200 protein-coding genes and 11 pseudogenes are annotated in these 230,686 nt (G+C 45.1%); 53 read left to right on the top strand and 158 right to left on the bottom strand.

Annotation, left to right across the window (positions count from 1 at the left end):
* Positions 1 to 32 precede the first annotated feature (32 nt).
* Positions 33 to 446: a MerR family transcriptional regulator gene (locus E6W40_RS11285; RefSeq protein WP_168928889.1), complete on the bottom strand. Its 414-nt coding sequence runs from the start codon at positions 444 to 446 to the stop codon at positions 33 to 35.
* A gap of 94 nt (positions 447 to 540) precedes the next feature.
* Between E6W40_RS11285 and E6W40_RS11280 the strand changes: the two genes are divergently transcribed.
* Positions 541 to 1,386, top strand: coding sequence for an SDR family oxidoreductase (locus E6W40_RS11280; RefSeq protein ID WP_136605555.1), 846 nt, complete (start codon positions 541 to 543; stop codon positions 1,384 to 1,386).
* Positions 1,387 to 1,660: 274 nt separating this feature from the next.
* Here E6W40_RS11280 and E6W40_RS11275 read toward each other — a convergent pair whose 3' ends face one another.
* The 9 genes from E6W40_RS11275 to E6W40_RS11235 form a co-directional block, all read right to left on the bottom strand.
* Entirely contained in the window at positions 1,661 to 2,674 is a 1,014-nt protein-coding gene (locus E6W40_RS11275; RefSeq protein ID WP_136605554.1) for an S-layer homology domain-containing protein, read from the bottom strand.
* A 130-nt stretch (positions 2,675 to 2,804) separates the two neighbouring features.
* Complete coding sequence (locus E6W40_RS11270; protein WP_136606948.1) at positions 2,805 to 3,317, bottom strand: DUF3189 family protein; 513 nt, start codon at positions 3,315 to 3,317, stop codon at positions 2,805 to 2,807.
* A 275-nt stretch (positions 3,318 to 3,592) separates the two neighbouring features.
* On the bottom strand, positions 3,593 to 4,675 hold the full coding sequence (locus E6W40_RS11265) for a Gfo/Idh/MocA family protein (RefSeq protein ID WP_136605553.1): 1,083 nt from the start codon (positions 4,673 to 4,675) through the stop codon (positions 3,593 to 3,595).
* Positions 4,676 to 4,693: 18 nt separating this feature from the next.
* Positions 4,694 to 5,677, bottom strand: coding sequence for a Gfo/Idh/MocA family protein (locus E6W40_RS11260; protein ID WP_136605552.1), 984 nt, complete (start codon positions 5,675 to 5,677; stop codon positions 4,694 to 4,696).
* 101 nt (positions 5,678 to 5,778) lie between these two features.
* Positions 5,779 to 7,473: an extracellular solute-binding protein gene (locus E6W40_RS11255; protein ID WP_246072963.1), complete on the bottom strand. Its 1,695-nt coding sequence runs from the start codon at positions 7,471 to 7,473 to the stop codon at positions 5,779 to 5,781.
* Positions 7,474 to 7,531: 58 nt separating this feature from the next.
* Complete coding sequence (locus E6W40_RS11250) at positions 7,532 to 8,452, bottom strand: carbohydrate ABC transporter permease (protein WP_136605551.1); 921 nt, start codon at positions 8,450 to 8,452, stop codon at positions 7,532 to 7,534.
* 32 nt (positions 8,453 to 8,484) lie between these two features.
* Positions 8,485 to 9,435 carry an ABC transporter permease gene (locus tag E6W40_RS11245; protein ID WP_136605550.1) on the bottom strand — a complete coding sequence of 317 codons (951 nt, stop codon included), beginning with the start codon at positions 9,433 to 9,435 and terminating at the stop codon, positions 8,485 to 8,487.
* A gap of 14 nt (positions 9,436 to 9,449) precedes the next feature.
* Positions 9,450 to 12,509: an alpha-mannosidase gene (locus E6W40_RS11240; protein ID WP_136605549.1), complete on the bottom strand. Its 3,060-nt coding sequence runs from the start codon at positions 12,507 to 12,509 to the stop codon at positions 9,450 to 9,452.
* Between the two features lie 371 nt (positions 12,510 to 12,880).
* Complete coding sequence (locus E6W40_RS11235; RefSeq protein WP_136605548.1) at positions 12,881 to 14,041, bottom strand: GntR family transcriptional regulator; 1,161 nt, start codon at positions 14,039 to 14,041, stop codon at positions 12,881 to 12,883.
* Between the two features lie 303 nt (positions 14,042 to 14,344).
* Between E6W40_RS11235 and E6W40_RS11230 the strand changes: the two genes are divergently transcribed.
* Positions 14,345 to 15,595: an MFS transporter gene (locus E6W40_RS11230; protein WP_136605547.1), complete on the top strand. Its 1,251-nt coding sequence runs from the start codon at positions 14,345 to 14,347 to the stop codon at positions 15,593 to 15,595.
* A gap of 99 nt (positions 15,596 to 15,694) precedes the next feature.
* On the opposite strand, the gene E6W40_RS11225 is transcribed toward E6W40_RS11230, so the two are convergent.
* Entirely contained in the window at positions 15,695 to 16,081 is a 387-nt protein-coding gene (locus E6W40_RS11225; RefSeq protein ID WP_136605546.1) for a VOC family protein, read from the bottom strand.
* 1,310 nt (positions 16,082 to 17,391) lie between these two features.
* On the opposite strand from E6W40_RS11225, the gene E6W40_RS11215 reads away from it, so the two are divergent.
* Positions 17,392 to 17,658 (top strand): helix-turn-helix domain-containing protein, encoded by a 267-nt coding sequence (locus E6W40_RS11215; RefSeq protein ID WP_136605544.1) that lies wholly within the window; start codon positions 17,392 to 17,394, stop codon positions 17,656 to 17,658.
* Positions 17,659 to 17,791: 133 nt separating this feature from the next.
* Here the strand turns inward: E6W40_RS11215 and E6W40_RS11210 are convergent, their stop codons facing one another.
* The 5 genes from E6W40_RS11210 to E6W40_RS11195 form a co-directional block, all read right to left on the bottom strand.
* Positions 17,792 to 18,250: a DUF2269 family protein gene (locus E6W40_RS11210; protein ID WP_136605543.1), complete on the bottom strand. Its 459-nt coding sequence runs from the start codon at positions 18,248 to 18,250 to the stop codon at positions 17,792 to 17,794.
* A gap of 13 nt (positions 18,251 to 18,263) precedes the next feature.
* Positions 18,264 to 18,992 carry an NAD(P)-dependent oxidoreductase gene (locus E6W40_RS11205; RefSeq protein WP_136605542.1) on the bottom strand — a complete coding sequence of 243 codons (729 nt, stop codon included), beginning with the start codon at positions 18,990 to 18,992 and terminating at the stop codon, positions 18,264 to 18,266.
* A gap of 228 nt (positions 18,993 to 19,220) precedes the next feature.
* Entirely contained in the window at positions 19,221 to 19,568 is a 348-nt protein-coding gene (locus tag E6W40_RS11200; protein WP_136605541.1) for a winged helix-turn-helix transcriptional regulator, read from the bottom strand.
* Between the two features lie 58 nt (positions 19,569 to 19,626).
* Positions 19,627 to 19,767: a hypothetical protein gene (locus E6W40_RS29445; protein ID WP_168928888.1), complete on the bottom strand. Its 141-nt coding sequence runs from the start codon at positions 19,765 to 19,767 to the stop codon at positions 19,627 to 19,629.
* Positions 19,768 to 19,925: 158 nt separating this feature from the next.
* On the bottom strand, positions 19,926 to 20,420 hold the full coding sequence (locus E6W40_RS11195) for a MerR family transcriptional regulator (RefSeq protein WP_136605540.1): 495 nt from the start codon (positions 20,418 to 20,420) through the stop codon (positions 19,926 to 19,928).
* 364 nt (positions 20,421 to 20,784) lie between these two features.
* Between E6W40_RS11195 and E6W40_RS11190 the strand changes: the two genes are divergently transcribed.
* Together E6W40_RS11190 and E6W40_RS11185 are read left to right on the top strand one after the other, a co-directional pair.
* Positions 20,785 to 21,924, top strand: a complete 1,140-nt coding sequence (locus E6W40_RS11190; RefSeq protein ID WP_136605539.1) for an NADH-dependent flavin oxidoreductase — start codon at positions 20,785 to 20,787, stop codon at positions 21,922 to 21,924.
* Between the two features lie 382 nt (positions 21,925 to 22,306).
* Entirely contained in the window at positions 22,307 to 23,314 is a 1,008-nt protein-coding gene (locus E6W40_RS11185) for a phosphotransferase (RefSeq protein ID WP_136605538.1), read from the top strand.
* Between the two features lie 248 nt (positions 23,315 to 23,562).
* Here E6W40_RS11185 and E6W40_RS11180 read toward each other — a convergent pair whose 3' ends face one another.
* From E6W40_RS11180 to E6W40_RS11170, 3 genes are all read right to left on the bottom strand, one after another.
* Positions 23,563 to 24,360, bottom strand: a complete 798-nt coding sequence (locus E6W40_RS11180; protein ID WP_136605537.1) for a hypothetical protein — start codon at positions 24,358 to 24,360, stop codon at positions 23,563 to 23,565.
* 123 nt (positions 24,361 to 24,483) lie between these two features.
* Entirely contained in the window at positions 24,484 to 25,464 is a 981-nt protein-coding gene (locus E6W40_RS11175; RefSeq protein ID WP_136605536.1) for a hypothetical protein, read from the bottom strand.
* The gene (locus E6W40_RS11170; RefSeq protein WP_281281451.1) at positions 25,425 to 26,147 is read right to left on the bottom strand and encodes an RNA polymerase sigma factor; all 723 of its coding nucleotides are present in this window, start codon (positions 26,145 to 26,147) and stop codon (positions 25,425 to 25,427) included. Before E6W40_RS11170 ends, E6W40_RS11175 begins: the two co-directional genes overlap by 40 nt.
* A 153-nt stretch (positions 26,148 to 26,300) precedes the next feature.
* On the opposite strand from E6W40_RS11170, the gene E6W40_RS11165 reads away from it, so the two are divergent.
* Together E6W40_RS11165 and E6W40_RS11160 are read left to right on the top strand one after the other, a co-directional pair.
* Positions 26,301 to 27,410 (top strand): helix-turn-helix domain-containing protein, encoded by a 1,110-nt coding sequence (locus tag E6W40_RS11165; RefSeq protein ID WP_136605534.1) that lies wholly within the window; start codon positions 26,301 to 26,303, stop codon positions 27,408 to 27,410.
* 42 nt (positions 27,411 to 27,452) lie between these two features.
* A complete protein-coding gene (locus E6W40_RS11160) occupies positions 27,453 to 28,379 on the top strand; it encodes an alpha/beta hydrolase family protein (protein ID WP_136605533.1) in 927 nt (308 codons plus the stop codon).
* Between the two features lie 27 nt (positions 28,380 to 28,406).
* Here E6W40_RS11160 and E6W40_RS29440 read toward each other — a convergent pair whose 3' ends face one another.
* From E6W40_RS29440 to E6W40_RS11145, 4 genes are all read right to left on the bottom strand, one after another.
* Positions 28,407 to 28,574: a hypothetical protein gene (locus tag E6W40_RS29440; RefSeq protein ID WP_168928887.1), complete on the bottom strand. Its 168-nt coding sequence runs from the start codon at positions 28,572 to 28,574 to the stop codon at positions 28,407 to 28,409.
* 50 nt (positions 28,575 to 28,624) lie between these two features.
* Positions 28,625 to 29,005 carry a YkvA family protein gene (locus E6W40_RS11155; protein WP_246072962.1) on the bottom strand — a complete coding sequence of 127 codons (381 nt, stop codon included), beginning with the start codon at positions 29,003 to 29,005 and terminating at the stop codon, positions 28,625 to 28,627.
* 86 nt (positions 29,006 to 29,091) lie between these two features.
* Positions 29,092 to 30,387 carry a bifunctional DedA family/phosphatase PAP2 family protein gene (locus E6W40_RS11150; RefSeq protein WP_136605532.1) on the bottom strand — a complete coding sequence of 432 codons (1,296 nt, stop codon included), beginning with the start codon at positions 30,385 to 30,387 and terminating at the stop codon, positions 29,092 to 29,094.
* Between the two features lie 258 nt (positions 30,388 to 30,645).
* Complete coding sequence (locus E6W40_RS11145) at positions 30,646 to 32,577, bottom strand: fructose-1,6-bisphosphatase (RefSeq protein WP_136605531.1); 1,932 nt, start codon at positions 32,575 to 32,577, stop codon at positions 30,646 to 30,648.
* A gap of 314 nt (positions 32,578 to 32,891) precedes the next feature.
* On the opposite strand from E6W40_RS11145, the gene E6W40_RS11140 reads away from it, so the two are divergent.
* Entirely contained in the window at positions 32,892 to 33,737 is an 846-nt protein-coding gene (locus tag E6W40_RS11140; RefSeq protein WP_168928886.1) for a class I SAM-dependent methyltransferase, read from the top strand.
* A 165-nt stretch (positions 33,738 to 33,902) separates the two neighbouring features.
* On the opposite strand, the gene E6W40_RS11135 is transcribed toward E6W40_RS11140, so the two are convergent.
* The 4 genes from E6W40_RS11135 to E6W40_RS11120 form a co-directional block, all read right to left on the bottom strand.
* A complete protein-coding gene (locus tag E6W40_RS11135; RefSeq protein ID WP_136605529.1) occupies positions 33,903 to 34,667 on the bottom strand; it encodes an SDR family oxidoreductase in 765 nt (254 codons plus the stop codon).
* Positions 34,668 to 34,925: 258 nt separating this feature from the next.
* Positions 34,926 to 35,501, bottom strand: coding sequence for a dihydrofolate reductase family protein (locus tag E6W40_RS11130; RefSeq protein ID WP_136605528.1), 576 nt, complete (start codon positions 35,499 to 35,501; stop codon positions 34,926 to 34,928).
* Between the two features lie 198 nt (positions 35,502 to 35,699).
* Complete coding sequence (locus tag E6W40_RS11125) at positions 35,700 to 35,924, bottom strand: hypothetical protein (protein WP_136605527.1); 225 nt, start codon at positions 35,922 to 35,924, stop codon at positions 35,700 to 35,702.
* 63 nt (positions 35,925 to 35,987) lie between these two features.
* The gene (locus E6W40_RS11120; protein ID WP_136605526.1) at positions 35,988 to 36,914 is read right to left on the bottom strand and encodes a poly(ethylene terephthalate) hydrolase family protein; all 927 of its coding nucleotides are present in this window, start codon (positions 36,912 to 36,914) and stop codon (positions 35,988 to 35,990) included.
* Between the two features lie 163 nt (positions 36,915 to 37,077).
* Here E6W40_RS11120 and E6W40_RS29990 point away from each other — a divergent pair.
* Positions 37,078 to 37,238: pseudogene (locus E6W40_RS29990) on the top strand (TetR/AcrR family transcriptional regulator); the annotation flags it as partial.
* Between the two features lie 178 nt (positions 37,239 to 37,416).
* On the opposite strand, the gene E6W40_RS11110 reads toward E6W40_RS29990, so the two are convergent.
* The gene (locus tag E6W40_RS11110) at positions 37,417 to 37,635 is read right to left on the bottom strand and encodes a glycine zipper domain-containing protein (RefSeq protein ID WP_136606945.1); all 219 of its coding nucleotides are present in this window, start codon (positions 37,633 to 37,635) and stop codon (positions 37,417 to 37,419) included.
* Between the two features lie 343 nt (positions 37,636 to 37,978).
* Between E6W40_RS11110 and E6W40_RS11105 the strand changes: the two genes are divergently transcribed.
* Both E6W40_RS11105 and E6W40_RS11100 read left to right on the top strand, forming a co-directional pair.
* The gene (locus E6W40_RS11105; RefSeq protein WP_136606944.1) at positions 37,979 to 39,046 is read left to right on the top strand and encodes a M42 family metallopeptidase; all 1,068 of its coding nucleotides are present in this window, start codon (positions 37,979 to 37,981) and stop codon (positions 39,044 to 39,046) included.
* 195 nt (positions 39,047 to 39,241) lie between these two features.
* A complete protein-coding gene (locus E6W40_RS11100) occupies positions 39,242 to 39,808 on the top strand; it encodes a DUF4062 domain-containing protein (protein ID WP_136605525.1) in 567 nt (188 codons plus the stop codon).
* Between the two features lie 222 nt (positions 39,809 to 40,030).
* On the opposite strand, the gene E6W40_RS11095 is transcribed toward E6W40_RS11100, so the two are convergent.
* The 4 genes from E6W40_RS11095 to E6W40_RS11080 all read right to left on the bottom strand — a co-directional run bounded on the left by E6W40_RS11095 (position 40,031) and on the right by E6W40_RS11080 (position 43,802).
* Positions 40,031 to 40,780 carry a DUF3600 domain-containing protein gene (locus E6W40_RS11095; protein WP_136605524.1) on the bottom strand — a complete coding sequence of 250 codons (750 nt, stop codon included), beginning with the start codon at positions 40,778 to 40,780 and terminating at the stop codon, positions 40,031 to 40,033.
* Positions 40,767 to 41,354: a sigma-70 family RNA polymerase sigma factor gene (locus E6W40_RS11090; protein ID WP_136605523.1), complete on the bottom strand. Its 588-nt coding sequence runs from the start codon at positions 41,352 to 41,354 to the stop codon at positions 40,767 to 40,769. The genes E6W40_RS11095 and E6W40_RS11090 overlap by 14 nt, the downstream gene beginning before the upstream one ends.
* Before the next feature lie 737 nt (positions 41,355 to 42,091).
* On the bottom strand, positions 42,092 to 42,475 hold the full coding sequence (locus tag E6W40_RS11085; RefSeq protein ID WP_136605522.1) for a hypothetical protein: 384 nt from the start codon (positions 42,473 to 42,475) through the stop codon (positions 42,092 to 42,094).
* 115 nt (positions 42,476 to 42,590) lie between these two features.
* Complete coding sequence (locus E6W40_RS11080; protein ID WP_136605521.1) at positions 42,591 to 43,802, bottom strand: MFS transporter; 1,212 nt, start codon at positions 43,800 to 43,802, stop codon at positions 42,591 to 42,593.
* A 127-nt stretch (positions 43,803 to 43,929) separates the two neighbouring features.
* On the opposite strand from E6W40_RS11080, the gene E6W40_RS11075 reads away from it, so the two are divergent.
* Complete coding sequence (locus tag E6W40_RS11075) at positions 43,930 to 44,817, top strand: LysR family transcriptional regulator (protein ID WP_136605520.1); 888 nt, start codon at positions 43,930 to 43,932, stop codon at positions 44,815 to 44,817.
* 401 nt (positions 44,818 to 45,218) lie between these two features.
* Here the strand turns inward: E6W40_RS11075 and E6W40_RS11065 are convergent, their stop codons facing one another.
* Positions 45,219 to 46,040, bottom strand: a complete 822-nt coding sequence (locus E6W40_RS11065) for a DUF2785 domain-containing protein (RefSeq protein WP_136605519.1) — start codon at positions 46,038 to 46,040, stop codon at positions 45,219 to 45,221.
* A gap of 344 nt (positions 46,041 to 46,384) precedes the next feature.
* Between E6W40_RS11065 and E6W40_RS11060 the strand changes: the two genes are divergently transcribed.
* A complete protein-coding gene (locus tag E6W40_RS11060) occupies positions 46,385 to 46,972 on the top strand; it encodes a TetR/AcrR family transcriptional regulator (protein WP_136605518.1) in 588 nt (195 codons plus the stop codon).
* 125 nt (positions 46,973 to 47,097) lie between these two features.
* Positions 47,098 to 47,976 carry a haloalkane dehalogenase gene (locus tag E6W40_RS11055; RefSeq protein ID WP_136605517.1) on the top strand — a complete coding sequence of 293 codons (879 nt, stop codon included), beginning with the start codon at positions 47,098 to 47,100 and terminating at the stop codon, positions 47,974 to 47,976.
* Between the two features lie 368 nt (positions 47,977 to 48,344).
* Here E6W40_RS11055 and E6W40_RS11050 read toward each other — a convergent pair whose 3' ends face one another.
* Positions 48,345 to 48,773, bottom strand: coding sequence for a MarR family winged helix-turn-helix transcriptional regulator (locus E6W40_RS11050; RefSeq protein WP_136605516.1), 429 nt, complete (start codon positions 48,771 to 48,773; stop codon positions 48,345 to 48,347).
* 159 nt (positions 48,774 to 48,932) lie between these two features.
* On the opposite strand from E6W40_RS11050, the gene E6W40_RS11045 reads away from it, so the two are divergent.
* The gene (locus E6W40_RS11045; protein WP_136605515.1) at positions 48,933 to 50,243 is read left to right on the top strand and encodes an amidohydrolase family protein; all 1,311 of its coding nucleotides are present in this window, start codon (positions 48,933 to 48,935) and stop codon (positions 50,241 to 50,243) included.
* Positions 50,244 to 50,742: 499 nt separating this feature from the next.
* Positions 50,743 to 51,219, top strand: coding sequence for a GNAT family N-acetyltransferase (locus E6W40_RS11040; RefSeq protein ID WP_136605514.1), 477 nt, complete (start codon positions 50,743 to 50,745; stop codon positions 51,217 to 51,219).
* Positions 51,220 to 51,475: 256 nt separating this feature from the next.
* Here the strand turns inward: E6W40_RS11040 and E6W40_RS11035 are convergent, their stop codons facing one another.
* The 5 genes from E6W40_RS11035 to E6W40_RS11015 form a co-directional block, all read right to left on the bottom strand.
* Positions 51,476 to 51,946, bottom strand: a complete 471-nt coding sequence (locus E6W40_RS11035) for a DinB family protein (RefSeq protein WP_136605513.1) — start codon at positions 51,944 to 51,946, stop codon at positions 51,476 to 51,478.
* 269 nt (positions 51,947 to 52,215) lie between these two features.
* Positions 52,216 to 52,620: a hypothetical protein gene (locus E6W40_RS11030; RefSeq protein ID WP_136605512.1), complete on the bottom strand. Its 405-nt coding sequence runs from the start codon at positions 52,618 to 52,620 to the stop codon at positions 52,216 to 52,218.
* A gap of 194 nt (positions 52,621 to 52,814) precedes the next feature.
* Entirely contained in the window at positions 52,815 to 54,041 is a 1,227-nt protein-coding gene (locus E6W40_RS11025; RefSeq protein ID WP_136605511.1) for a copper amine oxidase N-terminal domain-containing protein, read from the bottom strand.
* Positions 54,042 to 54,358: 317 nt separating this feature from the next.
* Complete coding sequence (locus E6W40_RS11020; protein ID WP_136605510.1) at positions 54,359 to 54,688, bottom strand: iron-sulfur cluster biosynthesis family protein; 330 nt, start codon at positions 54,686 to 54,688, stop codon at positions 54,359 to 54,361.
* A gap of 3 nt (positions 54,689 to 54,691) precedes the next feature.
* Positions 54,692 to 55,318 carry a TetR/AcrR family transcriptional regulator gene (locus tag E6W40_RS11015; protein WP_136605509.1) on the bottom strand — a complete coding sequence of 209 codons (627 nt, stop codon included), beginning with the start codon at positions 55,316 to 55,318 and terminating at the stop codon, positions 54,692 to 54,694.
* A 160-nt stretch (positions 55,319 to 55,478) separates the two neighbouring features.
* Here E6W40_RS11015 and E6W40_RS11010 point away from each other — a divergent pair, with 160 nt between their 5' ends.
* The gene (locus tag E6W40_RS11010; RefSeq protein ID WP_136605508.1) at positions 55,479 to 55,841 is read left to right on the top strand and encodes a winged helix-turn-helix transcriptional regulator; all 363 of its coding nucleotides are present in this window, start codon (positions 55,479 to 55,481) and stop codon (positions 55,839 to 55,841) included.
* A 124-nt stretch (positions 55,842 to 55,965) separates the two neighbouring features.
* Here E6W40_RS11010 and E6W40_RS11005 read toward each other — a convergent pair whose 3' ends face one another.
* The 7 genes and pseudogenes from E6W40_RS11005 to E6W40_RS10980 all read right to left on the bottom strand — a co-directional run bounded on the left by E6W40_RS11005 (position 55,966) and on the right by E6W40_RS10980 (position 62,036).
* Positions 55,966 to 57,177 (bottom strand): MFS transporter, encoded by a 1,212-nt coding sequence (locus E6W40_RS11005; RefSeq protein WP_136605507.1) that lies wholly within the window; start codon positions 57,175 to 57,177, stop codon positions 55,966 to 55,968.
* A gap of 65 nt (positions 57,178 to 57,242) precedes the next feature.
* On the bottom strand, positions 57,243 to 58,667 hold the full coding sequence (locus tag E6W40_RS11000) for a hypothetical protein (protein WP_136605506.1): 1,425 nt from the start codon (positions 58,665 to 58,667) through the stop codon (positions 57,243 to 57,245).
* A gap of 335 nt (positions 58,668 to 59,002) precedes the next feature.
* Positions 59,003 to 59,206 (bottom strand): annotated as a pseudogene (locus E6W40_RS10995) (DoxX family protein); the annotation flags it as partial.
* Positions 59,207 to 59,322: 116 nt separating this feature from the next.
* Positions 59,323 to 60,000: a type A chloramphenicol O-acetyltransferase gene (catA, locus tag E6W40_RS10990; protein ID WP_136605505.1), complete on the bottom strand. Its 678-nt coding sequence runs from the start codon at positions 59,998 to 60,000 to the stop codon at positions 59,323 to 59,325.
* Positions 60,001 to 60,165: 165 nt separating this feature from the next.
* The gene (locus E6W40_RS29430) at positions 60,166 to 60,303 is read right to left on the bottom strand and encodes a hypothetical protein (RefSeq protein WP_168928884.1); all 138 of its coding nucleotides are present in this window, start codon (positions 60,301 to 60,303) and stop codon (positions 60,166 to 60,168) included.
* Between the two features lie 361 nt (positions 60,304 to 60,664).
* Positions 60,665 to 61,210, bottom strand: a complete 546-nt coding sequence (locus E6W40_RS10985) for an SRPBCC family protein (protein ID WP_246072961.1) — start codon at positions 61,208 to 61,210, stop codon at positions 60,665 to 60,667.
* Between the two features lie 277 nt (positions 61,211 to 61,487).
* Positions 61,488 to 62,036, bottom strand: coding sequence for an NAD(P)H-dependent oxidoreductase (locus tag E6W40_RS10980; protein ID WP_136605503.1), 549 nt, complete (start codon positions 62,034 to 62,036; stop codon positions 61,488 to 61,490).
* A 231-nt stretch (positions 62,037 to 62,267) separates the two neighbouring features.
* Between E6W40_RS10980 and E6W40_RS10975 the strand changes: the two genes are divergently transcribed.
* Positions 62,268 to 62,654 (top strand): winged helix-turn-helix transcriptional regulator, encoded by a 387-nt coding sequence (locus E6W40_RS10975; protein ID WP_136605502.1) that lies wholly within the window; start codon positions 62,268 to 62,270, stop codon positions 62,652 to 62,654.
* A gap of 179 nt (positions 62,655 to 62,833) precedes the next feature.
* Here E6W40_RS10975 and E6W40_RS10970 read toward each other — a convergent pair whose 3' ends face one another.
* The 7 genes and pseudogenes from E6W40_RS10970 to E6W40_RS10940 form a co-directional block, all read right to left on the bottom strand.
* Complete coding sequence (locus E6W40_RS10970) at positions 62,834 to 63,322, bottom strand: NUDIX hydrolase (RefSeq protein WP_136605501.1); 489 nt, start codon at positions 63,320 to 63,322, stop codon at positions 62,834 to 62,836.
* Positions 63,323 to 63,543: 221 nt separating this feature from the next.
* Positions 63,544 to 64,074, bottom strand: a complete 531-nt coding sequence (locus E6W40_RS10965) for a GNAT family N-acetyltransferase (RefSeq protein WP_136605500.1) — start codon at positions 64,072 to 64,074, stop codon at positions 63,544 to 63,546.
* 184 nt (positions 64,075 to 64,258) lie between these two features.
* Positions 64,259 to 64,498: a glutaredoxin family protein gene (locus tag E6W40_RS10960; protein ID WP_136605499.1), complete on the bottom strand. Its 240-nt coding sequence runs from the start codon at positions 64,496 to 64,498 to the stop codon at positions 64,259 to 64,261.
* 23 nt (positions 64,499 to 64,521) lie between these two features.
* A complete protein-coding gene (locus E6W40_RS10955) occupies positions 64,522 to 64,725 on the bottom strand; it encodes a heavy-metal-associated domain-containing protein (protein ID WP_136605498.1) in 204 nt (67 codons plus the stop codon).
* An 81-nt stretch (positions 64,726 to 64,806) separates the two neighbouring features.
* Positions 64,807 to 64,989: pseudogene (locus E6W40_RS10950) on the bottom strand (P-type ATPase actuator domain-containing protein); the annotation flags it as partial.
* Positions 64,980 to 66,467 carry an MFS transporter gene (locus tag E6W40_RS10945; RefSeq protein ID WP_246072960.1) on the bottom strand — a complete coding sequence of 496 codons (1,488 nt, stop codon included), beginning with the start codon at positions 66,465 to 66,467 and terminating at the stop codon, positions 64,980 to 64,982. The gene E6W40_RS10945 and the pseudogene E6W40_RS10950, both read right to left, overlap by 10 nt.
* Before the next feature lie 298 nt (positions 66,468 to 66,765).
* Entirely contained in the window at positions 66,766 to 67,650 is an 885-nt protein-coding gene (locus E6W40_RS10940) for a LysR family transcriptional regulator (RefSeq protein ID WP_136605497.1), read from the bottom strand.
* Positions 67,651 to 67,794: 144 nt separating this feature from the next.
* Between E6W40_RS10940 and E6W40_RS10935 the strand changes: the two are divergent.
* Positions 67,795 to 68,629, top strand: a pseudogene (locus tag E6W40_RS10935) (alpha/beta fold hydrolase).
* A gap of 136 nt (positions 68,630 to 68,765) precedes the next feature.
* Here the strand turns inward: E6W40_RS10935 and E6W40_RS10930 are convergent.
* The 12 genes from E6W40_RS10930 to E6W40_RS10875 all read right to left on the bottom strand — a co-directional run bounded on the left by E6W40_RS10930 (position 68,766) and on the right by E6W40_RS10875 (position 84,167).
* The gene (locus E6W40_RS10930) at positions 68,766 to 69,602 is read right to left on the bottom strand and encodes a DUF421 domain-containing protein (protein ID WP_246072959.1); all 837 of its coding nucleotides are present in this window, start codon (positions 69,600 to 69,602) and stop codon (positions 68,766 to 68,768) included.
* An 85-nt stretch (positions 69,603 to 69,687) separates the two neighbouring features.
* Positions 69,688 to 71,970: a glycoside hydrolase family 3 N-terminal domain-containing protein gene (locus E6W40_RS10925; RefSeq protein ID WP_246073071.1), complete on the bottom strand. Its 2,283-nt coding sequence runs from the start codon at positions 71,968 to 71,970 to the stop codon at positions 69,688 to 69,690.
* Positions 71,971 to 72,207: 237 nt separating this feature from the next.
* On the bottom strand, positions 72,208 to 72,939 hold the full coding sequence (locus E6W40_RS10920) for an endonuclease/exonuclease/phosphatase family protein (protein ID WP_136605495.1): 732 nt from the start codon (positions 72,937 to 72,939) through the stop codon (positions 72,208 to 72,210).
* A 569-nt stretch (positions 72,940 to 73,508) separates the two neighbouring features.
* Complete coding sequence (locus E6W40_RS10915; protein WP_136605494.1) at positions 73,509 to 74,129, bottom strand: hypothetical protein; 621 nt, start codon at positions 74,127 to 74,129, stop codon at positions 73,509 to 73,511.
* Positions 74,130 to 74,354: 225 nt separating this feature from the next.
* The gene (locus tag E6W40_RS10910; protein WP_136605493.1) at positions 74,355 to 75,323 is read right to left on the bottom strand and encodes a glycoside hydrolase family 43 protein; all 969 of its coding nucleotides are present in this window, start codon (positions 75,321 to 75,323) and stop codon (positions 74,355 to 74,357) included.
* 67 nt (positions 75,324 to 75,390) lie between these two features.
* Positions 75,391 to 77,838: a family 43 glycosylhydrolase gene (locus E6W40_RS10905; RefSeq protein WP_136605492.1), complete on the bottom strand. Its 2,448-nt coding sequence runs from the start codon at positions 77,836 to 77,838 to the stop codon at positions 75,391 to 75,393.
* Positions 77,839 to 77,841: 3 nt separating this feature from the next.
* The gene (locus E6W40_RS10900) at positions 77,842 to 78,681 is read right to left on the bottom strand and encodes a carbohydrate ABC transporter permease (RefSeq protein WP_136605491.1); all 840 of its coding nucleotides are present in this window, start codon (positions 78,679 to 78,681) and stop codon (positions 77,842 to 77,844) included.
* Between the two features lie 30 nt (positions 78,682 to 78,711).
* Complete coding sequence (locus E6W40_RS10895; RefSeq protein WP_136605490.1) at positions 78,712 to 79,605, bottom strand: carbohydrate ABC transporter permease; 894 nt, start codon at positions 79,603 to 79,605, stop codon at positions 78,712 to 78,714.
* 97 nt (positions 79,606 to 79,702) lie between these two features.
* A complete protein-coding gene (locus tag E6W40_RS10890; protein WP_136605489.1) occupies positions 79,703 to 81,100 on the bottom strand; it encodes an ABC transporter substrate-binding protein in 1,398 nt (465 codons plus the stop codon).
* A gap of 229 nt (positions 81,101 to 81,329) precedes the next feature.
* A complete protein-coding gene (locus E6W40_RS10885; protein WP_136605488.1) occupies positions 81,330 to 82,253 on the bottom strand; it encodes an ArsR/SmtB family transcription factor in 924 nt (307 codons plus the stop codon).
* Between the two features lie 329 nt (positions 82,254 to 82,582).
* Positions 82,583 to 83,212 (bottom strand): TVP38/TMEM64 family protein, encoded by a 630-nt coding sequence (locus E6W40_RS10880; RefSeq protein WP_136605487.1) that lies wholly within the window; start codon positions 83,210 to 83,212, stop codon positions 82,583 to 82,585.
* Between the two features lie 85 nt (positions 83,213 to 83,297).
* Complete coding sequence (locus tag E6W40_RS10875) at positions 83,298 to 84,167, bottom strand: LysR family transcriptional regulator (protein WP_136605486.1); 870 nt, start codon at positions 84,165 to 84,167, stop codon at positions 83,298 to 83,300.
* A 120-nt stretch (positions 84,168 to 84,287) separates the two neighbouring features.
* Here E6W40_RS10875 and E6W40_RS10870 point away from each other — a divergent pair, with 120 nt between their 5' ends.
* Complete coding sequence (locus E6W40_RS10870) at positions 84,288 to 85,904, top strand: carboxylesterase/lipase family protein (RefSeq protein WP_136605485.1); 1,617 nt, start codon at positions 84,288 to 84,290, stop codon at positions 85,902 to 85,904.
* Between the two features lie 31 nt (positions 85,905 to 85,935).
* Complete coding sequence (locus tag E6W40_RS10865; RefSeq protein ID WP_136605484.1) at positions 85,936 to 86,727, top strand: sulfite exporter TauE/SafE family protein; 792 nt, start codon at positions 85,936 to 85,938, stop codon at positions 86,725 to 86,727.
* 128 nt (positions 86,728 to 86,855) lie between these two features.
* Here E6W40_RS10865 and E6W40_RS10860 read toward each other — a convergent pair whose 3' ends face one another.
* The 9 genes from E6W40_RS10860 to E6W40_RS10820 all read right to left on the bottom strand — a co-directional run bounded on the left by E6W40_RS10860 (position 86,856) and on the right by E6W40_RS10820 (position 98,789).
* A complete protein-coding gene (locus E6W40_RS10860; RefSeq protein WP_168928883.1) occupies positions 86,856 to 88,403 on the bottom strand; it encodes a serine hydrolase domain-containing protein in 1,548 nt (515 codons plus the stop codon).
* Between the two features lie 82 nt (positions 88,404 to 88,485).
* Positions 88,486 to 89,061, bottom strand: coding sequence for a TetR/AcrR family transcriptional regulator (locus tag E6W40_RS10855; RefSeq protein WP_136605482.1), 576 nt, complete (start codon positions 89,059 to 89,061; stop codon positions 88,486 to 88,488).
* A 206-nt stretch (positions 89,062 to 89,267) separates the two neighbouring features.
* Positions 89,268 to 90,857 (bottom strand): MFS transporter, encoded by a 1,590-nt coding sequence (locus E6W40_RS10850; protein WP_168928882.1) that lies wholly within the window; start codon positions 90,855 to 90,857, stop codon positions 89,268 to 89,270.
* Positions 90,858 to 90,982: 125 nt separating this feature from the next.
* Complete coding sequence (locus E6W40_RS10845) at positions 90,983 to 91,366, bottom strand: nuclear transport factor 2 family protein (RefSeq protein WP_136605480.1); 384 nt, start codon at positions 91,364 to 91,366, stop codon at positions 90,983 to 90,985.
* A 76-nt stretch (positions 91,367 to 91,442) separates the two neighbouring features.
* Positions 91,443 to 93,161: an ABC transporter ATP-binding protein gene (locus E6W40_RS10840; protein WP_136605479.1), complete on the bottom strand. Its 1,719-nt coding sequence runs from the start codon at positions 93,159 to 93,161 to the stop codon at positions 91,443 to 91,445.
* Entirely contained in the window at positions 93,130 to 94,962 is a 1,833-nt protein-coding gene (locus E6W40_RS10835) for an ABC transporter ATP-binding protein (RefSeq protein WP_136605478.1), read from the bottom strand. The genes E6W40_RS10840 and E6W40_RS10835 overlap by 32 nt, the downstream gene beginning before the upstream one ends.
* Before the next feature lie 109 nt (positions 94,963 to 95,071).
* Positions 95,072 to 96,565 carry a carboxylesterase/lipase family protein gene (locus E6W40_RS10830; RefSeq protein WP_136605477.1) on the bottom strand — a complete coding sequence of 498 codons (1,494 nt, stop codon included), beginning with the start codon at positions 96,563 to 96,565 and terminating at the stop codon, positions 95,072 to 95,074.
* Between the two features lie 195 nt (positions 96,566 to 96,760).
* Positions 96,761 to 98,113 (bottom strand): sensor histidine kinase, encoded by a 1,353-nt coding sequence (locus E6W40_RS10825; RefSeq protein WP_136605476.1) that lies wholly within the window; start codon positions 98,111 to 98,113, stop codon positions 96,761 to 96,763.
* Positions 98,106 to 98,789, bottom strand: a complete 684-nt coding sequence (locus tag E6W40_RS10820) for a response regulator transcription factor (RefSeq protein ID WP_136605475.1) — start codon at positions 98,787 to 98,789, stop codon at positions 98,106 to 98,108. The genes E6W40_RS10825 and E6W40_RS10820 overlap by 8 nt, the downstream gene beginning before the upstream one ends.
* Positions 98,790 to 99,123: 334 nt before the next feature.
* On the opposite strand from E6W40_RS10820, the pseudogene E6W40_RS10815 reads away from it, so the two are divergent.
* Positions 99,124 to 99,216: pseudogene (locus tag E6W40_RS10815) on the top strand (LysR family transcriptional regulator); the annotation flags it as partial.
* A 208-nt stretch (positions 99,217 to 99,424) separates the two neighbouring features.
* Here E6W40_RS10815 and E6W40_RS10810 read toward each other — a convergent pair.
* The 4 genes and pseudogenes from E6W40_RS10810 to E6W40_RS10790 all read right to left on the bottom strand — a co-directional run bounded on the left by E6W40_RS10810 (position 99,425) and on the right by E6W40_RS10790 (position 102,628).
* Positions 99,425 to 99,895, bottom strand: a complete 471-nt coding sequence (locus E6W40_RS10810) for a DinB family protein (protein WP_136605474.1) — start codon at positions 99,893 to 99,895, stop codon at positions 99,425 to 99,427.
* Positions 99,896 to 99,938: 43 nt separating this feature from the next.
* Positions 99,939 to 100,342, bottom strand: a pseudogene (locus E6W40_RS10805) (Rrf2 family transcriptional regulator).
* 322 nt (positions 100,343 to 100,664) lie between these two features.
* A complete protein-coding gene (locus E6W40_RS10795) occupies positions 100,665 to 101,717 on the bottom strand; it encodes a Gfo/Idh/MocA family protein (RefSeq protein ID WP_136605473.1) in 1,053 nt (350 codons plus the stop codon).
* Positions 101,718 to 101,740: 23 nt separating this feature from the next.
* Positions 101,741 to 102,628 carry a sugar phosphate isomerase/epimerase family protein gene (locus E6W40_RS10790; protein ID WP_136605472.1) on the bottom strand — a complete coding sequence of 296 codons (888 nt, stop codon included), beginning with the start codon at positions 102,626 to 102,628 and terminating at the stop codon, positions 101,741 to 101,743.
* A 124-nt stretch (positions 102,629 to 102,752) separates the two neighbouring features.
* Between E6W40_RS10790 and E6W40_RS10785 the strand changes: the two genes are divergently transcribed.
* Positions 102,753 to 103,652: an AraC family transcriptional regulator gene (locus E6W40_RS10785; RefSeq protein ID WP_136605471.1), complete on the top strand. Its 900-nt coding sequence runs from the start codon at positions 102,753 to 102,755 to the stop codon at positions 103,650 to 103,652.
* 286 nt (positions 103,653 to 103,938) lie between these two features.
* Here the strand turns inward: E6W40_RS10785 and E6W40_RS10780 are convergent, their stop codons facing one another.
* The 4 genes and pseudogenes from E6W40_RS10780 to E6W40_RS10765 all read right to left on the bottom strand — a co-directional run bounded on the left by E6W40_RS10780 (position 103,939) and on the right by E6W40_RS10765 (position 107,017).
* The gene (locus tag E6W40_RS10780) at positions 103,939 to 104,859 is read right to left on the bottom strand and encodes an RCC1 domain-containing protein (RefSeq protein WP_136605470.1); all 921 of its coding nucleotides are present in this window, start codon (positions 104,857 to 104,859) and stop codon (positions 103,939 to 103,941) included.
* A 220-nt stretch (positions 104,860 to 105,079) separates the two neighbouring features.
* Positions 105,080 to 105,427 (bottom strand): VOC family protein, encoded by a 348-nt coding sequence (locus E6W40_RS10775; protein ID WP_136606941.1) that lies wholly within the window; start codon positions 105,425 to 105,427, stop codon positions 105,080 to 105,082.
* A 223-nt stretch (positions 105,428 to 105,650) separates the two neighbouring features.
* Positions 105,651 to 106,385 carry a WecB/TagA/CpsF family glycosyltransferase gene (locus tag E6W40_RS10770; protein WP_136605469.1) on the bottom strand — a complete coding sequence of 245 codons (735 nt, stop codon included), beginning with the start codon at positions 106,383 to 106,385 and terminating at the stop codon, positions 105,651 to 105,653.
* A gap of 126 nt (positions 106,386 to 106,511) precedes the next feature.
* Positions 106,512 to 107,017: pseudogene (locus E6W40_RS10765) on the bottom strand (MerR family transcriptional regulator).
* Between the two features lie 179 nt (positions 107,018 to 107,196).
* On the opposite strand from E6W40_RS10765, the gene E6W40_RS10760 reads away from it, so the two are divergent.
* The gene (locus E6W40_RS10760; protein ID WP_136605468.1) at positions 107,197 to 108,054 is read left to right on the top strand and encodes an SDR family NAD(P)-dependent oxidoreductase; all 858 of its coding nucleotides are present in this window, start codon (positions 107,197 to 107,199) and stop codon (positions 108,052 to 108,054) included.
* A 429-nt stretch (positions 108,055 to 108,483) separates the two neighbouring features.
* Here E6W40_RS10760 and E6W40_RS10755 read toward each other — a convergent pair whose 3' ends face one another.
* From E6W40_RS10755 to E6W40_RS10740, 5 genes and pseudogenes are all read right to left on the bottom strand, one after another.
* Positions 108,484 to 110,223, bottom strand: coding sequence for a Rieske (2Fe-2S) protein (locus tag E6W40_RS10755; protein ID WP_136605467.1), 1,740 nt, complete (start codon positions 110,221 to 110,223; stop codon positions 108,484 to 108,486).
* A 445-nt stretch (positions 110,224 to 110,668) separates the two neighbouring features.
* Positions 110,669 to 110,974, bottom strand: a complete 306-nt coding sequence (locus E6W40_RS30275; protein WP_281281477.1) for a helix-turn-helix domain-containing protein — start codon at positions 110,972 to 110,974, stop codon at positions 110,669 to 110,671.
* A gap of 75 nt (positions 110,975 to 111,049) precedes the next feature.
* A pseudogene (locus E6W40_RS30270) lies at positions 111,050 to 111,391 on the bottom strand (AraC family transcriptional regulator); the annotation flags it as partial.
* Positions 111,392 to 111,484: 93 nt separating this feature from the next.
* Positions 111,485 to 112,114, bottom strand: coding sequence for a DapH/DapD/GlmU-related protein (locus tag E6W40_RS10745; protein ID WP_136605465.1), 630 nt, complete (start codon positions 112,112 to 112,114; stop codon positions 111,485 to 111,487).
* Positions 112,115 to 112,178: 64 nt separating this feature from the next.
* Positions 112,179 to 113,564 (bottom strand): MATE family efflux transporter, encoded by a 1,386-nt coding sequence (locus E6W40_RS10740; protein ID WP_246072957.1) that lies wholly within the window; start codon positions 113,562 to 113,564, stop codon positions 112,179 to 112,181.
* 116 nt (positions 113,565 to 113,680) lie between these two features.
* Between E6W40_RS10740 and E6W40_RS10735 the strand changes: the two genes are divergently transcribed.
* Entirely contained in the window at positions 113,681 to 114,577 is an 897-nt protein-coding gene (locus E6W40_RS10735; RefSeq protein ID WP_136605464.1) for an AraC family transcriptional regulator, read from the top strand.
* A gap of 259 nt (positions 114,578 to 114,836) precedes the next feature.
* Here E6W40_RS10735 and E6W40_RS10730 read toward each other — a convergent pair whose 3' ends face one another.
* Both E6W40_RS10730 and E6W40_RS10725 read right to left on the bottom strand, forming a co-directional pair.
* Positions 114,837 to 116,849 (bottom strand): S-layer homology domain-containing protein, encoded by a 2,013-nt coding sequence (locus E6W40_RS10730; RefSeq protein WP_136605463.1) that lies wholly within the window; start codon positions 116,847 to 116,849, stop codon positions 114,837 to 114,839.
* Between the two features lie 587 nt (positions 116,850 to 117,436).
* Positions 117,437 to 118,348: a helix-turn-helix transcriptional regulator gene (locus tag E6W40_RS10725; protein ID WP_136605462.1), complete on the bottom strand. Its 912-nt coding sequence runs from the start codon at positions 118,346 to 118,348 to the stop codon at positions 117,437 to 117,439.
* A 122-nt stretch (positions 118,349 to 118,470) separates the two neighbouring features.
* On the opposite strand from E6W40_RS10725, the gene E6W40_RS10720 reads away from it, so the two are divergent.
* From E6W40_RS10720 to E6W40_RS10710, 4 genes and pseudogenes are all read left to right on the top strand, one after another.
* On the top strand, positions 118,471 to 118,932 hold the full coding sequence (locus E6W40_RS10720) for a VOC family protein (protein WP_136605461.1): 462 nt from the start codon (positions 118,471 to 118,473) through the stop codon (positions 118,930 to 118,932).
* Between the two features lie 145 nt (positions 118,933 to 119,077).
* Positions 119,078 to 119,647, top strand: a complete 570-nt coding sequence (locus tag E6W40_RS10715; protein ID WP_136605460.1) for a YdeI/OmpD-associated family protein — start codon at positions 119,078 to 119,080, stop codon at positions 119,645 to 119,647.
* A gap of 206 nt (positions 119,648 to 119,853) precedes the next feature.
* Positions 119,854 to 119,907, top strand: a pseudogene (locus tag E6W40_RS30350) (hypothetical protein); the annotation flags it as partial.
* A 27-nt stretch (positions 119,908 to 119,934) separates the two neighbouring features.
* The gene (locus tag E6W40_RS10710; protein ID WP_342774710.1) at positions 119,935 to 120,135 is read left to right on the top strand and encodes a hypothetical protein; all 201 of its coding nucleotides are present in this window, start codon (positions 119,935 to 119,937) and stop codon (positions 120,133 to 120,135) included.
* 133 nt (positions 120,136 to 120,268) lie between these two features.
* Here the strand turns inward: E6W40_RS10710 and E6W40_RS10705 are convergent, their stop codons facing one another.
* Positions 120,269 to 120,733, bottom strand: coding sequence for a phage tail protein (locus E6W40_RS10705; protein WP_136605458.1), 465 nt, complete (start codon positions 120,731 to 120,733; stop codon positions 120,269 to 120,271).
* Between the two features lie 278 nt (positions 120,734 to 121,011).
* Complete coding sequence (locus E6W40_RS10700) at positions 121,012 to 121,491, bottom strand: GyrI-like domain-containing protein (RefSeq protein WP_136605457.1); 480 nt, start codon at positions 121,489 to 121,491, stop codon at positions 121,012 to 121,014.
* 109 nt (positions 121,492 to 121,600) lie between these two features.
* Between E6W40_RS10700 and E6W40_RS10695 the strand changes: the two genes are divergently transcribed.
* Positions 121,601 to 122,563 carry a helix-turn-helix transcriptional regulator gene (locus E6W40_RS10695; RefSeq protein WP_136605456.1) on the top strand — a complete coding sequence of 321 codons (963 nt, stop codon included), beginning with the start codon at positions 121,601 to 121,603 and terminating at the stop codon, positions 122,561 to 122,563.
* Positions 122,564 to 122,699: 136 nt separating this feature from the next.
* Here the strand turns inward: E6W40_RS10695 and E6W40_RS10690 are convergent, their stop codons facing one another.
* Entirely contained in the window at positions 122,700 to 123,680 is a 981-nt protein-coding gene (locus E6W40_RS10690; protein ID WP_136605455.1) for a phosphotransferase, read from the bottom strand.
* A 447-nt stretch (positions 123,681 to 124,127) separates the two neighbouring features.
* Between E6W40_RS10690 and E6W40_RS10685 the strand changes: the two genes are divergently transcribed.
* Positions 124,128 to 125,279: an FAD-dependent oxidoreductase gene (locus tag E6W40_RS10685; RefSeq protein ID WP_136605454.1), complete on the top strand. Its 1,152-nt coding sequence runs from the start codon at positions 124,128 to 124,130 to the stop codon at positions 125,277 to 125,279.
* Between the two features lie 164 nt (positions 125,280 to 125,443).
* On the opposite strand, the gene E6W40_RS10680 is transcribed toward E6W40_RS10685, so the two are convergent.
* From E6W40_RS10680 to E6W40_RS10640, 9 genes are all read right to left on the bottom strand, one after another.
* Positions 125,444 to 126,922, bottom strand: a complete 1,479-nt coding sequence (locus tag E6W40_RS10680; RefSeq protein WP_136605453.1) for an Lsa family ABC-F type ribosomal protection protein — start codon at positions 126,920 to 126,922, stop codon at positions 125,444 to 125,446.
* A 179-nt stretch (positions 126,923 to 127,101) separates the two neighbouring features.
* A complete protein-coding gene (locus E6W40_RS10675; protein ID WP_136605452.1) occupies positions 127,102 to 128,148 on the bottom strand; it encodes a Cfr family 23S rRNA (adenine(2503)-C(8))-methyltransferase in 1,047 nt (348 codons plus the stop codon).
* 378 nt (positions 128,149 to 128,526) lie between these two features.
* Positions 128,527 to 131,124: a phosphoenolpyruvate synthase gene (gene ppsA, locus E6W40_RS10670; protein ID WP_136605451.1), complete on the bottom strand. Its 2,598-nt coding sequence runs from the start codon at positions 131,122 to 131,124 to the stop codon at positions 128,527 to 128,529.
* Between the two features lie 566 nt (positions 131,125 to 131,690).
* A complete protein-coding gene (locus E6W40_RS10665; protein WP_136605450.1) occupies positions 131,691 to 132,653 on the bottom strand; it encodes a metallophosphoesterase family protein in 963 nt (320 codons plus the stop codon).
* Positions 132,628 to 133,872: an MFS transporter gene (locus E6W40_RS10660; RefSeq protein ID WP_136605449.1), complete on the bottom strand. Its 1,245-nt coding sequence runs from the start codon at positions 133,870 to 133,872 to the stop codon at positions 132,628 to 132,630. The genes E6W40_RS10665 and E6W40_RS10660 overlap by 26 nt, the downstream gene beginning before the upstream one ends.
* A complete protein-coding gene (locus E6W40_RS10655; protein WP_136605448.1) occupies positions 133,869 to 134,690 on the bottom strand; it encodes an MBL fold metallo-hydrolase in 822 nt (273 codons plus the stop codon). Before E6W40_RS10655 ends, E6W40_RS10660 begins: the two co-directional genes overlap by 4 nt.
* Positions 134,691 to 134,887: 197 nt before the next feature.
* Entirely contained in the window at positions 134,888 to 135,664 is a 777-nt protein-coding gene (locus E6W40_RS10650; RefSeq protein ID WP_342774690.1) for a DeoR/GlpR family DNA-binding transcription regulator, read from the bottom strand.
* 134 nt (positions 135,665 to 135,798) lie between these two features.
* Positions 135,799 to 136,338 carry a GNAT family N-acetyltransferase gene (locus E6W40_RS10645; protein ID WP_136605447.1) on the bottom strand — a complete coding sequence of 180 codons (540 nt, stop codon included), beginning with the start codon at positions 136,336 to 136,338 and terminating at the stop codon, positions 135,799 to 135,801.
* A gap of 226 nt (positions 136,339 to 136,564) precedes the next feature.
* Positions 136,565 to 137,467: a LysR family transcriptional regulator gene (locus E6W40_RS10640; protein WP_136605446.1), complete on the bottom strand. Its 903-nt coding sequence runs from the start codon at positions 137,465 to 137,467 to the stop codon at positions 136,565 to 136,567.
* 200 nt (positions 137,468 to 137,667) lie between these two features.
* On the opposite strand from E6W40_RS10640, the gene E6W40_RS10635 reads away from it, so the two are divergent.
* Entirely contained in the window at positions 137,668 to 138,147 is a 480-nt protein-coding gene (locus tag E6W40_RS10635; RefSeq protein ID WP_136605445.1) for a DinB family protein, read from the top strand.
* Positions 138,148 to 138,218: 71 nt separating this feature from the next.
* A complete protein-coding gene (locus E6W40_RS10630; protein ID WP_136605444.1) occupies positions 138,219 to 138,623 on the top strand; it encodes a nuclear transport factor 2 family protein in 405 nt (134 codons plus the stop codon).
* A 102-nt stretch (positions 138,624 to 138,725) separates the two neighbouring features.
* Here the strand turns inward: E6W40_RS10630 and E6W40_RS10625 are convergent, their stop codons facing one another.
* Positions 138,726 to 139,928 carry a multidrug effflux MFS transporter gene (locus tag E6W40_RS10625; RefSeq protein ID WP_136605443.1) on the bottom strand — a complete coding sequence of 401 codons (1,203 nt, stop codon included), beginning with the start codon at positions 139,926 to 139,928 and terminating at the stop codon, positions 138,726 to 138,728.
* Positions 139,929 to 140,063: 135 nt separating this feature from the next.
* On the bottom strand, positions 140,064 to 141,113 hold the full coding sequence (locus E6W40_RS10620) for an NAD(P)-dependent alcohol dehydrogenase (RefSeq protein WP_136605442.1): 1,050 nt from the start codon (positions 141,111 to 141,113) through the stop codon (positions 140,064 to 140,066).
* 350 nt (positions 141,114 to 141,463) lie between these two features.
* On the opposite strand from E6W40_RS10620, the gene E6W40_RS10615 reads away from it, so the two are divergent.
* Entirely contained in the window at positions 141,464 to 142,012 is a 549-nt protein-coding gene (locus E6W40_RS10615) for a TetR/AcrR family transcriptional regulator (protein WP_136605441.1), read from the top strand.
* 159 nt (positions 142,013 to 142,171) lie between these two features.
* Here E6W40_RS10615 and E6W40_RS10610 read toward each other — a convergent pair whose 3' ends face one another.
* Positions 142,172 to 146,692 (bottom strand): discoidin domain-containing protein, encoded by a 4,521-nt coding sequence (locus E6W40_RS10610; RefSeq protein WP_136605440.1) that lies wholly within the window; start codon positions 146,690 to 146,692, stop codon positions 142,172 to 142,174.
* Between the two features lie 450 nt (positions 146,693 to 147,142).
* Here E6W40_RS10610 and E6W40_RS10605 point away from each other — a divergent pair, with 450 nt between their 5' ends.
* Positions 147,143 to 149,764 (top strand): family 16 glycosylhydrolase, encoded by a 2,622-nt coding sequence (locus E6W40_RS10605; RefSeq protein WP_136605439.1) that lies wholly within the window; start codon positions 147,143 to 147,145, stop codon positions 149,762 to 149,764.
* A 172-nt stretch (positions 149,765 to 149,936) separates the two neighbouring features.
* Here E6W40_RS10605 and E6W40_RS10600 read toward each other — a convergent pair whose 3' ends face one another.
* The 7 genes from E6W40_RS10600 to E6W40_RS10570 all read right to left on the bottom strand — a co-directional run bounded on the left by E6W40_RS10600 (position 149,937) and on the right by E6W40_RS10570 (position 161,875).
* A complete protein-coding gene (locus E6W40_RS10600) occupies positions 149,937 to 152,165 on the bottom strand; it encodes a chondroitinase-B domain-containing protein (RefSeq protein WP_168928880.1) in 2,229 nt (742 codons plus the stop codon).
* Positions 152,166 to 152,347: 182 nt separating this feature from the next.
* Positions 152,348 to 153,472: a glycoside hydrolase family 88 protein gene (locus E6W40_RS10595; protein WP_136605437.1), complete on the bottom strand. Its 1,125-nt coding sequence runs from the start codon at positions 153,470 to 153,472 to the stop codon at positions 152,348 to 152,350.
* Positions 153,473 to 153,501: 29 nt separating this feature from the next.
* On the bottom strand, positions 153,502 to 154,392 hold the full coding sequence (locus E6W40_RS10590; RefSeq protein ID WP_425464919.1) for a carbohydrate ABC transporter permease: 891 nt from the start codon (positions 154,390 to 154,392) through the stop codon (positions 153,502 to 153,504).
* A gap of 13 nt (positions 154,393 to 154,405) precedes the next feature.
* Positions 154,406 to 155,377 (bottom strand): ABC transporter permease, encoded by a 972-nt coding sequence (locus E6W40_RS10585; protein WP_136605436.1) that lies wholly within the window; start codon positions 155,375 to 155,377, stop codon positions 154,406 to 154,408.
* A gap of 72 nt (positions 155,378 to 155,449) precedes the next feature.
* Entirely contained in the window at positions 155,450 to 157,105 is a 1,656-nt protein-coding gene (locus E6W40_RS10580) for an extracellular solute-binding protein (RefSeq protein ID WP_246072956.1), read from the bottom strand.
* A 156-nt stretch (positions 157,106 to 157,261) separates the two neighbouring features.
* A complete protein-coding gene (locus tag E6W40_RS10575; protein ID WP_136605435.1) occupies positions 157,262 to 159,595 on the bottom strand; it encodes a helix-turn-helix domain-containing protein in 2,334 nt (777 codons plus the stop codon).
* A 21-nt stretch (positions 159,596 to 159,616) separates the two neighbouring features.
* Positions 159,617 to 161,875 carry a glycosyl hydrolase family 95 catalytic domain-containing protein gene (locus tag E6W40_RS10570; RefSeq protein WP_136605434.1) on the bottom strand — a complete coding sequence of 753 codons (2,259 nt, stop codon included), beginning with the start codon at positions 161,873 to 161,875 and terminating at the stop codon, positions 159,617 to 159,619.
* Positions 161,876 to 162,140: 265 nt separating this feature from the next.
* Between E6W40_RS10570 and E6W40_RS10565 the strand changes: the two genes are divergently transcribed.
* Positions 162,141 to 163,334, top strand: coding sequence for a transposase (locus E6W40_RS10565; RefSeq protein ID WP_136606927.1), 1,194 nt, complete (start codon positions 162,141 to 162,143; stop codon positions 163,332 to 163,334).
* A 106-nt stretch (positions 163,335 to 163,440) separates the two neighbouring features.
* On the opposite strand, the gene E6W40_RS10560 is transcribed toward E6W40_RS10565, so the two are convergent.
* From E6W40_RS10560 to E6W40_RS10550, 3 genes are all read right to left on the bottom strand, one after another.
* Complete coding sequence (locus E6W40_RS10560) at positions 163,441 to 163,611, bottom strand: ATP-binding protein (protein ID WP_246072955.1); 171 nt, start codon at positions 163,609 to 163,611, stop codon at positions 163,441 to 163,443.
* Between the two features lie 100 nt (positions 163,612 to 163,711).
* Positions 163,712 to 164,215 carry a GNAT family N-acetyltransferase gene (locus E6W40_RS10555; protein ID WP_136605433.1) on the bottom strand — a complete coding sequence of 168 codons (504 nt, stop codon included), beginning with the start codon at positions 164,213 to 164,215 and terminating at the stop codon, positions 163,712 to 163,714.
* A gap of 87 nt (positions 164,216 to 164,302) precedes the next feature.
* Entirely contained in the window at positions 164,303 to 164,737 is a 435-nt protein-coding gene (locus E6W40_RS10550) for a GNAT family N-acetyltransferase (RefSeq protein WP_136605432.1), read from the bottom strand.
* A 297-nt stretch (positions 164,738 to 165,034) separates the two neighbouring features.
* Between E6W40_RS10550 and E6W40_RS10545 the strand changes: the two genes are divergently transcribed.
* Both E6W40_RS10545 and E6W40_RS10540 read left to right on the top strand, forming a co-directional pair.
* Positions 165,035 to 165,508 carry a MerR family transcriptional regulator gene (locus E6W40_RS10545; protein WP_136605431.1) on the top strand — a complete coding sequence of 158 codons (474 nt, stop codon included), beginning with the start codon at positions 165,035 to 165,037 and terminating at the stop codon, positions 165,506 to 165,508.
* Positions 165,492 to 165,944, top strand: a complete 453-nt coding sequence (locus tag E6W40_RS10540; protein ID WP_211146993.1) for a hypothetical protein — start codon at positions 165,492 to 165,494, stop codon at positions 165,942 to 165,944. Before E6W40_RS10545 ends, E6W40_RS10540 begins: the two co-directional genes overlap by 17 nt.
* A gap of 247 nt (positions 165,945 to 166,191) precedes the next feature.
* Here E6W40_RS10540 and E6W40_RS29985 read toward each other — a convergent pair whose 3' ends face one another.
* Together E6W40_RS29985 and E6W40_RS10535 are read right to left on the bottom strand one after the other, a co-directional pair.
* Positions 166,192 to 166,467, bottom strand: coding sequence for a GyrI-like domain-containing protein (locus E6W40_RS29985; protein WP_246073070.1), 276 nt, complete (start codon positions 166,465 to 166,467; stop codon positions 166,192 to 166,194).
* Positions 166,377 to 167,114, bottom strand: coding sequence for a helix-turn-helix domain-containing protein (locus E6W40_RS10535; RefSeq protein WP_246072954.1), 738 nt, complete (start codon positions 167,112 to 167,114; stop codon positions 166,377 to 166,379). Before E6W40_RS10535 ends, E6W40_RS29985 begins: the two co-directional genes overlap by 91 nt.
* A gap of 748 nt (positions 167,115 to 167,862) precedes the next feature.
* Between E6W40_RS10535 and E6W40_RS10525 the strand changes: the two genes are divergently transcribed.
* Positions 167,863 to 168,954, top strand: a complete 1,092-nt coding sequence (locus E6W40_RS10525) for a winged helix DNA-binding domain-containing protein (RefSeq protein ID WP_246072953.1) — start codon at positions 167,863 to 167,865, stop codon at positions 168,952 to 168,954.
* 233 nt (positions 168,955 to 169,187) lie between these two features.
* Here E6W40_RS10525 and E6W40_RS10520 read toward each other — a convergent pair whose 3' ends face one another.
* Entirely contained in the window at positions 169,188 to 170,438 is a 1,251-nt protein-coding gene (locus tag E6W40_RS10520) for an MFS transporter (RefSeq protein WP_136605429.1), read from the bottom strand.
* Positions 170,439 to 170,621: 183 nt separating this feature from the next.
* The gene (locus E6W40_RS10515) at positions 170,622 to 171,209 is read right to left on the bottom strand and encodes an NAD(P)H-dependent oxidoreductase (protein ID WP_136605428.1); all 588 of its coding nucleotides are present in this window, start codon (positions 171,207 to 171,209) and stop codon (positions 170,622 to 170,624) included.
* A 119-nt stretch (positions 171,210 to 171,328) separates the two neighbouring features.
* Between E6W40_RS10515 and E6W40_RS10510 the strand changes: the two genes are divergently transcribed.
* Positions 171,329 to 171,766, top strand: coding sequence for a MarR family winged helix-turn-helix transcriptional regulator (locus E6W40_RS10510; protein ID WP_136605427.1), 438 nt, complete (start codon positions 171,329 to 171,331; stop codon positions 171,764 to 171,766).
* 210 nt (positions 171,767 to 171,976) lie between these two features.
* Here E6W40_RS10510 and E6W40_RS10505 read toward each other — a convergent pair whose 3' ends face one another.
* Positions 171,977 to 172,600, bottom strand: coding sequence for a flavin reductase family protein (locus E6W40_RS10505; RefSeq protein ID WP_136605426.1), 624 nt, complete (start codon positions 172,598 to 172,600; stop codon positions 171,977 to 171,979).
* Between the two features lie 468 nt (positions 172,601 to 173,068).
* A complete protein-coding gene (locus E6W40_RS10500; protein WP_211146992.1) occupies positions 173,069 to 173,722 on the bottom strand; it encodes a glycosyltransferase in 654 nt (217 codons plus the stop codon).
* Between the two features lie 251 nt (positions 173,723 to 173,973).
* Here E6W40_RS10500 and E6W40_RS10495 point away from each other — a divergent pair, with 251 nt between their 5' ends.
* Positions 173,974 to 174,318 carry a helix-turn-helix domain-containing protein gene (locus E6W40_RS10495; RefSeq protein WP_246072784.1) on the top strand — a complete coding sequence of 115 codons (345 nt, stop codon included), beginning with the start codon at positions 173,974 to 173,976 and terminating at the stop codon, positions 174,316 to 174,318.
* Complete coding sequence (locus E6W40_RS10490) at positions 174,240 to 175,124, top strand: IS3 family transposase (protein WP_168928788.1); 885 nt, start codon at positions 174,240 to 174,242, stop codon at positions 175,122 to 175,124. The genes E6W40_RS10495 and E6W40_RS10490 overlap by 79 nt, the downstream gene beginning before the upstream one ends.
* Before the next feature lie 101 nt (positions 175,125 to 175,225).
* Here the strand turns inward: E6W40_RS10490 and E6W40_RS10485 are convergent, their stop codons facing one another.
* The 3 genes from E6W40_RS10485 to E6W40_RS10475 form a co-directional block, all read right to left on the bottom strand.
* Positions 175,226 to 176,434: an MFS transporter gene (locus tag E6W40_RS10485; RefSeq protein ID WP_136605424.1), complete on the bottom strand. Its 1,209-nt coding sequence runs from the start codon at positions 176,432 to 176,434 to the stop codon at positions 175,226 to 175,228.
* A gap of 102 nt (positions 176,435 to 176,536) precedes the next feature.
* A complete protein-coding gene (locus E6W40_RS10480) occupies positions 176,537 to 177,130 on the bottom strand; it encodes a TetR/AcrR family transcriptional regulator (protein ID WP_136605423.1) in 594 nt (197 codons plus the stop codon).
* Positions 177,131 to 177,347: 217 nt separating this feature from the next.
* Positions 177,348 to 178,637: a Gfo/Idh/MocA family protein gene (locus E6W40_RS10475; RefSeq protein ID WP_136605422.1), complete on the bottom strand. Its 1,290-nt coding sequence runs from the start codon at positions 178,635 to 178,637 to the stop codon at positions 177,348 to 177,350.
* Between the two features lie 130 nt (positions 178,638 to 178,767).
* On the opposite strand from E6W40_RS10475, the gene E6W40_RS10470 reads away from it, so the two are divergent.
* On the top strand, positions 178,768 to 179,634 hold the full coding sequence (locus E6W40_RS10470) for an AraC family transcriptional regulator (protein WP_168928879.1): 867 nt from the start codon (positions 178,768 to 178,770) through the stop codon (positions 179,632 to 179,634).
* Between the two features lie 165 nt (positions 179,635 to 179,799).
* Here E6W40_RS10470 and E6W40_RS10465 read toward each other — a convergent pair whose 3' ends face one another.
* The 11 genes and pseudogenes from E6W40_RS10465 to E6W40_RS10415 all read right to left on the bottom strand — a co-directional run bounded on the left by E6W40_RS10465 (position 179,800) and on the right by E6W40_RS10415 (position 191,832).
* On the bottom strand, positions 179,800 to 181,161 hold the full coding sequence (locus tag E6W40_RS10465) for an MATE family efflux transporter (protein ID WP_211146991.1): 1,362 nt from the start codon (positions 181,159 to 181,161) through the stop codon (positions 179,800 to 179,802).
* A gap of 142 nt (positions 181,162 to 181,303) precedes the next feature.
* Complete coding sequence (locus E6W40_RS10460; protein ID WP_136606934.1) at positions 181,304 to 182,134, bottom strand: LysR family transcriptional regulator; 831 nt, start codon at positions 182,132 to 182,134, stop codon at positions 181,304 to 181,306.
* Positions 182,135 to 182,369: 235 nt separating this feature from the next.
* Positions 182,370 to 182,768: a hypothetical protein gene (locus E6W40_RS10455; protein WP_136605420.1), complete on the bottom strand. Its 399-nt coding sequence runs from the start codon at positions 182,766 to 182,768 to the stop codon at positions 182,370 to 182,372.
* 166 nt (positions 182,769 to 182,934) lie between these two features.
* Positions 182,935 to 184,092, bottom strand: a pseudogene (locus E6W40_RS10450) (trans-sulfuration enzyme family protein).
* Between the two features lie 23 nt (positions 184,093 to 184,115).
* Positions 184,116 to 184,943, bottom strand: coding sequence for a carbohydrate ABC transporter permease (locus E6W40_RS10445; RefSeq protein ID WP_168928878.1), 828 nt, complete (start codon positions 184,941 to 184,943; stop codon positions 184,116 to 184,118).
* Positions 184,943 to 185,821, bottom strand: coding sequence for a carbohydrate ABC transporter permease (locus E6W40_RS10440; RefSeq protein WP_136605418.1), 879 nt, complete (start codon positions 185,819 to 185,821; stop codon positions 184,943 to 184,945). Before E6W40_RS10440 ends, E6W40_RS10445 begins: the two co-directional genes overlap by 1 nt.
* Before the next feature lie 68 nt (positions 185,822 to 185,889).
* Positions 185,890 to 187,188, bottom strand: coding sequence for an ABC transporter substrate-binding protein (locus E6W40_RS10435; protein WP_136605417.1), 1,299 nt, complete (start codon positions 187,186 to 187,188; stop codon positions 185,890 to 185,892).
* 108 nt (positions 187,189 to 187,296) lie between these two features.
* Positions 187,297 to 187,974: a FadR/GntR family transcriptional regulator gene (locus tag E6W40_RS10430; RefSeq protein WP_246072951.1), complete on the bottom strand. Its 678-nt coding sequence runs from the start codon at positions 187,972 to 187,974 to the stop codon at positions 187,297 to 187,299.
* A gap of 218 nt (positions 187,975 to 188,192) precedes the next feature.
* Positions 188,193 to 190,448, bottom strand: a complete 2,256-nt coding sequence (locus E6W40_RS10425) for an ATP-binding cassette domain-containing protein (RefSeq protein WP_136605416.1) — start codon at positions 190,446 to 190,448, stop codon at positions 188,193 to 188,195.
* 91 nt (positions 190,449 to 190,539) lie between these two features.
* Positions 190,540 to 190,626, bottom strand: a pseudogene (locus E6W40_RS29980) (transcriptional regulator); the annotation flags it as partial.
* 357 nt (positions 190,627 to 190,983) lie between these two features.
* Entirely contained in the window at positions 190,984 to 191,832 is an 849-nt protein-coding gene (locus E6W40_RS10415) for a GNAT family N-acetyltransferase (RefSeq protein WP_136605415.1), read from the bottom strand.
* Positions 191,833 to 192,253: 421 nt separating this feature from the next.
* Between E6W40_RS10415 and E6W40_RS10410 the strand changes: the two genes are divergently transcribed.
* A complete protein-coding gene (locus tag E6W40_RS10410) occupies positions 192,254 to 193,105 on the top strand; it encodes an aldo/keto reductase (RefSeq protein ID WP_136605414.1) in 852 nt (283 codons plus the stop codon).
* Positions 193,106 to 193,297: 192 nt separating this feature from the next.
* On the opposite strand, the gene E6W40_RS10405 is transcribed toward E6W40_RS10410, so the two are convergent.
* The gene (locus tag E6W40_RS10405; protein ID WP_136605413.1) at positions 193,298 to 194,515 is read right to left on the bottom strand and encodes a sugar efflux transporter; all 1,218 of its coding nucleotides are present in this window, start codon (positions 194,513 to 194,515) and stop codon (positions 193,298 to 193,300) included.
* A 204-nt stretch (positions 194,516 to 194,719) separates the two neighbouring features.
* On the opposite strand from E6W40_RS10405, the gene E6W40_RS10400 reads away from it, so the two are divergent.
* A complete protein-coding gene (locus E6W40_RS10400) occupies positions 194,720 to 195,616 on the top strand; it encodes an AraC family transcriptional regulator (protein WP_136606932.1) in 897 nt (298 codons plus the stop codon).
* 117 nt (positions 195,617 to 195,733) lie between these two features.
* On the opposite strand, the gene E6W40_RS10395 is transcribed toward E6W40_RS10400, so the two are convergent.
* Complete coding sequence (locus E6W40_RS10395) at positions 195,734 to 197,272, bottom strand: IS1182 family transposase (protein WP_136605412.1); 1,539 nt, start codon at positions 197,270 to 197,272, stop codon at positions 195,734 to 195,736.
* A gap of 591 nt (positions 197,273 to 197,863) precedes the next feature.
* Here E6W40_RS10395 and E6W40_RS10390 point away from each other — a divergent pair.
* Complete coding sequence (locus E6W40_RS10390; RefSeq protein ID WP_136605411.1) at positions 197,864 to 199,423, top strand: MFS transporter; 1,560 nt, start codon at positions 197,864 to 197,866, stop codon at positions 199,421 to 199,423.
* Positions 199,424 to 199,509: 86 nt separating this feature from the next.
* Here E6W40_RS10390 and E6W40_RS10385 read toward each other — a convergent pair whose 3' ends face one another.
* From E6W40_RS10385 to E6W40_RS10370, 4 genes are all read right to left on the bottom strand, one after another.
* Positions 199,510 to 200,295, bottom strand: coding sequence for a TetR/AcrR family transcriptional regulator (locus E6W40_RS10385; protein ID WP_136605410.1), 786 nt, complete (start codon positions 200,293 to 200,295; stop codon positions 199,510 to 199,512).
* Between the two features lie 178 nt (positions 200,296 to 200,473).
* Positions 200,474 to 201,475: an NADP-dependent oxidoreductase gene (locus E6W40_RS10380; protein WP_136605409.1), complete on the bottom strand. Its 1,002-nt coding sequence runs from the start codon at positions 201,473 to 201,475 to the stop codon at positions 200,474 to 200,476.
* Positions 201,476 to 201,572: 97 nt separating this feature from the next.
* Positions 201,573 to 201,893 carry an ArsR/SmtB family transcription factor gene (locus E6W40_RS10375; protein ID WP_136605408.1) on the bottom strand — a complete coding sequence of 107 codons (321 nt, stop codon included), beginning with the start codon at positions 201,891 to 201,893 and terminating at the stop codon, positions 201,573 to 201,575.
* Positions 201,894 to 202,095: 202 nt separating this feature from the next.
* Complete coding sequence (locus E6W40_RS10370) at positions 202,096 to 203,454, bottom strand: sulfatase family protein (protein ID WP_136605407.1); 1,359 nt, start codon at positions 203,452 to 203,454, stop codon at positions 202,096 to 202,098.
* An 88-nt stretch (positions 203,455 to 203,542) separates the two neighbouring features.
* On the opposite strand from E6W40_RS10370, the gene E6W40_RS10365 reads away from it, so the two are divergent.
* On the top strand, positions 203,543 to 204,403 hold the full coding sequence (locus tag E6W40_RS10365) for a helix-turn-helix domain-containing protein (RefSeq protein ID WP_136605406.1): 861 nt from the start codon (positions 203,543 to 203,545) through the stop codon (positions 204,401 to 204,403).
* A 186-nt stretch (positions 204,404 to 204,589) separates the two neighbouring features.
* Here E6W40_RS10365 and E6W40_RS10360 read toward each other — a convergent pair whose 3' ends face one another.
* Both E6W40_RS10360 and E6W40_RS10355 read right to left on the bottom strand, forming a co-directional pair.
* The gene (locus tag E6W40_RS10360; RefSeq protein ID WP_136605405.1) at positions 204,590 to 205,084 is read right to left on the bottom strand and encodes a DinB family protein; all 495 of its coding nucleotides are present in this window, start codon (positions 205,082 to 205,084) and stop codon (positions 204,590 to 204,592) included.
* 110 nt (positions 205,085 to 205,194) lie between these two features.
* Entirely contained in the window at positions 205,195 to 206,361 is a 1,167-nt protein-coding gene (locus tag E6W40_RS10355; RefSeq protein WP_136605404.1) for an FAD-dependent oxidoreductase, read from the bottom strand.
* A 270-nt stretch (positions 206,362 to 206,631) separates the two neighbouring features.
* On the opposite strand from E6W40_RS10355, the gene E6W40_RS10350 reads away from it, so the two are divergent.
* Complete coding sequence (locus E6W40_RS10350; RefSeq protein WP_136605403.1) at positions 206,632 to 207,243, top strand: nitroreductase family protein; 612 nt, start codon at positions 206,632 to 206,634, stop codon at positions 207,241 to 207,243.
* Between the two features lie 70 nt (positions 207,244 to 207,313).
* Here the strand turns inward: E6W40_RS10350 and E6W40_RS10345 are convergent, their stop codons facing one another.
* The 8 genes from E6W40_RS10345 to lpdA form a co-directional block, all read right to left on the bottom strand.
* Positions 207,314 to 208,657 carry an alpha/beta hydrolase gene (locus tag E6W40_RS10345; protein ID WP_136605402.1) on the bottom strand — a complete coding sequence of 448 codons (1,344 nt, stop codon included), beginning with the start codon at positions 208,655 to 208,657 and terminating at the stop codon, positions 207,314 to 207,316.
* A complete protein-coding gene (locus E6W40_RS10340; RefSeq protein WP_136605401.1) occupies positions 208,641 to 210,005 on the bottom strand; it encodes an alpha/beta hydrolase in 1,365 nt (454 codons plus the stop codon). Before E6W40_RS10340 ends, E6W40_RS10345 begins: the two co-directional genes overlap by 17 nt.
* Positions 210,006 to 210,031: 26 nt before the next feature.
* On the bottom strand, positions 210,032 to 210,949 hold the full coding sequence (locus E6W40_RS10335) for a LacI family DNA-binding transcriptional regulator (RefSeq protein ID WP_136605400.1): 918 nt from the start codon (positions 210,947 to 210,949) through the stop codon (positions 210,032 to 210,034).
* A 310-nt stretch (positions 210,950 to 211,259) separates the two neighbouring features.
* Positions 211,260 to 212,462, bottom strand: a complete 1,203-nt coding sequence (locus tag E6W40_RS10330; RefSeq protein ID WP_136605399.1) for a macrolide family glycosyltransferase — start codon at positions 212,460 to 212,462, stop codon at positions 211,260 to 211,262.
* Positions 212,463 to 212,606: 144 nt separating this feature from the next.
* On the bottom strand, positions 212,607 to 212,963 hold the full coding sequence (locus E6W40_RS10325) for a DUF3889 domain-containing protein (RefSeq protein WP_246072950.1): 357 nt from the start codon (positions 212,961 to 212,963) through the stop codon (positions 212,607 to 212,609).
* Positions 212,964 to 213,230: 267 nt separating this feature from the next.
* Complete coding sequence (locus E6W40_RS29975; RefSeq protein WP_244864436.1) at positions 213,231 to 213,335, bottom strand: DUF6254 family protein; 105 nt, start codon at positions 213,333 to 213,335, stop codon at positions 213,231 to 213,233.
* 752 nt (positions 213,336 to 214,087) lie between these two features.
* Positions 214,088 to 216,484: an Ig-like domain-containing protein gene (locus E6W40_RS10320; protein WP_168928877.1), complete on the bottom strand. Its 2,397-nt coding sequence runs from the start codon at positions 216,482 to 216,484 to the stop codon at positions 214,088 to 214,090.
* Between the two features lie 267 nt (positions 216,485 to 216,751).
* Complete coding sequence (gene lpdA / locus E6W40_RS10315; protein WP_136605398.1) at positions 216,752 to 218,155, bottom strand: dihydrolipoyl dehydrogenase; 1,404 nt, start codon at positions 218,153 to 218,155, stop codon at positions 216,752 to 216,754.
* Between the two features lie 195 nt (positions 218,156 to 218,350).
* On the opposite strand from lpdA, the gene E6W40_RS10310 reads away from it, so the two are divergent.
* Positions 218,351 to 218,917 (top strand): TetR/AcrR family transcriptional regulator, encoded by a 567-nt coding sequence (locus E6W40_RS10310; protein WP_136605397.1) that lies wholly within the window; start codon positions 218,351 to 218,353, stop codon positions 218,915 to 218,917.
* Positions 218,918 to 219,127: 210 nt separating this feature from the next.
* Here E6W40_RS10310 and E6W40_RS10305 read toward each other — a convergent pair whose 3' ends face one another.
* Entirely contained in the window at positions 219,128 to 219,937 is an 810-nt protein-coding gene (locus E6W40_RS10305; RefSeq protein WP_136605396.1) for a phytanoyl-CoA dioxygenase family protein, read from the bottom strand.
* Positions 219,938 to 220,097: 160 nt separating this feature from the next.
* Here E6W40_RS10305 and E6W40_RS10300 point away from each other — a divergent pair, with 160 nt between their 5' ends.
* Positions 220,098 to 220,913, top strand: a complete 816-nt coding sequence (locus E6W40_RS10300; RefSeq protein WP_246072949.1) for a helix-turn-helix domain-containing protein — start codon at positions 220,098 to 220,100, stop codon at positions 220,911 to 220,913.
* A gap of 120 nt (positions 220,914 to 221,033) precedes the next feature.
* On the opposite strand, the gene E6W40_RS10295 is transcribed toward E6W40_RS10300, so the two are convergent.
* Positions 221,034 to 221,747 (bottom strand): alpha/beta hydrolase family protein, encoded by a 714-nt coding sequence (locus E6W40_RS10295; protein ID WP_136605395.1) that lies wholly within the window; start codon positions 221,745 to 221,747, stop codon positions 221,034 to 221,036.
* Between the two features lie 294 nt (positions 221,748 to 222,041).
* Between E6W40_RS10295 and E6W40_RS10290 the strand changes: the two genes are divergently transcribed.
* Positions 222,042 to 222,467, top strand: coding sequence for an exosporium protein C (locus E6W40_RS10290; protein ID WP_136606928.1), 426 nt, complete (start codon positions 222,042 to 222,044; stop codon positions 222,465 to 222,467).
* A 670-nt stretch (positions 222,468 to 223,137) separates the two neighbouring features.
* Here the strand turns inward: E6W40_RS10290 and E6W40_RS10285 are convergent.
* From E6W40_RS10285 to E6W40_RS10260, 6 genes are all read right to left on the bottom strand, one after another.
* Positions 223,138 to 223,824 carry a response regulator transcription factor gene (locus E6W40_RS10285; RefSeq protein WP_136605394.1) on the bottom strand — a complete coding sequence of 229 codons (687 nt, stop codon included), beginning with the start codon at positions 223,822 to 223,824 and terminating at the stop codon, positions 223,138 to 223,140.
* Positions 223,821 to 225,302 carry a sensor histidine kinase gene (locus E6W40_RS10280; RefSeq protein ID WP_136605393.1) on the bottom strand — a complete coding sequence of 494 codons (1,482 nt, stop codon included), beginning with the start codon at positions 225,300 to 225,302 and terminating at the stop codon, positions 223,821 to 223,823. The genes E6W40_RS10285 and E6W40_RS10280 overlap by 4 nt, the downstream gene beginning before the upstream one ends.
* A gap of 15 nt (positions 225,303 to 225,317) precedes the next feature.
* Positions 225,318 to 226,064, bottom strand: a complete 747-nt coding sequence (locus E6W40_RS10275) for an ABC transporter permease subunit (RefSeq protein WP_136605392.1) — start codon at positions 226,062 to 226,064, stop codon at positions 225,318 to 225,320.
* On the bottom strand, positions 226,057 to 226,794 hold the full coding sequence (locus E6W40_RS10270; RefSeq protein ID WP_136605391.1) for an ABC transporter ATP-binding protein: 738 nt from the start codon (positions 226,792 to 226,794) through the stop codon (positions 226,057 to 226,059). Before E6W40_RS10270 ends, E6W40_RS10275 begins: the two co-directional genes overlap by 8 nt.
* A gap of 86 nt (positions 226,795 to 226,880) precedes the next feature.
* Positions 226,881 to 227,804 (bottom strand): hypothetical protein, encoded by a 924-nt coding sequence (locus E6W40_RS10265; protein WP_136605390.1) that lies wholly within the window; start codon positions 227,802 to 227,804, stop codon positions 226,881 to 226,883.
* 203 nt (positions 227,805 to 228,007) lie between these two features.
* Positions 228,008 to 228,373: an MmcQ/YjbR family DNA-binding protein gene (locus E6W40_RS10260; RefSeq protein WP_136605389.1), complete on the bottom strand. Its 366-nt coding sequence runs from the start codon at positions 228,371 to 228,373 to the stop codon at positions 228,008 to 228,010.
* Between the two features lie 330 nt (positions 228,374 to 228,703).
* Between E6W40_RS10260 and E6W40_RS10255 the strand changes: the two genes are divergently transcribed.
* A complete protein-coding gene (locus E6W40_RS10255; RefSeq protein ID WP_136605388.1) occupies positions 228,704 to 229,660 on the top strand; it encodes an ABC transporter permease in 957 nt (318 codons plus the stop codon).
* 13 nt (positions 229,661 to 229,673) lie between these two features.
* Positions 229,674 to 230,603 (top strand): carbohydrate ABC transporter permease, encoded by a 930-nt coding sequence (locus E6W40_RS10250; protein WP_136605387.1) that lies wholly within the window; start codon positions 229,674 to 229,676, stop codon positions 230,601 to 230,603.
* The last annotated feature ends 83 nt before the right edge of the window (positions 230,604 to 230,686 follow it).

Raw genomic sequence — 230,686 nt, 5'->3', positions numbered from 1 at the left:
TCCGCATGGACTAATGGAAGCTACAAACCAGCTCATTCGGATGAGCCGGCATGCCAAGCCTTTAGCATCTCTTGAGCTTTTTGTGGATCCTCCATGAGTAGAGTCTTATACTCCAGCATCTTGTTAAGGGTGTCCAGCATTTGGTCGTATTCTTCCTTCTTGCTTTCGATCTCCTTTTTCTTGCCACGAATCCAATCTATAATCTGCAGGTTTGTGTGCGCATTGGTGTCGTAGTCCTGCAGAACTGCCTTCAGTTCAGCCAGCGAACAGCCGATGGACTGGAACTTTTTGATGAGCTTCAACCGCTCGATAGCCTCTTCCGAATAGTTACGGTAATTATTGCTTTCTCGCCGGACATGCCGATCATCCAGCAAGCCTTCCTTTTCATAAAAGCGGATCGTATGGATCGTTAATCCCATCTTGTCCGCCAGTTCCTGAATTTTCATGATTATTTCACCTTTGGACCGCTTGCCATAGAGTTCACTTCATAGTTTATGCTAAACATGTTCAAGCAGTCAACTCATGAAGGAGGATCTCATTATGCATGTTTTTGTTACAGGAGCAACAGGGTATGTTGGTTCCGCGGTCGTCCGGGAACTGATCGACTCGGGTCATACAGTGTCGGGTCTTTGCCGTTCTGAAGAGAAAGCCGCGGGATTAAAGGCGACGGGAGCCGAAGTGCTGTACGGCACGCTGGACGATCTCGATACGCTGGGCAGTTCCGCCGCTGCTGCGGACGGCGTTATTCATCTGGCGTTCACCAACGATTTTTCCGACTTTGAAGGTGCGTTAGCTCTGGATTTGAGAGCCGTTGAAGCCATGGGAGCGGCGCTTGAAGGCTCCGGGAAGCCGTTCATTACCACGGCTCACGCTAATGGACATACCGTGGATCAAGCAGTGCTCGCAATGGCAGAGCGGGGTATCCGGTCATCGATCGTCTCGCTTGCACCGTCCGTGCACGGCGAAGGCGATAAGGGCTTTGTGCCAATGATGATCAACATTGCACGGGCGAGGGACTTCGCCGCCTACATCGGCGACGGAACGAACCGTTGGCCAGCAGTTCACCGCCTGGATGCGGCGGTTCTGTACCGTCTGGCGCTGGAATCCGCCCCGGCGGGCTCACGGCTGCTTGGTGCCGGCGATGAAGGCATTCCGCTCCGCGAGATTGCCGCTGTTATCGGACGGCAATTGAAAGTGCCAGCAGTCAGCATAACACCTGAAGAAGCAACCTCTCATTTCGGCTTTCTTGGCCCTATTTCGGCATTAGACATCACAAGCTTGTACAATACTACGCAAGCGAGTTTGGCAACACGGGAACTTCTGGGCTGGAAACCGATCCAGCCCGGATTGATCGCCGATCTCGAAAAAGGGCATTATTTTGCTTGAAAAAGGAGGGCTTACCATAAGCCTTAAATGGCTGCTTGGACACCCTCTATAATAATACAAAAGAGATTGTTTACTAGTACTATTTGTTGAATAACCATTAAGACATAAGGAAATAGCATAAATAAAGTGAGGACTATATTAGAAACAACTCTAATATAATCCTCACTTTTCTTTTAAAAGCTCAAATAATACCCATGGAAGAATAGTTTTAGGTAACCTTTAATAACAAATTGATTTATTTTATGACTATCCTTCTACTCGTTACCTGGATCTCTTACTTATCGATCTCTTGCACCCGATCGACCATTGCCGTCGCGTCTGTAAGGGTAACTCCGTTCTTCGGATTGAAGTTGCCTTCTGAGTCCAGTTCCACGATCTTGAGAGCAAGTGCCGTTTGAATCGCGCCTTGATATTGGATATCGATTTTATCGTTGTCCTTGATCTCTCTCGGGATTAGCTTCAACATCGGCAGCTTGCCTCCCGCTTGAAGGGTGTGGATCAGCAGGTACGTAAATGACTCGCGGGACACAACGGCTTGCGGATCGATCTTGATCTGCAGTTTGTCTCCAGACGCCCCTTTGATCAATTGCGCGGCTTGTTCTGCCGTGAGAACGAAGCTCTCATTCCCCTGCGGCGCTTGGTGAGCTTTCAAATAATGAAGTGCATTGCTAATTTCGATGGCCGCTTCCGCACGTGTGATTTCTTTCTTCGGATGAAACTTCCCGTCTTTATCCAGCTCTATGACGCCGTAGTTCAAGGCGCGTTGGATCGATCCGGAATAATCGACATTGACTTGATCCTGGTCTTTGAATTCCTTGACAACCGGATGTATCATAGGCAGCTTACCGGTAATTTCGATCGTATGAACGAGCTGATGCGTAAAGGCTTCGCGCGTCATCTTTTCATTCGGATTCAGATCTCCAGGCAGGTCTAGTCCGTTGACTGCGGCGACAATGAAAGCATTTGCGTACCAAGCGGAATCTTTAGCATGCTTGTAATAATCGGAAGCCTGGGGCTCTTTAACGAAACGGACAAAGTCCAAATTCAGTCCCAGCGCGTTGACGAAAAACTGTATGCTCTCGGCCTGTGTGACGGTCTTATTCGGAGCAAACAGTTCTGCGGTAATTCCCTTGATCAGGCCGCTGTCATGCAGGGCAATGATTTTGTCTTTATCTTGCACGTTATTCAGATCTTTAAAAGCGGCCGCAGAAGCGAAGTCTTGTCCGGCCAAGCTGAGTGCCAGGGCAACGGCTGCGGACAGGGTAATGACTTTGGAAGGTTTTTTCATAAATGTCACCTCTTGAAGTGGTTTGTTGGTTTATCTTGCCATCATAGACGTAACTCCACTCAAAAAGGTTTCTCAATTTACTCAAAATTAAAATATCCATTTCATCTCCATTGGCTATGTACCGGTCTTATTATTTAAATGCTTCATTTTCTAAAATAATAACTTTTTTTTCATTAGAGGACTTCCCGGTTCGTTTCGTATTTTCAACCAACTGAAAAATATTATCACAGCATTGTTTAGCACCCATAATTAATAACGGAACACCTATGAAATCGATTTTTAGTCCTCTTGATAAGAAACCTCCAATTGACATGACAAACGGTACAGTCGGTGACGTATTAGAGAATATTATTTTTTCATGAAAATGATGTTTGCTTTGTAGTAACAAGCTTAAGTCATTTAATGCCGGAACAACAAGTTTGGAGGATTTTCGTCCAATTGTATATACTGAATCTCCATTTTCGTCTATCCCATGAAAAATGATTTTTCCCGAATCCTCTTTAGTTAATTTATTGAAATAGTTAACATTTAATATTTCTTCTTTAGTTAGTTTTCGTCCTGATTGGGTAATTTCTCTTAAATGATAAGCAGCTGCAAGAGCTGTTGTATGTGTCCCACCATAGTCATTATAGATATAAATCATATTATCATCCTTTATATGTTTATCTATAGCTATTATTGTCATTATTTTTAGTTTCAATTCGGCTGATGTTCTCATAGCTCTTATTACACTGTATCGTCAGGAAACAACAGAAGAAGCCAACAAATATATTGTTGGCTTCTAGTAAATACTTTATCAATTAATGTTCCCCGTTAGTCAAGTGTAACTACTTCTTCAATAGCCATCGCCCATAATCAGTGCCAGTGATAAGATGCATGTCATCAATGTGTTTTATAAAGCTCTCCCGTATCACGTCCTTATTCCTTATCAAAATAAACGGTTTTTCCTGTATCTGCGGATATATACACCGCTTCTAGTATTTGTGAAACAATCATAGCTTCCTTCGGTTTAACCAAGGGTTCTGTATCGTTCACGATACTGTGAATCCATTGTTTGGCTTCATACTCGAAATCGGACATTTCTTCTCCTCTGAATCGTTCCCTTGCATTCGGGTTCACATCGATATGATTCAGGAACAAGCTCCCGTTCCTCTCGCCATTGATCCGCAGTTCATTTTTAGTAAAATCTGCTCCTCCCTTCGTTCCGCAAAGCAGGTTGCCGCCGCCTTCCGCTATGTTAAGGGCCCAACTGGTTTCAATGATGACCGTAGCTCCATTTTTAAATTTCACATACCCGAACGCCGAATCTTCGACCTCGAATTCGTTAGGATCCCAGGCTCCCCATTCGTTCGCGGCATTTTCGGTATATTTCAGTTTATGGAAGACGCTGCCGACGACACTCTCCGGTTCATAGTTATCCATCAGCCATAGGATCAGATCAAGGGAATGGGTTCCAATATCGATCATAGGACCGCCCCCCTGTTTCTCTTTATCCAAAAACACGCCCCATGTAGGTACGCCTCTTCTTCGGGTAGCGACAGCTTTTGCAAAATAGATATCTCCAAGTTCCCCATCGGCAATCATCTTCTTTAACAGTTGGCTTCTAGCGTTGGAACGATTCTGGTATCCGACAGTTAGCTTCTTACCTGTTCGCAAGTGGGCTTCGTACATCGCTTTGGCATCCACACCTGTGACCGCCATTGGTTTTTCGCACATGACATGTTTGCCGCTTTCGAGAGCATCAATGGAAATCATCGCATGAGAGCTGTTCGGTGTAAGCACATGTACGACTTCAATATCTTCTATCGCAAGCAGTTCCTTGTAATTTGTAAACACCTTTGCGCCCGGTGTGCCGTATTTTTGTGCCGCTTCCTCGGCTCTTTCCGGCTTCAAATCGCAGAAGGCCACCATCTGTACATTGTCTAACTTGGACAAACACGGCATATGTTTGCCGCCCGCAATCATTCCGCAGCCGATGATCCCTACCTTTACGGTTCTCATTGAATTCCCTCCCCCGCGTTATTTGAACTCTACCGTTCGGTTCTCCTTATGAGCGACGTATGCCGCTTCCAATAGCTCAGTCAATTTCTTCCCGTCTTCCAGTCCGAAGGGCATCGGCTTGTCATGAATCAATGCATCTGCCCATTGTATGATCGGTAGCGGCTGCTCTTGGGGGAGTTGATTAGGCGAAATCCATCCGGAAAAAGGTAAATCGAGCTTCTTGGAAATGACTCTGACGGTATCATCTGAGATGATCAAGGTGCCCTCCGTACCGTAAATCTCAAGAGCAGAAGGAGTTTTGTACGTAACCAGGCTTGTTTCGACCAGCGCGACCGCGTTGTTCACGAACTCAATCGAGCACTGCGCATTATCTTCTACGGCACGATGGGTGAAATAATGAAACATGGATGTGATTCTTTTGGGCTTACCGAGCAGCCAACTCGCGATATACATCGGATGACAGCCCAAATCCATCATGGCACCGCCCCCTGTTTGCTTCACATCATACCAGTAATCCGGGAGCCAATTGTTCAAAGCACCGTCATGGCCGTTACGAATACGCAAAAGTGTAATGTCCCCCAATACATGGTCATCGATCAGCTGCTTTGCGAACAATTGATGCGGCCTTGTACGAGCGGGAAATGAAATACAGAACTTGACGCCTGCTTTGCGTACCGCTGCAGAAACAAGGTCGCATTCCTCAGTGGTAAGTGCCATGGCTTTCTCGGTAAAGATATGTTTGCCGGCCTGAGCGGCTGCTACCATGATGTCTGCGTGCATACTTGTAGGGGCATCAACGACAACCCCATCGATGTCTTCCCGTTGCAGCAGAGTGTCCAAATCCGCTTTGAAATCCGTTCCCAATTCGGCAGCCCATTCGCTTCCGCGTTCAGGCTGTTCGTCCCAGACGGCCGTGAGCTTAACATTTCCATGCAATTGTAACCTTCTTGCGTAATCAGCTGCATGCACATGCCACTTACTTAACATCGCAACGTTCAACATGCGTTTCCCCCCCTGTAATCGTTTAATCAAAGAATATGAGTGCTGTTAGAAATGATAAGGGATGGCAGTGACGCCATCCCAACATGGATAAACTTCCTTCATTAGAAACCTACATCATTTCTTTCTGCGGCTTTTTGAGCCACGAACTCCGCCATTTCTTCCACGCCGGCAGCTCTGAATTTTTCTTGAATACTATGAAGTATTTTTAGCGCTTCTTCATCTGACGCCGCAAAAAATGCTTTCTTAAATTCGTCATCGAAATTCAAACTGCTGGTTTTACTGATAAATTCCTGATATTTAGGCCATTCTCTTGCAAGGTAGCTGGCGCTGACTTTGTCGATGATTTTGATAGGCATTTTTACCGAGAAGCTTTCCTCCAGCTTTTGCCACTGCGTTTTTTTATCTTCGGGCGTAGGCCAAGTGACATCATTGGAGAATGCCCCGATGAACCTTCCTGGCAGATAGTTGAGCCCTGCGTCTCTCTTCAGATCCGGGTTTTCATCGAATTGTTTTTTCACATCCGGAATCCATTGCGGTACCCCGTTTTCCAGGGTATAGTGCGTTCCTTCGATCCCGAAATAGGCAAGCAATCGGCCTTCTTCGCTGTTAACATAATCAATGTACCGCAATGCCGCATCAGGATCCTTGATATTAGCGCTTAAGAAAAGGACAGGGAAACCGGAACGGCCGGGTTTCTCTACCTGCGTTCGAATGTCTCCGTTCTTATTCTTCATGGGTCCGAGTAGTTCATATTGCATTTCCGGATTCGTCTTATACAGCGTTTTTTGTAAATCAGCTAACATCGGTTGGGCTCCAAATATGCCAAGCTTGCCTGTTGTGAGCTTTTCATTCGCTGTCGTGCTCGTATTGTTGAACGCTTCAAGATCAAACAAACCTTCCTTTAGTAACTTTCTCATGTATAACAACCTGGCTTCGTAATCCTTGGACTGCGTCCAGTGGATCAGTTTTCCATCCACTTCACGGAAGTCCGAAATCGAGTAATCTGACCATCCGGCAAGGAATTGTCCGTAATCCCATCCATTCCACATCGTTCCGGCCGGGATGACCGGCTTCCCGCTAATATCCTTGAAACCGCCATCTCTGATCTTGACCAATAGATCATATAGTTTGTCTTGTGTATCTATATCCTCCGGCTTAATATTTAAAGCTTTCAGGATATCACCCCTGGCAAACAGGCCGTAATTCCAATTATGAATGCTCTCGGGGGTTCCGTCCGGGGTCTCCGTAGGAATGAGATACGTCTTGCCTTCAAAGTCGGGACTATTGAGATCGAACTCGTCAAAATCCTTCGCGATTCCGGTGGTCACAAGTCTTTTAATATTCGGGTATTTATCGAGATAAGGAGTTAAATCCAGAAGCTGTCCTTCCGTGGCCGCCTTCTTGATGACTTGCCCTTCTCCTCCTGTAGTAGACCAGAAAGGTGCGTTAACAATATCCGGAACCGTACCGGAAGCAAATATGGTGTTTAGTTTTTCTACTTCGCTTGTTGTGATGGATTCCAGGTTTAACGTTACCCCGGTTTTTTCCCTGATTTTTTGCGCTACGGGATTATTCTTCTGGTCCTGCGGGAAACCGGCTCCGCCACCGTTCCAAGCACTGAGGAAAGTCAAGGTTGCCGGCTTTATTTCTTTCGTACCTGACTCTTTCGTCGGACCCGTGTCAACCTTGCCTGCTTCCTCTTCTTTGCTTGTTCCCGAGCATGCCGTCATGGTCACTAAAAGCAGTAAAGCGATTAGTGTTATACCAAGAACACTCCTACGCCTGTTCTTCCTCATACTGCAATCCCCTTCCATTGGAAGTTTTTTATATAAAAGGCTTAGCCTTTTATACCAACTACTCCTTAAGAGAACCTACCAACACGCCTTTTACGAAATACTTCTGAAGAAATGGATACACGCAGATGATCGGTGTCGTGATAATAATGACGAAAGTCATCCGCAAGGCTTCCGGCGTTACACCTCGCAGCTCCATTTGAGACTCGGTCATGTTTTGAATAGCAGATCCGCTATTTCCCGACGACGAGGTCATCGATTGGAAAGACGCTTCGCTGATCATCTTGTTCAGGAACGTAGCTGCAGGCTGCAGTTTTTCATTCTGTATGAAAAACTGACCGGTAAACCAGTCATTCCATACGCCCACCCCGACAAACAAGGCAATGGTAGCAAGCACCGGCATCGAAAGAGGCAGTATGATTCTTGCAAATACCGATAGCTCGCTTGCTCCGTCTATTCGGGCTGATTCCGACAGACCTTCAGGGATCCCGTCGAAGAAGGTTTTCATAATAATCGCATTGAAAAAACTATATAGGGATGGCAATACCAACACCCAAAACGTATCCAGGATATGTAATTGCCGGTACAGGATAAAAGTCGGAATAAGCCCTCCGCTGAACAAAGTAGTAAAGAAAAAGAAGAATACAATATATTTTCTTCCGGGCAAACCTTTCCGCGAAAGTGCGTAGGCTAATAAGGCCGTCAAAAAAACGGAGCCAATCGTTACCACAAGCGTTCGGGAAACGGAAATATAAAACGAATTTAAGATCAAAGGATTGCTAAAAGCTTTAGCATAGTTTTCTATAGTAAATACTCTAGGAAAAAAATAGATTCCACCCTTCATCGCATCGTATCCGTCATTGAAAGAAAGGGCCAGAAAATAGATAAATGGATAGAGTGCCGTAGCGCAGAATAAAAGCAGCACTGAATAGTTCAGCGTCGAATACAATATATCTGCTGGCGTCAGCCTTCTTACACCCATATACACACCTCCTCATCTTCAGGGCTAGCTTATTACCATAACGATACATCACTCACGCGTTTGGATATTTTATTTACAGCCACAATGAGAAACAGCGAGATCGCAGACTTGAATAAACCAATGGCCGTGGAATATGCTAATTGCCCCTGTTGGAGGCCTGTTTTTAAGACATACGTGTCCAGGATCTCCGACACGCTTAATGTTGCTGGGGACTGCATCAACCAGATTTGGTCGAAACCCGCGTTCAGTATTCCGCTGAGGGAGAATATGAGCAATATGGCTATCGTTGGCGTCAGGCATGGAAGCGTGATCTTAAATAGTTTGCTCCATCGACCTGCCCCGTCGATTTCCGCAGCTTCATACAAGTGTGGATCGATATTCGTTAACGCAGCTAAATAAATGATCGAACCCCAGCCTATACCTTTCCAGATGTCGGAAATGATGACGAGTGGGTAGAATAATTCCGGCTTCCCCATAAAAAAGATAGGATCCAAACCCATTTGGTATCGAATGTCATTGATAAGCCCCACGTTCGGAGACAGGATTTTTTGAAGTAAGGTAACGACAACGACCCACGAGACGAAATGCGGTAGATAGGAAACGGTTTGAAACACTCTTTTGAATTTTTTGTGCATGACTGCATTGAGCATTAAGGCTAGGATCAATGGAGCCGGAAATCCGAAAATAAGTTTAAGGGCACTAATGGATAACGTATTCCGGAGTACATTGTAAAAACTGGAATCGTTTAAAAACTGTTCGAAATATTTAAAGCCTGCCCACGGACTCCCTAATATCCCCAAATTGAATTTGTAATCCTTGAACGCGATTAAAATGCCGTACATCGGATAGTAAGCAAACACCAGAAACCATATAATGGCAGGAAGGATAAATAAATAGATATGCCTGAAACGCCATATTTTCGTTAATTTCCTGTTCTTTTTTAATTGTTCAAATCCAGGGATAGCAACACCTTTGGGTACCATACTCCGAACACCTCCTACTTCTTCGTCGTATCGGATAGAGCGGTCAATCTTAGGGTCTTAATCTCGAAAGGTGCGAAGGTAAGCCTCAGTGTCTGTTCGTTGATATCCAGCGGCTCTATACGCTCTTCCATTAAATCGGCAAGCCATGCTTCAGACATCTGAAAGCCTGTGTACAGGTTCGTCTGGATCCGGGCTCCTGCCGTTTCATATAGTCTAATGATGATATCTTCGCTGTCCTCCGCCAGTTTCACGGTTTCGATCATGATGTTATGGCGGTCAAGCTTCAGGAACGAATCCATTCCGTGTAGCTTAGCTGCAGAGCCAAGGCCGGTGGTTTTCGATGTTTCGACGGTACGAAGCGGAACATTTAATTCATAACCGCGTTTATACACTTCTGCTTGAACATGGTCTTCCTTATGCGGATAAAGCGAGTATATGAACGTATGCTTCGCGCGATCTGCCTCGGGATCCGGATAACTCGGACTTCGCAGCAGGTTCATGTCAAGAACGTTGTTGTCCGCGCGGTGACCGTATTTGCAATCGTTAAGCAGCGTGACTCCGTAGTCCGGCTCGGATAGATCGATCCAATGGTGGGCGCAAATTTCGTCTTTCGCATAATCCCACATCGTATTGCGGTGTGTCGGCCTTTTAATATATCCGAACTGAATCTCACAGTTGGCGTGATCCGAATGGACATTCACCGGGAAGGATGTCCGGAGCATTTTACCCGATTCCTTCCAATCGACTTCCGTTACGAAATCAATTCTTCGGCTTCCTGCGGTAAGAACGACTTTCTGTGACAGGCTGGTTTGCCCGAACCTGTAACGGATCAGCAAACCGGAAGTCGGACCGTCGACGAAAGATTCTAATCCTTCAATCATCAGCGTCATTCCACCGGACTGCCGGTAGGTAGGCGGGAAATCCCAAGCATCGCCTTCATCATGGTATATGCGAAGGTCATTGGCTTTTTCCCCTGGGAGGATGACTTCTCTTGCGTGTTCCTTGTCCCAGATGGACATGATTGCGCCGTCCGTGCTAAACGTCACTTTAAGAAGGTCGTTCTCCGCCGCTCGCTCGTTAAGCGATACCTTCATCTCCGGCCATGTCGCATCTTCGTTTATGATCGAAACCATATGGGAATCTCCCGAGATGAAGCCCATTGGCGGTACGCGCAGCCGCAGCCATTCTTCATCCAGCTTTAGCCACTCTTCCCGCTCCCATGGCAATGAATTGAATATGGCGATGCTATTTTCCTTCCGATCGTCTAAGCCCATTGAACTGGCTACGGATATATAGCTCGCTGCAATCATTCGCTCGACTTGTTCGAGCATCGTTTCGTACCGTTCTAATGATTCGTCATAAACCCGTTTAATCGAAGATCCTGGAAGGATGTCATGAAATTGGTACAACAGCACTTCCTTCCAAATTCTGTCCAGCTCCACAGATGGATATTTGTTTCCATTTGTCATCCAAGCAAGTACGGAGGCAAATTCAAGCTCGCGTAATGCTTTTTCCATTTTCCGGTTGAAACGTTTGTTTCGCGCTTGGCTTGTTAAAGTTCCTTGATGTTTCTCCAAATACAGCTCCCCGCGCCATGATTGATAGAGCCGGCTGTTTTCGGCAAGTTTTTCAAAGAATCGTTCCGAGGGTTCTTGTACTACCGGAGCTAATCCAAGCAGATTTTTTTCTCGGCTAAGCCTCTCTAGATGCTCCTCCCCAGGACCGCCGCCTCCGTCACCGATGCCAAACAGCATCAGACATCGATCAGAGATGTTCTTATCTAAATATTCCTTTTCAGCTTTCATAATGGACCTAGGTGCAGCGGGGCTATTATAGGTATCTTCTGGCGGCATATGGGTGAGTACCCTAGAGCCATCGATCCCTTCCCAAAAGAACGTATGATGGGGGTGGCGGTTGTACGTGTTCCAGGAAAGCTTCTGGGTCATCATGTAATTGACTCCGGATTTCTTTAAGATTTGGGGCAAACTAGCGGAATATCCGAACACGTCAGGCAACCATAACGTCTTTATTTCGTGACCGAACTCTTGCTTGAAATATCGTTTTCCATATAAGATTTGCCTAACAAGCGATTCCCCCCCCGGCACATTAGTATCCGATTCAACCCACATTGCGCCTTGAGGTTCCCACCTTCCTTCCTTGATTCTTTCTTTGATCTCCGAGTACAGATTCGGATAATATTCCTTCATCCAATCGTACAATTGGGGCTGGCTCGCACCGAATACATAATCTGGATAACGTTCCATCATTCGAAGTGCTGTCGAAAAAGATCTCGCTCCTTTGCGGATTGTCTCCCTTATCGGCCAAAGCCATGCAAGGTCGATGTGCGCATGGCCGATAGCACTGATCGTAAGCACTGGATCGCCTCCGCGCATCGTCAGTTCCTTACCCAGAATACGGCGCGCTTTTGCTACCTGTTGATCGGATAGCTCCGTTAATAGCAGTGAAACATCGGACAAAGCACGGTAAATCCTCTCCTTTCGGGCGGAACCCGCTGGCAGATTCTCGGCGGTTTCAATCAGCACTTCCGCGTCATAATACAACTGTCTAACTTGCTCCCGGCAAATAGCGATGACCGCTTCCTTCAATGTTCCGCTCCGGAAATGCCCGAATAGATCGTTGCTGCCGGCATCGCCCCATAGGTCGATCGTTTCCTCACCCGTTGACGACTCGCAAATGTGCACGACACGTTTTCCCGGAAGACCAAGGGAGTAATCAAACTCCGAATTCATATTTGTGAGTCCCTGTTTTGGGGTGCCTTCATGATCCACGACGCATAATTCGCCGTTCACGTCAATGAGCAGCACGACTTTCGTGCCTTTTGCTTCCTTTGGCACTTTGCCTGTGAAATGAAACCACCCGCAGTCCCATAGTTTCCCCCATCGATCTCCAGCTCGGAGTTCTAATCTTTGCCCTGAACACCTCTCAGCATATTGAACCGGTTCTGGCGTCACCCAGACGGTAACGTTTAAATCCGAAAGTGGAACATAAATGGACTTCTCCATGCGGCATAACATTGATTTGAAAGATTCCGGTCTTACTTTTTCGTAAGGCATATATCGACCGTCCCCCTTATTAAATGCAAGCGGTTTCATTTGTATGGTTTAAATATATTCAATATGGTGTAGGAATCATTCCATAATTTCCTCATTCAAATAAAAAGTAACCTTAAGGCTGAAGAAAAAAGGTTCTGGCGGTTTCATTTGATAATGAATTAGGGGTTTTCAGGCGCCTTTTTATTCCTTGGTATGGATTCATTATATTCAATATATACAGGGGGATCATTATGGGGGATTCATGAGAGTAAGTTGTAGTTGATGTAGTTGAAGAGTCCGGGCAGCTCTCGCTTCCTTTGTCAGGTTCGAATCGTAAGTCTGTCGGACTCTTTATTTAGTTACATACATAATAGGGAGAAGCGGGGCTGACATCATGAAACGGTGAAAACGTTTTTCCCCGTCGTCTCGCCAATCACCAATTCCGGCTCCACTAGGGTTTTAATGTGTTTTCCGTGATGCCCGTCATCACTGTTAATCACCTCAAGCAGCGTGCAAGCCGCGCGGTAGCCCATATCACGTTCAAACTGTTTAACATGCGTGAAAGTGCTGTATCCTTCGATGATGGAAGTCGGATCGTCAAAACTGATGATGGATATGTCCTCAGGCACCTTCAATCCAGCTTGCCGTGCAATCTGATAAATTTTCACTCCAAGACTCCCATTTAGCGTAATATAAGCCGTTGCCATTCGATTTTGGATATAGCGGTACAACGGATGTGTTTCAGCTTGCTCGAGACTTCCGATTTCAAAACCGGTTACGATGTGGGCAGGGTTAATTAGAGAGCCCTTTTCCTTAAACGCATTCATATATCCATCGATCCGCTCTTGAACGGTAACGGTTTGTAATGGCGAATCGGAGCATATGGCGATATCACGATGCCCCAGCTCCCACAGGTAATTTACGGCCATGTTAACGCCTAGCCTACCGTCTGATGCTATATAATGAGTTTCCACCCCTGGAAGGTAACGATCGATGAGAACGAACGGAAATCCCGCAAATTTCATGCTTAATATTTCCTCGTTGAATAGTTCCTCATCAACCGGGAAAATCAGTAACCCTTCCACACCGATTTTGCTGCATGTCTGGATAGCCTCTTTTTCCTTATCAATGTTGCCCTCCGATAAATAGATAACGAAGCGGTAATCGTTCTCATTTAATGCTTGCTGAATACCATGCACAAGTCGAATGGTGAAATAGTCATATATGCTGGGCATAATTAGGCCGATCAACCGTGTCCGCATTTCTCCGCTAGTTTTACGGGTTTGTTTTACGGTACTTTTAGGAGCTGTCGTCAGAATTTCATATTCTGGATCACTTACAAAAGTCCCCTTTCCGGGCACCCTATTGATGATTCTTTCGTTAACCAAACCGGACAGGGCATTGACGACAGTAATCTTGCTTACTCCGAAACGCTCCATGAGTTCCTTTTCCGTAGGTATACGGTCTCCAACCTTTAATGCTTGCGACGTTATCAAGTCGCGTATATACTCTTGCACCATCTGATACAAAGGTATTCTTTCCATAGAGTTCATCCGAATCACCACATTTCAATCAATATGTTCAATATATAAATTACGAAAGTCGCTAGCGTTTTATTCCTCCACATCCCCTTGGATAATCTATTAACAAGTGCATCCGCAATACCCCCTTGTCACAAAAAGAAAAGACAAGCTCTCTCAAAAGAAAGCTTGTCTGATTTACAATCATAATGCATTTATTGAAAATATTTTTTCAATGTCCTACTTAGCATTAGGATGAGGCTGTTTTTACTGGAATATTAAAATAAAGATCGAAATATTGTCATAATTATAGGTAATTCACAGGGGGGACTGTAGTTGAACGCAATTGCCAAGCGACATCGTTTTACAAATCGCTACACCGTATTAATCAGCTTCACGATACTGGCAGGGATCAGCCAAATGCTCTGGCTTAATTTTGCTCCCTTGATTACCATGCTGGAAACAACTTATCATGTGACGGAATCGGATATCAACTGGCTGCTGATTGTATTTCCGCTCATTTATGTGCTTCTTTCTATCCATGCCGGAATCGTCATCGACCGCAAGGGCTATCGGTTCGGGATTGGAATCGGCGGCTTAATTATGGCCATATTCGCCTGTGTTCGGATTATGGATTACAGTTTTATGTGGCTGCTGATTGGGCAGATTGGGATTGCCATTGGGCAGCCGTATGTGATAAACGGGATTTCCAAGCTAGTGGTCGATTGGTTCGGTCAAAAGCAGCAGGCAATGGCGACCGGAGTGGGAACCGTTGGCATGTTCGCAGGTATGGCTCTTGCGCTTGCGGGTACACCGATAATTGTTGACAAGGCTGGACTTCAAATGACAATGGTTATTTTTGCGGTGATCACGATTGTGTCGGCAGTGTTCTTTGCGCTTGTAGCTTATCCAAAGCCGCTCAATAAGCTGAATAAACAGATGATGAGTGAATCCGACGGTATCAGCTGGCGAGATTATATTCCACTGCTGCGCAATCGGCAGCTCCTCTTGATTTCGGTCATTGCGCTGCTCGCACTCGGCTTCTTTAACGGTCTGACCTCATGGCTTGAGCCAATTCTAAAACCAAATGGCATTGATGCCGAAGGGGCGGGCTTGATCGGGGGAATGCTGATCATTGGAGGTATCGTTGGTTCGAGTATCATTCCAGGTATATCCGACAAGCTTGGTACGATGAAGCCTTTCCTGTGGATTAGCTGCCTAATCTCCATTGTGCTGGTCTATTTGATATGCACTATGGATCAATTTATGCTTCTGCTTATTTTGGGCGCTGTGCTCGGATTTATCTTCCTGCCCGGTTACGCTTTGCTGTTGTCGTATACGGAGCGTCTGGCCGGTGAGCGGCATGCCGGAGAGGCGACGGGACTGATTATGCTGACCGGCAACCTGGGAGGCGTGCTCGTCATATTGACTATGCAGCTAGTAAAAGGGGACAGTGATTCGTGGATCAACTCGGTGTATTTGATGATGGGATTGCTTGTGTTATGCGTGATTCTGGCACTTAACATCAAGGAGCGCCGCTCCGCTCCTTTGAAAATCAATCATAAGCGCAATACCCATTCGCAATAAGCCTGCATATATGAAAAAGAAGCAGAACGTTCCTTCTTGGTGAGGCGCTGTTCTGCTGGTTGAACTATTTATTGTTTGATTCCCTTTCTTTTCACACAATTAATCGCGGTTTACTTTGTAAATTTCAATGATATTTTTATCCGGATCATAAAAATGCACAACTCGCGAACCCCAATCATTTCGATTATGAGGTTTATTTATAAATTCGATACCCTTATTTTTTAAGAGATTATAATACTCGTCAACATCCTTCACTTCAAACTGAATGATAAATTTTGCTTGCTGAATGATTGATTCTGTGGGTTGATATTCATCGAAGAGGGCTTCTAACATTTTCTTTTGCGAAAATAAAGCGATGTTTATTTCCTCAAAATATGCGTATTCCTGTTCGTCATCATGCCACCCCTGAAAACCAAGGATGTCTCGGTAAAACGCAAGGCTTTCCTGGAAATTAACGACACATAATCGTATTGCATGAAATTCCATAGTTATTCCCTCCAAATAGAATTGTTCAGTGTGGTATCTTCACAAATCGTCATGGGTTATAAATTCTTAACATCAGCTCGTTCAATCTCGTGCATAGCGGAACAGTTCGCCTGTGGCGGCAAATAATCCTTCCTCTTCTTCGTTTCATTTTATTTTAAGGAGCACTCTGCAGCTCCCTTGCCGTAGATCACACTCTGTATGTACCTTGCGCCCGTGATCACGGTTATGATTATATCGGATGAATAATTTCCACTGTATGACCTCTTTTCATGAAAAGAACCTTCATTTCTTTGAAGGTTCTTTGTTGCCGATTTCTATACCTTTTGTCAATATAGGCTGTCTAACAAGATACAAATATAAATTTACTTCGATATATGGTTAGAGTATTTTCAGTAAAGAGTAGGTATTGGAGGACATGAGACAGCGTTGATTAAACTTGAGTTAAATCCATAAAACGACCAATATACCCCATTCCATCGATAACCTGAAACTTCTCCATATTCAACCCGTGTTGGGTAAAACCAGAAGCTTTCCCCATTCCATAGCCAGACATAAGTGTATTCAAACATGCAGTCAATTATATAAGAAACAGCTGGTTTTGGCGGGACGAAAGTTGGGGGCGGAGACTGTGGCGTAAAGGTCATTTTGATTTCACTCCCTATAAATGGTTAATTCGTTAAGTAACCGTCGAGATCAGCAGGATTGGTCATCTTTTTTCTAGATATGATATGTAGGTGAACAACTAAATGAATGTGCAGATGCCTAATTGCTAAAGGAGATACTCTGCAGGCTCGTCCACAAGTAAGCCAATGTACCTCCCTTACGTCTTCTTCTCACCCCCTTCTTCGTAATCATCAACCTTAACCTTACGAGAGAGTCAAGTACTAATGAACTAGGTATCCCTGATCCTATATATCGCAATACCCCGTAAACAACAGCTGCATCATTAGCGGAGCTTTTTCAACAAGTTGGGGCTCGCCCTTTGCTCTTTAACTTTAGATATTGCTTCGTTTATGCTATCTAATTCTTCTTTTAACACACTTATATTGTTGACTCAGAAACAAAATGCATTATGATTTTATTGTTTCCTGATTCAACAATATTGAGGTGAACTATGTACACTGATGAAGAATTAAGCCGTATTTTTAATCGTGTTTCGGAAAGACATAACCTGCTCAAAAGATGGAAGAGAAAAACTACAAGTTCATGCACGATAACACGTTTATGGAAGTTCACTGCATCGATTTCATCGAGGAAATGCAGGATCCAAACGTGTCCAAATTGGTCACGCGAGGCGCCCCATTAGCAAGGTGACAAAACGATTAATCGAGATCGGGGCGATCGAGAGCTACCAAAAACCTGATAATAAAAAGGAGATTTATTTCAAACTTACGGATATCGGAAGAGAAATTTATCGGGAGCATGAAAAAATGCATGAAATGAGAATCGAAAAAGACAGCGGATTTTTCAGCCCTTTAAGCGAAGCCGAGAAGGAAGATATGATCCGTATGTTACACAAATTCTACGGTCAAATCGCTGAAGAGTTAAAAAAAATGGGATTGGATAATTACGTCTGATAAAAGGAGTTTAATATGGATGGTATATGTTCTTGTCTTCGGGTTTGGACAAGAACATTTATCTTTTTAAACAAAAAAGCCGCAGCTACGCGGCTCTTTAGCATGTACGTTCTTGTCATCTACATCAGCATCTTTAAAATGGCTTAACGACCATAAGCACCAATATGGCAATCATCAGCAGTTGTGCCACCATCTCAATAGGTACAATCTTTTTTAACAGCAGTCCGAATTCGGCAGGTATTTCATTAACTTGGTCTTGACGTTCAGATATGATCTTTCTGATCTTTTTCATACGCGGCTCAATCCATCCGTCAATCATGGCGACCATGAGCAGCGCTAAGAGAATGGATACATTCAGCCACATTTGGGATAACCCCATCTTGGTTATGATCATAAGGCCAACCCCGGTTAGAATAAGTCCGGATCCGCCAATTTTAGTAATGATGGCCAGTTTGGTCGTTATACCTAAAACAAAGTGCAGCTGGCCGACAGTTCTAGCGGATCGCCGAATGATGGGCGTCACGAAAGCGGGGCCAATAAAAACGATCGAAGACAATATATGCAAAACGAGCAGTAATCCAAATAAACCCATGATCCTCTTCTCCTCAACGCACCGGAATATTGCTTTGATAGGCTAGACCGACTCTTTTCCTTTTAAACGCTCCTTCGAGCTCAAGATGCTCCAACATACACGTTACGACATCGTCATAAGCAACATTTAGCTCTTGAAATCTGCTGAACAAGTGACCGGCTATTTCTGCCTCAGAAAATTCCTTGATCGTCTCCGGCATCGGAACGGGTAAGATTTCCGTTGTTACATGTAATTGAGCCGAATCTGGATGCTCTCTCGAATCCATCATGGTTCCCGGACACATCATGGTCCAGTCGAGCCCAGTCCGTTGCAGCCTTTCGAAATTCCGGTTGTGATTTTTATACTCAGGTGGAAAGCCAGGTAAATTGTTGCCGATATGATCAGTATAAGGAATATTCAGCAGGCCAGCTCCTCCCATGACCCATACCCGCCCATTGAAACTGGGCTCCAATTCACATTGGCTTATAATGTTATCGACGATACGAACAAACTCTTCCCCCCGCCCCGCATGGCCGGCTGCAATAATAGCGGCGTTTTGATGCGCAAGCGCCTCCCTGACGCTCACCGGGTCCATCATATCGTCCACGATCACCTTCACATGCTTTGCGGAATGCTCACCAAGCTGATCATAAAGCTTCTCAGAATTTCGTATAAATGCGGTCATTTCATTCCCCATCTTTATCCCTTGTGCCAACACTCTTTTCCCTGTATTCCCTGTCGCTCCAAAAACAATGATTTTCATTGTTCCTTCCTCCTCTTCATGGGTCCCAATTTTTGGTTAGCTCAAGCTTAGCATCGCTTCAAAAGGATGTTAAGAACCCACTTTAAAGTAGGGTACTTACTTAAAAGTAAGCATCACGGAAAGGGATACCCTAATTCGTTCATTTCGGAGTGCGAATGTAGGTAAATAAAAGCTGCCCGGAATCCCGCAGCAGCTTTTATTTGGAGTTGATTGAATTCGTGTACAAGTTCATTGAACCCGCTTTAATGACGCTGGCTCTTCATATTTCCGCTTATTATGATTCTCTCCCCAAGCACACATCACTTCCGCTACAGGAATCAATGTTTTGCCGTACTCACTAAGAGAATATTCTACTTTTGGAGGAACAGTAGGATAGACTGTTCGATCGACGATGCCCTCCTGTTCCAAATCTCGGAGATGTTGTGAAAGCATTTTTTGAGAAACATCAGGTATTAGCTTTTCCAGATCGTTGAACCTCTTCTTAGATTCAATCAAATGCCATAAAATCATGGGCTTCCATTTGCCAGCTAAAACATGAATGAGTGTCTCAACTGGACATTCACGCTGATGATTCATTGATCTCATCTCCTTACTGTTCAGTAAGTTCATTACCTAAAATTAACATAACAAAATTTTACGATAACGTTACAATCAAGTCAATCATCTGGTACTTCAGAAATTTACGCATACCCGTCCATGACTTCGACATCTGCTTTATGTTCGCTCCATCATTAATCATTTTGTTGATGTCTTCTCCTTCACATATCGCGACCATAGTTTATGCCTTCTCATACCGCTTTGTTCCAGTTATCGGCAACGCCCAAGGCTTCTGAATGTATTCCTTTATTATGAACCGAGTACCCAGTGTTCAGCTAAACTTCTTGTAAATAAAAAAGGCCACCGAGCTTATTCGCCGGCAGCCTTCTTCTTTTGTTATGGAGTTTTCATACCCATTTTCGTATATGCGGAAAAATAACTCATCTCAACGACGGAAATGGGCTTTGTTTTTTCTTTCTCGTTGTGTTCTTTTAAATCTTCGCTTTGACTTTGATCTGAGCATTCCTGGCGGGGTCTTCCTTCTTTCAACTTTATGTCAACAAAATCAACGATCTGCTGAAGTGAGGAGATCTGATTTACGATATTATCGCGGTGACTTCTTAATTGATCCACCAGTTCGGGATATTCCGCGGAAGCGAAGTCGGCCGAGGCCGCCAAAAATGGCCGCATGGCCTCGAGCGGCATTCCCGTTTTTTTGAGGCAGGAAATCAGCTTGATTCTATGGATATCCTCTATTCGATAGACGCGATGCCCGTTTTCCTTTCGTTCTGCCCGAGGCAGCAGCAATATCTTTTCGTAAAAACGGATTGTGTCCTCTGATATTCCGGTTTGCTCAGCGGCTTGCTTGATCGTAAACGTTTGTTCTGCCAATGTGTCACCCCCCGATACTTCCATTTTGAGTATTATACATCTTGGAGCCGACTCCAAGTCAAACTTATTCCCCTATTTCTCCTATCCTAGGCAACTCCTTTGTTTTCATTCCTTGACTTGGATTCGACACCAACTATTATTATGGGCTCTGATAGAAAAAATTCCGGGCTATATGAAGGAGGAAATGTACATGGGGCTCGAGTCAACGCGATATATAGCAACTATAACTGATCACTGATGTTAGTGCGGGGATCGGATATGAAACACAATAATTAACGGATGTGTAGTGATTGAAGTCAAGGAATTGAACTGAGTGAATTCAGTGCATTATTTCCAATATAGCTATCTAAAGGAGCGGGCATCTATGAACCCTAAATATCGACCTTTAATGGAGTCGTTTCAATTCAAGAATGGTATGAAAGTGAATAACCGCATTGTTCATGCGCCAATGACGATATCTTATTCTCGGCAAGATGGAACGATATCTGATGAGTTAATCACATATTACGAAAGACATTCGAACGGTGTTGGAATGGCTGTTACTGGGAGTACAATAGTCACACCAAATAGCAAGGTATTTGGCGGTGAATTGGCGGCTGATCATGATGATAAGATCCCGAGTTTACAACGCCTGGCAACAACAATTAAGAAAAGTGGGGCAAAAGCCATTCTGCAAATCTTTCATGGCGGTCGCGAAAGTTCGCCGGAACTGGTACCGAATCGTGAGATCGTAAGTGCGAGTGCGGTTGCTAAAGAAGGGTTGGATATAATCCCTCGAGCTCTCGAAGAAAACGAAATTATGGATATCATTCATGCATTTGGTGCGAGCGCTCGGAGGGCCATTGAGGCTGGTTTCGACGGGGTAGAGATTCACGGGGCAAATCGGTTTCTTATTCAACAATTTTTCTCGCCGCATACAAACCAACGCGATGATCGTTGGGGAGGAAACATAGACAAACGTATGGCGTTTCCGCTCGCTGTTGTTGATGAAGTGCAGAAAGTGGTGGCTGAGTGGGCCAAACAGCCGTTTCTTGTGGGATATCGGTTATCGCCAGAAGAAGAATGGACACCCGGTATTACAATGGCCGATACACTTAAATTGGTGGAAGTCCTCGCAAACAAAAATTTGGATTATTTGCATATCTCTTTAATGGACTTTTGGTCAAAGCCTAGACGTGGAATAGAGGACAATCGCTCAAGAATGGAAATAATTCACGAGCTCGTCGGGCATAGAGTTCCGGTTATCGGTGTAGGTTCGATCCACACGCCTGACGAGGCGCTAAGAGCGTTACAATCGGGAGTTCCGTTTATTGCACTTGGACGGGAACTGATTATTGATCCAGATTGGGTTGAAAAAATAACTCTTGGTAAGGAAAATGAAATACGTACTGAGTTAACTTTAAATGATCGAGAAAAATTGGGGATTGCTGAATCATTATGGTTGAAAATTATCCATACTCCAGGATGGTTCCCTATGGCAGAAAAAGTGGAAAATAAGTTGTAACGATACTCAACTTTTGTTTTGGCGCGCCAAGGGCGCGCCTTTCTAATGAAGAAGGCTTAAATCATCAATTTTTGCCGTCAACATTTATGGCTCTTTAGGCGTTAGGCCATTCACACTTCCACCTCAATGAATAACCTAGCTAATAGAGGTTTTTCAAAAAGTCCGCTTTTGAACACGAAGTAAATCAAGAAGAAACTCGGCATCGAATCTTCAATTCAACCGGGGCTTCCGGTTCTCACGTACCCCAAACATACGCTCCGCTCATCAGTCCATTGCTTCTTCCAACCTTCTCGGTGCTGAAAACCAGCCTTTTTGAACACGAACTATAGTTTTGCTCTCGATATGATTCTTTCTCCCAGCTTGAAAAAAGCGAGGTTACCCAATGGCAAATACTTATACCAAAAGCCGAATACGCAAAATAGCCCGCCGCTTCGGCCTGATTCCATTGAGTTCAGACTCGGTCGCTTCCTTTTACCGAAAAAATGCCGTCGTCCGAATACAGACGAAAAGCGGAACCTACGCTGTAAAGCCTTTTTTTCGGAGTTTATCACTTCGCTCGGGTACAATTGATCAAATGAAAACAACTGCAGGCTATATACAACTCTTGATGAATAGTGGCTTTAGCTACATGCCTAAATGGCTTACGAGCAATTCCGGAAAGTTATGGACTTTAGACCAAGGGAGGCCCTTCTACGTAACCACATGGATAAAGGGGAGGGAATTGGAGAATCAAGAGGATTTCAAAAAGCTTGGCCTGGCTCTTGCCTCTTTGCATATCACATCCAGTCTTTTCCGTCCCATTAAAAGCCCTTTTTATAACCATATCGAATTATGGAAAAGCCATGACCGTCTCTTTCGAAGACAAATGACAAAAGCATACCAAACCGATATAAGGACTCGTAGATGGTATAAAAAGTTCGGAGAATCCTGTAACCGATTTTCAGATCGGTCCTGGACTGAATTAAAAAAAACCGAGATTATAGACCTTTTGAATAAGGAAATGATCCATCCCTCATTGATACACAACGATATTACTTCATATAATGTCATTATTTCAGATGACGGCCAGCTGTTCATCATCGATTGGGATCGTATAAAGGCAGGCTCCATCTATGTTGACATATCAAATGCCCTCATGAATACAACTCAGTTTAATCCCGTTTTTATATATTCGTTGTTACAAGGGTACGAAGAACTCCATCCTTTAGACCGGACCGAACGCAAATTGATTGCTTCCTTGTATCGATTACCACGAGAAGCTTGGCATGCCACTCGGTTCTCTAGCGGCCCTAGAAGCCGCAACGAACGTAACATGTTAGATATTATGGAACACACATGGTTTCTAAGGTTAAAGGCAATGGATTTATTAGATGAATGGACAAATCAGTAAGTTATGGAGAAGGATATTTGCCCATAAAAAAGGAACAGCACGAAGCTGCTCCTTTTCACGATACCCTCTTTAACGCTATTCTTGTGGCTGAAGCTGATAGACACGAATTTCGGCATAGAAGTTCTTATTTCTGTTTTTGTCAAAACCCGAGGATATATCGTTATCTCTCTTGCTGCGCTTGGGAAGTTAAATTGCGCTACATTCTAACACGCTTTATTGATTCATCGCTATGATTCTTCCTTACAGGATCACTTTGTCACCATATTTTTAGCAAAGTTGATTACATCCGTTTTCGCATTTTTAGCCCTAATCGAATAGTGCACATTGTTTGCTGAATCCGTCCAATCCAAGTGATCCTTCCCTTTTAAGTCCGTTGTATAAGTACACTCTATGCCATTGATTCCGAGGGTCTCCGTTTTTTCATCGGGATTGGAGCCAGGCACAGGTGTGCCGCCTATCGGCTCCGAGGGATTCACACTTGACGCGACCACTGACACCACTAATTTGTTTTTCACGAACGTAAGAACGGCACTAGATTCTTCGACGACTTCCAAAGACTTTGTGTACAAAGTTTTCTTTCCTTGTGCTGTTTGTTCTTTCAATTCCCGATCCAATTTTTGGTATAATGACGATGTTGGATCCGGGTTTTGGGGATATAAGAATCCAGCTTTGAATGTATAACCTTTTGGCAAAGCCGCAGGCTTCGCGAGTGAAGGTGCGTTTATTTTCTTGGCTTTGGCCATATAATCGTTATATTTTTGGAACATAAAACCTTTCCCTGCAAATGAGATCTGATCGGACGGGTTAAGCTTTGGATCCTTCACATAATAAGCGATGACTTGACCTGGCTTGAGACCTGCGTACAGCTTATCGATCTGATCCTGTACAGTTGCAGGCTTTTGGTCTGCCTTAACCAGAGAAACGGCGACTTTATTTTTCAAGTCTTTTGGCGATACTGACGGAGTCGAGGCGTATGCGCTGACCGTTCCTGCAATGCTCATGACTGCCACGAGAGAAATAACGGTTTTCAATTTCGTTCCTAACATGGATATTCGTGCTCCTTTCGGCCGCAAGGCCTTGCATGATTGAATTTTGATTACATTACATATAACAACCGGTAAACCAGAAAAGGGACTCTTTTTTACAATTACTAAATCAGTTCCACTCATTCATTCACCCATGATTCCTGTTGCAATTTTGGCGAACTCTTCTTTTGAAAGAGGGTCCTTCGCGTCATCCGTGATGTTATATAACACATGTCCTGTCGCGTCAAGCCACGTTAGTAGGCGAGTATAGGATGCGGCTGAACCCGATTCAGGTGATGACAGGAGCATCTCCTTTCCGTTTACCATTAGCTTCTCGGCATTTCCCGAAGGAACTTGAACGGTTGAATTTGTGGGCTTGGAGAAAGCAATAATGTTGATCTGATGATCTCCTTTGCGATATCGAATCATCGATGATGCCCCTTTCGTTGGAGGAATCATTTTGTAGAATAACGCTTGCTCATCCGTAGATTTCTCCGCCATCAACTTCAGTTCTGCGAGAAGCTGTTCATATTCAGGAGTTCCCACGAAAGGTTCAGGTTTGGATTGAATGCTGCCGCTGTCAAATAAATAACCTTTTGGCATATATGCTGGCTCTCGTATTTGTGGCGTATCCGTGTTTTGCATTTCTTTGGCAAATTCATCATAACTGCGGTGCATATACGGGACATACAGGAAATGAACCGGGTTGAGCGTCTCAGCAGCCTGTATTTGTTTGTCCTTGACATAATAGGCAGCCATCTCGCCAGGCTTCAGTTTCTTCTTGAGCTCTGCTTCGTACTTATTCAATACATTTATGTAATCATTCGCGTAAGGGTTAGACTGCTGTGCAATCGAAGTTATGACGATTTTTCCTTCATGGTTTCTAATTTCAATGAATCTGGTGCTCGCATATACGGTAATGGATGAGAGCAGGACCACAGCGCAAAATGAGGCGATAAGAACCATCCTCCGACGTGTACCTAAACGCAGATCAGATTTTCTTCTTCCCTCATAATGATGAACTTTGCGCATTACAGCAGAAGTAACGTCGATATGATCATGATTTTCCATGCGTTCCATGTTTCTCAGAGCTTGACCTTGACCAGACTCTCCTCTGTCTTGCATCCCTTCTCACCTTCCTTCTCTACGATCAGCCGGATTACTTTTTGCTTTAATCGCATATATTTTTTCTTCACCGCATCCGTGCTTTTACCAAGAATATCGGCGATCTCGGCAAATGGTTTTTCTTCGAAAACTCTTAAAATCAGAATACTTCGCTCATCTGCCGATAGCCTAGACAGGGCATATTCAAGCGATGGACTGAACAGTTGACGGTCCAACTTCTGCTCAGCGCTTTCAGTGAATGTAACAGGCTTAAAGAGTCGATATACTCGATCACGGACATGGCGCTTACGGAGCAAATTAAGACAGTGATGATAAGCAATCTTATACAACCATGATGAGAACGTCGCCCTCGATTCATACAAATCAAGCTTCCTGTAGGCCTTGAATAAAATATCCTGAACTGCGTCTCGAGCATCTTGCCTACACCCAAGCATACGCCTGCAGTATACATAGATTTGTTGCTGGTACATTTCTACAATCGGTCGAAAAGCTTCTCGATCACCTGCTTTCACCCGATTAACATAATCCTCTGTTGAGTCCAACTCAGAGTTCACCCCACTTCTCTGTTTATCCTTTATAACACTTCTGGTTGCCAAAAAGGGACATTGAATTTTTGAATTGTTGTAGACCACGCAAGCATCGATAGAATCATTATGTGCTGTCCGTTTAGCTAAGGAAGGCATGGTTGGTCCGCAGGATTTAATACACAGCTCATCTACGGAGCGCTATTTATTTTATATTGTTTCCCTGCGGTTGATTTTTCCCTGAAAAGTAAACCAAGGGTCGCTTGGAAGTTTACTTTGTAAACCGTATAGTAATAAGCGGGGGTGTCATTGATGAAAGAAATTAATCTGGCATCGGTCATTGTGGCCAAACGTAAGAAAAAAGGAATTACGCAGGATGAGCTTGCGGCATATATTGGTGTTTCCAAAGCGTCTGTTTCGAAGTGGGAAACGGGGCAAAGCTATCCCGACATCACATTTCTCCCACAGCTTGCGACCTATTTTAACATCACTATAGACGATCTAATGGGCTACTCCCCGCAAATGGAACGGACGGACATCGCCAAACTTTACATCCGGCTGGCCTCCGACTTCGCTTCTCAGCCTTTTGAAGACGTAATCGCGGAGTGCGCTGCCATCATTAAAAAATATTACGCCTGTTTCCCACTCCTTCTGCAAATAGTCAAATTGTATACAAATCATTTCATGCTGGCGGGAACGCAGGAAAGAAAAGAGGCTCTCCTGAATGAAACCGTGACACTATGTGAGCGGATTCAGGCAGAAAGCGATGATGTTCAACTTTCCAAAGAAGCGGTTGTATATCAGGCGATTTGCTGTCTGACGCTAAAAAAACCGCAGCGGGTTTTGGATTTACTTGGGGAAGGAATCCGACCCATGATACCAGAAGGTCTGTTAATTTCACAGGCATATCAGGTTATGGGCAACTTCGGCAAAGCCAAAGAAATCTTGCAGATAGAACTGTATCAGTATGCGATGGCAACTTTCCAAGGACTGCTGAACGTTATGAAAACGAATATGGGCAACCTCGAAAAAGCGGAAGAAGCCTTTCTGAGGGCGTCAGATATCGCACGAATTTTTAATATGAAGCGGCTAAACCCAAACAATGTCATCCTGCTTTATGCACTGGGCGCTCATATGTATTGCGCGAATAATTCACTTGGAAAAGCGGTTGAACTGCTAGGGAAATATGTGGATACCTGCGTGGAAGAATTCTTCCCATTCGAGCTTCATGGAGATTCCTTCTTTGACCAGATTGAACCATGGCTGAACGATTGCGTCATAGCCATGCCCCGCAGCGAGCAGGTAATTAAGGAAAGCTTGATGCGTGATGGACTGATGAATCCAGCGTTCGAACCGTTACGAGATGACCCAGAATATCAACGAATCGTTCAGAAGATGGAAAAATTTATTGGAGAGAATTGACATGTAATAGCGCCAATATTTATTTGATAGGAGGTTATGGATATGAATGAATCACTAATCATTGGCAGGGGAACGAAATACCCTTTGAATGGGATTTTATCGCTTCCGGATCCTTGTTCTTCAAAAGTACCGGCTGTAGTGCTGGTGCATGGCTCCGGCCCTTTGGATAAGGATGAAAGCATTGGCGCTAATAAGCCGTTCCGGGATGTTGCAGAAGCGCTGTCTGCCAAAGGAATTGCCGTACTGCGTTATGACAAGCGCACAAAGATTTACGGCAAACGGATGCTAAAAGAAAGCCCCGGTGATGTAACGGTGGAAAGCGAAACAATAGAGGACGCCATCCTTGCCGCCAAACTGCTTAAAAACGACGGCAGAATTGACCCCGACAAGGTGTATATTTTTGGCCACAGCCTTGGCGGTATGCTCGCGCCGCGTATTGACATGGAAGGCGGCAATTTCGCGGGTATCATCATAGGCGCAGGCTCGCCGCGCAGTTTGAGCGATATTATAATGAGTCAAAACGATGATGTGCTCGCTCAACTGCCAAAATTTTTGCGGAAAATCGCGAAAAGACAAATCGCGGGTCTCAAAGCCAAATTCGACGCCATCACAGGTATGAGTGAGGAAGAAGCAAAACAGACAAAGGTTTTTGGTAAAATCTACGCATGGTATTTTAAGGAGATGGCCGGACATCCCGCAGCTGATTATTTGATCGCAACAGAGAAACCCGTGTTGATATTGCAGGGAGACAAGGATTTCCAGGTCTCTTCGGAAAAGGATTTCGCGCTCTATCAGCAAATCTGCATTGGTAAGCCTAATGTCCGTTTCAAGCTCTACCCCGGACTGAACCACCTGTTTATGAAATCGGTTTATGGCAGGGTCAAGGACTTCAAAAAAGAGTACAAAATCCCGCAAAAGGTATCTGCAGAAGTTCTGGAGGATATCGCGGAGTGGGTATTGGCCAAATAATAAGTAGATACCCGTTTATTTCATCGTCTATCGGTTCCGATCGATGAACGGAGGGGCCTTCTTCTCACGCGCATCTTTCAGAAGAGGTGAAGGTTCCTTCGTTTCCTTCTGCGAATCAAGACGATCATGTCCGATAGTCAACGCTTGGGTAATGGCGGTGATGACGAGACAATAAACCTCAAGAGATAAAGACAATGTCTCGCCACCCTCTCCACTTATCAGTTGAAACTTATCTTCTATATCATCTATCTATTGGCAAATATACATAAACAAAAAGCGGAAGTTACCCAAATCATAATAATAGCCGTTGCTGCTATCCAGTTTTTTGACTTTGTATTCTTCCTCATTTCTTCAGCTTTTATTCTACATTCATCCAAAACAACGATAGGTATCATTTTTAAGGCGATTGTAATCCCCAAAGGTACAATAACTAAATCATCCAAATAGCCCAATATCGGAATGAAATCAGGGATTAAATCGATTGGACTAAAGGCATAGGCCACAACGCAGACCGCGAACAATTTTGCATACCAAGGAACTCGAGGGTCTTTATAAGCCAAATAAAGAACAAATAAGTTAAGTTTTATCGCTCTAACTTTGTTTTTTAGTTGATCAAATTTCTTCATCCGGCTCATTAATCCCCCTATGTCTCCGTTATACACTCGGCTTCTTTTTAAGGTATCTCTCCAATTCATGCTAGTTTTTCTTCAGATTACGTATGAATGGCTTCTCTGGGTTGGAGTTTCCTCAAGACCTCGAGGAGAATAACGTTCAGACTAATCCAGACCCCGCCGAATACATATCCAGCAACAACATCACTTGGAAATTGGACCTTGAAATAAATCCGGCTAATGCCTACAAGCAGGCATATCAAAATAACAGCTAAAATAACCGGAATCCGAATAAGCCTCTTGTTATAATGACGCAGAAGCAAAAAGCCGGAGAAGCCGCATACGGTGATCGATGTGAGAGTTTCTTCACTAGGGAAAGTGTTAAATAATTGGAAACCTGCGGCGACCGGACCAGGACGATGAAAGAGCACACGCAGCCCTTCATCAAGCAGTTCTCCTCCGACCATAACCCACAAAAGAAATGATAGCTCCAGTAGTTTTTCACGAGCTTTGAAAGCAATCCATAACGCCGTTATAACGATAAGGGGTCCATAAAGATAAAGAGAGCCTAGTCTTGCAAAAAGGTTCATGGTATCATGCCACTCTGGTCCAAATATCGAGAGGACCACGAAGGAGGCCACCTCGTCAAATTGATTAAATTCCTGTGCTAAGAAATCCTGGATAAGTCCCAGCATCAGGGAAACGAACATAACAAATACCGCAAACGAAGCGAGCACCAAAAACCTCACTTTGCCGAGCGAGTTAAAGTGTAGTACCCCCTTGGTTAGCAGAGACATTAGTGATGCTAGTACACGCTGTTTATTCTTCTGAAAGACATATACCCCCAGCGTCAATACAGCAGAGACAATCCCAAAGATGAGCATGTAGTGGTTCACGGTTTTGTGATACATTTCCCACTTGGGCCCAAGCACCCTGCCGAGCGAAATGAACAAACTGACCCAAAAGATCGCACCAGGAAAAGCATAGATGGCATATTTCCGGAATGGCATACGGGTTACTCCGCAGAAGTATCCTGTGATATGCCGGACACCGGGGATGAAATAAACGACGAACAATAGTTTATTCCCATATTTCTCAAACCAGACCGTCATCCGTGCCAGCTGCTCCTCTCCCATGTGAATACGATGACCATACTTCGTTACCAACGGTTGACCAAACCGGTAACCGATCCAGTAAGAAAGCGTGATGCCGGCTGATACGCCGGCACCCGCTGTTATTATACTGAGCAGCCAATTCAATTTCCCTTCAAAAACGAATAAGCCGGTATAACTCATCATCATTTCTCCTGGGAGGGGTAGAGCAAGCATTTCTAGGAATAAGGCTATAAAAATGAGTCCGTAACCGTATTGTTCAAGCCAATTTGTCAATATATTCATGGTATCCCCTCCTTTTCCAATAGTTTGTTCGGAAAGGACTATTTAAATCCACGTTTTCTATCAAACGTTAATTTATACCGTCTTTTTAGTTCATTGTCAGCTCAACATTATGTTTATCATTCCGATTCATCGATTGTAGACAAATAATCAGTAAGGCAATCAATCTGGAAGCGAGTCAAACCCTCCGATTAATTGCCATACTTTACGTTCTCGTTCCACCGCCATTTCGGAAGGCTCTTTTTACATTTAGCAGCTGTTTCATTTCATGTAGCGATATTCCAGGAGATTCTTCAAATTTGTGATTTTCTGCAGCAGCTTCTCCCCGACATTGGTTTCCCTCACCAGCTTCCGCTCCAGTTCTTTGTCCACCAGTCTTTTTATAGACAATACGTCCGTTCCGTTACATAACACATCTTCTCTGGAATTGAATTTCTGATGGGCGACGAGCTGCATGCCAAAGGAATTATACAACAAGGTATATCCGGCGATGCCCGTTGTGGATTGATAGGCTTTGGAAAAACCGCCGTCAATTACGATCATTTTCCCATTGGCTTTAACGGGGTTCTCTCCACGAATTTCTTTTACCGGCGTGTGGCCGTTTATGATATGTCCATGATCCGGATTCATATCAAACTCCAGCAGGAGTTTCCGGCAGATCTCCTCATTCTCACGCAAATGGTAGTAAGGGTTCTTTCTCTCCTTGTGGGTTTCTGTATCTTGAATAAAGTACCGTTCAAAGGTAGTCATTTCTCTCTTTCCAAAGAGAGAGGAACATTCACCTGTCCAGAGGTACCATACCATATCCGTAGCCAGATCATCCGTCTCTTCCGGATGCGCAAAGGCGTAACGTAAATAATATTCAAAAATATCTAGCAGCTGGCGGCCCGAATACGTTTTGTCTTTAATCTGCATTTCTTCCATGTTTCCAACTTCATCCAAAGGAATACAGCCGTGAATTAACAAATTCCCGTTGTATTTTAAATATAGGCTACCGTTTTTCATCAGAAAATTCATATGTCTGGCCAGTTTTTCGGAATGCTGAACGGAGAACAGCAGCTTTTCCATCACCTGCCGTTCCTCCTCCAGCAATTGTTCAGGCTGCTGCGGATTGACGGTTCTGAAACAGGTGTTTTCCAGCGGGTACGTTTTACCTCCGATCCTGATATCATTCTTTTCGTAATCGATCTTCTCAAGTAAAAGCCTTTCAGACATATGAAAGTATGGGCGTCTCTTGATAATCGGGATTTCAAGCTTAAACTGGATCATGGCAATGGCTTGATGAATTTTGGTAATCTGCAGGATTTCCTGCTCCGATACGTTATGGCCAGCTTGCAACTTCGGTCTGAAAACCGGATTATCAACATAGTATTTCTCCGCCAAGTTCAGTAGTGGGCGAAGATTGATTCCATATACGTCTTCAATGATATCAAGATTGTCGTATCTGGCGCAGATTCGGATAATATTCGCAAGGCAGACCAGGGAACCCGTATAGGCGCCGATCCACAGGACATCATGGTTCCCCCACTGGATGTCAACAGAATGGTAGTTGATCAGTGTATCCATAATTTTATCGGGGTCCGGTCCGCGGTCATAGATATCTCCAACTACATGAAGATGGTCAACCACCAAGCGCTGGGTCGTATAAGCAAGGCCGATAATGAGCTTGTCCGCCTGGCCTAGGGAGATAATTTGCCGGTATATTTCCTCATAATAAGGGTCCTTATTGTTGGTCGGATCCGTCTTGTATAGAAGCTCTTCCACAATATATACAAACCGCTCCGGCAGAGCTTTGCGCAATTTCGAGCGCGTATATTTGGAAGAAGCATAAGAAATCAGCTTAAGCATTTGTTCAATCGATTGTCTGTGCCACCGGTTCAAGGCTTGTTTATTGCACAATTCTTCTTTAACCAGCCGTATTTTTTCTTCCGGATAATAAACCAACGCCGCAAAATCATTGATTTCTTTATCCGTCCAAACCTCACGGAACAAATCTTTGATCTTCTCTTTTACGGTACCCGAACCGTTTCTTAGAACATGCTGAAAAGCCTGGAACTCCCCATGTAAATCACTGACAAAATGTTCCGTTCCCTTAGGGAGATTGGTGATCGCTTCAAGGTTGATGATTTCGGTTACGACTTTTTCTTCCGTATCATATTTCTGGGCCAATAAATCGAGAAATTGTGCATCCAAAACAAATGTCCCCTCCTTTTTTGCCGAATAAGTAGGTAACCTTACTTTACGTTTTCCATTTGCTCTAATTTAATGCCTGTTACCTCTGATATTTCACACAAACATGAAATTTCGGGATTATTATACTCTTACAAATTGTTCGAACCTTTATCAATTACCCATTACGCAGGCCAGAGGCATCGTATCCTCTAAAATCTTGTGCTAAGATATGTTGTGAATGAGTGAGCTTAAAGAAATAATTGGATTGCTGAATTATCCCTTGTGTTAGATATGTTTTCATGTAAAACTATCCAATGAACAATGGAGGTATAGCAATGAAACGGCAATCAAATCCGAAACCTGCACATCTTGGCGAAAAATACGCTAAACAATTCCAAGATAAGAGTGTAGTTCAAGCCTATCAGTATCGTGGTTCATTTCCCTCGGAGGTTTTTACCATACTTTTGGGATTTATGGATCCGTCCTCTTCGAAGACTGTTCTAGATATTGGTTGCGGCCGAGGGGAAATCGCACGTGAGTTGGTTGGAGAGGTTGATAGGGTAGATGCAGTGGACCTTTCCCCGTCTATGATCGAAGCAGGGAAGGCGCTTCAAAATGGCAATCATCCAAATCTTCATTGGATATGTGGCAAAGCAGAGGATGCATTGTTGAATCCTCCCTATTCACTAATCGTTGCAGCCAACAGTCTCCATTGGATGAATTGGGATAAATTAATGCCAGCTATGAAATCAGTTCTCTCTCCAACAGGAACCTTTGCCATTGTGGACAGAGGAAATGGACAGATACCTTGGGGTAAAGATGAGCAGGATCTGATTCGTAAATTCTCAACAAACCATGAATTTGAACCATACAACCTTATGAATGAACTAAAACAACGAGAGCTTTTTGAGGTGCAGGGTTTTCATGAGACATCTCCAATTCCCTTTACACAAACTATTGACGAATACATTGAATCCATTCATTCACGAAACGGCTTTTCACGCGATCGAATGACGATTGATGCTGCACAAGAATTTGATGATCGTATACGAGAGTTAGTTATACCTTATGCAGAGGAAGGGCTCCTAAACTTGGGCACAAAAGCCTCCATTACATGGGGGTGCCCCTGCTCTTTCGTTTCCGCGGCTTTGAGCTATTTTATATTCAAGAGGTGCCGCTAACAAAATGCGGAAAACATTCGCTAAGCAATTCGTTGCATAAAAAAAGCGAGCTCCCCTATCCTTACAAGGAGCTCGCTTCTCGTAAATAGCAGCTGAGCAACGCTCAACTAACATTTCCCGTTAGCTTAATGAATTGCTAAAGTCTCTGAAGCCATATTGTTTAATTTACAAATGAGAGCCACCACTGGCATCGATTAATTGCCCGGTTACCCAGCGGCTGTCGGAAGAAGCTAGAAATGCAGCTATATCTGCGACATCCTCGGGTTGCCCCCATCTTCCAAAGACAGAAAAATCAGCACCATATTGATACGAGGCAGGATCCTGCAGCATTGGGGCATTCATATCCGTGGCAACGAATCCTGGTTGTATAGCATTGACCGTAATTCCACGTGAGCCGAGTTGGCTGGATAAAGTGAGTGTTAGTGTATTGATAGCCCCCTTGGTCATACTGTATGCAGGAATAATGGGCAGGGAAATTCTTGTGACAGCGGACGACAAGTTAATAATTCGACCTTCGTCTCGTAGATGTGGCAACCCTTGTTGAATCAGGAAAAATGGCATTTTTACATTTATCTTCATTATCTCATCGTATGCCTCTTCCGTAGTTTCCTCAATTGGGGTTGTTAGGCCGATCCCTGCATTGTTCACCAGGATATCGAAGTGAGAGTCACCTGTACGCTCTTTCAACAAATCATCCAAAGTCTTATAAAGTGTCTGTATGCTTTCTAAAGAACCGAGTTTTGTACCAATCGTGAATGCAGTCCCTCCATCCTGCTCAATATCTTGTACGACTTCTTCGGCAGCGGTTTGATTCGTGCCATAATGAACAGCTACTAATGCCCCTTCTTGTGCTAAACGCGTCGCAATGGCACGTCCAATCCCCCGGCTTGCGCCCGTAACTAAAGCAACTTTTCCTTTTAATCTAGTCATGATTTTTATCTCCTATCTTGTGTCAAATAAGTACACGATAGTTATAACACAAGGTGAATAATGAAATATTGCTCTCATATTCGCGGAACTAAAATCGGTCCAATCAAGCAATCGTCATATCATCGAGATCTTAAAGAGATATTTCCAACGTTCCTGCCCGTTGATAAGAAAAGACAGCCGATCATAAGAAGCCGGCTGCCTTCAAATTCCTTATTGAGTTATCGTACCCGTTAGCATAATCTACTTTAGGTGACACGGTCATCTTACCGTCTGGTAAACGAGACCTATGGCTCCTGAATCAAAGGTTTTGTTTTCGATTAGTTTAAGGTTGACCTTCTCCTTGACGCCTTGGAATAACGGCAATCCCTTACCGATCAGGACGGGAGAAACCGTAATTTTATACTCATCAATTAAATCAAACTGCATAAGGTAGTGTGCGAACCTAGGACTGCCGAGGATGACCATATCCTTGCCTGGCTGCTGTTTGAGGTTCTTGATCTCTTCCTCGACATCTTCTTTCACCAGTCTGGAATTGTTCCACTCGACTTTCTCCAGTGTCGTGGAAAATACGATTTTATTTGTTTTATCGATCCACTCGGCATGATCCAGTTCATGCTGCGAAGCTGATGGGTCCGAAGGCACAGATGGCCAGTAACTATGCATCATTTGATAAGTCCCACGTCCCCAAATGACAGTGTCAGCAGTACTCAGAATTTCTTTCGCGTGTTTCTCCAAATCAGCATCGTAGGAAACCCAACCAATGTCCATTTCGCCGTTTGGCCCTTCCACAAAACCGTCAAGCGAGGCGTGTAAAAATAGAATGAGTTTTCTCATTTTCAGTTCTCCTTTGTTCATGAAGGATCATTGCATTATAGGATATTTCAGCTTGTGTTGTTTCTCAGGGATTGCTTATCGTAAATAAGATATTCTACTAATCCACAAAAAAATCCTTCCATTATATTCTTCAAACCTGCCCGTTAGTTCAATTAAAAAGCAGCCGATTCTTTTGGCTCGCTGCGGAGTTGTGTTTATTCAATCTCCCTGAGCTTTGCCACCTTCGCTGTCCTTCGTTTGTTGCTGCCGGAGCTTAGTCAGTTGCTCGTACCGCTCGCGGAGCTTCGGTATTGCCTCCCCGCGTAACTTTTCGAGCCTCTCAGCTGACAGATGATCAAGCTCCTCCTTCTGCTCCGGGCTGACCTGGTACACTTTCGTAGTTATAATCTCACCTGTTTCATACACCGTTTTCGCTTTCTCCATCGCTTGTATCTCCTTGTCCATGTTCGACACGTTCATCTGCCTCACTTTCTTTTCTTCTAGTTATTAATGCATGAATTTATTATCATCCATATTTGCTTGTATAACATGCACCCAATTTGTATTATGCATCATCTCGGAAGAATCCCCTTGAAATGCTTTCATGGCTTCCTGATCATCAAGGAGCTGATATCTCATCCAAGCCGTCAAGTACCCCCTATGATTGCTACCATTACCTTCAATCGCTGTATGAGCTGCACCTTTTGCCATCCCCATCATAACAGGTGTGCTTGCGTGAGTACTATGCAAGGCTAATTGATTCGTTGATACCGGTGAGATTAGAAAATCTCGTGTACCGCCCATTATGAGGAAAGGAACGGTAATACGTGCTGTATCGTACACGTCTTCTGGATCACAATGCTTCAAATCCGGGAGAGCGATGGATACAACCGTCTTAATCAACGATCCACTTTTATAATTGGTATGAGCATTAATGACCCCAGTTGATCCTTGTGAATGTCCAGCTACACCAATTTGTTCCATTTGTATTTTGTGATAAAACAAGCCGTTTGCTAGTTGGTTTTCATTTCTCAAATAATCAATGGCTTCAACAATTTCTTTGCCTGTTCCTGTTGTCTTGCTATAGGAATCGATTACAATGAATCCCCAGCTAGCAAGATGAGTTAAGAGCTCATCATAACGATCGGGCGTGGCACCAGTTCCATTCCCCCAAGAAATAATAGGATAGGATTCGTCTCCTTGAAATGCTGGATAGTATATCCTAAATAAATCCTCTCCACTCGTACTCTTAACTTCTTCTACCTTTACATGATAGCTACCTTGCTGTGCATACCGCTGTTCAATGCTTCCTTCTGCAAGTTCTGGTACATTAGAGTGAATGATGATTTGCAGAAAAATTGTTATTGAAATTGCAACGATAAGGACTAAAGCTGACAACCATAAAATCCACTTTCGTTTTTTCAAAACCGACATACACGTGACCTCTACGATAGTCTATAGGTTTCTCTATCGTTTTCATTGTTCAAATTTGAATTTAAAGGGATATACGTGAAAATTGTAGTTATGTTTCATTAAACAAGATGCTAGTTACTCGAATTTCTGGATCGGGGCTTTAATCTGGATACGCAGAACCTGAAACGCGCAATTTTTAATAAACACAGCTTCTATCATGTTAAGTTGGGGGATATATGGGGCGGCTTATGTATGGAACAATGAGGGGCGTCTAATATATGCGGAATCATTCTTTAACAGACTATGCCCTTAGTGATGAACGGAGCCAAAGAACTGCTGGAATAGGTGCTGTCTACAACTTTGCAACTGGCATATTTGATATGCAGCTTAACATTTTTTTGCTTGCACCGATTTTTCTAATCCTCAATGAAAAAGAAAAAGGGTCAACCCAATGAACTGGTTGACCCCTTTTGCAATATAGTGCTCTTTAAAGTAGAACCTTTAGCGTGATCCTCGAAGGTGCTTAATCTTTTTCGTTTGTGTTGTCGTCGTGATCTCCAACGCCCTCACCGGCCTTCTTACCCAATGATGCGCCAACAATGCCACCTACCACAGTTCCAATGGGACCCAATGCGGAACCGACGACAGCCCCGGCTGCCCCTCCACCCACGGTTCCTACTGCTTCACCAGTATCAATTCCATCGTGTCCATCGTTTCGATTGCGTTCATTGTTTTTAGTCATCCGTCTCACTCCAATTTTTTTTGATATGAAACGCTGCTACTTTGTAGCGCAGTCAGTCCCAAAACATATCTTGCCCAAACCCGTCTGAAAGGATTCTAAAAGGCAGGTTAGTCATTAAGAGGACTGGGCGCGGGTGTTCCTGTCCACCTCTGTAGCGATAACCTACCTTGCCACGGTTAATCCATCTGTTTTCGAAAACGTACCGAGGCCAAACCGCAGTTTGGACTGTATGCAGCGAATAAGGCGATCTCTTTCCATTTAATGACTTGATCTGTATAGTCATATATAATAAATTGATAGTCAATAATAATAAGGAGGAATTTCCTTGGACTCTACCTTGCAAATGTTAAAAGCTCTAACCGACGCCAACGGCGTACCAGGTCACGAAGACGAAGTGCGCGACGTTATGCGGGAGCACATTGCCCCTTACGCTGACGAAGTGACGGTTGATCATCTCGGCAGTTTGATCGCCAAAAAAACGGGCACGGCCCCGGACGGCCCTAAAATTATGGTAGCTGGACATTTAGATGAAATCGGTTTCATGGTGACGCGAATCGACGACAAAGGCTTCCTATACTTTCAACCTCTCGGCGGCTGGTGGGAGCAAGTGATGCAAGCGCAGCGGGTGACCGTCATGACGCGAAAGGGGGACATTCCAGGCGTGATCGGCTCGAAACCGCCGCATATTTTATCGCCGGAAGCCCGTAAAAACCCTGTTGACAAAAAAGAAATGTTCATTGATATCGGTGCGGAAAGCAAAGAGCAAGCTGCGGAGTTCGGCGTTCGCCCGGGCGACTCAATCGTACCGGTTTGCGAATTTACCGTGATGAAAAATGAAAAAATGCTGATGGCAAAAGCATGGGACAATCGCATCGGCTGTGCCATTGCGATCGATGTGCTGAAGCAATTGAAAAACGTCGAGCATCCGAATACCGTTTACGGAGTCGGCACCGTTCAAGAGGAAGTCGGCTTACGCGGAGCGAAAACGGCCGCAAATGTCATTCAACCGGATATCGGTTTCTCGGTTGACGTAGGGATCGCCGGCGATACACCGGGTGTGAGCGAAAAGGACGCCTTGGCCAAAATGGGCAAAGGGCCGCAAATTCTCATTTATGACGGATCGATGATCTCTCATCGCCGTCTGCGCAACTTCGTTACCGACATAGCGGATGAGCTAAGCATTCCTTATCAATTCGACTATGTCGCAGGAGGCGGCACCGATGCGGGCGCCATTCACGTGACAGCCGGCGGCGTACCATCACTTGCTATTTCGATTGCAACGCGATATATACATACGCATGCGGCAATTCTCCATCGCGATGATTTCGAAAATGCCGTGAAGCTGATCAACGAAGTGATCAAACGATTGGATAAAAATAAAGTGAAGGAACTTACATTCGGCCAAGGCTAAGGAGTGACTGCGCGCTTTCTTCACTATTTGGTGCCACATGTGTTTACGCAACGCGGCTGTCGATCTATGTCGACAGCCGCGTAATAGTTTATTTATCAACCTCTCGTACTCCGTTAGTTCAAAGCTTGCTCATCGGTATAGAATCATATTCGAGTATGAAGTGCATCTATACTAATTTTTTATTTGGGAGGCCCTATGAGAAAAAAACTACAAATTTACATATCGTCTACTTTTAACGATCTTATTGAGGAAAGACATACCGCTGTTGAAGCCGTGCTTCAAGCCGGTCATATCCCTGCTGGAATTGAGCAATTTTTCAAGGAAAGTCCAATGGAAATTAGGAAGAGATGGATCGACGAGTCCGATGTATATATCCTGATTCTCGGAGGATTCTATGGTTTAACACTTCCTGATGAATCCAAGAGCTATACGCATTGGGAATATGAGTATGCCGGCGAAGCGGGCTTACCTAGATTTGCTTTTGTTGTCACAGATGAGGCATTAAGGCAAAAGCCATACGACTTCGCAGCAATTGAATACTATCAGAAGTTTCAAGAGTTTAAGCAATCGGTCATGGATCAAATCCCTATCTATTATGTTGAAGATGTACGGCACATTAAAATGGTACTCCGTGATCAATTGCCGGAGTATGCAGCAAGTGACGATTTGTATGGGTGGGTTTCCGGCAAGGATGTCCCGGACGTTCAAAAGCTGTTAGAAGAGAATGCAAGATTAAAGGCGGAGTTGGAGAAAAAGAATTGAAAGAGGGACTGGAACAACCGCCCCTTTCTTCCGTCTTCCTTTAATATTCCCCTTAAATGACCACGAATGATGATTCAATAAGTTGTAATAATAATACATAAAAGATTTGAATTAAGTGTGACCAAGCGACCGGTATTTTGGCTCGGTGATGTCGACCATTATGGCGTCACATCGCCGGAGCATACTTGAGGAATTTAACATCCATTATTGGAGACTAAGTTCTCACTTTATTAAAATGCCCAACTTCTTTAAAAATGGTTGCAGCTGTTGTACCACTTGCTCTATATTCGTTTGATCTTCTTTTGATAGCCGATCTACATGAACACTTCCATCCGGATCAAGCGTTTTCTCGTCATAAGTCTTCAATTCATACATTAATTTTTGATACTCATTGAATTCTTCTTTGCTGAGTATTTGCTTTGCTTGATTTAGCTGTTCTTTCCAGAACGCAGAGCTATACAGGGGTTTAGGTGTTTTCACCGCCGGCTGAACATCCTTTAATTTACGGAATATGGGTTCCAGCTCAGTTGTTAATCTTTTATAGTTGCTTCGCTCCTCTGTGCTCAATTTCTCAATATTAAATTTTCCATCTGCATCTGTCATTTTCAAATTATAGGTACCCAATTCTTTAAGTAAGGACATGAATCTTGTGAACTCCTCTTCACCGAGGCTTTGTTTGGCGGCCTGCAGCTTTGCCTCCAGCACATCATAATGTTGTTGCGTGACTCCAAACTTAGCGATATTTTCCTGCGAACCATAGATGGAATCAGATATGTAGCTGTAACCGGCAAAGGCACCCGCCGGTATTAACAATGAAGCAGCCAAAATACATGTCACGACCCATTTTTTCATTCGTCTTCCTCCTTGATTGTGTGCGACTTGGTTTAGTATTTTTTCCTTGAGCTCCGCTGGTGCTGACCATTCTTCGGTTTCTTCCTTAAAAGCAGTTCTCAACCTTTCATTGAGACTCATTTAGCTCCTCCACCTTTCCCATCGCCCGAATGTTAGTTTTCTGTTTTTTACGCATCTTTTGCAAAGCAGCATGAATCCGTGATTTTACCGTCCCAAGAGGGATTTCTAATGTGGCTGCAATCTCTTCTTGCGTGTAATCATTCAAATAATGCAGAATAACGACTTGCTTCAGCTTATAAGGAAGTCGATCCACACTTGCCAGCAGCGATCGATTCGATACTTTGTTGACTACCTCACTTGAGAAATCGTAAACCACGGCTTGGTCAATCTGTTCAGCTTTTTTCAACGTTCGTACATTTGTCCAGCTCTTTCTTCGGTGAGACTGAATTTGCCGCATGACCACTCCCATTAACCAAGGGCGGAACGGCCTGTTAATGTCAAACTTTCCAAGAGACCGATATACTTGAATATAAATCTCTTGAATGACATCCTCTGCATCTGATGGCTCCCGAATTAGGAAATAAACGGTTTTGTAAACATCCTTAATGGTAGCTTCATATAACTCACCAAACGCATTCCGGCTCCCGTCCAGCGTAAGTGCAATGAGCCTTTTATATTCAGATGGATGGTTCATTTGCCACCTCCTCCCCTTCAGGCTTACAGTATATATTGGTAATAAATATGGATATCGTTCGATTTTTTTCGAAAAAAATATTAGGACAAGAACTTATATCAAAAAAAGCCCGCTATTTATGCGGACTTTCTACTAAGCGGCAGCCTGTGCGTTGTTAATGAACTATTATATTGAAACTTGGTTGTATGAATAATCAAATTAGTTCCTTATGGAAGTGTATTGCTGATAACTGTAGGCCAGGTGAAATCTGAAGAAGCTTCAACAATCCGTTCTTTCACTTGTAATACAATAACTTCCCTTTCTCAATTTAGACGCATTTGGATTTTATGAAGTTGCGCTATTCAGTACGTTAGTTTTTAGAAAAGGCAGTCGATTACAAGGCCTTATTGCAACGAGATGAAGTTGGCTCGCCGGCCAATGTTCTTTAAAGTTAAAAAGGTTCGGATAAAAGACATAGTCAAATTAAAGAAAAATAAAAACAACCCGCTTTAGAATTAGAATACCGAGTTGTTTTATGTTTTGTGATTATTTGATTCTTACAATAATTCTTGAAGATATTGTTCAGCAGCCAACTTTTCATATGTGTCGCATTGGTTACAACTAAATATTTACATCAGTGGATGCAGTACATTAAGCTCTTCCAAACTCGTGATTTGAATGTAAACCGTTAGTGACAGAGTTCTGGATAGCTCTAAACCTGTCGAAAGAAGGCACTGCTATTATCTTTTATTGAATTTTTATATTTTTGTTAGCTTCACTAAATCTCGTTGAAGCACTGCCTCGCCTGTTTGTGGTTTGAAAGGTGAATTTGTTACACCATAAACGTTGGTTACAAAGTTAGCAACATCGGCTTGTGTTATTCGCACCTCGTATTTGAAGACGACCTTAGATACATCCGCATATAAAAATTTTGATTTATTGGCTCCTACTGTCACTGTACATTTGGTTAGATTACATGGTATCACTTTCAGAGGTACAGGATTACCATTTGACCAATCTATCACTTGTACAGTTATTTTCCGTGGAATGGCACCCAGATTGACGCAATCTACTAAAGCAAATTTGGTTTTGGGACTTCTTCTTAGTATTCCAGTGGTATATACGGCTCGTTTTCCTCTCATATTTATCCATCCTCCATCATATATTTGCTGTTTTCTCTATAATAAATGCAAATAAATGGCGATTTGATTGGATGATTGATGTTCCCGATCAGGTGAAAGAACTCATGAAATTAGCCTATTCTACGATTTCTGAATGTGTTTTGCGAATCGTCTTTACAGCGGACTGCGGTTTATGATGGATAAAATAGTATACGATGATGGCTCCCAATGCGACAACGCCGGCTGCCGCAAACATCGTGCGATAATTGGAATGGGAGCTAATCAAGCCCATAACATATGAGCCTGCTCCATATCCCAAATCGAACAATAAAAAGAACGTGCCGTTGGCCGCACCTGTTCGATGGATGGGAGACAGTTTCATAGCGAGAGCCTGGATACAAGGAAAAAGAGCTCCATATCCGATTCCCATGAAAGCACCCGATAACAGCACCATGGTTCCCGAATGGGATTGGCTCAATAAAAGCAGGCCCAGTCCGAATAAAACAAATCCGGGATAAAACAAAACATGCTCATTATATCTGTCAAATATTTTGCCGACCAGCGGCCTGAAAACGACAATCATCACAGCAAACACGATAAAGAACGTACTGGCCACTTTGGACTGGTGAATTTCATTGGCAAACGGCGCAATAAATCCGGCAATCGGGCTATAAGAAAAAGCCAGTACGAATCCCACGATTGAAATGGGTAGAGCTTTCAGCTCAAAAATCTCCCGCAGGTTGAATCTGTTTTTCGCAGCGGCTTGTTCGGGTCTAACCGGTGGTTGCTGATCTTTGACCGGAAACGCAAACAGTAATGAAAGAAACGCAATCCCGGCAATAACCGTCAATAGCAGAGTTCCGTTTTGATCCTGCCACAGTAAAAGGCCGAATGCCGGTCCGATAACCATGGCAATGCTCATAAACATACTGTAATAACCCATTCCCTCCCCTTTTCGGGCATTGGGAATCAAGGTAGAAGCAATCGTGCTCGTCGCCGTCGACGCAATTGCATAACTCATGCCGTGAAGAAAACGAATCATAAGGAATATTGCGATTCCTCTTGCTCCGAGATAGCTGATGCAGGCAAGCAGAAATATGATGAGCCCGATCAGCGCCATCTTCTTTTTACCGAAACGATCCACCCAGAGACCCGAAAACGGCCTGATCAAGACGCCTCCCAGCACATAAATCGTGATCACAAGTCCCATCTGCTGCGCATTTCCGTTTAAGCGATCTCCCATATATAACGGGAAGGCCGTAGCCGTCACGTAGAAAGTCAGGAACATAAAAAAACTGCTCAAACAGACAATCACAAAATTTTTGGTCCATATCTTACCTTCTGACATCCTCTCTACTCCATCCTTTCCTAATCAAAACAACAGCATGTGAAATATTATACATAAAAAGTTATTATCATGTATAATACTAATTATATAATTTACATATAACATTGATGTGATATAGGAGGCAGTGATGGAGTTTTTGCAATTGAAATATTTTCAGGCTATCGCCCGGCAGGAGAACATGACGAAAGCATCCAACCAATTAAATGTCTCTCAACCTTCGCTGAGCAACTCGATCCAAAGACTAGAAAAAAATTTAGGTGTTCCCCTGTTTGACCGGCATGGAAGACACCTCAAATTAAATGCTTTCGGGAAAGTTTACCTGAATAAAGTTGATGAGGCTTTTAGGGCATTGGAAGAAGGAGAAACGGAAATCAAAGAGATGGCGGGGCTAAGCCGGGGGCATTTAAGGATTTGCATGATGCTGCCACATATTCTACCGACGCTCCTGAAAGAATTTTTGGCTCGGCATCCTCATGTCCGAATATCGCAGCGCCAACCCAGCACGACGCTGGAAATGAGAAAGGAACTGGAAAAATCGAATATGGACTTTTGCTTGTCCACCTACCCTATCACCGGTCCCGACATTGAATGGCTGACCTTAGTGGAAGAGGAAATGCGGTTAACTGTGCCCAAGAATCATCCATTGGCTAAAAGAGAAAGCGTTCATTTGAGTGAAGTGGCCGACGAACCCATTATTTCCGTTCCCGTCAGATCGACATTCCGTGAAATTACGGATGAATATTGCCGCCAGGCAGGCTTCGAGCCGAACATTGCTTTTGAACTGGAAGAAACGAGCGCCATCCAAACCTTGGTTGAAATGGGGCTCGGCGTCACGCTGACCCTCCCCCTATCGCTAGGTTCTAGAGCCTTGAATAAGGAGACCGTCCAGATCAAAATCGTTGATCCGATTTGCGTCAGAACTTTCGGCATCGCTTGGAATCGGAAGCATTATTTGTCGCAAGCAGCTGTTCATTTTCTGGAATTTGTAAAGGAGTTTTTTGCGCAGTACAAGTAAATTAGTTGAAACAAGTGGAGGCTGATGCCTGCCAGAACTTGTCCTACATGCCGTTAATAAAATGAGCAGGCCTCCGTAGAACCTGCTCCTTGTCCTGCATGGCCGGCAATAATAATAGTGGCGTCTTGATGCGAGAGCGATTCACCGACGCTTACAGGGTTCATCATATCGTCCACGATCACCTTTATCTGTTTTGAGGAACGCTCGCCATGTTTTTGATAAAACTTCTCATAGTTTCGTCCACGACGAAGCAATAAGGACTAAAAAAAAGCAAAAGCTGCCAGGTAAAATCCCGTGGCAGCCATTAAGTAACTTCATTACCTTTGCTTTTTTAATGATCGGTCTGTCCCCTTGATCGTTGTACAAGTGAGGGTGCTTTTCCCCTCACACTTTTTTCTTAATTAGGCATAGTATACTTTTTCTACTTTATATAATGTGTGCTCGATAGTTGGGCAGAGATCAGCATCTACTTTGTAAAATTTAACTCGAAAGTATAAACTTTTCAAAAAGTTCTTTATATTATTTTTTTGTTTAAAGGCAGGAAGAAATTCCGAACTTTTCTCCACATCACCAAAACTTTTAATCCATTGCTCTACATAAATCTGACTAAGTATTTTTCTATTTAAAATACTAATTATGGATCTTACCATTCTCTCATCTTCCCCATCGGAGTAGGTTCGATCTGTTATGGTCATCTTCTCGTAAACTAAATCAAGGATGGTTATGAGGTCATTTTTATCCAGTCCGGAACATTGAGCCAAGTCGTCTAAGGCATCTGCTGCATGGGCTATGGCATGAGCCCAGCCTTTTTCTTCGTCATACCCACGGTAATCCCGCTCTTCTTGTACATTGTAAAATACTTTCTCTTTTATCTGACGAATTTGCTCTCTTGTGAGAAATGGTGATTCTCTATGCCTCATGAAGAAGAGCGGTATGACTAACATAGAGAAAGATCGAGTAAAGACAGAGTCTGTATTGGCTTCACCAAGCTTAAATAGTAAATGCTTTTTATCCAAAACAACAGGTAGAAGTTGTTCTAGATCGTTTACAGTTAAAAAATTACCAGGAATCCAATGTGATAAGGTTGTATAAATTAGCTCATCACGTAGTTCGGCATCCAAAGATCCGATGTGATTTATCATTTCTTGTATCAACTGGAGTGCGTCGGAAGGTGCTTGGTAGCCATTTTCCTTTATTAATATCAACTTTTCTTTTAAATTCATTTTACACGCTCCTACTAGAAGTTTCTGAACTAACTTTTTAATGGGGTTATATTGAGTATGCAGCTTCATTATGTACATCTTGCTGGGATACTATAGCATATTGATAGTTTCATATAAAGGAATAAATATGAGGCTCCCTAATCAGGGAATCTCTCGATCATGAGCCGCGATAAAAGGATCGATATATATAAACACATTAGGACAAATCCATCTTAGTTATAATCAATAGTTCCGAAGAATCCGAAATTATTGGACAATAGCGTTTCCAGCTCCACTGTATTGACATCTAATGACACGTAATCTAAAATAAATGTAAGTAAGCACTTGCATTAGGGGGTGTACTCATGAGTGCTAATCCAACTACAAGCGAAAGAATATTGCTCGCAACCATCAACCTTATGGCAGAAAAAGGATATGACAGCACAACGACCAAAGAGATCGCACTAGCTGCCGGGGTGAACGAAGTCACTTTATTTCGGCATTTTGGAACGAAAGAAAAACTTCTTGAGGCCGCTTTCAGCCGTTTCCACTATGGCAATGAGATGACTAAGCTTTTTAACGAAGGTCTTAAAGGACATCTGCATGAGGATCTCCTCATAGTGAGTCGAACTTATCATAACATCATGAACCGGAACAGAAAATTAATTTCAATCGCGCTAAAAGGAAGCAGTACTCTTCCTGACTCTGTTCTACAAGAGGCTTCGCGTAACCCGAAGCACTTGAAAAATTTGCTCGCAGATTATCTAACTACAATGTCATCAGAAGGCAAAGTGGTCTCCTCAAATCCTGAAATTCAAGCATTATCTTTTATGTGGATGAATTACGGGGCTTTCATCAGTGGACTAAATGCCAAAGATACGGTCTCGGAAGATACGCTGGATGAATTTATTGAAGAAAGCGTAAGTCTTTTTACTAAGGCTCTTAGCCCTTAGTTAATGATTTCTCTAAGAAAAGCTCCGAAGGGAGCTTTTCTTAGAATTCAAATGAAAGTATGTACTTGCATTCATTTAGGCAAGCATATATACAATAATCTGATAAATGAAAGGTGAGATTCTGAATGATTAAAACGTCTTTTCCCTACGAAAAAAAGCGTCAACGAGTGCTTGGTCTAGAGATGGCCTATGTAGACGAAGGAAGTGGCGATCCGATTGTCTTTCTACACGGCAATCCTACTTCCTCTTATCTCTGGCGTGAAATTCTTCCGTATGTTCAAAATTTCGGTCGTTGCATTGCTCCTGACCTCATAGGTATGGGCGATTCCGAAAAAATTCCCAATAGTGGTTCCCACTCTTATACCTTTGCAGAGAATCGTCGCTATCTCGATGCCCTTTTGGATCAACTCGGAGTTCGCAAGCGGGTTACTTTTGTGGTACACGATTGGGGGTCGGCCCTGGGATTTGATTGGGCGTACCGCCATCCGGAGGCCGTCATAGGAATCGCCTACATGGAGGGAATCATAAAACCTCGTAGTTGGAGCGAGCTCCCGGAACGCGGACGGAAAATATTCCAGGCTTTACGATCCGGGGAAGGGGAACAGATGGTGTTAGAACACAACTCTTTCATTGAGACTAACCTCCCTATCGGCATTCTGCGCAAGTTGACGGATGAAGAAATGACGGAATATCGTCGGCCATTTTCGCTGCCTGGCGAAGGACGCCGTCCGACGTTAACCTGGCCGCGACAACTTCCGTTTGATGGAGATCCGGCTGATGTGACAGAAATGGTTAACACGTACGGAGAGTGGTTGGCAGAGAGCTCGGTCCCGAAACTCTTCGTCAATTGTGATCCAGGCACTATGCCGACATCTCATGTTGAGTTCTGCCGTACCTGGCCAAAACAAACGGAGATCACTGTACGTGGACTTCATTATCCCCAGGAAGATTCGCCTCATGAAATTGGCGAGGCACTTGCTGCCTGGTTAAAGAATTTAACATAGTCTACCTGTACATCGAAGATTATACTATCGATTTCACCCGTCGTCCCTGTGAATTATCCTGGTCAGACACCCCTTCCTTCGGATTTCGGGTCGAAACTACAAATGACTACAACTTGACTGACCGCCAATACCATGAAAGCATCGTTCTGGGATATGGCAACCTAGCACGGAAGAAATTGAGGAAGGCGTAAACAGAATACACAAGTTCGTCTCTTCGAATCGGAATTCTCCCTCGAAGGGCGATGTAAACAATGAAGAACCCTTATCAATTAAGGGTTCTTCATTGTTTTTTACTAAAAATCAGCATCATTCGTTCCTCGTCGTAAGCGTATTTGTGCATCTTCCAATCTTCAAGTTACTTTTCTTCTTTATATGCGCTCATTGATTTTGATCAATAATTTCTTTAAGACTTGCTTCTCTTCGTCGGTAAGGACTTGAACGATATCTTCCTCCACCTTTTGGAATGATTCTTGAAAGTCTTCAATCAGTTCAATCCCTTTTGGCAATACATATATATTTTTTTGCCGTTCATTATTGACAGGGATTTTGCGCTCGATGAGCCCTTTTTGCTCTAGACCTTGAAGCATGCTTGTAATGCTGGCCCCTCGGAGATGAAAGCGATCAGCAAGGTCTTTTTGAATAATTTGATTCCTTTGGTTCTCGTAAATATATTCAATTACTTTTCCTTGTTGAGCGTTTAACCCCAGCTCTTTTATACTCTCGTCCGCTTTTTTCTTTAACTTAAGACCGATAATCTGAAACAAATCCAGATAAGGTGTATCCTTTTGGGATTGCATAATCCGTTCCCTCCTGTAATTGTTAGCAATCTAATTGTAAGTAAATAAACTATACAGTGTTGATATAGGCTTGTCAAACGAATATTAGCTTATTGACAGTTAGAAATCTAACAGTTATACTCCGAATTGTTGAGAGACAAACACTTGGGAGGAATTCAAATGGAGAAGGTAACACTAAATGCTGCGTTAGAACAAGTTACGGCGATTACAAATGTACGCATCTTTGATGGAGATCAAATTATTGCGCCCAGACATGTTGTCATTAAAGGGGATTCTATTATTTCGGTGGGCGGAGACATTCCGGCCGATGCTACGATTATTGATGGCGAAAATGCGACTCTCATGCCTGGTCTGATTGACGCACATGTCCATACCTCCATCAGCGGATTACGAGATGCCTTAAAATTCGGCGTTACAACAGAACTCGAAATGAACGGCGATTTTACTAAAAGAGGGCGCGAGATTCAGTTGAAAAATGTGAATGACGTCGCAGACGTCCGTTCTGCTGGCACAGCGATCACTGCTCCAGGCGGACACCCAGATGAATTACTGCCGGATGGAGATGAAATACCGGAATTCGTATTAAAGGAACTAGAGAAGTTATCGGAGGAAGACCGGGAAGCGATGTTGGCCGCATATGCTCACGATCACGAAGAAATACCGCAAGTGACGACGGTGGAAGAAGCGATTAGACATGTGCATACCCAAGTGGAGAATGGAGCCGACTATATTAAGATCATGATTGAAGAAGGAACGGTCATGGGTGCACCTGGCCTGCCTGTACTAAGCGACGAGATTTTAAGAACTGCCGTGGCAGAAGCCCACAAGTTCGATAAGCTGGTCATCGCCCATGTCTTGACGGCTCAATCATCGCAAGAAGCCATCAATTATGGAGTCGATGGTTTGGGTCACTTGTTTATCGACAGACCCGAGTACACGTCTGAGTTAGTGAAATCCATAGCAGGTTCAGGCGCTTTTGTTACACCGTGCTTGGTGTTGAATTCATCGATTATTGGAAATCCGGCATCGGAATTGGCGAATGATCCGCGTGTTCATTCCAAATTAAGTCCGGATTGGATCGATATTTTGAATTCAAGCTTCAATACATTCCCGCAAGGCACTATGGAGAACAGCTTTAAGAATGTGATGGACCTTCACCGTGCTGGAGTTGATATTCTGGTCGGGACGGATGTCGCGCCGGTTCCCGTTCCGAACCTTGGCGGCCTTGCTCATGGGGCCAGTGTCCACCACGAAATGCAGCTGCTGGTGAAGGCAGGGTTCACTCCGATCGAAGCTCTTCAGTCGGCTACTAGCAAACCGGCTCGTTGCTTTGGTCTTCACGATCGCGGCCGTATTACCGAAGGTGCGCGTTCTGATCTTATTCTCGTAAACGGTGATCCGACTACAAATATTTCGGATACCTTGTCGATCATATCTGTGTGGTTCAATGGTTCGCAGCAACTAGCTTAATCAGATCCGATCTTCCTGTACAACGAAAACAAAAACTCCATGCCAAAGCACGGAGTTTTTGTTGATTTAATTGATTATTTTAAGTTAACTCCAATCTTCTGTAGCTGCTGAATCCTTTGAAGGCTCAATCATAATGATCTGACCCTCTATCAGTACCCGTTTATCGTGTTTGTTATAAACAGGAAGAATCTCTTCTCATTATCCGCTTTTTTTAGCCGTTACTTTGGTAAATCTTACACGTGTGTGGCGTTTCATTTCACTAATCGTCAATGCAACGATTCTGCCAACTTCCTTCAGACCATCAATATCAACCTTGGTTTAAAATCGGTTGCATTGTCTGATATCATCAATCATTTCTTTATCCATACGTTCTCTTTTAGTTGACTTACTACAAAATAAGTATTAGCATATCTGTATTTCTAAAATGCGGACAAAGTCTCCATTTAGAAGATTCTATCTCTACAAACTTTTATTAAGGCCTAATTGAAGGAGATCGTATATGATTATTCGTGACATTAAAAAAGAAGACAATGTAAAAGTTAAAGAAATCATACAAGATTCACTAAAATCACTTGGATTAGCGATTCCTGGGACAGCTTATTTTGACCCTCAACTTAACGACCTTCATCAATATTATAATCAATTAAAACATGCGAACTACTGGGTGGCAGAAATGGAAGGTGAAGTCGTTGGCGGAATCGGTATAGCACCGTTTAATGAATATCATAAAGTTTGCGAATTGCAAAAGCTATACTTAAGTACAAAAGCACAAGGTTTAGGATTGGGAAAGATGTTAATGGAAACAGCTTTATCATTTGCCTTTACACATTACGCAAAATGTTATTTAGAAACAAAGCATGAATTAAAAACGGCTTGTAGTTTATATGAAAAATATGGGTTCACTCTATTACATGAGCCACTGTCAGGTTCTGACCATTCTGCTATGGATGCATGGTATTCAAAAGATTTGAATTAACTATCGACCAAGCGACCGGTATTTCGGATCGGCGTTGTCGGCCATTATGGCGTCACATCGCCGGTCCAGCCATTTACCTCCGCGACGGTGTCAATTTTGACGATGTCGCATTGATGAAAATCATCATCTCTTGAAAATGTCATGGAAAGTGCTCAAAAACATATATTGAAAAAACTAAAAAAGCCGCTATGATGCGACCTTTAAGTGTGAATGGTTATTTTTGTTGCCGTACAACCGAGCCCATTCGTTTATAGGGTTACACCCGATTTTCCCGATATGCCTGCCTTACCCGCTCGATCTGGGCGAGATGATTACGGACATGCTGGGTGCGCATTTTCAATAGCTCTTTAAACGTGTACCGTGCTCCATCGGGATATTCGCCGACTCGCTCAAACTGCTCGGGAGTCAAACTATTCAGAAGTGGCATCATGCTGGCCCGAAGCATTTGGAACAGGATCAGATGCTGCTCGAGATCCAATCTTTCATATTCCAGGTTATTTGCCCAAGCTTCCTGATCAAAAGATAGCAGAAGCGGCTCATCCTCAGCCAAGACTTTTTTCATCCGATGTAAAGCCAGGACTTCGGCATCCGTCACATGGATCACAATCTGATGGATGCTCCATTTATCCGGTGAGGGTTGGAAGCGCAGTTCTTCCTCAGACAATCCCTCGACGGCTTCTCGCATGAGCGAATAATCTCGGCTATACTCCTCAATCAATGTTTTCATCCGATTCTCTCCTTCATCATAATTTGAGTAACAGGAGCAGTTAGCTAAAATTAATATTCTATCGTACTTCTGTAGTATTTTACCATTTTATCGATACCCCGCTCAGGAATAAATGGTTATTAATTATTTTATATTCAACCCTACACAACTTGAATAAGGAATAACGCCATGCTACCTACACGTTAGCATCAAGAAGGCAGCCCATCGCATCCGCTGGCTGCCTTCTTGTTTAATAAACTATTTTTAAATGACAATCTCACATCGTGTTCTTATTCTTCTTCGCTTTCGCAAACCACTTCGGTAAATAAATTCAATGGGAAAATTGTTGGCACTCTACGGCCTGGAGTCTGAACAAACTCGACAAAGCCACGACCGACTCGAATTAATATTCCGCTCAGTTCGCCGATATCTTCTGCGGTGGCCGTCACGTCAAAAGGCAGCGTCCGTTTAGCTCTTTCGTTGAGGACGATATAGAATGAGGTTTGGATGGCGACGACCGTTGATCCAACCGTAAAAGTTGTCTTGGTTACGTTGGAGAGCTTACCTGTCGTTTTTGTCAGTCTCGGGAATCCGGGTTGGAACACCGTAACTGTCCGTCCCACAAGCAGCTGCAGACGCTGAACCAATGTAATATTTTGTGGGGCTGGACAGCCATGTATATTACTATTCCGCACAACATCTCCTCCTTTTTTATCATAGGGTTGACTCTATTAATTTATGCGATCGCTGTAACAATGTTTGGGTGAAGCCTCCATGGCATTAGGATCATTTTCCTGAAATATCACTTATTAGCAAAATTTTCACCATTCACGCAAGTAATGGCAGCCGATCGGCTGCCACTGCTAGTGGGATTCCTATACCAAGCTTGTTATTTCATTTCCTGCCAGCTTTTTAAATCGTGAATAGCGAAGCCGGCATAGCTTGCAAAGTGCGCCAATTGATTATGGGCGGACTGCAGCTCTTTCTCCATCACTTCGCTGCTCATGGAATAGAATGAGACCTGCGGACCCTCTGTGCTTTTGACTGTTTCTACAGCAACAATAACTTTCTTCTTAAGCGTGGAGGCTTCTCTCAGCATGGCCTGCGCATTTTCAACAATTCCATCGCTGCCTAACGCCTGGTTCCGATAATTCATGATGACGAGGCAATCGAACTTCTCCAGCATCCACGCGCTCATACTGTAATCCTTTCCAGGCACCTTAATCGAATTTAGCCAGAACGGAACGTCGATCGCAATTTTCAAGCCACTCCCTCTGATTTCTTTCTCGATCAGTCTCATATTATCCATCCAGCTTTCAAGAATCGTCTTATTGTCCGTCGTCCATTCCCTCAGCGCATAGGGTTCAATATCCAAATGCAATCCCGTAAAGCTTGCTTCCGTGCCAACAGAGGAATTATAGGCTTTAACCCACGCGATAAATTTTTGAATATCCCCCTGCTTAGACCTAGTGGCCCATTCGGGACGTCCCTCAAGTGCCTCCACTTGAATTCCTTCACTCTTCGTTTTTCGAATAAAGCCTTCATATATTGCAGGATCTATATCTTTATCTATTTGAAGGTAAATAGAGGTTACACCGTTACTTTTTGCGAAGTTAATCATTTGATCTTGATCCTTTTTCAGAATGTAACTGTCCCATATCCAAGTTCCTTTCGGAACACGGGTTACGGTAGTCATGATGCTCACCTGATTTCGCGTGGGCTGCCAATCTACAATGGCATGCAGGGCTTCACTAATAAAACGCAGCGGAACCATCGTACGGCCGTTTTTGAGCACCGCTGACCCTTCAAAATCTACCCTTTTACCATTCACCAGTGCATGATTTTGGCCGATTGCCAAACTAATGATGTCACGGTTAAGCGAGATTGTAATTTGTTTTGATTTTCCGTTCCATTTCGTCGCAGCACCGAGTTTATCGGATACAAAAGCAAGGGGAACCATCGTAAGGTTGGATCTCTGATCGACGTATGGGTGCTCATCTGGGAATTGTACTTCACGCCCATCCACGGATACGTTGACTTCAGAAGCGTAAATAGCGGGGGTAAACGCAGATAAACTTAGCATGATAGCTAACGTGCATACTAACAATTTTCTCATGAGTGACTTCCTTATCCTTTTTAATTTGTTCCTAAGTGTTGCACAATGAAATTATAAGGGCTGTAATGATTGGTAACAAGATCAACTGGTTCGATTGACGATCAGATTGAAATTAAGGATAGTTTTTGCAACGTTCTCACTGATCATAATCGATATCATCTATCATTAAAATAAAAAAAGCCGCAGATGCGCGGCGGTTAAGCGTAAAGAATATATCGCATACGAGGAACCGCTGCATAATCGGGGCTCCAAATCGTTGCAAGGGTTCTCTCACGATGAACTTGTATTGGCCGTATTTCTTCCAGCTGCAGCGCTGCTTAATTAGCGATATTCCTGCCGTCTTGGATTCGGACATTGGTACTATATAATGCCGAATCGCTGGTCACCTTGAACGACGGATAGGTTCGGTCCGCTTCCAGCTTCAACGCCTTGTCGAACAAGCTCTCCTGCTGCTTGTCGACCAGAAATGTAAATTTATTCACAGGAACCTTCACATCAGTGTCAAGCGGCCGCTCAAGAATCTCGATGGCCAACACTCCGTTGCACCCACAATTTTCGGTATCATAAAAAAGCTTGAAGAAACCGGGCCGACCTGCCAAACTTTGCGTTAGTTTTTCTTCCGTGTAAGGATCAATTACAATGATCATATGCTAGCCTCCCACTTGTGTCGTCGTCTTTGCGGATAAATCCCATACTCTCATCAGCTGAGTGATGGCAGCATCCATCGTTTCGTATGGAACATGGTCCCGGGCTTGTATCGAAATGCCTCGGAGAAATGTTTCGAATAACGTCAGCAGCATGGGGATATCGGTTGAATCGGGCAACTCCCCATTGGCAACACCCCGTTCTATGCAGCTTTTAAGCCAACCGCGAACCCTTTCCCGTTCCTTCGCGAGCAACTCTTGAATGTGGTGCTGCTCAGGAGAACATTTGACTGCAGACAAAACCAACAGACAACCCAAAGGATGAGAATTCTCTGTCTGCATCCTCGCCGATTGTCGTAATCCCTGTTCTATTGCTGCTTTTGATGTCAAGCTTGTATCCCGGAAACGATCTGTCACATCTCCATAAGTGTATATATATCGTTCGACCGCTTCACGGAACAACGCTTCCTTGGAATCGAATGCCGCGTAAAAGCTCGCCGCTGAAATATTTCCCATCACTGCACGCAGCTGTGAGAGTGAAGTGGATTCAAATCCATGCTCCCAAAAAAGATTCATCGCGGCAGTAACCGCCTCATCACGGTTAAATGCGCGCGGGAGTCCTGTTCGTGGCATCAGATGACCTCCTTTTCCTTCCTTTATACTAATCGATCCACAATTCCTTGACAAATGAGCAGAATTATAATTAATATATAGAATGATCAATCCATAACTCGCAATAAGTAAGTAACGAACAATCTGATCCTCTTTTTTACAGAAAGGGATGTGTTAAAGGATGATAACGTTTAGAGATCAAACCTATAGCTGCGCCTCCGAAATTGTACTCAGCTTAGTCAGCGGCAAGTGGAAAATAGCTATTTTAAACCAGTTGGCAAAAGGTCCGATCCGATTTAATGAACTGCAGCGGCTTCTTCCGGACACAACACAACGCATGCTTACGATGCAGCTAAGAACACTTGAAGACGACGGACTCATTCGTCGCAAAGTTTATCCGGTTTCACCGCCCAAAGTGGAATACGCTTTATCCGAGCTTGGCGAAAAGCTGGCTCCCATGCTTCTGATGTTATGTGATTTTGGCTCTGTCTATATCGAGAGTTTTCCCGAAGAAGATTCGCACAACAAAATAAAGCATGCGTGAGGAATACTGATTTGAATACGGTTCGCTGTCTGTGCAGAGAAAATGATAACGCCGTACTTGGAACGTTAAGAGGTACCCCAAAAGGGTACCTCTTTATTTTGTATTCCATATTCACAAGCTTCCTTCAAATTGACCGCGCTTGTCCCATCTCCTCTTTCGAGGCGCTGCTGCGAGCCTTTCGCCCCAATCTGTAGTTGATTAAAGCCAGTACCGCAGCCAATACGGCTACAAGCCCCCCGGTCCAGGAAAGATCCATGAGCTTCATGTTCGTCGTGACAAATCCACCCAAAGTGGATCCCACCGCAATGCCGACATTGACGGATACGGAGGTTAAGGATGCTGCCAAGTCTTTTGCCTCAGGAACATGCTGGTCTGCCCAATCGATGAAATACAGCTGCATCGTCGAATTCATCAGATAAACAACGAGAGCCATCAATGAGATGCTGACGAGTCCACCTGCAAGCGAGCCGGAAGTAAAGTAAAGGGATGCCAATATGACGGCCTGAGCCAGAAGTACATAGCGGATTCTTCCCATTCCGTTACGGACAGCAAGCTTACCCCCGATTAACGTGCTGAAGATGGACACGACGCCATACAGTAAAAAGACAAGACTAATATAGCGTGCCGGAACCAAAAGCACATCCTGAAGCAAAGGAGCTAAATACGTAAAGACACTATAAGTTGCGGCAATGCTGAACGCAGGAATAAAGAATGCAAGCACAATTCTAGGATAGGCGAATAATTGGAGTTGTTTTTTCAGTGAACTCCGCGTTCCCTTTAGTCCTCTAGGAATGGTAACGATGCTTGCTATTAGTGAAATGATCCCGAGCAGCGTGGTAAACCAATACGTCATTGGCCATCCTCCCCATTGCCCGATGAAAGTGCCAATAGGGACACCGAGAACGCTGGCCACGGTGAATCCCGTGAAAATAATGGAGATCACCGGCCCTCTTTTATCGACAGGCATCGTTTCACTGGCCACCGACATCGCAAGTGCAATTAAGACGCCGGTAACCACGGCCGTGATTACTCGGGACACTAACAGCAGACCATACGATCCGGATATAGCCGTGATCATATTCCCTACAATAAATATACCTGTTAAAGTGAGAATGAGCGGATACTTGGAAAATCGACTGAATAATGCCGTGAAAACCGGAGTTCCTATGGCAAAAGTCAAAGCAAAAGCCGTCACCAGGGAGCCTGCGACCGATATGGCGATCTTCATATCCGCAGCCACCTCGGATAATAATCCGACCATCACAAATTCACTGGTTCCCAGGACAAAAGTCAGTAAAAATAAATTAAAAGTGAGAAGCTTCTGTTGTCTAGTCAATAGATTCTCTTTCCTCTCCGATCCAGTGTGTAAATCTTATTTCTCTAATAACCTTCTCTTACGACTTACAGCAATAGAAATTGTGTACCGAAGCCTTTACCGGAAATATAAGCCGCTTCCAGCTCCTCTGGATCCCCGTTGTCCAATAAAACTACATTTTCAGGATATAGCTTGCCTAACAAGGCCCATAACACCAGTTCACTTCCGCCGGTTGAAATAAAATGGATACCGTCGCTGTTCGTCACCATGCCGGAGCGGGAGAGGATGTCTGACGCAAGATGCGAGCTGCTCATATCCCGCTTCACCAATGCGCCGCTGGCATCGCCGGTTTTTTTCGGCCGGTATAAAAAGCGATGTCCCCGAAAAAGCTGACCGAGATCGACTGAAAATTCGCGATCATTCATTTCCAGGCTGAATTGCAATGTCGTTCGATCAGCACCGGAATTTGGCAGCAAACGGGCGATGGAGGGTTCATCGTAATTTTCTCCGGAAAACGAAAATACGTCCTCTTTTACTGGTGTACCCTCTCCTGCCTCGATCCGCGGCGCAGCATAATAATCGTCATATTCATAGTCGATGGAGACCGCCTTTACATCTTGTGTATCATCTGCAGCTATCGTTTGTACCGGATGCCACTTCAGCAGGTAAAGCGGCGCTGTACGGGCCGATTCTCCCAAGACAGCCGGCAGGATAGTCCCCAGACGGTATTGGAAGCCGTAACCGGCTTTGCTGAGTCCAGAGCTAACTACATTTTGGGCATACTGAACAATCGATTTATGTGTGAGCTTCTTTCCGAGCAGCTGTGTTAAAAAGACCTCACGGACCGGCTCCAGAAAACGCAGCCCTTTAAACTCCGCGTATTCCTTCACTTCAAACGGAACCTCCTCCCAATTCGAGAACGGAAGCAAAGCATCCCGCAGCAATACGAATTGGTGCAGATATTCATTATAAATTTGCATGATCCTCGGGCCGCCATAGGGTCCCCATACTTGAGCGATGGCTTCCGGGATCAGGGTATGTCCGTAGCAATGGCTTCGAAATTCCAGCTTGCCAAGCATTTCCGGGCCGTACTGATCAAGCGTCCGCTTATCTGAATTAATCTCACGGGCCCAGCTAACCAATTGTTGGCCTATACGCTCCGCTTGTGCCGTGAGCTCGACGCCAGCTTTATCTTCCAGCGCTAGTGAGCCTAGTGGCAGAGATGACACCCGTCCGGAAATCGCCAGGTTGGCCTGAAGACTGTCCAAGAGCACCGTCGGATCATCATGTACCGGTTCACCAAGCTGCACGAGCATCGCCTCAAGCATTTTGTCCAGCTCGATGACGATATCCTTTGCCCGATATATGCCGGCAGTCAATTTCCAATCCAAAGCCTCGTTCGTGCCCGGTCTGATGGAGTCGTCAGAATAGCTGCCTATAAGAGACTCAACGTCGATGGGCTTTCCCCAATGGATTTGCTTATCTTCCAAAGTAAGTTGATATTGTTGCATGTTTTGCACCTCTTCCAACAAAATTTTTTAACGATCGTTCCGCGCTTCGATATCCGGATTGATCGATCTATATGTATGTTATCAGGTTATGAAATGCTTGAGTAGTACGCACTTTTTTGTGTGATCGGATCATTTTTGTAAGGTAGGATACTTTTTGATACTGGTATTATGAGGTGGTATCAAAGATCTTTAGTGAAAATAGAAAAGGCCCATGACGTTGAACGTCATGAGCCCAGGTTCCTTATTAAGTCATCTTCCATGGAGTAATTCATTACACAGAAGAACCGGACATGTTGGGAATCCGATTCTTGTGCTAGCAAAGGTAGCTTTACTCATTAAGATAAGCGGCTCTTTGGTGACCGTAGTGCCCACGAGGCGATATTTAGAGCAGCATATGAAAGCGGCAGGATCAGATTAAATCCTTAATCACCAAAATCGTCAGCAAATACATGAGATAATGCCGCACCAGTCATCAAGAAGAAGATACCCGCATGAACCCATTCTTTTAGCCGAGGAAAGCCTGGTACGACGAGAGCAAGGTTTGAACCTATATTCTCCCATATGCTGATTAAAAAGAAAAAGTGGATATCGTTTACAGTAAAAGCTTTCTCTGAACTTGTCATAAAGTCGATCCGTGAAACGTATCCGTCTATTCTTACTCTTTAGCGGAATATGGACAGTTTGGCAACCATTCCGTACATGTATCCGCACGTGATTGCAGTTCATGATATAGCACGGAAGCGTGATAACCGTCGCATACCGCATGGTGAAATTGTCCCGATAATGGTAACAGTATTTTATCGTCATGCTGAAAATATTTCCCCATTGTAAAGATCGGTAGTAAATAGGTTCCCTCATTATACACGTTGAGGTTAAAACCCGTGAAGCTGACCCACGGAATGCTAGAAATGGGGAAAGTGTTAGGTGGTTCATTTTCTTTAGCGATAAATTGTTTAACACCACCATACATTTTCATATCATCAAGATAGCGATTGTAGAAATCATTAAAATCTTCACCGTACAACGTCCAGATGCTTGAAAAGGTCTTTTCATCATCATGGAAAATAGTAAAACTTGGCGACATGCTATACCAATAACCTAATCGACCTTCCGAATCAAAACAGGTGCGAAATTCACTATGGCGGTTTACCACCGTCGTTATCATGTGAATTAGTGCTGGGTACAGCTTAATCCCCTTAATCTTAAGCTCAGACAGTAAAGCGGTGATTTCAATATTTACTGTCATGCTATAGGTGCATCTCACATTGTTTAAATAATGCTCAAAATAGGGTCTTCTCCCCCAGGTTTCCATGACAATTGGATTGAATTTCATATATTATAACCTCCAAAAATGATTAATTTATTTCGTTTTTGGAGGTTAGATCCACTGCTTTAACCATATCCTAATCACAATCCCTACACTTTATTTTTCTTCTGCCCTTTCATTGACTCCGCATCCGTGGATCTGAAAACATGACTGCCGCTGTTCTTTTTTGACCTAATGTTTGCCGTTCGATGAAAGCTGCAGTTCCTCTTCAGTATCTTCCCACTCGACAGTAACATTAATGATTGCATCATCCTGCGGAACCAAACCATTACTTCCCGATTTATGAATGATTTCTTTATGCCCTGACAATACTGTTTCTCCACTTCCTCCCGTTAGTCCTCCGGAGAATTTATATTTGACTTTGCCTACTTTAGAAGGGTTATCTCCCTTGTATGTTAATGTCAATGTGTCACTATGATTCCCATCATTGATGCCCGTAACGACGTAGCTTGCTGACCAATTCTTACTTTCGCCAGTAAAAATTATGGAGGAGCTATTTAAACATCCGGATAAAAAAACGCTATGAATAAACAGATCAGAATCCCTTTTATTAAAATCCCTCCCTCGAGTATGGACAAAGATTATATATTATATAACGACAGGGAAAACGATTTGTTACATTATCATGTCAAATCCAACAGATGATCACGTTGATGCATTTTCAAATGACTCAAATTATCCGTATTAAAATAAAAAAGCCTGATAAATCAGGATTTTCATCTTCATAACAACTCAAATGGTTTGTTAACGTGCGACTGTTCGATTCTCGGGTGGCAGCAACGATCATAATGCTCATCGATCTTCTCCTCTTGGCTTCTGCCTCGATCGTTTCCTTCATCACTTCCGCGCCGCGATTGATACGTGCTTGAATCTCCGGAGCGAGATGGGCCGGAAGAAAATCAGTGATCCTAATTAATTTGGTACTGTTGTCATCATGAGGAGAGACTTGAAACGATGCATGATGATTCAGAAGAGGCATGCGTCCTTCAACAACAGAGTACGCCATTCGGCGTTCCTCTTCATCGATAGAAACGATATACTCGCGTGTAATGCCTCCGCCTGCCAAAAAGAGTATTCTTTCATAACCGTCTATCAGCGTGTTCTCAGTATATCCGGGAACCAGACGATAATGAACGGCACCTATGTCGCTAACGGCGTCCCATACCTGATCGGGTGAGGCAACAATCATAATTTCTTTGCGAATCGTTGGCATCATATTCACTCTCCTTAGGCTCATTATATTTTTGACTTGATTAATAGATCAATCATAAAAACTCAGATAAATCCCTTTCTAACGGAATTATTTTATTAATTTCTGATTTAAAGGAATTAATAGTTTATATCATTAATCATAGAGCGACTAGGTGTTTAAACTGCTCCACTTCTCTGAAATAAAAAATCCACAACCTCTTGGCGGTTGTGGATTAAACTTATGGTGGCGAACCACAGCTCTTCAAAAGCATATTCGGTGAATTTTTAGCCCTACGTGCACCTCAATATTGAGTTTCTACAACAGCAGGTACAAAAATCTGTTCCGCATACCTGGCACCTTCTGCCTGAAATGCTACATCACTCATCCGATCGACGTTATACGTTACAAATGCAGGGAGATAGTTCGCTTTGCACTTGTAAAACGTCGCTTGAATCGGCCGCAGCAGCTCACTGATAGTAAATCTATCAGCCCCGCCTGCTCGATAGGAGTGTTCTGGACCTCCAATCGTTGTGGCCAGCATGAATTCTTTGCTCCTCAAGCTGTTCCCACCCGGACCAAACGCCCAGCCGGAAATCAGTACATCATCCATCCATTTCTTCAGCAGGGGCGGGCAACTGTACCAATAGAATGGAAATTGGAATACCACTCGGTCATACTGAAGAATAAGTTGCTGCTCATGCTCAATATCAATATTCCAGTCCGGATATTCATTGTATAAATCCCGGACATCTATATCTCCCTTCGCATTCAGCTTCGCATATTGCATCAGCGTACGATTGGCACGGGAGTTCTCTAAATCCGGATGTACCATGATCACCATAATTTTCACACTCAGGTCTCCTATCTGGTTTGAATTGTTTGACACCCCCATTATGTTTCGAATTGGTATTTTTGAAAAGTACGCTCTTTTTATGTATTTAATCCGCTTTATCGTACATAGTTCCATGAAACGTACTAAGTACAATAAACAATAGTACTGGGTTTAAACCGGATAATGTGCTACATTACACACATCAAATAAACTCAGATCGATCACAGACTTCCCCCGGGAGATGACAATATGAGAACAACAGATCAAGGACAGCTAAATACGGGAGGCATCCTGACAACACTCCAATTAATTGGCGGCAAGTGGAAACCACTGATTCTATTTTTACTGCTTCAAGATGGAACCAAAAGGTTCGGGGAACTCAGGCGCCTGCTTCCGGGTGTGACCCAAGGCATGCTGACGAATCAGCTGCGAGAACTGGAACATGATGGGCTTATCGAACGCAAGGTATATCAGGAGATTCCGCCCAAGGTGGAGTATTCCATTTCAAATCATGGAAAAACCTTGGATAGCGTTCTGATCGACATGTGTACCTGGGGATTTCTGCATCAGGAGTATGTGGAGAACGCCAACGGACAACAGGGCGATGGACATAGGAAAAATGGCGATGTGCTGTGAACGGAAATAGCCATACCATTCAAAAAAACTTGGGTCCAAACACCATTCGATCGATTACGTAAAAAAACGGTATCTCATAAAGATACCATTACGTTGGTGTTGTTGTTTTCTTCATCTTTATCAGGATTATAAAACAAGATGAACACCTTATTTGCTCAGTGTTTGGATATCTCCTGCAACTAAATATTCCTTTGGAGCTTGACATGACATTCTGATGTTGTCGCAGTAACATACTCCATATAATTCACGGAGCCATTAAAGCTCAAATAAGCTTCATAACGCATGCGGATGGCAGGTAAAGTAATCAAATCCAGAACATGTTCCTTTGGAACCCATCTGCAATCGCTCGTCTCATCAGAAGTAGCTAACTCTCCACCCACAGCTTTACACACGAAATCAAACATAACCTTTGTAGGAACATCCGTCTCACCGTCATACCATTTATGGATGGCAGTATTCGAAACAACATTAATTAAATGGCTAACATGGGCGTCTATACCACTCTCTTCCTTGATTTCACGGATCACACCATCGATCAGGTTTTCTCCAACTTCGGTGATCCCTCCAGGATAAACCCATCCATCATCGTGGGCTTTTACTAATAGGATATTTCCATTTCCATCTTCTACAATTCCGCCTGCCGATATAATGTGCGTCGGAAACGCCATCTAATGACCTCCTAATAGGATAAAGTTATATATTAATTTCCACATGCTTCCTGTACGTTCCTGCACGTATGAAGATATGTGGTTCGATATCACTTTCTTTTATGAACATAGTAATCATGGAATGGATACTCAACCTTCATAGTTTCTTCAAAACTCCTGTGGTTACAACATACAAGGCCGCAACTATGCGGCCTTGTATGTTCTAGTGTGCTCCCAATACGTTAGTATGGAAAGTTATCTTTTATGATGGTTTGGGTATTATTCTCCCAGTCTTCTCTTATCATTGCATACCCAACCGAATCAAATAATTCTCCGCTCTGTCTCCAAGCTCTACGGTTATAGGATTCTTTTATAAAGCCGCTATTATGGAACGTTTTTCTCATCGCAAAATTATCATATCTGGTATGACCTTCGATTCGAATAATATGAGAGTAATTATTAAATACATAAGCACTTAACCATGTAAGGACGTGTTTTGCTATTCCATTGCCCCTAACCTGTTCTGTCAAACGTAAATCGAATAAACATATGGGATCTTCCATGTCAAAGATTCGTATCAATCCAATTTTCGTTTGATGATCCATGATCCAAAATGTTTGATTACCGTTTTCATTATAATTTCCACTGGCTGCGTTTTTTCTTACAGACTCCTCCGTAGGATTTTCCTGTCCATGAAAACTCCATGTTTCTGATGTTAAAAATTCCACTAATTCATCAACCATTGTATTTTCAAACTCAGTATATGTGTACATCGTTCTCCCCTTTGAGCGGTGCCTTCAATGTATTAAATCCAAATATATCATATTCTGTCGCTTACTATAATGTTGATCTTCATAGTACAGTTAAATCTTCTAAAATGCTGGAAATAGCCCCTTTGTAAAAAGAAAGCTCTAACTTGAGCTGCAAGTTAGAGCCCCATGAACCCTCCAGAACTATTCATTTTAGTAACTCGCTAATCTCCCTGAAATTTTCTGCAAATCCAATGAACACTTTATCATCGATAAGAATTGTCGGGACAATTTGTTTTCCTGTTAAGTTCATAACCTCTACCGCATACCCAGGATTTTCTTCGCAGTTATATTCTATATAAGGAACGTTCTGCTCTTTGAAGTATCGCTTTGCATGATTACAGTCACTGCATGTTGGTATCGTGTAAATTTTTACGTTAACGGACATGTCCTCACTTCCTTTTCCCCATACTAATTTGCGACCTCGTACCCTTTTCTCCGGATAACATCCTTAATATCTCCGAGGTTGAATTTTGACTCATCGTACTTGACCTCAACTGTACCTTGATCAAATTGGACTTTCCCCTCCACACCAATGGAACTCAAAGCTCCTTCTATTTTATTGATGCATGAACGGCAGCTCATTCCATTAACCTTCACGTTTGCTCCAGTCATCCTTATTCACCTCCTTTCGCTCGGTTTAAGGCATCTGCCCAATCCAGTGCCATGAAACGTCTAATTCCGTTACTATTTGTTAGCGGCACGATCTGACCCGGCCATAATCGATGTTAGAGTTGCCAAACCCAGCGCGCATGGGCAGGCAATAACCAGGATCGCGACGGCGTCACCGGCCTTCTTTTCAACCGGTAAGCTCTCACCTGTCAGCATGGATTCGTCTAGGGAAGAGATTCCTTCCAGCACCTCATTGATTACATCGATTTAGTATTGCCGCGATTTCCTTTTTTAGGTGAACGAATGCAGATCAATGTTAATAATGCACCAGCAAATGCGACGATTGCTGACCACAAGAATGCGGTCTGAAATCCGCTGTTCAGGGCAATCATTGGATCATCACCGGCATGTGCCGAAGTCGTTGTTGCTGCGATGGCAACCATGATTGCCAAGCTGATCGCTGAACCGATCTGGTAACTTGTATTGGCAAGCCCGGATGCAAGTCCTGCTTCCTCCGGTTTAGCTCCGTTCATGGCGGACATCATGGAAGGAATATAGGCCAAGGACATTCCGAGCGCTCCTAAAAGTGATGCTGGAAGCACATTTGCCAGGAATGTTCCATCTACTGGTGTATTAGTGGAGAACAGAATCATCGAACCGCCTAAAGCAATCAAACCTACTACGATATTGGCTTTTACTCCAAACTTAGCGATGAGTTTGCCGGTAATCGCTATCATGAAAATGGCGATAACAATGGTCATCGGAAGCAAAGCGACTCCGCCTTTAAAAGCTGAAAATTTTAAAACCTGCTGCATGTAAAGATTGAGGAAATACCAAAGGGGAATCCATCCGCCCGATAACATTAACAACGCGATGTTACCTGCTGCAAGGTTAGGCACCTTAAAAATCCGAAGGGGTACAAGCGGTTCCTTTCTGAATGCCTGAACGATGATAAAAAGGATAAACAGGGCTATACCTGAGATCAGTGTCCATATCGTCGTCGATGCCCCCCATCCGTTATGTTCTGCTGTGACGATTCCATACACGATTAAAACCAAAGCCGCCGTTACGAAAACGGATCCTACGATATCGATACTGCCTTTTCTCCTTATCCCTTTCGCTAAAAGCCCAGGAGACAAAATTAAGGCGAGAATGCCGACGGGAACGTTGATTAGGAATGTCCATTCCCAGCTCCACCACTCGGTAATGACACCGCCCAGAAATACCCCGGCAGAACCTCCTGCAGCAGCGGATGCCCCCCAGAATCCCAATGCTTTACCTAATTCCTTCGGATCTCCGTTAAACAACATCATAACAATCGTTAGCGCTGATGGTGCAATAAGTGCAGACCCAAAGCCTTGGAATGCTCGGCCGATGTTGAGTGCAATGTCGTTCCAAGCTAAACCTGCAAGTAAAGAAGCTGCAGTTAGAATAATGAACCCCCACATAAACATACGTTTTTGTCCAAACAGATCAGACAACCTGCCTCCTAGCAGTAAAAAACCACCAAAGAAAATAACATATGCATTAAATACCCACTGTAAGCTTTCTTGGGAATATCCCAGCGCTTCTTTAATGGCTGGCAAAGCTACTCCAATAATTGATGTATCCATAATCACCATAAAATTAGCAAGGCATAACAATGCGAGAGCTATCCAGCGCCTTGGATCCGCCTGGGTAAGACCTTGAACCTGAGTTGGCATTTTTGAAATCCTCCTTAAGAAAAAAAAAGACCGGTTCTTCATTTCTTATCACGCTCGTGACGGCCGTCAGTGAACGAGGTAACCTTTCCCATAAATTACCGGTCTCGATGTAGATATAGTATAGTCCCCTTCCCTATATTGTCAAGCGATTTGTTTTTCATGATTCAACAAAACCAGATTCTAGAACAAAGAGTGATGTCACATGGACATCACTCTTTTGCTTCACAACCTTTTTTATTTAGAAAGTGCGCCTTCATCCCTTTCATGTGATCCTATTCAATAGTCACTTTCGTCCCTGGTTTAGGTTTCGAATAGGTTTCCGAAATAGATATGACCATTTCTAAGCAAGGACATCCCTTGCTGTTTCTATGAAAGATAAGATCATTGGCGAAAGCCACTTGTCTTTATGCCACAACATCTGTGTGTACACGTGCAAATCCGGAATTTGCCATGGAAGGACCACAAGATCACCCCGTTCAACTTCGGCTTCCGCTACGACTTCAGGAAGAAAGGCAATGCCGATTCCCGAAATGGCACATTGTTTAATGGCTTCGGCACTTTGAAACTCTAAATACGTAATGCTATCAATGCCCTCTTTCTCAAATGACCGATCGAACATGGTTCGATAAGGACATCCCTTCTCATTCGTCAGGAACACTTCTTCGTGAAAGTCCTCCAGCTGTAGCACAGCTCGTTTCGCGAGCGGATGGTCTGGGGCAGCCAAAAAGCGGAAAGTTTCTTCCAACAACGGCTCCACGGCCAGTCCGCTGGAGCGGATGGGTTCGTCCAAACTAAAGACGACATCCGCGGCTCCATCAAAGAGTGTTTGCTTAAGCTCTAGATTGGGGACGGAGCGGAAGATCAGACGGACGCCCGGATACTGCGAACGAAACCGTTGAAAGACAGCCGGAAGCCGATAGACGCAAATCACTTCATTGGCACTGACGGTCAGGGTGCCGCTTAGATTTTCATCGTCATGAACGACGCTGCGGGCTTCGTCCAATTTATCCAACACGCTTTGGGTATGAGTTAAGAATCGTTTCCCAGCTGTCGTAAGAACGAGCTGCTTGCCCAAGCGGTCAAAGAGACGAACGCCAAGCTCTTCCTCCAATGCCTTGATTTGCATCGTGACGTTGGAGGGAACGTAGTTCAGCGCTTCCGCAGCCCGACTGAAGTTTAGGGTTGATGCCACTGTGCGGAACGTGTTCAGTTGGCGCAACTCCATCTTACTCTCCCCCTTCAACTTTCAATATTATTGAATACTGAAACGAATCATATTCACTTTTATTGAGAGTATCATAGAACTGTACTAACAACAAGAAATATGTTTTAAATCTATGATTTCATATTGAAGGGAGCAAACAATACGATGGATTATGAGATTTTTGATTTGGGAGACGTAACTTTGCAATCGGGAGTGACATTACCGAGCGCTTTTCTGGCCTATAAGACTTCTATCCAACCGCTTTTGGCGATCAACATCTGCAGAATGAATGGTTAATTGGAAATGGCATGGCACTGGATCCTCAGGAATATTTCATTATCGTTCCTAATCTGCTGGGTAACGGACTTTCTTCTTCTCCTACAAGTACACCCCGGCCATTCGACAAGGCTAACCGACAAGGCTAACTTTCCGCATGTAACCATCTATGACAACGTTCAATTTCAACATCGGCTGGTGAGCGAAAAATTCGGTATTCAAAAGATCGCTCTCGTCGTCGGATGGTCCATGGGAGTTATTCAAGCATCCAATGGGGGGCAAGTTACCCGGACATGGTGGAACGAATCGCGCCGTTGGCCGTGTCTATGCGGGATGGGGTGTATCGAAGGCATTTTACGGAGAGGAAGGTTATCGCGAGCTGGGATTTGACACATTGACGGATTTTAAGGCTGGTGTCTGGGAAAACAGCTTTATGAACATGGATCCACAAAATGTCCTGGCGATGTTATGTACAGGTAAACATGCAGATATTAGTGCTAGTCCCTCCTATGACAGAGATTTTGACAAGACTCTCAGAAGCATTAAAGCGCCTGCCTGTGTGATGCCAGGGAGCACAGATCTCTTCTGCCCGGCGGACGATAATGAATTCGAAGCTAAGCTTATGCCTAATGCCGTTTTTAAACCGATCGAGTCGATCTGGGGCCATTTTGCCGGTCGCGGAATCAACAGTATCGATAATCAATTTATTGATGATAACCTATAACGCCTGCTGACGCTTAGCACAAACGAAAAGCCACCCTATATTTTCGGGTAATATGGAAACACATGGTATCGCCGGTCATTTCATTTCTTACATGAAATAACCATCCTACCCGGTTATATTAGGAGGACACCAGAACTTACTGGTCGACCTCCCTTTTTGGTGTCCTTGGTTCCCGAATTTCATGCACTTGTACAGTTAACTTGCTGTCGACCGTTGCCAAGATGACGTTATTTATTTCATGGGGCCGTATTTCCGTTTCCAGCCATACGGGGTCCTTTCCGATCTCGCGCAGTAACGCATGTACCATGTGGCCGTCCGTAATAATCGGTTTGGTTAGATTGAAGGGCTGAGTGGTTAATTTCAGGTCTGCCGGTGTTACGGGCTGGTAAGCTGTGTTTAGGAATACAGATAACGTACCGCCTGGCTCCCATGCTGCAAAGGCGACTTTAGAAATGTCCTCTACATTGGATTTCCGCAGCTCGGCGTACAAGTATTCTATAGGCAGCTTTGCTTTCGATAGGTTAGGATAATTAAGTTTCCCATCCTGGACAAGTGGGATTGCCGGCGGGTCAAAAAAATGTTTGAGGAGCGGGATCTTCAGACTGAGCCAGACTGCGGCTACGTATAGAAAGACAATCGAAAAGGTCGAAACGATGGCCCCTTTTAACCCAAGATGCTCGTCTGAGAGCGGATGGGCAATAATATTGCCGAGCACAAGCGCGATAATGAAATCAAGGAACCTGAGTCCTGAGATGGAACGCTGACCCATCATTTTGGCAGCAATGATTAGAAAAATAAATGCTACAATGCTTCGCATAATCCATTCGATTACCGTCAATGAGTCTTGGCCATTGAAAAAATCCACGCATGCATTCCCTCCGTTCACATGATTTCCAGCAATTAGGTTGCCCTGCTTCCATCCCCACCATACAACAAACGATTCGTTAGAGAACCCGATTATGAGAGCTTCCATCGATCGTATTTCCAAAAAAAATAAACCGCGCATTCGCGCGACTTATTTTTAGATACATATTTTTGTTTGCTTACATCTGGGTGAGTTAATGACCACTAACCATGCTCTGACCTGTGGCCACTGGCAACACGCCCCCAGCTTTCAGTTTACCGAGCAGTGCTTTGATACCGGCTGCTGTATTTGCCTCCTGCTTTCCATAAACTGCAACCCCCGAACGCACATTTTTTAGAAAGATTGTCTCATACGGGTTGCCTAGTGATACCAGTGTATATCGCTTATTCTGTCTGTTCATCTCATCGATCAGCGTTTGATAATCGGTCCAACCAAACTGACTGGCCACGTTACGGAACTGGTAAGAAGCCAGGATGACGTAATCTGCCTTATCCATTACCTGAAGCGCCGCATTCGTTTTACCTTGGCCGATAACGGTAATTTCCGTCTTTAACGATAGGTTATTCGCTGCTTGTATCAGCTGTTTCTCAAGCTGCTTCGCCTGTTCTGCGTCGGCTGCTGCAATAACGACCCGGTCGCCTTGCTGAATTTGGTCCGGATTTGTTCCATCGCGGCCGGCCAATAAGGTGACCGCTCGTTCGGCGATTTCCCGCTCCACCTTCCGATGCTCCTCGGAACCGATGACACCGTTAAGCGCAGACAGCTTTTGCGCAAGGTTATCGCTACGGTCAAACAAACCGTATTTGGATTTCATCTCCAATATGCGTTTCACTGAGGCATGAATGTTTTCGGCCGGGATTGTTCCGTTCCTCACCGCATTCACCAGCGTTTGATGCGCAGCTGCCGGATCTTGCGGCATGAGGATAATATCAACGCCTGCGGAGACTGCCCGCACTACCGCTTTATTTTCCCCAAAATGCTGTGCGATCGCATCCATGGTGAAGGCATCGGAAATGATGATGCCTTGATATCCCAGCTCGTCCCGAAGCAGTCCGGTCAGCACCTTCTTGGATAATGTGGCAGGAATCGGCACGCTGCTTCCGTCCTTGAGCGAAATGACATGTTCGTTATCTACGGCGGGAAAAGCAATATGAGCCGTCATGATCATCTCTACTCCGTTATCGATTGCAGCCTTAAAAGGTTTCAGTTCTACCGCATCGAGCCGTTCGCGGTTATGGTTAAGCACCGGCATTCCCAGATGGGAGTCTACCGCCGTGTCGCCATGCCCTGGAAAATGCTTGACTGCCGCGATGACCCCTGTTTGCCGCAGCCCTTTTATGCTAGCGAGACCAAGCCGAGCTACCAAGTCCGCATTCGAGCCAAACGAACGCATCCCGATAATCGGGTTGTCCGGATTGCTGTTAATATCGAGTACCGGGGCAAAATTGACCTGCAGACCAAGCGCCTTCAGTTCCTCCCCGGTCAATCTTCCGGCCGTTTCGGCCAGCGCTGCATCTCCGGTTGCGCCAAGCGCCATTTGGCCTGGCAGATTCGTCCCGCCGGGGATACGCTTCACAACGCCTCCCTCCTGGTCAATGCCAAGAAACAGTGGAATGTCGCCTGATTCCATTTGCATATCATGCGTGAGCGTTGTGACCTGCCGCATGTCTACAATATTTTTGTCAAAAAGGATCAGACCGCCCAAATCATGATCATGGATGCTGCGTTTCAGCCCGTCATTGACGGTCGTTGTCACTTGACCGTTCCACTGCCGAATGTCAGGCATGAGCATTTGACCAACTTGCTCGCTGACGGTCATATAGGACATCAGCTTATCCCAATCATGCGCCTGAATGGCTGCCTGACGCTCGAATCGAATCACCCGCGTCATAAATACGGTAAACTCTGCCCGCGTGACAGGTCGATCCGGCCGATAGGTGCCGTCCGTATATCCACCGATCAATCCGTTGGAGCTCATGATCAGAATAGGCGCTGCCGCCCAATGCTGGGCAGTATCCTTCAATCTCACGGGCTGTTTGCCTTCCGCAAGAGAATAAGCACGTGTAAGGAAAGCCGCTGTCTCTGCGCGGCTTATCGGTGCATCCGGATGGAAAGTGCCGTCAGGAAATCCACTGGCAAGTCCGTGTTTTGCCGCGATGGCGATTTCCAGATAAAAAGGATGGGTTGATTGCACATCTGAATAGGTCATGCCTTTGGCTGCTTGCTGCAGCTCCTGCGAATAGAGCTCCCGCACCATAAAAGTGACGGATTGCGCTCTCGTTACGTTTCTCTCTGGCATAAACCTTCCATTACCGTATCCGGCAACCGTTCCCCTTTTCGCCATATAGGTGATGCCATCTTCTGCCCATTTCGAATGCTGCAGATCGGTAAACCGTGCTTCCGCAGCCGCACTTCCTGCCCATACGAGCATCGAACCGAGAACGGCACCGAATATTGTCATAAATTTTACTTGCATCTGTTTCACCGTTGTTTCACCCCTGTTGTCTTTCTATGCATGATGAATAGACGCTTCTGATATACATTTTGTTGCGGTAAAGATTTCTGATCACTACGATTGCCATCTGTGACATGATAAACCTGCCGACATGTTCTTGTCGCCGGAAACATCCGCGAGAAATTAAAATAGCCTATCTCCACTGCGGGAAATAAGCCATTGATTGTGTTCTCCAGGTGCGCTGGTCATTCATTCCTATCACTCAAATATCAAACCGGCCGTGATTGGCAGGTGATCCGAGGCTTCCGAATGAATCACTCGCTGATTCGAATGCTGAATTGCAGGCGAGGTTAAAATGTAATCGATTTTTTCAAACGGATCGCCTGCCGGAAAGGTAAAAGCATCTTCAATGCCTTGAAAGCTGTCCACAAATATACCGTTATCTAACAGCACCTGAAGTTCTGCACTATCCGGTTCCGTATTAAAATCACCCATTAAAATCTTCGGTCCCTGAGTGGCGGATGCAAGTTCGGTCATTTCCTGCGCTTGTACCGTTCTGCTCGTGGCATCGAGGCCAAGATGCGTATTAAACACATTCACCTGGACACCCCGTAGGTTTACAACGGCGTGCAGAACACCGCGCTGCTCGTCTTCGAAGCTGCTGAGCAATGTGTTCTCAGACTGAAGAATCGGATGCTTGCTTAATATCGCACTCCCATATTGACGGTTGTTCGCCCGTCCTTCCTCAGGCTGCAAATCAAGATTGGCGCCGTATGCATAGTGGTAGCCGAGCATGCCTGCTAATTCCGCTGCCTGGTCTTTATCATCGCTACGTCTCCCGTAAAATCGGTCAACTTCCTGAAGGCCGATAATTTCGGCGCCGGATTCACGGATGACATTCGCAATTATTTGCAAGCTTAGCCGATCATCCAGACCGACGCCGTGATGGATATTGTAAGACATCACAGTAGTGCTCACCGCCTCAGCCATATCCTATACCTCCCGTCATGACTTATAGGTTTGATACAGCGTGCAGCGCTGCATCAACTTTAGTTCCATTCTTACCGTTCATCCAGCTCATGCAAGGACATTTTCGCGATAATTCCATCACTTTTACAGATCCATGTCTCGAAATGCCGTTCGCCTGCGTATAGTCGAATGATCCTTGCTCCCTGTGGAAACCGATCCGTACGCACACCATCGGCATAGCTGACGTAACGGGTTACCTTCCATTACTGAGACGGATGCTGTAATCTTTTGAGTGGTCATGACCGACGAACGTGTCCATCACATCGCCCTACACAAGATTTCTATCCAAAATCGATTATATCTTGGCTTTTGCAGCATTTTCAACTGGCTTTATGCCAGGGCTTGGGCAGCTGCACATCCATCGAATGGTCACCGAGTTCTTTGCAATTAGTTAGACGATCACTCTGAGGGAATATATGACTGACGATTGTTGGAATCATGCTCTTTGCCTGTGGCTTTTTTGAATGTCTTCCTACAGTCTATTGCTCAATAAAATAAGAACCATCGGCGCAGTTGTTATGGCTTTTAAGCTACGTATTGCGTTGTACGGTAGATAGGGAAACAAGAACCGGTCCGGCGAAATCGGAAGCCTCCTCCCCTTTCGGATTATGGAGGCGGAACAGAAATGCATCTCCTGATTCTGATGCCCACACCAGATAATCGCTGATTCCTTTTTCTCCGGAAACTTGAAGATAGAGATCCGCGGAACCCAGAGGATGTTCAACCAATTCGCCGCTATAATCAGACACCTCACCAACTCGACTCAATTCTTCCTTGCCCGCAGCTTTAAGCTTTGCCAAATCATAATCGGAAGGCAGCGGTTCAATGTCTACATAATAATCCGGATTGCTGCTTAACGATAAGCGGCCCGCATCTGCATCCAATGCAAATTTTTCAAAGACATACAAGGAAAATCCTTTACCCTGCTGGAGAACCGCCTGCAATGACTGATTTCCCTCAGCCGTCATCATTTCAAAGCTCTTGGTTTCTGGGCGAGTTGCATCTTCGGATGGCTCCTGCTCGGATGAAGGAAGCGAAACCGATTCAGCTTCTGGAGTAGCGGCAGGCTCGGTTTCGCTTGTACAAGCGGTAAGAATAATAACCATAACAACAATTGGTGCTTTTATCCAATTATAATATCGACTTTTCAATAGGATCGCTCCTTTCGAACACGGGTCTATAGTCTATATACTATATGATCAGCAAAACAGCATCCACCACTGTCTTTTGATCAACGATAAGTTATTACCCATTATTACAGATGGAACCCTCGATTTCTGCAAACTTTTGGATGAATTCTAAATATGAGCCAACATCCAATCAAAAAGACAAGAAAACCCGGACAAGCCGTTGGCTTGCCCGGGCATACAACTGCTCTACTCCTCTCCAGCAGGCAAAGGAATAGGATCTTCAGTAGAAAGGGGAACTCCAAAATCCGGCGTTCCATCCTCTTTCCATCCAAACCGCTGAATCCGCATACTTCGCGGTGTTCCGGATGAACGGTCCTGTTCGGACTCGGAATAGGAATAGGCATGATAGGCTATCCAATCTTCCGATCCGTCCGGCGAAACGGTAAAGCTATTATGTCCAGGGGCGTATACTCCTTGTCCGGGATTTTTGACGAACACGGGACCTTCATGCTTCGTCCATGCCGAGGCATCCAATAAATCTTCCGAATCCTGAATCGTCGTCATCCCGAGACAGTAATCATCGGACCAAGTGGCGCTGGCGGAAAATATGAGAAATATCCGCCCGTTGCGCCGCAAAAATACAGGACCCTCGTTTATCGCCATTCCGCCCTGTTTCTCCCAAGGATCAGTCGGGGCCGTAATCAGAACATTCGATCCGGTCAAGGTCCAGGGATTGACCATACGTGCGGCATAAATCGCTGATCCATAATCCGGGAAATGTCCATATCCGGCATAGAAGAAATACCATTCACCATGATGCTGCAGCACCGTTCCGTCTAGGCCGGAAAATTCCGTATTGAGAGCGCCCTTAAAGATCCACGGATCCTGCATGGGGTCATCTCCCGCTAGTTGAAGAACGCATACTTTTCGTGTCTCATCGCCGGCGCCATCATCGGCTGTATAATAGAGGTACCAGCTTCCATCAATAAAGTGCAGCTCCGGCGCCCATAAACGATACGAATACGGGCCATCCGGCTCCGGCGTCCATATGGGTGTCGGCTTTGCATTAGCCAAGCCCGTCAAAGTCCGGCTCCGCCAAAGGTCAATGCGGTCACGCAATGTAACGGACATATAATAGAACCCATCCGTATGCTGTATAACCCAAGGATCAGCCCCTCTGGCAAGCATCGGATTATGGAAAGTTTGCTGTGACATGTTACTCCTCCTTTTTGATATGTTTATTCACGGATGATCTCGAGCAGATCTTCAGATCACTTTTCGTCTATTTGATAGGTGAGACCGTGATCGGCGAGAACAACCAGCCTTGCGATGCCGTGCTCAATCCAACACGTCCTGTCAGGAAAGCATTGGGATCCGTCCAGGTTAATAAGGGATTTTTCGAGTCGCCGATAAATACGCTGATGTCATCTCCTTTGAGCTGTACCCGGATGTTTACGGCCTTGTTATTTTCAAGCTCCAGGAGCTCTGATGCCACCTCTTCGTTTACCTCGTAACTGATCCTGTTCAGTCTCATAAACCCATTATTGAAGGAGAGTTGGTACCCCATAAACGAATCCGCTACCTGAGCTTTGAAATCGGATTCATTGGATGTTCTAAACAGCAGAGCAGCTTTCGACGGCGCCTCTTCCGTATGAGTCATTTGAAAATTCACTTCGTAATCGCTCCAGCCCGGATCTCCGCCAAACAGCTTGCCTTCCCGATCTTGCGATTGAAGCGTTATTTGTTCCCCGCTCAGATCCCAATTTCCGAATTGATCCGTGAATTCGACGGTTTGCCAGGATGGTGCAGGGACTGTTTTGTTGGCTTCGATGTACCGGATGGATACTTCCCCCTTTTCTTTTGACAAGGATATCCATTGTGGACCTTCGCCGAGATGGAATGATGCCAACGGAATCTTCGACCACTCCGACTCTTTCGAGAAATCTTCTGCCTTTAACTTGATCTCTGCGCGCTTGCCCCCTGCCTGAACCGACAGCTTGCTTCCCGCGCTTTCCTTTGCCACCATCGCGGAGATCAGGTAAGTACCTTCTTCCTTGACATAAACAGGAAAGGATAGTTCCGAGTCATCCTTCGTAAGCGCTACCGAGTAGCTTCCATCCGGCGTATTCTCATCATTCGTGGAAAATGCCTGCCCCTCTTCCTCGCCCGGAATACCATGAATGGCTTCCATCGTTCCTGGAAGCGGGTGAAGAACCTTATGGTCACTGCTGCCTCCCGCTTCGTTCGAAAAGGCCGTGTAGCTCAAAGTCGGTTTCAGAGTCATTGACCAGCGGTAACCGATTGCGCCGGCTTCCCCTTTCATTTGCTCGTCGCTCAGCAGGAGCAGTCCATCCCAATAAACCAATGTCCCCTCTTGATCCGATTCCACCCGCAGGGTATGATGCTTGGTCAGATCCATACCTTTCGGCAAATCCCCGGTGTGGACGACCCGTTCCTTTCCTTGGTCCATTTCAAATAAAGATAACGTTTTTGTTTCCACATCCACCCGAATACCACGGAATTGATCTGCATTTTTATAAGAAAACAGCGCCTCAAATGCGAGAGGGCCCGAAGTCGTCTGATCCCCCCGTTCGGAGATCACCGCATTAAACTCAGCTGTAAATTTGCTGCCAGTGCTAGTGCTATCCTTGGATATCCATGTCTCTTTATTTTGCTGCGTTGCTTGATGTACCCAATGGTCTTCACGTGGCACCCCCGCCACATAGTCATAAAAAGCAGGACGTTCGGGCGCTTGTACCGGCATCCCATACGTCGGGCCGGCAACGGACATCTTATCTCCATTAAAAAGCAGCCGATCTATATTCATCATCCGAACCGGCGGGCCTTCAGCCGACCTGCCAATCAGATTGTGATACACGATATAATAGGAGTCCATATCCGGTCCCATCACGGTTGAACTGTGCCCTAAGCCGTTAAAATCATCTTTGGTCGATATGAGGATAGGGTTATTTTCCGGGATCGTATAGATTCCGTTTGGCGAGTCGTGAGCAACCGCATAATTGACGCGGTATCCGCGGCTGAAGACATGGTTCCCTGTATAGGTTATAAAATAACGGCCCTGACGCTTAAGGATCATGGACCCCTCGGTCCAATGTCCTAATGACGTATTCAACTTGTCTCCAGGGCCGATGGTATAAGGATCCTCCATGAGGCTTGCCATAATGCCGCCGGATGCAGCGTTCGTAAAATACCATTTCGCATCGTCATCAATAAACACGGATCCGTCGATACTTAATCCCAAATTGTCGGTTTCCACTTTAAAAGGCCCCGTCGGATTATCGCTTATCAGGACATAATGCCCATTGCCGCCGGGAGAAGTGTACATATAAAAGGATCCGTTCCAGTAAACAACTTCCGGTGCATAGGCTCCTTCCGTCAGAGGTTCTTCCGTTACCAGCCCCTCATATTGCCAGTGGATAAGGTCCTCTGAGCTCCACGATTTGATTCCGATCCTCCTATCCTTCGTGCTGCAGTACAGGTAATACTTCCCGTTGAATCTCAGTACATAGGGATCGCCTATCCCATAGTCCTCCCATTCCTGATCCAGTTTCATCGGATTTTGGTAGGTTTGTTTCATTGCAATCTCTCCTCCGGATGTCTGCTCGTTTCCATTCTTATCTCTTAAAGCAAGGACTGTTGCTGCCACCACTACGCCGGCCGCTACCAGCGCAATCCCTGCGTTTCTCCATGATTTGCGATTTTGCTTCATGGGTTAGCCTTTGATGCCCGTGATGGCAAGAGATTCAATGAAGTAACGTTGGGCAAAGAAAAAGACGATAACGACCGGTAAAAGTGCAATGATCGATGCAGCCATGAGTGACGGATAGTTGGAGGTGGAGATATAATTGGATTGCATGCTTGCAATCAACACCTGAATGGTTTGTCGTTCTGGTGTATGCAGATAAATAAGCGGTCCAAGAAAGTCGTTCCATATCCCCATGAAACCAAGCGCAGCCTGGGCTGCGATCGCGGGCTTAATGATGGGAAGAGCCACGGTCGAAAACGTACGAAAATACCCGCAACCGTCTATTTTTGCCGCATCAATGAGATCATTCGGAATGGAACCCTGCATAAATTGACGGAAGAAGAAGATCGTTACAATATTCCCGAACATGCCTGGTATAATTAACGGCAGTAGCGTATCGACCCATCCGAGTTCCGAGAATCCGATATATTGGGGAATCATGACGACCGAATAAGGGATCATCATCGTTCCCAATAAGGCAAGGAAAATGCCTTCTTTAAATGGAAAGTCAAACTTAGAAAATGAGTATGCTGCCATGGCCGCAACAAATAATCCGACGGACAAAACGGATACGACGACGATGGCACTATTCATAAATCCGAACAATAGAGGCGCTTTGTTCCACACATCCTTGTAATTCAGCCAGGTAATCGGATCCGGAACCCACTGGGGCGGAATATCAAAAACATGCTTCTGGCTCTTTAAGGACGTGGAAAGCGTCCAAGCCAGCGGGCCAAGCATAATAAATGATCCTGCGATTAGCACAATATAGACGATCAAATTGATCAAACGGCGTTGTTTTACCATACTTTTCAATCCTCCTATTCCTGCATGAGCTTAATCCTGGTAGACCCAGCGCTTGGAGATGCGGAACTGGAAAAGGGTCAGGATAAAAATCAGAATCCCCAGAACCCATGCCACTGCACTCGCGTATCCCATATTGAAATACTTGAAGGCCTCCTGGAAGATGTAATATACAATCGTTGCCCCGCTGTATTCCGGTCCGCCGTCGGCCGCCAGAATGTACATTTGGCTGAAAGACTGGAAAGTCCCAATAACCCCCATGACAACCACATAAAAATGAATGGGCGACAACAAAGGAAGGGTAATATGCTTGAATTGGTGCCAGCGTGAAGCTCCATCCACCTGAGCCGCTTCATAATAACTGGATGGGATGCCTTGCAGGCCGGCCAGATAGAGCACCATGTTTCCGCCTACACCGCCCCAAAGCCCCATGATGATAAATGACGGCTTAACCCAGTTTGAATCACCAAGCCAATTAGGCCCTTGAATCCCAAAAATGTTCCAAATAAATTCATTGATAATTCCGTAGTCGAAATTCAGTAGCCATTGCCAAAGTAATGAAACGGCAATGATCGGCGAAATGACAGGAATATAGTAAATGGTACGGAAAATCGAAATCCCTTTTAAAGAACGGTTCATCAGGATGGCCAGCATCATTGAAATCATCATGCCAATCGGAACCCCAAGAAGCAGGAAAACCGTGTTGAAAAGTGATTTGTAAAACTTCTCATCCGCAAACATGTACTGGAAATTTTCCGTACCTGTAAATTTGGCGGGTGTGAACATATCCCATGACATGAAGCTTAATCCGAACGAAGTGATCAGTGGCGTTAAGCTAAAGATCAGGAAGCCTAGTATTGGCGGGGCAATAAATAGCAGAGACCAAATAATTTCTTTACGCCGATATCCCGGGGTTTTGTTTTTCATTCACATTTCCCTCCCTATACCGCAAACAGAAAAAGCGAAAACGTCTCAAACCGAGGTCTCGTCGTTTTCGCTCCTCCGTCACAGCATTAGCTATCCTTTACTTGTTGTTCTCGTCGTATAGCTTTTGCAGCTTAGGCTGCTCTTCTTTTACAAACTCCGCTGCAGTTTTTTTACCGTTCCATACCTGACTTGCATCCTGCGAGAACGTGTCAAGCCATTTGGTATTCTTGGAGGATACTTCAATCGGTGGACGACCATAATCTTCAATAATATCGATGAATACCTGACGCGTTTTTGGTGCCTTATCCACTTCCATGAATTCACCCTTCGCCATATCGATCAAGTTCGGTACAGCCTGCCCCAGAACATAGTTTTCTTTCTGGGAATCCTTGTCGAGACTCAGGTAAGAGGCGAGCGCGAATGAATCTTCCGGATATTCGGTATTTTTCGATACCACAAATCCAAGGGAGCCTAGCCAGGTAGCTGTTTTTCCTGTGTTAGGGCTTGCCGGCCATGCCGCGATATCCCATTGGAACGGCAAATCCCAGAAACCTGGTTGGTCCCACGGCCCCATCGGGAACATAGCCACTTTGCCGGCAACGAAGCGGGTATAACCATTCTGAGCCTTCTCATCATCCGGTGAAGGGCTGACTTTGTTGACCAGGCTCAAATCTGCCACGAACTGCATCGCTTCAGCAAACTCAGGCGTATCAATCGTGATTTTACCTGAGGCAGGATCCACCCAGTCCCCGCCATTTGCCCAAACTGCTGATTCAAGCGAATAGGCGGCAACGCCAAAGGTATCGATTTTTCCGCGTTCATTGGTAGTAGTAATTTTTTTGGCATCGGCAATCATTTGATCCCAAGTATATTCGCCAGCTTTTGCGCTTGGGTATGGGAGGCCGGCCTTGTCAAACAAATCCTTATTGTAAGCAAAAGCCCACGGACCCACATCTTTCGGTAATCCATATAAATCTCCCTTGCCCACAGTAGTGCCATCATAACGATAACGGTCCAACCCTTGTTTCCAAACGTTATTCGTATCCACCATCTCGCTGGAGCTAAGTTGAGATTCCAGATTCAGCAGCACACCGCTGGAGACAAGCTTGTTAAAGTGAGCCCCGCCGGCATAAAATACGTCCGGAGTCTTCTTGGCTGCAATCAAGGTATCAAGCTTCTGGTAATATTCCGCAGGAGGAACAACGGTATATTTTACCTTCTTGTTCGGATATTTCTTCATATAGGATGCAATCAGTTTCTCAAAAACGGCTTTCTCAGAATCTCCGCCCCATCCCATAAATTCAATTACGGATTTTGCATCTTTGTCAGGAGTTGCATTTGTTGCTTCTGTTTGAGTGTCTGTTTTAGTGTCTGTTTTGGAATCTGCCGTGTTGCTTTCGTTACTGTTGTTGCCGGAGTTACAACCAGAGAGAACCAACATGAAGCTGAGCACCATCGTTAACGAAAGACTAACCCATTTTCCTTTTCTAAACATAATCCCTCTTCCCCCTTTGATAAAATCGTAATAAACAAAATAACTGGAGAACATGCTGTACATAAAAAAGCATATAAAGCAATTAATTCATTTATTTCGTTTATAAACAAGATATTATGTATATATTAGGTAAATGTCAACGCTTTCTTACAATAATATTGTATGATAAAGCAAAAAAAATCCAGATATCCTTGTTGTTACAAGGCATCTGGAGCTTATGGGCATAGCTTTAGTTATACTCCATTCTCATAATAATTCCCTGCGCATAATCGCCGAAACCTCTGCCGAACAGGTTTATACCGCCTTGATGCTTGGCATCCGGCTTAATTCCGATCCTGAGCGTAATGTACGGCTTTTCTCCTAACCGGAGATCATGGAGTGAATGATCGGAGCATTTCTCTTTATCGATCATACTCTTCGTCAAGTCAATCGACCAACTCTTCAGCAAACCATGTTGGGTGCTGTTGTCATACCACCATGACGGGTTTAGCTTGCCTCGATGGTCGCCAAAATCCCCCGGCGATATCCACGAGCCAACCTCAACCTCATTCACCCAAACTGTAATTTCCGAAGGCCAGTCATTATTATAGTTCGGAGCTTCCGAGCAAAGTTCCAGGGAGAACTCAAGAGTATAAATCTGAGCTCCCGCAGGCAGCTTTTTAGGGAAGCGATATTCAATCCACCCCTTCCGAAACCAGATTATTTCAGCCGTCCTGCTCTCCGGGAGGTAGAAATTTACAGGATCATCCTCTTGAAATACCATGCATGAAGCATTTGCCATACCACAAGTCGGTACAATGTCAAAGTTGTTGAAGTGTCCGATCGGCATTTCAATCTCTACGATCTTGCTTGTATTTGGATCATAAGCACTAGGATTCAAAATTAGACGAACATCGTCAAAATTCCGGCTGCATACTTTCATAGCCCCTCTAGTTGCTGGTTGAAGTTCCGTTACAATCAATTCGGCCTCTTCCAATACTTTGACATTGTTGGCGGCAGTGGATACGGGGATATCCAGCTTCTCGGCAATTTCAAGAATATTGAGGTTGGGCTTGTTCAACAGCAATTTGATGATATTGACCCTTGTATGCGTGCTGAGTGCATGCGCTACCTTTACCAATCGTTCGGAATCATTTATGGAAACTTCAAGCAAAGGAATGTCACCTTCCCATGATTTGATTTATTTACAATATTATAAACACTTTCTTGTGTATTTGTACAGAATTATTGTATTAAAACAATCAAAACACAGAAAACTTGTAGGTTGAGAGAAAAAATATAGAATAAACCCCTGGCCGAACGGCCAGGGGACGCAATTTTCATTGTTCTATTACTTATAATCTGACTCCAAGCTCTCTCTACACACTATTCCATGGTGTCCGCGTGTCTAGGGGCAACAGCCGCCGCGGACGTAAGAAAAACGTCTATCGACGTACATTCCCAGAAGACAGACCGCGTTTAGCAGTAGTTTTTCTTGCGATATCAGGAAGCTGACTCCGTGAAGTTTGTACTTTCTGATATCTTAAAATAGGCCTGCAGCCTCCGATTCAACCATAGAGAAGCCGCAATGAACAACGCCACTCCGATAAACTTGACGGGCTGGTCGATAAAATCAGACAGATGCGTTCCAATATAGGAAACGCAGAAAACCATGACTCCTTTGCCTAGTGCTACGGCTGTCGCAAAGGAAACTGTAGGCATTCGCGTTAATCCCGCGGCCATGTTAATGACGACGAACGGTCCGATCGGGAGCATGCTTAGGAGAAAGACGAAGCTAAACCCGTTCCTCTGCGCCCACACCATGGCCTTCTGTACCTTGGGCTTAGCCGCCCAGCGCCGAATAAAGGGTGTATCCGACGCTTTGCGAATCAGCCAGAACGTAAGCAAACTGCCCGTAAAGAGGCCGATCCACGAATATAGAAAACCCAGCCACAACCCATAGATGGCGGCATTGGCGCCGACGATCACGATGGTAGGCAGTGGCGGAACGAAAGATTTCAGAAAAGTTAGCAGTATGCCGGGCAGCGGCCCCAGCGAGCGGAAGCGCTCCAAAAGGAGTTCGATGTTCTGCTCAGTAACATACTCTATGATGCTGATTTCAGCGGCAAGCATTGGCTGTGATTCCCCCTATAGCTTCAAGTGATTTCATTATACTACAGGTAGTTTTTTTGGATCTATATTAATAATTCCGCCTGTTTTATAACTGCTTGAAATACACTTGAACAAATTCCTTGAATTTTTTTGCGACCTGCGTCATGTAACGATTGGTGTACCATGTGATCTCAATGGTTCTGGAACTTACCGGTTCTTCGATGGGTATGAGAACGCTGGAAGATCCCTGAGAACCGCCCCACGTCATCGATGGAATAAAGGAAACTCCCAGCCCCGAGTGGACAAGGCTGCGGACCATGGATGGCTCGTCGCATTCGTAAATGATTCGCGGTGTAAAACCAGCCGCAAAGCAGAGAGAATCCGTCATTTCCCGGAGCTGTTTGCCCCGCTTTAAGCTAATAAATCCGTCTTCCGCAAGTTCGGATAGTTGAATGCTCTTACGATGAGCGAGCCTATGGTCACTCGGAACCGCAAGCATGATCTCTTCCGTTATTAATGCAATCGACTCGTTTCCCGGCATTCGGAACGGAGATGAAGAAAGGCATAGATCATAAGCGGGAGTTTCGCGGAGATTCTGATCATGCTGCAGCAGCTTGAATTCGGCTTCCGGGTACAGCTTCCGAAATGAAGTAATCATGTCTGGAAGCAAATAAGAACCTACTTGGATGTAAATTACGACAGTTCCTGATGGTCTTTTGGCCATGTCGTGAAGCTCTGTTTTTCCGTCATCCAATGTTTGAAGCGCCAAGTCTACCTTAGCAAGAAACCGCCTCCCATATTCATTCAACCGAATGTACTTCCCCGTGCGGTCGAACAATCTCACGTTTAATTCTTTTTCGAGATTTCCTATCATTTTGCTTAAGGCGGGTTGAGAAACTTGCAGTGACTCGGCAGCTCTGGTCATATTCTCTAGACGTGCAACCATTTGAAAGTAACGGAGTGAGAGCAGCTCCATTGCGATCCCCTCCATATATAACTCTATGGTTATTAATTATATGTATAATTATATATTTTTCATTATTATGACAGAACTTTATAATGAAAGAAAGCATGGAAGAAAGCGTGGGTGTATGGGATGAACACGAGACAAAATAGGGATGAAACGATAAAAGTTTCTAGCGGGTGGCTTAAGGGTATACGTCTGGCAGAGATAAACGTTATCGCTTGGTTAGGAGTTCCTTATGCTTCCCCTCCGGTGGATCAACTTCGATGGAAAGCGCCGCGTGAAGTTGAACCATGGACTGGCATTTTGCCTGTACGCGATTTCAAAAACGGCTGCATCCAGATGACTCAAGGGTTACCGTTTGGCAGCGAGGATTGCTTGTATCTGAATATTTGGCGGCCCGAACATGCGGAATCGGATCTGCCTGTTTTCGTCTTCCTGCATGGAGGAGGGAACGTAAATGGTTCAGGACGGGATTTTCAAGGCGGACAATTGGCTTATGAAACGAACAGTATCGTCATCACAGTGAATTACCGCTTAGGTTGCATGGGATTTTTCCGACATCCTGCTCTGCGAACCGGTGACCCTTTGGACGATTCGGGTAACTACGGTCTTCTCGATATTATCCATGCACTGAAGTGGGTGCAGACGAATATCATTGCCTTTGGCGGTGATCCGAAAAATGTGACGTTGGCTGGCCAGTCTGCTGGCGCAAGAAATGCATTAGCCGCATATCGTTCTCCTCTTAGCGAAGGGCTTTTTCATAAGCTTTATGCGATGAGCGGAGGCTTAACGACGGTTACATCCGATCAAGGCGAAGCAAAGGCAAACGAAATCCTGGCCTCCTTACTAATGAAATCCGGGGTAACGAATAATTTCGAAGAATCTCTCGGATGGATATCAACGCACTCTTCCGCCTCGATCTCTGATTACCTCAGGGGTCAACAGGCTGCTCACTTTGCTGAGATCATCGGAGATACAGGTTTACGAATGGATGCATTTCCCCATTTATTCGAAGATGGTACGGTCATTCCCAAGGAAGGCTTTGAAGAGCATAAGGATCGACATCCGTCTTGTATACCGGTCATCCTAGGGAGTACGGCTAGCGAATTTTCTGGATTTGCACTGGCGGATCCCCGTTTCTTTCACCTACAGCAAGGACCATTATCCGAGGACGAGGAGCAAAAGAAGCTGTATGAGTTTGCCGTTCAGTATGGAAACGAACTGTATGCGGCATTTAATGTGGAGCTAGTCGCTGAGAAATTAATAAATTGGATCCCGGAACTGCCGATTTACGCTTACCGCTTCGGATGGGGATTGCAGGACGGTGTTATCGATCCCGTCATCCGTTTTCTGATAGGAGCTCCTCATGGAGCGGATATCCCCTTCTATACCGGGGACTTCTCCAATGTCTTGCACAACCATCCTGTGGGAGTCATTTCCGAGCATAACGGTCCCGGGCGTAAAATGCTCTCTTCCCTCATGCGCAGTTATTTACGGCGTTTCTTAAACACGGGTGATCCTAATGGAGAAGAACTGCCTGTTTGGCAGCGCTGGACCCCAGGATCCTGTACTAACGATATCCTCTATCTGGATGCGAATGAGAAGCAGGACATGGTTCAAAGCATCCCGCAACTTATAACTAACCATATCAAGTCTAGGCTGGACGAAGATGACCGGTTAACAGATGAACAGCGCAGTTGGCTTAAGATGCATCTATTCGCCGGCCGCTTCTTCTGGAAGGATTAACTGAATTCGGCTATAAGAAGGGAAGTTTAACGTGCTCACTTACTTATTATTATTTTGCATCGGACTTGCGGCTGGCATCTCCGGATCATTGGTCGGGCTTGGCGGCGGTTTTATCGTCGTGCCTGCCCTCGCCTTTTTGTTTCCTGATATGCCATCGGCACAAATTGCGGGTACATCCATGGCGATGCTTCTTTTTAATTCCATTTCAAGCACGTATGTGTATGCCAAGCAGAAGAGAATCGATTATCAGGCAGCAATCCGGTTTGCGGCCGCTTCGATTCCCGGTTCGGTCATCGGAGCCTTCTTTGCGGAGTATTTGGAAGGGAAGCTCTTTTTCATTAGTTTCGGCATTTTTTTGATTTTTGTGGCCTTACTGCTCCTATTTAAGCCCAATAAACCGATCGCTTGGCCTTTTAAACCAACGGTGAACCGGAGCTTCATCGATAATAACGGGGAACGTTTCGAATATGCCTATCACATGCCTACCGGCATTATCATTAGTTTTTTCGTCGGTTTTACGGCAAGCCTCTTTGGGATCGGGGGCGGCAGTCTCATGATTCCGACAATGACGCTGCTGCTCTTCTTCTCTCCCCATATTGCGGTTGCAACTTCTATGCTCCAAATTTTCCTATCCTCTGTCGTGAGCACATCGGTTCATGCTCTCTTACATAATATTGATTGGTTTAAGGTGTTAGCCCTCGCACCAGGTGCTATCATCGGCGGTCAAATCGGCGCACGGCTTGCCAAACGTCTCCCTGCCGGCCTGCTCCTGGAAATACTCGCGTTATTACTGATTGTGGTTTCGATCCGGTTGATAATTTAATCTTTATTTGCAAATTCTCTGCCTCATAGCGATGCGTATCGCCCTTATACCTAAAGCCTTTGGATTTTAAAATCTCAATTGCCTTTATGGTTAGTAAGCAGACTTCTCCCCTGTTTTCTCACTTATTCTCAATATTTCAACTTGGATGTTTTTTCATTTCGTATTGACCGAACCAACCGAATCATTTCGACGCTTCCCTTCAGTGCCATAAGAACAGTCATGATCTTCAGCCAAATAATTACGTCCGGCTGATAGATTGTTGCAATATGCCATACCGGCACAATTTGAGTCATACTCAACAACAGTACAATGAACAGACCTACAAAATGCAGAACAATTTTTGATATCCATTGAATCGATATTTCAGAATGGCCGGAATTGTTAAGATTGAACGGTCCAAAGCAGCGCTTTACAGTTCGAACGGTTGTGTATAATAGCCATGCACTGAGTATGAATATCAATCCATTTACAAGGAGGTATTTCTGCGAAATGCTTAGGAAGGATCCACCTGTCGGTTGTTCATTCAGTATGTTTATGACCCCGGAAGCGATGTGGGTAGTCGTAATGATGTGCGATTTGAATAAAGTGGAATCGATCGCGTCAAGTACATTAGCGAACACGACAACTCCAAGTTGTTGTTCCGGAACGATATAAGCTTGGGCTTGAAATCCGATTGAACCGCCTGGCTGACCGATAACAGATAAATCGTTAATACGACCCGTCATCCAACCCATGGCATACGTTCCAGGAACAGGCTCGGTCTGCATAAGTCGAATGCCATCTGAAGAGAGCACAGTTTGATCTTCGTATCGCCCATTGTTCATTTGGGCAAGCAAATAATGACTCATATCCTCCGCACTGGTATAGAGATAGCCCGCCGGTGCATCCCCAGCAATATAAACATAAGGGCCATTGTAGGGGATGTTATATCCGAATATCCGGCGATAGGGCGTAGCCAGTCCGTGGGCGGCTGCTTCATCCAGCGTCGCATAGCTGTCATGCATAGACAGTGGGCTGAAGATATGCTCCTTCACATAGTCATTGTAGGACTGGCCGGATACTAGTTGGACGATATAGCCTAGCAATACATAATTCGCGTTCGAATACCTGTAGGGTTGTTCGGTTTGCGTGGTTTGCATTAAGAACCTATCCGCATAAGACAAGGCGTTATTTTCCAGAGCATCTTGATTTTGATCGATAGCAGTTGAGAGCGTGTTACTAAAAGTTGAGATTTGGGTGAACCCGCTGGTTTGATTGAGCAACTGACGAACAGTAATGGACTCAGCTCCTTTATACTTGGTGGGGAGATAGCGTTGTATAGGCGCATCCAAGTCGATTCTTCCTGCTTCGGCAAGTTGCAGAACGGCCATTGCAGTAATCGACTTGCCGATCGAACCTATTCCGAAAGGTGTTTGAGCTGTTACAGGACGGCCCGATGGATCGGCCTGGCCATATCCTTTAAGGTAAAGTATGCGATTCCCCTGTATAACCCCGAGAGACAATCCCGGAAGATGCTGCCGTTTCATTTCACGGGCAATATACGCATCTAATTCGGAGAAGACAGAAGCTCCAGTTCGCACTACTTGCATGTTATCATCACTACGCGCTGAGCTGAATAAGGGGAAAATGAACAGACTACACACCATCATTGCTATCATACTTATTCTCGTTCTCATATTCATTCCATCCCTTCTTATGAATGAATATTTTTATATTCATTCATCTGAGATTAAAAAAAAAGCGCTTTACTTGAATCATTTATGATGATTTGTTAGTAAGCCCTTGCATAATGAATTCTGCCAAGTACTGAATGATTTGGGGGAAATGTTGAATGCCAATTTCATCTTTATGCATATCAATGTAGACCAATGAATCAAAGAAAGCGGGTAAAAGGTCTTCGTCGATATCTTCTCTGATCTTCCCTTGAGCTTTCCAGTTTTTAAATAAATTCATGTAAAAATCCCGAAAGGAATCTATGCTTTTGCTGCCTTCTTTTATATAATATTGTTCCAATTTCTTATAGAAATTCTGACTATACCATTCTTTCAAAATGGGGTTTGTAGGAATAGCCTCGACATTCCCCATAATCAGTTGATTAATTACTTTTACCGGATCCTGATCCAAATCAATCGATTCGATGAGCTTTTTCTTGAGATTCTCATTCTCTTGAATGTAAATTTCCATAAAGAGCTGCTCTTTAGATGCATAATAGTTATAGAAAGTTCCAACACCGATGCCAGCTAATTGTGCTATTTCTTTAATATTCGTTTTCTTGAACCCCTTTGTGCTGAACGCTGCCTTTCCGTAATTAAAAATATCTGATTTTATATCCATATACCCTCAACCTTCGAATGAATATTTTTTTATTCATTCATATTAAATCACAAAGCTTACGACACAGTCAAACTCATACCTGAATAATTTCTTCGATATCCATCTATATTGCAAACCTGCGATCTTCTATTTTAATCAACCGACCTCCATTTTCTTCCTGATATAGAAGTTCAAGTCGCCGGCTTATTTCAATCAAGCTCTGTAGTCTAATACCTCAAATCCTTCCTGCGAATCAGAACAAGACAAAGTACGGTGCCGATTCCCAGAATCACAGAGGCGATCTTGATAATATCAATCGTTCCATCCACGAAGGCTGTACGAGCAATCTCGCGGTAGGTTTCAAACAGCGGATCTTGCTGGAATATTGCTGTATATTCCATACCCGCCAGACCATTGCTGCCTGCAATCGGGCCTGCCGACTCGATCGCTTGAATTACTTGCGCCTTCGCCGATTCGGTAAGCTGGTCGTCATGCAATGTCTTGATTTTGTCCGTAACAAGAGAGGTAAAGCGGCTGGACAGTATTGCCCCATAGAGGGCAATTCCGAATGCACTGCCCATCTGTCGAGCCACATTGCTCATGCCGGATGCCATACCCGCTCGTTGCACCGGTACCGTCCCAATTGCCAGGTTAGAGATAGGTGGGTTGATCAATCCGCTGCCAATTCCGGCAATAATAAATCCTGGCAATAGAACAATCCATTTGGCAGGATCGTGATTATACGATAGGAAAGACATGGAATAAACCCCGATCGAGAGCAACAGCATAGAAACTACGACGAGTCGTTTGGGACTTATTTTCCCCATCAACGAACCGGACAATGGACCGAATAGCAGAGCCAATGCAGTAAACGTGATGAGCTTGATGCCTGTCTCCAGCGCATCCATACCGAGAAAGCCTTGCAAGTAAATGCTGAGATTGAATAAAAGAGCATACATCCCTGCGTTCAGACAAAAGGCGGCAATCGCGGAACCCGTAAAGCTGGGAATCTTGAATAAGCGAGGATCTAACATCGGGTGCTTTAATCGCAGTTCGCCTACGATGAATACGACGAGAGCAAGAATAGAAATTCCAAGCAGCCACCACACCTCTGGAGAGGTCCAGTCGTTGCCTTCCTGGTTGACCTGAATCAATCCATAGATGAGACAGAACATGAAGGTGGTGAATGTGATGAATCCGAACAGATTGATACGGCGGGCTGCAGACTCGTCCTTGGACTGCCTGATGGCCCATAACGATAGAATAATCGCCACGATGCCGACTGGAATATTCACATAGAAAATGGATTCCCAGCCGATATGTTTGACCAGAATACCGCCAAATACCGGGCCAATTCCCGTAGCCAATCCGCTAACGCCGCCCCATATCCCGATTGCGATTCCGCGCTGTTTCCCACTGAACGTTGCCGAAATTATTGCCAGCGATAAAGGCGACATTGCTGAAGCACCTAGCCCTTGAATGCCTCTTGACAAATTCAGCGTCGTAATATTACTAGACAATCCACATAACAGCGATCCGATTGTAAATACAGCTATTCCGAACATAAATAATGTCTTCCGCCCGAATATATCACCTAACCGGCTCGTTGTAACCAGAGTCACGGCAAATACTAAGGTATAGGCGTTGAGTACCCATTCCAACCCAGAGAAATCCGTTTGGAGATCGCTTTGTATAGCTGGCAAAGCAACATTCACAATCGTAACGTCCAGTAAAGCCATGAATAATCCGAGACATACCGCGACGAGTGCCCACCATTTTTTCTCCGCGGCCTTCTCCGCCGGATTGATTACCGACATAGCCATTCCTCCTCATCTCCACTTTAAATTAAAAAGCAAGAGGGCCGCAACAGGGTACCCATCAACGCCCTGTTGCTGCCTTCCCACCTTCGTTCGATGGATTACTCAATATCACACCTTAATTATCAACTGTAATCTTCAATCAGTGATATTTTCCCCTCTTCAATTCTAAATACTGACTTCCCTTTCAGCTGCATCTGATCTCCTGTTTTTAATCCGTTCGGTAAATCAACGGCCAGTATCCCTTCGTAATCAATAATCACTTCTATTTTGTCGTTAATAGCATTGCAGTCGATAATTGTCTGGCGACGACTAGAGAAAATCTGAGTCGACTTTTCCGCGAGCTCTCTAAACTCTTGGGTACCCTGGGTCTCCATATTAACTTCACCATTCGAAATATTTCTGAACAGGATATCCTTGTGTAAGAGTCTAATCATCCCCGGAACATCAAACGAATTATAGGCCTCAACATAGTTATCAATGAGTTCTTTGCTCTCTGAATAAATCAAAGTAATAATCACTCCTTAAAAAATAAAGATTCTCAAATCTCTAAATTCGATTAAAACGAATATCTATCCTCTATTTTTATTCCATCTCATGCTGCCGTCTCCACAACTGGGCATACAGTTCATTGGAAGAGAGCAATTCGTCATGGCGGCCTTGCTCCACGACCCTTCCATGATCCAGTACGACAATCCGATCGGCATGCTGTACGGTCTTGAGCCGGTGAGCGACAACGATGACGGTGCGTCCTCGTACAAGCCGATCGATCGCTTTCTGAATTTCCGCCTCGTTCTCCGGATCGAGAGAAGCCGTTGCTTCATCGAGCAGAATGATCGGCGCATTTTTCAGCATCGCCCTGGCAATGGAAATACGCTGTTTTTCACCGCCCGACAGTGTGCTTCCGCCTTCGCCTACCATCGTATCGTAACCGTTTGGCAGTTTCATGATAAAATCATGACAGCAAGCATGGCGTGCCGCTAGCTCGATTTCCTCGCGCGTTGCTCCCTTTCGTCCGAACCGGATATTGCCTGCAATTGTATCTTGAAAGAGATATACATCCTGGAATACCATCGATACATTGTGGAACAATGCTTCCGGGTCCATAAAACGAATATCCTCCCCGCCCATTGTCAACCTACCCTTATTCGGGTCGTAAAAACGGGCAATGAGCCGAAGGACGGTACTTTTTCCGCTGCCCGAAGGGCCGACCAATGCGGTGAAGGAACCTGCCGGCAAGCTTATGCTTACATCTCGTAGGATCGGTTGATCCAGATAACTAAACGTAACCTGCTTTAACTCGATATCGTGATTTGCCGGAGACTGCCGATCTCCTTGCATGATCGGCTCCCGCATAAGCTGCACGATGCGTTCGCCCGCCTGATCTAAATAACGAAACTCTGCATAACCGGCGAGTGCGGTCGTTAGCGGATCGAAAATTCGGGTTCCGAAGATCAGGAACGCTACGAAAGTGATAACATCCAGTCTTCCGCCGAGCAGCAGATGTACACCAGCAATGACCATCAGGGTAAGACCGGTACGAATAAAGGCAATCGCGCTCAGCATAATCGGCCCCAACACCCCTTCGAGGCGGATGCTTTGCCGCATCAATTCCCTGAAAGACCTTTCAAGCCGGATAAAACGTTCTCCGGTCAAGTTATAAGCTTTGATCACCTGGATACCGTTTAAGTATTCTTGCAACCGATTGGAGGCTTGGATCTTGGCCCGCATATGTTGCGAGCCGAATTTGCGTTGGATACCGGTCGTCAAAAACACCAGCAGGATGGCCACAGGCAGCGCCGCGAACAGGGAAAGCGTCAGGCGCCAGTCGAGGAAAGACAGGCCAATCAAGGCCAGAACCGGCATGAGAGCGGCCCCGATCATCTGTGGAACCACATGGGAGATGCCATGTTCCAGCATCGCGAAATCGCCCACCATCATATTGGCGAGTTCGCCCGGATCACGCTTGTTCAGATAGCCGAGTGACAACTTGCGCAAATGCTCGGCAAGCCGTGACCGTCCATCCGACGCCGCGCTGTATGCATCCCGATATTGTGCACGATAGGCGGGAATTTCGCAAAAGAACATGATGAGAAGCGAAACCGCCAGAGCTCCGCATAACCACCAAAGTTGTGCCATGTCGACCGGCACATCGGGATGGACAAACGGGTTGAAAATTAATCTGACTGCTTCCATCAAAAGCATCAAAGGTATCACGATCACCAAATTGGCAATGGTCGTGTAAAAAACAGGTTTGACCAGCGAGCGCGGATTATCCGCCGTTATGTTGCGCAGCATGCTCATGTTTAGTGTCCTCCTCCCCTTTGCCCATATGCCACCCTGCCGCATGGCGATAGGAACGCCACATACGTTCGTACATGCCGCTAGCCGAGATGAGAGCTTCATGCCTTCTACGCTCGACAATTCTCCCGTTTTCCATCACCAGAATTTGCTCTGCATCCTGAATGGTGGACAAGCGATGAGCGATGATGATGACCGTCTTGTTTTTCATCAACGCTTTTAATGCTAGCTGTATCTCATGTTCGTTCTCCGGATCGGCAAACGCCGTCGCTTCATCGAGCACAAGGATGGGGGCGTTTTTCAGGACTGCTCTAGCCACGGATATCCGCTGTTCCTCCCCACCGGACAAATGGACGCCTCCTTCCCCAATCCGTGTGTCAAACCCTTCCGGAAGGTTTTCGATGAATGTATGACACTGTGCCGCTTTCGCCGCAGCATACACTTCTTCCGGCGGCGCGTCCGGCCGCCCGATCGCGATATTGTTGTACAGGGTATCGTAAAACAAAAACGATTCCTGAAACACGAATGCAACGGTATTCATCAGATCAGGGTTCGCGATTTCGCGGATATCCACATCGCCGATACGAATTGCTCCCCTGTTCACATCCCAGAAACGAGGTACCAGATTAGCAATGGTTGATTTGCCTGCCCCTGACGGACCGACGAGCGCCGTCACTTCCCCTTGGCGGGCGGTAAAGGAAATATCACTAAGCGCATCGGTATCTGTAAACTCCGTTCCATATGAAAAAGAGACATGGTCAAATGAAACATCGTATGTAGTCGGCAGCCTCGGCCGCTCAGGTTCCGGTACATGCTCCTCTGCTAATATGCGGTCGATACGCTGAACGCCCTCGTTAATATCCCTGATCGTTTCAGCCAGGAACATAATTTTAAACATCGGGGTGGATATGCCCGGCGCCATGACCAGGAAAAATAACAGAACGGAGGCGAAGGCGACGCTGCCCGGATCGCGGCTTAATATAAACACGCCGACAGGCAGAACAAATGCGGCAATCGAGCCAAGCATCACCTTAAAAATCAAAGATCCGAGTTGAAACTGATCTGTTAATTTCACACCATAGTCACGATAGCGGATCATGTCCTGGTAAAATTGACGAAACGATTGCACGGTTTGCCCAAACACCTTGACGGCCGGCATCCCCCTCACATACTGGACGGCAGAAGCATTCATCCGTTCTAGTGAATCATGGCAGAGCTTGAGGTTTTCTGTCGTCTTCGGTCCGCTGACCAGCGCGATCTGAACCGCAAAAGCGACGACAATCGGCAGGATGCACGCAAGCGCCAGCCAAACATTAAGCGTAAACATCACGGCGATCATCAGGACTGTAGTCGCAGCAACATGAACGAGATCGGGTAACTGATGGGCAATGAACGTTTCAACTTTCTCCACGTTTTGTTCCAACGTTTTCTTGACGGCCCCCGTCGAGTTACCGTTCAGCCAGCCAAGCGGCAGCTTGCCGATATGCTCGGAAAGCTTGACTCTGAGACCGTAAAGAATGCGAAAAGCGGCGATATGAGAAACCATTCCACCCGCATACATCGTGACCAAGCCGACCGCCAGACCGATTAAAGCAATAACACCAAAACGGATCATTTTCGCTCCGTCTGCCAAAGCCGGCGACGCCGCATGTTCCAATAATTCTTTCAAAATGAAATAGACAGAAGCGTAAGGAACCAGCATACAAACGGCGCTAAGCGAAGATAGTAGGCTGGAGACGATCATCAGTCCGCGCTTCTCTCCGGCAATTTCCAGAAGTCGGGTCACCCCTGTTTTATTTGTCATTGTTCTCCCTCCCTTTCAACTGTTCTATTGAGTAAGATGGATGAAATCCTATGGTGAAAATGAACATGTCACTCGATTCACTTCATCGAGTGACATGCTGGACACATCTCTAACGTGGAAGGAAGCGATTGACTTCGGCCAAGTCACCTACAGCACCTATAATGGAAGCATATCGCATGGTTTGCCTTTGATCCGGCTCATAGGAGGCCCATGGGATGGAAACGCTTGGATTGCCGATTCGGATAAATTCAATCCATGCCCTGCGCATAGCAGTTGTTAAATCAGCCACAACCTCTGGATCAGCCCCATGCAATATCGGTACATCCTTGTACGAATCGAAATTTCCGAAAATAAACGGAAGTTCTATGCCATGGCAGGCTTTAAAAGGATTTCCGAGCGGTGCCCAGTCAAACTGATAAAGCCAAGTACGTGAGCCGGCTTCATGAGCTGCTTCTGCTAGCCTTAGAGTCGGGAGCAAGAATGTATAGTCAGTAATGAGATCAGATATCAGACCTATTGTTGTGCTGCCGGGTCGCCGCCCGCGGTATCGCTCGATTGTTTCTTCTTTCCCTGTCAAAGAAGCAAAACGCTCTTTCACCAAAGCAGGATCTAGCGCTTTCAGATTGCCCAAAAGGACATTGGCTTCCTCTCGATTGGTACCCATAATGAGATCAATACCTGCTTCACCGGCTCCTTTTGCGACCATCTCAATAAAATGATCCGGCGTGGAAAGAGAATCAAAAACAGGCATAAAAGGAAGATTAAGCTGTCCAAAACGTTCAATTTCCTGAGCTAATTTCCCAGTTGCTTGGATGATCTTGGTAGGTGGCACCGCCTTCAATTGAGCAGTGATTCCTTGTGGATCCTTCGGATTCACATTCAAGATATCCAACAGTCGTCTTCCATTTTCAAATGCTTTTGCTTCTGATAACGGAGCGAGACTTGTGGGCGGACTTTGTAAAATCGCTCTTTGAAAATGACCTCGCGCCTCTCTCCTGGCCAATAGGCACATTATGGCATGGGCTCCCGCGGATTGTCCCATGACCGTGACTTGATCAGGATCGCCGCCAAAATGCTCAATATGATCTTGAACCCATTTTAGAGCAGTGAGGATATCGGAAATTCCCATTGTTCCATCGCTAACCCCCGGATAATGCAAGAATCCAAAAGCGCCGAGCCGGTAATTGACGCCAACGGTAACGATCTTTCCATCCTTAGAAAGCTCCGCTCCATCGTACCAGTCCAGCGATCCGGCTCCGGTCATATAATGTCCGCCATGCAACCAAACGACAACAGGGTGTTTTTCCTGATCGATGGCAGGCGTGGAGATGGTGAGCGATAAACAATTTTCCCCTTGTGGCGGTTCTACAGAAGATTCTCCGATGGCTTGACGCAATGGCGAAGGAGGCTGTGGTGCAATAAAGCCATGATTACTTGCATCCCGAATTCCTGTCCAAGCAGATACAGGGCGTGGCGGAGAAAAGCGATATTCCCCCTCGGGTGCGTCGGCATATGGAACACCACGAAACTGAATGACATCATTCTTTCGAATCCCTTGAAGTGAACCAAGAGAGGTTTGTACGATACAAGATTCGTTTCTCATAGAAAACAACTCCTTTGACTAAAATGATATAGATGTTTTGATTATTCAGTATGTTCTCATGAAATGAAGTCTCCCTTCGCAACCGATACTACGCATCCTATATGAACGTAATGTGAACCGAATGGGATAAAATGTAAAAAGGCGAACGAATTGTTCACCTTTACTCTTGCTGGGTATTTGATTATTTGGATTGGATTACATAGCTGGCAGAAAGACGGTAACTGCCGTTCCTTTTCCTGTAGTGCTGTCTATCTCGACCCGTCCGCCGTGCAATTCGACAACACGCTTTACAATCGCGAGTCCAAGACCGCTCCCCCCCGCTGCACGGTTGTGCGATTTATCGGCCATATAAAAGCGTTCGAAGACGCGTATGCGGTCTTCTTCGGCAATGCCGATCCCCGTATCACGCAAGATGACTCCGATTTCATCATTTCCGGCCTGGAGCTCGATGAATATCTCACCGCCTTCGGGCGTAAATTTGATGCTGTTGCTGAATATATTTATCCACACCTGGCTCAGCAGGTCTTCGTCCGCCTGAATCGCTGTTTTTGGAAGCTTAAGATGAATATTTATTCGTTTGTCCGCCCATTGCGGCTCTGCGGCTACGACAATTCGGCGCAGTTGGCTGTCAAGCCGAACGATGGACGGATAAAAGGAACACTGGCTCGAGTCAATCGCAGCCAGTCGGAGCATATTCTCGCTGAGCCGGGATAATCGCATGCTTTCGTGACGGATAATGTCCAGACAGCGCCTTTGCTCAGCTTCATCCAGACCGGCATTTTGCAGAATGGAGATAAATCCCGAAATAGACGCAAGCGGTGTTTGAATTTCATGGGACACATTGGATACAAATTCCTGCCGCATCATTTCGATCTGACTCAGCTCGCGAGCCATTTGTTGAAATTGCTCCGACAAGATGCCCAGTTCATCTTTGCTCTTCGTCTGAAGATCGATGTCATAGTTTCCTTTGGCAATTTTTTTGGTTGCGGCAGTCAATGCTTTTAAGGGCTTCACCACTACGCTGGTAAAGAGGATGAACTTGGTGTTGGCGACTGCAATCGCAATCAAAATTACAACGCCCAAAATCATAAGTATCTGAGAAATATTAGATTCTTCCGGATGGATGATAAGTGCCAACTGTTCGTCCGCTGTTTGTAAAGGGAAACCCATGTGCAGGTTCGTAGGTAGGGGAAGAAAAGATGTACGCCTTACGATTTCGGCACCGTTCTGAATGCGGCGGACATCCTCGTCTGTAAAGCTGGGCTTACTTGCCTTGCCATAAGCATAGCGAAGCCCGTTCCGATCGTATACCCATAGGGATATCTTCTGCTTTTCGGACAACTGTTGTAAAAAAGGATCTTGTTCGCTTGGTTCTAATCGGGAAAAAACATCTGATATCAGCCAACTTCGTACCGCATACTCGTGTTGGATGGATTGCGTGATCTGATTTTTAAACAAATAAACGGTGATCGGAATGGCACTTCCGAGACCTATCGCTACGGCTACGAAAAATAGCAATACGATTTTTAAATATAAACTCTTAAACATTGCTTTCCGTCTCCAATCGGTATCCGATCCCACGAATCGTTACAATGCGGAAAAGATGGGAATAGTCGGCGAACCGATCCCGCAACCGCTTGATATGAACATCAACCGTCCGCTCGTCCCCATCATGGTCAAATCCCCATACCGCTTCGATTAACTGTTCTCGCATAAAGATTTGGCCGGGATAGCTTGCAAGTTGATATAACACCTCGAATTCCTTGAGCGGCAAACTCCAATTCACGTTACCATCCGAAACGGTTCCCCGAAGCCGATCCAACTTGAAGCTGCCCAACATCACGCTCTTATCGGCCGCGATTCGGTACCGGCGCAGCACAGCTTTGATTCGGATTACCAGCTCTTGCGGATCGAAAGGCTTGACGAGGTAATCATCGGCGCCTAAGCCGAATCCTTTCACTTTCTGACTCGTCTCGTGCTTGGCCGTAATCATGATAATCGGCAGTTCGGGACTCAAGAGCCGCAGTTCCCGGCACAAATCCCACCCATCCATGATTGGCATCATGACATCGAGCACGACCAGATCCGCAGGCGAGCGTTCCATTTCCATCAGAGCCTCTTCGCCGTTGCCCGCTCCTAGTACACGATATCCTTCGCATTTTAAAATAATCGAAACCATTTCCAACATATTCGCATCATCTTCTACTACAAGAACACTTGTCATTGTTTTTGCCTCCTTACTAAATCAGCCCAATCATAGCATTATAGCGGGGAATGCCATCGGACCGAGGGTAACGGTAACAAATAAGTTCCGTTTTACATTTTAGCTATTCGTTTTATTCACTTCCTTAAAATAAGGGAAGCTCCCCTTCGTCAGCTCATTTATTTCCTTCTGCAAACATATGTGAGGTGAATATAACATGGATTATAGTGGAAAAACGGAAACTTGCAACGTATATTCTTTTTAAGCAGACCTAAAATTAGCTTTAAAATGCCCTGGCCTTTTGAACAAGTGAGCCCCCGAATAGCGTCAGCATAAACCGCAATCCCATCCATCCGTGAAATTAATGGAATTCGGAACACTTGAAACCATCATTGCTTGCGTTAGTGCAGGATTGGGGATTACTTTGCTACCCTACTCCATCATAGCGGTGTGACCGAATCATCAACGTAAGCAGAGATGCCCATTCATCTATCTTTACAATACAAAAAGCCGCGCAGCTGCGCGGCTATAAAGCGTATATGTTCTTGTCGAGCATCCTACTTTCCGGAGATTATAGGCACTAATTGTCTTTAATTGTCGAAAAATGAAGTATTAAATATCTATAATTTTTCCCACACAAGACCTTGTTGAACTAATTAAGGTTTAACGAGGTTCATTTTCGGCGGGATATACCCGAGTTCCCTGCCCATTTTTACGATTTGACCCCTATGATGAAATTCATGGGTAATAGTGTGCGTAAAAAGCCATAATTCGGTTAACTCTGCGCTATCGCTCTGCCAGGAGGCTTGAATGGACGGATCCCATTTGTCTTTAAATTCATGCAGAAATTCATGGACCAGAGCATCAGTTTTCTTAAAAATTTCACGCATTTCCTGTACATTGGTAGCGGACTCCGGGCTTATTTTGGGAAGTGCCTTACCAAGGGCGCGGCTCCCTAACCATACTCTATAACAATCGGCAACATGAGCATGTAGACTGCGAATAGAAACTCCGCCCAAGGATTTCACATCTTTCACGTAATCTGTGGGGGACATCGATTCGCAATAACGAAATAACGATTCCCTTGTGCGTTTAATCAATTCATACTGGCTTTCGAGTACATCCATTTTCCAGATCTCCCTTTGAATTAGGGTTTTTTTCAATAAATGATCATAAGTCTATGTTCTGTTCCCGTACAAGATTGGACATTTTTTGATTTCTCAACTGTTCTTCCATCTTCACTTCTGCCGCTAACACGACCTTTTGAATCGGGCATCCTGGCCCATGTTCGAAACTGCAATCGAACAAGGAAGCGGAGCCTTCCATCGCATGAATAATATCGAGGAACGAGATATCTTTCCAATTTCGTTTGCGTCAATAGCCGCCATTTATCTCCGTCGTCGATTCAATCCTGCCCGCCTTCACCAGCCTGGTGAGAATTTCAGACAAATAGGTCGGAGACACGTTATGCCGCTCCGCCAACTGCAGCACACCTATTGGTTTCTGGGCAGTCGCCCAGTAGGAAAGAGCATTGTATGGAGGATATAATCAGCAGCCTTTGAGTTTTTATTCATGATCACCTCGTTCACATACTTAATATATCTATAATATCCAGATAGTTGTTGATCTTTATTTTAACACATTGTTCCGCATAACCCAACGTTGAACATGATCTTCAAAAGCAGGTTAACGTGAAGCGAATCATACAGTTCCACCTGCATTCGCTCGTCTCAGCGGAAGTGGTTTATTCCCCGCCCAGTGCTTTACACATGAAATTGAACTTGACCTTCGTAGGAACATCCGTATCGCCGTCATACCACTTATGAACCGCGGTATGCGGAACAACACAAAACAAAAAAGCCGCTAAATTAGCGACTTTTAATGAGGTGATTGTTATTAAATCGGTAATTCCGCATTCATTATATCAGCAATAAGCACTTTGCTGCCCGTCTTAGCGCTTTCCAGCGAAGCGAGGACCATTGCCATGCTGTATATATTGTCGCTGCAGTCGGTTTCGGGTTTGCGATTCTCAGCCAGTGATGCAAACATTTCATCCAAGCAGCCCTGATGAAATGTATGAAGCATTTCTACAGGCTTGCCCGGAATATGATCAACATGACGGATAAATTGGCTCTCCTGATTATTAGCCGCGACGACCTCCGCATAAGGCTCTCCCAGTCCATCCCAAATTGCTGTCCCGCGTTCACCGGTCACACGCCAGGATGCCTCCCAGGAAGTGGGGGCACCTTCGGCGCACCAAGAACCCCGGTAATTAAACACAGAACCATCCGACATTTCAAATATGCAAATCGCCATGGCATTTCCGGAATACCACGATCCGGGTGGATTAAACTCGTGGCAGTAGACCGAAACGGGATTCGCATTTATAATAAACCGCGCCTGATCGAAGGTATGAATAGCCATATCCAGCAGCAGAGGGCTTTGCATAGCATCCCGAAAGCCTCCAAAATGAGCGCCTATAAAAAAGTCTGCACTTATGAAGCCGGGTTGTCCTATGGTCCCATCAGCAATCAGATTGCGGTAAGCGCGGATACGCGGATCATAACGACGATTTTGCATCACAGCATGTGTCTTCCGCTTTTGCTCCGAATGACGAATAATATCTTTACAGTCCTGAATCGATTCTGCCAGAGGTTTTTCGGCAAAAACATGACACCCTAATTCAAGCGCGGTTGTACTGACCTTGTGATGACTCGACGGTATGGTCACATCAAAAACCAAGTTAGCTTTGGTTGCCATCACTGCCTGCTCTATGTCTGTGAATACCGGACATGAAAGACCCTTTCGTTCCGCCATGGCTGCAGCAAACTCTTCCTTAATGTCGACCAATCCAACAATTTCCGTATTTTCCCTGGTCATGGCGTAATCAATCCATGTATTCGCCATGCCGCCACAGCCAGCCACAACGATCCGGTGCTCTACAGCCATTATCTTCAGCTCCCTCTGCCGCTTCAGACCGGATTCGGGACAAAGTCACCGCCCCGGCAGCGTTTTAAATAATTCAATGCATGAACCTGTCCCATCATTTCAAGTTCACCCCTGTATACCGGATCATGCCATCCTTCAATATCAATCGTTCCCTGATACCCATGCTGCCTGAGAATGCTAATAATATCAGTCCAATTGGTGTCGCCAAAGCCAGGCGTCCGGTGCCACACAAATGGCTGCTTTCCGTGAATCCCATGTTCTTTTACGATATCCCAGGCAATTGTGGCGTCCTTACCATGTACATGAAACACCTTAGATACCCATTTACGCAGCTGCGGGATCGGGTCGATTAAGCTTACCATCTGGTGACAGGGCTCCCATTCGAGACCGATGTTATCCTCAGGAACGGCATTAAACATCAGATCCCAGGCTGCCGGATTATGCGCAATATTCCAATCCCCCGTCTCCCATGTACCTCCCATATCACAATTTTCAAAAGCAATTCGGATTCCCTTGTCTGCCGCACGCTTCGCCAATTCACCGAAGATCTCTTTAAATCTGTGGATCGATTCGTCGATCGGGCGGCCCGGCAGCCTCCCGGTGAAACCGGATACAAGATTCGTCCCGAACAGGTGGGCATGATCGATAAGGCGCTCCCATGTTGCAAGGGTATCGGCATTGTCCCCTTCGCCTGTCAGGGGGTTGCCGAACACACTGATTGCGGATATTACAAAATCATGCTCGTCTGCAAGCTCACGCACTTTTCGGGATAATTCTCCCAAGTCTGTATTGCCTGAAGATTGCCAGAACGTGAGATTAAATGATTCAAAACCATGCTTTACGATCTGCGGAATGACCTTTACAGCATCATTTCCACCCACCAATGTCCCAATGCGTAATATGTTATCCAATCTTGTTTATCACTCCTATATTGGCTTATAGTATTCGTAACACCATCATTATAACGGGCATTTTTCACGTTTTCTCTACTCGATCTTGTGCAATACTAGTCTGATTTTGTGGGGGGAGTACCTTATGATCTATCCAAAGGAACTGTGGGAGGATACGGTTCTTGAGCATGCGGATTATCCGTTTCAACTCTTTCAGAATCGTTGTGCTTCCGCCAAAACAGGGGATTGTATCCTGTACCTGCATTGGCACGAGCATTTTGAATTTCTGGTTATGCAAACGGGAAGTGCTGTTTTCCATGTTGACAGTCGACCATATGTGGTTCAGCAAGGTGATATCATCCTCATACCTGCTGGCAGCCTCCATGTCGGTTATGCACTCGTTGATGGGGATGTAAACTATGACTGCATTGTACTCAATGCTTCTCTGTTTAATGACTGGCTGTCGGATCCGGTCCATACTCAGTATGTTGCCCCTTACGTGGAGGGTAGATTTCATTTTCCCATCAAGCCGGCGGACCTTGACGAAAACTGCCAACCCTACTACTCTCTTTTGGATGAGATTATTCAGGAGATCTCTGCCAAAGCTCCTGCATATCAGCTCGTGGTCAAATCCAAGCTTCACCTCTTTTTCACATTGATGTCGCGCAGCTTTATGCCGCAGCAGTTTGCGGAACAAAATGAACCGGCTTATTTTCCCAACCGGGAGCGCTTCAAACAATTAATCCGGCGGATTGAATCGAGCTATGCGGTTAAAGTAACTGTTGAACAGGCTGCCAGAGAGGTAAGTTTGAATCCCTATTACTTTTGCAAGCTGTTCAAACGCCTAACCGGCCGAACCTTTGTTGAGTATGTAAATATCCTCCGGATGAAAGAGGCCAAACGACTTCTTATGGAAAGCAATGATTCGATAACCGAAATTGCGGCATGTGTGGGTTGCGAGAATCCGAATTATTTTACGAAGATTTATAAAAAGTATATGGGGATGACCCCATCTCAAACGAGGAAAAGGGAAATGACCGAATAACAGCGGCAAGAATATGCTTGCATTCATGCAGGGGGAATATGCGTTAACCGTGTTATGTTAACCTTCGATTCCTGCCTCCCGGGTCATTCTCAAACGAACCTTCATCGAAAAAAAACTGCTCCTGGATGGCCCTGAACTATTGTCGCGTAAGCACCTTCTCCATACCCAACAATCATATGAGGAGTACACCAAATACTTCCTGATTCGGAAAATCACCCCGGCATCCCATCATTTGGCCAGGCTGCCGATTGGTTGTTGCTTACGACAGCCTTGTGTATGTTGCAGTCTAGTTGGCAGCGTTTTTGAAATGTAGTCTTTGTGGCAGTTGGATGTCGCTCCAGCCGCTTACATCACATTGGCCATATTCATTGTCACCCACAGCAACCAGCGTCCCATCCGATTTAAGGCCGACAGTATGAGCGCAACCCGCCGCTATCGCCACAATATCGCGCCAGCCACTTACATTGCATTGGTCATGTTTATTCAAACCCACAGCCGCTACCGTACCGTCCGATTTAAGGCCGATGGTATGATAACTTCCCGCTGCTATCGCCACAATACCTCGCCATCCGCCAACATCGCATTGGCTATGCTTATTCAAACCTATAGCCGACACGGTACCGTCCTTTTTAAGCCCGACAGAATGAAGGTAACCCGCCGCTACCGCCACGATGTCGCGCCATTCGCTCACATTACATTGGCCATACCGATTATTGCCCATAATCGTCACCATACCGTCTGATTTAAGCCCGACGGTATGCCAGTCACCCGCCGCTACCGCCACCATATCAAGCCAGCTGCTTACATTGCACTCGCCTTCATTATTTCGACCCACAGCCGCTACCGTGCCATCCGATTTAAGTCCTACGGAACGTCGCCAACCGGCCGCTACCGCCACCATATCGCGCCAGTCGTTTACATTGCATTGGTCATCCTTATTCCAACCCACAGCCGAAACTGTGCCCTTAGATGTAAGCCCAATTGTATGAGAATTCCCCGTGTTCGTCGCCATATGAACATTACCAGCCGCTACCGCCACCATATCGCGCCAGCCGCTTACGTCACATTGGCCAAATTTATTATCACCCACTGCCGTCACCGTTCCATCCGATTTTAGACCAACGGTATGACGGCGACCCGCCGCTATGGTATCTTTAGGCGACCGTTTTACCTTCAACGCCGCTTCAATCAGTGAAATATAATCCATGTTTTATCTCCTTGTAATACTGGACTTGTGTATCTTACTTTCTTCCTGTTGTTGAATAATCCTGCCCTCTAACGTAATACGGCTGCCGATTCATACTCGCAGCCGTATACGTATCTTAGTTATTGATTAAGCTATAATTCGCTATGGTTGAACTTACTTCCGATTAGCTTCATAAAATGAGCAGGCTGCGGTAGCCTGCTCAACAATATGTACTATTCAACTATTTCTCCCATAGCTCAATCAGTCTACCTTCAGGATCTTTAATCCAAATAAACTTACCGAAATCACTATTCTCTTTTTCCTTTTCAAGAGGTACACCCATTTGTTCAAGATGCTTAATCGTCTCGTCTATATCAAACACTTGGAAATTTAACATCACTTGCTGTTCTGTTGGGAAATAAGGGTCATCTTCAGTAAAGAAAGAAAAGATAGTTTCATTTCCTGAATGGGGTTTAATAATAGCCCCATTCCAATTTTCAATTTCAATCTTCAGTACTTCACTGTACCATTTTTTTATAGCATCTAGATTTTTAGTCCTCCAAAATATTCCCCCGAAACCTTTTATCATCATAAACCCGCTCCCTTCTCTAATTTCTTTATTTTTTAATTTAAATTGGAAATTCAGGAAATAAAATTAAATTCCTTTTTCAACCAACCTGTCCGTTAGCTTATTCAAGTGCACTTTTCATATCGCCTATCAATAATATCAGACGACAAGAAAGGTATATCGTTAAAGAACATATATCATTTTCTGAGCTTATCGTTCCTCATTAGTTCAGTGAAACGACGATTTACTTTTCTCTAAACGTTAGTGCACGAATTGCGAATTTAGGTAAGATCAACTGTCGCTTCATTCTTGAAGGTTGTTGAATCAACCTGTAAAGCCATTCCAAGTTTAGCCGTTTCCAGCCTTCTGGGGTCTCCTTTACCTTTCCTGCAATGACATCAAGACTACCTCCAACACCAATCGCAATCTTCGCATTTAGTTTTGATTTATTCTTATGAATCCATCTTTCTGCATAGGGTGCTCCAAGTGCAACCACTAAAATATCTGGCTTTAAGGTTCCAACTTCTTCGACAATTTTATCTTCTTCAGTTTGTTTAAAGAAACCATGGTGTCTACCTATTATCGAAAGGGCAGGATACTTTTTGCTTATAACCTCACACACTTTTTCATTAGTTAGTGGATCTGCACCCAGAAAATAAAAAGACCATTTCTTTTGGTTCCCAGAATCGAGTAACCTTAACAACGTATCATATCCAGTAACCCTTTCGGGAAGATTTCCACCTCTTAGACGAGACACCATTACAATTCCAATACCGTCTGCTGTAATCAGATCTGCTTCATCAATTATTGAGCGTAACGATGTGTCCTTTTGACAAGCCATGGTGATCTCTGGGTTAACCGTTATTACATGAAAGAGTTCAGGTCTATTCTCTTCAATTACATCAGTGAGAACTTCTATTGTGCGGTCCAACGTCATCTTCGGGAAGTTAATTCCCATGACTTTGGCGTATTTTTCCATAATAGTTTGTCCACCCTCATTAAATATGTTAACAACATTTTAACATGGATATGATTACCAAACGGTAATATCCCAAGAAAAAGATTATGTTAACATCAATTTGCCGATTAAACAGCTATTGCAAGCTTATCTTACGGAGTTCGGCGACTTGCCTGCTCTGGCCGATGCGAAAAAAAACTCATCTCAACAGGTGAGACGGGCTTTGGTTTCGGTTTTCCCATCATTTTTTCTGACACACCTTCCTGAATTTCATCCGAGCAGTCCCGTCGGTATTTCCCCTCCTCCAACTTCATGTCGATAAAATCGACGACCTGCTGCAGAGAGGCAATCTGGCTGACGATATTTTCCCGGTGGCTCCTTAAGTGTTCCACAAGTTCGGGATATTCCGCGGGATCAGTATCGGAGGAGACCGCCAAAAAAGGCTGCATTTCATCCAATGGCATCCCCGTTTTTTTCAGGCAAGATATTAGCCTAATCGTTTTGATGTCCTCCTGGCGATAGACGCGGTGCCCGTTATCCTTCCGGTCTGCCCGGGGCAGTAGCGCGATCTTTTCGTAGTAACGGATCGTATCTTGCGAAATTCCGGTTTGCTTAGCGGTTTGCTTTATCGTAAATGTTTGGTTTTCCTTCATCCTGTCCCCTTCAGAGATTATTTTTATGTGCATTATACATCTTGGTGCTGGCTCTAAGTCAAGTCTCTTATCCTTAGGACAAAAATCTTTATTTTTCCCACCTTGACTTGGAGTCGACTCCAAGTTATAGAATGGGCACTGTCAGTTTGGAATATCCCGATATCAGGAGGAGATGTGCAATGAATAAGAGACAACGTGAAAATATCGCAGTAATTACGGGCGCAAGCGCCGGGATTGGTTTGGAATTAACCCGGAAGTTGCTGTCGGAGGACTGGCAGGTGATTGCTTTGATCCGTTCCGACTTTCCGCCGGACGATATGAGTATCCAAACAGCAGTCAAGAGTGGATGGCTTCGAATTTATAAAACGGAGGATCTTGCCGATTATACCAGCTTGAGACGGACCTTAGAAGAAATCAAAGGCAAGGAGCAGCGGATCGATATTTTGTTCAACAACGCCGGCGGGTCCTTTCCCGAGCTGAGCTATTCAAAACAAGGACGCGAAAAGCATTATGAACTGATGACGGTCGTTCCATATATCATTCTAATGGAATTGATGGAACTTATAAAAAGAGGTCGCTTAAAAACGGTTATCAATACCTCATCTTCAGCGCTGAAATTCACGAAAGAGTTTAATATCGAAATCCTGGAGCGCCCCAAAGTTTTCCGCAAACTGCTTGGTCCTTATGCCACTTCAAAATTAGCGCTTTCGCTGTGGACGCAGGCTATCGCGCCGCAGCTTGCCAAGGACGACATCAAAATCCGCAGTGTTGACCCGGGTAGCAACAATACGTTAAGAAAAGGGAAAAAATCCGGGCTGCCCATTTTGATTGTACCGTTGATGAAGCTGTTTTTCTCTCCGCCTACCCATGGTGCGGGCAAGCTGTATGAAGGTGCTCTCGGAGAACACCGTAATGAAACCGGCGTGTTTTTGCTGAAAGGTCAGGTTGCGGAATTAAGATATAAAGACGAAGCGCAGAACGTTTTGGACAGAATTAAAGCAATTTATGAACACGAATTTTCACAACGTGATTGTTAATCTTACAGCCGTATAAAACTGACGTTAGCTTAATCACTGCGAATCCATTTTGTGCACTATCAGCATATTGCTGGCGCTATATATGCGGGTTTTTATAGTGTATATGTTATATTGCCCCTTAACCGCCGCAGTTAAGAGATACACAATATAGCCTTCATTTTTCGGTGATACAATAATAAGTTTCTCTTATCACAGCCACTTAACTGAGCATAGACTGCCGATCGATCTTGATCAGCAGCCTGCCAAGTATACAGTAGGACCTAAACAGCTCAACATTACTCTGCATTGTTTAATTTAAAATTTATTAGTTTATGTTATTGCTCTATTCTCTAATGATAAGCTCATTATTTTTTTATGTCCTATTCCGGTTGTCAGCTGATTCGCCGGTTGTAACCTGTACTCTGCAATAATTGTAGCAGCTTGCTCACTTTATTCTTCTTCGAACAATTTCTCACCACGATGAAGCCGCCATGCAATTTTCGCCGTATGAGGCGTCTCACGGGAAGTCGGAGCATGCGCTGCCAAATAACGGGTAACTGCAAGGATCATCGTTTCGCGGGCTTTTTCAGCAAATGGTCCAGACTCGGAAGCCCAGCGGTCATATTCCGCCATGGCCGCCTCGTACATCTGGAAGGAGTGGAATTCCGCATCCTCTCGAAGCAATGCATGACCCAATACGTTGAATAAAGGCTCTGGCTTTCCGCCGCAGCGCAGATAGCGGATTACCCATGCAGCTGCCGGCGCCACTTGCTGTTGTTTGTCGAGAATCTCCAGCAGCTCCGCGGGCTGCGGCACTTCTTCAGTCGCTACAAATGCTGCCGGTCTCGAGGCAGCCGGGATGTTTAAAAACCGATCGAGATAAATCGTAGAAGCCGTATGGAATATGGCGCGGACCAGCCATGAATCGGTAGAACGGATCAAACCTTCATGAACGGCGTGAGCATGCGTAAACGTGTGTAGTACCGAAATCCAGTCACCGAAATCGTTATGCACATGGAAGCGGACGATCCGTTCTGCCGCAGCCAATGCGGCAATTTGTGAGATGCGCACCGGAGAGCCGCCTCCGAGCAAAGCTTCCTTCAGCATGTGAACCGTTTGAAGTGGATCATCTCCGAGCAGCACTTGGAGCATCTCCTCGTCGTCGATGCAAAAGCCTTCGCTTCCTGATGTAAAGTCCATATTGGACAGATCCTCGAACGCTTCCTTCAACGGCTGAACCAAATTGACCGGCGATTGCCAGCTATGAAGCTCTTCGCTACGCGATGCGTTACCGAACATCGGAACGAGTGAAGCGAGGACTTCATTGTGCTGGTCGGGCCTAACATACTTCAAGCTCTCAAATGCCTTATTGTGGAAATCTAGCGTGTGGCCTCCATTCATATAGAAATGGTCCGTCGCCGCCATGCCCATCATAGAGAATAACCGCTTCTCATCCACCCTCGCCTGTACGGCAGTCAGCAGTACACGTTCCGCGCCGCGTGTATCTCGAACCTCGATGCAATCGCGGTACCATTCCGTCAATCGTTCTTCGGAGACGCCTGTATTCGGAAGCGGATCGAGCAAGTAACGCTTTCCGTCTCCGGTGGATTCGCGCGCCGTGTGCAGCAATCCTTGGAACAATGCAAGGATCCGGCCTTGTTTATCAAGCTTTGGCAGGACGTTGGCCATCGCGGCCAGAATCGTTAATCCGGATCCCCACCCTTGCCTGCGCTGTTTGACCCCAAATCCGATCCCGATCGCAGCAATTTCTGTCTCTGGAACGCCCGCCTCCATTAATCCTACTATGGCCTTGGCTATGACAAGACCTATATTTTGCTCAAGGCCGCTCAGAAGCCGGTCTTTGTACTGCTGTACTTGATTGCTGTTCCGAGAATTCGGGTTGACCCAAATTAATCCGTTATGAATGGTTACATCGTGTACAGGAACATCATCCGCCCAAGGATCGAGCGTCCCGCCGCTGCATACGTCAAACCGCGCATGATGCCAATGACATGTCAAAATTCCGTTGCACAAACTTCCCATATGAAGCGGAAAACCGAGGTGAGGGCACCTATTGTCAACCGCATGCACTTCATCCTCGTGATAAAAAACTACGATGCCCCCCTTGATCAACTTCGGTTGTAACTCTCGAAGATCTTCTACCGTACCCGCTTGAATCCACCCATTCATGATAACGCCTCCAATTTTCAATATCAGCAGCTTTCCTTGTTTACAGAATATCCTATTTTGAATACATTTTAAATAAATATGTTTAAAATGTCGTTTTATTCTACGCGGCATAGTTCAGAACTTTGAAGGAGTTAACCGGATTGCTTCGTAAATTCGATTAGTTCAAAACAAAAAAAGACGCGGAAGCTCATTGATGAAGCATTCCTCTTCTGAATATATTGCTCGGATGCTCCTTATATCTTCTTGTCTTTTTCTGCCAACGATATATGTACTTGTTCTTCGGTTTTGAGAAGAATATTTATTATTAAAATACAAAAAGCCGCAGCAATGCGGCTTTTATAAATCCATGTTCTTGTCGTTTTAGAATATCTATGACTCTACTCAGGTTGCTGCGTTTAACCTTTTTAATATTATTGTGGTTTCATATCGAGCCGATTCAGTCTCCTTATCCTCTCCCTAACGAATCACGCAGTTGTTGGATATCGCTCATCGGAGGCCGTCCGAATAAACGTGCACATTCCCTACTGAATTGAGAGGGACTCTCGTAGCCGACGCGAAATCCTGCCGTTGCAGCATCCAGTCCTTCCGTGAGCAGCAACCGTCGCGCCGTCTGCAAGCGGATGGTTTTCTGATACTGAAGCGGGCTCATGGCCGTTACTCGTTTGAATTGCTTGTGAAAGGTTGTCGGGCTCATGCTGACTTGGGCTGCCAACTCTTCAATCACTAGTGGCTGTGAGTAATTTCTGTTGATCAGATGAATGGCGTTTGAAATGCCCTGGGCATAGCTTCCGATTACGGCAAACTGCCTGATGAGCGCTCCTTGCTCTCCCTGCAGTACCCGATAAAATATTTCCCGGATCGCGAGCGGTGCCAGCATGTCAATATCCGCGGGCGTATCTAACAGGTAGACAAGGCGCAACATCGCATCCAGCAAAGAGGGGATGGACGGATTGACCAGAATGCCCTTCCCTGAGATCTCTCCCCTTTCCTTTGGAGAACGGCTGGATTTCTCGTTTATATCTACAATGACATCCGGATTGAGCGTCAGTGCCAAGCTTAAATATGGCCCTTCACGCGAAGCCTCGATAATTTTCCCGATCACCGGGAGATGAACGGAGGTTACCATATACATACCCGGTTCGAGCAGGAAGCTGTCCCCGGCTAAAGCGGCCGTTTTGGATCACTCATAACCATTTCAACTGATCTTTTAACTTAGTTTAAAACTTGAGCATGTCTCCTTGCAGTGTGGCGCGAATAAACTTTACCATTCAACCTGATCGAAACGCATGTTTTTATAGTAGTATACCCTGTCATGATCTGTGATCTCCCGTATAATTTTACACGGATTTCCAGCAGCGATTACATTGGCCGGGACATCCTTGGTAACTACACTTCCAGCACCAATAACACTGCCCTTTCCGATTGTGACGCCTGGTAAAATAATGGCACCGCTGCCGATCCACGCCCCATCTTCTATGACCACTGGCAGAGCGAACATACCGCCTTCTTTACGCATATCCGGGTGTACCGGATGGCCGGTCACTGCGATCGTTACGTTAGGACCAAACATCACATCGCTCCCGATCGTAACCTTATAATCATCCACAACGGTTAAATTAAAGTTGATATATACATTATTGCCTATAGTAGTATTCGAGCCATACGCCATGCGAATTGGGGGTTCCATCCATACATTCTCACCAATACTTCCAAAAAGCTGTTTCATCAGATCCTTGCGACCTTCCGTATCATCAGGATGCAAACGATTGATTTCATAACAAAGAACCTTGCCACGCTGACGCGCCCGAGCCAAAGCAGCAGCCTCCTCTGGGTAATTCACGTCATGGTCTGTAAATAGTTGACAGCTTGCCATTCGTTCTTGAATATTCATTCATCATTCTCCTTTTATCTTATTGGTTTGCTCTGAAGAAGCAATGGAACCCAAACCATATCATTTATCCGGTTTCCGCAAAATCCCTTGTAATATTGTTTAGCCACTTATACTGACGGAACCGAATATAAGCAACTGGCAGCTTAATAAGTTCATCGAGACTGATCACTGCATATAAAAGAATGGGAGGCACTTGCCATACGAAAGCACATAGATACCCTAAGGGCAATATAATGCCCCACATCACCACAGTATCGCACCAAAAACCAAATTTGGAATCCCCTCCAGCGGTGAATATACCCGATATGGTAGTAGCATTCATTGATTTGGCAATACAATAATAAGCACAGATATACAGCATTCCATCCAGGTATTGCTGTGCAGTAGCCGTTAAACTCACGATCGAGAAGACCAGTGGTTTCATTAACAATATAATACAACCTGCCAGGATTCCAAAAATCAGTGCATACAGATTCATCCGATTGCCAGCTTGTTTGGCTTTCTCGATCTCACCATTCCCCAGATATTTACCGACAAGTACAGAACCACCGCTGGCAATGCCTCCACATAGTACGATGGCTAAGTTCTTGACGACTGACGCGACGGAATTAGCTGCAACCATATCGGAACTTACATGGCCCAAAATGGCAGTCGTCGCAGTTAAAGCCCCGCCCCATACAATATAATTGCCTTGAATGGGCATGGTGTATTTAAAGAAATCCTTCAGTAAATTGCGCTGTATACCATCACGCATTGGCAGTTGAAAGCAGATGGATCCCCGTGTAAAGGAGTGCACAATGCAGCAGCCAAGTTCAATGAAACGTGCACAAACCGTCGAAAGGGCAACTGCCGAAATAGCCTGTTCAGGCATACCAGGAAAAAATACAAATATGCAAAGTGCATTGAACATAATGTTCAAAAGCAGGCATGTGGAACTAATCCATGCACTTAGCTTTGCATTTTCCATACTTCTTATTACACTCAGATACATCTGTGAGATTCCCATTGCAAGATAAGAAAACGAATTCATTTGCAAAAACCTTGTACCGTAATGAATCAACTCCGCATCATTCGTAAAAATACGCATCAGCATTTCTGGGTACAAGACGGAGAAAGAAAAAAAGAATGCTGATATGCAGAACGAAAATATGCAGGAAATGCTGAGAACCCGCTGTATAGTCTTTAAATCTTTCTTGCCCCAATATTGTGCAGTAAGAATACCCGCTCCCGTTGACAACCCCATATAAAATAAGGTCAATGCAAAAGTGATTTGTCCTGCGAGTGATACGGCTGACATCGCGGACTGGCTTATCATGCCCAGCATGACAACATCGGCTGAAATAACCGTTGCCGAAATCAGATTTTGCAATGCAATGGGAAATACCAGCGTCATTAACTCGCGATTAAAATTTCGATTCATGGGAGTCTCCAATTGTTTTCGTTTTTCCACCCCATACCCCTTTCATATGATTTATATAGTATAAAGATAGTATAAATATTTTGTTCAATCCATTAGAATTGACTTTAGTTCTATAAAAATCGTATGTAATTCAAAGGGGTGATCCCATGAGTAAATTACTGGAGGTATTTTCAGATCTGTCCGAGCGCTTGGATTACAATCATCCTGGTTTGTCTCTCTATGTTCGAAAAGGCAACTTACATCAATTTAATAATTATGCAGCTGCATGCCATTGGCATCCGGATGTAGAGTTCATTTTAGTTCTTGAAGGATCTATGGAGTATTTTGTGAATGGAAAGACTATGCACATGGATCAGGGGAACGGAATTTTTGTTAATAGCAATCGATTGCATTATGGTTACTCCCAAGATATGATCGACTGTACTTTCATTGTCGTCGTCATCCATCCATCACTTCTTGGTTCTAGTGCATCCCGGGCAAGGTCATATGGAGAGCAAAAGTTCGGGGCTAACATGGATGACTTTTTATTACTCTCAGACCAGATTCCTTGGCAGCGAGAGACATTGGTTTCCCTAAAAGAGATTTACAAAGAAATGCATAACAGCAATATACACAATCCAATTCGTCTACTATCACAGGCATTATCCCTATGCGCCTCCATAGGGGATCACTTGCAACAAAAACCTGGGCATCCTGACGACGTGCAATTGTGGACAAATGTTTGGAAGATGACAGGGTACATTCATCAGCACTATGAGCACAAAATAACCCTTGATGATATTGCTGCAGCAGGCACTGTTTGCAGAAGCCGATGTTGTATATTGTTTAATACTTACGTAGGTCAAACACCCAACGCATATCTAACACGGTACCGCATTCAAAAAAGTTGTGAGATGTTAAAAGAAACCAATCGATCGATATGCGAAATCGCTATGGCATGCGGATTTCAAAGCGCAAGTTATTTCTCATCCATTTTTCGCAAACAAATAGGATTGGTTCCGCAGGATTACCGAAAAGAAACCCTGCAAAACAGCAATAATTAATTATATTAATTATTTTAGGAATTCGATTGCGGGTTAAAGCGAACCTTAAACCAAGCCTCCCACTTTACACTAATCCTGGTTGAGGCAATAAATGGTTTATCAAAACAAAGAGAGCAAGTTCTTATCCCGAGTCGAGAAAAGACTTGCTCCCTTAAGATGATTCCTGCTCCATCACACGTCAATCTGTCACTGATTCGTGAAAAGCTCTAATTAATAAACGAATAACCATATGTGTGTCATACACAAAAGTAGCGTTTACTCAGAAAGTAGGCTTAAAGGTCACTACATTCGAGCGAATCTCATCGTCTGACTCTTGATCATAGGCCACAATAACCGCATAAAGTCCGAGACCCGGGGGAAGCGTTCCTTGAATGCTGACCGTTCCGTATACGGAATCATACATTCCAACCCCGCCTTGATTAACAATATAATCAGCAGAAGGCGAATCCATACCTTGATCCGTTGTTAAGTAATAGAAACGATACTCACTTCCCCTGTAGTCCGGTGAGACTGTAATCGAATTGTCGTTCACGACAGGCGTGCCTACGCTCGTAAACGTGTCGATGATCGGATCCGTTCGATAGAAGGTGAAACCCGCGACTTCACTATCTAAAGTTCCCTTAGATCCGACTACGTAAAGGCGATAGGTCTTGTTGGATTGCAAGTTCTCAGAGATGCTGATTCCTTGTAAGGCCATGTCGACAGTTCCTTGCTGAAGCGCTGGGTTACCCGTTACATCTTGCCCCGATTTAACCTGTGCAACACTTGGGGAATCAGAAGAATTGAACTCGGTAAGAACGTAATGTAGAGTGTCAAATGCTTCTGAGTTCACACTTGCATGAATCGTATCACTAGTGATTCCCTTACTTCTACTTGTACCTGAAGCGTTAAAAGTAATCGTAGGCACGACCTGCTGCTCAGCCAATGTCTGGAAACGCACTGAGGAGATCTTAGATGTCCTACCGTTGGCAAGCTCATATGCATACAACACATAGGAGGTGCCTGCGGTTAATCCGCTCAAACTCAAGTTCCCCTTCGTTCCGTCCAATTCGACCGAACCGTACACGACAGCATCGTTTCCTGATTTGATACCAGCCAAGCTTGGAACTGCCGAACCGGATGACAGCACGGAGTAATACACAGTCCCAGTGACCGATCCCGTTACCGGATAAGACGCCGTCGTTTGCATGATGGTTCCGTTCATAACATCGATGCTCAGAGTGACATCCGTCGGCACTGGCACTGGGTCAGGCGTAGGTGTCGAAGGCGTATACGTGACCACTGGTGGTGTCACTGGCGGCGTCATTGGTGGAACCGTTACCTTAACCGATATTGGTTTACTTTCGTTATTTTTCACGTCGTTACCGAATAATGTCTTCAAGCCGTTTGCTACAATAACCGGTGCCCTGGAGGTATCCAGCTTAAAGCCTTCATGTAGCTTAATAATGATCGTCTTTCTGTCCTCGGATAACACATAGCTATCTAATTTCGGATCAAGCGGCACACCGTTAACCATAATCTTCGATAGATCAAAGGAGTTTGGATCGATTCCTACTGTCATAGTCAACTCAAGCTTGTTGCCCGCTGCGAAGTTCGCTCCGGACACCTCAAGTGGCCCAGTAGCTTCGAACGTTCTGGCGCTTTCGAAGGAGCCGGTAGCAAGTAATTCGCGGCTCGCTTGTGTCGTACCGCCAAATGTACCGTTTGGAGAGTTATCTAGTAACCTCTGCTCAAGTGCCAACCGGACATAACCTTGTGCCCAATCAGAGACTGTATTATCACTAACGCCTGAAGCCGACTGTGCTTGCGCCTCCTGACCTAAACCCCGAACGAGAAATGCAGCTAATTGCTCTTTAGTCACTTGACCCGCAGGATTAAACGCTCCACCGCCTACGCCGTCCGTGATTCCCGCCGCCTTGATCGCTTCAATAAAAGGCAGCGCGTAGCCGTTTGCCGTATCATCTGATTTTACGTCACTGAAAGAAGATGTTTTGAGATCTTGATTAACGTTAAGACCAAAAATAAGTGCTGCTACCTTCGCAAATTGAGCGCGATTCATCTCCTCTTTCAGACCGAAAGAAGCATCAGAGACTCCGTTGAAAATACCGGCTGAAATCATTGCATCGAACTTTGCCTTCGTAGCCGCGTCCAAATCCTTTAAATCGCTGAAATCTGCCGAAGTCTTCGCCTCAACTATACCGCTGCCAATCGACGCTGCGGAAGTCAAACCGATTGTCAGAACCGTAAACCCAATTAATAACTTCTTGTTCATGCTAAGTCCCAACCTACCTTCCCAAATGAAAATACATCTTCATTCCTCTTATGCTTCAATCCGTAATGATATGGGCTCACCCATATACTTTTCTAGTTTCGCAAAAATTCCTCTTTTACGGCCAAGTTTTACGATAAGATCAAAGATACTACGCTGTATCCAGAACGGAATGCCAACGATTAATGTATTTTGCAGTAAAAAAACTAAAGCCGTGTGTACGTAACTTGATTCGTTACCGTTTGTTCCAACTCGCTTTCCTTGGGGTTAAGCTGTTTAAACCAGATAGTCAAAATTTATCAAGGCGCCATCACTCGTGTAAAGATTCCCCCCATCACTGCTATGTACGATTGAGAACACCATGCTTATTAAATAACTTGTTAAAGGTTTTATATTCGTCTATTAAAACATTAACCTTAATTGTTTCTATTATAGAGAATATATAAATTGCCGAGTAGTGATTGCTGTCATCATTTTGTCATGTGACAATATGGATTTTTATGTAATAAATAAAAAGGCCTTCATAATGATGGCCTTGTGAGGTATGTAGCTTTACAATTTGACCTGTACCTGCGGAATTCTGGGGTTCTTTAGGTATATTTCTTTATCATGACATTTAGAAACTCTCGAAAATCTTCAACATACGTTTTAGGCTCTATGATTACTAAATTCGCTCCAAAACCTGCTAGAAACTGGAATCCGATATTGTTTTGCGGTACATCTATTGTAGCTATTAGAAATTCAGAATTATAGGCTTCAATCCTTTTTTGACCGTATCTTTCAATAAAGTGATCTTTTATGCTGTGTGAGATCAATGCTTTAATTGTAATTAATTTCGGTTGATAATGTTGTTCAGCTTTATGTTCAGTCAAAAAATCTCTAGGAACAAATGTTTTGGTATCGATATTAAGATTATCCGTTCTGGACAATTTAAAAGTTCGATATCCCATTCGATTTAAGCAAAACCCCTTCAAATACCAACTCATTTCACTAAAATGAAGCTGGTATGGCTCGACCATTCTATTCGTCTTCAGTCCGCTTTGATCTATATAATCAAAGGTAAGTAACCTTCCTTGCACGATTGCTTCCTGACATGTCTTTAAGATTTGAACAATCTCAGTGCGACCATCCCAATCATAAAATGACAGGTGAATTGAGCCTTTCCTGGATGCTGATTCTATCATCGATTCAATTTTTTTAAGAGTTAGTTCTACTTCATCACTAAATAGAATTTGTCCCAATCCGCCCAGTGCCGTTAAGATATTTTCTATGTCTTTACTGCTTAAAAGTCGTTTGTCTAATTTGTATTCATCCATAATCCCATAGCCGCCGTAAACTCCATTGATAGAATAAATAGGTATATTTGTAAGACTGAGAGTTTCCATATCACGTAGAATCGTTCTTTTAGACACATTAAATAATTGTGAGAACTCGGTTGTTGAAACCACATTCTTTTGCAGTAAGATCATTACGATAGATATTAATCTCTCGATTTTCTCCATATTATCTCTCCCGGCTTTTCCTCTTAGGTAAAAAATAAATTTTACAAAGCTATAATAGGTGACAATATAGCTGTCACCTATTATAGCTTATACTTCATGTATTACAAGAAGGAGGTTTTTTCATGTCAGTTATTGCATATTTAAACTTTGATGGGAATACAGAGCAGGTCATTGATTTTTATTCAGAAGCTCTGAGTTCAAGTAAGGTCAAAAAAGTGAAATTCAAGGATTTTCCACAAGATCCAAACTACCCTTTGTCAGAAAATGAGTTGAATATGGTTATGGAGTCCTCGTTAGAATTTGCTGGTGGCAAAATAATGATGTCGGATATTCTCCCTTCAATGAAGAAGGTAACGGGTGAGTTGGTTAAAGGCAACAATATACTGATTAGTATCGTTATTGATGATAAACAGACATTGGAGAATTATTTCTCAAATTTGTCTGCAGGTGGCTATGTTATCATGCCGTTATCAGAAATGCCTTGGTCTTCCTGCTTCGGCATGTTGGTTGATAAATTCGGTATTGTATGGAAGTTTAATCGTGACGCTGAGAAGTTCCTTGATCGTTTAGTTTCAAACCAATAGTAGTAATTGATTCCAAGGAGCGGCTTTTCGTTTTAGGTAATTAAAGCTGCAGGCCATATGAATAAGGGACAAGTGGCAACGGACATTTAGCGTTGCCACTTGTTCTCGTTTGTAGCCAAAACAGAAAGGAGAATGAGTGACATTCATGGAAATCAACGAACTGTTTCCAGCAAAGTCGAACAGCGAATTGAGGTATTGGTTCCGGGAACATTATGAGACTGAAAAATCTTGTTGGGTTGTCGTGAGTATGAAGTTGACACCAGGTACGTTGCTATATCTGGACGCTGTCGAAGAAGCCTTATGTTTTGGTTGGATTGATGGAATAAAAAAGAAAATTTCAGAGACCGAGCTAGCCCAAAGGCTGTCTCCTAGATCCAAAAAAAGTTCATGGACTGAATTAAATAAAGAACGGGCCCGTCGTCTTGAAAAATTGGGATTAATGACAGAAGCAGGTAGAAAAGTGCTCCCTGACCTGAGTTACGAGTCATTTAAAATTGATCCTATTATTGAGCTGAGGCTGAAAGAAGAATCAGATGTATATCAGAATTTCGTTCGATTTCCAGATCTTTATAAAAGAATTCGAATCGACACAATACAAAGCAATATAAATCAACCAGAGTTATTTAAGAAAAGATTAGATAAGTTTATAACAAACACCAGGCAAAATAAATTGTATGGCAATTGGGATGACAACGGACGCCTTTTGAATTACTGATTAATAAAGCATCTCTAAGGCCCTCCTATCTTATTCTGCCATCGGAGAGCCTTTAAAAGCGCCTGCGCCATCCACCGGTTTGGGAGACCGGCATCGCCGCCATCCAGGTTAAGGCCAGTGTAAACAGCGCAAGTATAGCAGCTACGGCCGGCCAAGGGAATGCCAACCGGTGAGGGTGCTAAAAAAAGGAAACCCAGTGTGCATTTGTGCCGTATTACTGTTTTCTTATCGACATTTGCCCCTCATGCAAAGGGGTATGGCTCGATCGGGGTGAGCTGGACAAGCTGATGCAAGACGTCAGGGATGTTCGCCAGGATTACAATGAATGGTACTACGGGGATTCCCCCAGTAAATATGGAGCAAAGAAGGAAGACCAGCCTTCAGGGCAGTATTATCCACCTCAACAGCAGTACCCTGATCAAGGCCATTCGCCTCACAAGAAAAAGAAAAAAAGTGTCATGGATATGTTCGGAGACTTGTTCGATTAGTTTATGAAACGCATAGCTGCCATGGGTTATTGGCAAGACCTTTCGTGTCCCTCAAATCATGAAATAACAACAAAAAAAGAGCTGCGACGTTTCGCTGCTCTTTTTTTCCTTTATGGATAATGAAAGTAAACCTTTAATATTCACCTTTAATGACAAAAAATGATCCCCGGATGGTTCCAGCCAATTTAGACTTCTGCCTGGCAAACTTAAACTTCCCTTCTAACTCCTCCGGTACCTCCATTCCCTCTGAAAGCTTAAAACCAACAGCCCGCTTCTTCGGGTCATCAACCGTATACATGACATTGAGTCCAAGACCATCTTCATAAAAAACATAGGCAAAACGGATGTTTTCCACTTGAAAACGGGATGTTTCCAAAGGCTTGGCCGCAAACTCGATATCACGTTCCTCTTTCAAAATTCGATTCACATAATCAAGGGTATCCTGACTTTCGCTGGCGGGTACGACCGTAAACTCATGCTTGTATTTGTTCATAAAGTAACGCGCTTCATTCGCGCGCAACCCAGCAAGCGTTTCGGCTACAGGCGAAGATTCCACTCCAACCGTAGACACATTTTTAAAGTCAACGATATATGACATTTCGATTCCTCCTAAAAGTTTTGCGAGCTTTGCATTATAGAACTGGCTTCGAGCAAAACTCGCATCGGAAGCATTGGCTTAGTTTTGCGAGCTTTGCATTATAGAACTGTCTTCGAGCAGAACTCGCATCGGAAGCACTGGCTTAGTTTTGCGAGCTTTGCATCATAGAACCGGCTTCGAGCAAAACTCGCATCGGAAGCATTGGCTTAGTTTTGCGAGCTTTGCATCATAGAACCGGCTTCGAGCAAAACTCGCATCGGAAGCATTCATTTATCTCGTTATTTCCTAACAACAGGAATCCACATTTCGCCAAATACAACGTCGTCTCGCTGCCCCATCTCAACCGATGTATTCGGCCCGCCGACATAGGCAACTTCATTTACTTCCGGCAAGACCTGGCCAAAGGCAATGCCGGCAAGTTGATTGCTGAGCTCCTCAGACGAATTCGCTTCTCCTTTAACAACGATGTATTCCCCCTTAGGAAATTGGATCATTCTCGTTGCTTCAGGCACCGATGCCTCTGTCATGACGCCAGCATAATACATCATCTTATTATTCACTGCTTCGTTCACGGCAAAAATATAGTCATTCGTAGCGACGGATTTTAACTTGTCCAGCGTCCCATCTTCTTCGACGGCCGACCAAAATTCTGCCTTTTCTTTGTTAATGCCGACAAAATCTGTGTAATGGCTCTTGAGCTCCGTTCCAATTCCTAAAACGATAAAGCTGTCCTTTTCTTCCAATGTATATGATGTCATATTCAAAACCTTCCTTTTTTTAAATTAATCAAATGATTTGTCTTTTCACTTGATAGGTTTATAATAACCTTAAACCATGTCAAAAGGTGATACTGTTTAGGGGGCTCGCATGAAAAAAGTTGAACGGATTAATATCATTATGCGCTATATCAACAACCGCGCCCACTTTACTATTTCTGAAATCATGCGGGAGTTCAATATTTCTCGTTCGACGGCTATTCGAGATATCCGTGAAATCGAAGCCATGGGGATGCCGCTCGTTGCTGAAGTTGGCAGGGATGGTGGTTATTTTGTCATGAACAACTCGATCCTGCCCACGGTACGCTTTACCGATAACGAGATAAAAGCTCTGTTTATTGCCTTTATGGCCACAAGAAATCAACAGCTCCCTTATCTGAAGAGTCGCCAGTCGTTAGCTGAGAAATTGCTGGGGCTTATCTCGGAAAACCAGCAAGATGACCTGGTTCTGTTGAATCAAATGTTGCTCTTTGAAGGGACTAACCCGAGTAATCCCGATCTGCTCGACTTGTCGGACCTTCCCCATCCGATGTTGGAGAAACTCATTCAAATCATTCTGTTAGACAGCTATGTATTGGTTTCCACCGAAGAAGTGAAGGAATTAAAGTCTTATCCCCTATATCTCCTGCATCTTTATCGCGAAAAAAGCGTCTGGTTGATCGAAGGCTTTGATTTGAAGGAAGAAAAAAGAAGGATATTTCCTGTCGATGATCTCACCCAAGTAGAGCCTTACACTGAAAAAATAAGAGTAAGCAAGAAAAAGATCTTAGAACAACTGCGAAAACAGGAAGAAGTCATCAATCTTGTTCTTGAACTTGGTCCAAGGGCGATTGCCCAGTTCAGAAAATATCATCCTTTAAAAGTATCCATATCCTATACGAATCCTTACCAAACTACTGCCATTTTAAAGACTTTTATCAATGTCAATACCTCCGAAGAAATGACCGAAATAACCAATTGGCTGCTTTTCCTGGGTGGGGATATCAAGGTCAGGGAGATGCCGGCAGAAGTCCAGGAATGTTTGCAAGACAGATTAAGCTTATATTTCCCATAAGCAGTCCCGGTTAAACCCCAAGCTGTCTTTTTTGGAGCAGTCACACGGTCAAGTAAAAGCCCGAGGCTGTCCCCTTATACAGTGAAAAAAAGCCGCGATTTACGCGGCCATACAACGATAATAACGATCATTTCACTTACAAACCTTCTTCAATAAATCGTAATGCGCATTGGGAATGATGAACGGCCAGCTGACTCGCAAACTGTTGATCTGGAAATCCTCTATGAAGCAGCTTCAAACCACCCGAGGTTAACGAAATATGGTGGTGATACCGATAAAACAACATCCTGTAAGGATCGAGCGTATCGTTCTTTAGATATCGATAAAAATCTCCGAACCTAAACTCTAAAAAACTGTGTTCATGCTCAATATCAAAAAACATTGCCCCTTCAATATCGATCAAATAAGGTTCAAGTCGGTCATTAACCAAAACATGGTCAGGCCCGAGTTCCCCGTGAATAAACCCATATCGTGTTCTAGGTTTGATTCTAGATTCAAGTTCATATAACGTATCGAGTAATTTGCTTTGGTGTTCTCTGATGCTATCTATATGTTGGGAAGCATAGGCTAACTGAACTTTTGCATTTTCCATTTGCAAGTGATGACAATTCCCTGAGGTCATTCCACTTTGATTCGCTTTTCCATAGAAATGTCTTTCTGTGGTATGCATGCTAACAAGCATTTCCCCCAGCTGTTGAAATACCTTATCTTGAACTCGTAAATCGGAATGATGGAAATAGGCCTCAGCTTTATGCCCATCTATATACTCAACCAGCGCGTAATCAAAAGGATACAGGTTTCTTTCCGTATTCAGATCATACAGAGCGGGCGTTCGAATGCCATGTTCGGTTAAATATTTGCTATTCATTGCAAAAAGGTCGCTTCCATAGGATTTTTCATGAATGTTATCAGCAGCGATTTCTTCTTGAAAATAATTCATAGTAAGATCCCATACATACAAAACGCAGGAGAATCCATTGCTGAATTCGATTTTATAGACCACCTTTTGCGCTCCGCCATGCATGTTCGATACATGATCCACAACATAACCGGCACCAAATACCTTCTGAGCATAATCCTGTAAATCAACTTTATCGAGGTGACAATAAATATCCATAAGTACAAAAACTCCTTTTTAAGGTTTTGCCGGCTACATAATAGTAAAAAATATCCACCCAAAAGTATAGACTTTTTCTTTATGATTGTTTATGATGTTGAATAAGGTCTCGAATAAAATAATCATGTTAATACAAAAGCCTTTGGATCGTATCCAAAGGCTTTTTTTTGATTACGGAATAAGGGCTTCCCCATGGTTCCACATAAAGAAATCTCCTTCTACGGGCATGGTGCTTTCGCATCTCGTAATTCAAAAACGTTGATTCATAAATATATTCCCTCCAAAAATACGGATTTTTATCCCATAACCTTAATCATTAAGCGGGTCTCTGGCAATCGATGAAGCGGTCCGAGTTCGTTCAAATACCGAGAGCATGTTTCCGTTTCTTCGTTCATCTTCAGTTCATACAAGTCGGCTATGATACCGATATAATATGATTTTAGGGAGATGAGATATATGGCAGCGAAGGAACAACGTATTGCGATTATCGGCGGGGGGCCGGGCGGATTAATGCTCGCGCTCATTCTTCAAAAAAAGGGTATTCGTTCCACAATTTATGAGCGCGAAACGAACGATACAAACGCGCAGCGGGGCGGCTCGTTGGACATTCATGAAGAATCCGGTCAGCTCGCGCTTCAAGAAGCAGGTTTACTCAAACCATTTCGGGCGATGGCCAGGTATGAAGGTCAAGATATGCGCCTTTACGATAAGCACGGTCAGCTCCATATAAATAACGTGGCGAACGTCGATGTCCCAGGAAGCCGCCCGGAAATCGATCGGGGCATCCTATGCGGACTTCTGCTCAACGCATTGGATCCCGGATGCATCCGTTACGGCTATCAACTGGTCGAAGCGCTGCCTCTCTATGACGGCAAACACGAATTACGCTTTAACAACGGGCATACCGACATCGTGGATCTTGTCGTCGGAGCGGACGGAGCCTTCTCGCGCATTCGCCCTTTGCTTACGGAAGCCGTGGCGGAATACACGGGTATTAGTCGAGTGGATCTCCGTATCGACACTGCCGAGCACCCTGAATTGGCTGCCTTTAACTCGCGGGGCAGCATGTTCAGTCTTGGCGATCATAAATCCATCAGCGGTCAACTCAATGGAGATGGTCACATCAGAGTTGGCTTATCTTTCAGAGCAGACCGTGAGTGGCTGGATACTAGCGGAATATCGTTTGATCGGCCCGAGAAGGCAAAAGAGCAGCTGCTGACCTACTTCGACGATTGGGCGGAGCCGCTGAAAGATTATATTCGTTGTGCCGATGGGGCTGTCACCTCCAGACGTATTTATACGCTGCCAATCGGGCTTCGATGGGTCAGTAAACCGGGTGTTACGCTGATCGGAGACGCGGCGCATTTGGCCCCTCCTGCCGGGGACGGAGTCAATCTGGCGATGCGAGATGCCGCTGAACTGGCTTGTTCGGTTGATCGCCACTATGACGAGCTTAACAGAGCGATTGAAGCCTATGAAAGCAAGATGTACGCTTATTCTTCCGAGTCTGCCAGGATGTCGTACGACAATTTTATGCTCATGTTATCCGATGATGCTGTAGGCAAGGTTACAGATCTCTTAAAGAAGGCTCTTAAATAGATATTGGTCACTCGATGTGCCAAGAAGGTTAACATATTTTAATTACGGTTAACCAATACGCATTCTTGTCCTCCAATCTTGGCGGAAGCATGTAGCATCATAATATTAAATTCGGCTGTAATCAGATACGATAAAAATGCACCTCTTTCGAGGTGCATTCGGGCCTACATCGATATCGTTTTGGTTGCAACGGTTTGTTGAAAAGCCTGATCATGTTCAACGAAAACCATGGTGGGATTAAATGTTTGAATCAGTTCCTCGATCTGCATGCGCGAATAAAGATCGATAAAATTTAACGGTTCGTCCCAAATATATACATGCGCTTGTTCGCATAAACTTTTGGCTATCAGCAGTTTTTTCTTTTGTCCGCCAGAATAATGTGAGATGTCTTTCTCAAACTGGATTCGGTCAAAATCCATCTTCCGCAGGATCGATTTGAATAACGGTTCATTGATCTCATGCTCTTCAATAAAATCCGATAACATGCCCTTCAAATGGGAAGTATCCTGCTGAACATAGGAAATGACGAGCCCGGAAGCTAATTTCATCGTGCCTGTATACTGTAACGATTGTCCCAGGATTAGCTTGAGAATGCTGCTTTTCCCGCTCCCGTTCTTTCCGTCCAGTACGATTCGATCCCCTTGCTCAACGGTAAAGCTGATGGGTTTATTCACGATTTGGCCATCGTATTGAACAGACACGTCATCTATAACAACCCATTCTTTTGACTGAAAATCCAATGCTTCTAAAGCCAATGCTTCGGTTTTTTCCACGTTTTTGAGCAGTTTGGACTTTTCCTCAATCGCCTTTTGCTGCCTTGATTCAATGTTCTTTGCCCTTTTCATCATCTTGGCCGCTTTATGCCCAACGAAGCCCTTATCCAATTTCGAACCTGAATTCGTCGTCCCGTTTTTGGAGGCTTCCACCTGATGGGACCAATCCGATGAACGCTTGGAGGATTGCTTTAATCTCCCGATGTCTTTTTGCAGACGCTGATTCGTTGCCTCCTCATGTTCCTGCTGTCTATCGAAATTTAGCTTCCAGGAAGAATAGTTCCCGCTTTGGACTTCAATATTCGCTCTATTGATCGACAAAATATGGTCGACGCATCCATCCAAAAAGTTCCTGTCATGCGAAATTAGAATAAACCCTTTTTTCTTCTTTAAATAATCCGAGACGATCTTTCGCGCACTGGTGTCCAAATGGTTGGTAGGCTCGTCGATTAATAGGAATTGGCCTTCATTCAAAAATAATGCGGCAAGCAGTACTTTGGTTTGTTCTCCATTGGAGAGCGTTTTAAATGGCCGGTACATGACCTCGGCATCAACTTCTAAATAGGAGATTTCTCGAAGAAATTCCCAATCTTCAGCTTGGGGACATATTTCCTCAAGGATTTCATACGTGTACTTATTTATATCCGACACCGGATAAGGGAAAAAATTGAATTCGACCGAAGAAACGATTTTCCCGCTGTACTCATAATTCCCTAATAGTAGATTCAAAAATGTCGTCTTGCCACGTCCGTTTCTACCGATAAAACCAAGTTTCCAATTTGTATCGATATGAAAGCTCACGCCTTCGAAAATGTTGTCAAAGCTGGATGGATAGGAAAACGTTAAGTCTTGAACTTGAATCATTGACATGATGATTCCTCCTTTGTATATCTCGCTGGTTTCTTTCATACAAAGTCGGCACATCCATCGATTTTTGCTTCTCCGTATAAGCTTGATGGATATTAACGACTTATACGGAGCATTACATGTGTCACCACAGTATCTGAACTACTCATTTCTTTCACTCCTTTCTGTTACAGGCGAACAATTCAATCCTCTGAATAATTTCCATATAGCTGACCGCAAGCAGCATCGATATCAATGCCGAATTGACTTCTAACGGTCACATGAATGCCTGATGATTGTAATGTTTTGTAAAAATTAATCACTCGGTCCTCATTCGTTTCATCAAACCTTAACGGGGAACGCACTGTTGGGTTATAGCGGATTAAATTCACATGGTATAGTCGTCCTTCTCTGTATCGACCCTTCAATAAATGCGCTACTTCTTTGGCATGATCCATTGAATCATTCACGCCGGGTAACATAATATAAGCAATATAAACCTTTCTGGATGTGACTCGTATATGCTCATCTAATGCGTCCATGACATCGAATAATGGATACTTATCATTAATCGGCATGAGCTTACTTCGCTGTTCGTGAAAAGGAGAATGCAACGAAAACGTCAAATGGACTTGCGGATAATGGAGAGTCATTTTTTTAATGCTCGGTATAATCCCAATCGTTGAAATCGAGATCCTCCGAGGACTTAAAGCAAACATCGCAGGGTCCGTGAGCACGTTTAAGGCATCGAAAACTTGGACATTGGCTAACGCTTCCCCCATTCCCATAAAAGAAATACTGTCCATGGAATGCCCTTTCAAGTAAAAATGAAGGATTTGGTCGGTCATTTCATCCGAGGTCAAATTCCTTTTTAATCCAATGTCGCCTGTCGCGCAAAATGTACATCCGAAATGACATCCGCACTGGGAAGAGACGCAAAATGATTCCCACCCGGCTTTATATTTCATATTTACTGTCTCTATTCTTTCTTTTCCCGATATCCCAAACAAAACTTTAGTGACTTGCTCGGAATGCTGTTCCATTAAAGGCTCGATATCTAAAATAGACGTTCCAAATTTCATGGCTAGCATTTCTCTTAACCGTTTGGGAAGTACGGTGATGTCGTTGAATAATTCGATTCTCTCATGAAAAATGGCATTCAATATTTGTTTCATCCTAAAATCGGGGTAATGATGCTCTTTCAAGAATGCCTTTATTCTTCTATATTTATTGTCTTGTTTGAGTTGCATGTTTTCCATCCTTCCATAAGACTCTCTAGTTTACGGGAGTATATAGAAGGAGTGGTCTATCCTGAAGATGAACCGCAAAAAAAGCACCGATAGTAATATCGGTGCTGAGCTTTAGAACGAGAATCACGACTAAAATGATCAAGGATTCTGAGTCATTTCTCTGTCATGTATTCGCCGTAGAGGCAAAGCTCCGATAACTGTTTTTTGTATGGTGGTTCCGCATAAAAAAGGACAGACTACTCCCTTTGTCCGCGAAATCATCGCCAAATTTCACGTTTTTTCCATACAGAATTCTAAAAACAGTTAACATCGCTTACACCCCCCTTTGTCGAATTTATTATTGAGTTAATCTAGCATATAAATGAATAGGTGTAAAGTTTAATTCAATATTTCGATATACCCTTCTGTGCCATTCACGCGAATTCGTTGACCATCCTTGATCCGTTTCGTAGCACCCTCTACGCCGACAACGGCTGGTAAGCCATATTCACGCGCGATTACGGCTCCATGGGTCATAAGTCCGCCAACTTCGGTGACTAGACCTTTTAAGGATACAAATAATGGTGTCCAGCCAGGATCCGTAAAGGGAGTGACTAATATATCTCCATCTTCCAGAGCAGCCTCTTCCATATTCAAAATGACGCGTGCTCGTCCCTCGACCACTCCCGAAGATACCGGCAGTCCAGCAATAGCTTCAGCCGGGATATTTTCCCGTTTGTACTCGCCTACAATGATTTCGCCATCCGACGTGATCACGCGCGGTGGAGTCAGTCTGTCATAGATTTTGTATTCATCTTTTCGTTTGCAGATGATTTGGTCATCCAGTTTATGCGTACGAACGACCTCGAGAAGTTCTTCGAATGTGAGATAGTAAATATCTTCTTTATCATGAATAACGCCCGCTTGTACAAGTCGTTCGGCTTCCTTCAGTAAAGCCTGCTTATAAACGAAGTAGCGGCTAACATAACCGTATTTTGGATACTCTCTATATCCGATGAAATTCCGGATGAGATCGATCATTCGTTTAGTTTCTGTAGCCTTTTGTTCACCATCCGGTAATTGCTTCAATCGATCGATTAACTCTTGTTCTTTTTCCAATGCTTCCTTGCGTCCTTGCTCGAATTTCCGATGGCTTTCTCGAGGCTCAAAGTTTTTAATGTTACCCAGAATCAACGGGACAAGCGTCATTGGTTTTTCGCTCCAGCGGGTTCTGGTAATATCGATTTCTCCTGCACATCTCATGCCGTATTCGCCCAGATAAGCAAAAATCGCGTCTTGGGTTTCCTGCCCGCCTTCAAATTTAGGGAGTTCATCCAGAAAGTTTTCTTCTTTTGCATGCTGCAAATAATCAATGACCTCCGGATAAGGACGGATTACGTCCGCGACATCCAATAAGGCCAGGCCCATTTCCGAAGTAATATTATTGGGTACAGATTGAGAAAGCGTATCGGCTGCGTTTTTTTCTCCTAACCACTCGTTCATCTTTTCATTGATCCATGCTGAGGCATTCATAGCAGCCATAAATACACTTGTACTTCGGGGATTAAATAGGATCTTCTTTAATTCCTGAATATCTTCCAGAATAAAATCAAGCAAATCCGATCCCGATTTCGCTTGGATGTTTTGTTTTAACTCTTTGATCGATGTTTGACTAAGCTTCATCAAATCGGAAACGATTGTCGGGTCATTCTCGAAATGTGCCGGCATATCTGTATTACTTCTGTTCCGATTCGGTGATGTGTGATCATTAGGTAACAATTTTATAAAATCTCGCTCTATGATCGTCATAAGTGCGCCTTTTATGAGTGGATCGGATGCCATGGTATTTAATAAAGCTTCCCGGCCGACAGGTGTAGCCATCCTGGGCGCTACATCAACAAACAACCTCCCGCCGGCTTTACGCATAGGTGCAGCAGTAACTAACAGGTAAAAAGACAATCCCAATGGTTTTATGGGATCTGTCATCATTTGTTGATGACCAACAGACAGATAGACATGATTTTCCTGATCATCCGCTTCAGGGATCGGGTATAAAGTCGTGATCGGACGACTCTGCACGATATAAAATGTATCATGGGCCAAACACCATTCGATGTCTTGGGGGGAACCAAAATAAGCTTCGATCTGTTTTCCGATGCGTGCCAGTTGTAAAATTTGTTGGTCCGTCAGCGTTTGATTCTTTTGCTGATCAGGATCGATCTGCTTTGTCTCTGTTCCGCCTTCTTTTCGTCCATAAATTGCCAATGTTTTGGTTGCGATCCTTTTATCGACGATTTCCTTTTCCCGTACTTTGTAACCATCGGCAGATACCAAGCCAGAAACCAGTGCTTCTCCAAGTCCAAAACTGGCATCGATGGATAGCAACTTTCGGTTGGAGGTCATTGGATCAGCGGTAAACAAAATTCCCGAGGCCTGTGGGAAAACCATCCTTTGAACAATAACGGATAAATACACTTGACGGTGGTCGAATCCATTCTGCATACGGTAGATGACCGCCCGATCCGTAAACAGGGAAGCCCAGCATTTACTGATATGCTGCAAGATGGCATCGACGCCAATGATATTTAAGTAGGTGTCTTGTTGACCCGCAAAAGAGGCATGCGGTAGATCTTCAGCAGTCGCACTTGAACGCACTGCGTAAGCATGTTCCTCGCCAAACCGGGAGAGACCGTGAGTCACTGCTTTCACAACATCGGAAGGAATTTCTGCTTCCATAATGATTTGCCTTATCTTCCTGCTGATTTCACCAATTTGATCTCGATCATCTACTTTTAGCATGGTTAGTCGATTGAGCAAAGACTGATACATTTCGTTTTGTTCGACGGCTTGTTGATATCCCACTGTAGTAACACAAAATCCTTCTGGTACATGGATCCCTTCAATTTTTGAAATTTCCCCTAAATTTAATCCTTTTCCGCCAACGAGCAAGAGCTGCGTCTTTTCTATTTCTTGAAAACCAAGAACCAAAGAACTCATTCAACATCTCTCCTAACCATTAAATTGAGAAAAAAGCATTTGACAAGGGTTTATCAGCATGCTACAATTAAAGTGTAAGATAACATAATTATGTCCAGAACCCTTGACACAGGCGTGATCTGATTATATCATTGTGTCTTTATATATGCAATATCAAAGAATCCGGCAAAACTGTCCAGGTTCTTTTTTTGATTTCTAGGTTTTAATAATCCTTATCTGCCGCTCTATTAAGTTTCGGCCGGAACGTTCTTTTCTTTTTTTAACCCCCACTCTCTTCGCTTCATATCCATCGTCTTGCTCACCGGCACCTGAATACATGTTTTTGCCCATAAACAAAGAAAAGATATATGTTCTTGTCCTGAGCAAAAGACAAGAAAATATATCCTTAAATTAAAAAGCTTTGGGTTTGCGGTTTTCGACGCGAGTTCTTATTCTGGCTTTTTAAAATAATCAGTCGATACTATTTACCATTTTCCTTGGAACCCTATTGAATCCAACCGGGAGTCCCCTGATTGGAAATAGATGTACGTTAAGACAATATTGCGACTCCGGCACTACACTTGCCTTTACAGATTGTTCGGCTCATGTATAGGCAATTCCGCGACAAGCCCGTCGCTTTGGCGGATCCATGTCTCAAATTGACGCTCGCCCGCTGTTAATCGAATGACTCTTGCTCCCGTTGGAAACATATCCATGCGCTTACCGTCTACATAGCTAATGTAACGAGTAGACCTCCCGTAGCATAGGCGGATACCGTGCAGTGTGCCGCAATAATCGTTCGAGTGGTCATGTCCGGAGAACGTGCCCATAACATCTCCCATCTCCACCATAGCGGCGAACAAGCCGGAGTTCAATTGAGGCGTGCTTATCCATTCGACGCAATGTCCCTCGCACACCTTGGTCTTCCACACCTCATTGTATTCCGGCAGCGGAATATGGAAGAATGCGAGTGCAGGTAATGGCGTACCACTGTTGCGCTCAGCCAATTGCCGAGATTCGGATACGTACCACTCGATTTGATCACGGCGTATCCAATCGTATCCGCCCACCGAATCCATCTGTGAGTAATCGCCGCTGTCGAGGAAAAACAACGAAGCTGCAGGCTTTCCTGTGGAATCGTCGACCGTCAGGACATAATTTCCCGCTCCGCTCACCCCGGGAGGATCTGATTTGGCTACACAATATTCATGAAGAAGCTGCTCCTCATGCATTCTCTTTCGTGGCAAGCTCCCTTCCGAGTCGTGATTTCCGAAGACAGCAGCCCATGCTACGCGGTTTTCCTCAGCGACAGCGATCGCGCTGCGGAACGATTGAAGCGGGTCTTTGCTTCTTGCGCTTGCAATCACGTCGCCCGCAAACACCACAAGATCAGGCTGTTCGAGCTCGATGATCCTTTCCATCGTCGTCTTCGTCATTGAATCGAGAAGCGGCGTCTCAGGATCCAGGTCCTCCGCATCAATAAATTCTGTATCGGAAAACTGTACAATAACAAACGTTCCGTCCTCACGAAACTTCAGCTTCTTTTCCAAGGTATACCCTCTCCTTTGTCACATATTCCTTCCAATACCATAAGCCGATTAAAATGAATATAGCAGCGCATGCCAGATACATCGATGTCACGCCATACCGTAAACCGACCACCCAATAAATCAACGTCGGGCCAATCGCCGCCCCCAAATCGGTGGATACGGAATAAGCGGTCATGACCGTAATAACGGAACTGCTCTTTGCGGCGTCAGATGCCATGGCGTCCATGATTGTGCCAAGCGCGGTGCTTGTAACCATTACAAAAATCACAATAACAATCCAGATACCGATCGGCAGCTTCCACGGAAGCAAGGCGTAACAGACCGCCGCAGCCGCCACCGACAGCATAAACAATGGAAGTCTTCCTCTCGATCCATCCGTGCGTTGTCCGAACCATCGGGCCAAGAACGGTTCCCAAGCGCAGCGCAGCGCTGTCAATATTCCGCCTAATGCCGTGCTGCCGATGGCCAATCCGAACCACGGTACTCCCTTGGGATAGCTAGTATCAATGAGATAAGTGAGCGTCGCACTAAACACGGCGAGCAGCAATGATACAGTTAATCCGCTTATAATGATTTTCTTCACTTGCAATGACCAAACCGTATTTCCACTGCCACGAGTTGAATCTGTTTGATACGTCCCGGATGCTTTCCCCGCATTTATGGATGCCGCGATCAACGGAAGTCCGACCAACGCCATCGTACCAAACAATATCGAGACGGATTGCAATCCGAACAAGGGTACGAGCACTCCTCCGAACAGTACGCCTACCAAACTGCCAAGACGCCATAATCCGTTATACGTTCCCATTAAACGCCCACGATTCGTATTGTCGGAATAGCGGATCACGGTCAAATAACCGCCCATTCGCATGAAGGACCATGCAATTCCCCACACTGCACGAAGCACAATCCAAATTGCGAACCCTTTGAAGACACCATATCCTACTGTGGTAAGCGCCGCTAGCCCTACGGATAGGAACAGTCCCGTTCGAAGCGACATGCGGTGATACAACCAGCCAATTGCAGGATTAAGGGGAAGCCTTACGAAACGATTGACGGACAGCAGGACTCCCACCTGCCAAAGCGCGTCCAGTCCCACTTCCTTCCAATACACCGGTAGTACAATGTACAGCATCGAATCGCCGAAGAGGGTTAGTGCAGTAACAATGCCGACAACCATAATCTGTCTCTGTTCTTTTACGCTGCTGCCGCTAGTCATAGGTCAACGATCAGGCCATCATAGGCCACCTTAATGCCGTAAGAATTGAAAGCATTTTCAAAATCATTATGCAAAAAGCCGGAGTTATGAGTAAAATGAGTCACATAAATTTGACTATCCCCGCCAAGAGTGCCTTCTACCTTCCAGATGCGCTGAACTTCCAGCACGGTTTCAATCCCCATATGGTTTGGATTTCGATCATTGTTCGTAAAACTATGGGTGCAGTCCAGGATCGCCATATCTATTGTTTTGCCTTGAAGCCATGCCCAAGTATCGTCATGCAGCCATCCGGTGTCATTTCCGTAAAATAGAGCTTTACCCCCTTTTTCAATATAAAACAGCAAGCAGGTTTCCAATTGGTCATGATTTGCGAGCAGTGGGGTTATTTGCGTATCGCCTAACGAGATCGTCTCGAACGGACGCAATAAATGGAACACAAACCTCTTGCTACCAGCGACCGTGCCCAGCGCCGTCCTGCTCTGACAAATCGCCGCATCGTTGCCGTAAATATGTAAAGGATGATCAATACCGTGCGCAAACCCCTCAATCCGGTTATACAAATCAGATGGTTGAAAATGATCGTAATGCGTATGCGTGAACAAAAGATGCTCAACTGCTCCCAAGTCGACCCGATCACGGAGCGCCTGCATATGAGAATCAGCGGAATAATCAACCTTAATTACGTCATCGATCAATATAGAGCTTCTTGTTCGAATGTTTTTTCCTCCGAGCGACCTCGCTTTGCGACAGGCGTCGCAGCGGCAAAATGGGTTCGGAAATCCTTCCGCTGCAGCCGTTCCAAGAAAATGGATTTTCATGGGTGTCTCCTCCCTTTGAGAAGCATCATTTTTTTTCGACCCCTCAATTAACACAAATAATAGCACACACTCACAATCAAATACACACAAATTTCTATAATTTGCAAACCAGTAAAACGGGATATCGATGTAAAATCAATAAAAAAAACGATTCCGGGTTCGTGGAAACCAAGAATCGTTATTTGGGTTTGATCATATCATTCGTATACGATTTCGATACCGCTCTTGCTAAATTTATCTACAATATTCCGGTCGATATTGGAATCCGTTACAAACCGTTCAACTTCCGTTGCGCCGCATACTTTAATAAACGAATTTTGTCCGAACTTACTGCTATCTGCAAGGGCAATTGAACGCTTGGCGTTCGCATGCATAATTTTTTTCACTTGAACTTCCCCGACCCCGTTATCCGTAATCCCTGATTCTAGTGTAACCCCGCTCATACTCATAAAAAATATATCTGCATGAAATCGCGATGTAAACTCTTCCGCCAAATCACCGATGATACTTTGCTCGTCTTGACGAATAACGCCACCGGTCATAATCAGCGTGTACCCTGGCATCGTAATTAATTCGTTCACGATCGGAAGCGAGTTCGTAATAACCGTTAATTGATCGAATTTGGCCTTCAGAGCCTTCGCAATCTGAGTGTTGGTCGTACTGGGGTCAAGCGCGATGGACATCCCTTCGGTCACATAGCGAACCGCTATTTGAGCCAACTCTTTCTTCTCTTCTAAATATATAGATTCGCGGATCGGCAGCGGAATTTCCTGGCTATAATCCGGCTCCTTCAGAATCGCTCCGCCGTGCACCCGCCGCAGGTATCCTTCGCTTTCCAGGTATTCGAGGTCTCGTCTGATCGTCTCGAACGAAACTCCGAACTGCTCCATGAGCTCCGATGCTCGGATTGATTTGTCTTGGTTCAGTTTATGAATAATGATTTGATGCCGCTGCTCTGCAAACAACTGGTTCACTCCTTACTTGCCTTGTCTTATTGATTAGAAGTTTACCATAAATTCGTTAAATCCTCCCGTTCTACCGGTTTCACGCTATGAAAAAATCCATAATTAAGACTACCTTCGTATAAGATCTCTATTTGGGGAGTTTGTTACGTAGCAACCACATACTGTATGTCTTCACAGCTTGCTAAAAAGCCTAACCGCTCCACATGGTACAAATCATAGATTTTATCCGTATTATTTATCGATTCATATATTTCAGGACTTGTATCATTTGCTAATTTGACATACTGAAGTTTTTCAACCGCTTTCTTCGATCGAATATTCTGTTTTCGGATCTTCATGAATACCGTTTCGATATTATGTTGTTGAAACAGTTCAGCAAAAATGGATTTCTTCGCTTGTTGGTTATAGCCTTTTCCAAAATAGGGAGTTCCAATCCATGTGGCCAAGAAGCCTGTTTTATTAACAATATTATATAGATCAACGGTACCAATGGGATGTCCCATCTCGTTTAGAATCGTTCTAGAAATAGATGTCTCCTGCTCTTCTTCAACGATCAGTTGTTTGGTTATGAATAAATATTCTTCATAAGATTGGCATTTATAACGAACATAAGGAAAAACTACAGGATCGATCATTAAGTTATAAAGTGAATAGCATTCGTGCAAATCTCGTTTTTTTAACATTTAATCTACCACCTAGTCCTTTTAATTCGCTATATCAAACAATTTAAGTATATAAAAGGACTTGGGGAATTATATGAATTCTACGTGTTCTTTGTGTAAAATTCATCGCAGAAATTGTATTCCGTAAATAACAACCTAATGATTTTCATGCTTCCTTTTAGTGCCATAAGTACAGTCATTATCTTCAGCCATCTTTGGTTCCCGTGTTCGTTAAATAACCCCTTATTTATGAAGACATTGAATGTCGAATAGCTGTCTCGATATATGCTTTCAAAGACTTGATAAATGTGCGCATGGCGTAACCTATATATCTATCACTGCGATAGATCAAACAAATGTCTTGAGACGGCGTGGGATTCCTCAGGTGTACGACTTTGATGTCTGTATTGTGCAGATTTTCCAATAGAAGACGCGGCAGCACACAGACGCCAATTCCGCTCTGTACCATATGTAGGAGGGAAGATAACGTTGTCGTCACCATATGCGGCTGAATGTTAAAACCTTTGTCCATGCAAAATCGATCGATCAGCTTACGGCATTGATGGTCAGGTGGGAACATAACCATCTTCAAGTCATGCAGTCTGTTTAAGGGTATAAAGTTTTCTGAGGCCAGGGGGTCATTTTTACTTACCGCTAAGGAAAATTCCTCATGAAACAGGGGAATTGAAGTAAGACGCTCATCGGTAACAGGTCCAATGGTTACGCCGACATCAATGCTTCGGTCGCAAACTTGCTCTGTTATTTTCATGGTTTCCAGAAGGGACAAGGAGATGGTGGGATAGGCCTGATGGAAGTCCAAAAGCAAGGAATTAAACAAGAGGTCCGCATCACCGGGCAAGACGCCAATGGATAACGCCCCTCCCTTCATCTGCTTTAAGTCCGCAATGGCGTGGCTCGCTTGCTGCAGATGCTGGAACACGGCAGCTCCGTGTTCCTGAAGAATCGCCCCAGCGTCTGTAAGGACAATTTTTTTTCCCACCCGGTCGAACAACAATACCCCTAATTCTTCTTCTAATCTCCTGATCTGTTGACTGACGTTCGGTGCGCTGACTCCCATTTTTTCAGCTGCTCTTGAGAAGTGCAGTTCATCACAAATGGCCATAAAATACTGTAATTGTTTCAACTCCAAAATTTGCACCTGCTTTCCTTAGCATGAATGATGAATGCAAGTTACATCATTATTCTCACTCCTTCTTCCTTATCATGTCAATAAATATTCGTTAACTTTTACTTAACGTTCCGGTAACACCCACTGCATTGATGGTATATTCCATGCAACCTATACTGGGAATATATCAAGCATTTCTTAACAAAAAGGAGGAAATTAATATGTCTGAAATGATTATCAATACGGCAAAGGTTTTACGTCAGGTAATGCAGCAGCAGGTGCAGGCTGCCCCAGAGGAACTATTCGACGTTCAAATTGCAGGCTCTAACAATACAATCCGTTGGAATGTCGGCCATATCATTTATTGGATGGATAAATATTCTACCTTAAGCTTCGCTTCTCCATCAGTCATACCAGATACGTATGAGACGCTATTTAACTCTGGAACCAAGCCCTCAGAATGGATCTCTACTCCTCCATCGAAGATAGAACTGCTCGAAATCTTAGCCGCGCAGCTTCTTAGAATGTCTGAGCTGACACCCGAAATGCTAGAAGTAAAGCTTTCTACTCCTTATGCCATGGGTCCGTTTCAATTCAACACCGCCGGTGAGTTGTTTAATTTCGCTATCATTCATGAAGCCATCCACCTTGGAACGATATCGAGCCAACTAAAGGGTTCTGTCGCGCAAACCAAAGTTTGATTAGAAAAGGCATCTCGACGATCGAAACTCAATATTTTAAAGCGACCCGTAAATATAAGGAGGAATCTATGATGGAACAATCTGAACGTTCTATCACTTCCCGAACAAGTGAAGGTTTTGAGGCGTTTAAGCAGGCTTTAGAAAAGGGATCTACCGAGGAATTTCTTAAGCTGGTTACGGAAGATTTCCATTTCTTCGTTCCGCTCCCGTTAGAGGGCTGGGATCATGAGCAGCAAGGAAAAGAGCGGTTCGAAGAATTAATCAGGTTTGAGCGCTCCCTATTTCAAATGCAGCTGACTCCGGTTATCGAAATTGAAAATGAAGATAACGGGATGGTTGTATTTCGCTCGGAAGGTGTGTTGAATGGACGGAATTTTAGCAATGAGCTTGTTATCGTCTTTACGTTCAAGGATGAGAGGATCCATTCTTTCAAAGAATATGTAGGTATGCCGTTACGAAACTACGAGAATCCTTAAAAAGGGATATATACGAAAGAACTTACATCTTTAAATAAAAAACCACTCCTTAAAAAGAAGTGGTTTTTTACTTATTATCCTAAAATCAATTCAAAGCTGATCTTACAGGCGGATCCGTTCCCTCCCTTTAATCAGAACGATATAGGCAATGACAGATAGTAAACTGGTCGAAAATATAACAATCCCAAATGGTATAGCAGAATTCTCGCCTGCCATTCCCACGAGCGGAGACGTCACGGCTCCTAACGCGAACTGCAGGGTGCCGAGCACGGCGGATGCGCTTCCTGCAATATGCCCTTGCGACTCCATTGCTAAAGTAAAGGAAATGGGTCCAATGATTCCGATGGACAAAGCGAACAGGAAGATCGATATAAACATGGCTGATAATGCTCCATGTACCAATACTATAAATAAGGTCGCAGCAGAAGATATAAACGCTATGATTAATCCGATCAAAAATAGTCGGCTTTCCGTTACCCGGCCTACTAAAAGTTTGACGAATTGAGATCCCAAAATAATAGCAAGACCATTAAGCGCAAAGAGGATCGAAAACATTTGCGGCGATACGCCGTATATATTTTGATAGATAAACGGGGTACCCGCAACATAGGCAAAAACACCTGCGAACAAAATGCCATTGACGAGAGCATACCCCATAAACGAGCGCTTTCGGAACAAGCTGTTATAAGTTTTCATCAACGAAATGGGACTGCTTGGTACACGTTGCATTACAGGTAAGCTTTCCTTTAACCCCCATAGGGTTATCCCGGTTAATGCTATACCTAGCACCCCCAAAAATATAAATATACCTATCCACGAACTGTAGGACATGACCGCACTTCCGGCCGTAGGGGAAATTAACGGAGCCACATTGCTTATCATCGTTAGCAACGATATAAACTTCGTCATCTCGACCCCGCTAAACCGATCTCGAACAATAGCTCTCGAAATGACGAGTCCAGCGGATGCAGCTACCCCTTGAATTAACCTTAAACATATGAACCATTCTATGCTTGGTGCAAAAGCGCATCCCATCGAAGAAAGAATATATATGATCATCGAAATCAATAAAGGCGGGCGTCTTCCATAAATATCGCTTAAAGGCCCCATGATCAACTGTCCTAATCCTAATCCTAACAGGCTAGTGGTTAAACTCGCTTGAACCGCAGTTGCGCTTGTTCCAAAAAAAGCAGCGATCTGCGGAAGTGATGCAAGGTACATATCGACGGTAAATGGCCCCAACGCCGAAAATGTTGCCAATATTAGGGCAAAACCGAGAGGATTTTTTTTATTCTTATTATTCATTTCTTTAACTCCTATGACTGATTAAATGTATTCTTTAAACTAATGTTTACTCCATCTTCAATAATCCGGACTCCCCTCCAACTAAAGGGCACACCACTTGGCGTACCCTTGATATTTTTTGGCTGCAATGAATCCTTATTTATTCACCATGGTGCTGATGTCGATGACAAATCGATACTGGACATTCGAAGCAAGTACGCGTTCCCAAGCCTCATCAATCTGACTAGCAGAGATAACCTCGATCTCAGGCGTAATCTGGTGTTCAGCGCAGAAGTCAAGCATTTCCTGTGTTTCTTGAATACCGCCGATTGCCGATCCGGCAAACGACCGACGATGCGGGATAAGAGAGAATACTTGAACAGGTAATGCTTCCGGCGGTGCACCGACGTTAACCAACGCGCCGTCCACGGCCAGTAGTGACAAGTAGGCATTCAAATCAATTTTTGCGCTCACCGTATTCACAATGAGATCAAACGTACCGGCTAGCTTATTGAATGTCTCCGGATCGCTGGTCGCATAATAATAGTCCGCGCCTAATTTCAAACCGTCTTCTTTCTTCTTCAAGGTTTGAGATAAAACCGTTACTTCTGTTCCCATGGCATGAGCGAGCTTCACAGCCATGTGTCCAAGTCCTCCTAGTCCAACAACCGCTATTCTTTTGTCGGGAGCAGCACCCCAATGGCGCAGCGGCGAGTAGGTTGTGATCCCAGCACACAAAAGCGGTGCGGCGACATCGAGATCTATGCCGTCGGGAATTCGAACCACGAAATCTTCCGTTACAACGATGTGGGTGGAATAACCACCCTGTGTATATTGTCCATATCTGTCGATTGCTGCGTAGGTACCCGTATGTCCATGAAGACAGTACTGCTCCTCTCCTCGGCGGCAGCTCGCGCATTCTCCGCAGGAATCAACCATGCAGCCGACCCCTACTCGGTCACCAACATTATACTTTGCAACATCCGAACCAACCTGGGAGACAATGCCGGCGATCTCGTGTCCAGGTACGAGAGGATATTGGACCGGTCCCCAATCCCCGCGAGCGGTATGGATGTCAGAGTGACAAATACCCGCGTACTTGATCTCAATCAGGACATCATGCGGCTTAAGATCCCTACGCTCAATTGTGGTTAATTCAAACGGACCTTCCGGACCGAACACAGCACGTGCATTAGCATTAATCATGTTTAACCTCCAGATAATATCATTTTTATCAGCTAGTCCTTCTTTAGAAAATAATTAGGTTTGAATATATGGGTAATCACTCATGCCGTGTCCCTTATCTATAATGATTCGCACTTTTTTATTCACTGTCATATGTTCATCCCTCTTTTCTAAAAATGATGTTCCCATTACGGCAATTGCTGTAATCCACAGAAAGTGAATAAACAAATTAAGTTGTTTAATCAACTTGTGTCTATTATTATAGAAAAAAGTAGCCGAAGTTCAATGGTTAATAAAGCGAGATTTGTTGAAATATCAACAACATCATGAAAAGTGTTCATTATTTTGGAAAGACCAGGGGGAAAGACAAGATGGCAAAAGTGGATCGGAGAATTCTAAAAACGCAAGAATCCTTGAAAAAAGCCGTCATTGAACTGATGGCTGTAAAAAACTTCGATGATATTACCATTCAAGACATTGCAGACCAAGCAAACGTAAATCGAGGTACGATATATCTTCATTATCAGGACAAATATGATCTATTGGATCAAATCATGGAGAATCAAATTAACGAATTAAGGGATATGGATACATGGGCATGCGAGTTGGAATGGGTCGATGCTCTAGTTCCATATTTCGAATATTTCGAGAAAAATTATTTGCTTTTTTCAACCATGTTAGCATCTAAAGGTGCCCCTTCATCTTTTAGAACGCGGCTGCTTGCTTCTTTCATGGAAGGCTTCAAAGGTGAGATTGACCAAGAAAGCGGTAAAAATACGGATTTAATCGAAGATGTGATGCTGCAGTATGCCGGGACTGCTTATGTAGGGGTCATTGAATGGTGGATCCGAAATGGAATGCCCTATTCACCTCAAGTCATGGCCAAACAAGTTGGGACCTTGTTAGAAAGAAGTCTTTAATTCGAGTTACGTACGTCCCGGATTTTTTACCGATATATGATCTTGTCTTTTTCGGCTAACAACCAAAACTTACAATTGAAAAATTCCAAGCATATCGAAGCTCTTCATTAAAACAAGGCTGCCGACACATCGGCAGCCTTGTCATTTTTATGACATTATTTAACGCGACTTATAGTCAGCGGCTTTTAGCATAATCGTCACCGCCTCCGCTCGGGTAGCCGTTTCGTCTGCGGTGAACAGGTTGCCGCTCCGGCCTTGGATCAATCCTTGCAAGGCTGCAGCCTGGATCGCGTTTTTTGCCCAAGCGGGAATGGATGCGTCATCGGCAAATGCCGTTTTGGCATTGCCTCCCTCGCTCGATTCCAGCTTCAATGCGCGCGCAATCATCGTAACCATCTCATCACGCTGAATGAAGGCATTTGATCTGAACGTCCCGTCTTCGTAGCCGTTAACGATACCGGCCTCTACCGCTTGCGCGATGGGCACACGTGCCCAATCCCCGATTGCAACCGCATCCTTAAAGGTAACGGTGCTGCCGCTTCCTTGCAGCTTTAGTGCTCTGGCCAACATGACTGCAAATTCCGCCCGCGTCACTTTCCCGTCAGGCCGGAACATGCCGTCCGGATAACCGGTAACGATCCCAAGCTGAACGGCTTTCACGATATCGACCGAAGCCCAGTGGTGAGCCGTGTCGGTGAACATTACTGAATCCGGCTGGGCAGCCTTAGTTACCGCAAAAACCGCATAGATGCCGGTCTTCATAATGTCCGCTTGGATTCGGCTTTCGGCTGCCGTCCCCCCGACTTCGACCCATTTTTTAGATGAAAGGTCATAAAAGAAGATGGATGCCTTCTGATTCGCACTAAGGTTACGGCCGTCGAAGGATATCGACATGCGGACTGCTTTTTCAAAGCTGCCGCCTGGAGTTAAGGTTAGTTCGTATGCCGGACTAATGGCTCCGGCTTTGTCATGCACAATGGCGCTGTTATCCTCCAGCTTTCGAATACGTAAGCGAGCCGGTGTCTTCAGTGCATCCGCCGGAATCTGGATGGTGACCCGGTCGCCTAACGTTAATGTGCCGGCCTTACCGGGGTTCAGTGAAATTTCCGCTTCGTCTACGTTTGCGGAAGTTCCTCCTCCGCCAGCGTTTCCACCCCCGCCGCTGCCGTTCGTGCCTCCGCTCGATGCTCCAGGATCGGTCGGTTTTTCCTCGATTGAAGCTTTTAAGCGGGATACCAGGTCTTTCAGCGTTTCGGAGACAGCCTCGAATTGATAAGGATAGCGGTCCAGCATGGCAAGCAGCTGACTGCGGAGAGCAGGATCGCCCTTCCCCGAAGCGAGCAACTGTTCCGCGAGACGCATCGTTTCATTATACGATACCATTAAATCATCGCCGTACACTTCCAGCTCATAAATCGAGTAGCCATACTTGGTATCACCTACGGGACGCCGCTCCACGCCTTGAAATTTCACATATCTGGCTTCGGTTGGATCGAAATCGATCGTGTCCAGTTTCCCATTGGAACGGAGAATCTCGTCGTTTGGCTTCACGTTGGTCCAGGTTTGCTTATCCTGGGAAACAAGGAGCTTGAACTTCTCCGCCTGCGTCTCCCAGGCAATATTGATCTTATTGATTTTCCGGGACTGACCGAGATCGATGATCATCCATGAAGCGTCATCGTACGCGCTGGACCAGCGGGTCGATAGATTACCGTCGATCGCTTTATCCGGCGTCAATACGTCCGCTTCCAGAGGGGATGATTCCGCTTTAGCTTGAAGCGCGAAATTATTGACATCCAGTAGCGGCGTGTAACGGTTATAAATCTGGAAATTGTCGATCACGCCCTTGAATGCATTCGTGTCGCTTCCGATTTTTCCGGCGGGCAGCACCAGCGTTTGGATCAGCGGTACCGGCTGTCCAAGCTTTTCCACGTACTCGTTTCCGTTCACGTAAAGCGACACGCCGATTTGATTGCCGGTCAACAGAATATGCGTCCAGCGGTTAGCAGGGACCTCATATTGAAACACGCTGTCATATCCTTCTTTCGAGAAACCCAACTTTCCGGTCTTCCCCTGTTTTAGCTTCACCGTGCCGTTAGGAGATTCCATCAACACGGCATCATCCGGGTTATCCGCATCCGGCTTGATCCACATCGATGCCGTCCAGCCGAACCACAGCGGATTCAGCGGCGTTTGAACATAGCTTTGGCCACCGTGAAACGCGGCGCCTTTTCCATATTTACCTTCTTCAAGCGTTACATTCGTCGCTGCTCCATCCATGTGATTACCCGAAACATCTTGAAACCCGTCCTCGAAAGTGTAGTTGATGACGTTTCCATCCGGATTATCAACGTTGATGCGGTGCGACAGATCGGTATTGGGCGCATCCCCGATGGTCGAGGCCGCTTTCATGAATGCGTCATAATCAGCTCCGTCCCGAACCCCCTGCCACATTTTTTCGGAGAGCACTTGCATGGCCGGGAGCATCCTCGCATGGGAATCGTCCATCGATATGCCGGAGGCATAAGAAATATCGTTCCATAAGGCGAACATGCCGCCTTTCAGCTGCGGAAGACCATACGGCAAGGTGACGCCGAGCCATTTTACGGGCTCCCATTCCCGATACAGCAGCGGCGTATCCAGGTAATCCCGATAAAGCCTCGGTACAAGATACATATAGTTGGTATCCGTGTTGATGATATCGTATCCTTCGTCCATCGCCTGCTGTGGGCCTTCATAGGGTTCATACCAAACCGACATGGTCGCTTGGTTGCTTACCGGCGTCGTGCCTGCAAATTGCTTGAGCCCGCCCCAAACGTAGGGATGTTTTCCTTTGTCGTTGATATGCCGAATCAGCGTATCCATGTACTTACGGAAATCCTCGTTTGATCCGCCTGCATATTCATCCGTTCCGATATGCACATCCGGTCCCAAGAACGTAGGCTCATTGTCGCTGCCGTATTCGTCGAACAGATTCGTGATGAATTCGGTGGCGGCCGGCTTCGTAATGTCCAGGAAGCTGTCCTTGCCAAGCGATGGGTCATAGGTGGTAAAAGCACGAGAATGGCCCGGTGTATCAATCTCGGGAATAATGTTGATGCCGTATTGTCGGCCCAGCCGCTGCAAATCCCGGAACTCCTCCTTCGTATAATAACCATCCTGGCTCGCAAGGCCCGGGTACCGGTCGCTCTCCAAACGGAAGGCGGAACGTTTGCCGTCCGCAAAAGGAGCTCCCACATCGTCATTCAAATGAATTTGCAGGTCCGTCATTTTGTACCAGGACAGCATTTTGACGTATTCGCGTAAAAAATCAATTGTGTAGAACTTTCGTGCCACGTCGATCATGAGCCCCCGGGTCTCGTATTTGGGATAATCATGCGATAACCCTTCCGGCAGCTGATCATGCCCGGCGTCCTGCTTCAGAATTTGAAGAACGGAGCGCGTTCCCCACAGGACTCCCTTTTCGGTCGGCGCTGCAATGGAAGCGTAGTCATGTATTTCCAGGGCGTATCCTTCGGTTCCCAAGTAGTTAAAGGAAGAATCAAGGGTCAGATAGATATCTCCGTTCGACGGCGTGCCTTGAAGGGTCTCCAAATCCAACCCGCTGACATCCTTCAAATCCTCCTTAAGTATGTCCGCGGTCGTTTGCAGGGCCGCATCCCGGAATACGATGTTTGATGCTGGCGTTAGCTTGAGCTCCCCGGTATTCCCTACCCATTCCCTGAGTGATGGTATGACCTTTGGCTCCGGATTGCGACCTGCCGCAGGCGAATAGATTCCGGGTACCTTCACTTCGAAAGAAGCCGTTATGCCTTTCTCTTCCGGTTTCTCTTCATTCTGCACCTGCAGTATGACATGGACCTTGCGATCCACTAACGGCGGATGTACGATGGCATCTTTATCGATCACAGGCAGCGCATCGCTGCCATAGACGGATACGCGGTACCCGGCGGGAATCTCGGGCAGCGTAAGCTTGGTTTGTCCTTCGGCAATCGGCTCAAGGCCGGTGATGCCCTGAATGATTTTCGCGATATGATCCTCCTCAAACACTTGAAACTCATAAAAAGAATAACCATAATAGATGCCTTCGACCGGAGCTCGTTCCAGCCCCTGGAATTTTACGAATCTCGCTGGTCTGCCAGGAAAATCAAGAACGTCCTTTCCCCCGCTGCAATCGATCAAACCATCATCGTCCTTGATATTATTCCATTGTTCGCCGTCGACAGAGGTGTAGATTTTATACGTTTTGGCTGGTGTTTGCCAATGAATGACCACTTGGCCGATATTCTTCGCTTCGCCTAAATCCACGACGAACCACTGGTCGTCCATCTTTGCCGATGACCAGCGCGTACCCATGTTCCCGTCTACGGCAAATTCGGGGAACAATCCGTAGTCTACTTCGTTGCCGGAGACCTTGACCGGCTTTTTTAAAGCATAGTTCTCTTTTCCCGCTTCGGATAAAGCGGTTTCAGAAGGTTCAGAATGCACAGCGTCAACCTCTGTTTGCTGCATTTCCAGTTGTTCATCGGCTGTCGGTTCCTCTATAGCCAACGGAGAGGGTTCATTGACGCTTTCTTCGGCGATAGCTGCTGATGGATACGACGAAAAGACAATCGTGAATAACAGTACAAGTGCTGAAAAAATAGAGATTCCCGGTTTCAAGCGTTGTCCAGAGTTCATGTTCTATCCTCATTTCGTTAAGTGAAATGGCAATAAACGATCCCTTTGCAAAATTCATGATTGCGGTACATCCAGTCCAAAGCGGCCGTACATTCCTTGTTTCGCAGCCTTCAATCTCCATAATCAATAGACATTATAGCTCCCCCCTTTTGTTTGGATTACTGTTAATCATATAGGCCATTTTCATAGATTCAGAAGAGACTTTTCATGACATCGATATACCTTTGTTGATATTTCCCTAAATTAGATACCTGCCTATTCCTTATATACATGTATCTGCATATTTAATCCTTCAAAATCCAAACCCGAAAAAATGAGACAAAACCCAAAAAATAGCGCCTATTCATCCGAATAAGGTATTGGATAGAATGAAGGTACTTCCTTTCGTAAGCGCTTTCTTGTTGAGGTGCTAAAGCTGGGGAGAACCACTATTTTTCAGGGAGGGAAAAAATGAAGCGATCTTTTACGACGAAAAGATTGGTTAGGAAAAAGACATGGAGCTTGTTTCTGGTGCTTTTGATGCTGACCGGCTCCAGCCTATGGCCAACTGTGAAAGTACAGGCCGCAGCCGGAAACATCATCTCCTCGATGTCTTACTTTTCGGCTGCAGACGGACCTGTCATCACGAAATCAGGGGTTGGCCAGGCCAGTTACGGGTTTGTAATGCCTATTTTCAACGGGGGCTCGGCCACATGGAATGATGTTGCCCAAGACTTGGGCGTCAATGTGAAAGTAAACGGCAACTGGGTCGATATCGACAGCGTCAGCAGCTTCGTCTATAACCAGAACTGGGGTCACTGGAATGACGGCGGCTTCACGGGCTACTGGTTCACGCTCTCTGCAACTACCGATATTCAGCTGTACTCTAAGGCGAATGGGGTCAAACTGGAATACCAGCTTGTTTTTCAAAACATCAACAAAACAACCATCACGGCGATGACGCCGACGCAAGGTCCGCAAATTACAGCGAGTTTTACAGGCGGAGCCGGCTTCACCTACCCTACTTTCAACAATGACCCGGCATTATCTTACGCAGCTGTTGCGGATGATTTGAAAGTGTATGTGAAACCCATCAATACAAGCGATTGGATCGATATCGACAACAATGCGGCAAGCGGCTGGATCTATGATCAAAACTTCGGTCAATTCACCGATGGCGGCGGAGGTTACTGGTTCACCGTGACCGAGTCAATCAACGTCAAATTGCAATCGAAAACATCTTCGGCTAACATCGTGTACACCATCAGCTTTGATACGCCTGCAAGAAATTCATATATTTTGACGCCTTATGAAGGAACGACCTATACAGCCAATGAGAGTGGCGCCATCGGCATCCCGCTTCCGAAGATTGACGGCGGTGCGCCGATCAGTACGGAGCTTGGCAATTTCGTTTACCAAATTAAAATCAACGGAAACTGGGTGGATTTGGATAATTCCAGCCAAAGTGGATTTATGTATTCATCCAATGGTTACAATAATATGTCCGACTCCAATCAGTGGGGGTATTGGTCCGATTATATTTATGGCCTGTGGTTTCAGCCGATCCAAGAGGATATGCAGATCCGCATCGGATATCCTCTGAATGGGCAAGCAGGCGGTAATGTAGGCAGCAATTTCATCACCTATACTTTCATCGGCAATCCGGATGCTCCCCGTCCGGACGTCAGTGACCAGGAGGATATTCCTGTCGGAACGCCAAGCAACCCTGCCATTAACGGCATGAATCTTGTATGGCAGGATGAATTTAACGGAACGCAGCTTGATCAAAGCAAATGGGGCTATGAACAAGGATATTATCTCAATGACGATCCCAATACCTGGGGTTGGGGTAATGCGGAACTGGAGTATTATACCGATCATCCGCAAAACGTGTTTGTACAGGACGGCAAGTTGAATATCAAAGCCGTGAACGAACCGAAATCGTTCCCGCAAGACCCGAACCGGTATGCTCAATATTCCTCCGGCAAGATTAATACCAAAGATCATTTTTCGCTCAAATACGGCCGAGTGGATTTCCGTGCCAAGCTGCCTACAGGCAACGGGGTCTGGCCTGCACTTTGGATGCTCCCGAAAGATAATATATACGGCACATGGGCCTCATCCGGCGAAATCGACGTCATGGAAGCCAGAGGACGATTGCCTGGAGCTGCGAGCGGCACCGTGCATTTCGGCGGAACGTGGCCGGCAAACCAGTATCTTTCGGGCGAGTATCATTTCCCTCAAGGGCAAACGATCGCGAGCGACTATCATGTATATTCCGTCATCTGGGAAGAAGACAACATCAAATGGTATGTGGACGGCAAGTTCTTCTTTAAAGTGACAAGGGATCAATGGTATTCCGCAGCAGCACCGAACAATCCAAACGCGCCTTTCGATCAGTCGTTCTACCTTATTATGAATCTGGCGGTCGGCGGGAATTTTGACGGTGGCCGGACCCCGGATCCGTCCGATATTCCTGCAACGATGCAGGTGGATTATGTACGTGTGTATAAAGAAGGAACCGGCCAGAATCCTGGAAACATACCGGTTACCGGCGTCACGGTGAATCCGACAGCCGCACAGGTAGAAGTAGGGAAGACCAGGCAATTGAATGCCAGCGTCTCTCCATCCAATGCAACGAATACTCAGGTTACATGGTCCGTCTCCAATAGCGGCATCGCTTCCGTGAATCAGAGCGGCATCGTGACCGGACTCGCTCCAGGTACAACGACCGTTACAGCTTCATCCTCTGACGGCCATAAAACATCCAGCGCCGCGATTACCGTGGTACCTCCTCCTTCGACCGTGATCGTCATCGGCGATGAAGTAAAGGGCTTGAAGAAAACAGGTGATGATCTGCTGTTCTACGTCAATGGAGCAAGCTTTGCCGATTTGCACTATAAGGTCAATAACGGCGTGCAATTGAACGTAGCCATGACTACTGCGGGGAACGGCAATTACACCTATCCTGTCCATAACCTGAAGCAGGGGGATACCATCGAGTACTTCTTCACCTATAATCCTGGGCAAGGGGCACTGGATACCCCTTGGCAGACATACGTTCATGGGATAACTCAAGGGAGGCCGGAGTAAGACCGACAGGTCATGTAATACGCTCGTTCTGGAATAAAAAATAAAAAAGGGCTACTTCATACGTGAAGTAGCCCTTTTTCATCATCAATGCACTTATCCCACAATCAACTCTTCCAGAGTTCACCCTAACGTTATTTGGTCAGCGTGATGCAACATATTATCTTTTAAAACCTCATTTTAATAAGGCTCTTGGACCGACATCGGCCGGCAGTAGCGGACGGTTTGTCTTCGCACCGCCAGCATGGTATTCATCGGCGCCGACATCCGGCGCATAGCGCATTTGTCCATCCATATCATCAATTGTCAAAAACGGACTGACAGCTGCATCAATGGCAGGGCTGTAAACCGACAAGCGGATTAATCCGTCAATGCCGCGTACCAACCGCAGATCGTCTTTTTTGATCGCCCCGCCGACAGCTGGATTATTCGATGCCGAAGCGATTCCCTGAATCATATTGCCCTTATATTCTGGCCGTTCGGCTGCAGGGGATTTCATCATCGCACTGGTTTCATTAAAGATTGTGCCCGCATTGCTGAAGATCAGATTGTTGTATATTTTCGTTCCCACAGGCTGATAGGTTTTTCCACCAAGGGTGATTGCTGGCGTACTGTTGCCAACGTTGACAATCGTATTGTGGAAGATCTGGACGTTATACTGTCTCCAGTGTCCACGCAGGAGCTCTGTTCGTTCCTCTTCCGGAAGACTGTTCAGCACGGCGGATTGCTCTTCTTCTCCTCCCCAGCGTACGGTCGGGTTCGTACTACCTTCCGGCCCCCCGTCATGTGTCCCACCGTCCAGACGAATCACTTTGTCGGTAAGCCCTTCCATATAATTGTTGAAAATTTTATGATCATTTCCGTATATGCGGAAACCGCTGAGACCCGGCGTTTTACCGTCCCCGAGAATGAAATTGCCGTAGAAACTGTTGCGGTTTCCATGTCGGGATACAATGCCGCCGTAGGAGTTACGGATCGTGTTATAGCGGACGATATTGTCGCTGCTTTTCACAGAAATGACTTCATCTTCCCCATTCAAACCATCAAACAAATTATACTGAATCGTTACGTGGCCGGAATACAAGGAGAGACTGGACAATCCTAGACGAATCGCCTCCAGGCCGTTGCTGACCCGAGGACCTATGTCATGAAAATGGTTGTATTCGATCACATCGTATTGCGAAATGCTTTGTCCGCTGTGGCCTTCACCATCATAAATCACCACCGCCCCAAAACCTTTTTTCGGACCGATGTCATTATACGCGATACGGTTGTGGCTGCTTTTCCCTTCCACCCGGATGTAATGCCGGTTGGTCCCATTGTCGGTCAGCAGCTTGTTATCTTCATACGGCGTGGATCCGTTGTACACTTCCCCGTTCGGGTCATAACTGCTTTCATTATATCTGCAGCTCCCATTGACGTTAACGAGGCACCATACGGAGCGATTACCCACCTTGAACCTATATGGCTGGCTGGTCTCATCGAGCGCGAACGTATTTCCCAGAATTGAGATATGGCTAGAACTTTGCAGCTGCACACCAGGATGAACGCCTGTCAGCGTTCGGCTGGCCAGACCCCGATCCATCAAGGTCTGATTCCCGTTTTCATCCCCGATTCCGTTCACGAACTTCAGTCCGCTAACCTCAACGTAGCTCGAATCCTCAATATGGATGTAGCTGTTTCCTGCAATCAACGCTTTTCCGGGATGAATGGCCATTATCCGGATCGGATAAGCTGCTGAACCATGTTTTTCTTTAATCACGAATGGCCCATTTTGTTCATACAATCCATCCTTCAGCTCAATCGATGTTCCGCTGGCCGCATGGTCGAGAGCCTGCTGCAGCTCGCTGCCTGTGCTGACTTGAACATGCTTGAATATCGGAGGTTCTACATCACCTTCATTGACAATTCCCCCTTCGGCAGGAGGCGTAGTCGGTTCTCCCGTCTCCGGCGGAGTCCCCGTATACCATTCCACCTCCATGATGCTGTTCCAATTTCCCGAGCTTCCGCTGGCGTTGTTTCCGTATCCCGTAAGACGCAAATATCTGGCCTCTGTCGGTTGATCCAGCGTATAGGTTTGCAGGATGCTATCCTCCGGCTGGAGCTGGCGGCTCGGCTGTTTTTGGAGTACGGTCTTTCCGGAATTGAATTCGGGCGTATCCGATGCCGTGATTTCAAAGCTGGAAAGGCGTTCGCGCGCGTTCAAAAAGGCAATTTTTACATAAGTGACCTTCTGCGGCTGATTCAGGTCGAATTGAAGCCATTCTCCTTGTCCTGATGCAGACCAGCGGCTTTGCTGGCTGTTCTCATCCTCGCCCCAAATCCCATCCACGACATTCGTCGGTACATAATTCGTATTCGGCTGGGATGAGCTGGCCGTTACAGATCCTACTGCTAATTTCATTTCCTCTCCTCCCTTCCCACTTCCGGCAGCCATAACTTGTGAAGGTTGAATTGTCACAGACCCCAGGATCAGCAGAAAAGCCAATCTTAAGCATATTTCTGTGAAATAACGCCGGTTCCGCATTTTTGTCCATACCGTATCCAAAGTGCACTCCACCTTTCCTTCATGAAGGGTATAGCTTGCTAGAATGTACGATGTGACCATCCCTTGAGTTTGGCCAGCGACTCCACGTAATAATAATCCCCGTAAATCAATGATACATTGACATTGACTCCTTCAGGCCTATGCCCTGTCGCGCCGCGCAAAATACCTTCATGTTCAGCGTCGCTAAATGCTGCATAAGCCTCGGATAAAGAAGCCAGAATGCGTTCAGCTGCCTGACGGTATATCGTACCGACTTCCGGTGCTGTTAATGCGGCAAGTTCGAGCAAACCGGAAGCGGCAATCGCCGCAGCGGAAGTATCACGCGGCTCCGCCCCCGGATTCGGTACACGGAAATCCCAAGGCGGAACCATATCTTCCGGTAATGAAGCAATAAAGTGATGGGCTACCCGCTGAGATGCATGCAGATATCTGATCTCCCCTGTAGATCGATACGTGTTCGCCATGCCGTACAATGCCCACGCGTTTCCCCTTGACCAACAGGAATCCGGTGCGTATCCCTGCCAGCCTTTATATTCAAGCAATTCTCCGTTTGCCGGATCAAACACCGCGACATGGCATGTAGATCCGTCCGGACGAATCATATGCTTCAATGCCATATTGGCATGCGCTTTGGCAATGTGGCTGAAGCGCGGATCACCACTTTCCTCTGCGGCCCAGAACAGAAGGGACAAATTCATGAGGCAGTCGATAATCGCCCAGCCCGGCATATCCCGGTTCCACGCCCGCAGATATTGTCCCGCGAGGTTGAAGCGTCCCGCCAAAAAGTTGGCTGCTGCCAGTCCTCTCCGTTTGCCATCTATATCATTGGTAAGCTTATACTTCAGGATGGAGGTCGGCAGGAATTGAAACCCGACGTCATGATGAAAACGGTTCTCCTCCAGCATCAGCAGCTCCATGCGAATATCAAAGTCCCACGCAGCGTCCCGGTATTTCTCGTCCCCAGTCATATCATAGTAGATCCAGAGCATTCCCGGCCAAAAGCCGGAAATCCAATTATCCAAGGTCAATCCGTCATATTCCCCGTTTTTCGCCGCATGAGGTGCCAACTCCGGCCCCCGGGCCATTAACCAATCTACCTTTTGCTGCGCCTGTCTCCACCATAATTCCAGATTCTGATCCTTCTCAGCCGCAAGCTTACTCATAGCTGACCTCCTTGATTGATTTGTAAGGTTCACCCTTTTATGGCACCGATCATCGCGCCTTTAACGAAATATTTTTGCAAAAACGGATATACGAACAAAATCGGAACGGTAGCCACGATGATAGTGGCGTGTTTGAGCGTTTCGCCGATAACCGCGACTTCTCCGCCGCTGGCGCCGGTTGCCATCGAACTGGCATCATTAAGCAGCAGCAGCTCCCGCAGTACCAGCTGAAGCGGATACAAGTTACGATCCTGCACATAAATCATCGCATTAAACCAGGAATTCCAGTGGCTGACCCCGTAATACAGCAGCATGACGGCCATGACCGGCATGCATAGCGGGATCATAATGCGGAACAGGATGACGAATTCATTGGCTCCGTCGATCTTCGCTGATTCCTCCAAGCTGTCCGGCACGGCTTCGAAAGCTGTTCGCATAATAATCAGATTAAAGGCCGAAATCGCCTGCGGGATAATCAGGGACCATAACGTGTTGGTCAACCCGAGCCCTTTTACCGTGAAATATAATGGAATAAGCCCCCCGTTAAAAAACATCGTAAACACAATAAACAGCATGAGCTGCTTGCGGTAGCGAAGTCCTTTCCGTGATAACGCGTAAGCACCGAAAGCCGTCAGAATAATATTGAGCACAAGCCCGCCAATAAGCACAATAAATGTGTTTAAATACCCGCGGATGATCATCGGGTTCTCGAACACCAGACGGTAGGCGTTCAGGTTGAAGTGTAAAGGCTTCCACAAAATACCCGAATGCTGCATGTACAGTGTCGGATCACTTAAAGACGCGAATAAAACGTAAACCAAAGGATATAAGGTGCAAACCGTTAAAATGGTCAGCAAGGTGTAATTCAAGACATCAAAAGTCTTCTCACCGAATGACAAGTGTCCCATTCTGTGTTTCATATGTCCCTCCCTCCTACCATAAGCTCGTATTGTTCATCTTTCGGCTCAACCAGTTCGAGCAGATGACAAGCATGAAGTTAATTGCCGAATTGAATAGCCCCACGGCCGAGCTGAAGCTGTAATCGAACTCCTGAAGCCCTACACGGTACACATAGGAGCTGATCACATCCGCTGTTTCGTAGGTGGACGGATTATAAAGCAGAATGATTTTCTCGCCGCCGACATACATGATTCTGCCCATTTCAAGGATGAACAGGATGATAATGGTGGGCATAATCCCCGGCAAGGTCACATGAAGCATCTGCTTCCAGCGGCTTGCCCCGTCCATTCTGGCAGCTTCATACTGTTCCTGGTCGATTCCGGCCAACGCAGCCAAATAGATAATCGTGCCCCAGCCGATATTTTGCCAAATCCCTGACGAGATGAAGATGGTCCGGAAATATTCCGGTCCGAGCAGCAGCGATACCCGTTCCCGGCCGAAGAACGAAAGCAGATCATTAACGATCCCGTCGCTCATCGTAAACTCTTTGATAATACCGCACACGACAACCAGCGAGATAAAATGGGGCATATACGTCAATGTCTGTACGGTTCGTTTAAACACCGTTTTTCTCACTTCGTTTAACAGTAGGGCCAATATCAACGGAGCCGGAAAACCGAAAACAAGCTCATAGAAGCTAATGATTAACGTATTTTTAATGACGCGCCAAAAGTAAATCCCCTGAAAAAACGACTCAAAATGCTCCCAGCCTACCCATGGACTGCCCGTGATGCCGAGCCGCGGCGAAAAGTCCTTAAAAGCAATCATAGCTCCATACATCGGATAGTAATGAAAGACGGTGAAGTACAGCAGTACAGGTGTAAGCATGATATACAGCCAGGGATTTTTCCGAATATCTTTCAGCAGTCCCCACCGGCTCGTTGTATTCGAGCGGGCAGCAGGCAGCAAGGTCGCATGCTGCACTCGAGATGGATGTTTCGCCATGCCGTTGTCACTCCTCATGATCAATCTGCCGTCCAGAGGAAGTCAGGCAGCCTTCCCCCGGACTTACAGGCATTATCTCTTGTTATAACGATCCATAGCGCTTTGGTAGATTTCGACGGCCCGGTTGATGCCCAGCTTCTTGATCTGCGACACGTACTGATCAAAATTCTCCATCGGTTCTTTACCGACGATGAATTTTACGAACATTTCTTCCTTATAGTTGGTCACATCCGTCAGGATTTTGCCGAGCTCCTTGCTTTCTGCATCCGTCGGTGTTAGAAAAGCCGGAAGCGTATGCTTCTCCGCCTCAGTGTTGGACCAAATCTTAACTGCTTCGTCCTGCTGCGGGAAAGTGTTCCAGTTGCGGCGTTCATCCGCTTCATATGGACCATTCGGCTTGGAATAGATCGATACCATCTGCTGTAGGCTGTATTTCTCATTATTTTTAATCAAATCGGTGTATTCCGGGGTCCCATTCTCCATGGTGTAGCTCTCCCCTTCGATCCCGAAGTTGAACAACATGGCGCCTTCGTCGCTGTAAGCATAGTCCAGCCATTTTGCGACCAGTTCAGGATTTTTGGCGGCTGTCGTAATCGCCTTGCTTGGACCTGGATTGTATTTAAAATCACGTTGTCCGGTAAACGGAACTTCGCCTTTATTGAGTGTTGGATAAGGAGCGCCCACAAGCTCAAACTTCGGATCCTGCTTCTTCATCGCGTCCATCCATTTGCCCATGCCGCCGCTGAGAAGGTTTACTGTTGCGCCAGTCTGACCCGTCAGAATCTTGTTGTCCAATGCTTTGCTATCGGTAAGCGCAAAATCCTTGTCAAACAGTCCTTCCGCAAACCAATTACGGAAGAGCGTCAGGAAATCCTTATACTGCGGATCCACTGGACCGTATTTTACTTTTCCTTCATCATCGATATAAAAATTGTTGGACGTGTGAAATGCTCCGATAAAGGCATCGCGGATTTCAAAATTGCCTCCCGTGTACGTTACGCTTAGCGGGGCTGTCGCGCCTTTTTTCTCCTTAAACGCTTTCAAAGTAGTTGCCCATTCGTCAATCGTTGTCGGCACAGGGAGATTCAGTTCGTCCAGCCAGTCCTTGCGGATCATCGGACCGCGGAATACAAGCCCGGACGGATTGCGGATCATCGGAAATACATAATATTTTCCGCTGTCCGTCTTCACCATTTTGTCGAGCTCCTTGTCCGCTTCCAGCTTTTTCTTGAGGTTCGGCGCATATTGGTCGATGATGTCATTCAGCTCCAGAATAACTCCGTCTTTGATCGCTTTTTGCGGTCCTCCCGGATAGGAACCCGCACTCCGTCCTGTCCAGTCATACTCAATCGTATCCGGCAGCTCATCCGAGGCGATCATCAGATTAAATTGTTCTTTCGTCTGCTGGTCATTCGGGTGGATATACTTCACGTTTACACCGGTTTTCTCGGCAAGCGTTTTGCCGAATGGAGTGTCAGCCAGATTGGGGAAGAACGTAACCGCGTTGTTATTCAAGCTTTCCCACGATGTAATTCCCTTGTTCGCCTTCAGCGGATACGTCGTGCCGAGATCTGAAGCAGCACTTTTGTCTTCCTGCGGTTTCGCTTCCGTTTTCTTGCCATCGCCCTGGGAGCATCCCGCCAGCACCAAGCTCATGAGCAAGAAGGCGGAAACTCCCATTTTGAAGTGTTTTACCAAACTTTTACTGGAAAGCAAACGTTGGACCATTGCCATTCCCCCGATTCGGATTGTTTTATGAATACCCTTACAAATTGAAGTACTCGATGCTCATTGTTCAACAAATCCGTATATATGAACATAGACAAAACATAAAATCACAGGCAAAAACGTAAATTCGCCTGTGATTTTTTTTGATTTCGTCATTCAATTCGCCGTCTTTTGGTATGCTCCAGGAGTGATGCCTTCGAATTTCTTGAAGGTTCGCACAAAGGTGCTGACATCCGCATAGCCAACACGGCCAGCGACCTCATTGACCGTCAGCTTCTGCTGCTGGAGGAGATCCTTGGCCTCGGCGAGTCGTAAACGGTTAATCGTATCGAGCAGCGCTTCACCCTCGTGATCTTTATACAGACGCGATATATATGAGGGTGTCATTCGGAAGGCTTCCCCAATCATGGAGATATTCAGATTTGGATCATGCAATTGATTCTCTATGTAACACCTTACATCCTTAATCAAATAACGGTGATGATCCCTTTTTTCGGTTTGGATCCATTCACAAACTTGCTTCAGCTTATCCTTCATCTGTTCCTTCATCTGCAGGACATGTTCGCATGCAAGTAGCTGCTCTACATCGAGGAGCTGCGATTCCAGCGTTCGTTTGCTTGTTTCACTTACTTCATCGAGCGTATTCAGCATCGTGCTTGCCAGATTGTACATCAGGCATTTTGCGAGTGGCACCGATACCGGATGACCCGAGAAGTTTTCCCTGAAAATATCCTCAAGCAACATTTCCGCTTTCGGATAATTTCCGCTCTTCACCTCATAAATCAGCTGCTGTTCGACGCTCAGAGGATAATAATAATGATGATGTTGCGCTGCATGCTTCAGATGGGTATCCTCATACCGGATGAATTGCCCGCTTCCGAGTATAACCCGATATTCAAGCGCATCCAGCGCCTCTTGATAAGAATGGGCAATTTCATAAACGTGGGAATGGGCCTCACCGACCGCAATCGTCAGCTTCACCTGCATTTGCACATGCATGAATTCACGAATCTGTTCCGTAATGCGCTGTAGCGTCTGCTGCTCCTGTTCCTCAGAAATGCCGTTCTGAAAATTCACGATCGATGCAAGAACATCATTCATGTCTGTGGTGAATACGGCAGCCTCGCCCGCCGCCATATCCTCAAGCACGTTCGTCAGAATAAAATGCAGCATTTGCTGCTTTTTATCTGATAACTCCTCCGATCCGTACTGCTCAAATTTCCCGTATTCATCCACAGATACCAGCATGACGGCAAAACGATCAGATGAAAACTGAATATGATGGGCAGCAAGAGATTCATGCAGTGGCGTTTCTTGGTCTATCGCCCCTTTCAGCAGCCTCCGGAGCAAATGGGACCGGATCGTGTTGCGATGTTTATCAAAGCGGACGCGCATATCTTCCGTTTCCGTAAAATAGTCCTGGATCGCACCCTGCAGGAAGGAATATTCACTCAAGCCCCCGTCAAAGCGGAGTCCGAATTTATGGGAAAGACTCTGCAGCATGACCTGGATCGGCATGTAATTTTTGCGAAGAAACAGAACGCAAATGACGCCGCCGACCAAAAAACAGAGCCCGATGCTGATCCAGGTAAGCCTGCGCATATACTCCATTTTTTCATTGAACAAGGATGCCGGCAGCACGGATACATATTTCCAGCCCGTGACTTTGGAAGTAATGTAGGAGACCGCCGCCTGATGATTCTGAACCTCCTTGTATACCATGCCCTGCTGTCCCTGAAGCTCATCGTGTTTAAGCTGTAGTGGGAGCAGGCTTCCCGAATTCGCCGGAGCGGCAATGTAGCGGTTTTCCTCATTCAGAATGAACACGCTTGCATCCGGATTTCGGGGAGCACTCTCGATCAATTTGGCATCCTTCATCACGAACATGATGATGGCAGGCGGCTGGCCTGGCGTGTTGAATACAAGGGAGCGCGCGAACACTACGACCGGGGTCGCCGTGCCGTCACCCCAGTAATTCATCGGAATGTATCCGTTTACATATTTTTGTTCGAACAGGTTGTTCCATTGCTCGAAAGTCGTATTTTGTTGCGGGCGCAGCTTTTGAAATAAACCTTGGCGGTTCATATGATCGTACGTAGATAACACGGTATCGCTATTCATGTACCATACATAGATTTGATCGATGTAATCATTGGCGTTTTTATAAGTGCGCAAGCTCTCCGAAATCTGGAATAAATCATAATATTGGGAATCCCTTAGCGGAAGATCAACGCTGGAGAAGCTGGAAACATTGCGGTTTAAGGCAATCTCGAGGCTCAACTGCTCCAGCCCCTTCAGCTTGCTGTCAATTGACATTTCCATCTGCTCGAGCAATAGGTCATTCGCCCGGTTCGTTTCGGCCTTGACCTGATTGAACGAGACCGAATACAACACAAAGCTGATGAGAATAGGTACCGTAAGAACGGTTGTATAGGATACTAACCAGGTTACAATAACGCTTCGGTTGTACTTGCGCAGCTGCTTGAACATACTCCGCTTACCTCCCTGATGTTATTTGGGAATTCCGTATAATCGCCACGGTTTCTTTCCTCCAAAAAAATTGTACATGCCGGGTTCGCCCTGTATTGGTACGATTGCCCCATTCTGACTGCCGCCTGCCGCGTAGATCACCGCTTCCTCGCCTTGCCCAAGCGATATTTCAATGGATTGGCCCTCATGTATCTTATAATCTGGTGTCTTATTCTGCACTTCAATCACGAAGCCTTCTTCCGAATGAGCGAGATCAGTAACTAATCGACAGGGCTCTCCAGCAAGACTGCGGATACGGATCAGCTTGGTTCTTCCCGCTTTGAATACGGCGCTGACAAGAAAGCCGCCCTCTGTGCGCAGATTATGAAAGACGGCTTCCTTCCACTCTCCCGGAATGGCCGGAAATATCCGGATCAGGTTCCCCCAGCTCTGCAGCAGCATATCCTGTATCGCCTCCGCTCCGGCCAGCGGCGTCTCGATGACCGGTCCCGCTTCTTTATACATCGTATTCGGTTTAATAAAATGCATCAGGCTTCGCACATAGGCGAGTGCTTCATCGCCAAGACCCAGCGCTGACGCAATGGATGCCGCACCTGTGAAGCTGAAGCCGCGCAGATCGCCTTCCATGGCGATCCAATGTCTGAGAGTGCGGATGGCTAGAATCCGTTCTTCCTCCGATCGTCCGGCAATGTGCAGCGGGAAAACAGCGAGCAGATGACTGAAGTGCCTATGACCGAACTCCAGGCTGAGATCCTCACCGATCTTGTAGCCGAGTGCCGGGTCAACTGGTAGAGGTGTCAAGCGGGCGAGAATTTCATTCCATCTCTCCCGGAGCGGGTCTAGAATTTCGAGTCTCTCGGATGCATGCAGTAATGTCTCGCAGCCCCAACGTAATAGTGAAAGGTCATAGTGGGAATCGCGGGTCATGAGCTGTTTGAAGGAACCGTATTCAGGCGAAACCATGGGAGGAAGATGAAGCATACCGTCCTCCCCTTCCTCCAACAGATGCATATACAAGCAGATACTACGCCGCAAAAGCGGATATAGGAAGTCGCGCAGCAGCTCGCTGTCCATCGAATAGCGGTATTGCCGCCAGCAATTATGCATAAGCCATGTTAAATTCCCGACCTCATCGTCAACCGGACTGTTCAGGTCATAGCTGCTGCTCCGCCCGAGGCCGGCCGAATCGCTGCGAAAAGCTTCAGGCACATTATGGATTAATTGCTTCTCATGTTGCCGGAGCGAAGAAATGAGAGATTGTCCAAGTTCAAGCCGGTTCGCGGTATACACCGGTGAATAGCTCATCTGTACGTTCATATTAAACCAGAGACCCGGCCAAGGCGTTGAAGTCATCCATGGACCTTGGTTGTCCATAGGCAGCATATCTTTTCGGGTGGCACTAGCCAGCTTATACATCTGGATCCAATAAAAGCTCTCGAGCTGCATGTCAGGAATCGAGATAAAGCTTGCCGGATAGTAGTTATGCCACCACATGCGGTGGGCGGAAATCCATTGGTCTAAGCCTGTCTCCGTAACGTCTATCGTATCGAGTTCCCTGCGGGCGTTTTCTTTATCCTGTTCGGATACTCCGTTCATTACGGTCAGCAGACATACTCGGTGATTTTTACCTCGAGGCATATCTTCTTCCTTGCACGCTCCAGCTCTTTCATGAGTAAGCATCTTCCATGCCGTCGTGCAGCCTTCACCCTGACCGTAGGATTGAACCCCGAAAGACACATCCTTCTCCTCGAATTTTTCCACGGCAATCGGAGGAATATATTGATTCAGATTAATTCCATCGGCATTTTTGAGAATCGGGTTCACGTTCGGATAGGCATACCAGTTTATTTCCGCCCCCTGCTCACCTTCATCTGTATCTAGTTCAATACATGCAACTGGGGATGTGGCGTGAATTAAAGCCCGCAATCTTACCTCTCCCTTTGTTGTAGGGATAACCGCCCGCATTTCCGCGTTCCACAGATCTATCCGAATCTCGCAGGGCTGGTAGATCCACCCTACCATCTCAAGCGCAAGCTCCCCTATGGGCACACGTACAGGAAAGTTTTTGGGATTCCCAGAACGCGTTGCCGTCACATCAGTCCTACCGAGCACGAATCTGAGCACATGACGCTGATCACGATGTTCTTCACTGTATATCATGGCTCCCAGAAGTCCGTTTCCTATAAAAGCCCCCTCGTCCCAGCTTATGGGCTTGGTCTTCCACAACATATCATGCCGAGAGAGAAATGCGGGCCAGTCGATATCTGTCTGAATGTTCATCGTTTTTCCTCCTTTTGTATGGACGCGTTTATATAAATGAATCCCAACCGTTTCCTTTCTCTAATCAGTCCAGATGTATTCGCTTTCATAAATATCCAAAATCAAAATATTACGTTGTGGAATATGAGTTGCTATTATGAGTGTTTTGCATAAACTTGATCCCTTGATACACAAGGATTTCTAAGCATAAAAAAGGGACTTCACCCCAACTTGGAGAAGTTTTTCGGTGACCAAACCAAAAACCCCAAGAACGGAGGAAGTCACCTTGTATATTCTACAAGAAAGTCTATTTTCCTTTGAAGATATGCTAAAAATGAATTCAAAAGATCGATTGCCAATCTTCTTTGGCGTCTTGGATCTTCGTCCTTACGCCAAACAACTGAGAAGTTGTTCACCCCGAGGTGCTGATGGTCATTGTAGAGAAGGGATTTTACGTGCACTCTTAGCCGCACCACTTGAGCATATTCAAACTTTTACGGGCTTGCATCATCGTTTGGATACCGATCTTCGATTTCGCTATCAGTGTGGACTTCCGCTAGATCGCGAAGTCCCTTCCATCTCGACGTTAAGCCGAGTCTTCAGCGAGCTGACTAAGAAAAACCTGGCTAAGCAACTCTTCGAAGATCTGGTCAAACGCTGTCAGCAAGACGGCATTATTGATGGCAGCCACGTTGCAATCGATAGCGCCGCCATCCATGCTTTCGAAAAGAAGCAGCCCAAACGAAAAAGCGAGCAGACCGGCAATGCGAATTGGGGTGCGAAATTTGACTCCTTCGGAAACAAGGTGACTTGGTTCGGTTACAAGCTCCATTTGGCTGTGGATACAAAAAGCGAATTGCCGCTCGCACTGGAAGTCACGCCAGCGCATGTCAATGACGGGGAAATGGCACCGGGTTTGATTGAAAAGGCGGCTGTCAAAACAAAGGCGCGATTCTTTATGCTCGATGCGGGCTACGACCAAATGAAAGTTTACGAAGCCGCTCGAAACGTGAAGGCGCAAGCCATTATTCCCCTCAACCCCCGAGGAGAGAAAGAACCTCCTGCTGGGATGACATCAAACGGAACGCCTTGTTGCTCGATGGGATTCGCGATGACTTATTGGGGTGCTGACGGTGATTACTTGAAGTTCCGATGTCCTCACGCCACGGGTAAAGTTGATTGCCCGTTAGGAATGTCCGCCTGTTCGCCTTCCAACTATGGCATGGTCGTCAAAGTAGATGCAAAGGACGATCTTCGGCGATCTAGCAGCCCGCATCGGGATACCAAACGCTGGAAGGAGCTTTACAACGAACGTACCAGCGTGGAACGATGCAACTCCAGAATGAAAACCTATCTTACTGCAGATGACATGCATGTCTGGGGCATTCAGAAAGTAACGACTCACCAGTATCTGAATGCCATCGTCCTGCTTGTATCCGCTCTTTCTGCTACCACTAGAAAGAACCAAAACGCAGCTTAAAAATTTGCAAACGCTGAAATTCTGCAGGTCTGCCCATTTTTAGAATTGAGCCACTACAATTCCCCGGATGCAATTAGATTTTGCTGCCTTTCTAACAAAAACGGAATTATGCAAAATGCTCACGTACAAAACCTCTCTTCTCTAATCTTTGAGCAAATGTTGTTTTTCCGGATCCTGCTACTCCACACATCATTGCTACTAATGGAACGGAAACATCTGCTTGGTTAATATAATCATCTATTTCAAAATCGTCATGAAACTTATATTCTCCTTTCATCTTGTTTCTTCACTTCCTTTCTTCCGGTTCCATATTTGTTCAGAATACTTTTCGTTTTTCGATGATTTCACACAACTTGTCCCTCACTGATTGAATCACCTTATCTCACTCCATTATTAAAAATATATCCTTGGCCTTTCCAATCTTCCGTTTCTACATCAAGCAATTCAAAGTTACCCTTTGTATATTCCTCAATAACTCCCTTCCAAAAGGATTTAGATGGACCATTATTTCCATGCTGGAGAACTTCCCAGTGACCTCTAAACATATCAAATATCTTAATTGCTACCTTCTTCCCATTTCCCGTTCTTCGATACTTTCGCATGATAAAAAATTCAGCAACAGATTTCGTATTATCATCCTTATATAAATAGCTATGGCTATTAATCAAAACAAACCCCGCATAATTATTATCGATCTTCACGAAAAAAGGATATCTGTTTTCATCAGTCCAATAATGGTCGAGATACTTATATCCATAGACTCCATAATCATTGACATCTTGATCATTATATTCACTAAAATCGTATTCATATAATTCGATCAATTGTCTTAATATAGACTTTTGATCCTCTTGAACCTTGATGACATCAACCTGCTGCATGGTCTAAATCTCCCTTCATTATTATATTGCACAGACTATCTTTTTCTTTTTTATTATATCGTAGAACGATTTATTCTCTTTTTCCTCTTAATATTCCAGTTTATAAACGACCTCACCATCTATCACTCGGCCATCTTCTTCAAATCCCAATTTTTCATATAAAAGTTTTGCCCAAATATTATCTGGTTCAAAGCTAATGTATATCACATGATGTTGTATATCTTCTTTAATCCTTTTAATGACCAATTCCATAGCAGCCTTTCCATAACCTTTTGATTGATGCTTAGTATCTATCATTAACCTATAAATCCAATATTCATGATCTTCCTCATCTATACAATACATCGTAAATCCCACTAGAACATCGTCGTGATAAATAGCCAGGCAAACACATTCCGGGAAAGCCTTAGCCTGTGCGAGTGAAAACAAATTTGACGCTACAAACTCACTTTGTTCATCAGCTACTCTCAACTTAATGACATCAAAAAAATTGTTACGATCTATTTCCTTAAGTGCTATCATAAATATTCCTCCTATTTTCATGAAGTTAATCTTGGAGAATATACTCCCTGTTAACTAATGTCTCCGACATTTTGATCTTCTTTCAAATTACGCTATTATTCAAGCCTTTATTTGGAATTGTATCCCATTCTCTGTCCTATTTCACTACTTCTCTTATATAGGTTTTGTTAAACTGTGTTGTTAATTTTTTTATTGAAGTAACAGGCAGCATCGTTGTAAGGATTGAATGGAAACGCGAAAAAAAAGATCGTAAAAACGAGTTGACATTGGAGTTTACTCCAATGTTATTGTGAATGTATGGAAAAACAATATTCTATAAAAGAGGTTTCACGGATACTTGGTATCCCGAAGGATACACTGCGGTATTATGACCGTATTGGAATCGTATCGCCTTCCCGGGGACACAATTCTTATCGCAGGTATTCTAGGGAAGATATCGTCGATTTAATGAATATTCAAATCATGCAGTATGCGGACTTTTCTTTGGAAGAAATCAAGGGGAAATTTCAGTTCCACAGAATGCAGAGTGTAGATTCTGCTTATTGCCAGGAGGTCGCTGAGTTCCTAGATGCCAAAAAAGCAGAAACACGCAAGAAAATCGCACATCTTGAAAAGGTTAGTCAGTTGCTCGACATAGCAGTTAAAACACTAAGGGACTTTAATCTTGAAAGTGACCAGCGGCTGGCAGTGTTCGTTCGGGAGATTTACCGGGATCTTCACAAGCAGGAACCTGAAATAACTAAGGAGGATTGTGATGGACATCAAAATTAAGAATTATTATTGTTTGATTGCCGGCCTTCTTGCGATACTTTTTGCCGTTACGCACGCATGGAACGGCCAATCCGCTGTACTGCCGATGCTCTTAGTGAATGATATATCCTTGGATACACGGAGAACATTCACGTATGTCTGGCACATTATTACCGCCGAGAATCTGGTTTTCGGCATAGTATTCATTATCCTGTCATTTCAGAGCGAGAAATCGAAGATCCGGTTTGCTGCGTGGATGATCGTGTCACTTCTGCTCATTCGTCTGATGGTCATTCTCGGTGTAACCGCATTATATGATGTTTCAGCACTTACGAATACGTTAATCGATTCGACTGCTATCTTAATCTATACTGCTTTCATAATACTGGGCACAAGAATAAAGAAAAAAAGTAAGGAGGTCAATCATCACAAACCAGCAGGAAGGTTGAAGCACTAAACTGCGTTTCACTTCTGGTGATTTTTGCTAAACGCTAAAGGGTAACGATAGTTCAGTCGCAAATCATCAATCAAGGAACACAGAGCTTATAAATAAAAAATGCCCCTGGTCATTCACTTTCGACCAAAGACATTTCAATATCATCTCTTATTAAACGCAGGTGCAGGTTAGGTAATAACCCTATGAATTCAATTCGGATTTAGACATCGCAAAATCCAATCAAACTAAGTGGCGAGCGAACTTGTGTTTATCCTATTTGCTTTTCCTCAATTCGAAACCATAACTCACAATACTCATAACCTTCTTTATTCGTACAATACATTTCAAAATTGCCGCCATCAAGAATATTACAATTTGATGTTTGTAGCCATTCAGAAAATATCCGATTTTTTAATGAGCGCAAATCGTAATTGCCACTGCCATTCTCATCACTTAATGTTGAAAACACCGCCCATGTAGACGCTGGAACATTAACAACTGTATATCCAGTGATCCTGCTGTCCTCCGATTTGTAACAGCCGATAAGATAAGGAAAAGTGGTATTGCTTGTGAATTTGTAGGAATCAAATGCAAAAACTGCTCTGCTCCAAGTTCCTTGCTGAAATTGCCTTCGCTCCACCAATCCCCTATTACCGACTGGCGTAATCTGTCAAACTGGCCATTCGTGCAAATGTTTTGCCAAACCTCCGGTATGGATACACCTTCTTGGTTTGCAATATCATCGTAATTGTATATATCCTCTAACCCAAAAACCTGAAAGGCATCCCGTTTCTCAATTCGATAATTCATCTCGACAACTCCTTTTAATATCATTTGAAAGGAGATGCGAGGATAGGCTTTTAACTGACTTTCTGCATTGCGCGCTAATGTAGGAGTCAATCCATGTAAATTTTGAAATGCACGCGAAAATGATTCCGGCGTTTCATATCCATATTTCAAGGCTATATCAGTCACTTTATTCTGTCTGTTTTTTAAATCAAAGGCGGCAAGGGTAAGCCTTCTGCGCCTGATATACTCTGATAAAGATACCTCAAGTACAAATGAAAACATACGTTGAAACTGATAAACAGAACATAGAGCAATTCTAGCCAGCTGTTCATAATCAATATTTTTTTCTAAGTTGTCTTCAATATAGTCAATAGCATGGTTCATGCGTTGAAGCCAATTCACGGCAACCCCTCCTTTCAAAAGGAGCATATCATGTGGTAAATCAAGTCGCCTGATTTATTATGCAGTAAAATATCAGATGCTTATAAATTTCCACTTTGTAATAGTTCTTTAATTATTTTGAATTATCCTGCCCGCTGCTTGATCAAAAGGAGAAGCTGCCGCAGGCAAACTACTCCACATTTCTATCTCATAAAACTTAACTAAAAGCTATTTTTTTGATTCGCTTATTACCCAAATGACTTTGGTAACGATTATGAGGACATCCATCCATTCTTGGTATACCCGAAGCTCACACGGAGATTAGTTCCTGTACAAAATCACCGAAGTCCTTCACCCAGACCTATGTCGGTTATATTGAGACGGATAAGGATACATGGGTATTCGCAACGAATGTGGCCGGCAGCGGTGCAACCGCCAAGGAGTTGACGCTGGATACGATGACAAAAATGAAGATCTTGAAAGAGTAAGGAGTGGAATATTTGTTAGGCAGGAGTCTTTAGTCCATGAATAGGACAAGGCATAGGCCAGCATTAACGATAAATTACCTGACTGTGGTACAATATTTTCAAAATATCCCCAATATGGTCATGCATGATAATTATGGCTTATCTACCCTGCCCTCCGTTTCATCAACATGCCGGCATACTCCGGCGCCGCTTATGCGGAGGACATTTACCCGGCTTTGAAAAAAAACCGTAAATTGCGTCGAATATACAGGAATAAGACGGAATATATAGGAGGATCAAACGTGAATAGATCGGAAATCGGTTATCGACGATTGCGGAATCAGCGGATTGCGGGCGACAGATGCGAGAAACCGAATGATGTCGTGCGCCATCTCGGAGCCATGCAGGCTCAGGATTATCATCAGGTACTCTGGGCCATTGGCTCGCGCATGCAGCATGCCAGTATATCGGATATTGAGCGCAGCATCGCAAACCGCGAAATTGTGCTGACATGGGCCATGCGCGGGACGATTCATGCGGTGCCGCCGGAATCCGTAAGGTCGATGCTTCAATTGTTGACTCCGCGTATATTGGCTGGCGACAAGCGCAGGCTCGAACAGTTGGAACTGACAACGGAAATCATCGAACAAAGTACGGAACTGGTGTTTCGTGCTCTGCATGGGAATCAATGGATCTCGCGCCCGGACGCGATGCAACTGTTGGAGGAAGCAGGGATCCGTACGACGGGTCAGCGGGGGTATCATCTGTTGTGGCATATGGCGCAGACAGGATTAATCTGTCTGGGACCGCGGGAAGGGAAGCAGCAGACGTTCGTCCTATTAGACGAGTGGGTACCGCCTGCGCGGGACGCATCACGGGAGGATGTACTGTTGCAGTTAACCGAACGATATTACGCCGGACATGGTCCCGCTACCGTACAAGATTTCGCTTGGTGGACCGGTTTGACGCTCTCGGACGCCCGCCTGGGGTTGCAATTGGCGAAAGGGCAGCTCGAATCCGCGATGATCGATGATCGGGAACTCTGGTATCATTCGTCAGCCGAAGGCATTGAAGTCCGCCCAAGTGTCTATTTGCTTCCTGGATTCGATGAGTACTTGCTCGGTTATAAAGACCGTTCCGATGTATTGCGTAAGGAGCACGCCAAGTACATCATTCCCGGTGGCAATGGCGTGTTTATGCCGAACATCGTCATTGACGGACAGGTAGTCGGCGTATGGAAACGCAAGGTCAAAACCAAAGGGTTGGACTTGCTATTGGAGCTGTTTACTGCACATGAAGATCGGACGGACGAGCTGATCGCCGCCGCTTCGAGGTACGGCGAATTCATGGGACTGCCTCTGCTGTCGGTGGACATACAGGTGATAACTTCGTAGTGTACCTGGAACAATTGCTGTCTGATACGGATCAACACTCCCCTCTCCTATCGTTTTCTTTTGGATCGATACGAACCCTTCCCCTTTTACACATAACAAAAAAGCCGCAATTGATGCGGCTTTCAATGTGTCGGAATGATTTTGCTCGACTTTCATGTGGATTAACAATCACCTGGGAATGCAGAAGTACTGACGGCTTTACGCGGCCGGCCAATTTTATGGATTTCGTGAAATTATGTCTCTTGTGCAGTAAGTACGTTATCCGGCGCTTTTTGGTTCATGATCGGTACCATAACCAGTGCACCTAGAAGAAACAATAATCCTGCCCCGCTATAGATCGTACTAAGCGAAAAAGCGTCTTTTAATGCACCAGCGAAGGACATGGAAATGACCATCATGCCCACGAACATCGGATTCAAGACCCCATTCACCCGGCCGACAATGGAAGCATGCGACCATTTCAGAATCATGGTACTGATTCCGATATGAATGCAAGGGAAAACTAGCCCGTTCAGGAATTGGACGGTCAACGTGACCGGAACGCTCGTCGAATACCCGACTATAGCTGTACAGACTGCTCCTGCCAGCATTCCTATGGCAAGAAGAATCTGCGGCGGAACCCGCTTAGCGAAAACGGCTACGATCCCGCCACCAATCAGCATTGCTGCGCCGTTCACCATGAGCAGATACTGCAGAAATTCCTCGCTTCTGCCCAGCCGCTCCGTTACGATAAACAGGTTGAGAGCTTGGGCTACGCCAACGGCGAGTCCCGCGAGAACAAACGCAAGTCCGAGCATACGCAGCACTTGGCTTTTCCAAACAAAGCGGAAGCCTTCAACGAAATCTTTGCGGAATTGCCCTCTTACTGCAACAGTTTGAGATTCCATATGATCTTCTGGCAAGCGAATAAGGACAAGAGCGGAGAGCAGGAAAACCACCCCCATGACAGCGATCGATGTCTCAAGTCCGAACGTGCTGTATACGAAGGTTCCAAGCATAGGACCAAGTACCATGAAGATAGCCATCAGTGATTGGAACAGAGCCATCCCCTGCTGCAGCTGTTGTTCAGGCACATGATACTTAAACAACCGCATACTTGAAGGCTGCGAGAATTGCGAAAGAATAGCCGAGATGAACGCGACAAGGTAAACGGATTGCCAAGAACCATAATGTAGGGTCAGAAGGACCACGAATACCGATACCGCGGATAATAAATCGCACCAGATCATCGTTCGCTTTGGCCGCCAGCGGTCGGCAAATGTTCCACCGATGAACGAAAAAACAAAAATAGGCGCGAATTCTGCCACACTGATTAACGAAATGGCGTAGGGATCATTGTTTGTTCTGTCGGCAACATACAGAAGAATCGCGAAATTGCGTACCCAGATGCCGATCTGCAGGAGCACGCTCGATAATAAAATCGTCTGCAGGAATCGATTGTGAAGCAGGCCTGATGCATTCGAGCTTTTTTCATGCCTATTCAAACTTTCAACCTCCACTTTGTTTAATAAAGATGCCATTCTTAGTAAAGATTCGCCTCTCCCTTCCATACTTCATTATACTTAATGTTGCATCGTTCACCTCCTTCTTTAGACTGAAATATCGGAACCAAAATGATAAAACAAGCAATGCTCGCCACGAGCATTGCTTGTTTTATTCGATACAGATTATCGGGTTATTGCGCTAAAATAGCGATGCACCCGCTTCAATTTTTGTTCGTGCCTGCCTTTCTGGCTCTCCATGCTTCCAAATTCAAAAAACTTCACTTTTCGGATGCCCACATATTGAAGCAATGCTTTTCTCATCAGAATTTTATGTGCGTTGCCCAACCAGTACAAAAGATAGAATGCCGGTCCTTTCATGGTGGAAATGCAAACTGCGGATTTGCCTTTCAAGAGTCCCTCCGGCAGCAACTTTCCATTGTCCCGATAGGCAAAATTCGAGGCAAACATCTGGTCAATATACCCCAGAAGCATCGCGGGAGGTCTTCCCCACCAAATGGGATATACGAATACTAGTTTGTCCGCTGAGCGGATCTGTTCGCGGTATTTCTCCAGCTTGGGATCAATGTGCATATCCCGTCTCCGTTTGTTTTCGTTAAAGATCAATGCCGGATCGAACCCTTCTTCATATAAATCAAGCACCTGAACTTCCGTAATATGTTCGTTCTCGCGGCTTCCTTCAATGACCTTCTGCAAAAAAGCATAACTGAGACTCCGATGATTCGGATGCGTATAAATCACCAATATGTTCATAGCTCCACCCCTTTACTTATCATTTGATAACAAAATATTATCACGACCTCTATTTAGTTGTCAATTGATAATTGTATATTAATAATTATTTTGTTATTGTTCAATAAGAGGTGATCGTAATGGACAAAGAAGCTTTATTTCAAAAATTCGTGGCTTTTACAACGGCTGTACACGAAGTGACCTATGAATTAACGAAAGATATCAAGCCGGACGACATCACGCCCGTTCAATATAGCATCCTGGAATATATCGCCGTCAGCCAGCCCGTTACCCTCAGTCAAATTAGCGATTGTAAGGATATTTCCATGCCTAATACGAGCCGTGAGATCAAGAAATTGACCGAGAAAAACCTGTGCGAAAAATTCAACGTCGCAGAAGACCGGCGAAAGCAATTGATCCGTCTCTCCAAAGCTGGACAAACCATGATGAACGGTGCATTTCAACGCATCGGCGGGCGCTTTGCGGAACGAATCAAGGATGTTTCCATAGAACAACTGGAGGACATCGAACGAGCGCTGGATATGCTTCAATCCAAAGTCTTTTATGATGGGAAATAGGGAGTTAGAGGTTGGCTGAACAAGTCTAAAAGCAGGTAGGTTCGTTTAGGTCACCATTTCCTCTTTGCTTCATGATGGAGACGGATCGGACCCGCGCAAAGATCATGGCCAGGCGAATTCATAAACAGCGTTAGACCAAGACTATTTATTTCAAGTCCTGATCTAACGCTGTTTCTTTTAAATTTTCGGGCATACGGTCTGGAACCGAACCTATTGGGCGGAACCGGGGCCGAATACCGGCGCTAGCCGCGAGTCGGACAGCTGCTCGGCCAAGCCGAAATATTGGCAGAAATTCATGATCATCGGATTCCATTTCGAAGGATCGATGTACTGCGTTTGGCCGTCCATTAGCAGACGGTCTTCGATGTGGACCCTATCTATCCGGACCTCCAAGGCAACCAGCGAGCTGGGTTCTTCGAAGGCATGAAGCTTCGTAAACTTGGCTTCCAGGTGGACGGGGCATTCGAGGACGCGCGGCGCCTTAACGATTTCGGACGGAAGCGGCGTCAATTGCGCGGCTCCGAATTTATCTTTTTCATATGTATAACCCCTCTTGGCTTTAGCCTCTGGGACGGGGTTGCTGCCAGTTAACAACGTTAATCGCTCCATGGCCGGCACCAGGTCGATCGACGGGAGGTTAAGGACGCACTCGCCTTCCCGGACCAAGTTTTGAACGGTTTTCGATTTGCTGCTCATCCCAAGCATGCATGATTGATTCAGCCACCAGGCCGAAGACATCGGTGCGAGGTTTGGCGTACCGTCCTCGTTGAGCGTACTGATCAGCACGACCGAGCTCCCGAAGTATAGAATTTTGGGTTGGATAACCTTATGCATTGCGGATTCACTTCTCCCTTACGAATGATTTGTATGTACAGTACCATAAACTTTTTCAAAGAAGTCCGAATACGGAATAAGACCGCAAGATTCCCATATTTTAGACCAGGTTCAGGAACCTCACTTCGGTAACAAAATACAAAAACACCGCGATGATTCGCGGTATCTTGTGGTGGGCGCTATTCAATTCGCCGTAACGCTCAAGGCGTCCAGGCTATGATTCGTGCTCCTGATATCTAAACGATAGTTTACACCAGAGTTTTAGCCAAAACATAATCGTTTTGTTCTTCGTCGCCCACATAAAAAGAGTGTTTTCCCGTTCATTTCGGCCAACTTCTCTCGAATGATGCCCGGAATCTATTATTGTTGCATTTGCAACATAATGAGAAGCAAAATAAAAAGCTCTTACAGCTGCCTTTCGGGCAACCATAAAAGCTTTCATTGGTTTGCAGATCCGCTGCGCCCCGATTAAAATTTATTGGGGAACTGTTTGACAATGCCTTCGGTCAGAATATCGGCCAAATGAATCATATGGATTTCATTTTTGTCAGTTGCTGCGATATCCGCTTTCCAATCACCTTTGAGACAGTCCAGGACGATTTCCTTAATCAACTGGAGATGTTCATACAGCATGTCCTGCAGCAACTTAAATTGCCAGTTTGGATTCGCCGAGCTTAAGAATTTGGCAATATCGTCGGCGTTTCTATGCCACTCTGCATCCAACTTTTCCACATCTGCCTGGTTACCCGCTTTGGCAGCATCCACAATCTTCCCTGCGATCAGAATATGCTCTCTCAGAAGATCAGCCAGTTTATTGCCTGCGGCATCTCCGTAATAAGGTTTGATTAGATTACCTATGTCCTGTTGATTCCGCAAAAGCCGGTCTAAGACATCCTTCTGATCCGGACGATTAGAGATAGCGCTGACAATATAGCTTCTCGTCCATATCGTATGGTCAATCCAAACCTTCTGCATATCGACTTTCAATTGCACCATTTTTGGGCTTAGGCAAACTGAAGCTTTCTTTTCGCTTACCTTCGCTTGTCCGGATGCAACCGCCTGCGTCATATTAAAAACGAGCGCCAAGGTTAAAGGCAACGCCAGCAACCATTTGTTGTTCACATTCATCTGCTCCTCTATACGTCTGGAATAAAATAGGCTGTCTTATTATGGCTAAAATATCCGATTTTATTCGATGTACATGGAACACGTTAATGTTTACAGGTTACCCCATAGGTTTAAAACAGTGATTTGTCACAGAATCATTAATCATAATGAAAAACCCTTCAGGCCCTCTGTGAAGTGCACCCCTTAGAATAGACATTGGAAAAACCCCTTGGTTTAACCGATGAATTCTAGGGGGTGTATTTTTTATGGCTATAAAAGGTCAAAAGTTTAAGACGTACTCTGAGGAACTCAAGATGGAGGCAATCCGTTTGCACGTAGAGGAAAAATGGACGTATCGGCAAATCAACGATCATTTGGGAATCCAAGACCAGAGTCGGATGAAGCGTTGGATGCGAAAATACCGTGAAAAGGGTGAGTTTGGTTTACTGGATCAACGAGGAAGGCGGAAGGAATATTTAGATCAAGAGCGATATGTTCAGCAGTTGAAACGGGAGAATACGATGCTAAAAAAGTGTTTGGAAATCTGGATGCAGGAGGGAAAGAACAGCGCTTCAAGCTTATCGAACAAGCAGCGAATGTCGGCCAAGTAGCCGAACACTGCAAGCTCCTTGGCGTCTCTAGAAGTGGCTATTACGCGTATTTGAAGAGGAAGAAGAATGACCGAGATGCCGAGGCTAAACGACTCCTTCGCACCGTGTATCAACGCTACGAAGGAAAGTATGGCTACCGTCAGATCCAACTTTTCTTGTGGCAGGATGAAGGTGTATGGATGAATCACAAGAAAGTACTGCGCCTAATGCAAAAGCTTGGTCTTCAAGCCAGCATTCGCCGGAAACGTCGATTTAATATGACATACCAGGCTGCCGAGCGCGTGGCTGATAATCTGCTTAAGCGAAATTTCACAGCCGAAAAACCAAACCAGAAATGGGTGACGGATGTGACTCAATACCGGATAGGCGAGCGCTGGCTGTATCTTTCGGCAGTGAAAGACCTATTCAATAACGAGATTGTGGCCTACCAACTTAGCGAACGTAACGATAATGAACTGGTACTTCAGACGTTCGCTAAAGCATTTGCTAAGCGAAAAGACGTGTCCGGATTGGTCGTTCACAGCGACCAAGGGTTCCAGTACACGTCTCATGCTTACCACGACATGCTGCCAAAGGTTAGCGCCCAAATCAGCATGTCTCGCCGGGGCAACTGCCTAGACAACGCCTCCATGGAGAGCTTCTTCTCGCATCTCAAAACGGAAGGGCTTTATCCCTATGATATCCGAAATCTGGCAGAGGCACAAAGGAGAATTGAGAAGTACATACAATTTTACAACCAAAGGCGACCGCAGCGTAAATTAAACAAACTGACGCCGGTACAGTACCGGCGCCAGTTTGCAGCCTAGGTGTTTTTTCAATGTCCACTAAATGGGGTCTTGACCATCTGCGGTCTGGAGGGTTTTACGTTAATCATGCCAGCTTCATTTCATTCTTTCAATGTTAACGATCATCGAAGTGACCTTGACTCAAGCTCATATTGTGTTTCTTTGGATTTGAAGGAGATCAGGAATCCTAACATTAATACGACGCTCGCCATCACGTAAGGATAATTTAAATTCAGGTCAAATAGTGCACCCGCAATAATGGGACCGATAATGTTTCCGAGGCTGGTGAAGGCCGAATTCAGACCTGCGACATAGCCCTGCTGCTCGTTGGCGAACTTGGACATTTGGGTTCCAATGGCCGGACGCAGAATGTCCATCGCCAGAAACAGGACAAAAGTTACCGCAACTATGAGCCAAAACGTATGCACCAGCAGCGTTAAAAGAATAAAAAGGACGGACACCAGGATGCTGATAGTAATGATTCTCTTCTCGCCGAAACGATTAATGATCCAGCCGAAGATTGTTATCTGCACGACAGCTCCACAGACCGAACCGAACGTAATGATGAACGCGATATCCTTCGGGGTAAAACCGAATTTGTGATCGACAAACAAACCGAACACCGTTTCAAAGTTCGCTAGTCCAAAAGAAGCGACGAACACGACGATCAAACTGATAAAATAAGGTGCCCGGTAGGCGGAGGTTAACTGACCCAGCAATCCGGCTTGAACCGGCTGTGCCGCACCCTCCTCTTTGGTATGGCCCTCTTTCTTCACTTCGCGCAAAAACAGTGCGGAGACCGCCATCGCAAGCAAGCCACCGACGGCGGCAGCGTAGAAAGGAACCCGTATGCCGAATTCGGCAAGGTAACCGCCGATCCCCGGCCCGATGATAAAGCCCGTGGTGATGGCTGCATTGATGAATCCCATCCCTTTGCCCCGTTCTTCCTCACTGGTGACATCGGCCGTATAAGCCATTACGGCAGGCATGACCAGGGCGGCGCTCACCCCTCCCAACAGTCTAGCCAGAAACAATAAAGGCAGCGAGCTGGCGGCGCCAAACATCCATTCCGAAATGGCGAACAGCAGCAACCCGGACAAAATGACCTTTTTGCGGCCGATCGAATCGGATAGACGCCCGGCGATCGGCGAGAATACAAGTTGTGTAATCGAAAAGGCCGCAACCAACAGACCGAGTATGCTCCCATTAATATGAAGCAAGTTCATGTAGCTGGGCATAATCGGTATAATCAGCCCGATCCCCGTGAAAATAATGAAGTTGTTAAGCATGAGAAGCAGTATTGCTCCCCGGTTTCTAAGCAGCAGCGACATACATGAAAGCTTCCATAAAATTCTGCATTAATACTGAACATTCGTTATGTATTTTGTCCCGGAATAACGTAGACGGATTTTTGCACTCCGTTGCCTGCTTCTTTATTCTTCCGCTACGCCATCTAAAAATACAGTGACAGCATCTCGATAAAGTATAGTTGTCTTATCGGGCGCCAGGCTTCGCGATAGATGATTTGCACCGAAAAAGATCGCTTCCAATACGACAGCAAGGCGCTCGGCGTCACCCGGCTTAAATTCGCCGCTGTCGATTCCTTCCTGCAGCAGCTTTTGATTAAACGCCAAATGCTTGGCGTTCATCTCGGCCATTCTGGATTCGACCTCTGACGTCTTCTCCTCGTTATGAAAAAATTCATCAGCTGCCTTCGTGAGCGGATGGTTCAAATCATCGGTTGCCAGTTGTTCGGCTACGGCATAAAGCTTCTCGGTGGTTGTGTTATACAAATGCTCACTTTGTTTCCAATTCAATTCCCATTCATGGTCCCATTCTTCAATTAAAAAAAGAAACAGGCCCTCTTTGCTTTTGAAGTGGTAATAGATATTGCCTTTGCTGCTACCGGTGGCGCCTACGATATCTTCGATCGAAGTCGCTTTATAGCCTTTTTGGACAAATAGCGCACGAGCCGCTACTGCGATTTTCTTCTTGGTTTGCTCGCTCTGAAGCTGTTTCTGATTCATAACGTCACTCCAATTCATCATCTATACCGAACGTTCAGTCAGTATTGTGGCATGTTGTTATTTATATGGCAACCCAGTCTTCTAGATAAACAGAAAAGTGTAATTTTAACTAAGCTTTTAGCCATTGAAAAATAGCGATCGTTCCCAGGTCGGTTAGCACCCGGGGAACGATCTGTTATAATACCGAAAACTTAACGATTATTGTTCCAGCACCTTATTATGTTAACCGCACCAGTTCATCAACTTTAACGGCACGCCCCGTACTAATCGATTGGTTCGCTGCGATACCTGTCAATATGGAACGCGCACCATCAATGTGATTGGCTGCTCGCTGGAAACGGTCAGGGACCGGTACGCCAAAAATATCGTTCAGCAGCACCGGATCACCGCCGCCGTGACCTCCTGCGCCCTCTTCGAAGTTTGCTTTGTACGGATCGCCAAACATCGGGAATACCAGAATGTTGACTCCCTTGATTGCTCCTTCAAGCGCCTTGTCACCTCCCGAATTGACATACGATTGCTCAATGACCGTCATTTCAATCCTTCCCTTGGTACCATTGAACGCGATTCGATAACCCTCCCACGGCATATACGCATTCAGCGAATAGGTCAGAAGCGCTTTATTCTTGTATCGTACAAGGACACTCATCGTATCCTCGATCGAAATGCCGTCTCCAAATACACTTTGATCGCGGCGGTACCCGTCTTCCGTTTCCGCATCGAGATACATCGCCTTCAGATGTTCATTGCTATCCAGAAACAGTGCAAATGGATCGTCCTTGGCGTTCGGATTGCCTGTAGAGCGTTCATAAAATGTAGTGACACCCCGCTGTTCCGCATTCTCCCGTCCGTAAAAGAGCAAGTCGCCCATGGCGTATACCGTTTCCGGCTGGGAACCGATCCAGAAATTCACTAGATCAAAGTGATGTGTCGACTTATGTACAAGAAGTCCCCCACTGTTACGTTTGTCCCGGTGCCATCTCCGAAAATAGTCGGCGCCATGCTGCGTATTCAGCAGCCATTCAAAGTGAACCGAAGTAACGTCGCCAATCGTACCATCCGCGATCAATTCACGCGCCTTGGTATGATGCGGTGCATAGCGATAGTTAAAGGTAACGCGGACATTTCTTCCAGTCCGTTCTACCGCGTCGATAATATCCTGACATTTGGCTGCGTCGACCGTCATCGGTTTTTCAGTGATCACATCGCAGCCCATCTCCAGTGCGCGAATAATGTATCGGTGATGTGTTCGGTCCACGCTGGTCACGATGACAATGTCCGGCTTCTCCGTCTGGATCATTTCATCAAACGCGTCGCTTTTATAGGTGTGCACCGCAGGGTAATCGTATTTGTCCGTAAGCAGCTTGTTGGCATAATCCATGCGGGTTTGATTAAAGTCGCAAAAAGCCAGCAGCTCGGAGGAATCCCTGAACGTTTTGGCAATAGCTCCATAGAAAAATTCAGCTCTTCCACCAGCGCCAACTTGTACATATGTTTTCTTGGTCATGGGCTTCAACTCTCCTTTTCTGATGATTTCCAGTAAAAGAGTAACGCAATATCAGCATAATGTCTCCGCAATATATGTTAATATGGATAAAACCCCGCAATTTTTGTGCCTTGGAGGGAAGAAAAAGCAAATGACTCTAAATCACGAACTTCGCTATGGAAGTGCGCAGCATCCTTTTCATCTGGAATACAATCGGCGCAAAGGGCATTTCTCGATGGCGACTGATCATATGCACAGACACTACGAACTGTACTATTTGTTTGGAGGAGAACGATATTTTTTCATAAAAGACCGCATTTATACGGTCCGTTCCGGTGACCTGGTTTTTGTGCCCAGTAATGAGGTGCATAAAACTTTTGATACCGGCATACCCAATCATGAGCGCATCGTGCTCTATTTCAACATGGAATACTTTGATCAGATGGTCGATGACGAGGCCGAGCTGCTTCTGACGCCATTTCACCACGGCAATCGCGTGATACATCTGGCAGAGCCGGACAAGCTGCGGATCGAGCAGATATTATTCGATATGCTTCGTGAAATTCAGGATCAATCCCCTGGATATGAGCTTGCCGTGCGCCATGCTGCGGCTTTGACCCTGTTGTTCGCCGCACGAGAGGTACTCCATCCCAAACACGCACTCTCTGAGGAGGCCGTCTCCCCTGCTGCGGCCAGAATAACGGAAATTGCTCGCTTCATCTCGGAACATTATCGGGAACCGCTAACCCTAGGAAGCCTGAGCGAACGATTTTATCTCAGTCCCAGCCACCTCAGCCGGACTTTCAAAAAATATACCGGTTTTGGCCTGATTGAATATATCAGCATCACCCGGACCAAAGAAGCCCAGCGGCTGCTCCGTGAAACTGACGAACGCATCACCGTGATTTCGGAACAGTCCGGTTTCGAGAACTTTTCGCATTTTGAGAAGGTGTTCAAGTCGTTCATCCGGATGTCGCCGCGAAGCTACCGTTCCGGATTCCACCAGAAAAAAAACTGACCATGTGGGGCGTCATGGCATAACAGAAATGCATCTGTATTGTAAAAGCATTCACACTTGGATCTATCTAATTAACGTTCCGGCAACCCCAAGTTCTAAAAATTATCTATCCTTAAAAATGTAAAATTCTGCCTTCTAATCACTTTTTTTATAATCTACACTACATTATTTTACTGCATGGAAATTAGTCCATTTACCGTTTAGATAACGCCATACGAATATGGCTCCTTTTATTAGCCAATCGCAATAAATGGCAATCCATGTTGCGAGCAAATCCATGTGTAAGTAATAAACCAATGCATAAGCCAGTGCAATACGGCAGAAAAACATCGTAAACATACTGATTATCATAGGAAATTTTGCATCTCCAGAAGCCCGGAAAACAACAGGCAAAGAATTTCCTAGAGGCCATATTAGCATCATAGCGATTGCATGACTCCAGACGATTTTCGTCGTCAACATCGTTGCTTCCTCGGATAGGTTATAGGCCTTCATGATCGTCGATAATAGCAACAATATGATAAAAGAACTGATGATTTGCGCTATATAAATGACGCAGATGATTTTCTTCGTGTAATATCTGGCTTGCTCATAATCCTTAGCACCTGCACATCTGGAAATGATGACCGTCAATCCTAAACCGATGGCCATTCCCGGAAGCGCTTGAAACGTTACAATCGTCCCACCGACCGAATTAGCTGCTATTGCCGCTGTTCCGAAAGTAGAAACAATACTCAGTACAAGAAGCCTTCCAAGATAGAACATTCCATTTTCTATTCCATAAGGTACACCAATCGCTAAAGTCTGCTTAATCATGCCCATATCAAATTTGGGTCGTATCGTCTTTTCTAGAAATAATATATTTTTAGCATTGAATGCATGAAAGATAATAATTCCGGCAGCCGCAAGTCTAGAAATCAGTGTGGAAATCGCAATACCTGAAGTACCCATGTCAAATAAATAAATGAATGCTACACTGCCTACCACATTCAAAATGTTCATATAAAGCATGATTTTCATAGGAAATTTTGAGTTACCCATTGTTCTAAAAATGGCCGCACCTGCGTTATACAATGCCAGAGAAGGAATGGATAACGCTACGATCATTAGATAGTTACTGGCGTGAGCGTATACATCTTCCGTAATCTGACCAAAAAGTCCATGCAAAATGACATTTTTCATCAGATAAGTTAATGCCATGACCACGAGTCCCATACAGCCAATAAACCATACTAATTGATTGGAAACTTTTCTCGCTTCATTCTCTTTCCGGTTTCCAAGGTACTGTCCGGCAATCACCGAGCCCCCAGTGGCAAGGGCGGCAAAGATACTGATCAATAATGCCATGACGAACTCCACCAAAGATACGCCGGATACTGCAGCTTCGCCAACGGAAGCGACCATGATGGAGCTGATTAGACCTACGGATAATTCTAAAAATTGCTCAACCATAAGAGGAATAAACAATCTGGATAAATCCTTATTTGAAAAAAACTTGGGGTTTGCGATTGATTTCTCCACAACCATTACTCCCTTAATTCGAAGACGTTTGGCCAGATACGTTCTTCTCGGTTGCAATAAGCAGCATGAGCTAACAGAACGATCTGTACCCACGCCTAATTGTAAAGTAATCATTTGACTATATCTAATACTTATAATTCATGCTTTGTCATGCTTTTTTGTTATCTCTTATATATTCGATAAACATCTCCGTTGCGGGATTAAGAATTTGCGATTTTCTCCATGCAAATACATGGCCCGTCGTGCGTGTTGGAGTAAAAGGTATGAAGCAAGTGTTTTTGCTGCCGCGAGTTTCATGGGCTCCTTCGACACAAATAGCATACCCCAACTTTTCCTCTACCAGGAACGATGCGTTGGTCAGCAGATTATGTGTAGCAAAGATGTGAAGCAGGTCTTCGGAGATGCCAAACCAGCTCGAAATTTCGTTCTTGACAATCATTCTTCGGGGTGGAATCAAGGGCAACTGACTCGCTTTTTGCAATGAAATCAGCCCTCTTTGCGCTAGAGGATCATCCCTGCGCATTACAAGCCCCCAAGTTTCCGAGTACGGCAAATGTATATAGTTATATTTTGAGGTTTCAATAGGTTCGAGCAGAATACCGATGTCAATGATCCCCTTATCCAGTTTCTCGCGAATATCATCCCCATCCGCACTGTATAGGTCATATCGAACCAACGGATAACATTCGGAAAACTCCCTAAGTACCTCTGAAAGCATGCGCGAGGCATTCGATTCTACGCAGCCAATGGACACGGTACCTCCGATCGAATCCTTCTGATGGGTAAATTCATGCGTTGTTTTGCTGATTAAGGAAACAATTTCGTTAGCTCTTTGTTGAAACAGAACCCCATCGTTGGTTAATGTGATTTTTTTGTTTCCACGCTTGAATAATGTGGTGCCAAGTTCTTCTTCCAGCTGCTTGAGTTGGCGGCTTAAATTAGGCTGTGTAACATGTAGTACTTCTGCTGCTTCGGTGATACTCCCCTCTCAAGCTACAGTCAAATAATAATTTATGACTCTCAGTTCCATATTAATGACCTCCTCAAGACGATACATTCTCCCATAATTATCATAGGTCAAGTTCCTACAATGGGATGCATTTGTATACCTGCAATATTCCAGAACGTTCCCGCCGCCGTGAGCGGCCCAAGCTGATCAAAAATACATTCCATATCCAAGAATTGTAAGAATGAAAGTAGCCGCGTGGTCACACCTATGAATCAGGTTGATACGAGCAAACTACATCTGCCGATTTCCATTCGTATCGAAGCTTTAATTCATCTTCGCTGCGCTCGGCGGCCATCATGAAAGGATCAGCTTTGGGCTCATGCAATATAACCCGAATATTATTTCCTTCACTCTCGTATTCGCCGAACCAAATTTTTGTGTTGTTGCCCGTTGTCTCATGAACAGAAATAGGGCTCCTGTTAGAAGTAGGATCATTCAAAAATTTTATATTGGAAAAGCAAACTGGCGATTGGGAATCGGTGACTAGCCTCCAGTTCCCTTCCAAGTCCAAATTTGCAGTTTTCGTTTTTTTTGTATCATAACACCCAGCCAGCAAGGAAACAGCAAATAATGCAGCTATCGTTCCAAGTACTGTGCTTTTCATCGAAAACCTCCCATTGCATTTTATTTCCATTGAACAATGATCGACTTAATTTGTCAAAGCGAATGCCAAACCGGCTGATTCGTATATTGACCCAACGTAAAAACGAGGGCGCTCCGCCATAATGACGATTGAGCCACCCTCATCTTAGTAATGCCACCATCTGCGACTATACCTCGCACCATGCCCGATCTAAATCGGCGATTAAATCCTTAGGATTTTCCAATCCGACGTAAAGCCTCACAACGGAAGGTTTCCGGTCATCCTTGTCAGTTTCCAGGGCGTTGACCGTGATCAGACTTTCAAAACCTCCCCAACTGACCCCAATTTTAAAATAACACAGCCGGTTTGCCCACTCTTTTAATTTGGCTATGGGTTCAAACGAGACAAATGAAAACAAGCTGCTGCTGCCGGACAGCTGACGCTGGCCAAGCTCGTATTGCGGATGAGAAGGCAGCCCCGGGTGGTTCATCCGGGCGACGTAACCTTGCTTAGAAACATGTTCGGCAACAAACAGCCCGCTCTCTTCATGCCTTTGCATACGCAAAGGGAGCGTCCGCAGCCCTTTGGATATTAGAGCAGCCGTCTGTGGTGCCATAATCCCGCCAAGCAGCATGTATTCCGTGTACCCGATCCTGTTCATCAGTGACTTTGATCCTAATACGACACCACCGATACAATCACTGTGTCAGCCGATATATTTGGTCAGGGAATGGACCACCAAATCAATCCCCAATGCAAGGGGATTTTGAAAACAAGGGGTCGCCCACGTATTGTCGATGATGCTGATCGCTCCAATGCTGCGGGCAAACGCCGCGCACTGCCGCAAATCCTGCAGTTGAAACAGCATGGAGGTCGGACTCTCCAGATACAGCAGCTTTGTGTTCGGGCGCACTGCTTCCCGCCAATGATCGATGGTGCTGCCATCGATGAATGTGGTTTCCACATTGAACCGGGCCAGGTACGAACCGAGAAATTCACGGGTCGGACCATAGGCCTGCCGAACGCATACAATGTGGTCTCCCTCCTCAACTACGGACAGGATCGCCGAGGTAATCGCGGCCATTCCCGAAGCAAAGCATTTGGCGGATTCAGCCTGCTCCAAGTCAGCCAGCTTCCGTTCCAGATGTTGAACCGTCGGGTTATTGCCTCTGGAATACACATGGTGGCTGAGTAGTTCCTTCCCCGCTTCCTCGAACTGCTCGTAGCTATTGAAGGCAAACAGGCTATTCTGGTAAATAGGCACATGAATTGCGCCATGATGCCGTCCATCCAGCAGATCGTAAGCCGTTTGCGTGAATTGCTGTTCTCTTTTTTTGTCTTTCATGGCCTGATCGTTCAACGGTTCACTCATCCTTTTTCCGCTCCTTGTGTCAGCCCTTCTACTATGAACTTTTGCGCAAAGGCAAATATAAGAACTGTCGGTATAATGGATAAAACGGCTCCGGCGGACATCGCTCCCCAATCAACGTCAAATTTAAGAATAAAGGAGTTCATCGCTACCGGCAGCGTCTTCAGGGAATCGTTGTCAATGAACATGACCGCCAGAAACAGCTCATTCCAATTTTGTACGAACGCGAAAATAAAACTGGAGGCGATTCCCGGCAGCATGACAGGAATGATAATCCGCAGCAAGGCTGACCACCTCGAGCATCCGTCGATCATGGCCGCTTCCTCCAGACTGGCGGGGATCCGCTGAAAAAATCCACGAAGCATAATCGTCGTAAAGGGAATAAGCGTTACCGTATACATGAGAATGAGAGACATGCGATTATTGATCAGATTCATACTGCTCATCATGAGATACAAGGGCGCAAGCGCGACAAAACCCGGCAGCATCTGGGTGGCGATGAAAGCCATCATGATCTGTTTATGCCCTCGAAATGTAAACCGGGCCATAACATACGCGCTTAACGTGGCAATGACAAGTACGATAAGTGCAGAGACAATGGAGACCAGCAAGCTGTTCCCGATATAAATATGGAACTTCGATATTTTAAAGATGTGAATGTAATTATCCAGAGTCATATGCTCCGGCCAGTACTTAAGCGGAAATGAGAAGATTTCCTTTTGCGGCTTGAGCGAGGTGATGACTATCCAGTACAAGGGGAAAATCATAATAAGCAGATAAATGGCCAGATAAATGATCTTTCCTGATCGGAATATGTTCTTTTTCATCAGAACTCACCTGCCTTCTCTGCTTTTGTAACCGACAGGAAGAAGATCGTGTACAGCAGCAGAATGACAATCATGATGATACCGATGGCGGAAGCCGCTCCATAATCCCCGCCGTAAATAATATGTTCAAGCATCAAGGAGGACAAAATATGCGTACTGCCTGCCGGACCCCCGTTGGTCAGTCCGTATATTAACGAGGGATCATTAAATATCCAGATCGCCCTCAGCATCAAAGTCGAAATAATCGTCGGCTTGATATAGGGCAGCGTAATATTCCATAGCCTGCGTACTCCCCCCGCACCGTCCATTTCAGCGGCTTCATACAGCTCAGAGGGGACGGATTGCAGGGCAGCCAGCAGCATGATCGCGAAAAAAGCTACGCCGTACCATACATTTGCAATAATTACGGACATCATCGCCCACTTCTGCTCCGACAAAAAACCGATTCGCTGATGAATGAGACCGATGCGGAGCAGCAAATCATTGATGACGCCAATCTGGGAATTGAACATCCACTTCCAAATCATCCCGATCAAAAAACCGGAGAGCGCCCAAGAATAAAAAACTAAGCCTTGATAGATTCCTCGTCCTCTGAATTTTCTTTTCAGCATCAGCGCAAGGGTCAAACCAAGTAAGAATTGAAGAATAAGGGAACAGAACACCCAGTAGGCGCTATTTTGCAAAGCCATAATAAATTTGGGATCCTGAAAAGCATTTTTAAAGTTATCTATTCCGATAAAATGAACATTACTTAGATTAAACAGCTTGTATTCCTGAAAAGCCATGATTATGCCGCGGAGGAAAGGATAATAAGTAAAGACCAGTACAAGGAGCAAGGCGGGAATTAATCCCGTAAGTATGATTTTTCGATTATTCATATTGGCACCGCCTTAAATATAAAGGGTGACGGGCGGCACTGCCGCCCATCACGGCTTGTTTTATATGCTCATTGTTTCAGATTTGCCTTTTGTTCGACCCAATAGCTGTCCCATTTCTTTAAGGTTTCGTCTAAAGTGGCTTTATTCAGAAGGAGCGCCTGACCGGTCTCCATCGCCACCTGGCCCCACTGTCCATTCCCCGGGTACTCGAAGGCAGGCTTATAGTTGACAAACGTGTCGGGCTTGTCGGACATATCAATTAAAGTTTTGTATGGACCGGTTTTGAAAAATTCGTCTTCCGTTGCGGTCGTATGAAGAGGGATTAGTCCGTAATCCTTCGAAAATTTCGTATTTACCTCTGGGCTGGACAGGTATTCGATCAGCTTCCAAGCTTCCTCTTTATGCTTCGACTTGGAGGACATTCCCCAGCCCGCACCTCCGGCGGCGAAAAGCGCTTTACCTGTTGGTCCTGTCTGCAGCGGTGCCGTCGCCCAAGTTCCTTCCTCCATCTTCTCCTGCAGCGATTGAATGACGTCCGGGTCCTGAAGCAAAATGGCCGTCACGCCGGAGGTGAAGGCCTGCACTTGCTCCTGGAAGCCCCAATTGATGGAGTCGGGTGGAGAAGCGTCTTTATAAAGCTTCAGGTACAATTCCATTGCAGCCTTGGCTTCGGGAGTGGAATAGATCGTAGCCCCATCCTTGGTGAACATGGAATCTTCCAGATTCACTTTATCTCCGTTATAAGCCAGAATCATCGAATCCGTTGTACCATTAGACCCGGCCCCTCCCCGGAAGGAGAATCCGAAACGGTTCTTAGAAGGATCCGTCAATTTTTTCGCTGTCTCATAAAGCTCCTCCCATGTTGTTGGCGGGTTCAATCCCTTTTCTTTAAACCAGTCGGCCCGGTAGAACATTTGTCTCTGATATAAACCATTGGGCAGGAAGTACATTTTACCGCCAACGGTTCCCACGGATTTGGAGACCGCGCTTACCGTGGCAAAATCGCTCCACTTGTCGGTATACGCGTCCAGGGGTTCAATGTATCCGTTATTGACGAATTCAGCGACATTCAAGTCCCTCACCTCAAGAATGTCGATCTCTTCTTTGGATCCTAGCATCGTTCTGATTTTATTGTCGGCCTGATCGAAGGGCGGCGAAATGAGTTCCACTTTAATATTCGGGTTATCCTCTTGGAATTTATCGAGCATCGCTTGGATGAGTTCTGTTCTCTTGGGGCTGGTTAAACTTTCAATCATACGAATCGTAACCTTGTCGCTTGCCTGTTTGCCGCCGCAGCCAGCGATCAAGCCGACGGTTAGAACTGCCGACAAAAGCAAAGTAATCGCTTTCATTTTTTTCAATCTCATTCCTTGGTCCCCCTTTAATTTGTAGTCCGTCATACAGTCATCCTGTCTGATAGGTAGATTATAGGAGAAGACATATATCGTGTCAATACAGGATATACGCCCATTCGTTCAAAAATTTTTGATTTTCTCCTCAATACAATTCATCAGCTTATTAAACTCTTCCATCGCGTATTCCGTATCATGAGCGGCAATCCCCTTAAACATCGTAATATGGTAAGGATAGGTCTCGTCAAATAGCTGTTTATCGCCCAGCGGTTCGTTAAAGAATTTCGCGTACAACCCAGAGATGGAATCCAGTACCGTCTTAAGAATCGGATTGTTAGCGGCTTTAATCACAAGCTGGTGAAACACCAAATCGATCTCGGAAGTGTCTTGATTGGCTTCTTTCAGAAGCCGGTACTTTTCCAGACATTGTTCCAGTTCTTTGATTTGCGGTGCTGTAATTCGCTTCGAAGCCAATGCGACAGCCTGGCCTTCCAAAGCTCTGCGGACATCAAGGGTATTCAACAAAAAATGGCGTTCGCTCTCAATCTTTACTTTGCCGGAAAAGCGGAACATGTCGACATCCCGGACAAAGATTCCCTTTCCGTTTTCTACCTTTACAAGATCTACTGCCTCCAGAGAACGCAGCGCCTCCCGAAGCGAAGAACGCCCGACACCGAACATCTGGGTCATCTCTTCAACGGAAGGGAGCTTATCTCCTTCCTTTAATTCATTCTCCTGTATGTAGCTCTGTATCTCTTGCGAGACCTGCTCGTGCAGTAAAATTTTCTGAATTTTCCCCATAATTCGTCTCTCTTCACCTTTCCACCTGTATGATAGGTAAATCTTATAAAATGGACGTTCTATTGTCAATAACAGCGCATCAATGCCACAGCTCTGGTTGTACTTCGTGCTACTAGGGTAAGGGCTTGGGTCTTTACAACAAAAAAACCGCATTTAATGCAATGCGGCTTTCAATGGTTATAAGTTCTTGTCGTCTGAGGGCGACCGATTCTGCTGGCTTACTTCAAATAGCTTCCCGTGATCGACTGCTCCGCGTGGATGATCTGCGAAGGCGAACCCTCGAACACCACTTGGCCACCCTTGCTGCCTCCGTCCGGTCCCATATCGATGATCCAATCCGCATGGCTGATCACTTCGAGATTGTGCTCGATGACGATTACCGTGTTGCCGGCATCCACGAGTCGGTTCATAATATCCAACAGGTGGCCGATATCCGACATATGCAGGCCAGTCGTCGGCTCGTCCATTACGTAGATGCTGCCCTTCTTGTGCAGCTCGCTTGCCAGCTTGATGCGCTGGCATTCTCCGCCCGAGAGCGTGCTGAGCGGCTGGCCTAGTGTAATATAGTTCAGACCTACGTCATTCATCGCCTGGAGCTTCCGCATGACCTCTTTGAGTTGGAAAAATTCCAGTGCCTGCTCTACCGTCATCTCCAGCACATCTGCGATCGACTTGCCGTTCAGCTTGTACTCGAGTACCTCTTCCTTGAATCGTTTCCCTCCGCATACTTCGCATGGCAGCTTCACGCTTTCGAAGAACGACAGGTCCAAGTACACAACGCCCAGCCCTTGGCAATGCTCGCAGGCCCCCTTGGAATTGAAGCTGAACAAGCCTGGGCTTACCTTGTTCGCGGAAGCAAACGCCTTGCGTACATCATCCATAATGCCCGTGTAGGTCGCGGGATTCGAACGAGTCGACACGCCTATCGCCGATTGGTCAATAACGATCGCCTCCGGATGCTGGCTAAGAAATACGTCGTTAATGAGCGTACTCTTGCCTGAGCCGGCGACACCGGTCACGACTGTCAGCACGCCGGTTGGAATATCTACACTTACGTTCTGCAAGTTGTGCAGCTTAGCATCCTTGATGCACAGCTTGCCGGACGGCTGTCTGCAATCCTGCTTTAACTGTAGATGACGTTTTAGATGGTTCCCCGTCAATGTACCCGATTCCAGCAGACCTGGGTAGCTTCCTTCATACACGATGGTACCTCCGCGACTGCCTGCGTATGGCCCCACGTCGACGATATGATCCGCCACCTTGATGACATCGGGATCATGTTCCACAACAAGCACAGTATTGCCTTTGTCGCGCAGCTTCTGAAGCAATTCATTTAACCGGTGTACATCACGGGGATGGAGGCCCACACTGGGTTCATCGAAGATGTAAGTGACATCCACCAGACTCCCGCTCAGATGCTTGACCATCTTGACGCGCTGTGACTCGCCGCCCGATAAGGTATCCGTCTCGCGGTCTAGCGTCAAGTAGTCAAGTCCGATGTCCACCAGATGCTGCAGCCGCTCCGTTAGCGACTTGACCATCGGGCCGGCGGCGGCATCGTCAATCTCCCGGATGACGCGGATGAGATGACCTACTTCCATGGAGGACAATTCCGCAATGTTATGTCCATTGATTCTGCAGCCAAGCGCGGCCTGGCTTAGTCTCGCACCGTGACAGCTGGAGCAGGGACCCTCGGTAATGTAAGGCGCAACGGTTTGTTGCGTGCGTTCGGACTTCGTCTTCACGTCCTGCTTGATGTATTTGTTGGTGAACTTTTCGATGACGCCTTCCACGGTAATATTCGTTGCTTTCCCGGCGAAATCCATCTTCACTTTCCTTGCCTTGCCATACAACAGCTGTTCCAATTCTTCTTCCGAATACTCGCTGAGCTTCCGATCGGGATCATACGAACCCGATTGCATGAGCATGTTCCATTCCCATCCGCCCACTGTGTAGCCGGGAAGCATAATCGCCCCTTCATGGAGCGACTTGGACATGTCCACAGCTTTGCTCATATTGATTCCAAGACTGCGGCCGATTCCGTTGCATTCGGAGCACATGCCTTGCGGATCGTTGAACGAGAACATGTTTGCTCCCCCGATATTGGGCTTACCCACTCGTGAAAAAAGCATTCTGAGAATGGGAGAAATATCCGTAATCGTACCCATCGTGGAATGCGAACCGCCGCCCAGAGGCTTCTGATCGACAATAACAGCCATGCTCAGATTCTCGATCGCGTCCGCATCCGGCTGCGGATATTTGGGCAGAAACGTTCGCACGAACATGCTGAAGTTCTCGTTTAACAAACGCGTGGATTCTGCGGCAATCGTATCAAAGACGATCGATGATTTGCCCGATCCGGATACCCCGGTGAAAATCGTGATTTTTCGTTTGGGAATACGCAAGGACACGTTCTTGAGATTGTTTTCCCTAGCAGCCGAGATGACGATATATTCTTGATTAGATTCGTTCATGAGCAACATCCTTCCGTTCATGTTAATTTCTACTCAAATTCTAATGAGGTCCATTTTCGCAATGTCCCTTCGCATTTACTGCGAACTTCCCCGTACGGCCCATTTCAAATTGTGCCGTTAATTCGTGAAGCGGTATCTCCTTTGCCTCTCTCAGCAGTTGAATCAGTTGGCGCCTGGTATATTATTTTATGTATTGGAATCTCTTAGTCGTATGAGGGATAACCGTTACTTTCATCACCTCCTCATTATTTTCCAAGTGAAATTTTCAGATTCCAAGCATTACAAATGAATATCTTCTAATTAGTCACCATTATGCAACCATTTTGATTGAAGACTAACCGAAATTAATATAACTTATACTATAATAACAAAAAACCGCGATGACGCGGCATCATTAAAACTAAACAGTCTAGTTATCTTATTACTCTTATTCTTTCTCAACATCTTGACCAAGCTTAATTAGATAAGTATTCTTGCAAGAATGCGGATAAATCCCGGAAACTTTTCTTGCAATGTCCCGCATAAACTAACACCTTTATAGTGTTTTCCGCAAGTACTGCGTAACATGTTTTTCTTTAAAGCCAAGGCTGTCATAGAGATTACTGGCATAATTGCCGACAACGCACCAAAGGTCGACATTTGCGCTGCCACGGTGATAGATTTCATTGCATAAATACATAGCAAACTTTCTTCCGATCCCAAGCCCCTGAAGGTCTGTACGGACGGATATGCTGCTGAGTACATTAGCGGAGATGTGGCTATAAGCGACGACTTCCCCATTGATTTCGTAAACAAAATGGTTATCTGCATCATCTTTCCAAGATGTTCTCTCTTTTTCACTTGGCTGGGCAATCACAGAATCAGGAAAGCACCCAACACGGACACGCATGTCATGAAAAGCTTTGGCATACAGAGATTGGCTTACAAGATAGTCTTCGTCCCTATACAGCCTCACCGGAAGGTCTTTCAGGGGAAAGGAATCGCCGGTACGCTGCATGAAAGCCGATGAAAAGTATGGGTCGTAACCGAGCTTGCGCGCAAACGAAAAAGAAGATGGACGACCGGCACGAAAGGAACTCCTGATTTTCTTGGTTCCGCCCGCCAGCAATTCATTTTCAAAATACTTTACCATTGCAGAACCGATTCCTTGCCTGCGAAACTGCGGGGCTACAAACACAGTCAAATAAGACTGAGATCCAGGCTCATTCACTTGAGCCAGCGCAACAAGCTTGTCCTCAATAAACGCGTTCATAAACAAATCCGGTTCTTTGATAAGCACCCGGAGGATCTCTTCTCCCCCTTCGACATCATAGCTCAATAATTCTTTCGCAACTGGATAATCATTTTGATTGAATTTTTCGTATCGGATATTTTCCATATTCATTAGACTTCGATTCCTCCATTGCATTACCGTAAAATTATTTGTTTTTCTTCATAACGATTATGTATGGAATAGTGGACGTTTTGACATTTTATCTATCCCAAATATCCGCAGTTATATTAATTATACCATTAGCTCCAGATTAAGGATGATGTTGTTAGCAAAATATCTTCCTTTTCCGCCCGCTTTGTGAATGTCTCCTATCTCAGCGTACTGCTCTCATCTATCAAAATCACCGCGAACATGACTACGAAGTATCAGGACGCCCCCCATTCTCAGTTAGCTAAGTGTCCGTGAGAGAATTAGGCAAACATTTGATACGAATGTAATAACGGTCTCTTTGTCAACTGGTGCATAATAAGGATGTGGAAAGGCAAGTCGACGATGGGATCAATAAATAATTCTAAATACAGGAGGCTTTTATATGCAAAAAGTAATACTGAACAATGGTGTTGAGATGCCTATACTCGGTTTTGGTGTATATCAGATTGCAGATCAAAATGAATGTGAACAAAGCGTCTACGATGCTATCATGGCAGGTTACCGGCTGATTGATACCGCTGCCTCTTATCTGAATGAAGAAGCCGTTGGCAGAGCAATCAAACGAAGTGGCGTGGCAAGAGAAGAGTTATTTATCACGACGAAGCTTTGGGTTCAGGATACGGGTTATGAGCGCACAAAACAAGCATTTGAAAAATCACTGGAAAGATTGCAATTGGATTATTTGGATTTGTATTTAATTCATCAGCCATATGGAGATGTGTTTGGTTCTTGGCGTGCTATGGAGGAACTGCATCGTGAAGGAAAAGTTCGCTCCATTGGCGTTAGTAACTTCCATGAGGATCGTCTGATCGATCTGATTATCCATAATGAAATCGTTCCTGCCGTAAACCAGGTTGAAACGCATCCTTTTAACCAGCAAATCGAAAATGCAAAATTCATGAAAGAGAATCAGGTTCAGATTGAATCTTGGGCGCCCTTTGCGGAGGGAAAAAATAACTTGTTCCACAATGAGGTATTAGCATCCATCGCTGAAAAGGTTCATAAATCCGTTGCTCAGGTGGTCTTACGTTGGTTGACACAAAGAGAAGTCGTTGTGATTCCAAAATCTGTTCGTAAAGAAAGAATGATCGAAAACATCACTATCTTTGATTTTGAATTAAGCCAAGAGGATATGGAGGCGATTACTACGTTAGATACGAAGCAGAGCCTGTTCTTTTCACATCGTGATCCCGAAATGGTGAAATGGCTCGGAAACCGTAAGCTTGATATCTAACAATCGCCATTTCGGTTTTTCACTCGTTGATTTATCCACTAGATATCAAGTTAAGGAGCAGTTGCCTTAGGCAATCTGCTCCTATTTTCGAGCTGTGTGAATGTCTGTGGAGTGGATTGATTGAATCATATGAGAATATGGGGATTGATGCCGTAAACTTTTCTATTGATATCCCCTTCCATTTCGGCATATTCATACAGTTCCGTGCCCAGATGCTCCTCCCCTTTCCACATGAGGTTTTGTTCTCCATAAGATAAACAAAGAAATAATCACAATTGCAAGACATGCCAAGTATGCATGACGAAAACCCGCAAGTTGGGCAAGGATACCGCCGCCCATATTTCCCACGAGTCTTCCTATAATGGACCCATTGTAATAGATTGTGGTAGACAGCCCGGGCGAATCAGGTAATAAATCCGTGAAATAGCTTAGTCCATTGCCCATGACAATAGCTACATATGTTGCCTGCAGAAGCTGTGCAGCGATAAGCTGCCAGGATTCGGTCGATATGCTTAAGATGCTGTAATAGATGAGAGCGATAACACAGCCAATCATCATTAAGGAATGGTTTGATATTTTCCCACCCAGGCCCCCTAATATAAGCATGATGGGAATTTCCAACCCGGCAGAAATACTAACAACCAAACCGACATCCGTATGCGTACCATGGAGTTCATTTATGATGAATAGCGGCGTGTTGATCCCATGTATAGCATGGACCCCAAACAGAAAGATAAAGGCGATAAGCGGCTGCATGATTTGCCTGCTTCTAAACGGTGATTTTCGAATGCTCGTTCTTTTCCTGTCTTGGCGTTGGACCGATTTTCGTGTTGGTAGAAACAAGTATACAAGAATGGCAATGATGAGATAGATCGCGGACGTTCCTAGAAAAAGCCCCTTGTATCCAAGTAACCCCAAAATGAGTGTGCCGGCTAATGGTCCTATCAGGAAACCGAGCGATACAAGGGATCGTAATGTAGACATGGCAAAGGTCTTATCGCTCGTTGGGCTCTCATTTGCCGATTCCTGTGCGTAAGCGTAGATTTGCGGCATGGCAGGAGCCCCTAATCCTGTAAAAAAAGCGATGACAAGTAACAGAATCAAGAAGTTATCAAATACTAAATACGAAGCATACCCTAGTGCGGATGAAAGCATGGCTAAAATAATCAACCATCTTCGGTCCAAACCGCTATCCGATCTTTTGGCAATGAGCGAGTTAACCACCACTCCACTCAAAGAGCTCACGGCCATGAAAACGCCAAAAGCACCTGTGCTCATTCCCAACTTTTCAGTTGCATATAAGGATAAATATGGCTGCGTAATTGAAATCCCGACACCAATCAGCAGTATACAAATGACGAATAAACGATATCCTTTTATAACAAACAGATTTTTAAACCTTTTATACAAATTGGGGCCCCCCCTCTTTTCATGTTGAAGTCAATCATTTGCTGTTTTTCATCGTGCAATCAAATTATGCAACAAATGAAAAAGCGACCGATATCCATTTTGTATCAAATAATTGCCTAATCATCTCACAACCCTTTTTTCAACTGTCAAATGTGAATTATAATGTTGTTATGAAGGTCAAAGTGTAAGGAGGGTATGAGCATGATGTCTGAACCCATATTTCAACAGCAGAATGAGCTTGCAAAACTTATAGAACGTTATTCAGTACAGGAAGGTTTAAACGCGACTGCGATTCCATCCTTATTTTTGATTCGCCGTTCTGAAGTTACAGGACCTAAGCAGAGTGTATACAAGCCTTCCTTATGTATCATCGTTCAAGGAGCGAAGGAAGTATGGTTGGGGCAAGAGCGCTTCAGGTACAGCCCAGCCGATTACCTTGTTGCATCGGTTGATCTGCCGGTATCCGGGCAAGTCGTTGAAGCCTCCCCCGCCGTTCCGTATTTGGCTCTAAATCTTGTATTTACGCCGAATCAAATCCTGGAGGTTTTACATGATTCAGAGATCAATGGTGGAAAGAAAGAGAATGCCAAACGAGCCATGTATGTCAGCCCGACGGAGTCATCCTTATTGGATGCAGTACTTAGATTAGCTCGTTTGCTAGACCAACCGATGGATATTCCGGTGCTTGCTCCGCTAGTTACTAAGGAAATTCTGTATAGAGTTCTGCAAGGGCAGCACGGGGATGTGCTGAAACAAATTGCATTAGAAGGAAGCTCTACGCATCGGATCAGGGACGTGATCGAACAAATCTTGAATAATTATGATCGGTCTTTGCGGATTGAGGAGCTTGCGGAAATTGCAAATATGAGCACTGCTTCACTTCATAGACATTTCAAAGAAGTGACAGCGATGAGTCCAATACAATTTCAAAAACATCTGAGATTGCAGGAAGCACGGCGCCTATTATTGTCCGAATCAACAGATGCCGCTGATGTCGCATTCCAGGTTGGCTATGAAAGTCCATCGCAATTCAGCCGTGAATACTCACGCATGTTTGGTTTTCCGCCAAGAGAAGATATAAAACGCCTGAGGGCGAAATAAGATCCGTCAAAGAACGCATGAATGAAGGGGCTGTCTCATAAGTGGATTTCCCACGACAGAGACAGCTCCGTTTTATTTTGGGATCCGAAAAAACCTCAGCAAGGAGCGATTCTCCCGTTATTGGAGAATCGCTCCTTTGCGCTTTTGCTCTACTCCGGCTTGCTTCAGCATATTATGGGCAAGCGAAAGCCATCCGACCTCCAGCGTCACTTTCTTCATGCCGCGAAGCAGAAACCGCCGGAAGCCCCGGTTGTTTTTCAGTTGGCCAAACACACTCTCCGGCTCAATCATTCGCCGTACGGCCAGGGCATAGCCTTCCTCACTTCGGAGGCGTTCCCGTGCCTGACTTTGGTATCGCAGCCTTTCCAGACTTACCGCTACTGTGCACCGATCTTTCAGCGGGCAGCCTTCACAGCTTTGACTTCGGTAATGACGCCTGCGAATCTCATATCCACTTTCTAGTGTTTCCTTGCTTTCTCTGTGGAAATGCAGTGTTTGCGCGGCGGGGCACGTCCAGTTATCCTCGGCTGCGTTGTACGTCCAATTCTCGATTTTACTCACATCTGCTTTCCACGCTTTGCTCTTTTCTTTATGGTAACTGCCGTATTTAACGACTGCTGTGATCTCTTCCTTTTCCAGATAGGCATAGTTCTCTTCACTTCCATAGCCTGCATCTGCAATGATTGTCTGTGGATGTTGCCCCAAGATCCGCCGTGCTATTTCCAGATGAGGCTCTAAACAACGGGTATCCGTGGGTCTTTGGTGGACACTGTAGGCTAAAATGAACTGATTTTCCGTGCCAATCTGCACATTGTATCCCGGTTTTAACTGTCCATTTCGCATGTGGTCTTCTTTCATCCGCATGAAGGTGGCGTCCGTGTCAGTTTTGCTGAAGCTGTTTCGATTTCCAAGCAACTTTTGGTAATGTTCGTACTTCACAAGTCTTGGAAGCAAGTCCTTCCGAAGCTTCCGAACGGCTTTCTTTAAGGGGGTATCCTTGGGATGTTTCAGCAGCTGAGCTTCCAGTTGCTGCGTGACTTGTTCGAGCTTGCTGCTATCCAACTCGAAAGCCTCACCGAGTTCGGTCAGGTCTTTGCCGTGATGCTCGCGCTCTTCCTGATGCTCTGCGGCTTCGATGGTGGAGAAAAGTGCATGTACCTTCTCTTGCAGTTTGGTCTTGTGTTTGCTGACCGCTTTACCCCAGACGAAGGTGTAACGATTGGCATTGGCCTCAATCTTGGTACCATCTACGAAATAATGTTCCAAGGAGATGTACTTTTCATCTGCAAGAAATTGAAGTACGGCGGAGAACACGGTTTCGAGGACGTCTTTCATCCGCTCCGAACGGAAGCGGTTAAGCGTGCGGAAATCCGGACGTTGCCGTCCGGCTAGCCACATAAAGGGGATGTGTTCCCGGATGGCTTTGGCGATTTGTCTTGAGGAATAGATGCGCTGTGTGTAGGCGTAGATGATGACTTTGGTGAGCATTTTGGGATGGTAACTGTCACGGCCGCCGCCGGGATAGGCAGCGTCAAAAATGGCATCGTCCAATCGATTGACGGCAGCATTCACGACACGAACGAGGTGGTTTTCTGGAATATCTTCTTCTAGATCCATTGGCAAACAAAGTTGGTCCATGGTATATTGAATGTACAAAGAAACCTCTCCTTTGAAATGGTTGGGCACACTTCCATTTTACCAAAAGAAAGGTTTCTTTTTTGTGTTTTTTTAAAGATTGAAGATCCATTCCCCGCATAAACAGCGGAGAGGACGGACGGATTGTGGAAAAGCGGCAGCGGTCGCCTTGGTCTCCGGATTTTCACCGCTAAGGGGAATGAAAAAAATCTGGAGAGCACAGCGATTGGAACAATGGTCCGTTCGCGCAGCGTCCACCCAAAAAGTCTAAGTATATCCTACGTAAAAAACAAGGCTGTCCCAAGCAGCTATTTCATGGCTTTTGGGACAGCCTCTTCTCTGTTTACATATGAAATTGATTATAAATTCGAAGTTCTCATCAAAAGCTGATTTTCCGTTCTGTCCACAAGCTCTGAAAGATTTTTTACTGCGACCCGATATCTTTTGACCATACAATGGATGTCACAACGCACCGTTATCAAGAGAGCGGTTGCATCCATCGATCAAAAAAGTTAGAGAAAAACGTAAATTAATATTGACCAATTACTGTATACGACATATACTGTTTATAAAAATAACTGTTTACATTATAAACAGTAAGGAGAGGATTTAATGACAACCCTTAACCCTCAAGTGGCCAAACGTGCAGGCCGCAAAGAATGGATTGCGCTTAGCATTTTATGTTTGCCGTTAATGTTTGCATCTATGGATGTCGCTGTCCTGTTTTTCGCCGCCCCCGCTATTGCAGCGGACTTGAAGCCCAATGCCACGCAGCAATTGTGGATTTTCGACGTTTACGGCTTCATTCTTGCCGGTATGCTGTTGACAATGGGCGCGATAGGCGATCGAATTGGACGCAAGCGCCTGTTAATCATCGGTACAGTCGGATTCGCTTTGAGTTCACTTTTCGCAGCATACGCCCAATCGGCCGAGTCTCTGATCATCGCTCGGGGAATACTCGGAATAGCGGGTTCAACCTTGATGCCGTCTTCACTTGCCCTCATTCGCGTCATGTTTCAGGATCCCGCGCAGCGGACGAAAGCCATGTCGATTTGGAGCGCGGTGATGGCCAGCGGGGTTACCCTCGGTCCGATCATCGGTGGAGTGCTTCTCAATTCTTTTTCCTGGGGATCAGTGTTCCTTATCAATATCCCGGCGATGGCCCTTCTCCTCATTATCGCTCCGTTTCTTCTGCCCGAGTCGCGCAGCGAAACTCGAAGTCCGATCGATGTGCAAAGTTCGCTTCTCGTTCTTACCTCCGTCCTACCTCTTACTTATGGCGTCAAGACGCTTGCGGAGGATGGATGGGCAGTGCTTCCTTTTGTTATGCTTGTTGCAGGTATGCTGTCAGCTATCGTATTTGTGCGCCGGCAGCTCCGCATTCCCAACCCTTTGCTCGATATCCGCACACTAATGGAACGGCGAATCGGCGGTTCGATTCTCGTTAATTTCATCGCTATGTTCGCGCTCATGGCAAGCTCACTGGTCAATACTCAGTTCCTTCAGTCGGTGCTTGGATATTCTCCGTTCGTTGCATCCCTATGGAGCGTGCTACCTTCCGTCGCCGTAGGAGCAGCGGCACCGATTGCGGCAAAGCTCTCACAAACTTATGGAAGACCGCGTATTATTACGGCGGGCATCTTTCTGGCGGCAATTGGATTCGTCGTACTGACCCAGGTTCACTTAGAGGGTTTCTCTCCGCTAGTCATCGTGCTTGTCGGAGCCGGATTGATTGCTGCAGGTATCGTCTCCGTCATGACTCTTGTTACGGATTATGTCGTGGGTGTCGCTCCCGTTGACCGTGCTGGAGCTGTCGGCGGTCTTATCGAAACTTCCAGCGAACTTGGTGGCGCGTTCGGCATAGCTCTTCTGGGCTGCCTTCTGGCAGCGGTATACAGGAATTCAGTCTCCTCTCTTCTGCCCAAGGGGCTAACACCGGAAGCGGCACATGCGGCCGAGCAGACCATTGCCGGAGCTTCGAGTGCCGCAAGTCATTTGCCGGCAGAAGCGGCTTCTCGCGTTATGAATGCATCCCGTGAGGCTTTTGTGACCTCCATGCATACCACCTGTCTCGTTGCCGGCGCGATCCTGGTTCTGGCCGCGGTCATCACGGTCGTATTGCTCCGTGATAAGAAGACGGATATCGAAGCTGCCGCATCGTCAAGAGCATAACACTAAAAAGGCTACTTCAAGGCATCTGCCTGGAAGTAGCCTTTTCATCATATGTGCGTAAACTTTATTATTAATGTTATTGGGCGTCAGAGGGCGTTTTTTTGAATCAAAAATTGCTCGATCCCGTCCAAAATCCGATCCAGTCCGAAGTCCAAATCGTTGCCGACGGTGTTCTCGTCTTCGTTCTCGCCGGTATACGCACCGGACATCACGATGGGATGCAAATTCGGATAATCCTCCGACTTGATTAAATACCGTAGCGCAGCCGAATAATTGAGCCCGCTGAACTCTTCCTCACTGGAACCCGCCAGAACGGCACGATCGATGTCCCGCTGAAGCATCCCGTATGTACGGGCATAGCTGCTCAAGAGAAGTACGATAGACATTTTCTCATAATGGTTCAGAGGCATGTCTCGAAGCGACTGCAGCGCCCAATCCACTATGCGAAGATTGTTCGGCGTAATTGGAATGCCGAGAATCGGAATGTCTCCATACCACGGATGCTTGCGAAATACGTCAACTGTGCCCAATACGTATTCGCGCATGCTTTCCCTCCATTCCTGCGGAGTTCTTTCCGCGGGCAAAGAAATATCGCATGCCGCATCCTGCATCAGGATCAGCAGATCATCCTTGCTGGGAATGTAACGATAGAGTGACATGGCCGTAAAGCCTAGCGCTGAAGCAATTCGGTTCATCGAAACGGAGGCAAGACCGTCCTTGTCCGCGATCTCGACCGCCTTTTTCACGATTAGATCGATGCTCATCTCGCGCTTGGGTCCACGCTGCGGCGGCTTCGCAAGTCCCCAGCCGAGTGCTGCGCCGGGGGGCAAGATTTTGGCAACCTCTTCTGGTGTTAAATCATCATGGCTCATCTGTTCTCCTCCTATTTGTTCGAACGCAGCCTGCACAATGAAAAGTGTTTATATTATAAACAGTATATCATAATGTCAAAACATTCTCCCTCTTCATGAATGAAAAAACCGGTAAAATTAACATTCATTTTACCGGCCAATATGAATCTTCCATTTTGTTCTTGAGTCATCCCATGGATTACTTTATTCGAACGACAACCTTTCCTTTGGCGCTTCCGCCTTCCAGGTAATGAAGTGCTGACGCGGCATCGGTAAAGGGAAATACCTTATCGATCACGGGAACAATGCGATCATCTTCAATATATTCCTTTAAAATATTCAATTGCGCTCCGCTCGGTTTCATGAATAGATAATGGTATCTCGCTTGATACTGTTTCTCTAGTACCGTGATCTTACGGCTCGCGATGGACAATGCTGCCGTTTTCAGCCACCCCAATTGTTGTTCTTTTCCGAATGCTGCATTAGGAACGCCGGAAATGGAGACGATTTGTCCATGGGGTTTCAGGATCCGGAATGATTTTTCCAAGACTGCTCCTCCCAAGGTATCAAACACCGCGTCATATTCCGTCAGGATTTCTTCAAAGTTCTCTTTTCTGTAGTTGATAATCTGGTCTGCTCCCAGTGACTGGACTAATTCGTATCCCTTTTCGCTTGCCGTTGTGGCGACATTAGCTCCCATTATTTTGGCCAATTGGATAGCAAAAGTGCCGACGCCTCCGGATCCGGCATGGATCAATATTTTCTGGCCTTGTTGCAGATGCAGGATATCGGAAAAAGCCTGATACGTCGTAAGTCCAACGAGTGGTATGGATGCAGCTTCTTCAAAGTTTAGATTTTGCGGCTTCAGCGAAAGGTCTTCCTCATGAATAGCAATATATTCGGCCAAGGTACCCATTCGGGTTTTACGGGGTCTTCCATAGACTTCGTCTCCAGGCTTAAAGGCATGAACCATGCCGCCGACTTTGACGACAACGCCTGAAAAATCATTGCCTAAGATCAACGGAAAGTTGTATTTTAGCAGGAGTTTGACTTTCCCTTCCTTTATTTTAAAATCGATGGGATTTAAGCTGGCTGCATGTATTTCCACGAGCACATCATGTGCACCGATCTCGGGCATGGGCTGCTCTGTCATGAATAGTGGCGAATTCTTTCCGTATTTCTCGATGATCATGGCTTTCATCTGCAATCACTCCTCTATGATTATTCGTTTAAACATTTAAACCAATTAAATAAAAAAATTTCGGTTTTCTCTTCTATCATGTCTCTTTTTTCGTTCGCTAAGACCTGCTGCACTCCGCTTCAACGGCCGCTATCAATGATTTGAGTTGTTCTAGCGGTTTGCGAATCGTCAGCACATAGTAATTTTCCACGCCTTTTTTCTCGGATTGAATATAGCCGGACTGCTTCAGCACCTTCAAATGATGAGAGACGGCCGGCCGGGACAAATTGATATGTTCGGATATCGTATTGACGTTCAATCCCGACTTGTGTTGTGCCAGCAGCATGATAATGGCTTGACGGTTCTCGTCGGTCAATACGTCCATCAGAGGGATGCACTCTTTAAATTGCTGCAGAATATGCTCGGTTTGTTTGTTCATACAATCCCCTCATTCAGTTTATTCGTTTAATCATTTAAACGTATTATAGCTGTTGGTTGGAAAAAAAGTCAACCCGCAACGGGTTTCCATGCACAGCACGGAAGGAGAGCGAGAGCTAACTTCTCAAAAACGCAGAAAGGAACCTGTCGTGGCAGGCTCCACCGGTGTTCCGAAATATGAATTTATTATAAATTTTATGCATTTACAAAAAGCAATCTGCATAACGATCGCCAGTGCGATTCATCCAGTTCCTCAGTTCCCCTTCCAATCTTTCGACCTGTTGGCTGAATTCTGGAAGAGAAGCCAGATTGCGAAGCTCCCATGGATCATTCTGAAGATCAAATAACTGCTTACAATCACTTCCCTGTCCCGTTAGTTCCGAACGGCGGTAAAGAATCATTTTCCAGCGCTCATCCTTCACCATCCGTTGAATATCCCTGTACAGTGCATATACCGTCTCTCTGCCCCGATCCGTCTCTCCTCGAATCAAGTCTGCCAAGCTTTGACCGGCTATCCCATCAGGCGCGCTTAGTCCGGCCATAACGCAAAGTGTAGGGAAAATATCAAATTGATAGGTTAGCTGATCGATGCGTGTTCCTGCAGGAATTCCCGGACCTTGGATCAGCCAGGGTACCCGAATACTGTGATCGTACATATTTTGTTTGCCTAGCAGCCCATGCCTTCCTACGGAAAGACCGTGATCTGAGGTATATACAACGATAGTATTATCCAGTCTACCAGTGTTTGCAAGCGATTGCAGAACTCGGCCGATATGATGATCCATATGGGTAATCATGGCATAATAATCGGCTAAATGCCCGCGTACTTCTTCTTCCCGGCGTGGATAAGCGGCCAAATGCTCGTCACGGACATCCATTTCACCATTATCGAATGGATGCTCTTCCATAAAACTTGGCGGCATTGGAATTTGCTTGCGATCGTACAAATTCGCGTAAGGCTCCGGTGCCGTCCTCGGATCATGCGGTGAGGTATACGCCAGGTATAGAAAAAAAGGATCTTCTTCCGAATATTGCTCCAAAAATTCGATAGCCGCATCCGTAAATAATTCTGTTGAAAACTGCTTTTCGATCCGCGGTTCTTCTGGAGGATTAAATCCATTTGCATCATAATCGAACACCGGCACCTGATGATGATCGCTCATGCCGCCGAAGAACAGTTCGTTACCGCTGCAAAAACCATTAGAAAAACTAGCCCGGTCATTATGCCATTTGCCGACCGCATGGGTGTAGTAGCCATGGGAGCGAAACCAGGACGGCATTGTGTTCATTCCTGCGCGAATGACGCCAGTTCTGTTGTAATCGCCGATCGTCTGGCTTTCCGTTGCTTGAAAAATATGTGTTCCCGTATGTATGCAAGCTCTGCACGGCACGCAGACGGCTCCATCGACCCCACCAACAATATGCGTTGAAGTCATCATGGTACCGGTTCTGGCCATACCGTCCAATATCGGCGTTTGCACTACGCGGTCTCCTGCTGCTCCAATCGCATCATACCGATGATCGTCTGCTATGATGAAAAGTACATTCGGTTTCTCGCCCATATCAAGCCCTCCTTGAATATACATGTCGTAATGGCTATAATTTTAGTCGTAAAAAGCCGGAAATGACATAGCATAAAGGAGGAATGGCATGTCAAAAAGTCTACTGCCTCATATAGCATCCACTTTTTTGGATGCATTGCTGTCTTCCGCACTTGGCGAGGACATGTTTCGTATATACAGCTGCTATAATGTAACAGTGCCCTCTTCCTGGCGCATTGAGGAACGAGTGCTTGAGGAAATTCATGTACTCTATGTTAAAAGCGGGTGCCTAACATACCTGATTAACGGAACTCCCCATCAACTAACGGCAGGCAGTCTGCTATTTCTGTCCGATGGCACGGTTCATTCGGCATATCGGGATCTAAAAGAACCGCTGAGCATCCTGCCCGTTCGCTTTACCCTTGGCATAGATGAGCAAAAATATGCTGCTAAAACGGAGGTTCCATACCACTTTTCCTTCCGTCCGCGAGATACTGCGAAGTTCAGTGTCCTTTTTGAAACGATTCATCGCTATTATACCCTCACTCCTTCCATAAGAAGAACTGTACTGTGTCATGCTGCCATATGCCAAACACTAGCCGAAATGTCGCAAGAGCTGGAACTCATGCGGCAAGATACTCCCATTCATCCAGCCATTCAGCACATCAAGGCGTATATCGACTCGCATCCGGCAGAAAGAGTTACGGTTCAGGATCTGGCAGGTTTATCCGGTTTAACCTCCAAATATTGTTCGAAGCTATTTCAACAAATCTATGGGCTACCAATCAAAACCTATCAGATCAAAGCCCGCATTGATTACGCCCGTTATTTGCTCGAGCACTCGAGACAATCTATTAAGGAGGTCTCCTTTCAGTTGGGTTATTCGGATCCCTTCACCTTCTCTAAGCAATACAAATCTGTAATGGGTGTATCCCCTTCCAAGACCGGACTGCGTTCTGGTAATTTTTAATACTAAAAAAGAAATCCACCGTTTAGGTTCATAACCTAACACTCCAGTAGTCCCTGTCTACGTGAATACATGTCCGGCTTTGATTGCCTTGAGATTCTTCCAGACAAAAAACAGTCGCAGAGTACCGGCGGTTATGCCGTCACTCTGCGACTGTTTGACGTTTCTCGGAGCGAGAAACTAAGTTGATCAGGCTTGCTCGTCGGCCGATGGGCCGTAGAAGCCCGGGACCGGAAGATCGAGCAACCGCAAGTATACCCCAAGCTGCGCCCGGTGGTGAATCATGTGGCTTAATCCGAAGGTGCGGAGCGCGATCGCACGCGGCTCGCGGAGAATGATATGGTCGCCATGACGCAACGTCCATTCCTCGCCGAGCATTTTCTCATCGCATTCAGCGATCAGCTTTTCCAGCTTGTTGACGTTCGCGTCGAATTCCTCGAGAAAGTCAGCACGTCTTCCCAAAGCTTCCCGCCGCAGCGGCACGGTCGAAAGATCGAACTCCGGGTACTGAAAAATCGCGATTTCCCAGTTTAGCAGGTTGACCAGATGCGTGGCCAGACCGCCAAGCGTCATCGATTTCTCGTGCGGCTTCCATGCCAAATGCTCCTCGGGCAAGCTTTCCAGAATGCGGCGCGTATTGGCCAGTTCACGCGAAACGTCGCCAATGATCAGTTGTTTAACCATAATATCCCTCTCCTCTCATATGGATAAGCATACTATAAATTCCAGTCGGGAGGAAAGGTTTGTCTCGGTTATTTGTAGTTCGCCCCCCCCCTCATTTATTTTATTTATCTTCACTGAGCTCCGCTTTCTTGGAGTTGATACATCCACTCCGCGAGCTTTTCGGCTGCATTGTCCGAGAACATCATACGGAGGCTCTCATCGGTTAACTGCGCTTTTTCGGCCGAGAAGGCATACATGATTTCTTCATACTCCTGAATGGCATAGCTTATGGCTTCATTCCGAATGATGGCAGCCGCCAATTCGCATGCATCGAGCATTGCCAGATTGACGCCTTCGCCTGCAAAAGGAGACATGAGGTGTGCAGCATCTCCGATCAGGGTAATGGCTGAATGACGCTCCCACCGATAACCGATCGGAAGCATATACACCCGTCTGGGCGTAACGAGATCTTCCGCGCAGTGAATATATTGTTTGGGCATTTCATCCCAATCATCGAACAGCGCCAGCAGTCGTTGTTTCGCCAGAGCGGGCTGATTAAATGGAATCCCGCTTTGCTCGATCCAATCCCGCTCCACCTTTAGGCTGACATATACTTTGATCCGGCCATCGCCGTTAAGCTGCCCTATGATGACATGTTGATCGCCCATGGCGAACATTTTCCCGTTCGTATTGAACGCTGCCAGTTCCGGATACTGCTCTGCTGCATTGATAATATTCAGCTCCACCATGGTAACGCCGGTGTATTCGACTTCCGTGTCCGAAATCAAAGAGCGCACTCGAGAGAAGGCGCCGTCCGCTCCGACAAGCAAATTGACCGTATCCGTAAATCCATTCTCAAAATGAATCTCCGTTTTCCCGTTTCCAAGCAAAATCGATCGCTCCAGCTTATATCCATATTGAATGCAATTTGTATCCAAGGTGCTGATCAAAAGATCGCAAAGCTCTCCCCGGTCAATTTCCGGCCGATCCCAGTGGTCTTCCTCGTCCATTTCATCGATGTACAGTTTTCCATTTTTATCGATGACACGTAAGTTTTGATCTTGATATCGGGCAATTTCCTTAAACTTCTCCAAAAGCCCGGCAGCTTCGAGTGCTTTCTGTCCTGACTCCTCATGAATATCGAGCGAACCGCCTCGATCGGAGTTCATATTATATGGTTCACGTTCATAGATCACAGTCTGAATGCCGTGACGCTGCAAGATCGACGCGAGCGTCAGTCCTCCCGGTCCTGCTCCGATAATGGCTATGCGTTTTTGGTTAACAGAGGCATGATTCATGCTGCCCAACTCCTATACTCTATTTTGTTAAACAACCAATATCAGAACAACTAAGCCTGATTTCTTACAGAATCACTCTTTAGTGTTCTTTATTGTATGAGTATAAGATAGTCCCTCTTCATGAACTCAATATGAACAATGAAATATAAATGTTTGATCAATTCCGAGTTTGAACATATACTTAATTTAAATTAATTTGTAAGTTGATAATATTAAGTAAGTAACATATACTGAAAAAGTAAATTTTTCAGCGAAAGGTGATATCCATATATGAGCAACGTGCAAGCAATCATCAATGAAATTTCGGCAGAGGTGCAAGGCCAACGCAATTCCGAGTATCCGATAAGCCCTATTTTTTTGAATCGCTGGTCCACCCGCGCCTTCTCGAATCGCGAAGTCAGCGACCAGGATCTTTATACCGTACTCGATGCGGCCCACTGGGCTCCATCTGCTTTTAATGATCAGCCTTGGCGCTTTATTGTCGCCAAAACCGAAGAACAGCGCAGCGTATTTCATCAATTCATTAATGAATTCAATCTAGCCTGGGCATCCAGCGCACCGGTTCTGATTGTTGTCGCTTCCGACAAACTTAGAGAAAACGGCGATCCCAATGGTGCACATACTTTCGACGCAGGAGCAGCGTGGGCCTCGATGGCGATTCAAGCTACGATGCTTGGGCTGTCCACGCATGCAATGGGAGGCTTTGATCGCATTAAAGCCCGCCAGTTGCTGAATATTCCCGATAACTTTGAGCTTCATGCAGTCATTGCTCTCGGGTATCAAGGGGACAAATCCTTACTGCCGGAAGCAATCCAGCAGCGCGAAGTACCGAATGCCCGCCGTCCTCTGAATGAGCTTGTTTTCGAAGGGAAAATCGAATAGACATCGATTTAGCTTCAATGAGACATATACAATAAAAGGATGTTAAAAAGCTGGCCACCTGGCCAGCTTTTTATGCTTCATTTCTCATCCAATGTTCGATATTTATTTCGATCGTGGCGTCCCCTAAAGCTACGTATTTATGTTGAACGGATTCACCGGTTGAATCCGCCTCAACGATTCCATCCTGTCTACTGATTTGATAAATAAATTCAGCATGTAGAGGCACTTGCAGTTGATTATAGTAGGTTCCCCTGCTCGAATTGTGAAGTAAAGGAAACCAGGCATACAGTAGCATATCGGCGGGTGTATCTGGCGGAACATGAACGACCATGTTCAAGGTTACATACTCTTTTTGCTGACTAACCACACGAATCTCTGTCGTAGATTCCAAGTCTTCGTATTTAACGGTTACCGAGGTAACCCCTTCTTTCTTTGGCACAAAGGTACCATTCGCTAATACATCCAAAATCTCTTGATCTTCCACATGATAAGCCGCTCGTAACAGGGTCATTTTACAATCATCCCCAAACTCCAGAATCGGGTTCAGACGACTTGCAGGACCCATAATGCCAACCTCTTCACAGCCGATTAAGGATAAGGAACTTGCTTCGCCCTTACTGCCAAAAAAATAGATGAGCGGTGATGATAATCTAGCGGCCCAATCTTTCTCCGCATGAGCTGCTCCAGGATCATTGAAATAGATCAATTGCGTGTCAGCTTCGTACCCTAAAGCAACAAGCTCCTCTGTCACTGCACGGGTATGCTTCTCCATGACTAAAGTACCTTCGGCGCTCCCTAAATCAATCCATATTCGGGATAGAGGTTGTTTCATTGTGAACGAATGATAAAGCCTGATTTCTTCGGATGACATGGGATCTACACAATAAAAATAAGGGGAAACGATAGCCAGTTTGCCAAATACTTCCGGATGACGAAGCCCGATATGGTAGGTAACTTGCCCGCCTCTGGATGATCCCAATAATGCTGTGTGTTCAGGACCCGTTTTTGTCCGAAAAACGGAATCGATATAAGTCATCACTTCTTCAATAATAAACTTTTCATATAACTGACCTTTGGGTTGAATGGTAACTTTATCGAGCGGATACAGCACACCCTCCAAGTCATGGGTATATTCGTTGGATCTCTCCATTCCCATGTTAGGAATACCTACAACGATGATTTCTTCGATTTTGTGCTCATGAATCAATCGCTCAACGGTTTGATCTGCATGCCATGAATAGCCGTTGAAGGCGGGATGGAAAATATTTTGCCCGTCATGCATGTATAGTACCGGGTAGCGCTTGGACTTTTCGTATGAATAACTCGGAGGAAGATAGACATACAGATCTCTCTTATTATCCAGATACGTTGAGTAAAAGCCTTCAATCCTCAACATGCTAGATTTGTATGTCATTTTCATCACCTTTTACAATTCCCGGGTTCATATCCACCCAATGATCAACTTCATAATTCAGGATTAATCCATCATCCGTTGTGAATTTTCGATATGGAACCTCCTTGCCCTCATGATCTGTTTCATGCTTGCCAAAACCACGAGAAATACGGAATTCAAAGGATATGCCTCTTGGCACCTCAAACATGCCCCCATACAGTCCTTCATGAATCATCGGTAACTCTATCCCGGCATATAAAGTATCCGTTACCGGCGTGCATGCCGGTACTTTAACGGAAATATTCACGGTGACTGTATCGGACATATGCGGCACAACTGCAATTTCCAACTGGGCTGCAAGGTTGTTATTTTTATATGTGACGAGGGTATTCCCTGCTTTTAGCGGGATTAATTTGCCGTCCTTGGTTACCTCCAAAATATCGGGATCACCAACTTCATAGGTTCCATCCAAATCGGACATCATAAATCCGCTATCAAAATAAACCAGCGCATTTAAGGTTTGCTCGGGTCCATCTATGCCAACAGCTTCGGGACCCTGCAAATCAACACGGACCGGCGTACCTATTTCGCCAAAAAAATAAATTAAGGGCGCATGAACCCGAGCCGCCCAATCCTTTTGCGAGTGTCCGGAATGGACAGCAAGGTAATACATCAGGTCATTTCCAGGCTGGAAGCCGCTTTTAATAAGTATTTCTGTCACATATCTCACATGTTTCTCCATGACGGTGAAACCCTCAGAATCTCCGACATCCATCCATATTTTAAGCTCTTTTTTTTCTGTGAAGAGACGGCTTAACCATCGATCTTCCATCGTGCTTGGGTCTACACTTACAAAGAACGGACACAGCGCACCTATCATACCGAAAGTATCTGATTGACGGAATCCTATATTATAGGATACAAGCCCACCCGCGGAAGATCCCATTAACGCCGTATTATTTTTATCAGGCAACGTCCGATATTCTTTGTCGATGTAAGTTTTAACTTCTTTAATAAGGAAATCCTCATAAAGCTCGCCTTGATTTGTCGTATTGAAAATATTGAGTCCATCTGGATTAGCATGCATATATTCTGATATTCGTGCGTCTTCTACATGAGAGACCGCAACAACGATAATTTCTCTCATTTTCCCTTGTGACACCAAAGCATCCACTGTGATATGAATATCCCATGATTCGCCCTTTTGATCTTCAAAAAACATATGCTGACCGTCATGCATATATAGAACGGGATATCGTTGATCTTCGTTCTTTTCGTAGCTTTCAGGTAAGTAAATAAACATATCTCTCTCATTCCCAAGAATATTGGAATAAAAGTTATGGATGGCAATGAACCTAGATAAATTCACAAGGCATTCTCCCTTAACGAATATAATTAGGAGTGGGGCGGCAATAAGAAGAATTCCTCATTGTTGACGTAGTCCACATCCTGAATGTAACGATCCACCATGTGCACAATTTCCTTATAATCATTCAAATCGAATCTAATGTTATTTATGTCGTCTCTCAGAAACTCCGAACAATTGCATGTGCAAATGGCGACGATATTTTTATGTGTTTTGTATACTTCATTCGCCAGAAATTCGTTCATGACCATACCAGGGCTGCTGGGAAATTGGGATAAGAATGTACTCAAGCTGCCAGCCGTATGATCTGAGACATAAATTTGGCTTTCCGGTAAATTCGACTTTTGTTTAATGAATTCCATGAATTCAACATTGTTGTAGGAATCCATAATCAGAAATTGAGGGGATTCACCTAGTAAACCCTGAGATAACTTAAAACATTGCTCAATGTCTGGCAGGACTTTGTGAAACAAGGAATTATCAATATAACTATCCAGGACAATTACAGGGACCCCAAAACCAAAGTAATTGGAAATCGTCGAGAATTTATCTTGATCAACATTAATTAATAGCGCCCCATCCAGATTTCTTTCCATAATAATTTTATTCGATGGCGTCATACTGTCGATTTGCATAAAGAGAACATGGTATCCTAACTTGCTGAATAACTGCTCCAGCTTGAAAATGACTTTCGTATATTTTAAATCGGTCCATACATGCTGATTGTCCTCTTTAAACAAGATAATGCCGATTAATCCGGTTTTATTTATTTTTAAAGACTGGGCTGTCCGGTTTGTCACATACTTCAGCTGTTGGGCAATTTTAAGTACTTTAACACGCGTTTCATCCGAAATGGATTGCGTCTTCACATTGTTTAAAATATAAGAAACTGTAGCGATCGATACATTTGCTTCTTTTGCTATATCTTTAATTGTTGTCTTTTTCATGGGATAAACCGCCTTCGCTTAAACGTTTAAGCAAATTTAACCATATCCCTATTCTTTTGTCAAACGCGTACCAGGACTTTTGGATTCCCATACAAGCAATTCAGCTCCTTCCTCTTTTTAATCACTTAAACGCAGTCACTTAAACGTTTAAGTTTTATTTAAATGATATATTAACTTCTAGTAACCAGCAAGTCAATGTTAAATTATCAAACATTAAATTATGCTTCAGAGAACGGTGCTCATATCTTCTTCATGCCCTCTCTAACAACAATTGTAAAGACCATCCTTTGTCGGATGGCCTCTCTCCATTTTAGATATGAAATTGACTTTTAAATTCAAAAATCTCATCAACAGCTTGATGATAACCACCTGATTTTTGAAAGGATTCACTAATTCCTGCAACAGCTTGCTTGAAAGATGAGAGGCTTAACACATGTTCCGCGGCTTCACGAAGCTGATTTGGAGTCAAGCTTTGCATTTGTAAGGTAATACCGGCTCCGATATTGCTAACTTGCGCCGCAATAATGGGCTGATCCGCGCTTTGTGGAATTACAATTAACGGAACCCCGTAATAGAGACCTTCATGAGTACTGTTCATTCCACCATGTGTAATAAATAATTTAGTGTAGTGCAGTACATCCGTTTGTGGAACATAATTTTTTACGATGAAGTTGTGAGGGATATCCCCTAAATCGGATATTCGGGTTTTATCACCAATAGACATGACAATTATATGATCCGTGTTCCCAAATGCCTCAATACAAAGCTTATAGAAATCAATTGCTTGGTTTAAGACTGTACCCAGTGAAATGTAAATTGGGCTTTTCCCCTGGATTGCAGTAATGTCGAAATTGGACTGGGTTAATCGTGAAGAGATAGATGGTCCTACAAATTTATAAGAATGATCGAATGCTTCTTCGTAAGGTTGAAATTCCCTTGTTGTATATACGATTGTAAGCGGTGCAGGATTACAGAACACTTCGAAGGGAGAATGGATCTCCACATTATATTTTTCCTTAATCATAACCGTCAGACTTTGGAATTTTTCGTTTATAGGTTTAATGATTTCAGTCGGGACTTGTCTAAAAAATTGTTCCAGCAAATCATCGATTGAACCTCTTGTCTGTGCAAATGTACTGCACGAGCTGATTGCAGGAAGATTAAGAATTTGGGCAATGATACGTCCACAGCCAAACATGGAATCATGGATGATGTAATCAAAATGCTCTCCTTCGATCTGTTCAAGAACACTTGGTATGACTACATCTGCCGTAAGTAAAAGACCGTTGATTCTTTCGAGCAAATAATCTCTCCCACCTGATATAAAGGCTTTTATAAATTTAAGGTCGTCAAAGGTTCGAACGGTTGCTCCCGTCTCCTCAATACGCTCCCGAAAAGATTCAATAGAAAAGTATACTACCTCTTCTCCACGTGAAATTAGCTCTTGCACTAATCCAATCGTTGGATTGATATGTCCCTCTGATCCGGCATTAATAAATAAAACACGCGCCATTTCTACCCCTCCTTAGATATACCGTTACATTTCTTATGATATCATTGGTGCTATAAATACTCATGCGCTTGCTTCTAGTTAGGAAAAGGCCGCTATTTTAAGAAATCGACTCCCTGTTAACAAAATAGTGCTCGGTTCTCTAAGTCACCGATTAGATTCTGTAAAGCGAATCGAGTAAATCATATCGGTTGTCGGGTCAAATTGGATAAAAACACACACTGCGAATTCATTACCTTCTTTACTTTTAAGCCATAGTTTGAACTTCTCTTCTGACTTTTTTGGTGATAGTTCGAGACGACCAATGTGCTTATAATCAATGATGTCAGCTTTGTATCGTTTTTGTGTTTCCTTCACTGCAACTGCACTCCATTTTGCGTATTCTGGTTCGGCTTCCACTGAAACAGTGGAAACAATAAACACAGCTAATAGGGAAAGCAATAATCTTCTCATAATAACCACCCATCTGGAAGCTTTTTTCTTAATATCCCCTGTATCTTCCAAATATAATATACTCGTTAATTCAATAAATAGCAGATTACTAATTAGCTACATACCGTAGTCCCCAAACAATCATAATGTTCTCCTTAATGAGTCCTCCACCTCTTTATTACACTTTCCTGACTGTTGTCTTAATAGACTGCTTCCTTCGGATCATTGGTGAGTCATTATTCTTATATTCATCAATATCGGGAACCCTTCCGTTAACAAAAAAGACTGCCGGTAAATTTCGCCGACAGTCCTTCTTTTCCAAGTAGTATGCTCCTCATCCTATTCGCTGGACAATTCCTTAAGCGACTTGATTTTACCATGGGGATGCTGTTCTTGCTTTCGTGACTTCCAGGCAGCTTCATTCCTTCTCTTCTGGTGAGCCATAACAGTTCTCCTCCTCTGGAAATTGAGATGTATACCACATCCTTATGTTGCGATTCCTGTTCTCTGTTCATTCATGAAATTTATTCGTGTGGAACGGGTTCATTTATATTGATAGACAGATCACCACCTGTAGCACTTCATCCCAGAAAGGGCTATTCGGGACCATCGATATGGAACGCAAACAATGAGCCCCATAACCGGAAGCAGATGTTCACTATGGTATAGGCATCACAAACCAAGGACTGCTCTTAGGCATGAGCACCAGCGATTAAACGGTAATCTTGAGCAGCCTATGTTGCCATCAGTGATAACCATCCTTATGCATAGAGTTAAGGTGGGAGATGCATCTTAAAGGAGAATTGATTTTATTACACAGGAGGTACCTTAGACAAATGGACAAGAAAAAAACTCAGCAAAACAAGTCGAAGTTCAGGATCAGAACGCGGAAACAAACTACTTCAAAGGTGAAACAAAAGATACCGAACTATCCCAAGAACTCGGCAGCAACGACTTTCGTTCCGCATTTAAAAATCCAGTCACTGGCGAAGAACGTCTATATTAATCGCGCACATAGTACGAAAATTGTTATACAGATGCATTGGATTACATCGTATTTCCGATCGCCTATTCAAAAAAAGCCGCCAATATGGCGACTTCTTATAGGTGTATGTTTTGTTCTGACAACAGCACAACACGTTCATCAACTTCATCGCTTTCGTATCTTAAAAGAAAAAATTCTTATTGGTTTTTTTTCAACCTCCCCAACGGACGGACGACCCCTCTTTCGTATCATAGGCATGCGCCCAATAGTATCCTGGAGCGGTGATCTGTCTTGGAGCAAAGCCAATCTCTCCTGATGGAGAAGAAACGGTCTCGGAGCCAGCGGTAAAGGCTCCAGCAGCGGTTGCCGTTCCATTCACGTATTTCCCCGCCATAAAGGTGAAACGCCCCGAGATATTTGCCGCAGCGATAGCCCCTCGATTTTTCATATCTGAAATTTGAAGGGTAACGGTGGCTTTCGTGCCGTCAAACTTCACCTTCATTTGTGATACGATCATTGGCTTTAATAACGTATCCTCTGTTCTCGCCTTGACCGGACTACTTGGCGGTCCCTCATTCCCTGAAGTGTCGACGGCCGTAACCTTATATATATACTTCGTATCAGGCAGTAGTCCTTTGTCCCGGAAACTCAATCCCTTGGATATCCCTGCAAGATGCGCTTCATCGAGCGAAAAGCCCATGCTGGTTCCGCGGTAAATGCGATATTCCTGAACGGCGGCATTATCTGCTGCCGGGCCGTAAGAGATATCGATCTGCTGATAATCGAACACGGTAGCCCGCAGTGCTTCCGAAACGGCTGTAGGCGGTTCGTAATCAGTCGGCGCCTGCCAAAAGACTGCTTCCGGACCCCAGACAGAAGGAAGGTTACGAAGCGAATCATAGTGATGAATCGCAATGCCTCCGAAAGCCGGATTGCCCTCAAAAGCGGCATATACTTTATCCAGCTCAGCTTCCATATACAATCGTCCTTCTTCTTGAAAAGTAATCGTTTCGGGATCACCTCCGTCCGCGATATCTTTCGTTTCAACACCGAGTACAACGGAATAAGGTTTACCGATTTGATTCGCATATTCCATCTCGCCCCGCGCCTGCTCAATGATACCGGCTGTACCTTCTGCTTGATCGCGATAATCCATAATGGAAATATAATCGAGCGTATCCTGAACGTGGTCGGAAATCGGCTTTACGGAGCCGTTCCATAAAATATCCGTTGCGTCTACAGAGGTATCGAACCAGCGGGGAATGGCTGCTCCAACTTGAAGCGATAGCCCGGAGGCCGCTTTCCGATCCATCAAAGCTTTTAGCATATCCAAATATTGTACTTGCACGGAAGGCTTATCGCTTTTAAATTCCGGTAGGCTGTATGGCTCGGTGTCAATATTAACTCCATCGAACCTTTCTTGCTCGACAGAGGATAGATTATAATTCAAGATCCTTTCAAATTCGGCAACAGCCTGCGTCCGGTACCTTGAATACGCCCCGAAATACGGAGGCGTCGTTCCGCCAGCAATTAAAGCCTGAACCTGATACCCGCGATCATGAGCCCATCCGATAAAATCGCGTACCTCCGCACGTTTATCCTCCAGCATTTGGACACCATTGTAATTCCCTACGGCCAAGTACCAGGTCCGGATCTGATCTTGACCGAAAGTGGCCGTATCTGTTGACATCGCATCCAAGACCATCCTTGCACCGGAGTTCATAATGAGCGGGTAGGATTCGTTCTCCCAAATCCACAGCGCCCGATCTTGACGATAAACATCCCGCGATCCGGCCTGCGCCGCTTTTTCTTCTGTCACGTTCCCCTTTCCGTTTAAGCTAACGCTCCCCTCATCCTGATATTCGGCAGCCGTTCCAGTATCATCATCTATATGTTTTACACTATCCACGTTAATTTCGGCTCTGACATATACGGTTTGACTGTAGCCGATATTGCCGTTTACGTCTTCGGCCCTTGCTTCCAAGCTGTTGATTCGTCCTGAAACCGACTCCGTATCCCATTGTAGCGAATACCCTGTTTCGTCCGGATTGGCGTTCTCCCACTCTCCTCCATTGATTCTCACCTGAACGAGGTTAATGCCGTTTTTGCCTGATGCTTCAACCTCAACGGGGATTTGCCCTTGTATCGGATCCTGTTCCGCAGGACTGATCACCCGTACCTGCGGAATATTCGCTTGTGGATTATCCACTTCGATTTGTAAAAACGGAGACCAAGTCACGTAGCGGGTCTGGGCGTCTTTCCCCCTCGCCACGATTTCAACTGAACCATCGTACATTGACAAATCGACGTCGGCATACCATCTTCCAATATCACCGTCTTTCATATGGGCATTTGTCAGGGAATTACCGTTCATCGCGATTTCGATGTCATAAACGCCGTAGTACGTTCCGGTCAGTCGGGTAATTCCCGGGCTCAGCGGTCCGCCCGTGCTTGGCGAATCGATCGTAATTTGCGCAGCGGCCGATACTGATGAAGGGGGGATGCAGGAGAGTGCCAGAAAAACGATCAAAACTAGACAAATTCCGAGTTTGCGGACAGCATGTTCTTGCCGGATCCGGAGCCTAACATATCCCCGCTTGGCTGCCATAAGTCTCTTCACTTCCTTTGCATGTAGTGTGAATGACCTTGACACAATAACTGGAATGAGGAGAAGCACAGGATTTGCTGGATGATAAAGCGCTTACTTTTTCTTATTTTGACGTGAAGAACATTAGAACCGAATCCGACAAAAAGGTAAGATATTTAACGTAGAGTCCCAAACTCTTTTCGTAAATACACCTAATTTTCAAACTTATACGACCTGTAATCTCGAGTCAAATCCATGTTTTATTGCGTAGTCCTGCCCGCTAAGAGACTAAACTTGCTGATCATTATTTCTATTCATTCTGATTTTTCGAACAGCATTCTCGGCAGCCTCCATGATCACCTCTCCCAATGTAGGATGCGGATGGATGGTCAGAGACAAATCCTCCACGGTCGCTCCCATCTCGATGGCAAATGTAAGCTCCGATATGAGCGTTGATGCCTCTACGCCAACGATTTGCGCACCTATTAAGATTCCAGAAGCTTGATCCGCAATGATTTTGACAAACCCTTCTGGTCTTTGAAGCGCCAGTGCTCTTCCGTTAATACCAAAGGATGATTTTCCAATCACAATCGGAATAGACTCTGCGTTTGCCTCCGTTTCGCTTAAGCCAACGCTCGCAAGCTCCGGCTCGGAAAAAACAACCAGCGGGATCGCTTTGTAATCCAAGACAGTAGGCTTACCCGCAATGACTTCTGCTGCAACCTTAGCTTCATAGGAAGCTTTATGGGCAAGCGACGGGCCCTTCGTTATATCACCAATTGCAAATATGTGTGGGATAGCCGTTCTGCACTGTTCATCTGTTTCAATCAGCCCCCTGCTCGTTACCTGCAAGTTAATGCGCTCCAGCCCTAAGCTTCCGTCTGTATTCGGTTTTCTTCCGACCGTCACTAACGCATACTCAGCGCTAACCAGATGCTGCTCCTGATTTTTCAAATAATGAAGAGTTACAGTGTCGGCATGCTGCTCTGCTTTTACGGCGGTAGCCCCTGTTACGATATTAATGCCATCAGCTTTCAACTGGCGGATTACAGGAGCAGTTAACTCCGCCTCGAATCCTGGCAACACTTGCCCTCCTCCCTCCAGTATCGTCACCTCTGTTCCGAATTTGGCATACATTTGCCCCAGCTCTACGCCAATGTAACCTCCGCCGATAATGATCAGGCTGGTTGGAATTTGAGAGAGCGATAGCGCTTCTGTCGAAGACAAGATCCGTTCGCCGAACGGCAATGCCTGCAGCTCAATCGGACGAGACCCCGTTGCCAGTATGGCATGTTTAAAAGAAATCATCTGTTCTGTTCCTGTTCGTTTAATGGCAACTGTATGCTCATCAATAAAGCAGGCCTCCCCCTCCAGAATCGTCACTCCGGCGGCTTTTAACAGATAATTAACTCCTCCTGCCTGCTTCGTCACGACCCCTTGTTTGAAGGCCTGAGCATTCTGGAAGAAAGACGAACCATCGGACTGACTCCACTGCTTGTGCAAATCGTAGCGATGGGCTTCTGCAATCATTGCTTTAGAAGGGATGCATCCTACATGGGTGCATACACCGCCAAGATGGGAACGTTCGACAACTGACGTCTTCATCCCAAGCTGCGCAGATCGCAGCGCTGCCACATACCCTCCAGGACCCGAACCAATAACTAATGTATCAACTGTTTCAAGCTGACTCATTTCAAACACCTCCTATTTTTTTGCCTCATTAAAATATGATAATCGTAATATATTATATTCATCATATTTTAATCTAGTCAATAGCTTCGTTTATTCTTCTCTAATGCTAATGTCTGCCCATAAGAAAAATTGACATGCTTTATTATGATGACTATAATATTTTAAAATGGATTGATACGTATCGGAGTGATTGCAATGCCTTATCCTGAAGGTCATAAGTTAAAAGTTAGAGGCAAGATCATCGAAAGTGCCGCCCAAGCTTTTCGTACGAATGGGATTCGCGACATCAGTGTCCCTTTCATTATGAAAGGAGCTGGACTGACTCATGGAGGGTTCTACGCACATTTTGACAACAAAGAACAACTGGTCGCCGAAGCCTGCCGGTATGCCATCAGCGATACGATTGCACTTCTGCAGAAAGCCGCTGACCAGGAGAAGAAAGTACCCAAAATCAATACCATCATTGATTACTATTTGAGCCCATATCACCGTGACAGAACAGAAATGGGCTGCATCCTGCCTGCCCTTTCCAGTGAAATTTCCCGATCCTCCGATGAGGTTCGGCAGGTATTCACCCAGGAGCTGGAACGAATGATTGAGTTTATTTCCAATGCGGCAAAAGTCGACACAGCCACAGGGAGCACACTGCTTAGTTCGATGGTCGGAACGCTGATGCTGGCACGATCCGTTAATGATTCTAAACTCAGCGACAGTCTTCTCACAGCAGGCAAGCAGCATGCCAAAGGGCTAATGAAGACCTAATGTTTCAAACAAGCATTGAAAGGAAAATTCCAACGGAGCTATTCCTGATGCAGTAACTAAATTCCCATCGATTTACCCTATTATAAAAAAACTTTACTGACATATTCCGTCAGTAAAGTTTTCAGAACTTCTAGAAGAAGCAATTCAAATGAAAGTACCTTGTTAATTATTACGCTATAGTAAATCGATTCAAGTCATTGAATCATTAAATTAGTGGGGATAGACATTTTTGAACTCGACACCGCAATGTCCTCCGTCCATGTTGTCCTCCAAAATAACTTCGGATCCATCTGAGCGGTATAGAGGTTTATAATACTGAGAAATCTTAGTAGCCGACCGGTTCGCATAATGGCAAATAAAAGCGCGGCGGAAACGGTCCTTCGTTTTGTTGCGGTAAGAACCATGGATGAGATTGCCGTTAAAGAACAGCACGTCGCCTTTGTCCATAATAGCCGGCATTGCTTTCTCTTCCTTCGGCGGCTTCACGTAATGCGTCGTGAACGATTCCTTGGAATCGGCGATGTCCGGGCAGACGATCTCGTAGTCGTTTGTCTTCGGCACGACTAGCAAGCCCCCGTTCTCCTCGTCCGCGGCATCGATCGCCGTCCATGCGGCAATACAGTTACCCGGTTCTACCTGCAAGTAGAAATTATCTTGATGAAGCGCCTGTCCCCTCGAACCCGGCGGCTTGTAGTAGAACATACTTTGCGCGGCATACGCCTCCTCACCGTACAAATCTGCCAATATCGCTAACACCGGATCATGCAGCATGTAGCGCTTAGCCGTTTCGTTGAACCGATGCGGATGCATAACGCGCGGATAACGGGTAAGCGGATCTGACGTATCGGCATCCAGCTTCGGCTCGAAATATCCTGGAATCGTCTGGTGGCTTACTTCCTCGAAAGTCTCCTCAATCTCCGCAAGCTGCTCCGGATTAAATAATCCTTTCACAATCAGATAACCTTGCTCCTCAAAAAACTGCTTTTGCTCTTCCGTCAGCACAGGTAAAGCTGTACTCATTGTGCATCCCTCCATGTTCTCCTTGATGCTTTTAGTATAGGAAAAATGAAGTCTTTCATGAAGTAACAATGATGCTCTCTTTTCATACAATTCTGCTATTGTATTGTTTTTTCGTGACATTGGGCGTTATGCTTGATATACAGAATCGAAGGGGAAAAGGATGAGTGCAGCAATGATTAAATCAAATGAACCCGCCGAGCACAATGGCCCTGCTTCAGGTACCGTTTTGTCCGGTCACTTCGACGAACCGGATTCTTATTCGGTAGTCCGTCCTGCCGGCTCGGGTGATTGGCTTATTACTTATACGTTGGGAGGCGAAGGGTATTTCCATGTTTCTGGCGAGGAACACCGCTGCCAACCTGGAGACGTTACTCTTATAAAACCAGGAACGCCGCATCAATACGGTACGGTTAAGGGTATGCGCTGGCACTTTATGTGGGCGCATTTCCCTGATCATGCACTACAAGCGAATCTGCTACCGGAGGCTAAATTATTTAACGAAACGGTTATGGGCGATTCCAACCGCAACCGAATTTACTGGGCATTCTCGCGTTTATTGACGGATTCGAGGGAACGCAGCAGCTATTGGAATGAACTATGCCTATCATCGCTAAGCGAAGTGCTCATTCTCCTCGCACGCAGGCGGAAACAGCATTTTGACAGCCGGGTGGAGGACACGTTGAATCGTATCTCGCAAGGTATGCGCGAGCCAATTAAGATCGAAGAACTGGCGGCAGCAGTTCAACTCTCACCGTCGCGATTGTCACATCTATTCAAAAAAAGCACCGGATTATCAATCATTGATATGCTGAACCAAATGCGCATCCGCCAAGCCGCGCTCCTGCTGGAGCATACAGATAGAAGCTTAGCCGACATCGCGTACGACGTCGGCTATCAGAACTACAATCATTTTATAAATCAGTTCCATAAGTGGCAGGACATGAGTCCGAGCGGCTATCGCAAGAAAAGAAGATGAACCACCTCCGTTCGTTGCTTGTTCGCTGGCTTGCCAGGAGACGCCTCATACTAAAGGCATGCTAACTTGCGGTTATTCAGATGTCCGGCTGCATGAACTTATTTGGTATCGTCGCATCTCTTAATCAGTTCCCGGGTAGAGTTCATAGATTTTGGAGACCAAGTCTTCTGAATTGGTATGGAATACTTGGTTCGAATCCGTCCAGACCGATTTTAGAAAATACGAATCATGAAACCGCCATCCCAGATGAACCGGATTAAATTCCATTTGAATTTCACGTCCCGGCCTTCCTCGGTATACCCTAGAACCCGGCTTCCGCCAGCTGCCAATCTGGGTGATTCTATCCGAATTCTGGCCAGTGATATATGTAAATCTGTCATTGTATGGAATGTCCTTCAAATGAAACTTTGGACACCCAACAGCAAATACCTGTACTCGCTTAAAGCCATGCTTTTCCTCCAAATAATGCCCTGCCCGATAGGCGATCACGCCTCCGGCACTGTGCCCGATAAAGATTAGATGATCCGCATTTTCTGCATGCTCGCGAATAATTTGCGATGCGTTTGTTACCCGGCGGGACTGGTCTCGGGACAGATCATAACTGACTTGAGTAAGCTGCCGGGCCAGCAGACGGATTAACGAAGAACCCGATGTGCCGTTTGCAGTCCCATAGGGGAAAATCATCACAATTTTGGCATTTTGATATCTTTTGGCGATCTCACTGGCAGCGGCATCAAAATTATTCCTATACGTCAGTACTCCAGCAAAAAAATAAACCACTGTACGGCACTTTATTGTACATGTGCTTTTGGGGGATACGAACGTCTCCGTCATGATTCCAAAGCCCCCCTCCTTGTTCTGCAACTTCTTTAGATAGAATGTGAGGAAAGACATCAAGTCGGCCCTGAACATATCTCTCTGAATAATTCACTCTTCTATCCTTGATCATTTACCCCATCCTATAATGGATTCAAACTTTTTGGTAGATGGAATGAGTTGAAATATTCGATACCAGTGTCATATACTACCAATATATTTGATTCAAATTATATTATCTTACAAAGCTGTCCAATCAATCTCTTTTTGTCCAACATATCTTGGAGATATCAAACAAGAGGAGTTGATATTTTGGTACGTATTCTCGATAAAGCTGCCGTCCAGCCGCGCCGTAGATTCAATTTAGCAAACTCATTTATTATCCGTCGTTCACCAGCAAGATCCCGCCTTGCAACAATCACTATACGGATTCCAGTCAATTCTCAACCTAATCGGGTAGATTTGGTAGCAACCGTAGGTGTTCGAGGTGTCACTGGTATTGCGCAAATACTCTTTAGAATCTTCCGCGATGGAAGAGAGATTTTCAACACACAACAAGGTATCGAATCTGCTAGTTCTGAACAAAATTATGCAGTTACGTTCCAGGCGGAAGATAGAAATGTAATAGCTGGTACCCATGTTTACACAGTCACAGCAGAAAATCTTACTTCAAGTACAAGAGCCGATGTGGTTGGGCCTATATCGTTTAGTGGGTTAGCCGTTAAAACGAGAACCTAATACCATATTTGCAATTTTCTGCACCTGAATAGAGGGCCCTTCAAAAACCTCAATTCAATGGAATCGGTACTCCAAGATGAAAATAGAGATTGAAAAGTAAAAGCAGCTCGTTCCTCGTCAGAGGATAGGCTGCTTTTGCTAATTTCCACTAAGCATAACTGCCCTTTAGGTTAATTCATCAATTAATTTCTTGCGCTGATTTCCTATAACTCATATATTCACCCGGTTTGTATATATTTCGATGTGCTAGAGTATTCGCGAAATTAACGTGCAATCCTAGCTCTAAGCTGACCAATAACACACACTTTCGACCCATTTGATCGCATCTCACGTAATTATAAATGTAACTATTTGTATTCCCATGCGTTTTCTATATAAAGGAGTCGATTCTAATGCCTTTGATGATGTTAGGTATTACTATATTTGCTTGTGGTTTATTTACGGTCAAAAGACCTGATACAAGGTTGTTTGGTGGATTTGGCGACCCCTACGTAACCGCTAGACGTTTAATGTTCACGCGTATTCGCGGAGTATTGACTTTAGTTTTTAGTGCATTGTTAATCTTATACGCTCTGCTACAATATCTTTAAGCAGATTCGTAACCTAGGAGTTGAACACACAGCAAAAACAGATTTTCACTTTGGATTCTCACCATGAAGATCTGTTCTATTTACAATCGAAAACGATACCCAGCACCCCATACCGTTTCAATGTATTGAGATTTGGATGCATCGATCTCAATCTTCTCTCTTAGTTTCCGGATATGGACCGTTACTGTCTGTGCATCTCCCAGCGCATCCATTCCCCATAATTTCTCGAACAATTGATCCTTGCTGAATACACGGTTTGGATTCAATGCCAAAAAATAGAGTAAATCGAACTCCTTCGTCGTTAGTATCACCTCTTGATCATGTACAAAAACTCTTCGTGCTCCATAATCGATCAAGAGGCCGTGAATTCGGATCTGTTCTTTATTTTCCTTCGTTCCGATCAGTCGCTCGTACCTAGCTAAATGTGCCTTCACCCTTGCAACCAATTCGCCCGGTTTGAATGGCTTGGTAATATAATCATCTGCTCCAAGACCTAAGCCCCGAATCACATCGATATCTTCTTTCTTCGCAGTCACCATTAGAATGGGTACATTATGCTTCTCTCGAATTTGTCTACAAACATCGAAACCATTGATTCGTGGAAGCATCAAATCCAAAATAATTAAATCGTACTCCCCGCTCATCCCTAGCTTTAATCCCGAATCGCCATCCGCCGCGATTTCTACTTTATAACCATGAGCCTCTAAATAATCCCTTTCCAACTCCGCGATGATTTTCTCGTCTTCAACAATAAGAATTTGCTTCATGGCTGGTCACCAACTTTATGATTTCTCAGAGGCAAGGTCATTGTAATGCATGTACTCTCACCAACTTTACTATCTGCCTGAATCGTACCTTCATGACCATCCATAATTTGTTTGGTAATGGCGAGGCCGAGGCCGCTTCCCCCCGTGTGACTGTTACGAGACAGATCTGCTCGATAAAACCGTTCGAATACATACGGAAGTGCGTCAGGCTCTATTCCCTGCCCATTGTCCGTCATCTGAATAACAACGTCATTTTTTGTCATAAACGCCCGGAGATGAAAAGTCTTCTCCGTTTTGTCCATATATTTCAATCCATTATCAATGATATTAGCGAATACCCGCTTAAGTTTGTCTCGATCGATCAACACATAAGTCTCCGGCTCTAATGTAATATCCGATGAATAATGGATACCTTGTTTGCCGAGATCAAATTCGAGTTCTTCTGATAAATCCCATAAAAATGCGTGAAAATCAACGATTTCAAATTGAAATGGCAACCGGTTCAAATCCAGTTTGGAATATAAGAACAGCTCATCAATCAAGTGATCCATCTCTTCTGCTTTGGAAGAAATGATATCGATGTATTTCTGTCTTTTTACCGCCGTGTCTGCAATTCCGTCTCCCAGACCATCCACATACCCTCTGATCGCAGTTAAAGGAGTTCTAAGATCATGGGATATGTTCGAGATGAGTTCTTTCCGATTCTCTTCATATTGGATTTGTGTATGGATTGAATGCTGAAGCTGATTTCGCATTTGTTCAAAGGCGACACTGAGCTCCCCGATTTCATCCCTGCTCGTCGGTTTAACTTGAAAATCCAAATCGCCTGCTTCAATACGTTTCATTGCAATCTTCAGTTTCTGAAGGGGTCGAATGATACTTCTGGATACAAAGTACGTTAATAGGGTGTTCGTCAGAATCAAAATAACAATACTGGTGATAAAAAGAATCGGAAAAAACTTCTGCGCGAAGTTCACCAAGGGATTCAAGGCTGTCACAACAATGACGGTACCGGGTGTTTGGTCTGCGAATCTAAAATCAAAGTGTCCTAACGAAATGAGCTGCTTCCCAATGCGTTGTGGCTCATCTCTCTCCACATGTCCTGATTCATCGTATGCCGGCAAATGATTCAGAATATCCGTCTGTTGTAATGTAGGTGAAGTATATATAATGCGAGCATCTTTACGTACAATCAAATTGGATTTAATCGATAGCAGCTCTTGATCCAGATCTGACAAGTAATTTGAATCGTTCAGAATGGAAGGATTTTTCTCGACGGATCGTTTCATCTCCTTCATTATGCCTTCGACATGCTGATCTTCGAACATGCGATGGGCACCTGCTCCATATTGTTCACGGATCGTCTGAAGATCACCACGAAATACGACAATCAAGAGAATAGCTGTGAAGAACGTGATCACAAGTGGAATAATTAACATGGCAGCATATGAGAGCAGTAACTTAATACGAATCGACATCGGCAAATTCCCCGTTTATACTTCTTTTCGATCAAATATATAGTAACCTAGTGTAAAAAACAACACGCAGCTGGATAACAAGTATAGTGAAGTGGACCATAGTTTACCTACCGCGACGTTATGACTAATCCATAGCATATGCCAGTCGGTATAGGAAGCAGGTGAGAACGTAGACATGGCGCTCAGTAGAAATGGTGAAATTTTAAGTGCCACATAAAGTACGATGGCAGTGACCATAAACCCGCTCGCACTTTTGAAAAATTGAGATACAAAAACAAAGACAGCAGATAGCGCAACCATCGCAACAAAAGCAGCAACATAGGCCTTGAGTACGCCCAATCCCTCTGTAAAACTAAGTGTAGCACCTGCAAATATATTACAAATCAATGTAACCACGCCTAATAATACAAGCAGCGTACCAATCCCCACAGCGAGTGCTGCAACCTTCGCACAAAACACATGAAATCTCGTATTGGGTCGTAAGAAAGCAAGCTTCAAGGTTCGCGCAGCCACTTCACTCGGAAAAAGATCCGCCGTCATGGTTAAAATGAAGAGGGGAATCCAGACCGCCGTATATATGCCTAACATTTGAATCGGAAAGGATTGACTAACCGTTACGAGTCCCAATATAGGCTGTAATGCGTGAAGAGACACGGCTAGCAGAATCGGAAGTATGATCGAAAATGTGAAGAATGCGATCATTTTCTTGCGATATAATAGCAACCAAAGCTCATTGATAAACCCAGATCTCCATTTACGCACTCTCCTTCCCCCCTTTCCTGCAATCTAATTCGTGAATATAAAATTGTTCCAGCGATTGCCCACTCGCTAGCAAGTCAGATACATGCCCTTCTTGAATCAATTGCCCATCAACAATAATCCCCACGCGGTTGCATAGTTGCTCCAGTTCGTGGATCATATGACTAGAAATGAGGAATGTGGTTCCATGCTCTTCAGACAACTGTTTAATAAGCCGACGAAACATCACCGTGCCTTCAATATCCAGACCGTTCGTAGGTTCATCCAAAATAACAAACTTCGGATTCGGCAAAATAGCCGCAGCAAGCGCTAATTTCTGCTTCATGCCGGTCGAATAATTCTTGATTTTATCTTTGCGAACTTGGATCATGCCTACAACCTCTAATACCTCTGTAATTCGTTGATCCGTAATATTCGGATAGAATCGGCCAACCAACTCCAAATATTGCCATGCCGTTATAAAATCATAGAAATCTGCTGATTCAATCATACATCCGACATGCTGCATACCTTCTTCAAATTGATCGATCAGATCTCCATTAAAGAGTGTAATCTTCCCTTGATCCGCACGGATCAAACCCGTAATAAGCTTCAAAAATGTTGTCTTGCCTGCCCCGTTTGGCCCTAGTAATCCATATACATCACCGGCATGCAGCTGCAGACTGATATCCCGAATCCCTCTGTTATTACGATAAACTTTCGTAAGTTGATGCGTCTCTAAAATCGGATTCATTTGGATGATCCCTCCTTCATATGGGGTTGCAGCAGATAGATGCTGAATGCAGCCTATCTGCTGCTTTACTAACATTGTTGCCTCAATTATTCATTGTCACCATGGAATTTACCATGTTGATGATTATCCATTTGCTGAACCTGTTTACCAGAAAGATCTATCGTATCCGGTATTGTCGTGTTATAGCCCGAAAGATTTGCCTGCAGGTGTACATTCACTTGATGCGCTGTGCCGCTAGCGTCTTTACCGGAAATTGTGATATCAGCTTCTTGATGCTCAATATAGTTAGCATTGTTAATATCAGCTTTGAAGGAAATATTCTCAATCTTAATATCTTGCGTCAATTGAAGTGACGAAGCTTGTAGTACATCGCGATTAAATGGGAGTTCTTTCGATGTATCATCTTTTTTCTCCCCATCGTGCTTCTGATTGGAAGCATGTTTGATCACAAGCGGTGCAATAGCGTTCACGACGGTTGGAATTTGAGAATTATCGAGCTCGGCTGTAATCTCTTTAGAACCATCCGTCTTCGAATCTACAGCGACATAGTCTTTCAAGTTCCCTACCAGCGCATCAATAACCGTCTCCACTTGTTGCGGAATTTGCGGATCTAGCGTTTCTTTTTCATTATCCTTGTTCTTTTCTTTGCCATGTTGTTGTTTGACATAATACGTGTCATTGCTGCTTGATTTAAGTACGGTCTGATCTTTCAGCTTATAAAAGTTAACGGATTGTGTTGCGCCATTCACTTTTACATCCGCACTGCCGCTCGCTGTCTGTGTGTTGAGACTAATCTTGATGTTGCCTGCCGCGCTAGCAAGAGCAGTTCCATTATCCTGTAAAGAAGCGGATGCTTGCACAGCTACATTCTGAATGGTTCTCGTGTTCTTCAGCGCAGATTTATATGCGTCATATCCGTTTGTACTCGCAAATGCATTTACTCCTGTTGTAATCATCATGACACTGCTAATACCTAGTACGCCGCCTAGCATTAACCATTTCTTCTTCATGCTTTTTCCCCCTGAAAATAAGATATTTGACTTACAAGATCAATGATAGGCAATAAGGATTATAACCTTGTGAAGCATTTATTAAATAATTATTAAATCAACATCGGCTGTGATTTATCAATAAAAAAGACAACCGTCTAAGACAGTTGTCCTTACTTTCTCGTTTGCTTTATAAATTGATCGATGAAATTCATCCTAAAGATTCATAGCTTTTGAATTCCCGTGAGAGATTCCCGGAGGCTCTTTGGAAGAGTTTTGACAACCGAATCATAAGAATGGTCAATCATGATAAAGACATCAGACTCCGGCAAGGAACCATTGATGATAATTGTATTCCAGTGTTTTTTGTTCATGTGGTATCCCGGTCGAACGGCCTCATGCTGCTCTCTTAGATTTTCCGCAATTACCGGGTCGCATTTTAAGTTTAAGAGCCATTGATCCGCTTTGTCCTGAAAAATAAGCGCGAACATTTTACCCGCAATTTTGATCACTAAAGGATCAGGTCCAAAGGGATACTCTTTCGTAGCTCCCTTCTTCTGTAAACAGTATTCGATGATATTGTTCTTCAATTCAGTACCTCTCCTTCACCAATGACAACAAATTCCTCATCGCATTTGTATCCTTATTATAACTGAATGCAGCAGCTTGAACATTCACTTAAAATGTGGTCACTTTTGGATTAATAAGCATTAAGCCTGGCATAGACGCGACGGCATGAATAGGTGCTGATCTATCATTCGGTAGGCGTGACTGCATATTTAGTAAACTTTATATTTCGAATCTAACGTTTGTTGACTATAGTATCAAGTTTGTTATCTAGAAGCACCCGATCCTTCTCTTATACAATGAACTTAAGCGAGTGCAATACAATCGAGAAAACACCGGAAGGAGTGACAGACATGAGCTCTAAAACCGAACAACAAGATAAACGAAAGCGCTTACGAAACCGTTGGCGCAAACAGGATACGGAACTAACCCTCTTGGCATTGCCGACGACGATTTGGTACATATTGTTTTGCTTCCTGCCTATGTTCGGGATCATTATTGCCTTCAAAAACTTCAGGATTAGCGGCGGCTTCTTGAGCAATGTATTTAACAGTCCGTGGGTAGGCTTCAAAAATTTCGAGTTCTTGTTCAAGTCGAATGACGCTTGGATCATTATTCGAAATACCATTGGATACAATATTATTTTTATCGTTTCAGGCATTGTGCTGCCCGTTCTATTCGCTATTATGATCGGATTACTTCACAGCCGCAAAGCAAGTAAAGTCTATCAGACGATGATGTTCCTCCCCTATTTCCTATCTTGGGTTGTCGTATCTGCTGTAGGCTGGGCGTTCCTAAGCTTTGATAAAGGAATTGTCAATCAAATGCTCGTCAGTATGGGCAGTGATCCTGTTAACTGGTACATGGCGCCGGAATACTGGCCGTATCTTCTGGTTTTCTTGAATATCTGGAAAGGCCTGGGCTATGGTATGGTCATCTATCTGGCAACGATCACAAGCCTTGACAGCACTTATTATGAAGCAGCTGTAATTGATGGCGCTTCCATTTGGCAGCAGACGAGATTTATTACATTGCCAATGCTTAAGCTAGTTATCGTCATGATGTTCATTTTGGCAGTAGGACGCATATTCTACACCGATTTTGGCTTGTTCTATCAGGTCACACGAGATTCCAATTCTCTGTTCAACGTTTCTACCACCATCGATGTCATGGTGTATAAACAACTGAAAACCGCTACAGTCGGTATGGCATCTGCTGCCGCATTCGTACAGTCCGTTCTGGGTTGTGCAACGATTTTAACCGCTAACTGGATTGTTCGCAAAATTGATCCAGATAGCGCGATGATGTAAGGAGGTAAGGGCGATGGCAACGAGAACGGCTTACGAAACGGGCCTTGAGAAATTTAATCGCACAAACAAATTCGTGAACATCTTATTCAACCTGATTTTTATCATCTTGGCGCTGATCTGTGTCATACCTGTCGTTGTTGTTCTATCCATTTCTTTTTCCAGTGAAGCATCCATACGTGAGACAGGATATCATCTGTTGCCTGTTGCTTTGTCAGGTGAAGCTTACACCTATATTGTCAAGCAGGGAGCGATGATTCTGCGGGCGCTCGGTGTATCCGCACTTGTTACAGTGGCTGGTACTGTGCTCGGTGTATTTCTTACCACCTCCATGGGCTATGTACTTTCTCGTCCAGCATACAAACTTAAAGGTTTTCTGACCTGGGTGGTATTTATCCCAATGGTATTCAATGGCGGTTTGGTATCCAGTTACTTCATTAATACAAATTTATTGGGACTAAAGGACAGCATCTGGTCACTTATTCTACCGCTCGCTGTATCATCGTTCAACGTTATCATTTGTAAAACTTTCTTTAAAAGTACGATTCCCGATGGGCTGATTGAATCTGCTGAAATTGATGGCGCGAGCCAGTTGCGAATCTTTTTCTCAATCATCCTGCCGATTTCCTTGCCGGTCATTGCAACCATAGGGCTGTTTCTCTGCTTCGCTTATTGGAATGACTGGTTCCAATCGATGCTATATATCGATAACCAGAACCTGTATTCATTGCAAGCACTACTTAACAGCTTGATGAGCAATGTAGATGCGCTCGCCAAGAATGCCGCAAGTATGGGCGTCAGCTACGCAGTACTCGTCGCAACGATGCCGAAGGAATCTGCCCGGATGGCTGTAGCCATTCTAATTGTTCTGCCTGTAGCTTTCGCCTACCCTTTCTTCCAGAAATACTTTATTTCTGGACTAACGATCGGCGCGGTCAAAGGATGATGACGAAATAAGCCAAGGAAACTTGGTTTATGATAGATCACTGTACAACTCTTACGGTGATATAACTTCAATAAGGGGGAAAT

Origin of the sequence: Paenibacillus dokdonensis (genome assembly GCF_004916975.1) — a bacterium.
GTDB lineage: Bacteria > Bacillota > Bacilli > Paenibacillales > Paenibacillaceae > Paenibacillus_AQ > Paenibacillus_AQ dokdonensis.
The sequence above is the reverse complement of the archived record's forward strand: the minus strand, read 5'-3'. Positions and strand labels throughout refer to the sequence as shown.

Coding starts and splice junctions, on each gene's coding strand:
- E6W40_RS11285 (WP_168928889.1), bottom strand. CDS start 446: ATGAAAATTCAGGAACTGGCGGACAAGATGGGATTAACGATCCATACG.
- E6W40_RS11280 (WP_136605555.1), top strand. CDS start 541: ATGCATGTTTTTGTTACAGGAGCAACAGGGTATGTTGGTTCCGCGGTC.
- E6W40_RS11275 (WP_136605554.1), bottom strand. CDS start 2,674: ATGAAAAAACCTTCCAAAGTCATTACCCTGTCCGCAGCCGTTGCCCTG.
- E6W40_RS11270 (WP_136606948.1), bottom strand. CDS start 3,317: ATGATTTATATCTATAATGACTATGGTGGGACACATACAACAGCTCTT.
- E6W40_RS11265 (WP_136605553.1), bottom strand. CDS start 4,675: ATGAGAACCGTAAAGGTAGGGATCATCGGCTGCGGAATGATTGCGGGC.
- E6W40_RS11260 (WP_136605552.1), bottom strand. CDS start 5,677: ATGTTGAACGTTGCGATGTTAAGTAAGTGGCATGTGCATGCAGCTGAT.
- E6W40_RS11255 (WP_246072963.1), bottom strand. CDS start 7,473: ATGAGGAAGAACAGGCGTAGGAGTGTTCTTGGTATAACACTAATCGCT.
- E6W40_RS11250 (WP_136605551.1), bottom strand. CDS start 8,452: ATGGGTGTAAGAAGGCTGACGCCAGCAGATATATTGTATTCGACGCTG.
- E6W40_RS11245 (WP_136605550.1), bottom strand. CDS start 9,435: ATGGTACCCAAAGGTGTTGCTATCCCTGGATTTGAACAATTAAAAAAG.
- E6W40_RS11240 (WP_136605549.1), bottom strand. CDS start 12,509: ATGCCTTACGAAAAAGTAAGACCGGAATCTTTCAAATCAATGTTATGC.
- E6W40_RS11235 (WP_136605548.1), bottom strand. CDS start 14,041: ATGAACTCTATGGAAAGAATACCTTTGTATCAGATGGTGCAAGAGTAT.
- E6W40_RS11225 (WP_136605546.1), bottom strand. CDS start 16,081: ATGGAATTTCATGCAATACGATTATGTGTCGTTAATTTCCAGGAAAGC.
- E6W40_RS11210 (WP_136605543.1), bottom strand. CDS start 18,250: ATGGGTTTATTTGGATTACTGCTCGTTTTGCATATATTGTCTTCGATC.
- E6W40_RS11205 (WP_136605542.1), bottom strand. CDS start 18,992: ATGAAAATCATTGTTTTTGGAGCGACAGGGAATACAGGGAAAAGAGTG.
- E6W40_RS11200 (WP_136605541.1), bottom strand. CDS start 19,568: ATGAATCATCAGCGTGAATGTCCAGTTGAGACACTCATTCATGTTTTA.
- E6W40_RS29445 (WP_168928888.1), bottom strand. CDS start 19,767: ATGGTCGCGATATGTGAAGGAGAAGACATCAACAAAATGATTAATGAT.
- E6W40_RS11190 (WP_136605539.1), top strand. CDS start 20,785: ATGAACCCTAAATATCGACCTTTAATGGAGTCGTTTCAATTCAAGAAT.
- E6W40_RS11185 (WP_136605538.1), top strand. CDS start 22,307: ATGGCAAATACTTATACCAAAAGCCGAATACGCAAAATAGCCCGCCGC.
- E6W40_RS11180 (WP_136605537.1), bottom strand. CDS start 24,360: ATGTTAGGAACGAAATTGAAAACCGTTATTTCTCTCGTGGCAGTCATG.
- E6W40_RS11175 (WP_136605536.1), bottom strand. CDS start 25,464: ATGCAAGACAGAGGAGAGTCTGGTCAAGGTCAAGCTCTGAGAAACATG.
- E6W40_RS11170 (WP_281281451.1), bottom strand. CDS start 26,147: ATGCCTTCCTTAGCTAAACGGACAGCACATAATGATTCTATCGATGCT.
- E6W40_RS11165 (WP_136605534.1), top strand. CDS start 26,301: ATGAAAGAAATTAATCTGGCATCGGTCATTGTGGCCAAACGTAAGAAA.
- E6W40_RS11160 (WP_136605533.1), top strand. CDS start 27,453: ATGAATGAATCACTAATCATTGGCAGGGGAACGAAATACCCTTTGAAT.
- E6W40_RS11155 (WP_246072962.1), bottom strand. CDS start 29,005: ATGAAGAAATTTGATCAACTAAAAAACAAAGTTAGAGCGATAAAACTT.
- E6W40_RS11150 (WP_136605532.1), bottom strand. CDS start 30,387: ATGAATATATTGACAAATTGGCTTGAACAATACGGTTACGGACTCATT.
- E6W40_RS11140 (WP_168928886.1), top strand. CDS start 32,892: ATGAAACGGCAATCAAATCCGAAACCTGCACATCTTGGCGAAAAATAC.
- E6W40_RS11135 (WP_136605529.1), bottom strand. CDS start 34,667: ATGACTAGATTAAAAGGAAAAGTTGCTTTAGTTACGGGCGCAAGCCGG.
- E6W40_RS11130 (WP_136605528.1), bottom strand. CDS start 35,501: ATGAGAAAACTCATTCTATTTTTACACGCCTCGCTTGACGGTTTTGTG.
- E6W40_RS11125 (WP_136605527.1), bottom strand. CDS start 35,924: ATGGAGAAAGCGAAAACGGTGTATGAAACAGGTGAGATTATAACTACG.
- E6W40_RS11120 (WP_136605526.1), bottom strand. CDS start 36,914: ATGTCGGTTTTGAAAAAACGAAAGTGGATTTTATGGTTGTCAGCTTTA.
- E6W40_RS11110 (WP_136606945.1), bottom strand. CDS start 37,635: ATGACTAAAAACAATGAACGCAATCGAAACGATGGACACGATGGAATT.
- E6W40_RS11105 (WP_136606944.1), top strand. CDS start 37,979: ATGTTAAAAGCTCTAACCGACGCCAACGGCGTACCAGGTCACGAAGAC.
- E6W40_RS11100 (WP_136605525.1), top strand. CDS start 39,242: ATGAGAAAAAAACTACAAATTTACATATCGTCTACTTTTAACGATCTT.
- E6W40_RS11095 (WP_136605524.1), bottom strand. CDS start 40,780: ATGAGTCTCAATGAAAGGTTGAGAACTGCTTTTAAGGAAGAAACCGAA.
- E6W40_RS11090 (WP_136605523.1), bottom strand. CDS start 41,354: ATGAACCATCCATCTGAATATAAAAGGCTCATTGCACTTACGCTGGAC.
- E6W40_RS11085 (WP_136605522.1), bottom strand. CDS start 42,475: ATGAGAGGAAAACGAGCCGTATATACCACTGGAATACTAAGAAGAAGT.
- E6W40_RS11080 (WP_136605521.1), bottom strand. CDS start 43,802: ATGTCAGAAGGTAAGATATGGACCAAAAATTTTGTGATTGTCTGTTTG.
- E6W40_RS11075 (WP_136605520.1), top strand. CDS start 43,930: ATGGAGTTTTTGCAATTGAAATATTTTCAGGCTATCGCCCGGCAGGAG.
- E6W40_RS11065 (WP_136605519.1), bottom strand. CDS start 46,040: ATGAATTTAAAAGAAAAGTTGATATTAATAAAGGAAAATGGCTACCAA.
- E6W40_RS11060 (WP_136605518.1), top strand. CDS start 46,385: ATGAGTGCTAATCCAACTACAAGCGAAAGAATATTGCTCGCAACCATC.
- E6W40_RS11055 (WP_136605517.1), top strand. CDS start 47,098: ATGATTAAAACGTCTTTTCCCTACGAAAAAAAGCGTCAACGAGTGCTT.
- E6W40_RS11050 (WP_136605516.1), bottom strand. CDS start 48,773: ATGCAATCCCAAAAGGATACACCTTATCTGGATTTGTTTCAGATTATC.
- E6W40_RS11045 (WP_136605515.1), top strand. CDS start 48,933: ATGGAGAAGGTAACACTAAATGCTGCGTTAGAACAAGTTACGGCGATT.
- E6W40_RS11040 (WP_136605514.1), top strand. CDS start 50,743: ATGATTATTCGTGACATTAAAAAAGAAGACAATGTAAAAGTTAAAGAA.
- E6W40_RS11035 (WP_136605513.1), bottom strand. CDS start 51,946: ATGAAAACATTGATTGAGGAGTATAGCCGAGATTATTCGCTCATGCGA.
- E6W40_RS11025 (WP_136605511.1), bottom strand. CDS start 54,041: ATGAGAAAATTGTTAGTATGCACGTTAGCTATCATGCTAAGTTTATCT.
- E6W40_RS11020 (WP_136605510.1), bottom strand. CDS start 54,688: ATGATCATTGTAATTGATCCTTACACGGAAGAAAAACTAACGCAAAGT.
- E6W40_RS11015 (WP_136605509.1), bottom strand. CDS start 55,318: ATGCCACGAACAGGACTCCCGCGCGCATTTAACCGTGATGAGGCGGTT.
- E6W40_RS11010 (WP_136605508.1), top strand. CDS start 55,479: ATGATAACGTTTAGAGATCAAACCTATAGCTGCGCCTCCGAAATTGTA.
- E6W40_RS11000 (WP_136605506.1), bottom strand. CDS start 58,667: ATGCAACAATATCAACTTACTTTGGAAGATAAGCAAATCCATTGGGGA.
- catA (WP_136605505.1), bottom strand. CDS start 60,000: ATGAAATTCAATCCAATTGTCATGGAAACCTGGGGGAGAAGACCCTAT.
- E6W40_RS10985 (WP_246072961.1), bottom strand. CDS start 61,210: ATGATGCCAACGATTCGCAAAGAAATTATGATTGTTGCCTCACCCGAT.
- E6W40_RS10975 (WP_136605502.1), top strand. CDS start 62,268: ATGAGAACAACAGATCAAGGACAGCTAAATACGGGAGGCATCCTGACA.
- E6W40_RS10970 (WP_136605501.1), bottom strand. CDS start 63,322: ATGGCGTTTCCGACGCACATTATATCGGCAGGCGGAATTGTAGAAGAT.
- E6W40_RS10965 (WP_136605500.1), bottom strand. CDS start 64,074: ATGTACACATATACTGAGTTTGAAAATACAATGGTTGATGAATTAGTG.
- E6W40_RS10960 (WP_136605499.1), bottom strand. CDS start 64,498: ATGTCCGTTAACGTAAAAATTTACACGATACCAACATGCAGTGACTGT.
- E6W40_RS10955 (WP_136605498.1), bottom strand. CDS start 64,725: ATGACTGGAGCAAACGTGAAGGTTAATGGAATGAGCTGCCGTTCATGC.
- E6W40_RS10945 (WP_246072960.1), bottom strand. CDS start 66,467: ATGAAGAACCGGTCTTTTTTTTTCTTAAGGAGGATTTCAAAAATGCCA.
- E6W40_RS10940 (WP_136605497.1), bottom strand. CDS start 67,650: ATGGAGTTGCGCCAACTGAACACGTTCCGCACAGTGGCATCAACCCTA.
- E6W40_RS10930 (WP_246072959.1), bottom strand. CDS start 69,602: ATGGAAGCTCTCATAATCGGGTTCTCTAACGAATCGTTTGTTGTATGG.
- E6W40_RS10925 (WP_246073071.1), bottom strand. CDS start 71,970: ATGCAAGTAAAATTTATGACAATATTCGGTGCCGTTCTCGGTTCGATG.
- E6W40_RS10920 (WP_136605495.1), bottom strand. CDS start 72,939: ATGGCTGAGGCGGTGAGCACTACTGTGATGTCTTACAATATCCATCAC.
- E6W40_RS10910 (WP_136605493.1), bottom strand. CDS start 75,323: ATGTCACAGCAAACTTTCCATAATCCGATGCTTGCCAGAGGGGCTGAT.
- E6W40_RS10905 (WP_136605492.1), bottom strand. CDS start 77,838: ATGAAGCAAAATCGCAAATCATGGAGAAACGCAGGGATTGCGCTGGTA.
- E6W40_RS10900 (WP_136605491.1), bottom strand. CDS start 78,681: ATGGTAAAACAACGCCGTTTGATCAATTTGATCGTCTATATTGTGCTA.
- E6W40_RS10895 (WP_136605490.1), bottom strand. CDS start 79,605: ATGAAAAACAAAACCCCGGGATATCGGCGTAAAGAAATTATTTGGTCT.
- E6W40_RS10890 (WP_136605489.1), bottom strand. CDS start 81,100: ATGTTTAGAAAAGGAAAATGGGTTAGTCTTTCGTTAACGATGGTGCTC.
- E6W40_RS10880 (WP_136605487.1), bottom strand. CDS start 83,212: ATGCTTGCCGCTGAAATCAGCATCATAGAGTATGTTACTGAGCAGAAC.
- E6W40_RS10875 (WP_136605486.1), bottom strand. CDS start 84,167: ATGGAGCTGCTCTCACTCCGTTACTTTCAAATGGTTGCACGTCTAGAG.
- E6W40_RS10870 (WP_136605485.1), top strand. CDS start 84,288: ATGAACACGAGACAAAATAGGGATGAAACGATAAAAGTTTCTAGCGGG.
- E6W40_RS10860 (WP_168928883.1), bottom strand. CDS start 88,403: ATGAGAACGAGAATAAGTATGATAGCAATGATGGTGTGTAGTCTGTTC.
- E6W40_RS10855 (WP_136605482.1), bottom strand. CDS start 89,061: ATGGATATAAAATCAGATATTTTTAATTACGGAAAGGCAGCGTTCAGC.
- E6W40_RS10850 (WP_168928882.1), bottom strand. CDS start 90,857: ATGTCGGTAATCAATCCGGCGGAGAAGGCCGCGGAGAAAAAATGGTGG.
- E6W40_RS10840 (WP_136605479.1), bottom strand. CDS start 93,161: ATGAGCATGCTGCGCAACATAACGGCGGATAATCCGCGCTCGCTGGTC.
- E6W40_RS10835 (WP_136605478.1), bottom strand. CDS start 94,962: ATGACAAATAAAACAGGGGTGACCCGACTTCTGGAAATTGCCGGAGAG.
- E6W40_RS10830 (WP_136605477.1), bottom strand. CDS start 96,565: ATGAGAAACGAATCTTGTATCGTACAAACCTCTCTTGGTTCACTTCAA.
- E6W40_RS10825 (WP_136605476.1), bottom strand. CDS start 98,113: ATGTTTAAGAGTTTATATTTAAAAATCGTATTGCTATTTTTCGTAGCC.
- E6W40_RS10820 (WP_136605475.1), bottom strand. CDS start 98,789: ATGACAAGTGTTCTTGTAGTAGAAGATGATGCGAATATGTTGGAAATG.
- E6W40_RS10810 (WP_136605474.1), bottom strand. CDS start 99,895: ATGGATGTACTCGAAAGCCAGTATGAATTGATTAAACGCACAAGGGAA.
- E6W40_RS10795 (WP_136605473.1), bottom strand. CDS start 101,717: ATGGCTGTAGAGCACCGGATCGTTGTGGCTGGCTGTGGCGGCATGGCG.
- E6W40_RS10785 (WP_136605471.1), top strand. CDS start 102,753: ATGATCTATCCAAAGGAACTGTGGGAGGATACGGTTCTTGAGCATGCG.
- E6W40_RS10780 (WP_136605470.1), bottom strand. CDS start 104,859: ATGGATTATATTTCACTGATTGAAGCGGCGTTGAAGGTAAAACGGTCG.
- E6W40_RS10775 (WP_136606941.1), bottom strand. CDS start 105,427: ATGATAAAAGGTTTCGGGGGAATATTTTGGAGGACTAAAAATCTAGAT.
- E6W40_RS10770 (WP_136605469.1), bottom strand. CDS start 106,385: ATGGAAAAATACGCCAAAGTCATGGGAATTAACTTCCCGAAGATGACG.
- E6W40_RS10760 (WP_136605468.1), top strand. CDS start 107,197: ATGAATAAGAGACAACGTGAAAATATCGCAGTAATTACGGGCGCAAGC.
- E6W40_RS10755 (WP_136605467.1), bottom strand. CDS start 110,223: ATGAATGGGTGGATTCAAGCGGGTACGGTAGAAGATCTTCGAGAGTTA.
- E6W40_RS10745 (WP_136605465.1), bottom strand. CDS start 112,114: ATGAATATTCAAGAACGAATGGCAAGCTGTCAACTATTTACAGACCAT.
- E6W40_RS10735 (WP_136605464.1), top strand. CDS start 113,681: ATGAGTAAATTACTGGAGGTATTTTCAGATCTGTCCGAGCGCTTGGAT.
- E6W40_RS10730 (WP_136605463.1), bottom strand. CDS start 116,849: ATGAACAAGAAGTTATTAATTGGGTTTACGGTTCTGACAATCGGTTTG.
- E6W40_RS10725 (WP_136605462.1), bottom strand. CDS start 118,348: ATGGAGAAAATCGAGAGATTAATATCTATCGTAATGATCTTACTGCAA.
- E6W40_RS10720 (WP_136605461.1), top strand. CDS start 118,471: ATGTCAGTTATTGCATATTTAAACTTTGATGGGAATACAGAGCAGGTC.
- E6W40_RS10715 (WP_136605460.1), top strand. CDS start 119,078: ATGGAAATCAACGAACTGTTTCCAGCAAAGTCGAACAGCGAATTGAGG.
- E6W40_RS10710 (WP_342774710.1), top strand. CDS start 119,935: ATGCAAGACGTCAGGGATGTTCGCCAGGATTACAATGAATGGTACTAC.
- E6W40_RS10705 (WP_136605458.1), bottom strand. CDS start 120,733: ATGTCATATATCGTTGACTTTAAAAATGTGTCTACGGTTGGAGTGGAA.
- E6W40_RS10700 (WP_136605457.1), bottom strand. CDS start 121,491: ATGACATCATATACATTGGAAGAAAAGGACAGCTTTATCGTTTTAGGA.
- E6W40_RS10695 (WP_136605456.1), top strand. CDS start 121,601: ATGAAAAAAGTTGAACGGATTAATATCATTATGCGCTATATCAACAAC.
- E6W40_RS10690 (WP_136605455.1), bottom strand. CDS start 123,680: ATGGATATTTATTGTCACCTCGATAAAGTTGATTTACAGGATTATGCT.
- E6W40_RS10685 (WP_136605454.1), top strand. CDS start 124,128: ATGAGATATATGGCAGCGAAGGAACAACGTATTGCGATTATCGGCGGG.
- E6W40_RS10680 (WP_136605453.1), bottom strand. CDS start 126,922: ATGTCAATGATTCAAGTTCAAGACTTAACGTTTTCCTATCCATCCAGC.
- E6W40_RS10675 (WP_136605452.1), bottom strand. CDS start 128,148: ATGCAACTCAAACAAGACAATAAATATAGAAGAATAAAGGCATTCTTG.
- ppsA (WP_136605451.1), bottom strand. CDS start 131,124: ATGAGTTCTTTGGTTCTTGGTTTTCAAGAAATAGAAAAGACGCAGCTC.
- E6W40_RS10660 (WP_136605449.1), bottom strand. CDS start 133,872: ATGACTAGCGGCAGCAGCGTAAAAGAACAGAGACAGATTATGGTTGTC.
- E6W40_RS10655 (WP_136605448.1), bottom strand. CDS start 134,690: ATGAAAATCCATTTTCTTGGAACGGCTGCAGCGGAAGGATTTCCGAAC.
- E6W40_RS10645 (WP_136605447.1), bottom strand. CDS start 136,338: ATGTTAAAAAAACGAGATTTGCACGAATGCTATTCACTTTATAACTTA.
- E6W40_RS10635 (WP_136605445.1), top strand. CDS start 137,668: ATGTCTGAAATGATTATCAATACGGCAAAGGTTTTACGTCAGGTAATG.
- E6W40_RS10630 (WP_136605444.1), top strand. CDS start 138,219: ATGGAACAATCTGAACGTTCTATCACTTCCCGAACAAGTGAAGGTTTT.
- E6W40_RS10625 (WP_136605443.1), bottom strand. CDS start 139,928: ATGAATAATAAGAATAAAAAAAATCCTCTCGGTTTTGCCCTAATATTG.
- E6W40_RS10620 (WP_136605442.1), bottom strand. CDS start 141,113: ATGATTAATGCTAATGCACGTGCTGTGTTCGGTCCGGAAGGTCCGTTT.
- E6W40_RS10615 (WP_136605441.1), top strand. CDS start 141,464: ATGGCAAAAGTGGATCGGAGAATTCTAAAAACGCAAGAATCCTTGAAA.
- E6W40_RS10610 (WP_136605440.1), bottom strand. CDS start 146,692: ATGAACTCTGGACAACGCTTGAAACCGGGAATCTCTATTTTTTCAGCA.
- E6W40_RS10605 (WP_136605439.1), top strand. CDS start 147,143: ATGAAGCGATCTTTTACGACGAAAAGATTGGTTAGGAAAAAGACATGG.
- E6W40_RS10600 (WP_168928880.1), bottom strand. CDS start 152,165: ATGAAATTAGCAGTAGGATCTGTAACGGCCAGCTCATCCCAGCCGAAT.
- E6W40_RS10595 (WP_136605437.1), bottom strand. CDS start 153,472: ATGAGTAAGCTTGCGGCTGAGAAGGATCAGAATCTGGAATTATGGTGG.
- E6W40_RS10590 (WP_425464919.1), bottom strand. CDS start 154,392: ATGAAACACAGAATGGGACACTTGTCATTCGGTGAGAAGACTTTTGAT.
- E6W40_RS10585 (WP_136605436.1), bottom strand. CDS start 155,377: ATGGCGAAACATCCATCTCGAGTGCAGCATGCGACCTTGCTGCCTGCT.
- E6W40_RS10580 (WP_246072956.1), bottom strand. CDS start 157,105: ATGGTCCAACGTTTGCTTTCCAGTAAAAGTTTGGTAAAACACTTCAAA.
- E6W40_RS10575 (WP_136605435.1), bottom strand. CDS start 159,595: ATGTTCAAGCAGCTGCGCAAGTACAACCGAAGCGTTATTGTAACCTGG.
- E6W40_RS10570 (WP_136605434.1), bottom strand. CDS start 161,875: ATGAACATTCAGACAGATATCGACTGGCCCGCATTTCTCTCTCGGCAT.
- E6W40_RS10560 (WP_246072955.1), bottom strand. CDS start 163,611: ATGAAAGGAGAATATAAGTTTCATGACGATTTTGAAATAGATGATTAT.
- E6W40_RS10555 (WP_136605433.1), bottom strand. CDS start 164,215: ATGCAGCAGGTTGATGTCATCAAGGTTCAAGAGGATCAAAAGTCTATA.
- E6W40_RS10550 (WP_136605432.1), bottom strand. CDS start 164,737: ATGATAGCACTTAAGGAAATAGATCGTAACAATTTTTTTGATGTCATT.
- E6W40_RS10545 (WP_136605431.1), top strand. CDS start 165,035: ATGGAAAAACAATATTCTATAAAAGAGGTTTCACGGATACTTGGTATC.
- E6W40_RS10540 (WP_211146993.1), top strand. CDS start 165,492: ATGGACATCAAAATTAAGAATTATTATTGTTTGATTGCCGGCCTTCTT.
- E6W40_RS10515 (WP_136605428.1), bottom strand. CDS start 171,209: ATGAACATATTGGTGATTTATACGCATCCGAATCATCGGAGTCTCAGT.
- E6W40_RS10510 (WP_136605427.1), top strand. CDS start 171,329: ATGGACAAAGAAGCTTTATTTCAAAAATTCGTGGCTTTTACAACGGCT.
- E6W40_RS10505 (WP_136605426.1), bottom strand. CDS start 172,600: ATGCATAAGGTTATCCAACCCAAAATTCTATACTTCGGGAGCTCGGTC.
- E6W40_RS10495 (WP_246072784.1), top strand. CDS start 173,974: ATGGCTATAAAAGGTCAAAAGTTTAAGACGTACTCTGAGGAACTCAAG.
- E6W40_RS10485 (WP_136605424.1), bottom strand. CDS start 176,434: ATGTCGCTGCTGCTTAGAAACCGGGGAGCAATACTGCTTCTCATGCTT.
- E6W40_RS10480 (WP_136605423.1), bottom strand. CDS start 177,130: ATGAATCAGAAACAGCTTCAGAGCGAGCAAACCAAGAAGAAAATCGCA.
- E6W40_RS10475 (WP_136605422.1), bottom strand. CDS start 178,637: ATGACCAAGAAAACATATGTACAAGTTGGCGCTGGTGGAAGAGCTGAA.
- E6W40_RS10470 (WP_168928879.1), top strand. CDS start 178,768: ATGACTCTAAATCACGAACTTCGCTATGGAAGTGCGCAGCATCCTTTT.
- E6W40_RS10465 (WP_211146991.1), bottom strand. CDS start 181,161: ATGGTTGTGGAGAAATCAATCGCAAACCCCAAGTTTTTTTCAAATAAG.
- E6W40_RS10455 (WP_136605420.1), bottom strand. CDS start 182,768: ATGAAAAGCACAGTACTTGGAACGATAGCTGCATTATTTGCTGTTTCC.
- E6W40_RS10445 (WP_168928878.1), bottom strand. CDS start 184,943: ATGAAAAAGAACATATTCCGATCAGGAAAGATCATTTATCTGGCCATT.
- E6W40_RS10440 (WP_136605418.1), bottom strand. CDS start 185,821: ATGAATAATCGAAAAATCATACTTACGGGATTAATTCCCGCCTTGCTC.
- E6W40_RS10435 (WP_136605417.1), bottom strand. CDS start 187,188: ATGAGATTGAAAAAAATGAAAGCGATTACTTTGCTTTTGTCGGCAGTT.
- E6W40_RS10430 (WP_246072951.1), bottom strand. CDS start 187,974: ATGGGGAAAATTCAGAAAATTTTACTGCACGAGCAGGTCTCGCAAGAG.
- E6W40_RS10425 (WP_136605416.1), bottom strand. CDS start 190,448: ATGAACGAATCTAATCAAGAATATATCGTCATCTCGGCTGCTAGGGAA.
- E6W40_RS10415 (WP_136605415.1), bottom strand. CDS start 191,832: ATGAATATGGAAAATATCCGATACGAAAAATTCAATCAAAATGATTAT.
- E6W40_RS10410 (WP_136605414.1), top strand. CDS start 192,254: ATGCAAAAAGTAATACTGAACAATGGTGTTGAGATGCCTATACTCGGT.
- E6W40_RS10400 (WP_136606932.1), top strand. CDS start 194,720: ATGTCTGAACCCATATTTCAACAGCAGAATGAGCTTGCAAAACTTATA.
- E6W40_RS10390 (WP_136605411.1), top strand. CDS start 197,864: ATGACAACCCTTAACCCTCAAGTGGCCAAACGTGCAGGCCGCAAAGAA.
- E6W40_RS10385 (WP_136605410.1), bottom strand. CDS start 200,295: ATGAGCCATGATGATTTAACACCAGAAGAGGTTGCCAAAATCTTGCCC.
- E6W40_RS10380 (WP_136605409.1), bottom strand. CDS start 201,475: ATGAAAGCCATGATCATCGAGAAATACGGAAAGAATTCGCCACTATTC.
- E6W40_RS10375 (WP_136605408.1), bottom strand. CDS start 201,893: ATGAACAAACAAACCGAGCATATTCTGCAGCAATTTAAAGAGTGCATC.
- E6W40_RS10370 (WP_136605407.1), bottom strand. CDS start 203,454: ATGGGCGAGAAACCGAATGTACTTTTCATCATAGCAGACGATCATCGG.
- E6W40_RS10365 (WP_136605406.1), top strand. CDS start 203,543: ATGTCAAAAAGTCTACTGCCTCATATAGCATCCACTTTTTTGGATGCA.
- E6W40_RS10360 (WP_136605405.1), bottom strand. CDS start 205,084: ATGGTTAAACAACTGATCATTGGCGACGTTTCGCGTGAACTGGCCAAT.
- E6W40_RS10355 (WP_136605404.1), bottom strand. CDS start 206,361: ATGAATCATGCCTCTGTTAACCAAAAACGCATAGCCATTATCGGAGCA.
- E6W40_RS10350 (WP_136605403.1), top strand. CDS start 206,632: ATGAGCAACGTGCAAGCAATCATCAATGAAATTTCGGCAGAGGTGCAA.
- E6W40_RS10345 (WP_136605402.1), bottom strand. CDS start 208,657: ATGACATACAAATCTAGCATGTTGAGGATTGAAGGCTTTTACTCAACG.
- E6W40_RS10335 (WP_136605400.1), bottom strand. CDS start 210,949: ATGAAAAAGACAACAATTAAAGATATAGCAAAAGAAGCAAATGTATCG.
- E6W40_RS10330 (WP_136605399.1), bottom strand. CDS start 212,462: ATGGCGCGTGTTTTATTTATTAATGCCGGATCAGAGGGACATATCAAT.
- E6W40_RS29975 (WP_244864436.1), bottom strand. CDS start 213,335: ATGGCTCACCAGAAGAGAAGGAATGAAGCTGCCTGGAAGTCACGAAAG.
- E6W40_RS10320 (WP_168928877.1), bottom strand. CDS start 216,484: ATGGCAGCCAAGCGGGGATATGTTAGGCTCCGGATCCGGCAAGAACAT.
- lpdA (WP_136605398.1), bottom strand. CDS start 218,155: ATGAGTCAGCTTGAAACAGTTGATACATTAGTTATTGGTTCGGGTCCT.
- E6W40_RS10310 (WP_136605397.1), top strand. CDS start 218,351: ATGCCTTATCCTGAAGGTCATAAGTTAAAAGTTAGAGGCAAGATCATC.
- E6W40_RS10305 (WP_136605396.1), bottom strand. CDS start 219,937: ATGAGTACAGCTTTACCTGTGCTGACGGAAGAGCAAAAGCAGTTTTTT.
- E6W40_RS10300 (WP_246072949.1), top strand. CDS start 220,098: ATGAGTGCAGCAATGATTAAATCAAATGAACCCGCCGAGCACAATGGC.
- E6W40_RS10295 (WP_136605395.1), bottom strand. CDS start 221,747: ATGACGGAGACGTTCGTATCCCCCAAAAGCACATGTACAATAAAGTGC.
- E6W40_RS10285 (WP_136605394.1), bottom strand. CDS start 223,824: ATGAAGCAAATTCTTATTGTTGAAGACGAGAAAATCATCGCGGAGTTG.
- E6W40_RS10280 (WP_136605393.1), bottom strand. CDS start 225,302: ATGTCGATTCGTATTAAGTTACTGCTCTCATATGCTGCCATGTTAATT.
- E6W40_RS10270 (WP_136605391.1), bottom strand. CDS start 226,794: ATGAATCCGATTTTAGAGACGCATCAACTTACGAAAGTTTATCGTAAT.
- E6W40_RS10265 (WP_136605390.1), bottom strand. CDS start 227,804: ATGAAGAAGAAATGGTTAATGCTAGGCGGCGTACTAGGTATTAGCAGT.
- E6W40_RS10255 (WP_136605388.1), top strand. CDS start 228,704: ATGAGCTCTAAAACCGAACAACAAGATAAACGAAAGCGCTTACGAAAC.
- E6W40_RS10250 (WP_136605387.1), top strand. CDS start 229,674: ATGGCAACGAGAACGGCTTACGAAACGGGCCTTGAGAAATTTAATCGC.